This is a genomic window from Rossellomorea sp. GQ25 (assembly GCF_059758515.1).
In genome coordinates this window covers 172142-402827 of record NZ_JCAXEQ010000002.1, presented here as the reverse complement: position 1 = coordinate 402827, position 230686 = coordinate 172142, and the positions used below count along the sequence as shown (strand labels likewise).

Genomic DNA, 230686 nt, shown 5'->3' with positions numbered 1-230686 from the left:
GATTAACATTGAATGTAAGAAAGGGTCCTGGAAGTGATACATTTTGAAACTAATGAAATAAATAAATGAACTTCGAGTATAAATGATTGATTAAATGAAAAATAAGTTTGCTTCTCTTTGATCCATCGCCATATACATCAAATCATCGATAATCACAAGATCGGCATTTCTTATCCGTTTGAGCGAGACTTTAGATTTATTCAGATATTCTTCTGTCTTTAAAAGCTGCACAAGCTCACCTATTGTAGCGAAGTAAACATTAAATCCTCTGTAAACTGCTTCGAGTCCCAGCCCTATTGCGATAAAGGTTTTCCCAATGCCAGGGGGGACCTAGGAGAATTAAATTATACTGTTGCTCTAACCAGCTTAATTCTCTAAGTTGAGAATCCTGCTTGATTAACAGCCGAGTAGTATTTAGCTTCTTAGATTCTTAATACTCAGATTGTATATCAACGTAATTAATAATGCTTTTATTTTTAGACATCTGAGTATAGGAAGAATTTGAATTCATAATTTCTAATTCAATCTGCCTGATTATCCTTACCTCAAATAAAGGTCCTGATGAATGGGGTAATTTAATTGGAGATCAAGGCATTACGACAGCTATTTTAGACCGTTTACTTCATCGTGTGGAAGTCATACATGGTGGCGAGGATGAGGAAAGTCATCGGATGAAAAACCGAAAGAGCATTTTTTCAGCAGGAGTGTAAAAAGGAAACGAGCAAAAAGTGTAAAATTCAACTTGAAGTATACATGATTTTGCATGAATCATAACCTCCCTGTAGAGTTAATTTTATCAAAAAGTATTAATGTTAATTTGTTTTTGGTAATATTTTTGATAACGAGTTTTCCTAGTTTTTCATCTTACTTGTGATTTTTACCGATAAATTGCACACTTAAAAGGAGCTTGAGTTAATTCTCAAGCTCCTTTTTATGCGATAAACAGTTTGCCTTGTAATAGCAAATTCTTTTGCAATTGCTGTAATCGAAGTCCCGGATTTTAGTTTTTCATCGACTTGCTTACCTATGTTTGTGGAGGTCACTCACTTTATTTACTGGGTTTTGTCCCAGCCTCTTTTCGTTTCTGATAATTTTACTCTTTAATAAAATAATGTATACCCGACACCAATATTATTATGTCCAGAATTTACTTTGAAATAGCCTACACTATGTTTAGCTTTAATATACATATCAAGATTGGTTGAAATAAAACCAAGGGATCCAGACGAATTAAGCCTCCATTGATATCCACCAAAACCATACCCACCAGATACATATCGATTTGTATAACCTACGTCTGTAGTCCAAACACCCGGGTTATAGTTATAATAATCTTTCTCTATATCATAAACTTGTAATGCACTAGAACCATTAGTTTGTAATACCATTTTCAACTTAAACTGAGAAGTTTTAATACCAAATATATATAGTGAATAATTAGCCCAAGGTGTTGTAACTCGGTATGTAGTCGACAGTGTTGAGACTAAACCTGGTTGTTGAGTAAATGAAGCATCTACTTGCTCACTATTATTTGCTCTAAGCTCTGCTGAGACTGTACCTTTATCAAGTTTAACTTCAATTTTGTTGTTAGCATTTGCTTGTGACTTTTTAACAATCCCCAAATAATTTTTAGGTTGTAGCGCTTCTATGAAAAGTTCTTTTTTCTCATCACTTAAAGTTAAAAATTCATCTAGTACTCTCTGAGCCTCAGGGTCTTCACTTGAAAGACCCTCCAAATATTTTATGTAATTGCCCACAGAAGCTATATCCTTAATTTCTCCATTATTTTCCTGAGCTGATACTGAAGGTAACCCAATGCCTACTAACATAACTAAACTTAAAAATAAGACTACTAACTTTCTCAAAAATATTCCTCCCTTTTAATAAAATTGTAATATGGTAATTCATACCACTATTATATTAACATAAATATAGTAATTTTGTTAAAAAATAGAAAAGTATTTTTCTATTTTAAAAATTTGTTATTTTATTAAAGGGAGGTGTTTATTTTGAAAAAAATCACTATTCTAATTACCATAATATTATTTATCTTAATTTTATTGTATCTTTTTCAGACTGGTTAATATAATTAATAAAAAAACTTCAACACACCTAGCCAGCTAGGTGTGTTGGAGTTTTTTCCAAGAGGTAACTCACTTTATAATAATTGAATTTTCACCACGACATTAAAAAAACTTGTAGAATAACACTAGGTTTCTCTACAAGCTGAAACGTTTTGAAAGAGCGTTTTTTGTTTTTAAGTTAGAATTAGAAAGGGTTTTCTCCTTTTAAGAAAGGTCCAAACACAATTAAATTCGAGCCAATGAATAATAACCAAAAAATAGTTGAGTTCAAACGTCGTTTAACTGAGTCATTCTGTTTTTTTATAATCCTCAGAATTATTGTATATATAACGAATAAGATATATGAAACTCCAAACCAATTAACCCAAACATTACCCGAAAAGGCTATTCCATAGTATTCGTAGCTTCTTCTTAGAATGTTTTCAGTAAATAATAGCCCAATAGTTAAAAAAATAATTAATTCAAGTGATCTGAATGTGTACAACTTAAATTCTTGCATTTTCTCTCTCCTTCCAAATTACGAATTTTTCTCATTCATTACATATTTTCACAACTGAAATTTTAACATAAAAATCCAATATGATTATATTCTAATTAAAAATGAATAAAATTACTTACAAAAAATCAAACGGTGTTCTAAAAAAAGTATGTAGGGATGCTGGATTTATGATTATTCTAAAGGATCCACAGAATACAAATTGAACCAATAGAGATATTGGATTACTATAAATTCCGACCAGGTGAACTACTACAATGTATATGGCATTAACCTATGTATGTTTTGGCAGTATGTTTATTAATAAGGTAGTATGAATACACAAGCCATTAGATGAATGAATAGTTATTTTTATTCAAACTGCTATATTCCGTTATAGGGCCATTATATTGAATAATGGTTATCAAGCTTATGTATTGTAGAACAATGCATATTTCATTCTTTAGAATGAAAAAAGTTACAGCGTTTGCCCGAAGTAACAAGTACATTAAATTAATAAACTGAGGATATCAAATTAATAAATTGAGACTTTTTAAAAACAATTTAATTCAAGGAGGTTATTTAAATGAAATCTAATAATTCAATAGTGTGGATTAATGTATTTACTGCGAAACCAGGCAAACTAGATGAATTGGTCAATATCCAAGCTGAAGAATTACTTAACTTTAAGGATAATGGTGTTCCTGGTTGGATTAGTAGTCGTTGGCATCGTTCTGTAGATAGTAACAAAGCAATTATGATAACTACCTTTGAGAGTATTGAATTTCATAAAAGTTGGTTAGAAAAAACTGACTTCTCGGAACACCTAAACAAAATTAAACATCTAATTGAAGGAGCAGAAGGTGGGCACTACACGTTGGTGGCAAGCATTGACAACTTGTAAATCGCTAACTTCTAAACATATAAAGAGATCCTCTTCCGCCCCTCAAACTAAGTGTAGGAGATAGTTATTTGAGTACTTTGAAATAAATAATTCCTTTACCGAATTTAATTAGAGTAATTTAGTAAAAAAACAGTATAAAAGGATCCTCGACTGGAAGATTCTTTTAATACTGCCGATAAATAGTTTATGGTAGATTGATTAAACTTTTTTATAAAAACGAAACTTAAATCTGTTAGAAAATAATCCATTTTGATCAATCTTTTTTTCAAAATGGATTATTCTTATTTACTGTAAAATACGGGTTTGTGAGATTTTTTTGATTAAACTTTATTCAAAGCTACATATATTGACTAAAAAAATAAAAATTTACGAAAACCTACAAATGAGCTGCCTCGTCTAATGTTTGGGAGGGGAAAAAGTGGAAGAGTTAATTGAAGAGGTGATCGATATTGAAGATAAAGAATTATTAATAGATCAGATTATGAGAAGGTATGGTCAAGAAGTCCTTCAATTGGTGTACTCCTACGTAAAAAATGGAGCGATTGCAGAGGATTTGACTCAGGAAATATTTATAAAATGTTATCAACACCTTCATACATATACCGGGCAATCAAAGTTAAAGACATGGTTATGGAGGATCGCAATTAATCACAGTAAGGATTATCTCAAGAGCTGGTACAAACAAAAAGTAATTGTTTCTGAAACAGAGTTAACTCAAACAGAATCAAATTATAGAAGTATTGAGGACTCGGTTATTCAGCATGAGGAAGACGGAGAATTAGTTTCGGCGGTTATGAATTTGCCTGTAAAGTATAGAGAAGTAATCTATCTCTTTTATTTTGAAGAAATGGCGATTAGAGAGATTAGCAGAGTAACCGATCAAAAAGGAAATACGGTAAAAACAAGGTTGAAACGGGCCAAGGAGTTATTGAAAGAACAATTAGGAGGGATGAACTGATGGAAGAACGTCTTAAAAATATGAAAAGGTCAATGAAAAGTACAACCTTTGGTCAGTTGAAATTCACCGAGATCACCATAAATGAAGTTCACAAGAAGATAAGGCAACAAGAGATAAGAGAAGAAGATATTATACTTGCCGTTATGCAATTGCTCGTTTACGAGAAAACAGGTTATGAATTGACGAAGAAATTGCGAGGAAGAGGTATCCGCAAGTTTGAAGATAATGAAGGTTTTCTGTATACAGTTCTACATGAGTTAGAACACAAAGGATATTTAACTTCCAACTGGGATGGTAAGAATGAAAAACTATATATATTAACCAATAAGGGGAAAAAAATACTGAAGAAGGAAGAAAAGCGATGTACAAGTCGAGCTGTCAGTGACACTCTGACAGAGGTGAGACAATCATGAGCAACATTAAGAAAGATTTTCTAAGTCAGGTGAATGACCAAATCAGGGCTTCTGAAGTGAAAGAAAAGATTTCACGAGAGCTCAATTATCATCTAGAAAGTGAAAAGCAAAGGCTTGTTCATATGGGAATGAATGCAGTAGAGGCTGAAGAAAGAGCAATCAAGCAAATGGGCAGTCCAGTTCAACTGGGTCAACATTTTAATAAGATTCATAGACCGAAATTAGATTGGTGGCTTATCGACTTATTACTCATTACCTTCGGCTTCAGTTTTCTGCCTCTGTTGTTTTGGAATATAGATTCTGAACACTTTCCAAAAATGAAAATTATTTATACCCTTATTTGTTTTGGAATTATTATTGGACTGATGCTATTTGACTATAGGAAGCTATTAAGATGGAAATGGTTGTTTTATGGGACCGGATTATGTGTATTGTTGCTGCCTTTGTCGGTTCCATCAGCTTATGTTAATGGAGTTCCAGTACTTATGTTGGGTCCAATTGACATTGAAAGTATGAAGGCATTGCCATTTTTGTATTTGGGGTTTTCTGCATTTTTAATTAGTAAAAAGGCGCGTATTTGGAAGATTGGTTTGCTATTAGTCTTTCCGCTTTTCCTTTTGATGATTACACCTGATTTCACTTCAATATTTATCCTCAGTTTAATGGTGTTTGTAATGCTTTGGTATAGCACTCTGGATAAGAAGAAACTACTTAAGCTTTCTATTGGTGGAATGGGAGTCTTTTTAACTGGAGGGTTTCTTATCTGGAATAAAATTGATGTTTATCAAAAGGAGAGAATCTCCGGCTTCTTGAATCCCCAAAAATTTCAAAAAACAAGTGGTTACATGTACTTACGGGTCAGAGAGTTCTTAAGTGAAGCCGGTTGGTTTGGGCAAGCTGGTAAGAAAGATTTCATACCGTCAGGTCATACAGACTTTGTCTTTGTAAGTTTAACTTATAATTTCGGCTGGATATTAGCAATCTTGCTAGTTGTTGTGCTGTTTTTACTAATGACCAGAATGATTTTAGTCAGTATGAAAGTAAAGGATGAATTCGGCAAAATGCTGATAGTCGGAGGTGTTGCCTTATTCTCTATTCAATTCCTTTACAACATCGGCATGACTTTAGGTATACTACCATTTATCGGAATTTCCTTGCCGTTTATAAGTTACGGTTTAACTCCTACTCTGATAAATTCAATTGGCGTGGGTATTGTGCTAAGTGTATATAGGCGAAAGGACTTAGTTATTACATCAGAGTCGTATAGCTGACTAGTGAAAGAGAGAATTTGATATCAATAAAAAATGTGTTACAGGATATATAAATAAGCTAAAGTTGGAAGAGAAGTTATCCTTTCAGACAGATTGAAGTTATTCAAGTAAAGGGCGCAAGAGTTGAAGAAAGGGGGTTGCTGCGGCAATCCCTTATTTCTTATTCAACGATAGGGGGCGTTAGTTGGGAGCAGGGGAAAAGCCGGAGATAACTTCAAACGCTTACCTATTGCTAACGCTAATGTAAGACAGATTGGCAATTATCCAAAAGGAGTTAGAATAAATTGACACAAATTTTTAATAGCTTCGTATAAATCTCTTCTGTAAGGGCATACTAGAACCAAAGTTTAATTGGTTGGCAACCTTATAGGAGATGATGGGTTGATGAGACTGTCCGATGCTTGGAAAAAGTACCAGCTTGACAAAAAGATCGAAGGGTATTCTCCACTGACTTTGAAGGCATATTGTTTTCAATACAGCCTTTTGTTAAGACACTTTGGTGATATCAGTATAAAAGATATTACAACCGACGATTTGAAGAGTTACCTGATCAATACAGGTGACCATTTAAAACCGGCAAGCATGGGGCATCGGGTCCGATGCATCAGATCTCTTTTTAAGTGGATACATGATGAGGGTCATCTTCCGTACAATCCAGCTGCTAAGTTAAAGGAACCGAAGATAGGAAAAAGAATCCCTAAGTTCCTTACGGATCTTGAAATCGAACATTTAAGAGAAGCTTGCGAGAGCTCCTTGGAAAATGCCTTGTTTGAATTTTTTTATTCAACAGGTTGCCGGATAGGGGAAATTGTAAAGCTTAATCGGGAAGATATAAACTTATCAGCGAACTCTGTTATTGTTCACGGGAAAGGTGACAAAGAGAGGGAAGTGTATTTTAATACTCGCTGCTCCCTTTGGTTGAAACGGTATTTAGATGAACGGGACGATCAAGAGGATTGCCTATTCATAACAGAGCGAAAACCCAAACATCGGATGAGTATTGATATGATTCGGTACATTATAAAACGGGTTTCTAAACGAGCAGGTATAAAGAAGAGCATCCATCCTCATCAATTAAGACATAGCTATGCTACTCATTTAATTAATAACGGTGCACCACTAGAAGTGATCCAAAGTCTTTTGGGACATGAGAAAAGTGAGACAACAAAGATATATGCACAACTTAGTGGAAAGCTGCGCCAGGACTTCTATTGCAAATATTTTTAACATTTTTGAGCTTCGACCCTTAGTGGGTGTGAGGCTCTTTCTTCTTGTATCGGGCCATTTTATGGAATAAGGTATTGTTTAATTATGGTCGATTTGAAATAATTGGTATTAGTGAATAAAATACATAATCAATAGAGGTGTACGATGTTAAAAGTAATATATTTCGATGAATCATCTGCTTTAGATAGCTTAGATCAAGCAAATAAGGGAAGGATTCAGGAAATCACAAAGGATATGGTTGATAAAGCCAATGAATTATCAGGAGAAGCTGAGTTTGAAGCAAGAGCTAAAACTAGTCTGTTTACCTTCTTTAAATTAGGAGGCGGTATTGACACTAAAGGACAATTTTCAAGAAAAGGTACCAATATTTTGACCACTACACTAACAAACACTATTTTAACTAGCTTTATAGAGCTATTGGAAACGGATTTTGTTGATAGTGAAAGTTTTGAAACTCTTAAGGAATATAAACTAAAAATAGTACCTGACTCTTTTACCTTCTTAAAGACTATAACTCCTTTCATAAAAGTATACAGCAATCAAGCAGATGTAGTAGTAGTACAATCAGGTAATGAAAATGCAAATGACCCTCAAAACTTTGATTTTTCTTTATTTGATGATGTTTTAGAGAATGCAAAAGGATATTATGAACTGCTTGCCGTAAGAGGAGATGACCGAAAAATAGTTAGATTTAACTTAGATGGTCTTAGAAATAACTATAGATTAACTGACCTTCAAAAAATGGATTTAACAATCCATGGAATTAAGGTAGGGACATGCACAGAGAAGGAATTACATTTTATGAAGGAAATTGGTGAAAGTAATACTGAAGAAACAAGCAGTGGATTTGATGCATTTGAACAAGAAAAAAAAGATAACTTTAAGAATGGTGAAGTTGAATTAGACATTATTGATGTTATTTTAGCGGGAATTAATTAGATGAATATTGTTGAATTATATTCAGGGCCAACTAAAGAATTTGAAAAAATTATAGAACCTTGTGACCAAGTTTTATCACTTCATACTTTGATAACAACAATTGACAAAGAGAACTTTAATGACTGGATAAACGACAATTCAGGTAGAAATTATACACTCGTTTGTTATTCAGAGGATCTTTCATCAGTGAAAGAACATTTTTTGGGTATGCTTCCAAACTTAATTAGACTATTGGTGGAAAAAGAATGCATTATTGAATGTTATATTCATAATCCGCCTTTGTTATTAAAAGAGGGAATAATACGATTATTTGAGAATGATGAGTATATTTTAGTAAAGGAAAACACCTTCGAATTTAATAAAATAACAACACAAGATATTACTAATTTATATGACGAATTAAACAAAGAAATAATAGGCCAAGAACAACCAATCTTAGAATTAGTATCAACGATTTATCCTTTAACAGCAAAGTATAGTAACCCTGTTGTCTTATTGTTTTATGGACCAGCTGGCGTAGGGAAAACTGAGACCGCTAAATTATTGAGTAAAGTTTTGTACAATGGAAAGTTATTAAGGGAACAAATTTCAATGTATCAAACTGAGGCTTTTGCATCCTATTTATTTGGAGGTAGTATTAATGAAAATTCATTTGCTAAGGGATTAATTGGGCGTGAAACCAATGTAATACTTTTAGATGAATTCGATAAATGTCCTCCGGGTTTTTTTAGTGCTTTTTATCAATTTTTTGATGAAGGGTTATTTGTGGATAGAAACTATAAGGTCAATTTAAAGAATTCTATCATTATCTGCACCACAAACTACGGTTCACTCGAAGAGATTAAAAAGCAATTAGGCAGTCCTATCTTTTCAAGGTTTGATGGATTTATTTCTTTTGGAGATTTATCTCAAGAAGATAAATTAAAGTTAATAAGAATAAAGTATGAAAAAAATCTATCGTTATGGGATGAAGAACAGCAGGCTTTAATAAAAAAGAAAAACGCAATTGATTTTCTTACAGAACATGCAAATAAATTCATTAACGCTAGAAATATTGACAATGGAATTAGATCTTACATGTCTAAATTACTCATTCAAGATGTTTTAAATAGAAACACGTGAGTAGCAAAAGCGAACAAAATTGAGAAAAACCAACAAATACATTAGCTAAGACTCTATGACAGCCATTTTTTAGAGTTAGGATCCCAGCAAAAGTGTGCATTTGCTCCTTAATTCAAGTAAAGGGCAGGATTATGGAATATAGAATTGAAGGAGTGATTATATGGAAATCATTATCGGATATTTATTAGGTGCTTTTGTCTTAGTTTTATTCTTTATTTCATTGTTTAAAATGGTATCCAATCGAATGAAAAACTCCAATAATGAAACAAATGAAAGGATAAATTACATAGAAAAAAAACGTATAGAGGATATAGAAAAAAAGTAAATTATTCTTCAGCTGAACAAGCTGGAAAAGAGATAGTGAGTAATAACTAAAAATAAAAGAAAATACTTACTGTGAAAGCGATTGCTATTATGCAATTCGCTTTTTTTAATTGAATATAGAGTATTGGGGATAATATTGGATTGGATAAACATTTAAAGAGAAACGAGGTATTTTGATGAAAATTTTTTCAAGTTTATTGATAATTTTATATCTCATTACTGTTTCTTCCTCAATAGCCTTCGCTAAAGAAACTAAGTATAACCACAACAGCATCACAATAGCTGAAGTAAAGGAAGAGGTGAATTTTAAAGTGCTCGTCCCAAAGAAAGTTCCTGAAGAGTGGACTTTGGAAATAAAAACTCGGAATAACAAGGAGGGAAATTTAAGCAGCATTAGATTAAATTATATGGATGAAAATGATAAAAGTTTAATGCTAGGAATAGAAGAAAAAAAGGTCTCAAAAAAGGCAATCAGTCAATTGGAAGAAGAGTTTTCAGAGGGAGATAAAATTAAATTAAATGATGTTCCTGCTTATTATCAAGAATGGGCTAACAGTGGAAAAACGCTAAATGGAAAGAAAATAAGCGGTGGGCTTTTAACTTGGATACAAGATGAGACATATGTTCAAATGGACAGTTCTTCTTTATCGAAAGATGGAATGGTTGAGATTGCAAGAACTATCAGGTGAACTGAACCTACATCTTCCGCTTAAAAAGGTCTCAGAAAATAATGAGTGTTATATCTACAGACACTCCTTTTAAAAGATCTTGGTTACATACATGAAAATCAAGAAAAAGGGAAAAGTAACAAAGAAGATTTAGTATAGATATTATGAAGAAAAAATAAATATTGTCAGCTACACCCTCTCCTAAAATAAAGGGGGTGTGCGTGAAATACAAATTAACGCTTAATTAAAAACGGTTATAGAATGTCTAAACCCTTGGTATACATGGGTGTGGGCATTTTTTTAATTATACCATTATTTGCGTTAAGAAGGATTAACGCTTTTTTTGTTGAAGTTATTGGATTAACGGGCAGTTTAGTTTAATAAAAAAGCAATTCAAATGGAAATGTTGGAAGGAGAATATCTTTGAAACAATATAGCCATATGCCACCAGACTATGTTTGTCCTTTTTGTTTGGCTGTTAAAGGCGAAGAGGACAAAATGAATAGAAGAGTTCAAACTAAGCAGCAGGATATTATTTATGATGACGGTGACGTAACTGCTTTGATTGCAACATTATGGTGGCCAAATAATAAAGGCCACGTGATTATTATTCCGAATCAACACTATGAAAATATTTTTGATTTACCAATAGAGATAGCAACTAAAATACATAAATTGTCACAACAAGTCTCTCTTGCACTCAAGGAATGTTACGATTGTGATGGTATCTCCACAAGACAACATAATGAACCTGGTGGTAGTCAGGATGTATGGCATTATCACCTTCACGTTTATCCAAGGTATTTTAATGATAATCTTTATCTAACACATGGGAGTTTCAGCATCTCTTCTGAACGATTAGTGTATGCTGAAAAGCTTAGATCATGGTTTGAAAAAAATCTCCTGAATAAATGATGATATTTGTTAGAAAGGTTACTAATAGGATAGCACTCTTACCCAAGAAACAGAGACAATAACTGATGGTCCAGCCGATCATCTCAGAGTATCGCCTTCTTTAATTATTGGGGCAGGTTAATGCAAGAAAGATTGCGGAAACACATACCACAAACAGAAATAAAGTAACAAATTAAGTGAGGAGATCCCCGTATCTTTTTTCCTCCTAACTGTGTTTATAAAGTAGAAGCACCAACTTCTTATGCAAAATGGATCTACCCGATCGAATTAACGAACTTTGAAGGTCGTTCTGCAACTGGTGAAAGCAGCATCATTCAATCGTTTGGCAAAGGAATCAATATCCTTCCAGACCATTCTCAACTAGAAGGCGGTTTTTTACCGGATGGATATACCGATGGTTTATGGTTACGCCCTGACTTTGACATGTCTAAAGTGGGAGCGATGGTAAGCTTGACCGATCAATCGGGGAATATCCGGGAAGGAAGCATTAATCCAGAGGCCAAGTACACGTTTAAAGACCTTGCGATTTCAGATGAAGAGTATGATATTAAGATTACACTTCCAGGGCACTTTACGCGTCATGCAAACGTCAGCCACTTAGGGGACGAATTCAACGGGAGCCGACTGGAAGAATGACCTTTATTTTCTACGCACAAATGCAAGCAGGGGATATTAATCAAGATGATGTCATTGATGTTAAGGATGCAATCGAGGTCCAAAAGCACTTTGGAACGGACCACCGTGAAGCAGATATAAATTATGATGGAACAGTGGACAAAATGGACCTGCAATATATCATTGACAACTACTTGTTGCAGAAACCAGATGTTGCAAATCCTCCTGCAGCTAAGATGGAATATGGTAAAACATTAGATGATATTGTGGGAGAATTAAGCTGACATTTAACAGTAGAGACTAATTAACCCGCCCCTATCTCTTTAAAGGATCGAATAAAGGCTGTCGAGTAAGTATCGACAGCCTTTATTCATGTTGAAGCTTCTATTTGATAACGTTCATTCTTCCAATTGAAACAGGACTCCGGAGAGTCAATGACAGGAAGAGGTCTGTTGTCTGGGTTACTTAGACAGTAGGAAATTTGCTGCCTTATTTTACTGTATTTCATAGATAGATCTATTTGCTCTTTTTTAGGTGAAATTATGAATTATTAAATAGTTTATGCATAAATGGGTAGAATCTGAGCTGGGATAAGCTGTAATATACCGAATTATCAGAAAAAAACTTGGCATAGTTTTTGCATCATGTAGGGGTAAGAGGATCCAAGATTTCTAGGGATCCAAAAAACTTACAGGGAGAGGGATTTATTTTGAATAGTAAATTTGTAAAGAAGGCGGTAAAAACACCCAGAAAACCATCGTTGAAAGTGGCGATGATTCCGATTGTATTTATGATTGTGGGATTGTATGTTGGTATTGCTAGATTTGAATTAGATGCCCATGTACCATTGCTCTTGAGTGGTATCGTTGCAACTTTAGTGGCTATGTGGCTTGGCCATTCATGGAAGGACATTGAGACGTCATTTTTGAATACGATTCGTTTATCCCTACAAGCAGTCATTATCTTGATGATAATAGGAGCAATTATAGGGACGTGGATTGCCTCTGGTATTGTACCGACCATGATTTACTATGGCATGGAATTACTTGAGCCTGGTTATTTTCTTGTTTCGGCATGTGCGATTTCCTGTGTGGTAGCAATGGCTTCAGGAAATGCATGGACGGCTGCTGGTACGATTGGGATTGCGATCATGGGGATCGGTCAGGGACTTGGCATCGATCTCGCAATGGTAGCAGGTGCTGTCATTTCAGGCGTTTACTTTGGTGATAAAGTTTCTCCTCTTTCTGAGACGACAAACATGGCACCAGGCATCACAGGGGCAGAGTTATTCGAACATATCAAGCATATGATGTATACAACTATTCCTGCTTTACTTATTTCATTAGTGTTATATACCATTATTGGACTGAAATTCTCTGAAGATCAGTCGACTATAGCGGAAGTATCGATGCTCCAAGGACAGCTGAGTGATTTATTCATGATTTCCCCTTGGTTATTGATTGGACCAGCGCTCGTTATCTTGATGATGGTCCGTAAGATGCCAGCGATCCCTGCCCTTACCCTCGGTTCGTTGATCGGTGTAGGCTTTGCCGTTGGATTTCAGGGAATGCCTGTCGGTGATGCCCTTAGTGTTATGTACTATGGTTTTTCTCAGGAAGTCGGCATTGAAGTGGTAGATAACTTGTTGAATAATGGTGGAATGGAGAGCATGATGTATACGGTTGCCCTGATCATGATTGCCATGTCCCTAGGGGGGATCTTGGAAAAGGCAGGGGTCCTGGAAGCAATGGTCGTTGCTTTGTTATCCTTTGCGAAGAACACAGGAAGTTTGATAGCCACTACAGTAGCTACGTGTATTGCAGCAAATATCATTGCATGTGATCAATACTTGTCTATCATCCTTCCAGGACGTATGTATTCCAAAGCCTATAAAGACCGGAATCTCCATCCTAAAAACCTTTCCAGGACGATCGAAGATGCAGGGACTATGACATCTCCACTCGTACCTTGGAATACGTGCGGTGCTTTTATGTATACAACGCTTGGTGTCGCTACATTCAGTTATGCTCCTTATGCCTTTTTGTGTATCCTGAGTCCAATCATCGCTGTGATTTACGGATATTTTAATATCAAAATAGAGTATCTTCCAAAAGAAAAAACAGATAATGTAAACTTTCAATCGATTGACAAAAATCAGGCGCAAGCTTAATTATAAAAATAAAGGAGGCATCGAAACCTTATGAATGATTATGATTGGATCCTCAGTCCATGCCAGGGAGTGGTAGAGGAAATTTTAATCTCAGAGAGGTGTCGCATCCATGAACAGGATACTCTATTCAAAATACGGACAAACCAAGAAGAAATTAAAATCGTATCGACGGCGATTCGTGGGGAAGTTCAATCTCTCGAGGTGAGTAAAGGTGAAAAGGTCTATACCGGAATGGTCTTAGCTTTTATAGAGGAAGATTTGGTCTCAGAAAGAATTGGGACTTAATTCTTCATTTGGGGAAGTGAAGTGATAACACTTCCTTTTTTTTTGCGAAACAGTAAAAATGTTTTTGTGTAATTTTCCGAAAAATCAATTACTTTGGTATAATGTTTACTGACAAGCGTTCCAGATAGGGGGAATCACAGACATGAATAGCACACTAAGAGAGAAATGGTACCCGCTTACCTGCCTATCGGTCCAGTCTCCTGAAAAGGGTTGGGAAGAAAGGGTATATGGAGCTGAGGAACCGTTCTTATTCTTGACAAAGAACGATGAAATATATGCTTATGTCTATTTGGAGGATATAGAAAGCGATGAGGGACTGACCATAGAGATTCTGAAATCCTATGCGGCTCCTATTTCTAATGTGGGGGAATGGACCATTGGCGACGCCATTTCCTTTCCAATGATTTTCAAAATACTTGGAGAACATATTACTCTGATCAAGGATGATAGTGATGATTGGATTGGATACATACGCCGGGAAGATGCAATCGTAGAACTATTACGAAAGGATAATACTAACCTGAACCTTTTAAAAGTGATGTTATCTTCTATACCTATGGGTGTTTTTGTTATTGATAGGGATAAGCGAATCGTCAACTGTAACGATTCAGGGTTACGAATGATCAAATCTTCTTATAACGCCATGATGAATAGTCCCGCAGAAGATACGTTTAATAAAGGACATATTCAAAAGGTATTTACAACTGGTGAAACGATGCTGAATCAAATTCATGTCACGGATGAAATGGGTGTCCTGGTGGACTATAGCCCAATCTTGAACGATGAGAAAAAGGTAGACGGGATGATAATCATCGTACAGGACCTTCCAATGGTAGAAGAGATGGCAATGGAAATCGAGTCTGTCAAAAACCTAAACACAGACCTGAATGCTATATTGGCCACTATGTATGATGAGATTCTCGTTGTCAGCCGTGAAGGGGAACTTCTGAGGCACAGTGAGAACTTCATCCAGGATTTTTGGGGAGTCGATGAATTGAGTGATCTCGTTGGAAAGAACATCTTGGATTTTGAGAAAAAGGGGACGTTCAGCCCCTCTGTCGCAAGGTTGGTCCTAGAAAAGAAAAAAAAAGTTTCTGTCGTCCAGCAGACGAAAAAAGGGAAAAGCGTACTCGCTGTTGGGAATCCAGTCCTTGATGAAGAAGGAGAGGTGCATCGCGTCATCATTGCATCGAGGGATATTACGGAAACGAAGAAATTAAAGTCTGAGCTAAGAGAAACGAAACGAATCTCTAAAAATTATAAAGAAGAGTTAGAGAAGTTGAAAAACAAGGAGGAACCTTCTAGGAAAATCATCTATTGTAGTTCAAAAATGGAACAGGTGATGAATAGGACCCGGAAGCTCGCAGAATTTAATTCTACTGTATTGATTCTTGGAGAATCTGGTGTAGGGAAAGAACTGATTGCGAATACGATTCACAGAGAAGGAAAACGTTCCGATAAGCCGTATCTGGCCATTAATTGTGGAGCCATTTCAGAAGATCTTCTGGAAAGCGAACTGTTCGGTTATACAAAAGGAGCATTTACTGGGGCGGATTCAAGAGGGAAAACGGGCTACTTTGAAAAGGCGAATAAGGGAGTGCTCTTCCTAGACGAAATCAGTGAAATGCCATCTCGCCTTCAAGTGAAACTATTAAGGGTGCTCCAAGAAAAAGAAGTGACACCGGTAGGGAGTACTCAATCTATTCCAGTTGATGTGCAGATCATCGCAGCGACGAATCGAAACCTAGAAAAAATGGTTGCTGACGGAACATTCCGAGAGGACTTGTTTTACCGGATCAATGTGATTCCAATCAATATACCGCCACTTAGGGAACGCCCTGAAGATGTGCCATTATTAGCTTTTCATTTTATTCAGCAATTGAACGAACAGTACAACAAAAAATATCACCTTTCACCTGGTGCATTGAATATGCTTGAGGTTTATGATTGGCCAGGTAACGTCCGTGAGTTGCAAAATCTTGTTGAACGTCTTGTCGTCACGACGGATGATGATGTCATTTCCGCTGAATTCGTCAGTCAATCCTTGAAATTCGCTGATTCCGTGCAGACAAAGCCGGTGATAACGGGAATTTTACCATTAAATGAAGCTCGAGAGTATTTGGAAGAACAGTTAGTCATGTTGGCGATGAGGAAATATAAGACGACAACGAGAGCAGCTAAAGCGCTTCAAATCAGTCAGTCAGCTGTCAGTAGGAAGTACCAGAAAATCGTAGAAAAGCAGGGCCAAGTAAATATATAATCAGATGAAAGCGTTGGGCAATGAGGCCTGGCGCTTTTTTTATGCACGAGAAGATAGGGTATGCATGGTTGCATAAATTCAGAAAATTCAAAGTGATCAAATGTGTAACCATGCACCATTCCGAAGTTGGCATGGAACTTGCAATACCTATAAGTGAAACCTATAAATCTTTTAATTGGGAGGAAGCCACATGACAGATCAAACTACTGTAAGACCAAAGAAGTTAGATAGACTAAAGGAACTTGATAGAAAGCACTATTTACACCCGACTACTAATCCTAAGGTTCATGCTGAACAAGGACCAAAATTAACTTTTTCAGAAGGCAACGGAATATATGTGAAGGACACAAAGGGTGAAGAATACATCGATGGTCTGTCCATGTTATGGAATGTGAACGTTGGACATGGTAATAAGGAATTGGCAGAAACAGCATTTGAACAAATGTCTAAAATGGCATTCAGTTCCTCGTTTGCCGGATTTTCTAATGAACCTGCAGTATTATTGGCGGGAAAACTGGCTTCCCTGGCACCGGGAGAATTGAATAGCGTGTTCTATACATCTGGGGGATCAGAATCCAACGATACAGCTATTAAACTGTCACGTTTTTATTGGAGTTTACAAGGGCAGCCAACCAAGAGAAAAGTAATCAGTTTGAAGCAAGGTTACCACGGTGTAACGGTCGCTGCACAATCAGCAACAGCGATTCCGGCTTTTCATCATTTTTCTAATTCAGCGTTGCCAGAGATGCTTCATGCGGAACCTTTTCTGACAGACTGCGAACTTGGATATAAAGATGATCCAAGTTATGAGGGAAGCATCCGCAGTATTTTAGAGAAAGAAGGTGCTGAAACAGTAGCAGCTGTGATTGTTGAACCGGTACAAGGGTCTGGAGGTGTACATGTGCCTCCAGAGGGTTACTTGGCTGCGGTACGGAAACTTTGTGATGAATTCGGTGTCTTATTTATTGCTGATGAAGTCATTTGCGGTTTCGGCCGAACTGGAAAAATGTTTGGGGTCGAACATTGGGGAGTGGTACCAGATTTGATGTGTGTGGCGAAAGGAATCTCCAGCGGCTACTCGCAACTCGGAGCAGTCTTATTGAAAGACAACATACGTGACACTCTTTCACAATACGATGATATACTTGCTCACGGCTTTACTTACAGTGGTCACCCTACCGCTTGCGCCGTTGCACTGAAAAATATCGAAATTATGGAACGGGATCGTATTGTAGGGAATGCCAAAGCCATGCAGCACGAATTGCAAGCAGGCTTTGAGTTTTTGAAAGAGAAACATCCTAGTGTAACCAAGACGAGGGCATTAGGCTTATTGGCTGGATTTGAGTTATATAAAGATCGGGAACATGAAGTCCCTTTTGATTCCTCGATCCTCCCATCTACTGAAGTTGTTGATGAATGTTTCCGACGTAAATTGATATTACGCCCGCTTGCTTCTAAGGTTGGGAGAAATATAGTGGCGATTGCCCCACCTTTAATCATAAACAGACAACAAGTGCAAGATATGATTCACATCATTGATCAATCGATTACTGTGTTTGAAAAGAAATATCTCTAAGTAAAAAATATAAGAAGAATTTAGGAAGGAGAAAGAGAATGATCAAGCGTCTTGAACTCCAAGGTTCACCAAGAGAAATAGGGAGGAAACATGGGCAAGAGGGAAAAACAGAAGTCCTGAGAAGTCTGGATACCTATGAAAAACTATTCTATGGATATAAGAGAATCAACTGGGAGGAAGCGAAGGGTATAGCTATTCAACACTTGGCTGCGATTGAACAGTATGACTTAGATCTAATAGAAGAGATGCAAGGAATAGCAGAAGGGGCTGGAGTTACCTTTGAGGATATTCTTACGTTAAATGCACGTAGCGAAATAGCACTGGCCAATTATAAAGGGGCCGTCTTTTCAGATGGATGTACAGCAATTGCTGTCGCCCCCCCTTTAACAGAAGATATCATCATCGGGCAGAATTGGGACTGGAAAGGATCTCAAAAGGAAAGTTTACTCCTTCTTGATATGAAACAACAACACAAACCGGATATCACGATGGTCACAGAAGGGGGGATGATTGGAAAAATCGGGTTTAATTCAGCAGGTCTGGGACTTTGTTTCAATGCGCTCCTCACGGATAAAAAATCTAATGAAATTCCAATTCACCTTGGGTTAAGAAGTGTACTGAACTCAAGTTCTCTTCCCGAAGCAATCTCTAAGATAAAGGGAGGGAAAATGGCTTCATCAGCAAGCTTTCTAATCGGGATGGATGAGGGTGGCGGTATCGGGACGGCTGTGAATATCGAGGTTTCCCCATTCGGAATTGATATGGTAGGCGGAAATACGGGAAAGCTCGTCCATTCCAATCATCTACTCTCTGAACAGATCAAAAAAAATGTCAAAGATATGAATGAGTTTATTTATGATGATTCCTTGCTACGTAAAAATCGAGCTGAACAACTGATCGACACAGCCATCGCAAAGGGCGAGACCATTGATGAATCGTCTTTCAGGATCTGGTTTTCCGACACTTTCAATTCGCCAAACTCCATCAATCATTATGAGAACCTTAGAGCACCTGAACACCGTAGGATGGAGACTGTTTTTTCGATCATAATGAATCTATCAAAGCGTAAAGTACTCCTTCATGTCGGTCACCCGACAGAAGGAAAATATGAAGAAATTTAAGGAGGGTGAACAATGCTATATATTAATGGGGAATGGAAACAAGCTAAATCAGGGGCCACACTGGAAGTACACAATCCAGCTACTGGAGAGCTGATCGATCGAGTGGCTTCTGGAGGGAAGGAAGAAACCCAGAAAGCGATTCAGGCAGCGAAGCAGGCGTTTAAAACATGGAAGAAAGTGACGGGGCAGGAAAGAGGTAGCTACTTGGCAAGTGTTGCTTCTATTATGAAGGAAAAAAAGAGTGAAATAGCCAAAACGATCACGCTGGAAATGGGAAAGCCGCTAGTGCATGCGGAAAGGGAAGTCGTTGGTGCCATAAACTATGTTGAATGGTATGCAGAGGAAGCAAAGAGGATATACGGAGAAACGATTCCGGCTTCTCATCCCAATAAGCACCTTATGCTGCTAAGGGAACCGGTTGGGGTTACTGCTGCCATTACCCCATGGAATTTTCCGGCATCCATGATCACACGGAAAATTGCCCCTGCAATAGCTGCTGGCTGCACCGTGGTTTTAAAACCAGCACCAGCAACACCACTATCAGCCATCAAAGTATTTGAATGCTTTCATGAAGCGGGTCTTCCAGCTGGTGTAGCGAATCTTGTCATAGGCCCAGCGGAGGAAATTGGCCAAGAATTGACGAAGAGCCCTGATGTCCGAAAGCTGACCTTTACAGGTTCCACTCCTGTAGGGAAAATGCTTCTAAGAGAATCTGCTGGAACAGTCAAAAAAGTATCCATGGAGCTTGGAGGGCATGCTCCTTTCATTATTTTTGAAGATGCTGATATCGAGGCTGCGATTCAAGGTGTGCTTGGAACGAAATTCGTTAACTCCGGTCAGACGTGTATCAGCACAAACCGAGTATATGTAGCGGAGAGTATCGCTGAAGAATTCGGGGAAAAGCTTGCCGAAAAAGCGGTACAGTTAAAAGTAGGAAATGGAATGGATGAAGGAGTCGATGTCGGTCCTCTTATCAATGAACAAGCATTGGAAAAAGTGGAAAGTCATGTCGCTGATGCGATTAATCATAATGGCAAAATCTTGTGTGGAGGAAACCGCTATGCAAGTCCAGAAGGAAAAGGGAATTTTTTCGAGCCGACTGTTATCAATTACGCTCAAGATAACATGAAGATTTCAACGGAAGAAACATTTGGTCCAGTAGCTCCCATCTTTACATTCAAAGACGAAGAAGAGGTTATTGAACGTGCTAACCATGATAGTTATGGCCTGGCTGCTTACTGCTTCACTAACGACATGCGGCGAGGGTATCGGATGATGGCTGAATTGGAGTATGGGATTGTGGGTATCAATGATTCAGCGCCAATCGTAGCCCAGGCTCCATTCGGCGGAATAAAAGAGAGCGGAATGGGGAAAGAAGGCGGGAAATCAGGTATTTTGGAATATCTTGAAGAAAAATTCGTATCCGTGCACACAGGATAGGGACATTCTGAAAGGAGAGATTGCCTTATGGCTAAAATAGAATCACCTTACTTAGAGAAAGAGCTTGTAATCCGGAACATCACTCAAGACGATGTAGAAGAAGTTGCTGCTCTGTCTATCAACAGCTTTGGTCCAGACATATCCTTTAAAAAGAATCACTTTGCCAGTCAGGCAGACATTTTTCCAGAAGGACAAATCCTCATCGAGTACAAAGGGAAAATCGTAGGGTCATGCTCCAGTTTGATTCTGAACTATGAAGAATATGAAAAGAATCATACCTATTCTGTCATTTGTGATAACGGATTTATTCGTAATCATAATCCAGAAGGGGAAAATTTATATGGTGTCGAGGTCAGTGTTCATTCAGACTTCAGAAAGTTAAAAATTGGCCGTCGATTGTACGATGCGAGAAAACAGCTATGCAGAGACTTGAATCTAAAAAGTATCGTTATCGGTGGGCGCATTCCTTTTTATCATAAGTATGCCAATCACATGTCAGCAGAAACATATACGGAGAAAGTGGTGAATGGAGAAATATATGATCCAGTGCTTACCTTCCAATTAAACAACGGATTCCACTTAAAAGAAGTCATTCCAAACTACCTTCCAGATGATGAGGAGTCTATGTCGTATGCAACATCTATGGAATGGTACAACGAACAATACAGCTCAAAAAAATAATTCAAAATAAAGGATTGGAGGAGTGGTTACGTGCGAATCGGTGTGCCTAAAGAAATAAAAAACAATGAAAATCGAGTGGCTTTAGCTCCGTCAGGGGTGTTGTTTCTCGTGTCTGCCGGTCACGATGTGTTTGTGGAGAGTGGAGCAGGACTTGGGTCTGGTTTTCCTGATGCAGTTTACCAAGAGGCAGGTGCGAGGATTGTTCTGACTCCACAAGAAGCATGGAGTATGGACATCGTCATGAAGGTAAAGGAACCCCAACGGGAGGAATATTCATACTTTCGGGAAGGGTTGATCCTGTTCACGTACTTGCATTTGGCAGCGGAGCCGGAGCTAACCAGGGAATTACTTGAACACAAAGTAATCAGCATCGCATATGAAACGATACAGAAACAGGATGGTACCCTTCCATTGTTGACACCTATGAGTGAAGTGGCAGGAAGGATGGCTGCCCAAGTCGGTGCTCAGTTTCTAGAAAGGACAAAAGGCGGTATGGGCGTACTGCTTAGCGGTATCCCAGGTGTGAAACGCAGCAAGGTAGCGATTATTGGCGGAGGTGTCGTTGGGACGAATGTAGCGAAGATAGCGATCGGTCTTGGAGCGAACGTGTCGATCCTCGACCTCAGCCCTAACAGACTGAGAGAATTGGACGACCTTTTTGGAACCAATGTAAATACATTGATGTCCAATCCAATGAATATTGCAAACGCCGTTGCTGAAGCCGACCTTATTGTTGGTGCTGTCCTTATCCCTGGGGCCAAAGCTCCTAAACTAGTAACCGAAGATATGGTCAAAACGATGAAAGAAGGGTCTGTTATTGTCGATGTAGCTGTGGATCAAGGGGGGATCTTTGAGACAGTCGACCATATCACTACCCACGATGATCCCATCTATATTAAACACGGAGTTGTCCATTATGCTGTAGCGAATATGCCCGGCGCAGTTCCGAAGACCTCAACCATTGGTCTGACCAACGTTACTGTACCATATGCCCTGGAAATTGCTGAAAAAGGATATGCGAGAGCCAGCTTGGAAAATAAAGAAATAGAAAAAGGTATAAACACGCTTGGTGGTGCGGTAACTTACCAGGCGGTTGCAGAAGCACATGGACTTGAATACCTGTCCGTTGAAAAACATCTGAAAGAGCGTAATGCCGTTCTTATAAAGTAGTTGGAGAATAATAGGAGGGAATCAAGAGATGACTGTGAAGACTAAGCACATCCATTTAAAAACACCAATACCAGGGCCGAAATCATTAGAATTGATGAAACGAAGAGAACAACATGTCCCCCGAGGTCCTTTTAATACATCTCCCGCTTTCATCGAACAGGGGGAAGGGGCCCTGATTAGAGATGTAGATGGAAACACATTAATTGATCTGGTGGGTGCCATCGGTTCCTTGAACGTAGGGCACTGTCCGCCGAAAGTGGTAGAAGCCATTCAGCGTCAGGCAGAAAGATACATTCATCCGTGTTTTCATGTGGCTATGTATCAACCCTATATTGATCTTGCGGAAAAATTGAATGAGATTACACCCGGAGATTTTCACAAGAAGACCTTTTTCCTGAATTCAGGTGCGGAAGCAGTAGAGAACGCTGTAAAAATCGCACGGAAATATACGGGGAGACGAGGGATTGTTTCATTTGAACGCGGGTATCACGGCCGAACCATGATGACCATGTCTCTGACTAGTAAAGTGAAACCATATAAGAATGGCTTTGGTCCTTTTGCCACAGACACTTATAAAATTAAACATCCATACTATTACAGAAAACCCCTGGGTATGACAGATGACCAATTGGACGATTACCTTCTTCAACAGTTGAACGATTTCTTCTTAGGGGATGTTTCTCCTGAAGATATCGCCGCTTTTATCATGGAGCCCATTCAGGGTGAGGGAGGTTTCATTGTCCCATCCAACCGTTTCGTACAGGAAGTACAGAAGATTTGCAGGAAACATGACATCTTATTCATTTCAGATGAAGTACAGACAGGATTTGGTCGGACTGGGAAAATGTTTGCATCCGATCATTTCGGACTTGAACCAGATCTCATTACGATGTCAAAGTCCATCGCTGCGGGTGTGCCCATCAGTGCAGTCACAGGAAGAGCAGAAATAATGGAAGCCCCGAATCCGGGAGAAATCGGCGGTACCTATGGAGGGAGTCCCCTTGGCTGTGTCGCTGCTTTGGAAGTTATCAATATGTTAGAAGAAGAGAACCTGATTCAAAGAGCGGATGAAATCGGCAAAATCGTGAGAACGCGCTTTGATAAAATCCGTGAACGTACGACTATCGTCGGGGATGTTCGTGGACTAGGCGCAATGATGGCAATGGAAATCGTGAAAAACCAAGACTCCAAAGAGCCTGATAAGGAACTCACAGGTCGAATCATAGCGGAATGCAATCGGAGAGGAGTCATCGTCCTGGGGGCAGGATTATATGGAAATGTCATTCGTATCCTATGTCCATTAGTTATTACAGATGAACAGCTGAATGAGTCACTGGATGTCATTGAACAAGTCATTTATGACCAGATAGAGAGAGACTAGGGAGGGGCACAAATGGAGAAAACCGTTGTGAGAAAAAAACTATTTATTAATGGCAATTGGGTGGAGCCAAAGTCTTATTCTGCTTTATACTCTCCTTACAATAAAGAGCTTATCGCAGAAGTAGCAGAAGGAACGGTTGAAGATGTGGATCAAGCGATTGAAGCTGCTGAGGGTGCGTATCTTACCTTCAAGAAACTACCTGCCCACAAGCGAGCGGAAATACTTGAAAACATTGCACGAATCCTGGATGAAAGAGCAGAAGAAGCGGCAAGGATCATCTCACTCGAAGCATCCAAACCAATTACTACTGCTAGGGGAGAAGTGGCAAGAACCGTTCAAACATATAAATTCGCAGCGGAAGAAGCTAAAAGGATTGGAGGGGAAACGATTCCCCTCGATGCAGCCCCAGGGGGAGAAAAGCGTCTCGGATATACTGTACGTGAACCTATCGGTGTCATTGCGGCGATTACTCCTTTCAACTTTCCTATGAATCTCGTAGCTCACAAGGTGGGACCTGCGATAGCGAGTGGTAACACAGTGGTTCTAAAACCGGCTAAACAAACGCCACTTTCTGCTTTCTTATTGGCGGAAATAGCGTGCGCTGCGGGCCTGCCTCAGGGAGCACTGAACGTGGTCACTGGGAAAGGTAGTATAGTCGGTGATTCGCTTGTCACTGATGAAAGAATCAAAGCTGTGACATTCACGGGAAGTCCGGAAGTCGGTATAGGGATCCGAAACAAAGCGGGATTGAAAAAAGTGACATTAGAGCTGGGGTCCAACTCTGGGGTTGTGGTTGATGAAGGAGTAGATTTAGAAAAAATCATCCCTAGGGCCGTACAGGGGGCATTTGCTTTCCAAGGGCAGGTATGCATCTCACTCCAACGCATTTATGTCCATGAAAATATATATGATGAATATGTAGAAAAGTTCGTTGCTGAAACGAAGAAGTTAGTGGTTGGAGATCCGCTTGAGGATACGACGGATGTAGCCGCAATGATTTCTGAAGGAGAGGTAAAGCGCGCCCTAGAGTGGATACGTGAATCAGTAAAAGAAGGAGCCGAAGTTGCCTGTGGTGGAGTCTCCAGTGGGAATATTTTGTATCCAACCGTCCTATTAAATGCACATGAGAGCTCAAGAGTAACCTGCCAGGAAGCGTTCGCCCCGATTGTCATCATCCAGAAAGTATCCGAGCTGGATGAGGCGATAGATTATATGAACCATTCACGCTATGGATTGCAGGCAGGAATTTACACAAATGACATTCATAGAGCTCTCGATGCCGTTGATGAGTTGGAAGTAGGTAGTGTATTAATCAATGATATTCCTACATTCCGTGTCGATCATATGCCATATGGAGGAGTAAAAGATAGTGGTACTGGCAGAGAAGGTCTTAAATACGCCATTGAAGAAATGACAGAGATGAAGTTGGTCATTGTCAATAGAAATTAAGGATGATAACGATTCAAGAGCCAGCCAAACTCGCAAGGGCCGGCTCTTTGAATGAGGGATTCCTTATAAAGGGCAGAACAAGGAGGGATGAAACATGTATGACTTTGCAATTGTTGGGGGAGGAATTGTAGGGTTATCAACAGGTATGGCCATTTTTCAGCGCTTTCCTAATGCAAAGGTAGCAATGATTGAGAAAGAGGCCTCTATTGCTGTTCATCAAACAGGACGTAATAGTGGGGTTATCCATTCTGGCATTTACTACAAACCAGGGAGTTATAAAGCCCGTTTTGCCCGAAAAGGAAACAAATCAATGATAGATTTCTGTCTTGAATACGACATTGAACATGACGTTTGTGGGAAAGTGATCGTAGCTACAAAGGAGGAGGAGTTGCCTCTTCTAGATAATTTGTTTAGACGTGGGCTAGAGAACGATCTCATGATTCAAAAAATAAGTAGGGCTGAATTAAAGGAAATCGAGCCACATGTTAACGGTTTAGGGGCAATTAGGGTCCCTCAGGCGGGTATTGTAAATTATAGGCAAGTAAGCGAAAGGTTCGCTGAACTAATACAGAAGAATGGTGGGGATCTTCATTTAAGTACCAGGGTTGAGAATATCCATGAAGAATCAGATCAAGTTGTGATCGAGACCAATCAAGGGACAGTCAGAGCTCGTATCATGATCAATTGTGCAGGACTACACAGTGATCGGATAGCTGCATCAGCAGGGTATAAAACGGATGTCAAGATTTTTCCATTCAGGGGGGAGTATTATAAATTAGTCCCTGAAAAACGTTATCTTGTTAAACACTTAATTTATCCGGTCCCCAATCCGAAATTTCCATTTCTAGGCGTGCATTTTACCAGAATGATTAGTGGGGAAGTCGATGCAGGGCCCAATGCTGTGCTTAGCTTTAAACGTGAAGGGTATAAAAAGACAGATTTTAATGCAATAGACTTAATGGAATCACTAACGTTCCCTGGTTTATGGAAAATGGCTCGTAAATTTGCGAAAGAAGGTCTTGATGAATATGTTCGCTCATTTAGCAAGAAACAATTTACCAAAAGCTTACAGGAATTGATTCCTGAAATCCAAGAAGATGATTTACTACCAGCACCGGCCGGGGTTCGTGCGCAAGCATTAAGAAGAGATGGAAATATGGTAGATGATTTCCATATTATTAAGGGAAAACAAATGATTCATGTATGTAATGCACCATCTCCAGCTGCAACATCCTCGATTGAAATTGGTAAAGCAGTGGTTAACAAAATACCAGAACAGCTTCACTTAAAAGAAGCAAAGCTCGTTTACTAAATTTTTTTTGCGGGAGGTAGATTCTTATGTTTATCGGAAAAACCATTTTTATAGCTGGTCACGCCCGTCTACCGCAAGGAATGGCAGCAAAAAATGTTTATGAAACATTAACGATTACAGCTGAAGTTGATGTAAAGTATGGTGTAGTACTAAAGGCATCTTGTACGTTGGCAACAGAACATGGCCGCGAATTTATTGGACGTATCTTAAGGGGAACGAGTTTAAATGATGGTGTAGCAGACGCATTAAATGAAATTCAGACCCATTACCGAGGAAAGGCAACCAATGCTCTTATTGCGGCATTAAAAGATCTTGACCTCCATTATCATCAGCTCATGAGCGAAGAAAAACTAAAGATATAATTCATCCACTAAAGTCATTTGACAGGGAGGCGAATAAGTAGTATATTTAAATTACTGAATATTTATAATATTTCCACCATTTAAACTTTTCGTTTATTTAATCGTGGATCGTTATTAAATAAGCAGAAACAGGAACATTAATTTAACTGCGAATTTACTGTGACTCTATTACCTAGAGCAGTAATGTGAATTTTAGCCAGTTGTACATGTAATCCCTTAGGTATGGGGGATCTTGTGCAGCTGGCTATTTGAATTTCTGTTTTCCTGATTCTTTCATATCAAACACCGAATGGGAGGAATTTGTTAATGTCTATCAGCGTTAAGAAAACAAGAGGGAAGTTTGAAACAATAACAGAAATGTACAGCATCAAGATGCACCCACAATCAAACCGTTTGTATCACATTACACTTTCTCAAGATGTTATTCAAGGGTTTTTAAATGCACTTAAACAAGATAATCAGACGGTTCTGCATTTAGAATATACGCCATACGCCCGTTTTATTGTTGCTTCTTTACTAGTAGATCAAGTGGGTGAAGAATTTGGAGTATTAGTGCGAAGCATCGTTCATGATCGTAATTCGGGAGGGTTCACGATTGGCTTAGAAGGGATTAGTCAAGATACAAATGAGTATGTTATGTTCTCAACAGCTATTTCTTATCTGCTAGGTACATCAAACTTTGATTCAATGTCAGGTAAATACTATGCACGATTTACTGTCAACCATACAGATCATAGCGACTCCTATCTTCGTCAAGCGTATCGGTCATTTACACTTCATACGGATGGTACATTTGTTGATGAACCGACTGATTGGCTGTTAATGATGAAAATGGTAGAACAAAATGCGTATGGTGGCGAATCGCGGTTATTACATCTTGATGATTGGAAAGAGCTTGATAAATTTGCTAATCACCCATTAGCAAATCATAATTTTACTTATAAAGCACCTTCAAGTAAGAATGTTAGTAAAGAGGTCCAACGCTCTACCTTCTTCAATCACAACAATAAGCCAGGTATATGTTTCATCGACCAATTTGCTTATCCTGAAACAATCGAGGAAGCAACATATTTACGCGACCTTTCTTATTCATTGGAAGAGGATGAAAGGGTTATAGAACTTGAACTTCCTGAAGGAGACCTAGTAGTTGTTAACAATATCTTCTGGCTCCATGGAAGGGCTGCTTTTGAGGTGAATCCCAACTTGAATCGAGAATTACTTCGTCAACGTGGAAGGTTTAACAAATAACGTACTGAATATGTTAAAATTGAATGTTTGGATGGTAGGCAAATTCATTTTCCGGACCTAGGTTAAGAAAATGAATTTGTTTTTTTATTATAGGCTCTTTTTGTAAAGTTTGTTGCTATTGTAGAGGAGAAAGTAATAGTTGATTTCCGCTACAGGATGCTCGCTTTCCGCGGGGCGTGAGTTGAGCCCCCTCGGACTTTGCCCTGTGGGGTCTCAACTTTCCCGCTTTTCCCGAGGGAGTCGAGCACCTTCCGCTCCAATCAACTTTCTATGCCTATATCCTTAATGGAAATCAATAAAAACAGAATTTTAGCAAACAACCTTATTTAAGGTGAGAAAAGATTGATTTCCCTTTTATAAGAAAAATTATTTTTCTAGTTACATTGTTTTCTTGCACATCTTTAAGCTCTGTCATAAAAATTCCGTTAAAGATGGTGAGTGGAACTGCGCAGACTTCTGTGGAAGTACGTGCGTGCGGAGACCCCGTTCGGCTAAGCTGAGGAGGCTTGGCTCAACGCTAGCTGCAAGCGGAGAAGTTCCGCTCACCATCCTGGTTGACAGAGCACTGGCAGATTCTATGCTGGAAAACAACAATCTTTGCGAAAAGAGCCTTATTATAAGAAATATAAGATTTTTCAGATGAAAAGAGTCAACCGTAGGTAAAAGTTTATGATTAAATATTGTAACTGCAGGAATCAATCAAGCGACAAATCTGTTATATCAGTGTGTAAAAAAGGATGTCTACTATTTTCCCTTAGTCATTATCAGTAGAATTCTGAAACTAGATATTATATACTATTAGGAAAAATTTATGAACAAGAGGTATCGTATGATTGATGGAAATATTATTAAATTTCACAGGGGAAAATTAGGGTTAACCCAGATTCAATTGGCAGAAGGTATTTGTTCACCGACCCACCTTAGTAAAATTGAAAGAGAGTTCACAGAGTATTCCGGTGAGTTAATCGATATATTCGCAAGCAAACTGGGTATTTCAATGGATACGGAGCGTGCAAATTACAGGAAAATGAAAGAGAAGTTAACTGAATGGGATAACGCCATCATCAAGGTTCAAACAAAATAAATACATAGGCTTAAAGAGGAAATACAAAAGGACATGTTAACACATTCATACGATCTCACTATTCAGTACAAATTGGTATTGTCTAGATATTATTTATTTATCAATGATCGAGTTAAATCAGAAGAAACCATTAAGTGGTTAAAACGTCGAATCGACCAAATGACTTCTTATCAAAAAACTTTCTTCTTCATGTAGAAGGGATCTATTTTTATTTTACAGGACAATTTGATTCCAGTATAAAGGTGTTAAAGCAAATTAGGGGTGATTATCCCAATTTAGAGTGTAATTACCACCTTGCTATAGCCTACCAGTTTATTCATTCGACTGCTTTGTCTTATCACTATGGCAAACTGGTATTACAATATTTCGAGAAAACCTTAAATATATTAAGAATGATCGATACAGAAGTGCTTAAGAAAAATGGTGAAGATGGTGGGTGGTCATGCAAAGGGTCACCTGGAACAGATGGAGGAAACAAGAACCATCCATCGAGTTTAAGAAAGGGATTATTTTTCTAAGGTAATTTAGCTATCCATAAGGTGCCGAGTGACCTCTCAATTGTCAATGAAGTGTTAATTGAATAAGCAGATTGCAATTATTTTAGGGGTATCTGTACTGTTGATTTCGACATTGTATTTTATTGGCCCATCTGATCAATCCTTCATTATACAAATGATATTTTTATTCTCCACTACTGTCATGTCTTATTCTTCATACAAAAACGGATCTACCATGCCTTTTTTACCGTTTTGACCATTTGTCCCCTGGTTACTCTCAGCTCGATATTGTTGAAGTTACTGCGGTCTTGAATTGTCTTTGATCGAACAAGTAACCTGCCCCACGAAGTTGAAAGGTTAGTAGAACGTAAAGAGGAGTTGTACATATGTCCAAGAGCTCTAATGAGAAATTGTTAACGGGTGGTAATGTCTCCGACGTTTATCAATCTGGTAATACTGTCAGAAGGGAACTTAAACCTGATAGCAAAAGAATTCACGCACTGTTAAAGCATCTTGAACACAAGGGGTTCGATTATGCTCCTGCATTCCTTGGCATTGATGAAAAAGGAAGAGAGATTCTATCCTTTATTAATGGCGAAGCTGGTCATTATCCGTTAAAACCTTATATGTGGTCTGATGGTGTATTGCAGGAAATAGCCAAAATTCTCCGTCAATATCATGATTGTGTAAGTGACTTTCCTATTGATGACAGTTGGGATTCCTTGGACAATACCCCGCCAGACCGGGAAGTGATCTGCCATAACGATTTTGCCATCTACAATATTATATTTAATCATGAAAAACCAGTAGGCATTATCGATTTTGATGTAGCTGCGCCTGGCCCGCGAATTTGGGACATCGCCTATACGCTCTATACATGTGTACCGTTAAGTAGATTCTTTGTGACTGAAACGGGTGAAAAAGTATATTATGAATCCATTCAGAATGCCGACCGTATTAAGCGCAGAATTCAGCTGTTCATTGAAGCTTACGGTGAAAGGTTTGAACAAGATTATATAGAAACGGTATTACAGCGAATAGAAGGATTATGTAAAACTATCACACGAAAAGCAAATGAAGGGGACCCTGCTTTTCGAAAGATGATCGCAGAAGGGCATCTTGTACATTATCAAAAGGATATAGCATTCATTAAGGAGTATAGAAATGAGTGGGGTTGAGTGCGAAAACATGAAACCCATTCAAAGAAACCCACCTCTAAACACAGAGGTGGGTTTCTTATTAATACTTGAGGTCAATTTCAAGATGGTTTATATAGTATCACAGACAACCCTTTAACACAAAGGATAAAAAGTACAGTAGAGAGAACCTTTGCCTAATGATGGATTTGTGATTGTTAAAACGTGAATGACTTGAAATAATTGGAACATAAACATTACTCGTATCCACAAGGAATTGAAGTAACGATCGTGACGTTTTTCAGTTATTAAATAATGAATCCAGGAGGCGTCAACAGTGGGACGAATTTATGCAAATAAAGATAAAACATGAGTTTTTTATAATGAAAGGATGAAATAGACTTGAAAATTATAACTGGTAATAAAAGCTTTTATCTGGATGAATTTCTAAAAAAACCTCTATTTGCACACCTTTCTACATTATCCAAGGAAGGGCCGCGAGAGTCACCTGTTTGGTTTTACTGGGAAAATGAACATATCTATATCATTGGAATCCCGTCTTCAGACAGTTTCCCTGGGAGAATCGAAGAAAACCCGGAATGTGCCATTGGTATCGTAGATCTCGATCATACAACAGGAAAAGTATTACATGCAGGGTTCAGAGGTAAAGCCACGGTGGAGCATTTTGATAAAAGAATCGCAACTCGGTTACTTGAGCGTTATCTTGGGCCAGAAGAAGAGAAGTGGGATCCGAGATTTCAGGGGTTAGGCGATAGCAATATTTTAATAAAATTTGTGCCTGAAACAGTGGTTGTAAGGGACCAATCTTTTATACCTAGCATTTAGGTTTTATATATTTGCGTTTTGAAGATCGTCAGGCAAGGATGGTGTACGATGATAGATTTATTCGAAAGTATGAAAATGGGGACGGAAAAGCAACAAGGCGCATATACAGCCATCATGGAACTGGATATCTTGAATAAGTTGAGTTCCTACAATCCTGTTCTATGTGGAACTCTGCCCATTGGTATAGACATTTGGGGTTCAGACCTGGACATTATTATGGAAGTACAGGAATTAGAGTCATTTGAAGAATTGCTTCAAACGTTGTACAACAAAAAAGATGGCTTTATAATCAAAAGGAAAACGATTAATGGAAGAGAAGTGGTGAAGGCGAATTTTACCTTTAGTGGTTTTGAGTTTGAGCTGTTTGGCCAAGCACAACCGGTACATAAGCAACATGCTTATCTCCATATGATGATTGAACATGAACTGTTGCAAAGATATCCTACTCTTAAACAGAAAGTGATCCATCTCAAAAAACAAGGATACAAGACAGAGCCGGCGTTTTGTAAGCTTTTTGACATTACGGGAGATCCTTATGAAGGTCTCATCCGGTTTGGTGTTGAAAAAGGAATGATCACAGAGTAGATTTGTTGAGGAATTTATCACGAATAATAAAGGCTACAGTAAAATATCTATATACAAAGACTCATGGTACAAGTTCAGTTGTAGTACTTGGATGACTATTTAAGCTCTAGATTGGGGCTGATTCTTTGTATAGGGATAAGTTTGTGAGTGCAGTCATTTTATTGCTTTTTTTCTTCCTGGTCATTCATATTGTACGCATCATTCTTCACGTTAAAATAGACGTAGTATACAGTATGGGGATCGGTCCTGTTTTCTTAATAGGACTCATTATTTTTCTTATTGTTTTTCTGTATTTAAAAGGTGAATTTGGCGCTTCTCTGGCAGCTCTCAAAACATGGAGTGATGACTGGTTGTTCTAGGGTAATGCAGGCATATTCATTAACACCCCAGGTTTCATGTAATGGAATAGGAAGTCTATCATCGTGGTCAAATCAGGACACTCAAGCACAGGTTACTTGAAAAGGGGGAGATTAAATGAAGACAAACCTATTAAACATACTGGAACTCATCAAACTGGGAGAGAAGCTAAAATCTGAAATGAGGCACAGCTGGCTTTCCAATGGCAGGCAAGAAAGCGTCGCGGAACATACATGGAGGGTTTCCTTTATGGCGATGTTGATAGAACCGTACTTAACACAGGAGGTAGATTCTTCTAAATTATTAAAAATGATCATCATCCATGATCTGGTTGAGGCGGAAGCAGGGGATGTCCCGGCATTCGATACCATGAATGACCAAGCAGCAAGGGAACAAAAGACTCTCAATGAGGGAAAATCCATCGAGAAAATAAGGGATACGTTAGGGAACGCATTAGGAAACGAACTATACACCCTGTGGTTCGAGTTTGAAGAGAAAGCGACATACGAAGCCAAAGTCGCCAATGCATTGGACAAAATAGAAGCACAGATTCAGCACAACGAAGCAGACCTCTCCACATGGCTCGATATCGAGCACAAGATGAGCTTTATGATGGACAAGCATGTCGGATTCGACCCAACCATGCAGCTCTTCAAGGACATTATTGAAGAGGAGGCGGAAGTGAAGATGAAAGAGGCTGGGATTGATACGGAGAAGATGAAAGATCCTTCATCAACCCTTTTTACATAGAAAATACCGATGTTCGGCTTGATTTTGATCGAAATCGTATGAAAATGCGCCATTTTTAGCATAGAAATTAAACTATACGGACTTTTTGAGGTCATTTGAAGGTCCCAACCTTCATTTATCTTTCTCCAACTGATTTTTTGATCCGTTTTACACTCTTTATGATCCGTTTTTTAGATAAATGAACCGATTTAAGTAACTTATGATCCGGAATTCTGATATATGATCCGTTTGTCAAAAAATCTTCAGCTGACGACAGAGTCTTGTGACCTGACACTCCACAGAAGCGTCAAGTTACTTGAATACGTAAATTCAGTCAAGAAATTTAGGGGGGGATGAAATGCAGATCCGTTCAGTGACAGGTTCAGACTACTATACGATGGTCACCGCTGATCAATGAGTGGTGGGGTGGTAGGAGTATGTCTGATAGGTTACCTAAATTGTTTTTCGATCATTTTACCGATACAAGCTTTATTGCCGAGAAGGATGGGGAAGTGTTAGGCTTCTTAATTGGATTTCTATCCCAGTCGCGACTGGAAGAGTCCTATATCCACTTTGTTGGCGTGCATCCCGAATATAGAAAACATCATATTGGAAAAGAACTGTACAACCACTTTTTCAATGTGGTCCGACAAAAAGGGAGCTATATTGTCCGCTGCGTCACGTCACCTGTTAACAAAGTGTCGATTTCCTATCACACCAAGATGGGATTTGAGATGGAAGAAGGAGATAGAGACATAGAGGGTGTCCCAATCCATACGGATTATGATGGTCCTAATCAGGACAGAATGCTGTTTGTGAAGAGGTTGGATTGATTCTTTTATTCATCACCTGAATAGATAGGGTGATAAACTGTTATGATTTAAGCAAAGTCTGATTGAATTAGTAGCAGGGAACTTCTTGTCCGAAGAAGTTCCTTTTTTATGTAAAAAATTAATCATGTCATTTGTATAATAAAGGTGGAAAAAGTTGTAACCTTTTAGGTGGTTCATTCGATTAATATATGAATGCAGAAAAAGGGGGGGAGAAACTTGGTTGATTCAGATGATCTTGAGGTCACCATTTCCAAACTGTATCAGGCGTATTATTTAGACGTATACAAATTTCTGATCTGTTTCTCAGGCAACCGAAACGATGCTGAGGATTTAACACAGGAAGTATTTATCCGCGTACTCAATCATTTATCCCATTATAATCAGCAATCATCCATTAAAACGTGGATTCTATCCATCGCCAAACATGTTGCCATTGACCATCATCGAAAAAAGAAATTTGTTACCATCTTTAAAGAAGGCTTCTTCAAAAAAATGGTTTCTACTCATAAACAACCAATCGAACAGATGGAGGAAAAAGAACTAAAGAAAACGGTGCATAATGCCATTTCCAGCTTAAAGCCCGATTACAGATCCATCGTTATCCTCAGGGGGATCAATGAATTCTCAGTAAAAGAAACCTCTGAAATTCTTCAGTGCAGTCAATCCAAAGTAAAGGTAAGCTATCACAGGGCTTTAAAAGAGCTGAAAAAGAAGATAAACGTAGATGCAGAGGAGGTATTAAGACATGCAAGGTGAAAAGGAAATCATCCAACTAATAAAAGAGACGTATCCTTTAGCACCCAGGAAGGATTTTGTTTCCAGCACTCAGCATGTATTAGAGAAGGCTGCAAGACGAAAAAGCAAAAGCCGGCGGTATAAAAACAGAACCCTCACGTCAATCGGATTTACACTTTGTGTCATAGTCGCTTCATGGCTTTTGTTTTTCGACGGAACCACCACCATCAATCGGAACTTGGCATTATTTGTAAACGATGACTCCTTTCTTTTTGGAGAGGAGGAACAACCTGCTATTTACGTATATCACTCCCATAACAAGGAGTCATTTATCCCCGAGATATCCACAAATCAACCATCTGAAGCGTTTCATGATTCGACGAATATTACATTAGTTGGAGAACGACTCCAACAATTATTAAACGAAAAAGGCATACGCGTCATTCATGAACAAAAGGATGTCAGTGATGTATTAGACAAACGCAATTGGTCTTTTGAGGATTCTTATAAAGTGTCGAGAGAACAATTCAAAGAGGTACTAAAAGATCATAAGAATATAGAGATGGCATTGGACATCCATCGGGATTCAAGGAAAAAGCCTGAAACGACCCTTAAAGTAGGTAACAAAGAGTATGCAAGGATGATGTTCATTGTATCAAAATCCAGTAGTAATTTTGAAGAAAATCTAACATTCGCTAAGCGCATGAGTGAAAAAATGGAAGGCAAAGTCCCTGGTCTATCCCAAGGAGTCCTGGTGAAATCGAAGGGAAATTCTGAAGAACAGAACACTTACAACCAAGATTTACTGGATCATTCAGTATGGTTGAATATAGGTGGAGTGGAAAATACTTTGGAAGAAGAATATCGGACCATGGAGGTTCTTGCAGAGGTGATAGAAGAAATAATGGAAGAATGAACAAAAAACATAAACAGCCACCCGCTTCCAAAATGAAGGGGGTGGCTGAATTCGTCTATGCAGCTTCTGTTTCCTTTTTCTGCTCATTTGCTTTTGATTTGAAGCTGATGAAAAACAAGATGGCCAGGATGAGAATGATAGATGCGAAAACGGTCATATTGGATTCGATCATGCTGACGAGGTTCCCAAGCACGATGCCGACCAACCCGAAATCTGCATCTCCAAACGTCGTTCCCTGGAACCCTAATGAGCCTAAGACCGGTAACAAGAGGGCTGGCAGGAAGCTGATCATCACACCGTTCGCCATCGAGCCGATGATTGCTCCTCTTCGACCGCCGGTTGCATTGCCGAAGACCCCGGCAGCTGCACCTGTGAAGAAGTGAGGGACGAGTCCCGGAACGATTACTTTTAATCCTAATAAAGGTAAAAAGAGCATGCTGACGAGTCCAGCAATGAAGCTGAATAAGAAACCGATGATGACGGCGTTTCCTGCGAAAGGGAAGATAGCCGGGCAATCAAGTGCCGGTTTAGCATGAGGGACGATTTTGTCCGCAATCCCTTTGAATGCCGGAACGATCTCACCAAGGAGCATGCGCACCCCGGCTAGAATAATATAAACACCGGCTGCAAATGTGATCCCCTGCATAAAGGCAAAGACCAGGAAGTTCTGTCCGCCGCTTAATTCTCCTTCAACGAAGGCAGGACCTGCTGCGCCTGCGACGATAAAGAAGAGGATGACCATTGTTAACGATACGGAGACGGATGTGTCTCTTAGGAAGCCTAGTGATTTTGGAACTTTGATTTCCTCTGTCGATTTTGACCCTTTACCGACCGCTTTACCGACAAGAGCAGAAGCCAAATAACCAATCGATCCGAAGTGGCCGACGGCAAAGTCGTCCGAACCGGTGACTTTGCGGGTGAAAGGCTGTAGCATCGCAGGCGATAGGACCATAAGTGCCCCGAGGATAATCGAACCTAGAATGATCAATGGTATTCCGGTAAATCCTCCAGTGGTTAAGATGACAGCGATTAAACAAGCCATGAACATAGTATGATGTCCGGTCAAAAAGATATATTTAAAAGGACTGAATCGTGCAATGAGAATGTTGACAATCATACCGAACAGCATGATCATCGCTGTCTCTGTACCAAAGCTTTCCTGTGCAAGGGCTACGATCGCTTCATTGTTCGGGATCACTCCGTCGACTTCGAAGGCTTTATTGAACATGCTGCTGAATTGCCCCAGGGACTGGACGAGTACATTCGCACCCGCCCCAAGGATGACGAAGCCCATGACCGTTTTAAGGGTTCCGGCCACGACATCTCCTGAATTCTTGCGCTGTACAAGGAGCCCGATTAAGGCGAATAGACCGACAAGGATCGCAGGTGTACCTAGTATATCCTTCATTATGATATCAACCATTTGTATCGCTCCTTCGTTTTATAGTGGACTACATATTTTGTTCCAGTGCTTCACGGAGTTCTTTCTTATCCATCAGGTTCTTCAATTTCACGACATGTTTACGGCCATCTTCCAGACTTTCTACAATATCCTCTGAACCGATGAAGAGATCCGCTTGCTCCGTTTTGGCTGTTGTCAGGTCCGTGTGGGACACTTCCGCTTCTTTTCCCATTTCCTTAAGTGCGGCTTTCACATTCATTTCTACAATCATGCTGCTGCCTAATCCATTTCCACATACGACTAATACTTTTTTCATCATTCGTTCCTCCTCTAATTTATACTTCAACTGTTTGGTTGATTAATTCAATCACGGTTTGACGATCACTTGCTGAGATTAACTGCTCCACATTGCCTTCATTGGATAACAGTTCTGTAAGCTGTGCCAATGCTTTTAAGTGGGTTTGATTATCGATCGCCGCCAGCACGATGACCAGCTGAGCGCGATGTTTTTCCTTTTCTGAGAAAAAGACGGGTTCTTTGAGTCGCAAGAAACTCATCCCCAGCTGTTCGACTCCAGTCTCCGGACGTGCATGAGGGATGGCGATATTTGGTGCGATGACAATGTAAGGACCCAATTCCTTCACGTTGGTAATCATGGCCTCTACATAATCCGGGCGAATCGATTGCTGGTCGATCAGTGGTTGACTAGCCACCTTGATGGCTTCCTCCCAACTGCTTACACGGTCTTTGAGCTGTATCGTTTGTTCTGTCAATAATTCATTGAGCATAGGCTTTCTGAGCTCCTTTATTCGGGGAGTATTTTGTTCTAAAAGGTGGACCAATTCTTTCTTCAGATCGTCTTCTTGATGGATTGTCGCATGGCGCTTGATGACATCCATCAGGTGATCGGTCACATTCTGTTCCTGTGGCTTCGAATCGAAAATCTCATTCATCCGTTGCATGACCCGTTCCTTTTCGAGATTGGTCAAGATGGCTGGAACATGGACAACGGGAATGTCCTTCTCCTTGATATAATTGGTGGAAAAGATGACGTCTGCCTTGTAATTTTTCGTTCGATATTCCCTCATCGAGATCGTACTGATGACATTCAGCCCGGCAATCAAGTTTTCTAATTGGGTGCGGAGCATATTGGAGGTCCCGATCCCATTCTCACAAACAATGAGGGCTTTGAACTTCGTCTCAACCTTCTTTTTCTCTTTCGTTAACCAGCCTCCGAAGTGCAGAGTAATGTAGGCCACTTCCGCGTCCTGCACGGTCTTCCCGACATACAGTTCCAAATGCCTCATCACCCGTTTGGTCAAATGAAAGATGTCCGGGTAGGTCTTTTGAATGCTCTCAGCCAGATCATTCGCGATAGAGAGCCCGTACTTCAGACGATAATACGTCGGTTTAATGTGGGAAATCAGGTTTTCTTCCAGTCCATTTTGATCGTCGAACACCACACAGGAGTAAAGTTGAAAATCATCGATCATCTGTTGAACGACTTCCTTCAGGCCTGATAATTCCCGTTCCGTATAACGTTTAAAGTTATCATGCTGGACTTTTGAACCCAACAGATTCATGGTAATGAAGCAAACCTCGTCATCAGTGAAAGAGACTTCCTTTACGTTTGCAAGTTTATTTGTAATATGCAAGGCTGCCTTGTATGCTTCTGTTTGGTGAAGGACCTGCTTTTCTGCTTGTGGAACAAGAATATACTCCTTTAGCTCTATACGCTTCAAGATCATCAAGATCTGCAGGGACAGGATCTCCACCATTTCATCTGTCAGCGTCAATCCCAATTCTTTTTCAGCTTCATAAAGAATCTCTCTTACCAAACGTCTTTGATCCGTTTCATGAGACCACGTGGCAGCTTCTGGCTGGATCATCTTATGAACCTCATTCCGGACGTTCTGCCAATCCGGGTGCGAAAAGATGGTTGCCAGTATATTGGAAAGCATCGTTCTTTTTGCATCCTCAGGACCACTCAATCGGTATCCTGATCCTTTCTTGTAATACAACTGCAAGCCCGCTTCGCTGAACTCTTGCTTGATCACTTTAATCACCTTGGCGATCGTCCCCCGACTCATGCTTGTCAGATCCATAAACCTTAGCATCGATGCATCTTGTTCTTCCAATAATATTTTGGCTTTAATCAAGACTTCCCGTTCTTGTTTTGATAATTGATACTGCCAATCTTCGAAACTTTGATCCTTAGAGATCATCAACTTAGATTTCGATGCAGGTGGCAAAAACAATCCTTCGCCATGCTTACTTTCAATGGGTTCTAATCCTTTAGTCCTTAACCAACTATTAATCTGATCGAGGTCATAATAAATGGTCCGTTGAGACAAATTCGTCCTGGTCACCAGATCTTTCGTTGGGATCGGATGAGTCGAATGTTGAATGATGGATAATAAGTGTGCACGCCTTTTATCCAGTACCATGAGGATCCCCCTCTGTTATCATTTTTGCATAATTATATTGTTAGTTAATTAGATGATCATCTTATGAGTCTAGTATAGGGGCTATTTACAAGTTGTGAAAGGGGTTTCAGTGTGCAGAGTTTGTATGGAGTAATTTTGCAAATTTGAACAGATGGGTGGAGCGGGGATTAGAGTGGCAAGTTAGGTTTGTCAAACGGGTTGTCGTTTGAAATAATTGGAAGTATGACGTTATAACTAGGAGGTAATCAAATGACGAATGATTTTTATTGCGATGAAGTTTTAAGTGGAAAACGGAAGTGAAAAAGGTGTTGGAGACAGAAAATGTCCTAGCCTATCATCATACCCGGCCGTTTTATCCTGTCCATATCGAGGCCAGTCCAAAGAGACATATTTCCTCACTCATTACCCTTGAAGAAAGGGATAACGAGTTATTACTTGAACTATTTGGGTTCATAAAAAAGGTAGCGTGTTTGGTCACAGAAGAGCATGGGGCTTGTAAAGTGATTACGAATGTGGGGAACTATCAAGACTCGAAACATCTGCATTGGCATGTTGTCTCTGGGAAGGCATTGGGGTAAAGGTAAAAAAACGAAGAACCGGCCCGACGCTTTCAACATCAGAATAGTTTATAACAAAGGAGAAATCACATGGCATATGAAAAAACCTGACCATTGGAGGTTAAGCTAAGTCGGTGTCCTTCATGACTCTTCATGCGTTAAGAGTCAGGATAGAGTAGAGGGGGACAGGTCCCAGTTTTCCGGGTTCATTCGCTTAATTTTGTACATTTCGACTTGATTTTGATCGAAATCGTATGAAAATGCTCCATTTTTAGCACAGAAATTAAAAATTACGGACTTTTTGAAGTCATTTGAAGGTCCCAACCTCCATCCAACTTTCTCTAGCTGATTTTATGCTCCGTTTTACCCTCTTTATGATCCGTTTTTTAGATAAATGATCCGATTTAAGTAACTTATGATCCGGAATTCTGATATATGATCCGGAATTCCGTTTTATGTTCCGTTTGTCGAAAAATCTTCAACTGACGACTTGAGCCTTTACTTCAAGGAAGCGTCGTGAAGGTACTGCTGCTTCGGAAATTTCTTGTTTTACTTAATAAAAAGGACGCTCCTTCTGCTTTTTCCTAGTAAGCAGGAGAATCGTCCTCTCATGATTTATGGGCGGTAAAGCTTAACCCACCGGGGGGCAGCCATCTGATTGCAGTTACCATCTTTTTTGAATAGAATCCTTCACATCGCCAACCTTTTCTTGAACCTTCCCTTTATCCTTGTCGCGTTCGCCTTCCGCTATTTTATCATTGTCGTTTGTAAGTTTGCCCCAAGCTTTCTTCAACTCTCCCTCGGTTTGCTTTCGCTTCCCTTTTACTTGATCATGATTTTCTCGCATCTTCACTACCTCATTTCTATAATATGATGTCTTAGTATTCATTATCCAAATGGGATTAAGAATAAACTAAAAGGTAATCGAAGCGAGATAGCAATTTATGTTAATTTAGTAACAAGGAAGAATACCAGCCTGACCTTTAATACGAAGGTTACTTATCTACAGGATTTTGCAAAATTAATTGAGTGAGTGCTTCTGTAGACAAAATGATTGGGCTTATCCAAAACGGATAAGCTTCTTTTTTATGAAATCAATGATTGAGATATCTGTATTAATTTGTAATAATTGGAATTACGATACAGTTGAACGGTGGAGGAGTGTTTATCTGGTGGGAGTATTATGGGTTTGAAACCATAAGTGTGGCCTCATTGACTGCCATTTTGATGGTGATCTTCCTTCATTTTATGAGAACTAAAAGAAAAAGGAAATTATCTATTTCCTTGTCCATATGCATACTGGGGAATAGTTCCTTTCTTATGGGGATTATATTGATCAGAGGTTGGAATGGGATGGATCGTCTATGGCGTAATGATCATGGTGATCGGTCTTCTTTGGTACATTGGAGTAGGAGTGTATAAAAGATTGGCTACAAGCAAATAACGTATCGAGCAATGGTTGAAAAGGATGAAGCGCCGGTCTCGAGCCTTCCCGGCGCATTCATGAAACATTATAGTGATGTGAGCTTTACGATTTGATTTTTAATTATGAAAAGAGGGAAGAGGATGAATCTATTCACACCAGTAATCTTAACAGCTGCTGTTTTAGCATTGGCTTGGATCGTAGGAAATAATGACAAGGTGAAGAAACAAAGTAAGTGAGGGATTGAGCGGAAGATCCAATCAAGTGCAGCACACCTGCAAGGGGGACTACAAGATGAAGGATGAACAAGCCCAAAAATAGATCCACCTAGTATTGGGGTATACAGGCCCCTGCTCATAGGGATAGCCATATTAAGAAATTTGTCTGTCATCCAGGATACGGTTGGTTACGCTTTGACGATGTTCGGGTACTTTTTTCTCGTGACTTACTTTAAATATGCTGATCATAAAATGGGTGCAACTAAGAAGGAAAAGGCGTTTTTTAGAATAGGGTTTTTAGTTGTTTTAGGAATTTTTGCTTTGATTTTGAATTAGACGAGGTTTTTCTATTTCCAATTAGTCAGTGAGTCTGTAGTGAATCGCCGGGACGGTACTTAACACACACGAGAAATTTACTTTTGGGGGAGTGCTATGAATACATTTATATATATGGTGAGACACGGAGATTCGCCTAAGGAAGGCAATGAAAGAACAAGAGGATTAACTGAAAAAGGTCTTTTAGATGCTCAATGAGTAACGGCCATATTGAAAGATGAAGAAATTGATGCTGTTATATCAAGTCCCTACCTGCGTTCCATTTTAACTGTTGAAAAGGCAGGTCAACAAATAGGACAGGAAGTGTCAGTGGTTGAAGACTTAAAAGAGAGGATCTTTTCATCTAAAGGAACGCGAGTATCTGAGGAGGAATTAGGTCCACTATTAGAGAAGTCCTTTTTAGAACCGAACTTCGCTTTAAAGGGTGGAGAATCAAATGTTGAGTGTCAAGAAAGAGCAATAAACGTATTAAAAGAACTATTAAATACTTATAGAGGAAAGAAAGTGGTGGTAGGTACCCACGGAGCTATTATGACGTTGATGATGGAATACTACGATAGCCAATTTGATTTGAAATTCTTACATAGCACATCTAAACCGGATATTTATAGAATGGAATTCAATGGTCAGGAATTAGTAAATGTTCAAAGATTATGGGAGGGATCTGCCAGAGGCATTTCTTAATAAGTGAAGAGATGCTTTCTTTAAACACGAATCCTATTTCACCGAATCACTTCTTTTCCGTAGAGCCAAAGAGCAGGTTTACTGATAAAAAAATAGAAATGAACGACCAAGGGGGACAATCATCATGTTAAAAGTAAGACCGCTAGAAGATAGAGATTATGAATTGATCAGGGAAGCAGAAAAAATCATCGAAAAGAATTATCGATATGGACGACATCACATTGGTTCGGCAGTCAGGTCGGCCGCCGGACATGTTTATTCAGCAGTACACGTAGAAGCAAACGTTGGAAGAATCACGGTATGTGGCGAAGCGATGGCTATCGGGAAGTCTATTTCTGAAGGCGATCACGAATTTGAAACGATTGTAGCTGTGGCTCATCCTCACCCACACGAAGATATAGAGAAATGTTGGGTCGTTGCCCCCTGTGGAATGTGCCGGGAGTTGATAAGTGATTATGGAAAAAATACCGATGTCATCATTTCTTACAACGGAGAACTGGTAAAGTGTAATGTATTGGAGCTGTTGCCGGAAAAATATACCAGTGATATTGAAGAAAATGAGAAATGACGAGGGAAAGTAAGATGTCCATCGTTGAAACCTTGTTATCCCGATATCAAAAAGAGTTTTCGGAAAATCGTCGCTTCATTGTGGGTATCGATGGGTTAGGAGGAGCAGGTAAGACCACGATTGCAAAAGAACTTCGCCATGCATTAGAGCTGGCAAATTGTGAAGCTTTCACCTTTCATCTTGATGACTACATTGTTGAAAAACATAAACGATATGGGACCGGGAATGAAGAATGGTTTGAATATTATTTTCTCCAATGGGATATTGGATTAATCGAAACAGAACTGTTCAGAAAGCTGCATACTAACAGTGGCTCTATGACTCTGCCTTTCTATCATCCTCCAACGGATATAATCATAACTAAACCAATCCATCTGCCCCCTTTTGCCATCATTCTTATTGAGGGTGTCTTCTTACAAAGGAAAGAATGGCGACGTTATGTTGATTTTATGATCTATATTGATTGTTCACATAAATTAAGAGCTGAAAGAGTATTGGACCGTGACCTATATCTCGGTGACGATCAAGCAAGGCTTGATAAGTATAAAAGAAGATACTGGTTAGCGGAAGATTACTACGTCGATCATGTAAATCCGATTGGGAGTGCGGATTATATATACAGGTAAATAATCGTCTTGGTAATGGTGAGTAAGTGCTGGTATTGGATTCAGATTATAGGTTTGGCTATTTATCATCCGATGAAGTTGCTATTACTCACTATAGAGGGCGCGGGAATTTCCTACTACGATGAGTATCAAGGCAAGAAAATAGTAACACAGTCAATCATTGGCTCATCTATATAAAAGGGGGACCATCGTGGTCTATAGAAGAAAGTTCTATCTTGTCAAAAAAGAGTTCGTCGAAACGTTCAATGATCACTTCAATCACACCATTTTGCCGAACCAACTTAAACACGGCTCGCGACTGATTGGGCGCTGGATGAAAGATATGGAGGAGAAACCGTTGAGATTTTTGCCATTTGGGAATACGACAGTCACGACGATTATGTGAAGATTGAAACCAGCATCAGGAATGATGAAGCGCATCTGAAACGTATCCGGGATTGGTACGAAGAGCATGGCAGGAGGGAATATGTGGCTAAGGAATATATCATAGAAATAAGAAATGAGGAGTTGGAGTCGACGGTCCGATGAATGGATTCACTTTTTTTGAACGCCAAAGATCGAAACAACCCCATTAATATAGAGGAAGATGGAATTGACAGGGTTAAAGGGGTCTGACCCTCAAGATGTTGATGGATCAAAAGACTGTTTTGGAGAATGAAACTTGAATGAGAGGGCTGACACTCATCAGGGGAAAGCTTCAGCAATTGCTATATTATTTCATGTTATTTTTTTTCTGAACAAAGGGAACGGACCTACATATTAAGGAAATGAAGAACGATATCAATCATAAGGGACACCTTGAGTCAGCTTTTTATTTGCATGTTAATGAATCGTTAAACCTATACTATCTGTTGAGGTGAAAAATATGTATAAACTGTTGTCTCATAATGATCTCGATGGAGTCGGCTGCGGTATTTTAGCCAAACTTTCTTTTGGCGAGCAGGTTAAAGTACGCTACAATTCAATTTCAGGTCTTAATCGTGAAGTGGAATGGTTTTTAGAAAATGAGGGGAAAGATACTTCTTTATTGATTACAGATTTGTCTGTCAGTGAAGAAAATGAAAAAAGGCTGGAAGAATTCTTTCGTGCAGGTGGAAAGGTAAAGTTGATTGATCACCATAAAACGGCTCTCCGGTATAATGATTATAAGTGGGGCCACGTTGTGGTGGAGGACGAGGAAGGGAAGTTAACTTCAGCTACTTCTTTATTATATGAATACCTCATTTCTCATCAATTAATGGAACCGACAGATGCAATAGCGGAATTTGTTGAACTCGTAAGGCAATACGATACGTGGGAATGGGAGAAAAATGAAAACTACCATGCACAGCGACTGAATGCATTATTTTTTCTTATTTCAATAGATGAATTTGAAGAAAAAATGATTTCTCGGCTGCAAACGAGTGACCATTTCCACTTTGATGAATTTGAAACAAAAATTCTTGATATGGAAGAAAAGAAAATTGACAGATACATTCGCAGGAAAAGAAGGGAGCTCGTTCAAACAGAGACAGGGGGATTGTTTGCGGGTGTGGTTTATGCGGAATCGTATCACTCCGAACTCGGGAATGAACTTGGTAAAGAAAATCCGCATCTGGATTATATAGCAATCCTAAATATTGGCGGCAAACGAATGGGTTTTCGAACTATCCACGATCATATTGATGTATCTGAAGTTGCTGCACAATTCGGTGGCGGCGGACATGCAAAAGCAGCCGGGTGCACTTTAACGGAAGATGCCTACAGGCAATTTGTAACCGATACCTATCATCTTCAATCGATACCAGAGGATGCGAAAAGAAATCGATATAATGTAAAAGAATCCACTTTTGGTACTATGTATAGAAACAGAAGGGATGAGATCTACTTTATACATCCTTTGGAAAACGGGGCATGGGTGATTGAAAAAAATAAAACAATAATCGAACAGACCCACCCAAGTTTTGAAGAAGCGGAAAAGCTCTTAAAAAGAAAATATTCAGCATGGCTTATAAAAGATGATGATTTCGTCAGAAACTTAATAGAAGAGGTAAAAAAAGCTAGATAGTTTCAAAAAAGCGAACAGTCGCCAGCGTTCGCTTCTTTGAGGCTTTCATCATTTTAATACTTTGTTAAATGATTTCAGTGGTACCATTTTGTGAGAGAAATAAGACAAAACAGATCAAGTGGGAAAAGGTAAAGGAACTTTCTCACATACCTATTATTAGCCTGTTTTGTGAAGAGGATTTGATCCCGTATAATGAGAAGAATAACTATAGGTGCAGTAAATCTCCATTCGTCATGCATAGACAACATTCCTCGAAAGGGAGCGATGGCTGAACATCACAACCGTCCATATGCTTCTTATATCATTCATTGTAAATGATCGCTTTTTGGGATCTGCCCCTGCACGTTACAGTATCAGCGCGTAGGGGGTAGATCCCGTTTTGTTGATCAAATTTTGGGTTCCAAAATAATGAAAATTCGACATGAATGCTCAATTATTTAATATCCAGCTCAATTAATCTGAAACCTGCTCAATTATTCCAAATCCTGCTTGAAAGTGGTTCAAACCGGCACGATTATGGGCCAGAGGTGATGTTCTAAGCGTTCAACTGTCAATTTTTTGCAAAAACCTACGGTGATCAGGTCCCCCCTTTCTTACTTATGAAGGAAAGGAAACCCCCATAGAACGCAGAGCTTCTTTTGCTTGAAGTAAATAGGCCTCTGCTTGATCTTGCCATTGAATAATGATTTGAATGACTGGTTTAAATTCAGGGCTTGCGTTTTCTTCCATCACCGTTAACCCCTCACGTACCTGTTTATCTTGATTTTCAGCATTGATGATACAGGTAACAAGTGTTGTGATGATCGTTTGTTGTTGCTCGCCATTGAATAGTCTCATAGCAGATCCTACGGAGGTTACACGATGGTAAGAAGCAGGGACTAAATGACTGTGCATTTCATTATTACCCTCTAAGTTCTTTGTTTGTGGTATATGGAATAGCTCGCTGCTTATGGCACATACCATCTCTTCTGCATTCAAGCTTTCCTGCAAGACGGTCACGATCGGTTCCCAGCCGTTCACTCTAAAGTAGTGTGGATACATACAATCATCTCCTATGTCTGATAAATGTCATGCTTCTTCTATAGATATGACGCCGTAAATCCATTCATGTAAAAGGATTATGTTCTATTGGTTCGAAATCGTGTTCAAGGTTTTCACTAGGACAAACGACCAAAATACAATTTCATCATAAGATAGAAAGCGAGCATGATGTATTTATCTGAAGGAAGGATGAGGAAGATTCATGTATTATGGTCACCCCTTTCATACAAGGGTTTATAATCCTCATATGAACCTGAAATATGAGACGTTGAATGCCGTCAAACCGTTTGTTGATTATGGACTACATGAAGCAAGTTATACAACGTATTCTCATGCCCTCACCGAAGTAGCCGCCATCGCCTATTTGCTTGGAAAAGGATATGACCCCCATACGGCCTATCATACGGTTGAATCATGGGAAAAGAATGAAAAGTTTTATTAGAGGAACAGAGGTCTGATTCCCAACACGTGAAATCGTTATCGTCGGGATGTCAGACCCCTTTTTGTAAGTAAAATGAATCACTAGCTTTTTTTCCGTAGGATAGATTTGTAAAGAAACGTAAGAAAAAAGGTCGAATTTTGTTAACATAATCTATATTAAGATGTATTGCTATCTACATACTTCTTCAACATCCCTTTTCTAAAATACAGTGGAATACATATTTTAGATGGGAGATGAAGAAGATGAGCAAAAAATTATTAATCGGTACAGGGGTTGCATTTTCATTGTTATTCAGCCCGTTCAGTCAAGTGTTTGCAGAAGAACCAACGGAAGGGGAAAGAAAGCAGGTGGATAATGTAGCTCACCGGGGGGCAGCAGGTTATGCACCTGAAAACACGATAGCTGGTTTTGATCTAGCGGTTGATATGAAGGCAGATTACATTGAGATCGATGTTCAACGAAGTAAAGATGGTGAATTGGTCGTCATCCATGATACAACTGTGGATCGTACTACAGATGGAACGGGAAAAATAGGGGATTTAACCCTTGAACAGCTTCGAAGTCTTGATGCAGGCAGTTGGAAGGGAGAGGTCTTTGCAGGAGAACCGATTCCGACTTTTGAAGAGATTCTGGATCGTTATCATGGAAAAGTGGGGATTTTAATAGAATTAAAGGCTCCAGAGCTTTACCCTGGCATTGAAGAACAAGTGGCTGAAGCATTAAAAGAACGGAATCTCGACAAACCCCAAAATGAAAAAATCATTCTTCAATCGTTTAACTTTGAATCGATGAAAGAAATAGACCAGCTGCTTCCTCACGTTCCAGTCGGTGTGTTAACTTCTAACCGGGCGTTTACCACAAAGGAAGCTTTGCAAGAAATCTCAACCTATGCGGAGTGGTTTAACCCAAGCTATGGAATCGTGACCGAAGAAGTAGTGAATGAAGTCCACGCCCAAGGGATGCAGATTGGATCATGGACGGTGCGCAGTCAAGAAGCAGCAGACTTTCTATTCGACATGAAGGTTGACGCGATCATTACGGATTATCCGGATTATGTAGATCCTAGAAACTAATATTCTTGTAAAAAGGGAGTAGCTTCTGCTGCTCCTTTTTTATATGTTTGCCGGGATCAGACTCCACTCTTTATGGTATGATTATCTCAAAAAAGAAGGTGTTATCGTTATGCATCTTGGAGACTTACTCTATCAGTTTGTCATCTTTTCATTACTGCTTTTGGGAGCCGTATCATTCACCCTGTTCATTAGAAGGCTCCTCATCAATAGTAAGAAAGAGGTTCATGCTTCAGATGATATCCATAAAAAACTAGATAGAATCATTGAATTGCTGGAAAAGCAAAATCATCGCTGAAGATCTATGAGTGGATTTTCAGCTTTTTTTGACTCACAGGACATCATTACCCGTGGCTTTTCCTTCTTTGATTGTTGATGAGAGAGCGTCCATCATATAGGCGGGCTTCATAACGATCTTTTAAAGTGGATGGATGGCCAGGGGTATAAAAGGAAAACGGGGTCTTATATTGTAGAGACCTATCATCCATTGGAAAATGGTGAGGAAGAAGTAGCGATATACTTACCTATTCAAATGTAGGATTCTCCTCATGTTACATATTTAGACAAACGGATCATAAAATGAAAAAGTAGATCATATATCAAAATTCCGGGTCATAAATGACTGAAACTGGTTCATAAATGGCTAAAACCGGTTCATAAATGGCTAAAACCGGTTCATAAATCTGAAAAGTGGATCATAAGTCGTGGAAACCGGCTTATATATTGGATGAGAGGATGCTCATGATCTCAAAAAAGCCCATTGATGATCATAAAACGTAATATTTTCATAGATTTAGATTAAAAACAAGCCAAAATACCCTAAACCGCGGACAGAATCTATTTTTGAAAAAGAGATAGGAAGGATGTTCAGGGTGATAGGTGGAGTAGTGTGACGATCAATCATTATTTGATTATACACAATTTCGGTTAGCTTGGTATTGGGGGCTGTCTTGAATGAGGAATTCGCTACTCTCAATCGCGCCTCATGGATTTAACCAGGTTAAGCAGGTAGTAATGAAAATGAAAGAGGGGTGTTCAACATGAAGTTTCTCTGGGGGGTGCAAACATCCTGATGCCAGTTCTGGTATTATTTTTAATTTTTGCTACCTGGATCGGATCCATTGCTGAAGATATTCGGGAGCATTATCACTTTAAATGGGCAGCCCTTCTTCTTATCTTAGTGGGGTACGTATTGTGTACAGTTTTATAAAAAAACAATCGGTCTGATCATCGTATCTTTAAGCCTTGTTATTTGGTTTTTACTATAGTTGGATCGCCCTCCTTGAAAAGGAAGGTTAGTAGAATAATAGACTTGTGAAGGAATTAAAAAATTTGAAGAGGTGTTAAGTTGAAAGATTTTAAGATTAGTTCAGAGACTGAAAGATTAATCATTCGACCATTGAAGGTTGCTGATTATCCTAACTGGCTTAAGGAATTCGAAAGCAGGTCTGCTTCCTCCAGCAGGCATGATTTGGGAAAAATAGATATGAGTGAATGCACGGAAGAATGGTTCGATCAGTTGGTGACGAAGCATCAAGAACTGGCTAGTAATGATGTAGCCCACGTATTTGGTGTGTTTAGAAAAGCGGATCATAAGCACGTGGGAATGGTGGACTTCTCTACGTTATCAAGGAATGATTTTCAATGGGGAAGGATCGGTTACACCATACATAACCAGCATTGGAAGAACGGGTACGGTAAAGAGGCAGTGAAAGCAGCATTACATATGGCTTTTCATGAATTGAATTTCCACCGGATCGAAGCTCATATCAACCTCGATAATACTTCCTCCATAAAGCTTGCTGAAAGCGTCGGGATGGAATTTGAATGCATCAGGAAAGGATTTATCTATGAGTTCGGTGAATGGACGGATAATATGATTTATTATTTGAATGCAGAGTAAGGAAACGGTTCGATAGAGAACATGCCGACTTATCACTGAAGTAGTGTCTGAAGAAAAACACCCATCTATACAAGCGTTGGAGATTCACATGCCCTTTCGTGGAGACTCTGCCTTAGTAAGCAGCCTTTTAGACTTTGAACTGACCGAACAAACTAGTGGGAAAGTGACAATAGGGAACGATCAGTGTACCCTTATTTTTTGCAGCAGTGAGGAAAAGGAGGCGAGTCTGCATTCCGTTGTGTACCTTGCCGATCATGATTTCAGCAACGTCGACCCTGTTCATACGAAGTGAATAATCAGAAGGTGAAAGAGGGAGTGGGAATCAGTGAAGCAGAACCTTTTCAATATGGGGATTTTAATGGTGCTCCTTGCAGCTTGCAGCAATCAAGAAGAAGTAACCGACCCTCACTTTATGTGGAGCGGTAACAAGTATATCACTACCTATGAATCAGTAGAGGAAGAGCAATTAGCAGAACGGATAGGTGTGATAAAAACTGAGGTGAAAGCCCCAGTCGATGAGAATGGGGAAGCCAAAGGTCTTCCGGAAGGCACGAAACTTTACAAAATAGTCGATCAAAACGAAAGTTCCGCAGACATGGTGGCTTATCAAATCGGGAATCGTTTCTATATAGCCAGGAAACTGTTCGTCCATCATTAAGTAGTATGCTTGGCAGGGAGCCACGGGGACAGGCACCGTGGCTCTTTTTGAAAGGAGGAAACAAAAGGGATTGCCTCTGTGGTCTTTTTTAGAATAACCTAAATATAAATGACCTATCTAATCGTTTGAACATAAAGGGGGAATTTGATGTTTTTATTTATCGCATTGGCGCTGCTCTCTCTAAATGTGGCCTTTCTTATATTAAAGCTTGTGGCTCCTTACTCTGAAATGATGAACTCTTTTAAAACAGTGAATGGATTTTGGAAAGCTCAAGTGGCTTGTTTGGCTTGTGTCTTGCTCTTTGTATTTCTGCATTTTTCAGGGGAAGAGAGGGCCAAATGGCATACTAGCCCTGACTATGTTTCAGATGGTAATTTGTATTTGGGTGATGCGAAGGGGAGCATCGAATACAATTCATTTGTGGTGGAGGAAGAAAACTTTGAAACAAATCTGATACTTCCTGAGAAAGCCATAGGTGCAGATAAAGTGCGCCTTCTATTCACTCACGATGGACACGGAAAAAAAGAACCGATAGCGTTACCCCATTCCCGGGATAAGGAACAACCAGTGACGCTGTGGTTTCCTGACAGTGGGAAATGGAGAATGGATATTGAAATAAATGGTTCCGTATATTCTTCAGTTGTTTTGCCTGTCAAAGAGAAATAACCGAATCACGAAATTACACTAAAATTGAGGTGAAGAAAATGATTTTTGTATTTGATTTGGATGGAACGATTTGTTTTAAGGGAGAACCATTGAGTGATGAAATTTGTGAAGCATTAGATGTCTGCAGGGAGCTAGGACACGAAATTATTTTTGCTTCTGCCCGTCCTATTCGTGATTTATTACCTGTTCTGCCTAAACGATACAGACATTTCCGGATGGTTGGAGGAAATGGTGCCTTTACGTACGAAAACGAGAATATGAGCGTACATTCTTTCACACCTGAAGTGACAGATTCTATAAAAAAGATAATCGAAGAAAACCAGCTCACGTATTTGATTGACAGTGACTGGGATTACAGCTATACGGGAGATGCCCATCATCCGATATTTCGTAATCTTGACCCCGAAAAACGCGCTGTAAATAAGCAATTGGCTCACCTGACGAAGATAACGAAAATCGTATTATTTACAACAGACCAAGCCATCACACAGAAGCTGGACCATCTTCCTGTACAAATATATGAGCACGGCAATGAAGCATTGATCGATATTAGTCCTTCGGGAATACATAAGCTGGAGGGGCTGAGACGTTTAGGTGTCCTTCCAGGCGAGTTTATTGCATTTGGAAATGATCATAACGATGGAGAATTATTTAAAAACGCAAAATTTAGTGTTTGTGTAGGACAACACCCGATAAGCGCGAACGCAACTACTGTCATAGATATTAAGGATGTTCCTTCTGCCATTAAAGAAGTCAGTGAACACTACGTTAAAAGAGTAATCAATTCTTAAAAGGAATCTTATTTCATATAAGGGGGTTTATCTGTAATATGGTAAGCTTCTTTTTTTATAAAAGGTCATTGAGTTAGTTGAAGGGTTTTGAAATAATTGGTAGATAGTTGGTTAAAGGAAGAGTAATAAGGAGGAAACGATGAGTAGAGATAAAGATCGATATTTTTTGGAGTTTGCTCTAAAAGAAGCAGAAGAATGATACTGATGCTTCCAATGAGTTTCCCAGAGAGTTTCTTAGAGCATACCTTTTTTGACCTATTAGTAGATGGAGAAGAGGATTACGATTGCCGGAACGAAGGAGGAGGCTCCAGGGGGCATACATCCTATACATACATTGTATCGTAGGTTTACCCGACGATTTTTCAAACATTAATTTCGTTTTTAGAGAATGTAAAATGCCATTTCATAAGCCAACGGGTTTCGAATTTATTACTTAAATGGGGAATTGGGGTCCGGTCTCCACACGTTAAAGTGTCAGCGTGCCGGGGGGCAGACTCCAGTTTTTTTGTTCGAAATGAATATTTGTTTAACGATAACCATAAAAATATTATTAATTATAAATAAATATTTATTGATAAACAATAAATAAAGTGGTAGAGTAAAATCAATAATCAATAAGCGAGGTGCTTTTTATGAAAAGGGAAACACTCTTTTTAAAGATTGCTGTTTTTCTTATCGGGACTCCAATTGTTGCTTTATGCGTCTTGGGGTTACCTTGGTTAGCTATGGATGTAGCAGAAAGTGATTCGAAGCTTGCATATGTGGTGTATGGCATTCTAATCATTATGTATGTATCCGCTATACCGTTTTTCATCGCATTGTTTCAAGCCTTTAAACTATTAAGCTTTATCGATAAGAACAATGCATTCTCTGAATTATCCGTAAAAGCTTTAAAGACTATAAAAAAATGTGCCATTGCCATCAGTCTCATATATGTGGCAGCGATGCCGCTCTTTTACATTCTGGCGGAGGTTGATGACGCCCCTGGTATCATATTGATCGGAATGATCTTTATTTTCGGTGCAGCGGTGATTGCCGTCTTTGCGGCTGTTCTTCAGAAGCTACTGAAAAATGCCATCGATATCAAATCTGAAAATGATTTAACGGTCTGAGGTGAAAACAATGACGATTATAATCAATATTGATGTGATGCTGGCTAAAAGGAAAATGAGCGTAACAGAGCTTTCCGAGAGGGTTGGAATCACGATGGCAAACCTTTCGATCTTAAAAAATGGAAAAGCAAAGGCCGTTCGATTCTCAACGTTAGAGGCAATTTGTAAGGCTTTAGAATGTCAGCCGGGAGATATTTTGGAATACCGAAGTGATGAAGATAATCAAGAGGAACACGATGGGGGAAAGCTTGATGCTTCCGGAGAGATACGAGGCTCACCGGGAGCAGATTGAACGGACTTTGATTCCGATTGAGGTCCGGGAGCTGGATTGATTTGAAAGAGAGGGACGGTTCGCTTGCTGATGAGGCAAGTAAACCGTCCTTTTGGTTCTTTGTATAAAGAAAAATCAACAACTTGTCATGATTACGGAGGGAAATAGGTCATTAGGGTACGTTAAAGCGTCAGGGTGCCGGGGGTCAGAGCGCAGTGTTCAGTCAAAAGAAAAAACAATGCCCCTGCCATAATCAGCAAGAGCATTGTCCTCCTTATCAATAGAAACCAATCGGCTTATTTATATCCAATAAATCTTTTATACCGTTACATCCTTTTCCTCGTGATCTTTACGGATCTGATTTAACTCCTCCGTCAACCGCAGGAATTCTTCTTTGTTTCGATCACGTAAAGATTGGTCGATTTTCTGCTCGAGTTGCTCTTTCCGGAATGTTAGCAGGGCCTTGTCCAAAATCATTTCTGCAAAAAGAGAGTCTATGCCGGGTACCTCGGACTGTGGTGAATTTAGCAAATACTTCTTCATGAAAAATCAACTCCTTGACCTTTTTTCTATTATACTAACCATTATCTCAATATTCAAACATTTTAAACGAAAAATTTAAATTATTTGAAGGGAAGGAAGTTGGAAACCAGTTTCATTTAAGGTTTTGTTAAGTTTGCTATATGGGAAGTAATGTATGCTGAATAAGGATTAGTTGGGTAGTTTTTCCCATACAAAAAAACTCCAGGTTTAGAAAGGAAAATATGTCAAAAAATAAAATTGTTTGTAATTTTTAGAAATATTTGATATGTTTGATTGGAAAACTGAATACGTGTAGAAGCAGGTGTAGAGGGATATGACGATCCTCTACTTAATAGGGAAGTTCGGTTAGAGCCCGACGCTGTCCCGCAACTGTATTTGGGAGCGATTCGAAAAGCCACTGTCTTTAGAAACTTGAAGATGGGAAGGTTCGGAGAGTGATGATCATAAGTCAGGAGACCTGCCTGTTTCAGCACACATCAATACCTACGAGGATAGGGGGTGTTAAGTGCGAACGAGTGATCAACATTTTTTGTTTTGGCTTTTTGGGGGAGCAGAAAATGTTTATTTAAGCATCAGTTCGATCTTAACAACTTCTTTTTAGAAGTTGTTTTTTTATTGTCCATTTTTAAACAAGACGGATTCGAGGTGAACTTCTTTGTTTGGAACAGTTGAGTATTTTACCGATTACTTCAAAACGTGCATTATGAACAACTTCAGTGGAGAAAAGACACTTATGCTTTCTTCCAATTATCAGCGTTTGACAAAAGAAATCATGATGCGGATAGAAAAAAGAGAAGAAAAAGAAGTTTGTCTGAGCAATCTTGAAAGGGCTTACAACAAAATGAGTGAAGAGTTATTTGGAGATAGGAGGAAGAGATAATTGGAAGCTAAACAAAAATTTTTCCCCGGACTTGATGGTGTTGTTGCAGCAGAAACCAAGATCTCGTTTTTAGATACGGTACAAAGTGAGATTGTCATCCAGGGTTATGACCTTATTAAACTATCACAATCTAAAGAGTACATGGATATTGTCCATCTACTGCTGGAAGAGAGTTTGCCGGATACTGCAGAGAAAGAAGCGATGGAAAAGATGTTGAAGGGTGAGTATGAAATACCTGGGGAACTGCTTGAAATATTCAAACAGCTTCCGGGAAATACGCATCCCATGGATGGGCTTAGAACGGGAATATCAGCACTTGCTGGATATGACAACAAACTCGATGATCGTTCATTACCCGTGAATAAAGAGCGAGCTTATCAACTTCTTGGAATGGTGCCCAACGTTGTAGCGAATAGCTACCGGATCATTCACCAATTGGAGCCGGTCCGTCCAAACGAAAACCTTTCATATAGTGCAAATTTCTTTTATATGATCACTGGGCGAGTCCCCTCTCTACTGGAAGAAAGGATATTTGACCGTTCTTTAGTTCTTTATAGTGAGCATGAGATGCCGAATTCCACCTTCACGGCGAGGGTGATTGCGTCTACTCATTCTGATTTATACGGTGCCTTAACCGGTGCTGTCGCTTCCTTAAAAGGGAACCTGCACGGAGGGGCGAATGAAGCGGTTATGTACATGCTTAATGAAGCAGGCAGTGTGGCAACATTTGAAGAGCTGCTCGAAATGAAAATGATGAAAAAAGAAAAGATCATGGGATTTGGGCATCGTGTGTATATGAAGAAGATGGATCCAAGAGCATTCATGATGAAGGAAGCGTTAAAAGAACTATGTGATGTAAAAGGCGACCACCTTTTATATGAGATGTGTGAAGCTGGAGAGAGAGTAATGGAGAGAGAGAAAGGGATCTATCCGAATCTTGATTATTATGCAGCTCCGGTCTATTGGATGTTGGGGATACCGATTCCACTATATACTCCCATTTTCTTTAGTGCCAGAACAGTCGGACTTTGTGCGCATGTGATAGAGCAGCACACCAATAATCGACTCTTCCGTCCGCGAGTACATTATACAGGCGAGCGACGTGTATTTAATTAAACAACTGGGGAGTTGTAACGTCGCCCGCCTGATGCAAATGGATATTTTGGCGAATACCCATTTATATCATAAATAACTTCTAACAGAAAAGGAAGGTATCTCATGCTAAAAACGAGCGAAACGACGAAAACCGATGTGTTATTGGAAGAAATAGCCGATTACGTATTAGATAGAGACATCACAAGTACGGAAGCATATGAAACGGCACGCTATGTATTGTTTGATACGCTTGGATGCGGAATTCTCGCTTTGAAATACCCGGAATGCACGAAGCTTCTGGGCCCTGTCGTACCTGGGACAATTGTACCTAATGGGACTCGTGTGCCCGGTACGTCCTTCGTCCTTGATCCTGTGAAAGGGGCATTCAACATAGGGTGCATGATCCGCTGGCTGGATTACAATGATACGTGGCTCGCTGCGGAATGGGGACATCCATCTGACAACCTTGGAGGCATTCTTGCTGTAGCGGATTATGTAAGCAGAGTACGGATTTCGGATGGGAAAGAACCTTTACAAGTTCGGGATGTGCTCGAAATGATGATCAAGGCCCATGAGATTCAGGGAGTACTGGCGTTGGAAAATAGCTTGAATCGTGTAGGGCTCGATCATGTTCTGTTTGTGAAAATCGCAACGACAGCTGTTGTCACGAAGATGTTGGGTGGATCTCGTCAGGAAATCATAAATGCGTTATCGAATGCATGGATTGACAATTCAAGCTTGCGAACATATCGACATGCACCGAATACAGGCTCGCGAAAATCCTGGGCAGCAGGAGACGCAACAAGTAGGGGCGTTCACTTGGCAATGATGGCTGTAAAAGGCGAAATGGGCTATCCAACCGGGCTTTCAGCGCCTGGATGGGGATTCCAGGATATACTCTTCAATAAAAAAGAATTGGTGCTGGGACGTCCACTTGAATCCTATGTAATGGAAAATATACTGTTCAAAGTATCTTATCCGGCAGAATTCCATGCCCAGACAGCAGCTGAGTGTGCGGTCAAGCTCCACCCATCAGTGATTAACCGACTTGACGAAATCGATGAAATTAAGATCATGACACATGAATCAGCTATACGCATCATTGATAAAACAGGTCCTCTTCATAATCCTGCGGATCGCGATCATTGTTTGCAGTACATCACAGCCATCGGATTGCTCAAAGGCGATATCAAAGCAGAAGATTATGAAAATGAAACAGCCCTGGATCCAAGAATCGATGCCTTGCGGGAAAGGATGACAGTGGTAGAAAACAAACAATACAGTGAAGATTACCTTGATCCGAGCAAGCGCTCAATCGCAAACAGTGTACAAATTCGTTTCACAGATGGATCCGTTACCGAAAACGTAGAATTAGAGTTTCCATTAGGACACCGCTTCAGAAGAGACGAAGCGATTCCAAAGATTAAGGAAAAATTCATGAACAATATCAAGACCCACTATTCAAGTAAACAACAAAGATTGATAGAAGAAGCCTGCTATGACAGGGACAAATTAGAAAGCATGAAAGTGAATGAATTTGTAGATTTGTTCATCTAGAAAAGGAGGATGGCCAAGATGGCATGGATTGTAGACCAACCGTTAGCACAAACAGAGCTTGCCGACCAATTTCAAAAATGTATCTCCAGTGAATCGATTTTGCAAATACCTGGCGCGCATGATGCGATGGCTGCCCTCATGGCAAAGGAGGCTGGTTTCTCAGCACTTTATTTATCGGGAGCCGCTTACACAGCAAGCAGGGGACTTCCGGATCTCGGGATGATGACGTCAACTGAAGTCGCAGAACGCGCCAAAGACCTTGTTCGTGCTACTAATTTACCGGTATTAGTCGATATAGATACGGGTTTCGGGGGATATCTGAACGTCGCCCGTACGGCTAGAGAAATGGTGGAGGCTCATGTAGCTGCCGTTCAATTGGAAGATCAGCAATTGCCTAAAAAGTGCGGACATCTAAATGGGAAACAACTCGTATCCCCGGAAGAGATGGTTCAGAAGATCAGGGTGATCAAAGAGGTGGCTCCTTCATTGATTGTCGTAGCCCGTACGGATGCCCGCAGCAGCGAAGGACTGGAAGGTGCGATAGAAAGAGCGGCGATGTATGTTGAAGCAGGTGCCGACGCGCTCTTCCCGGAAGCCCTTGAATCTGAAGAAGAGTTTCGACTGTTCCGGAACCGAATCCAAGTTCCACTTCTTGCTAACATGACCGAGTTCGGGAAGACCCCTTACTATACTGCTGAAGAATTTCAGGACATGGGCTTTCAGATGGTCATTTATCCTGTGACTTCATTGCGAGTGGCGGCAAAGGCTTATGAACGGATGTTCCAGCTGATCAAAAAGGAAGGCACTCAAAAGGAAGGAATCCAGAACATGCAGACAAGAAGCGAGTTGTATGACACCATTTCCTATTATGACTTTGAAAATCTGGATGAAGAAATCGCAAAGACACTCCTAACCGATGAACATAAATCGTAAAGCACAAATGGTAAAAGAAGATCGTGATACGAATCAATTTTAGCATGTAATCGATTCAACGCTTTTGGTTGATAAGCATAACAAGTCGGAAGCGAGGAGGAAAGGGATGGGCGAAGCAGAACTTCAAGCTAGTGAATGTTTATTTACTCATCATGGAGAGGACATTGAAGTATTTACTCCGGAAGATTTTAATGAGGAAGGTCATCTCATATCGAAAACAACAGAACGATTCGTCAAAAACGATGTAATTCCCCTGCTTGATTCGATTGATCAGCATGATTACGCCACCGTTAAAAAATTGTTCAAAGGAGCAGGGGAACTCGGTTTGCTCAGTATTGAGGTTCCAGAATCTTATGGTGGTCTGTCACTGAACAAAAAACTTTCAGGGCTTGTAGCAGAGAAGATGGGATTTGGCGGTTCGTTCAGCGTATCCTTTAATATTCATGCAGGCGTAGGTACACTTCCGTACGTATATTATGGAACAGAGAAGCAAAAACATAAGTACCTGCCAAGGCTCATATCTGGAGAATGGATTGGAGCCTATGCCTTAACGGAACCTGACGCAGGGTCGGATGCACTAAATGCTAAAACGACTGCAGTGTTGAACGAGGAAGGGACAGCCTGGCTCTTAAATGGTGAAAAACAGTGGATTACGAACGCCCAAGTGGCGGATGTCTATGTCGTCTTTGCCAATACCGGTGATGGCATGACCGCCTTCATTGTAGAGAGGTCGTTCAATGGGGTTTCAGTTGGTCCCGAAGAGAAGAAGATGGGGATAAAAGGATCTTCGACCGCCACTTTAATCTTAGAAGATGTCCACGTGCCGTCACAGAATGTCCTGGGAAAAGTCGGGCAGGGACATCATGTAGCATTAAACATTTTAAACATGGCGCGGTTGAAGCTCGCCTTTTCGAACATCGGTACATCGAAGCAGGCACTGAAGCTAGCAGTGGGCTACGCGAAACAGCGTAAGCAATTTGATAGACCAATCATTCGTTTTTCCATGATACAAGAAAAGATTGCGGATATGGCGATTTCGATTTTTGGGGCGGAGAGCGCCGCATACAGGACGGCTGACAGCTTAGACCAAGTGATGGACTCCGCTGCCCCTTTAGATGATCGATTGAGAGAACTGGCACACTACGCAGCCGAATGTGCAATCAATAAAGTCAACTGCTCCGAAGTCCTAGATGGGATTGTAGATGAGGCGGTACAGATTCATGGTGGGTATGGATACATGCAGGAATACGAAGTGGAAAGACTTTACCGGGATGCACGAATAAGCCGGATTTTCGAAGGAACCAATGAAATAAACCGTCTGACGATTGCTAAGCTTTTGATCAAAAAAGCTTACCGATATGCCGACTCAAGGAAGGAACACCTGATCCATAAGCAGAGAAACCGAAATCAGGAATACATCCAGTTGTCTAAAATGCTTCTCGACAAATCTTTGAGAGCATTGACACATTTCAACATTAACATTCAGCAGGAACAAGAATATTCCCGCTTACTCGCTAACATGATGAAAGAAATTTATGTGATGGAATCTGCGTTCATTCGTACCGAAAAAACCTTACAAAAGAACGCGATAGAAAAAGAGCTATTGAAAACGAACATGACGAACATCATCTGTGAAGAAGGTTATCGAAGAATGGAAGAGATGGCAATCTTGATCTTATCGGGAACAGAAGTAGATGAAGCCAGGAGAAAAGGGGCATTGGATGAAATCCGCAGCCTTCCTGTCCCTCTCTTCAGAAATCTATTTATTCAAAAGCGGGAAATCGCAGAACGCCTGTCTGAACATGAAAAATATATCGTGTGAACGGAGTGAAGTCTTGTGAAAAAGATCGGATTTATCGGTTTGGGCAACATGGGTCTACCTATGTCGCAAAATTTGCTTTTGTCAAACTTTACAGTGTATGGAATGGATCTGAATAAAGAAGCTGAGTTGTCCTTTCTTAAATCGGGAGGAACGGTCGGCGTATCGCTTGATGAGATGGTTGAACGATGTGATGTAATCCTGACAAGCCTTCCATCCACTAACGCGGTAGAGGAGGTTTTCCTGGGGGAAAAAGGACTTGTTAACATCTCGGGTCCAAGTGTTATGCTCGTCGATACGAGTACGGTAGCTCCAGAACTGAATAGCAGGATAGAAGAAGCGGCTAAGAAAAAGGGTGTGGAATTTCTGGCGGCACCAGTCAGCGGGGGTGTAGTAGGGGCAGTAAATCGAACACTCACTTTCATGGTCGGCGGTGTAAGGTCTGCCTTCGATAAGGCACTGCCTGTATTTAACGCGATGGGTGAGAATATATTTCATGTGAATGAAAAGATCGACAGCGGTACAAATACGAAGCTCATCAATAATCTTCTGATCGGATTTTATACAGCAGGTGTAAGTGAAGCTCTTCATCTTGCTAAGAATAGTGATCTTGATCTTGAAAAATTGTTTGAGATGCTGAACGTCAGTTATGGACAGAGCAGAATCTACGAGCGCAATTATAAAAGTTTCATAGCTGATGATACGTATGAACCCGGTTTTTCTTTAAAGCTGCTGAGGAAGGATCTCGGATTTGCTCTTGGGCTTGCCGAAAAAAACAACGTGGAACTGCCGGTCAGCAAAATCCTCTTAGACCTATATGAAGAAGCTGAAAAGAACGGTTACGGGGAAAAAGACATGTCCATCCTATACAAAAAAATTAGTGAAAAGACGACAACCATTTTATAAGAAGGGGTGAGAGAATAGATGATTACAACGAATATTAAAAAGATGCAGAACAATATCAACGGAGAATGGGTAGATTCTACTGGAACGGATGTGGAAGAAGTAATCAATCCTGCGAATGGAGAAATCATTGCCTATGTACCTCTATCGACGAGAACGGATGTCGATCACGCCGTACAGGCCGCTCAAAATACGTATGAGACTTGGTCATTAGTCCCTGTGCCCAACCGGACAAGACTATTATACAATTACTTAAGGCTTCTTCAAGAACAGAAAGAACAATTGGCTGAAATCATCACGATGGAAAACGGGAAAACGTTAAAAGACGCTCGTGGAGAGGTTCAGCGAGGGATAGAAGTGGTTGAGCTTGCGACTGCGACACCTACTCTAATGATGGGAGAATCACTCCCTGGTATTGCGGACGGAATTGATGGTTCGATTTGGCGTTATCCATTAGGAGTCGTTGCAGGAATTACACCCTTTAACTTTCCGATGATGGTTCCACTTTGGATGTTCCCACTTGCGATTTCATGTGGAAATACGTTTGTTCTGAAGGCATCAGAAAAAACCCCGATCCTTGCCGGTAAGCTTGTGGAGCTGTTCTATGAATCAGGTTTCCCTAAAGGGGTCCTTAACCTCGTCCATGGAGCAAAAGACGTGGTAAACGGTTTACTGGAGAACGAAGATATCAAAGCCATTTCTTTCGTTGGTTCCGAGCCTGTGGCAAAGCATGTTTACCAAACGGGTACAGCTAACGGAAAGCGTGTCCAGGCACTTGCCGGCGCAAAAAACCATGCTGTAGTCCTATCGGATTGCCATCTTGAGAAATCGGTTCAAGGCATTATCGGTGCGGCGTTCGGCAGCAGTGGAGAACGCTGTATGGCGTGCTCAGTCGTTGCAGTCGTAGATGAGATCGCTGATGAGTTTATGGAAATGCTCGTTTCTGAAACACGCAAGCTGAAAACAGGAGACGGCAGGTCAGAAGATCACTTTGTAGGTCCCTTGATTCGGGAAGTCCACAAAAACCGTGTACTCCATTATATTGACACCGGGATAAGAGAAGGGGCTTCATTACGAGTGGACGGAAGGAATCCTGAAGTAGAGGAAGGATACTATGTCGGGGCGACCATTTTCGACCATGTGAAACCGGATATGAAAATATGGCAGGATGAACTCTTCGCGCCAGTATTGAGTGTCGTACGAGTAAAAGACCTTGATGAAGGAATCAAACTCACCAATCAATCCCATTTTGCCAATGGGGCCGTTATCTATACGTCGAGCGGCAAAAGTGTCCAGAAGTTTCGCGATAAAATTGATGCCGGCATGATCGGCGTGAATGTCAATGTGCCAGCTCCGATGGCGTTCTTCTCATTCGCCGGAAACAAAGCATCATTTTATGGCGACCTTGGAACAAACGGAAAAGACGGGGTCCAATTTTACACACGCAAGAAAGTAGTCACAGAACGCTGGTTCTAAATCTGACCGTAAGATCCCTCTATTTGTAAGATATAGGCATTTAGAGGGATCTACTTTATCTGTAACCATTTTCAAGGGGAGGTATAAATCTTGAGCTACACTTACGCAACAATTAAAAAAGAAAATGATATCACAATGGTCACATTGAACAATCCTCCGGCGAATACATTATCTTCTTCCTGCATCACCGAATTACGTTCCCTTTTTCAGGAACTGGTCAGGGATGATGAAACAAAAGCCATCATCCTCACGGGGGCGGGGCGTTTCTTCGTGGCGGGAGCAGACATAAAAGAATTCGTATCTAAATTAGGAAATCAGGAACAAGGGCTGGAACTGGCGGAAAATGGTCAGGCTCTTTGCAATGAAATCGAAGCTCTGAAGAAACCTGTCATTGCCGCGATAAATGGACCATCTCTCGGGGGAGGTCTGGAGTTGGCGATGAGCTGTCATTTCAGAATTATGTCAGATCATGCAACGGTTGGTCTTCCTGAATTAAATCTTGGGCTGATTCCGACTTTCGGCGGCACACAACGGCTTCGCAAGATAACAGATACAGCAACCGCACTGGATATCATCCTTACAGGGAGGACCCTTTCTGCAAGAGAAGCTGTAGACCTTGGGATCGCTCAGTTAGCTGTAAAAGAAAGTGAATTGTTACAGACCGCAAGAGCAATTGCAACATCGTTTGTGGAAGGGAAAAGCATGACCAGTGTGATGCGGGCAGTGGAGTGCATAATACAGGGCAGTAACGAAAGTATGGAACAAGGATTGGAAAAGGAACGTAGAAGATTTGCTGAGTTGTTCCTGACAAAGGATGCGAAAGAAGGGATTCACGCATTCGTCGAAAAACGCAAACCAGACTTCACACATTCATAAAAGGGAGGAGATAGAATGTCCGAAGAAGTAATGTTTTCCGTTAACCCAAATGGTATTGCTACGATTTTACTTAATCGCCCGAAAGCACTTAATTCTCTATCTTATGAGATGGTCATCGCTATAGGTGAAAAATTAAAAGAGTGGAAGACAGACCATAATGTATCAATCGTCATCATGAAGGGTGCGGGTTCAAAAGCGCTATGTGCAGGCGGTGATATTAAATCACTCTATGAAGCGCGTTTGTCTGAATCGGCGCGACGAAAAGCGGAGAATTTTTTTAGTGAAGAATATGAGGTCGATATGGCTGTCCATCAATTTCGGAAGCCGATCATTGCCTGTTTAGACGGAATCGTTATGGGTGGGGGTGTTGGTCTAACATATGGGGCTAGTCATCGCATCGTAACGGAGCGGACAAAATGGTCGATGCCCGAGATGAATATCGGATTCTTTCCGGATGTTGGAGCAGCTTACTTCTTAAATAAAGCTCCCGGGTACGCAGGTCGTTATCTCGCTTTAACAGCCTCGGTCATACAGGCTCAGGATGTGCTGTATGTAAACGGTGCAGACATCTATATGGAAAGCGACGCATTAGAACGTTTTATTGAAAAAGTAGAAAATACGGATTGGCGTCATGTGAAAATGGAGGAAATTCTTGATCAACTGATTGATGAATACCAAACACATTCTACTAATGAAAGCAAGGTTGCCCTTATTCAAAATGAAATCGATCGGCATTTTGCGTTTGAGACGGTTGAAGAAATCCTTCAATCCCTCGGCAGTCAGACAAGTGATTTTAACTTGAATGTAAAGGAATTGCTCCTTTCAAAGTCTCCTTTTTCATTGAAAATCACGTTAAAACAAATGATTGACGGCAAACAAAAGACAATGAAAGAATGCTTCGCAACCGATCTTCTTCTAGCCAAGAACTTCTTAAAGCACGGAGATTTTTATGAAGGCGTTCGGTCTGTCCTCATCGATCGGGACCAATCACCGAACTATGAGTACAAACATGTTTCAGACGTTACGAATGATGTGGTAAATCAATTTTTTAAACTGAATTCTCCAGTTTCATAAATGGATCATTTATTTAATTCTAGTCATTGGGTTGCTAAAAGGGATGCTGCATTTACTGAGGAGCCACCCATTTAGAATTGAAAACGACAAAGCCCGTCAGAGAGGGTTCTGTCTGGCTTCATTATAAAGTGAAAATGTAGATGGAATCTGCCTTCCCCTCATTGTATAGAGGGGAAGGTTTCTTTTTGATGCTGACCAGAAGCACCCCTGATAGAAAACAAGATACTGGATCCTGAAGGAGTAGCCCCTTTTTCCTAATTATGCTTATTGGAAAAAATCCAATTGACAGAAGCTGAAAAAAGTCATAGCATATAAAGGTAAATCGTAACCGTTACGTTTTAATCGTCATTTCGCATGTTTTTTTACATAATAAATCGTAATGATTACGAATTAATTCAATGGAGGAGCCTTAATAGAGTTTATCCTTTTAATATCTCACTAACAAAAGAATCAGAGGGATCAAAATGATGCAGGAGATCGAGTTTATCAAATTCAACCCGACGGAGAATATGACGGTACTTGTAAAGACCAAACACCTGATGGAAGAATATCACCAGATTGCGTCAAGGCTTATGGCATATGACAGTCTTTATGCTGAGCAGGTGGGCTTCATTGAAGAGTCAAAGAATGCGGGTGCAGATTCCAGCCTGCAGATGGCCGGGGGTGAATTCTGCGGGAATGCCTGTATGTCGTTGGCCGCCTTCATTGCTTCGGGAAGGGCGCTGCCCCACGGTTGTTCGACAACCATTCTGTTGGAAGTCTCGGGCTCCGACGAGTTGGTCCGGTGTGATGTGAAGAATGAGATGTGCTTGTACCGTTGCAGGATGACAATGCCTATTCCCGCAAGGATCAAGAAGCAAATGTGGGTGGTGGATGGAGAAGAACTTCCCGTCACCATGATCCATTATCAGGAGGCTGTTCACGCTGTATTGGAAGCGGGACAGTTAGCCCCTTCATTGCGCCGGTCGGCAGAAACTCTGGCACGAATGATCAACTCGTCCTATAAGGGGAATCTGGTCGGTGTTTTGCTCTATGATTCTGTAACCGGGAAACTTGCCCCTCTCATCCATGTACCGGACGTGAATAGCATGATGTGGGAACGGGGATGCGGGTCGGGGACCGGATCATTGGGTGCTTATCTTGCATGGAAGCAAAAGCGCTGCATCTCTCTACAGGTCAAACAGCCTGGAGGGGAAATGCATGTAACCGCAGATTGGAATGATGGGTCCATCACCGCGATCCGGATCGAAGGCACTGTCGGGATTGTGGCAGAAGGGAAAGCATTTATACACATGGTAGAGGAGGAGGTCAGATGATGAAGGCGAGCAAGACCTTTGAAGAGGATCTGCGCAACTATTTGGAACGATTTGATGAAGCCATTCAGGGAGATAGCCACTTGGAAGAGGATGCTGTGGCGTTAGAGAGATTAATTAATGAGTATTCTGGATTCATACTTAATGAAGAGTACATAAAGAGGTGGGAGCAGATAGTCGATCCTACACAAGGAGAGGTTCCACACCTGATGGATCAGTTAAGAAATCTATCTGCCCTTTCCGTGGCCAAGATGGAGAAGCACCGGGCCCGGAAGCTATTGAGGGGAGAAGAAGGGATAGCAGACTACTTTCAGAACATTGAGTCCTGCATTGAAGAGGAGTTCGGGCATTTTCAGGTGACACGGGAATCGACTGTACTCCTTGTTGGCTCTGGTTCTTTTCCGATGACACCGCTCCTTATTGCCAAGCGCACAGGCGCAAAGGTCATCGGGATCGACATTGATGAAGAAGCGGTCACCCTGGGACGGCAAGTGGTGGATCGGTTAGGTAAGGATTTGAATATCGAACTGAAACTTTCGTTAGTGGAACAGCTCACAGATCTCAAGGAGGTGACCCATATCATCTTCAGTTCGACGGTTGAAGCGAAATATGACATCTTGGACCAGTTGTATGAGCTGGCCAATGAAGAGGTCGTTGTGTCGATGAGGTACGGAGATGGACTGAAATCCCTCTTCAATTTCCCTTCCCGGGAAGTAGATAAGGAAAAGTGGAGAATAGCAGAAAACAGTCTGCGTCCCTATCAAATATTTGATATCGTACTCTATGAAAAAATTCGTCCGGCTCCGAGTAAGGAGGGGAATCGATGAAAAAGGGTAAACGGGTGCTGGTTATAGGCACAGGACCCGCTTCGGTGCAACTTTGTATGATCGTAAAGAACCACCTGGGCTGCGAGGTGGGACTCGCAGGGAGGAATTCCGTCCGGTCGGAATCATTTTTTCAATCGTTAGAGATGAAAGGAAATCACATTCGGGTGTCCGTTCAAAATCAGCAGAATGAGAGAATACAAGGTGAAAGCCTGATCGATCATGTGTACCGCGGTCTTGACACAATAAGGGGAGAGTGGGATGTCGTCGTATTGGCTGTCACCACTGACGCGTATCTGGACGTGCTCCACACCATTCCCAGGGATGTATTCAAAGGCGTACGGTCGATCGTATTGGTTTCACCGACTCTCGGATCCAATAGTCTCGTGAAGCATGATCTGTCGGACGTTCAACCCGAAGCGGAAATCATTAGCTTCTCTACTTATTTAGGAGATACGAGATGGATGGAGCGGGATCCTTCTCACCATGTCATCACGACGGCCGTAAAGAAGAAGCTCTATATCGGTTCGACCCATGGCCATTCGAAGACGGTTCAAAGATTGGTTAGGTTAGGGAAAGAGCTTGGTATGGCGCTAGTTTCGACTGAATCGCCATTGGAAGCAGAGACCCGCAATATTTCCCTCTACGTCCATCCCCCGCTCTTTATGAATGATGTGACACTGCAGGAGATATTCGATGAGGAACCTTCCATGAAATATGTGTATAAGCTGTATCCCGAGGGACCGATCACCCAGCAACTGATCCGGGATATGCGCGCCCAGTGGCAGGAAATGATGGAAATCCTGGAAAGAGTGAAGATCAAGCCGCTCAATCTCCTTCGATTCATGACAGACGATAACTATCCCGTAAGATTGGAAAGCTTATCAAGGAGTGACATCGAAGATTTTGAAAAGCTGGATAGAATCCACCAGGAGTATTTACTTTACATACGCTATACCTCACTGTTGATCGATCCCTATTCCACGCCTGACGAGGTAGGGAGATATTTCGACTTCTCGGCCGTTCCGATCAGGAAAATGTATAGGAACTTAGAGGGCGAGCTGGATATCCCGAGAATGCCTAAGGAGGACTATTATCGAATCAAGATCATCCAGGGGATTGCACGATTCCTTGAAGTGCCGAGCCCTACCATTGACAAGCTGATCAGGACCTATGAGGAAAAGCTGACAGAAGTTACGGAAGTCCATCAAGGTCAAAAGCTTTCCGACGCCTTCTCAATTCGAAGCTTCGAAGAGGACCTAACGAGGATTACTGGAGTGATAGGAAAAGAGATGGTTACAAGGTTTAAATCGTAATGATTTTGTTTTATAAAGAGATTACAAAAGGAGAGAAGAATGGGATGAATAAGAGATGGACATTAAGCGTATTGGTTCTTTTGATGATGATCCTTGCTGCCTGCGGAGCGAAAACAGAAGGTGAACAGGAAGCAGATAAGGATGAACTGGTTTATGCGACAGCGAAGGATATCAATGATATGAACCCTCATTTATACACGGGATCCATGGCGGCCCAGGGGAAGGTGTATGAATCTTTGGTTGAAAATACAGAGGATGGCATCAAGCCGCTACTTGCTGAGTCCTGGGAGATTTCAGATGACGGCAAGGTGTATACATTCCATCTTAGGCAAGGTGTCACTTTCCATGATGGGGAGCTGTTCAATGCCGATGCCGTGAAGAAGAACATTGAAGCGGTACAGCGAAATGCGGAGAAGCATGCGTGGATCAAGCTTTCCACTAAAATCGAGGAGGTTCGGGTCATTGACGAGCATACGGTGGAACTGGCTCTGTCTGAGCCCTATTATCCTGCCTTGGCAGAGCTTTCGATGACGAGGCCTTATGTGTTCCTGTCACCCAATGACTTCAAGAATGGCGATACGAAGGATGGAGTGAGTGGTTATCACGGAACCGGACCCTATATCCTCAAGGAACATAAGGTAGACGAGTTCGCCCGGTTCGAAGCAAACGAAGACTATTGGGGAGGGGCGCCTTCTATCAAAGAGATTACGGCGAAAGTGCTTCCTGCGGGGGAGACGACATTCCTGGCTTTACAAAAAGGGGAGATCAACTTTGCCTTCACAGATGATCGTGGTGCAGACAGCCTGAATGTGGAAGCGATGAACCAGCTGGTCGATACAGGGGATCACCAGGTGGAAAGAAGTGAGGCGATGAATACGAAGATGATCGTCGCCAATAGTAGCAAAACGGATAGTCCCGTAAAGGAGACGGCGGTGCGCGAAGCGATTTGGTACGCCATTGACCGGGAGACGATTGCCAAAGATATTTTGGACGGGACCGAAACAGAAGCCCATACCTTATTTTCATCCAATGTTCTTTATGCAGATATTGATCTGCAGAAGAGGGACTTCGATGTCAATAAAGCTAAAAAGTTGTTAGAAGAAAATGGTTGGAAGTCCGGTGATGATGGGGTCCGTGAAAAGGAGGGGCGTCCTTTGGCCATGAAGCTATTTTATGACGTCAATTCACCTTCTCAAAAAACAGAGGCTGAGTTCATCCAAAGCTCATTGAAAAAAATCGGTGCGAGTCTTGAAATCGTCGGTGAGGAATCCACATCCATCGCCAATAGACGATCAACAGGTGACTATGAATTATTATTTAATCAAACATGGGGGCTCGCGTATGATCCGGTCAGTACGATCGCAGCGTTCACTTCTGATGCTTCTTACCTTCATACAACCAAAGGCATCAGGCAAGCGGATGAACTCTATAGAAAAATCGAAGAAGTAATGGTGACGACGGAAGAATGGAAGAGGAAATCCCTCTATAAGGATATTTTAACGATCGTTCATGATGAAGCCGTATTTATTCCGATATCGAATGGCCGGATGACAGTTGTGGGGCCTAAAGGATTAAAGGGGCTAACATTCAAACAAACACAGTTTGAGCTGCCATTCGAACAGATGAGACTCCAATAATGAAAAGGGGAGTCGTTCACCCGGGATTCCCGAGAGGAGGATTGTCTTGATACGATACATCATTAGAAGACTGTTGGTGTCGATTCCGGTCCTAATGATTATTTCCTTTATAACGTTCGTGTTGATGAGCCTGTCCCCGATGGATCCGGCTGAGGTCGTCCTCAAGTCCCAGGGGGTACCGGTCATTACGAATGAACTGATGGAAGAGACGAGGGAGGAGCTCGGGTTCAACCGGCCCTTTCTCCTTCAGTACGGGGATTGGTTGATGGAATGCCTCCGATTGGACTTTGGAACGTCCTTTGTGACAGGGCAGCCGGTATGGTCGCTCCTTGGACCCGCTTTGATCAACACAGTGAAGTTGACGCTCATTTCCTCCGTTGCGGTCATGATCCTGTCGGTTCTCCTTGGAGTGATCTGTGCATTGCAACGGGACAAAGCGGTGGATCAGTTTGTCAGGGGCACCTCGTTCTTCTTGACGGCCATGCCTTCCTACTTACTGGCATCTATATTGATCTGGTATTTTTCCGTGAAGCTCGATTTATTTCCGACGAATGGCATGGACTCCTATACAAGTTACATCCTCCCCGTCCTGGTCATTACCATCAGTTATGCGGGGATTTACTTCCGGGTCGTCCGAAGCTCGATGCTTCGTCAATTGTGTGAAGATTATGTGCTTTATGCCAGGGCATGCGGCTTGAAGGAATGGCGCGTCACCGTCCTTATCATACGCAACTCCCTGCAGGTCGCCGTGTCGGTCTTTTGTATGGCGATACCGATTATATTAGGGAGTACGGTCGTCGTGGAAAGTGTGTTTGCCTGGCCGGGTGTAGGAAGTTTGAGTATCAGATCCATTGTCAGCAGGGACTTTCCAGTCGTTCAGGCGTATGTACTGATTGTGGCGGTGGCATTCGTGATGTTCAATGCCATTTCTGACATCTTGAATGCCGCTGTGAATCCTAAAGTAAGGAATGATCATTAAATGAGACAATTAACGAATTTACGTCATGATAAGCTGGCGATGGTATCGTTGATCGTCATTCTTTTGACCCTCTTGAGTGGTCTCTTTGCGCCGTTTATCGCCCCACACGATCCGGCGGAAGTCGATATGGGCTTACGTTATGCAACCCCTTCATGGGCTTATCTGTTAGGGAATGATCATTTGGGGCGCTGCATCTTATCGAGGATCCTTTATGGCATCCGGCCGAGTGTCTTGTGGGTCTTGCTGGCACTGGCCATTTCCGTGGTGATCGGGACTATCGTCGGTTTCCTGTCGGGATATTTCCAAGGAAGAGTGGATGCGGTTCTGATGAGAGTCTGTGATATCATGCTGTCGTTTCCCGGATATGTCATGGCCCTTGCCATTATTGGTGTATTCGGGGTGGGGCTTGAAAATATACTGATTGCTTTTATTGTCACTAAGTGGGCTTGGTTTGCCCGGGTCATCCGGACTTCGGTCAGACAATTTGCCGAATCTGATTATGTGAGGTATGCAAGGGCCATCGGGGTGGGGCACGGCAGGATCTTGATCAAGCATATCGTACCCGTGACGTTTGCCGATATTGCGGTTATTTCCAGCAGTTCGATTTCCTCGATGATTCTGCAGATTTCAGGTTTCTCCTTTCTCGGATTGGGGGTCCAGGCCCCAACGGCGGAGTGGGGGATGATGCTGAACGAAGCCCGATCCGTGATGTTTACCCGGCCGGAGCTATTACTGGCACCCGGTTTAGCCATCATCATCATTGTAATGGCCTTCAATTTCCTTTCGGATTCCCTGCAGATTGCATTGGATCCAAGGAGTCGGCGCACAAGGGTTCACAGGAGGAACAGCCTGTCATTTATCAACCCGGGATCAAGAAAAGAGGTGGCTGAAACAAAATGAATATACTCGAGGTAAACGGCCTGTCCATCGTCGATGAAAAAACGGACCAATGGCTTGTGAAGGATAGTTCCTTCCACGTGAAGAAGGGGAGGACACTCGCCATCGTCGGGGAAAGCGGAAGTGGTAAATCGCTGACATGCCGGTCGCTGATGAGGTTGAACCAACCATGGCTGAAAGAAACCGGGACCGTCCTTTTTAAAGAGGAAAATCTCCTTACCCTTTCGAAAAAAGCGATGAGGAAGAAACGGGGCAAACAGATGTACATGATCATGCAGAATGGGATGACCGCATTTGATCCATCACGTGTCATAGGCGTTCATTTACGTCAGGTGACAGCGGAACATTTCAACTGGTCTAAAAGGGAGACGGAACGAAAGCTGAAACTCGCCATTGAAAGTGTCATGATCACAAATCCTGCCGAAGTGCTGAACAAATATCCTCATCAATTATCGGGAGGGATGCTCCAGAGGATTATGATTGCCCTGGCCCTTATTCTGGAACCTGATCTCATCATCGCCGATGAGCCGACGACAGCCCTTGATACCATCACTCAGTATGAAGTGGTGAATCAGCTGATCGGGTTACGGGAAAGGATTGGGTGCTCCATGATCTTCGTCTCCCATGATTTGGGGGTGGTCCGTCACATAGCCGATGATCTATTGGTGATGAAGGACGGCAGGATCATTGAACGGGGGAATGCTCAATTGGTGTTCGCCGAGCCGGCAAAGGAATATACCAAGTACCTGGTATCCACCCGGCAATCGTTGAGCCACCATTTTAACAGACTGATGGGGAGTCATTAATATGCTGAACGCTAATTATGTAGACAAATCATATCAACGTGGAGGCCTCTTTTCGAAAGAGAGGAAGCAAGTGCTGACCGATGTCAGCTTTGAAGTCATGCGAGGGGAATGCCTGGGCATCATCGGGGAAAGCGGCAGCGGCAAATCGACACTGGGGCGGCTGCTGATCGGGATTGAGAAGCCGGACCGGGGAACTGTTACCCTTGATGGGGTCGATGTAGCGGAGAGGAAGCGACGAATCGGGAAGATCAGCGCGGTGTTCCAGGATTACAAATCTTCCATCAATCCATTTTTCACAGTGGAGCAGGCCATCCTTGAGCCTCTTGAACTGCAGAAGATATCAGCGGATCAGAAGACCAAAAAGGTCGACGGACTGTTGAATGAAGTAGGATTGCCTCATACATACAAGCATAAATATCCCCATGAATTGTCCGGTGGAGAGATCCAAAGGGTGTGCATCGCAAGGGCGATCTCCACGGAGCCAGCCTGCATCCTCTTTGATGAAGCCATCAGTTCCCTTGATGTGTCGGTTCAATTACAGGTATTGAATCTCTTACGGGAACTGAAAGAAACACACAGCATGACCTATGTGTTCATTACCCATGATATTCAGGCAGCCGCCTATATCTGCGACCGCATCCTCATCTTTCGCCACGGACAGGTGGATGAGATGGTGGAAACGGAACGCTTAAAAGCCGTGCAATCCGATTATGCGAACCAGCTGTTACGGGCACTAGTCACGTTTTAATCTCTTTAAATCATCAAGATGTTAGGAGGCGATATACAGTGTATGGAGCATTATCGTGGTCATTTTTACGTTTATATCTGGTAGTCCTTTGTTATTTCAGCGCCAACGCCATTTTGAATGTGCTCATCCCCCTTCAAGGAAAGGAGTGGGGAGCGAGCAACACGACGATCGGCCTGGTGATGGGGGCTTATCTATTTACGACGATGTTCTTCCGGCCCTGGGCTGGCCAGATCATTCAAAAGCACGGACCTACCCGGATCCTTCGCATCATCCTGATCCTGAACGGGCTTGCACTCGCCCTGTATACCATTTCAGGACTCGGAAGCTATCTTGTGGCCCGGATGCTGCAGGGGGTGGCGACGGCCTTCTTTTCCATGGCCATTCAGATCGGGATCATTGATGCACTGCCTGAAAAAGGCCGGTCGCAAGGCATCTCGCTTTATTCTTTATTTTCTTATATTCCAGGCATACTTGGCCCCTTATTGGCCATCGGAATCTGGCAGGAAGGAATGGATTCATTCGGTTACGTCATGATTGGGCTTGCCGTTGTGACGGGCTTATTTGGGTACACAGCCAAGTTGGAAACAAAGGAGGGTGAAGCGGTACCGGAAAAGGATGGGAAAGGCGGGAAGATGCTTGCCTCCTTCACCCAATTGGTGGAAAATCCTTTCTTATTCAAATGCAGCGTACTCATGCTTGGTTCTTCCATCATATTCGGGGCCATCACCACCTTCATCCCTCTATACGCATTACAGATGGAGAGTGGAAGTGCCGGTGTCTTTCTCATGTTGCAGGCAGCAACCGTAGTGTTTGCCCGTTTCACCTTGAGAAAACATATCCCTTCTGACGGCAAGTGGCACGCCTCCTTTGTCATGGGGACCATGCTTCTTCTCGCACTGGCAGCCCTATGCATCAGCTTCTCCCAGACGCTTGGCGGTATCCTATTCTATGGGGGAGCTGTCGGGATAGGATTGGCCCAGGCCCTGATTTATCCAACGCTCACCACGTATCTATCCTTTGTCCTACCGAAAATGGAACGGAATGTCCTTCTGGGACTTTTCATTGCCACGGCCGACTTAGGAGTTTCCCTTGGTGGAGTGGTGATGGGCCCACTCGCCGACCTCTCGTCCTACTCTTTTATGTACGGGATGTGTGCGATCCTAGGAGGGTTGATGATCCTCTTTTCTTTCAAAAGGACAATGGAGCCTAATCTGGCCAGTGAGAGAGAATCTTGTTAATCATCACCTGTATACGTATGTGTAGGGGGAACGTCTATTTACTTCATAGGAATTTTACGAAAAAACGATCAGGGGAGCAATACCTCTGATCGTTTGGTGGTATGATCTTATTCACCCCATTCATGATTCATAGAACCTCATCAATAATCTCTTCAAACGTATCACTCACACGACTTCTCTTAAGCAGGATTTCCTGATTGTCGAGGGTCACGCTTCCTCTGTGTTCATCCAGGTTGAATTTTTCTATTAAGACCGCCATCGATCCTTTGCTGCGTTTGTCGATTTCGAAATAGATGGTGGTTTCATGGTCGCCCTGCAGGATATAGACTTCGAGTTCGTCGAGCTTCCGGCTATATTTACCGAAGGATGGAGTGAATTCATATTGCTGTACGAAAGGACGGTTCGTTTTCACCCATACCGGGGTGTTCTGACTCTCCATCTGCTTGAATTTAAACCCGATGACCTTGATGGCATCCATAATATTTTCATGAACGGTTGTCGGGTCAACGGATATATAATCCCTGTCCTTTGGGTCAATAGCATTCTTGATATCGATGCCCGTATCGATCCAGACTGGTGGAACATTCTTCTGCGTTTCAGGGTGTATCATCGTGATCGGCGTATCCAGGGGAACCTTGAATGAGAACGGGATGTGCTTTTTTTCTCCCATAGAAATGGTAAAGGGCTCATTGAGCTGTTGGACTTCCACGACGGCAGGTGACAGTCGATCTCCGCCTTCATGGCCGTACATCGTCATCAGCTTCAGATCGATTGACTCGATTCGCTGATCCGTATTCCCACCTTTTATCTCTACGACTCCCTCGAGCATCTCACCCTGCCGAATATAGGCCCGCTTCACCTTCGTATCAACGGTCGCGGAACCAATCCCGATACTCGCAATCACTTTATTGAACATGGACATGTGCATTCAACCCCCTTCTTATTATCCTATCGTAGCATAGATTGTCAGTTTGAGAGGAAGGGGAAGTGTTCAAGATGTATGAACACTTCGGACAAGCATCTATGATTGTCACGCCGCCGGGATGGCGTTACGCCAATCATATTCTTCTTTCAGCCTAATGTATGAAACGCGTTTCATAGCAAGGGGAAAATGAAAATAATGAGTCATGCAGTTGGGCCAGTCATGTAAACACCTATCCTTTCATATTCATAAGAAAGACAACATAAGGAGGTGTGTCCATTTTGAATAACATGATGATACCGGCATTCATCGTGCTTCTAATCCTTATCTTTATCGTCTGTTTCTACTTTATGACAAGATACAAGCAACAGGCTGTTCAAGTCTTTACATTAGAGAGTTTCCTTCATTCGTCTAAACTGGGTGAAGACGAGGGGGGAAATAATAGCTTAATAGAAAAGGTGAATGACTTTTTTGATGGTGGGGATAGCGATGGCGATGGTGGGGATGACGGGGAGTGAAAATCCCGGTCTGTTCCTGATTCACGGTAATAGATGACAGGCACCGAATTTGCATGGATCCCTGGATAGGGCTACGTGTACATATCTAAAGAAAATTCACACAGATGCATGCTCAAAACTATATAAAATATCGAAATTTGAATACGTTCTTCTTTTCTTCGCTCTAACTAGCCAGGCTCATTATCTGCATCTTCTATTGTATTCTCTCCACCATCTTTAACAACCTGTCCAAATTGGTTGGCATTTTGACCACCTTTATCCGCGATCTGTCCGCCTTGGCTTGCATTCTCTCCATCTTTTCCAGTCAGGTTCTGAGACCCTTCCGATGCGGTTTGTTCAACACCGGCATTGCAAATATTCAATACATTCGTGAGTGATTGTGAGCTTGTCCTATTATTTATTGTTTTCACTCTCTCAAAAGAACCTCAGAGGTTTTTATATCGCAAAAAAAGAAGGAACTCTTCTTCTAGTTAATAGAGCGCATTGGAGAGTGAATAGAGCCAACCGCGCTTTACCGATTCATTCATGAGTTTACCCATCAACCATCTGTGATTGCTCGGTATGTTTATAACGTTATTCCTTCGTTCTACTTTAACGACTTGGGGGTCTTCGCAAAGACGGAAACCCTCCTCTCCACATCTTTCTGCCTTTTTACCCCCCTCATTCTATGGTAAATTTAAAAGAATAGTAGTTTCACTTTTTCGAATAATAAAATACTATTTTGCAGCAACCATGGAGGCGCTATGTTTTTCTCACTTCGCAACCGATTATTTATGATTTTCACCTTGCTACTGACCTTTCCTTTTCTAGTTCTGTCGATCCTGATTCCCAACTGGTTTACGTCCATCATGGAAGAACGTACGACGAGTTCGACGATTGAAATGATGGAGCAATATTCGTTGTATATAGATTCGATTACGTCACAGGCAGAGGATTTAGGAAAGCAGGTACTGGTGAACCCTACGACTCAGGAATGGATCAAGTCCGAAGAGAATGACAGGGAGGCAACGGGTGCCGAACGTCTTCTGATGAAGAACCAGTTGAAGGCGGAGTTATCCTCGATGATGATCAACAATTCCAAGTCGATGTCCGTATCGGTTTACCTCAACGATGGGACTGGGACTGCCGGGAATCTTCCTCCTCTAGAGAAAACGATTTGGTTCAATGATTTCTATAAAGACGATCAGCGTTGGCTTCGGTCTCATAATGATCTGATAGCGGATCAGGTGAATAGTTACCTTCTTCCACTCTTTGATATCAATACGCTTGATTTATCCGGGGTGATCAAGGTGAACTTCCCATCGTCCCTCCTAGAGAAAGCATTAAGCAAGATCAAGCTGGGGGAGAACGGGAGAGTCTATCTCCTGGACAGCCACGGCAGAAATGTGTTGACCGGAAGCATCGATACACCAGAGAATGTGGTAAAAGAAAGCTTAAAGACCATAAAGACGGAGCCAAAAAGCTCAGGATTAATAGAGGTCCCTTTCGAGAAGGAAGAGTATATGCTCTTCTATCAGAAGGCAAGGGTGGGGGAATGGGTGCTTGTCAGTGAAATTACCAAGTCCGAATTGTTCTCTCAGATTAATGAGCTTCAGAGGAACCTCCTTTTGACGAGTGGATGGATCTTCTTATTGACGATCATGGCGTCTTACCTCCTTTCTTCTACCATCGTAAAGCCTTTAGGGAAATTGACCGGTGCCATGAAGCTGGTGGAAAAGGGAGATTTTAAGAAAGCCAAGCAATTGATCCCTTCCATTAAGACAGCAAATGATGAGATTGGCTATGTGGTGGATGTGTTCGGCCAGACGACCAACCGCCTGGACACTCTGATTGAAACGGAATATGAAGCCAATATACGCAGGCGGGATGCGGAATACAAAGCGCTACTCCTGCAAATCAATCCCCATTTCCTCAATAATACCCTAGAGACCATCGGTGGACTCGCAGCTCAAGGGAAGAACAAAGAGGTGATTGATGTCACGATCCATTTAGGGAGGATCATGAGATATTCCCTCAATACGGAATCGAACATGGTGACCCTCGGGGAAGAAATGACCTATATACGGAGATTTATGGAAATTTTGAAGCTGCGCTATGAAGAGGCTCTCTCCGTTTCCATTGAGGAAGATCCTAAAGCCTCTACGCTCCCGATCATTAAGTTTGTCATCCAGCCACTCGTAGAGAATTCTGTGAAATATAGCTTCATAAAGAAGACGGAGGCTGTTCTTCGCATTTCGACGAAGAAAATGGATGACTGGGTGGAGATTGTGATTGAGGACAATGGAATCGGGATCCCTGAGTCCATCGTGGAAGAGTTGAAGTTTGACCTGGGCCGTCACGAATCGCGGCATGTGTTGGAAAGCAAAGGACGCAGCATCGGGCTTAAAAATGTCCTAGGGCGTTTGAAGCTGTATTACGGAGAGAATTTTACCTATCACATTACATCAGAAGAGAATCAAGGCACAACCATTGTCTTATGCATAAAAAGTGGAGAGGGGGATCTTCATGCTGAAGGTGATTCTGGTCGATGATGAAATTCAAATTCGTAAAGGGTTGAAGTGGAAAGTGGACTGGGAAGAAGAAGGCTTTGTTATTGCCGGTGAAGCCTCGAATGGCAAGGAAGCGTTACAGGTTATAGAAGAGGTGATGCCTGATCTTGTCCTAACCGATGTCAGGATGCCAGTCTTAGATGGGATGCAGCTTGTGAAAGTGCTATCGGGTAAGGATCCAGATATCAAGGTGATCGTCCTGTCGGGATACGCGGATTTCGAGTATGTACGTTCCTCTTTGGTCGAAGGAGTGAAGGATTATCTGCTTAAGCCCGTCGATCCCGAGGAATTGACGGCTGCCCTCAGGAAAAGCAAGGGCGAGATTGAAGCGGAGAAGCAGAGAAGGATGGAAACGGACAGAATGAACCAATTCCATGCCGAGGAAATGAGGGAGCAGTACCTGCTTCATTTAGTGAAGGATGAATGGGCGGGGATGAATATTGCCGGCGAGAGACTCAGTCAGCTGAAGCTCGATGTGCTAGTAGGTGAGGACGCTGTCGTACAGTTCATCACCGTAGAGATACGAAGCAGGGAACGCGAGCAGGTAAGGGAGTTGTTTCTTCCATTCAAGATGCTTTGCAGGGAATTATCCTATGAGCATGAAGGAATCATGTCCTTCTACGACACGAGCTACCCGAATATGCTTCATTTCCTATGTCATCATTACTCAGGGGAAAATCAAGTCCCTATCTTTGTTCAGAAGCTGCAAAAGAGTGTCAGCACCTATCTGCATCTTGAAACGGTCATCGGACTGGGGAAAGTGGTCAGGGGTTTATCACAATTAAAGAACGGGTATATTTCGGCCCTTCTCTCCTGGAGCCAAAGCTCAGCTGAGGCCACGTCCCAGCTCATCGACGGGACAACGAGTAAACAGACCATCGAGTTCACTGAGGATGCTGAATGGAAGCTGTCAAACAGTATGGAGCAGGGGGAATTCGAGACCTTCAAAAAACATCTTCTGACTACTCTTGCTGAATGCGACCGGCAATCGGTGATGTCGTATTCCTTTGCAGCGAGCCGGGTGCTCTTCATGCTGGGATCCATGGCAAGAAAATATGATCTGTACACTGATGACATGAAGAAGAATCTGTGGAATTGTCAACTGGGTATATGGGAACTGACGTCCCGGGAGCGGGTCAAAGGCGAACTGCTAGAGCTAGCAAGAATGATTGCGGAAAAGGTGAGTGAAACCCGTCATTCCTCTAATGGAACGGCCATCGTGGAAAATGTAAGGCAGTACATGGACAGGCATTACGCCAATGAAATTTCACTCACCTCCCTTGCCGATCAATTCCATATCAACTCGGCCTATTTATCGGAGATGTTCAAAGAACTGGTAGGGCAGAATTTCAGTGATTATCTCGTGAACCTTCGAATGGACAAAGCCCGTTCCCTGTTGATGGATGAACAGTTAAAGATCATCGAGATTGCCCATCTTGTCGGCTATTCCAATTCAGGCTATTTCAGCACTGTGTTCAAGAAGCGTTTTGGACAAAAGCCACTTGATTACCGGAAATCCATGACAGTGGATAAGGGGGAGGCACGATGAAGGATAAATTAACCGTCATCTATGTACTGGCGGCGATACTCATGGTGACAGCCGGGATCTACAGCATCTTCTATTTCACCTCCTTCCAGGAAACGAGCAGGGAGAAGGCTGGTGGAAAACTGGATGAACAAGCCGAGATCCACCTGACATTCTGGAGAAACAGAGGGACAGAACTTGAAAATCAAGCGTATGAAGAGCTGGTGGCTGACTTCAATAAAGAGCATCCCACGATCGAAGTGGAGATGGTCCCTGTCCCATATGGGGATTATGAGTTGAAGCTTAGAACCGAGATGGCTGCGGGTGATCCTCCTGATATTTTGACGATCGATACGCCGACCCTCGCCCTTTATGCCAGTGCGGGTGGTCTGATGTCCCTCGACGATTATATGAGACAAGAAGGCCATATTGAGGATCTCGCATCCCCTACGTTGAAGGGGATCACATATGAGGATGAAATCTACTTATCACCGATTGCAGAATCGAGTGTCGCCCTTTTTTATAATATTCATTTGTTCCAAAAAGCAGGGGTGCCCCTCCCTTCCAAAAATCCACATGATCCGATGACATGGGATGAGGTCCTCGAGGCAGCTAAGAAAATTTCTGCTTTATCACCTGACATCACGGGGATCGACCCAGCTCAGGGATTCCCGGATGGGGAGTCGCCTTCCTACTTCAAGATGCCTATTCTTTGGCAATTTGGAGGAGATGTATTGGATCCGGGAAATCAGACAGCCAGTGGATATTTGAACTCCCCGGCTTCACTGAAAGCCCTCCAGTTTTATCAGAATCTATATCAGAAACACCGGGTGGCCAAGGTCGAACTCCCCCAGGAAGCATTGGAGACCGATAAGCTTGGCATGACGGTCCTCGGTTCCTGGATGGTGGAGAGTCTCAGTATGATGAATCCTGATTTCCGGCTGGGTGAGGATTTCGGGATTACCGCCCTGCCGAAAGGGAGCGAGCAGGCGGTTCCAAACGGTGGGTGGTCCCTCGGTATTTCGTCTGAAACCGACTATCCCGATGAAGCATGGGAGTTTATCCGTTATGTCACCAGCTTTGAAGGTGCAAAGAAGTATGTGGATATCACCGGGGATGTTCCGGCGCGTTATTCCGTTGCAGAAGCCTTTCCTGAGTTCAATGAGTACCCGAAGAATATTTTCGTGGAACAGGCACAAAAGTACTCCAGGAATAGACCGATTACTCCAGCCTATCCTGTCGTGAGTGATGCGGTCAAAACTCTATTTGAAGACGTGGGAATCGGAGGGAAGGATGTCAAAACTTCGGCAGAAGAGGCGGTAAAAAAGATTAATGAAGAACTGAATGATTTGGAATAGAAACCTTTGGCAGCTGCCAGAGGTTTTTTTGTGCAGTAAACTTCCAAAATATTTAAACTGTTTTATCCGAAAATAGTAAACGTTTTCATTCTTGGAATCTAGTAAAGTGAACTCAACAGACATCCTCACCGAAATGGGCGGGTCATTGTTTCTAAACAACTTGATTTTTATAAAGGGGGTCAAAAGATTGCAAGAACTTGCCAAGGCAGATACACCCGTTATATCGGAAACAAAGAAAAATACGAAACTCAAAACCAAGCTCCATTATATGAAGAAAAACTATATTCTCTATTTGTTTCTTGCACCGGCCATCATTCTTACGATCATTTTCAAGTATGTTCCCATGTATGGGGCATCCATCGCATTTAAGGATTTCAGTCCCATCAGGGGGATCAATGGCAGTGAATGGGTGGGATTCAAGCACTTTACGGACTTTTTATCGTCTCCGAATTTCATGGATATCCTGGTCAATACTCTGAAATTAAGTTCCTTTGAGCTTCTGATTGGGTTTCCGATCCCGATCATACTTGCACTCATGCTGAATCAGCTCCGAAAAGCAGGCGTAAAGAAGAATTTTCAACTCATCCTTTATGCACCACATTTTATCTCGGTCGTTGTCATCTCGGGGATGGTCTTTCTCTTCCTATCACCTACGGGACCCATTAATGCGATGTTGTCGGTATTTACGGATAAGCCGATTTCGTTCATGTCTGATCCCGATGCCTTCAGAAGCATCTATATCTGGTCAGGGGTTTGGCAGGGCGCAGGGTGGGCATCGATCATCTATGTGGCGGCACTCGCCAATGTGGATCCCCAGCTTCACGATGCAGCAACCGTAGATGGGGCGTCCCTGCTGCAACGCATCTGGCACATCGATCTTCCGACGCTGAAGCCTGTGATGGCGGTCCTGTTCATCCTGGCAGCAGGAGGCATCATGGCCATCGGATTTGAGAAAGCCTATCTGTTACAGACGTCTATGAACCTGCCAACCTCGGAAATCATTTCGACCTATGTATATAAGCGTGGGCTACAGGCCGGTGACTATTCATTCGCCACGGCAGTGGGATTGTTCAATGCCGTCATCAATGTCATCTTGTTGGTATTCGTCAACCGGGTGGTCAAGAAATTAAACGAAGGCGAAGGTCTTTTATAGAAAGGGGGAAACGAGGTGTACCAATACACCAGGTCAGATAAATTCATTCTTTTCATCAACAAAATCCTGCTTGGGGGAATCGTGATCATCGTTCTGTTCCCGTTGATATACGTTCTACTATCATCGGTTCTTGAGCCGAATGTTCTGGTCAAAAAGGGATTATTCATCAGCGGGTCGGATTGGACGCTCGAAGGATATAAACGGATCTTCGAGGACGGGACCATCGTCAAAGGATTCATCAACTCGATTCTCTATTCTGCCGGGTTCACCCTCATCACCGTGTGTGTATGCATCTTTGCCGGGTATTCCCTCTCGGCTGAAGGGCTTGTCGGACGAAAGTTCATTATGGTGTTCTTTCTCATCACCATGTTCTTCAACGGAGGATTAATCCCGACGTATATGGTTGTGAAGGACTTAGGGATGCTGAACACGATTTGGGCGATCATCCTTCCCAATGCCATCAACGTCTGGTTCATCATCCTGGCGAGAACGTATTTCAAATCGATTCCGAATGAGTTGAAGGAAGCAGCACGAATCGACGGTGCATCGGAGTTCAAGATTTTCTTGAACATCGTGTTTCCGTTGTCAAAGCCGATTATCTTTGTCATCGCGCTCTATGCGTTCATCGCGCAATGGAATTCGTATTTCGATGCGATGATCTATCTTGAGGACCGGGATTTGTACCCGTTACAGCTCGTCCTGCGCTCGATCCTTATCCAGAATGAGGTGCAACCGGGAATGATCGCTGATCAGCAGGCTGCCGCAGAACTGCAAAGAATTTCAGAGATGATCAAGTATTCATCCATCGTATTAGCAAGCTTACCGCTGATCATTATGTATCCATTCTTCCAGAAATACTTTGAAAAAGGTGTTATGGTGGGATCTTTAAAATAATCAACTTATTAACAATGGGGGTTTAAAAATGGGTAAAAAGGTGAACACAATGTCGGCGCTTCTGATATCAGGTATGCTGCTTGCAGCCGGGTGCAGCAACAACAGTGAAAGTGCTTCTTCTGAGAATTATGAACTGGAAAATGTGAAGTTTCCTTTAGAGGAACAGGTGACGCTTAAGATGATGACATCCAGCTCACCACTTGCTCCGGATGATCCAAATGAAAAGCTGATCTTCAAAAGGCTCCAGGAAGAAACAGGAGTGAAGATCGACTGGACCAATTATACAGCGGGGGAAACCTTCAATGAAAAACGGAATCTCGCTGTCGCTAGTGGGGAGCTTCCAGACGCGATTATGAATGCAGGATACAGTGACTATGAGCTGTTAAAGCTTGCGAAGGATGGAGCGGTCGTTCCTGTTGAGGATTTGATTGATAAGCATATGCCCAACCTGAAAAAGGTCTTGGAAGATGCCCCTGAATATCGATCGATGATGACGGCACCGGATGGACACATCTATTCCTTCCCTTGGATTGAAGAGCTTGGTTCAGGGAAAGAAAGTATCCACTCCGTCGATGACTTCCCTTGGATCAATGTCGAATGGCTGAATAAACTGGGGCTTGAGATGCCGAAAACAACCGATGAACTAAAAGAAGTCCTGAAAGCATTCAAGACGCAGGATCCAAACGGAAATGGTGAGGCCGATGAGATTCCGATGTCCTTCATCATCAATCATGGTGGTGAAGATGTGTCCTTCTTATTTGGCTCGTTTGGATTAGGGGAAAACTGGGATCACACCGTCGTCACGAATGATGGAGAAGTAAAGCTGACGGCAGCCGATGAAGGGTATAAGGATGCCATCAATTATTTGAATGAGTTATATAAAGAAGACTTGATCGACGTAGAAGCTTTTGAACAGGATTGGAACACCTACCTGTCGAAAGGAAAAGAAGGTCGCTACGGAATGTACTTCACATGGGATAAAGCCAACATCACGGGTATGAACGATCAATACGACCTCATGCCTGCCCTTGAAGGACCGGATGGAACGAAGAATGTGACAAGAACGAACGGCATGGGATTTGACCGGAACCGAATGGTCATCACGAGTGCTAACGAGAACCTTGAATTGACGGCGAAATGGATTGATCAGTTCTATAACCCCCTCCAATCGGTTCAAAATAACTGGGGAACCTACGGGGATGACAAACAGCAAAACATCTTCGAAATGGATAGTGCAAGCCATTCATTAAAGCATCTTCCATTAGAGGGAACGGCTCCTGTAGAGCTCAGGGAAAAAACATCCGTCGGCGGTCCACTGGCAATCTTGGACGAATACTATGGAACCGTGACGACGAAACCGGATGATGCTGCCTGGAGACTGGGGCTCATGAAGGATGTCATGGTACCGGATATGAAGGCGGAAAACATCTATCCAAAAGTATTCTTCTCCCTTGAGGAATTAGATAAGCTTTCGAAAATCGAGACCGATTTGCTTGCTTATGTGAAGCGTAAAAAGGCGGAATGGATCACCAACGGGAAAGCCGATGAAGAATGGGCGGATTACTTGAAAGAACTCGATCGCCTCGGATTACAGGAATGGCTGAAAATCAAGCAGGATGGATATGACCGAAACCAATCATAATCAAATTCCGGCTGTACCTTGCTCAGGCAATCGTGCAGCCTTTTGAAAGCAAAGGAGGATCCTTATGACGAACAATTATCAAGAAAAAACAACCTTATATTCAGAAACCTATCGTCCGCAATTTCATTTTTCCCCGAAGGAAAAGTGGCTGAATGATCCGAATGGGATGGTCTACTTCGAAGGGGAATATCATCTCTTCTTTCAATATCATCCACATGGAACCACGTGGGGACCAATGCACTGGGGGCATGCGGTGAGTCGTGATTTAATTCATTGGGAGGAGCTGTCGATCGCACTTTATCCTGACGAGCATGGTGCTATTTTCTCTGGAAGTGCCGTGGTGGATTGGAAGAATACATCAGGTTTCTTTAAAGGGGAGAAAGGCGGGCTGGTCGCCATTTATACAAATGCGGACACATATCCGGATTCCAATCGTCCAAGGCAGAGACAAAGCCTTGCCTATAGCCATGATCATGGCAGGACGTGGGAGACATACGAGGGAAATCCTGTCCTATCAGATGAAGACATTACCGATTACCGGGATCCCAAAGTATTTTGGCATGAGGAATCTAAACGTTGGGTAATGGTGCTGGCGACGGGTCAAACGATTACCATTTATACGTCCCCTAACTTGATTGACTGGGAGTTTGCCAGTGAATTTGGTCAGGACGAAGGGGCCGATTCCGGAGTATGGGAATGCCCGGATCTGTTTCCACTCATGGTCGACGGGACTCCCGATCATGTGAAATGGGTGATGCTGGTGAGCATCGGTGACAACCCCGATCTCAAGGAAGGTTCAAGGACCCAGTACTTTGTTGGGGAATTTGACGGCAAGACGTTTATCAACCATCATGATGGGGACACCATCCTCTGGCTTGATCACGGAAGGGACAATTATGCCGGAGTGAGCTGGTCCGACATCTCTGAAAAGGACGGAAGACGGATCTATCTTGGATGGATGAACAACTGGAGATATGCAAACCAGGTTCCGACTGAAACGTGGAGAGGAGCCATGACCTTGCCTAGAGAAATGACCTTGATTTCTACGGAAGATGGGTTTCAACTTATACAAAAACCTGTATCCGAAATGAATAGAATCAGAAAAGAACCAAAGGTCAACAAGGCAATAGTGCTAACAGAAGAAGCATACTCAATTGATATAAATCATGAATTAATGGAAGTAAATCTGGTTGTAACGTTGGAAGAGGCAAAGGAGTTCAGGCTGGCTATCCACCATTCATCAGATGAGAAAACCAGTATTCGGTACGATCGAATCACCCACATGTTATCGGTCGATCGGACTCAGTCAGGAGAAAACGGGTTTTCGGATTCGTTTCCCGGAATATCCGAGTGCTCTGTGGAATTAATGGACGATAAGCTCATCCTTCAGCTATTCCTGGACGCTTCTTCCTTGGAGTTATTCGCACAGGGAGGCAGGAGAGCATTAACCAATCTGATCTTCCCACGAGGAACGAATCACACCCTTTCCCTCACTGCCCTTGGAGGGGGTGCCCAGGTTGAAGAGCTTTCGGTTACGGAGCTTTCATCTATCTGGGGCAAGGGAGTTTGAGAACATGAATGAACCTTCAATCCTGTGCATCGGTGAACTGCTCATCGATTTCTTTTGTACAGATATCGATACCGACTTGGTTCAGGGACAACACTTTTCAAAGGAAGCAGGAGGGGCTCCCGCCAATGTGTGCGCGATCATCACCATACTTGGGGGACGCGCCAGATTCCTGAGCAAGGTTGGAAATGATCCGTTCGGCCTTTTCTTGAGACAGACCATGATGGATCTTACCATTGATGATTCTTCCATTCTTCTTGATGAGCATCATCCTACGACTCTAGCGTTTGTGTCATTGAAAGAAGATGGGGAAAGAGATTTCGTGTTTAATCGAGGGGCAGATGCCTATCTGAACAGGGAAGAACTTCATGAAAGCAATTGGAGAGAATCTTCAATCATTCACTTCGGATCCGCCACTGCCTTACTGGATGATCCCTTCAAGTCGGCATACGTATCCTTCATCCAAACCGTCAAAGAAGCAGGGAAATTCATCTCCTTTGACCCGAACTTTCGAAGAGATTTATGGAAAGGGAGAGAGCGGGACTTTATTGGGTTGGCAGAGCATTGCATCAGTCAAGCTAACTTCGTCAAGGTAAGCGAAGAGGAATGTAAGATCATTTCGGGATTCTCCCAACTATCAGATGGAATCGAATATTTTCATAGAATGGGAGCCCATACCGTAGCCGTCACCCTGGGGAGGGATGGAACAATGGTTTCAAACGGAAAAGAATCATGTATCGTCCCAAGCATCCCCGTTCATTCCGTCGATTCAACAGGGGCAGGCGATGCATTTGTTGGGGCGACCCTGCATCAATTCAGTCACTATCAGGATCCGAAAGCCCTCCTGGAGGATTTCGAAGAATTAAAGAACGTCATTTCAACCAGCAATCGCGTGGGGGCAACTGTTTGTACAAAAATGGGGGCGATCAGCGCGATTAGGGAAATAAAGGGATGGACTTTTCATTCTAGTTAAACAGATATATACAAGCGCATTGGAGAGTATTTTCACTTTCCAATGCGCTTGTTTTGTTAGGGTGAGAATTAATCCAGGCAGTGCTTGACTTATGTAAGATGACAGAGATTCTAAGGTGATAACCATTAAATACTTCGAGGAAGCTACATATATAAAGAAAATTCGACACAAATGATCAATTGTTCAAAAAGTGGCACCATTAATTCAATTCCGGCTTAATGAATCTGGAACCGGCTCAATTATCCGGAATCCGGCTTAAAAGTTATCCAAACCGGATCGATTCTTGAGTGAAGCCTATTTTCATTGAGGAATCCATCCAAAAATACTTCCTGAAGCTCCGCGAAACATCCCATTCCCAGCCAAAACAGACAATCTAAAGGCTGATTTATCCTAAAACACTTGAATTTCATCAAAAAATTCCCGATTTCAAGGAGGCAAAATGCTGTACATCCAAGAAAAAAAGCAAGATGTATCACAAAAATATAGAAGCCTATTTCAAGGAGGAGATCACGTTGAAACGACTCGACCTTCTCTTGAGTCTCCTGTATACACCATTTAATTTCCTTTCGGTAAAAATCATTCAGTAACGACGATGTTTGATGCCGGTGGTGATATCGTTCAATGGTATATCGATATTTGCCTTTGCAATGGAATAGAAAATGGTATTCCTTGGATGGACGATTTATTCTTAGATATTGTCCTATTACCAACGGGAGAGATTATTGAAAAGGATGCGGATGAGCTTGAAGATGCTTTATCTAAGGGAATCATTAAGAAGCCTCTTTACGAGTTGGCGTTGAATGAAGTAAACACCCTTAAAGGATTCATAAGTAAGGGCAGCTTTGACTTGATAAAATGGTCACACAGCCATAAGGAAATCTTATCTAACCGTTTGAAATAGCTGTATTAAAGCATTTCTTTCTCATAAGGAATGCTTTTTATCTTGGTCTAATACAATAACAATATAATTAAATTCAATAAGTTTTTATTGTAAAACGATAAATTATAGATTAAAATGAAATTGAATTTAAATAAGCGAGGTGCTTTTGATGAAACGAGAAACACTCTTTTTAAAAATAGCTGTATTTCTTATAGGAACACCGGTTCTTGCTTTGTGTGTATTCGGGTTGCCTTGGTTAGCGAAGGATGCAGCAAAAAGTGGTTCAGAGCTTGAATATTTGCTATATGGTATCTTGATCGTGATGTACGTATCGGCGATCCCGTTTTTCGTTGCCTTGTATCAGGCGATTAGACTATTAAGCTATATTGACAAGAACAACGCGTTCTCGGAATTATCGGTCAAGGCTTTAAAGAATATAAAATATTGTGCAACCACCATCACGGTCTTGTATGTGGCCGGGATGCCGCTCTTCTTTCTCATGGGAGAGATAGACGACGCCCCAGGGGTCGTAGTGATCGGAATGATGTTTATTTTCGCTCCACTTGTGATTGCGGTATTTGCGGCAGTTCTGCAAAAGCTATTAAAAAATGCCATCGATATAAAATCAGAAAATGACTTAACGGTCTGAGGTGAAAATATGGCGATTATAATCAATATTGATGTGATGCTGGCGAAAAGGAAAATGAGCGTGACAGAGCTATCGGAGAGGGTTGGAATCACGATGGCTAACCTTTCTATATTGAAAAATGGAAAGGCAAAGGCGGTTCGATTATCCACTTTAGAGGCGATCTGTAAGGCATTGGAGTGTCAGCCTGGAGATCTTTTAGAATACCAAAGTGAGGTAGACATTCAATAATCAGGGTTTGGAGGCAAAATCATGAGAGCAATAAAACAACTCGTTCGTTTTGGTTGGGAGCAGGCCCTGTCCTGTTTGTTCCCTGTCGTCATTTTTGCCTCTTTGGCTTTGACACAAATCATCCCGCTTCCCTTCCTGCCACGTTATGACTGGCTGCTCATCGTCTGCCTCCTGATGCAGTGGGGAATGCTGCGTTCCGGGCTTGAAACACGGGATGAACTCAAGGTGATCACCTTGTTTCACCTGATTGGACTTGCCCTTGAACTTTTCAAGGTCCATATGGGCTCGTGGTCTTATCCCGGGGAAGGGTATTCCAAAGTGTTCGGGGTGCCTTTGTACAGCGGATTCATGTACGCAAGTGTAGCGAGTTATCTTTGTCAGGCATGGAGGAGGCTTAGGGTGGAACTGGTGAAGTGGCCACCGTTTTTGGTCGTTATCCCTCTTGCTGCTGCAATTTATTTGAATTTTTTCACCCACCATTACTGGATCGACGTTCGCTGGTGGTTATCGGGACTCGTTCTAATCGTCTTTTGGCAGACATGGGTCCTGTACGAGGTGGGCGGAATCCGTTACCACATGCCACTTGCCCTCTCATTTGTACTCATCGGATTTTTTATATGGATAGCTGAAAATATTGCCACGTTCTTTGGTGCCTGGGAATATCCCAACCAGACCGATGCCTGGAGTCTTGTTCATCTGGGAAAGGTGAGTTCATGGCTTTTGTTGGTGATTGTCAGCTTTCTGATTGTGGCGATGTTGAAGCAGGTGAAGGGGAAGGGTTCGGTTGGGATTGAATCGGGTCAACTTACAACCGGACGCAACCAATGAAGGTAGGAAAGATAGTTTTGAAAAAAATGGCATTTGTTATAATCCTGATACATACCATTATCTTTATCCTGTGGATCATGAACTCAGAGTACTTGTTTTCAACGGTCGGAATTATAAATTGGATTGCGTCACTAGCTATAGGGTTTCTCATTCAAAAACAGCTGGATGAAGTCATGATGATAAGAAAGATGTTGGTTATATCAAATTGTTGGATAGTGTTTTTGATTGTCATAACCGTGGGAATTTATTTCGCTGTTAGTTCAATGCCTTAACATTAAGGGATGTTTAACCGTAGATAGATTTAGGATAAATGATCTGAAGGGAGAGAGCGTGGTTACAGTCAAAGGGGAAAAAATCACTCCTTACTTGAAGAGATGATGGCATTTGTTTGGGTAAATGGAGGTAGAATCCTTCCTGGAGTGGGGAAGGGTTCTTTGTTTTGTTAAAAATGACAGTTGACAAATTCAACTGTAAATATTATTATTACAGTGTATCCAGAAATAACGAATCTACTTTTTGTGAAAACTGTTACTTTTTTTATTACAATTAAGAAGGAGTGAGTAAATATATGGTCAATCTATACCTAACACCAAGCTGCGCATCCTGCCGTAAAGCAAGAGCCTGGCTTGATGAACATTCAATCGAATATGTGGAACGTAATATGCTAACAGAACCGTTGACACCTGACGAGATCAAATCGATTCTTCGCCTGACGGAAAATGGAACAGAAGATATTATTTCCACTCAATCAAAGGCTTTCCAGGAATCAAACGTAGACATTGATTCGTTGCCACTTCAGGATTTATATACATTAATCAGAGAGAACCCGCAAATGCTGAAGCGACCCATCATCATGGATGAAAAAAGATTGCAGGTTGGTTATAACGACGAAGAAATCCGCAGCTTCCTTCCGAGAAAGGTTCGGACTTTTTCATACAAAGAATTGCAAAAAATGGCCAACTAGAAGGACGTATCCTAGCTGTGTTCTTGACTAATTAAACTGTAATATGTAAAATTACAGTGAAAGTCACAACGCAGCTTTTGATTTAGGAGGCAAGCCATGAATAGCGACTTTACTTTAGCCATTCACAGTTTAACGTACCTGGCACTGAAATCAGATCGCATGTCGACAAGCGATGCCATTTCAGAAAGTGCCGGGGTCCATCCAGTCCGCATTCGTAAAGTCCTGAGTTTGTTAAAAAAACAAGGATTTATTAGATCAAAAGAAGGAACGGGCGGAGGATTTATTTTTGTCCGGGAGTTAAGCGAGATCAATCTTTGGGATATCTATAAAATCACCTCTGAAGGCTCACTGCAGCCCAAATGCCCTGACTCTAACGAAGAGTGTGTAGTAGGAGCGAATATGAAGAGTGTTCTCTTTCACATTTTCTTAGGTGCGGAAGAACAACTGGGGGACTATTTAAAGCAATACACCATCAAAGATATTGTCGATCTGATCAATAAAGAAAAATAGTGGAAGGCTGGATGACAGCTTTCTTTTGATTTAAATGTAATAAATAACATTACAGTTAAGTCGGAATTTTTTATAAGAAGGTGAATAAGCATGATGTCAAACAATCAATCGATCTTAAAAACGGGAGACTGGATCAAGGGTGAATCACACTCAGGTGAATTAATCATCGGTTACATCGAGAACCTTGATATCCAAGGGGAAACCGTAAAAGCCAAAGTCGTTACCAGTGATAACAAAACCATTGAAGGCAAGAGCATACCCCTATTGAGCAAACGGGTGAAAAAAATCCCTGCAGCGAATGTGAAAAACAAGGGACAAATCCATTACCTGATTGATCTGGCGCTCTCAACGGGTGATAAAGAGTGGTTTTTGGAACTGACTTCCAAGTTGAATTCGATGAGGGAGCTTGCACAGGGGGCTAAGTGAATATATTGAAATGATTATGTAAGCTGAAGAGCGGAATTCTTCAGCTTTTTTTCTTGTTCATTTAGTACTCAAATGAAAACATGTTGAATTAAAAGGGAGAACGGACGTTGATTGAGGTGAGGGAGTTGGATTGATTTGAATCAATTCAAAGCTTCGTTTTTTCGACAAAAGGATCATAAAATGGAAAAGTGGTTCATAAATCAGGATTCCGGTTCATTAAGTGCTGAACACGGTTCATAAATCAGAATTCGGGTTCATAAAGTGTGAAAACCGGGTCATAAATAAGGAAAACCCGGTCATAAATAAGGAAAACCCACTCATAAAGTGAGGATGGTGATGATTATTAGGGCTTAGCTTCTTAACTCTTACAACGAATCAACCCTTTTTCACTTCAATGGTGGTCCGTCCCTCATTTTCCTTCCTTCAAATCCTCCTCATTTCTCCAGTCCGTTACGATCATATGACCAGGGGCATGGGTTATCATGTAGGGGATCTTTGTTTGATTAATACTGGCAATTCGCCGATTAAGCTTTATTCGATTTATGTTCCACCTCAGCATCCTCGGGGGACGGTTCATGTGACGAAGGCAGATGCGGAGGCTGCGGAGGCAGGTCGCGGGTATTATTTACCGGAATAGGTATTCATGTGAAAGCGAGTGTAGACCGGGAAGGTCGTTTTACGTGTGTAGATAAAATGGTCGCGTTCCTGTTTCCTCGACCTTACAGGTTACAATCAACAGATTGAAGACGGGACTTTTTCGGGTGTAAGGTCGTTGAGAGAACAAACAAACGCATTGAACTCAAGTTGAGTTCAATGCGTTTGTTATTTGGCTAGATATTTTCCCCATCAGGATAATCACAATACTCAATGATCGTGCCTTCCGTATCAGCGGGATTCAAATAAATTAATCTTCTCCCATGCTTGTTGATACGGAGACTGTCCTCCAATGTGCGGATCCCCTTTTGCTTCAGTTCCTTGAGAGCGGCATCGAGGTCATCCACACGATAGGCGATGTGATGGACGCCCTTGCCTTTTTGCTTGATGAACCGTGCGATCGGCGACGTATCATTATTCGTTGGCGCAAGTAATTCCGTTCTGGCGCCGTCCACCTCCATGATCGCAATTTCGCTTTCGACACCCTTGGCATCACTTCTGTAGCGGTCGATCAGCTTCGCCCCGAGGACATTCTCGTAGAAGCTGATGGTATCATCTATGTTTCTGACAGCCACTCCGATATGGTCGATCGTCTTTTTCATCATCATTCTCCTAAAGTCTCATCAGTGTAGGTGCTATCTTACCATATCTTTCTGATGACGTGAAAGAATCGGTTCGTTCCTGTGCTTTCTATCTATTCGTATTTTCGATTTGTAGTCAACTGAGATTTTTCGACAAAAGGATCATAAAATTGGAAAAGTGGTTCATAAATTGAAATTCCGGGTCATAAATCACAGTTCCGGTTCATAAATTCGAAATTTGGTTCATAAATCACGAAAACCGGTTCATAAAGTCGGAGAGAGTAGAATTTATTAAAGGGTAGACCTTGAAATCACCCCTATAAGCCCGTCATTCGTACCAGCTAATCTGAAAATGATACAAATGGATCCGGTTCCACGCCAAAAACAAAGAGGAATCCTTAAAATCAGCTCCAATTTGCGGCATCAGCTATACAAAATCAAACGGAAAAAGGTCCGGAAGTGGGGAACTGACATCAAAAGAAGCTAACAACCTATACTATGGGTCGTTAGCTTCTTTTATAAAAAATTTCAGCGTCCACCACTGTCCCTCTGCTCGCTTCTTCGCTTCACCAAATAGTAAGACGTGATCCAGGAAGTTACCGGTATGGCGAGGGCGACACCGATTCCCGCTGAACCTATGAAGATCATTTCGGAACTGAATACTTTGGAATTCACGATTTCCCCGATCGAGTAGGATAGGTCCTTGAACCAGATCAGCAGTCCCATATAGCCTCCGAAGAAAGCAAAGAACAGCGTATTTGTGCTGGTTCCGAGGATATCTCTTCCAATGCTCAGCCCAGAGGAAAATAAATCCTTTCGGCTGATGCCGGGATTGTGATAAGCGATTTCGCGCATGGGCGAGGAAATCGAGATGGATAAATCAATGATGGCGCCGATGGTACTCATGATGATCATGGAAGCACCGATTTTTACAAAATCCACTCCGACAAAAAGGGATAACGCCCCGATTTCCTCGGTTTCCTCTTCACTGAATCCCTGGATCATCGCCTTATCGGTCAACATCAGAATGAAGAAGAGCAATAAGCCGGTTGTGATGATTGTCGAAAGAAAAGCTGTCACCGTCTTGATGTTGATTTCACTGATAAAAAACAGGGAAATACAGCTGATCAGAGTACAGGCAATCAGTGTCAGGATAATTGGATTAAGATTCGGATCGTTCATCAAAATGATGGTAAAAAGAAGCACGCCGAAGTTCAGGAATAAGGCCACAAAGGACCGGGCACCTTTTTTTCCACCAATCGTGATCATTAAGATAAAAAGGATGGCTGCGAGATACAGTTGTACAGTCATCATCTAGCCTTCTTTCGGTTGACAAAAAAGATGGATGTATAGATGGCGATCGGGATCGCCAGTACAATGCCAATTCCCCCGGTCAGTGCCCTCGCCATTTCCAGTGAGAGATTCATGGAAAGGGTGAATCCCAGTGGGGAAGCATTTTTGAAAAACAGAATGAGCATGGGAATAGCCCCGCTGATATAGACGAAGAACAAAATATTCGTCATCGTTCCCATGATGTCCTTGCCGATATCAAAACCCGACTTCCTTAGCGCTTTGATGGGGATGTCGGGATTCTTCTCGTACAGTCCGAAGATGGACGACGATAAAGTGATGGCGACATCCATCACCGCTCCCAAGCACCCTACCAATATCCCTGCCATGAACACCATTTCATATGGACGGGTCAAAAATTGCATCTCCTCGTAACGGAGGCCGTTTCCAGCGGTGAATCCTACCACAACATAAGCAATCAAGAGCGTCATGAACGTACCGATCAAGGTCGCGACAACCGCTGCGTATGTTTTTTCATTAAAGCCATTGACCAGTAACAACGATATTCCCGTAAATAAAATCACACCGATGCTGCATACCACCAACAGGCTTATATCAGCTGAGTTCAGGTAAATGTCCAGTGCATAGGAAAGGATGACAGCATTGACTCCGAGAGTGATCAAGGAGAATAGCCCCTGCTTCTTCCCCACCACCAATAAGAGCAGGATAAATACCCAGCCGATGATCATCATGTATGTATCCCGTTTGACGTCTTCTATGTTTCCGGTCAACTCCGTCGTTCCTGATGACGAAGAATCGATGCTTACGAATAATTCATTCCCAGGGTGATATTCCTGATCTGTGGCCCCGGAGGATGAATACTCATTGGTTAAATGAATCGTCTCTCCCTTGTGGGCCCCGTTCTTCAGCTTAGCTACGATCTGTTGGGAGTATAGCCGATCCTTATTCCCGTTCATATCCTCCATCTCCGTCGTTTCCACCATTTTCGTACTGATTACTTCGGCAATCGGTCGATCATACCATCCATGATTGTGATAGACGAAATAGAGGGAAGTGGCAACACATAGTGCGAGGATGATGTATATAAAAAGATGTTTGGAACTCATGTTCTTGCGTTCAGTGATTTGTGCAAACAACAATTCATACCTCCATGATTTGAATTAAAACTAGTTATGTATGGGATGAACTAAAAAAGGCTCATCCATCCGGTCTCCCATTGGTTATCTGCACTAATGGAACGAGCATTTATTCATTATTCCATAAAAAGGGCGGTTAATCAAAAGAAGGGACGGACCTTGTACTTTCATAAGAAAAGCATGAGGTCCGTCCCTTTAGCCTGGAATAGCAGAGGTGCTCCCTGCCTTATTTCTCTTCCTCGAGGTCGTCGATCAATTTCTTCATTTCTGCTATTTCCTTCTTTTGCGCCTTGATGATGCCATCGGCCAGATCGCGTACACGGGGATCCGTTATTTTGGCACGTTCGCTCGTTAAGATGGCAATGGAATGATGGGGGATCATCGCTTCCATATAATCCACATCATCCACCAGGGTCTGACTGCGTAACAGGAAAAGGGATAAGAGAAAGATCCCTATACTACCTACCATGATTCCGATATTCATTTTCCGATTTGTTAGCATGTGTCTCATGAAAAGTAACATAATGATGGCCATAGCGGCACCCATCAACACGGCCATATACGCTCTCGTTTCGCTGAAGAATAGATGATCGGTCTGATAGGTACTCCAGTATTTGAACAGGAACATGACAATGGTTGATGTCACGACCATGCCGGCAAATTTAAGATATGCCTTCATAAACTGACACTCCTTTATATATATTGTCTTATCTTTGTACCCTCTATTTTTGCAGAAGATATGCAAAAAAAAATAAACCTCTTTCTTTATAAAAAAATGTACCTTATCCGTTTATCAGAAAATGAACGGGATATAGTAAACGTGTAGGGAATACTCAATCTTAAAGGAGGAATTCAACTTGTCACACGAAAAATATCAATCGGCCATTAACGCCTTACATGAATGTATGGTGGCTTGTAATCATTGTTACGATTCTTGTCTAAAGGAAGAAGACCTCAACATGATGAAAGAATGCATCCGGTACGATCGGGAATGTGCAGATATGTGTGCATACTTAGAACAATCCTTAGTAAGAGGGACACCATTTGCATCTGAACTCGCTGGAGTTTGTGCTGCGATTTGTGAAGCATGTGGAGAAGAATGCAAGAAGCATGATCATGATCATTGTCAGGCGTGTGCCGATGCTTGCTTCAAATGTGCAGAAGAATGTAAGAAAATCTCCTAAAGGAATGAACATAAGAAAAGATCAAAGGACTGGGAGCCTTTGATCTTTTTTTATATTTTCCACTGGTAGCCGATGCCCCATATTGTTTTCAAATGATGTTCAATGGGGAAACCTGCTTTCTTCAGCTTTTCCCTTAAATTCCTGATATGGGAATCTACCGTTCGGATATCGGTCGTGGAATGGATATCCCATACCATGAGAAGGAGCTGTTCCCGGGTGTATACCCGTTCTGTGTTCTTCATCAGGGATTGCAGGATTTTATATTCTTTTAACGTCAGAGGGCTGATTTCATTCTCATATTTTAACGTGTAGGAGTCTCCATCCAACGTAAAAGACCCTCTGGTCAAGTGATGAGCATCTACTTGGTCAACCTGGTTGATCCTTCTGAATTGTGCATTCACACGTGCGACAAGTTCCCCTTCGTCAAAAGGTTTCGTGATATAGTCATCAGCCCCGGCGTTTAAGCCTTTAATGACGTCATCCTTATCACCCCTGGCTGTTAACATGATGATGGGGACGTTTGAAAACTCCCTGATTTTTTCACAGGTCTGAAAACCACTAAGCTCAGGCATCATGATATCTAATATGACCAGGTCTACGGAATGTTTTTTAACAGCCTGAATCGCGTCATAGCCATTGTTTTTCTGTTTGCATACATACCCGTGAGGCTTCAGATAAAGCTCCAGCAGGTTCAGCATCCTTTTTTCATCATCGATTAATAAAATGGTATTCATCAGACTGACCTCCAAGCATCACAGAATAATGTTGATCGATGTTCCTTTCTTTCGTTCACTTTGTATTGAAATTTGACCGCCATGTGCTTCCACCAGTTCTTTCACAATGGATAGCCCGAGACCGGATCCACCAAATTCCCTGGAACGTGATTTCTCCACCCGGTACATCCTGTTGAACACCTGTGGAAGTTCATCCGGTGGGATGCCCATTCCCTGGTCGTTAATCGAGAGGCTCAAATTTCCTGATTCGCCCTGATTAACGATCACTTCTGTCGTTGAGTGAGGGGGCGAATGTTTTAGGGCGTTATCCAATAGGTTCATAACGATTTGTTCAAGACGTATGGGATCGGCATGGAACGGGAAATCCTCCTTTACAGTCAAAATGAGATCGATTCCCTTTCTTTTAAAAACAGGAGCTACCTTGTTGATGACTTTTTGAAAAAAAGAGCCCGAATTGACGGTTTCAGTTTGAATGGAGAAATTGTTTTCATCAATCTTTGCCAGCTCAAATAAATTTTCGATCAACGTCAGGATGGTTTTGGATTCTTCTTGAATAATGTTCAGATATTCTTTTCGTTCAGATTCCGGAATGTCCTCTCGAAGAGCCACATTGGCATATCCTTGAACATAGGTCAGCGGGGTCCTGAGCTCATGAGAAATATTCGCTAAGAATTCAGTGCGCTCCTGTTGAATGGTTTCTAAATCTGTCGCCAGCCTCTGAATGGAATCCGATAGATCCCCAAGTTCATCCTGACCCAGCTCGGGGAGTTTCACCTCAAAATTCCCTTTGCTCAATTTTTCCGTCGCCTGCTTCATTTTTAACAGGGGACGTGTTAGGAGTTTCGATAGGAGAAAATGGATACCCGTTAAGATGATGAGACTCAGTATTCCTGCGAGAAGGAAATGGAAGTTCAATTGGCTGATCAGGTTCCGTAACGGTGCGGCACTCTTGAACATATAGACATATCCTTCGTTCCGTTCACTTTTGAAGGATGTGACGGTAGCTAAATAATTCATATCTTTCCAATTTGATTCGATGACCCTTCCTTCACGGGACAAAGACTGCGGGGTGACTTGGATTAGTTTACTCATTCCATCCGTTAATTCCCTTGAACCTATGATGACGTTATGGTTCTTATCCGTGATCACGACTTCCGTTTCCGTTTTGGTTTCCATGAGGGCAATGTGATGGAGCGTCGTTTCCGAATAACGGTCCTCTAACACATCACGATGACTGTTCCCTCGGGATAGAATCGATTGAAACTCCTCCTCGATCCGGGAATCAATGATATTGTCATGTAGATAGAGCATCAATAACCCTTCCATCACGAGAACCGCGATCGTAAAGTAGAAAGCTAACTTGGTTGAAATTTTATTCATGGTAAAACCTCATTTTGTCATTTCCTTTATTTTACCGAAAAAATATGAAAAAACTATGCACAATGCCTGAAAGCCGGAGGGCATTTGTCATAAATTCTTCATGATTCTCTTCCCCTTCTCCATATAAATTGCAATTTTACGGGGTAAACTTTAAGTCATAAAAGAAAAGGAGGACTACCATGACTCAAAAAAAACAGATCCTATTACTCGTTACCGCACTGTTACTCCTATTGGGAGCCTGCTCCAATAATGAAGGGGGTACAGGAAACCATGAAGGTGGAAATGATCAAGAGATGAAAGTAGACATGGACGGAATGGACCATGGTGACATGAATCACTCCAGTTCAGGAGAAATACCGGAAGGCTTGAAAGAAGCAGCGAATCCGACATATTCAGTAGGAAGCAAAGCCACTCTTAAAGATGATCACATGGAAGGGATGAAGGGAGCAGAAGCCACGATCGCAGGTGCTTACGATACCTTCGTCTATACCGTTACCTATACACCGACCACCGGTGGAAAGAAAGTGGAAGACCATAAATGGGTCATCCATGAAGAGATTGAAGATCATGGAGAGGAACCCTATACATCGGGGGATGAGGTCGTCTTAAACGCCGATCACATGAAAGGGATGGAAGGCGCGACCGCGACAATTGATTCCGTTGAAGAGACGACGGTGTATATGGTGGATTTCACACCCGTGACAGGTGGAGAAGAAGTAAAGAATCATAAATGGGTGACGGAGAGCGAGTTGTCAACGGCTGAATAAAGGGGGTTAGTAAACCATTAAGCAAGAGCTTATTCTAAAAAAGGATAGGTTCTTTTTTTTAGGAAACAAAGAATTGAAGGAATCCTAATCATTGAAATAATTGGGAATGAAGGGGGGTATCCATGATCCGCACAAAACGGGCAGGAGTGGTTTCACCCGAATATCTTACCTGCATTAATGATTCCAAATAGAAGAAAGTAAATTAAAAATTATCTACTGCAGAAAGAGATACTTGTAAAAGATTCTATAACGGTTTCTCCTATTAAACTATTTTTTATATAAAGGTTTATTAAAAGTGGTAAGAAAGATGGGAATGTAACGCTAGAAAAACAGAATGTTGAGAAGGAGGAATACCTTGACTTGTTTAGAGGGGATTTGGAAAATGGCGTTCATATTTTAAGAGCTTCATTAATTCATTAAAGGGTGAGGTTCCATCGTTCTTCAATACTGGAAATCCAGACGATGGAACCCTAAGTTTAATGCACTCAGATCCCGAAATATCCCTCAATCGATTTCGTCACTTCAAACGGTCCCGATTCTCTATTGGATGGAATCGCAAGCTTCAAGTCAAGCTGAGGATAATAAGAGGCACGAAAACTGACTCCGGGATCATACCCCATCACATGAAACTTGTAGATTTCATCATTCCTTTGGTTCATCCAGATTCCATAACCGTAGTGCACCTCTCCATTCACATGGACATGAGGGGTCAGCAGCTTCCTGGTCGTTTCTTCATTTACTAGTTTATAAGAAAATAAAGCTTCCCAAAATTTCATCATATCCGAAACGGTGATAAAAGCCCCGCCGTCAGCCCCGCCTTTTACAGGGATGGAGTAGAGGTTGGTTCTCCACGAGTTCTCTTCCTCTATATACCCCACTGCCGTATTGGGAGGAAGGCAGTCTAATGAAAAATATCCTGAACTTCCCATACCTGCTTTCTGGAAGATCTCAGATTCAATGTAATCGGTAAAAGACTGCCGGGTTTTTTGTTCGATGATCAATCCCAATAGGATGAACCCCGCATTATTGTAATGAAATCGATCGCCGGGAGTAAATTTCATCTGACTGGATTGAAAGAATGGCAGAAAGTCCTCGAGGGATCTCATATGGTAAACCGGTCTTTCTTTCCACAGCTCTTCAAAATCAGACATCACGTCTTCATCGAAATAATCCGGGATTCCTGACGTATGCGTCAAAAGATGATGGATGGTCACACGTTCATCAAAATGAGGAAAGTCGATATCCAAACAATCCTTTAAACGGGTGTCAAAAGAGAGTACCCCTTTTTCAACTAATTGACCTATCCCTATGCTTGTAAATAACTTACTTCCAGAAGCAATCCCGAATCGTGTACCCGTGGAGTTCGGAAGGCGATCAGATCGATTCGCAAAGTCATGGGTGCTTTTTGATAATACTTCTGTCCCTTGTTTGACAAGGACGACACCAGAGAAGTCGAGTTCTTTGCAGCTTTCATTAATAAGATTATGCAGCTCAATATATTTGCTCATTGTATTTTCCTCCGTTATAGGTAATGACTCTACTAATCTTTTTATATTTTAACATAAATTTCCTGTTGTGTGGTCTATGGTGACTAAGTAAGATAGATCACTTAGGAAATAACCCTTCCACCTGAATTTTCTGCTATACTACATATAATTACATTTTTTCCCTGTCGAAAAAATTGGAGGAATCAATCATGGACAGCATCATCTTCGACCTGGACGGCACACTTTGGGATCCCATTGAATCCGTTCTGGAAGCATGGAACAACGTCATCAGCAATCATAACCAGTTAGAAGGAGGCATAACAAGGAAGCATCTTGAGGGAACCATGGGGCTTCAAATGAAAGAAATCGGGAAGAGATTGTTCCCTGAATTGAACGAAGAGGAGCGGGATCAGCTTCTGAAAAATCTTTCCCGCCATGAAATTCCGCACTTAAGTAAGCATGGAGGAAGTCTCTATAACCATGTGGAAGAGGTGCTTGTAGAGCTATCGAAGAAGTACAAGCTGTTTATCGTGAGCAACTGCCAGGACGGATACATCGAGGCATTTTATGACTATCACGGACTGGATAAGCATTTCATCGATTATGAAAACCCTGGCAGGACAGGACTTTCAAAAGGCGAAAATATTAAACTGATTATCGAGCGCAACCATTTAAATGACCCTGTATACGTTGGAGATACAGAAGGGGACCAAAAGGCGGCAAAGGAAGCAGGAATTCCATTTATCTATGCCCGCTATGGATTTGGGGAAGTGGAAGAATATACGAAAGCCATTGATTCATTTGATGAGTTGCTGAATATTTTCTAATCATGTTAAGGAGGGACGGACCTTGTGAAGGTCCGTCCCTCCAATTTTACTTTATATACATTATTGACTATTCCCGATTTTTGTAAGATAGTTACTATGTCCTGTCATAGAATGACAGAAATAGAGTTTTCTAGTGGGAGCATTTTTAATGAAGGAATTTCATGGTCGATTACATAAAAAACACTATTATATGATTGTTTCGTTCATTATCGTCTTGATGATGACGGGTTTGCTGGTGGATAATCCGGTGAATTCACGATTCGCGGTACACTGTGTGATGATCGTTATCGTTTCTATCTGTCTAATGGTTTATCCGTGGTATGAGAATGCGTGGGTGAGATATATCACGGTCATCTCGTCAACCGGTTATTTTTACATCTTGTTTTACTTGTATCCAGAAACGTGGTCGGAGTTTGTTTTGCTCTGTTTTATTCCTGCTTTATCCATTCTCTTTTTTGACAAGAGGCTTTTTTATTTTTCACTTGTGATCAATCTTGTTTTCATTGCGTTTACATTTGGTTATATCGGGTTCGTAGATAGGGGGCAAGACTACCCTTACATATACACAGATTTAGTAGGGAATGTGGTGAACTTCTTGGCCAGTCAGGTCCTACTGTATTTTATCTTTCATTTAACGAATCTACGTATTCAGAAGCAGCGGGTTTACTATGAACAGGTGCAGCAGGCGGAGCGGATGAGGACGACGGGGCAGTTGGCGGCGGCTGTCGCCCATGAAATCCGGAATCCCCTGACCGTCGTGAATGGATTTCTTCAGTTTTATGTGGAAGACGCGGCATTCAGCCAAAGCCAGAAGCAGAATTTTGCCCTGATGATGAATGAACTCGATACGGCGGAGCATGTCATTTCCCAATTCCTGTCCGTTTCAAAGCCGGACAATGTGGAGAAGGTGGACAATGTCGACATTGAGATGGTTCTCAAAGGTGTAACGGAACTCCTCAACATGTACGGTTTATTGAATGACAATGGTATTGATCTTTACGTGGAGAAGGACTGTCATGTGGCGGCCAATTCTATTGAATTAAAGCAACTTTTTATCAATCTAATCAAAAATGCCATCGAAGCCTCCGCACATAGCGGTTCCGTTGAGGTAAAGGCTGCCAAAGTAAAAGGCCATGTCTGCATACAGATTATAGACAACGGTCGTGGAATGAGTCAGGAGGAAGTGAAGAACCTCGGGACTCCTTTCTACTCCTTAAAAAGCAAAGGAACCGGCCTGGGTCTTATGATTTGCTTCAACATTGTTGAGAAATACAACGGGGGCATACAGTTTGACAGCGAGCCGGGAAAAGGTACGACGGTTACACTGCGGTTTCCGCTTATTGAGAATTGAGCTAAAATAATTATACGAGAAAACGTCCTGTTGCATTGGAGACAGGACGTTTTGCTATTTTATTGAAGCTTTACTAGCTGAATCCTACAGTATAAATTAATTTACAAAAATGTTAAAATCTCCAAAATCTGTTTAGAAAGATCCTTTCGAGGTAAATAACAAGTGTACAAACGTACACACCATTTTTACTAAACTTAAGGAGGATTTTAATTATGGCAAACAGTGACAACAACAATAACAGCAAAAACAGTAGTAACAACAATAACAACAACAAAATGAGTTACGAAGAAGCAGGCCGTAAAGGCGGGGAGAAAACAGCCAAAACCCATGATAAAGAATTCTATCAGGAGATTGGTGAAAAGGGTGGAGAAGCAACTTCAGAAAACCATGACAAAAAATTCTATCAGGAAATTGGAGCAAAAGGCGGAAGTAATTCCAGCAATTCCAATAATTCCAGTGGTTCTAGTAACTCAAGCAATTCCAGCAACAAGAATAACTAGATATTAATGAGGGTGAGGGATCTTTAGATAAATAGATCCCTCTTTTTAGGTTTTATCCCCAGTTTAGCTGAGTATTAGGGTAAAGGAAAAGACCTGTTACACGAACAGGTCTTTTAAAACTGAATTCAGATCATCAATCACAATGTTCTTGTTTGTTTTTATGAAGGGGCGGCGGGATTAACCAGCCTTTTTCTTTGTTTAATTTGAGCACTTTAGCCCCTAATAGAGCTTTTTGCATATGGAATTGTCCAAACATCATGGCCACATCTTCACGAATACTTTGACCGATGGCCGTACTGCAAGCAACTAATCCTGCAGCAATATTGGTTGTTAATGCTGCAGAAATAGCAGGGTCCGGCATGCGGGCCCCTGTTGGAATGTCATCGAGACATGCCTGTGGCGGTTCTGGAGGGGTAGGCGGTAAGCCTATTCCATTTTCTTTAAGCAGGGTTTCAATTTGTTTTGCCTCTTCCTGCCCGGCTTCGATGCTTTCTTTAAGTAACTTCTTAAGATCTTCATCCCCAGCGTGGTTCAGTTGAAGCTGATAGCCAGCAACTGCACTTTTAGCTGAGAATAAATAGTTCCATGTGCTGAATACTTCACCATAATGCATTGGTTCGTCTTTTGGATTTCCACTTAAAATTCCCATAAACATCCTCCTGATATCCATTTTTTGTGCCTCCTTCCTGCTTTGAATGCACAGGTTATATATTCTCCTAAAATGATAATTAAATTCATCTGAATCAGGTAAAATTAACAGTGTGAGTTTAAAAAGAATTGGATTCTCTAGAAAAATGTCGGAGAGAATGACACTTATGTTGACGGTTATTTATAAGGATCATTTCGCAAAGTGAGATCTGCCAGAAGCTCTGTCAACTAGTGATTGCTTAGTGGTGAGGAGAACCGCTAAGCTTTGCCGAACTGGGGCTCGGCATGACCGTACTACTTTGTTCTGGTAATACATACCTACTAAATTCGAACAAGAAAAAACAGCAAATAAAATTTGCTGTCGTGTATCAAAAATGGTTTTGAACTAACTTTTCGATAGCTGTTACCAATTCGTCTGTATCCCCTTGGAACATATGAAAATTAAGTGAGGATTGAAGTTTACTAATGTCATCCTTTAGATTGAATTCTGCAGACCAATGGATTGCAGGTATCGATACGATAAATTGTTTGTCGGGAGTTTTATGGAGATAAACTTCAGCCAGTTTGTTCCCGGACAGATTTATTTTCTCATATGAGGTTATCATTACATCACTCATTTCAGTTTTATATGCAGATAATGTAAGTATAACAGGATTAAACTTTGAAGGTGAAGTATTACATATTGGAGTACTAGTAAAAGAATATTTGAAGTTGAAATTGGCTTATAAAAAAAGAGTAGGAAAAATGGAGAAAAAGTAGGCTGGGTCATGGTGATAGGTGGAGAAGTGTATGCATGATTAATGTATTATTTCAATCATCATCATCATTTCCGTATCGTACGATGACGATTAACGTTCAACCCGATTTTCAAGATTGAACACCCGCTTATCGATTTCTGTTTGGTCCCTTTTAACAAAGCAATGATATCTTCTGTTTGTGATGCTTCCATTCTATTTACAGTTTCTTTGATGTCTCTGACGTCGGATTGAGTCTCTTTTAAATCGGTACTGATGTTTTTGACATCCAGTATAGTCTCTTTTAGCTCACTTCGAAACTCTTTAAAATCTTTTTGTAGATCTAATAAAATTTCCACCATTTGCTTTTCCATTGTTATCACCTCCCAGGTTCCATTATAAAGTGAAAAATTATTCTCTCCCTATGTTATCAATTGTTCACAGAATGTTCACTTATGCAGCTTATCCCTCAATCGCTATTATGACTAGGTGTTCAAAAGAAGGGATGATGGAAAATGCCAACAACGAAGAAGGAAAATCTTTATTTTGGAATGATGATGTGTGTAGGGATGGTGGTGGTCATGACCTTTTATAATTTAGTGATCAATGACTTACTGGGCACCATTCCATTGACAGGAGTCCTGGTTCAACTGATCCTGGGCTTTATAGTAGCTTTACTATTGGAATTATTTATAGTAGGACCGATGGCACATAAGGTGGTGTTCTCTTTGCCATTCGACAAATCCAGGAGTTTGTATGTCATTCTGTTCACTTCCCTTTTTATGGTGGTGGGGATGGTTTGCTTGATGTCGCTATTTGGATTGGGAATGACGTATTTCTTTGCTAGCCCGGGAGAGGGAACATTAGTTGAAAACTACTTTTCGATTGCTTCAAAAAATTTCATCTTTGCTCTTCCTCTTCAGCTTGTCATCATGGGGCCGTTCATTCGGTTTGTCTTTGCTAAACTTCTTAAGGGGCAGAGGATGGCTGAATCGGTTCATTAATCCGGGTGTAGAATAAGCAAATGTCGAAGAAGCTTGTCTGTCATCAGGTAAGCTTCTTTTTCATCGAGGTCATACTATAAAACAGATCTTTATAGTGGTAAGCTAATGTCTAGTGATTAGAAAATCTCAGGAGGTCGGCACATGAACCTAAATAATAACGATATATTAATTCGATTACGATACGCATTGGATCTTAAAAATACAGAAATGGTTGAGATCTTCAAGCTTGGTGGCATTGACCTGTCAAAGGAAGAAGTGCTGAAGGTTCTCACAAAAACACAGTACAGTGATGATTTCGAGGACGAGCCCCTTGAGGATGAAGACCATATCCCATGTGATGATGAGATGTTCGAGTCCTTTTTAAACGGCTTCATTACGTTTAAAAGAGGACCAAAACCGGGACAGCCGGAACGACCGGAATTAACGTATGAACATGTCAATAATCTTCTTTTAAAGAAGGTAAAGATCGCACTCTCTTTAACAAGTGAAGATATGATCGAGATATTGGATCTGGCTGGAGTGGTGATCACAAAAGGCGAATTAGGAGCGATTCTCCGAAGAGAAGGCCACAACAATTACAGAGTGTGCGGTGACCGGTATGCGCGGAATTTCTTAAAAGGTCTAGCCATCCAATTCAGAGGATAAAAGATGAACCATACTTATTCTGGTGTGACCATACAGTTTGAGATTAAATATAAGAACCGGACATCCATCGGCATTTACTTGGACAGCTTCGGAAACATTGAAGTCCACGCACCTAAAGGGACCCCGGATGAATCGGTGTTCCGCCTGCTGGAGGATAAGTGGGATGTGATCCTGGAGAAATCGAAGGAGATGAAAGATCGTCTGAATGGACCGCAGGAGAAGACCTATGATCATGGGGAACCTTTCTTGTATTTAGGGAACTCTTTCCCCATACAGGTTTTTCAAAATCAGGAGATCACACAGGAACATGTCACATTTGACGGAAAGACGTTGCATATCAAAGTAAAAGAGCTTGAGAGTGAACGCATCCAACAGGCTTTAAAACGTTTTTACTACAAGCAGTGTAAAGCATTGGTAGAGAAAAGCATTGCGACCCATCAACGTCACTTTAAAACCAAGCCCCGTTCCATCCGCATCTCCGACAGTCAAACGACCTGGGGTACCTGTGATGGGAGAAGGCAGCTGACCTTCAACTGGAAGCTTGCCATGGCCCCACAGGACGTCATCGACTACGTCGTCGTCCATGAAATGTGCCACATGGTCCACCTCAATCACGACCGGTCCTTCTGGCGGCTTGTCGGGAAAATCGTGCCGGATTATAAGAAGAAAGAACAGTGGCTGGCCTTGTCCAGTTGGAAGATGACGGTGTAAGTTGCAATCCATGAAAATAAAAGGCTCTTTTCGCAAAGTTTGTGGCTATCTTAGAGAAGAAAGTAGTAGTTGATTTCCGCTACAGGATGCTCGCTTTCCGCGGGGCTGGCGGTGAGCCTCCTCGGCACGCCTCCGGGGTCTCACCTGTCCAGCTACGGGGCTTAGGGGCTCGAGGTCATAAGCCAAGTCTGCCAAAAAGGCAAAAAGCGCCTTTTCAGCAGACTCGACTTATGCTTGTCGCCCCTGTGCAAAGCCCCTCCGCTTTTCGTACTGTCCAGCTAGTCCCGCAGGAGTCGAGCACCTGCAGTGAGAATCAACTTTCTCAGCATAAGTTTCTAAAAAATCTTAATATAAACAACAAACTTTTAAAAAAACAACCTCTTTTATAGAAAAAAGAAAGCAGTGGTTGATTTACTCTAGAAATTCTGTTTTCTTTAGATTTTTTTGTCACTATTAAGCTCTGTCACGAAATTTTCTTATAGATGGTGAGGGGAACTGCGTAGACTCCTGCGGAAGAACGGGCGTGTCGAGACCCCGGAAGCGAAGCTGAGGAGGCTCGGCCGAACGTCCGCGGAAAGCGGAGCGGTTCCCCTCACCATCCAGCACATGCTTGTTGACAGAGCTCCATGCAGATCCTATGGTACAAAACAACAATCTTTACGAAAAGAGCCAAATAAAAAGAAAGAAGTGAGGATTTTGATTAAATATACGTGTCTCCATCACGTAAGTCTTACGGTGACAAATTTGGAAAAAGCGAAAGATTTCTATGGGAAAACATTATGTTTGAACGAGATCACGCGTCCTGACTTTGATTTTCCAGGTGCCTGGTATGAAATAGAGGGGCAGCAGCTCCACTTGATCGTCGACCCCTCGTCGCAGACCATCCGTCAGGACAAACGCCTATCCAGCAGGGAAGGTCATTTTGCCCTTCGAGTAGAGAACTACTATGATACTCTCCAATGGTTAAAAGAAAATGAAGTGGAAATCCTCGAAAAACCCCAATCAAAAAGTGGATTCGCACAAATATTCTGCGTTGATCCAGATGGTAATTTGATTGAACTCAATATTGAACAAAAAGATCTATAAAACCAACAGGGAGCAATGAACTCAAGGATAGAGTTTGCTCCTGTTGGTTTTATTTTTAAAGAAAAACGTATTTTATCAAAATCAGTGGAAAAAATAAGGAATGTAATCCATTTTCGATAATACTTATTAATTGATAATTATTATAAATAAGGATATAATACATCTATCACCATACAAAAGGAGAGAACATACATGAATCAACAATTAGTCGCAGCACTCAACAAACAACTTGCAAACTGGAACGTCCTTTATACAAAACTACACAATTATCATTGGTATGTAACGGGTCCGGAATTCTTCACATTACATGAGAAATTTGAAGAGTACTACAACGAAGCAGGAAATTACATTGATGAAGTGGCAGAAAGAATTCTGACCATTAAAGGGAAGCCAATCGCTACATTAAAAGAGTACCTTGAAACGGCTACCATTGAAGAATCCAATGGAAAAGAATCGTCCACTGAAATGGTGGACTCCTTAGTGAACGATTTTGAACAAATCGTAAAGGATTCCAAGAAAATCATTGAAGCAGCAGAAGATTCTCAGGATCAACCTACAGCTGATTTATTTATCGGAATTAAAACATCCCTGGAACAGCACATTTGGATGTTGAATGCATTTAATAAGCGATAATCCAAAAAAGCATTGACCTGCATGGTCCAATGCTTTTTTACAAAGGACATTCATTCGCCAATTCCATCCTTTTCCTTTAAAATGAAATGTATCACGGTTGAAATGAAAGGATGATTGAAATGAATGGTTCACTCACCATTAAAGAAAGAGCAGTCTCATTTCTGGAACTTGTCGCATCAGGGAACGTCCGCGAAGCATACGAGAGTCATGTAGGTCCTGACTTTCGCCACCACAATCCGTATTTTCCCGGGGATGCAGATTCGCTTATGTCTGCCATGGAGGAGAATGCAGCCGGGAACCCGGACAAGATACTCGAAGTTAAACGAGCCATCCAGGAAGGTGACACGGTTGCGGTCCACTCACATGTGAGACAGAATCCAGCTGACCTTGGAGGGGCTGTCGTCCATATCTTCCGTTTCCAGGATGACCGGATTGTTGAATTGTGGGATGTTGGGCAAGCCATTCCAGAGGATTCACCTAATGAGAATGGGGTTTTTTAATTTTTTTCGTCGATTCCGATTGGAGTCGGCTTATTTTTTTAGTAGTGGGTTATCAACCAGCATATAAAACACAAAGCAGGTGGAAGTCGGGGACGAAAAAATACGAGAGTTTTCATATTTGTCGGCATCCATGTGCACTATATAAACAAAACGTACAGGGTGGTGAAAGAATGTCTAAGCAGAAGAATAAGGACCTTAAGAATAATAAAGCGATGCCGAAGTCAGATGTTGAATTTGCACAAAATGGACTCGAAAAGGTGGCCATTAAAGCGCAGGAAAGAAAGAATAAGTAGAGTAGAAATTGATTTATTGCTAAATAAGATTGAAAGGGAGCTGTTTCCCTTTCAATCAAACCGTGATTTAGTCTATGCTGATATCATTGATTTCCAAATAACCGGCAGGACTGATAGAAAAATCTTTTACGTTGTTTCGAATCGCCGCCATGTTTTCAATCACCCGGACCGGAATATAGACCGCGTCTTCCATTTCCAGCTCCTGAGATTTCGCATAGAGCTCCAATCTTTTCTCTTGGTCTTTTTCAGAACGGGCCTGTTCGATCAATTGATCTACCTCATCATTACTATAGAAAAATGTATTTCCGGCAGGTCCATGGGAATTGGTGTGGAAGAGATTGTATTGATTATAATCCGCATCTCCTGTAGCATTTCTCCAACTGATGATGAACATTTCTGAATTTCCACTTGTGGCTTGCTCTACAAAGGTTCCATACTCCTGGATCTGTATTTCTAAGTCGATTCCAATTCCTTTGAGTTGGGATTGCATGACTTCAGCCAGACTGATTCTTTCTTTACTGTCCATTGTAAGCAATGTGGTTTTGAATCCATCAGGGTAGCCTGCTTCCGCTAGTAACCGCTTGGCTTCGTTTACATTATACTCATATGCCTTCATATCCGGATGATAGCCAAACACTTTAGATCCTAATAAGGAGTTGGCTTTTTTTCCTATATTATTAAATACACCTTTCATGATGGAATCCATTTCAACCGCATGGGAAATGGCTTTCCGGACACGTACATCATTGAAAGGTTCCTTTTGTACATTGAACCCTACATACTCGGTACCAAAGCCTTCACTTCGGTATACTTCAACATTATTGGAGGACTTCACCGAATCCATCATCGTGACAGAAAGAGGTTCTGCAATATGGGCTTCACCTGTTTCAAGCATGGAAATTCTCGTTGTCTCTTCTGGTACGACTTTGAAAACGACTTCGCTTATAGTTGGTTGATCTCCCCAATACTCGTCGTTTCTATGAAACACGATCTCTTTTCCTGTTTCCCATGACTTGAACACAAATGGACCTGTGCCGACCGGCTCTTGGATAATGTCTTTTCCATATTTATCGATGGTCTTCGGACTGATGATTCCGCCTTCATGACTCGCAAGGATGGATAATAAGGGGGAAAAGGGCTCAGATAAAAGAAATTGAACGGTATGATCATCGACTACTTTTACTTCCTTGACCATTTTGAATACAACCGCTCGAGGAGAAGCCACCTTTGGGTCTGTTAAACGATCAAACGTTTTCTTCACAGCCTCGGCATTAAATGGTGACCCATCATGAAACGAGACATCATCTCTTAGTTTGAACTCCCACGTTGTATCATCCAACTGCTCCCATTCCTTAGCAAGTAACGGCTTGATTTTGGCATTTTTATCTCTGCCGACAAGCCCCTCATAAATTTTACCGTGCGTGACACTTGCCGCATTGATGGTGGACATAAAATGGTGATCGAGATTCTCCACATCGGATAGACGGGCAATAACCAGGCTATTTTCTTTCTTGGAAGCCTGTCCATCAGCCTGGTCACCTGAAGTTGCCCCCATATTGGTGGAGCAACCGCTAATCGCTAACATCAGTATCATTATTGCAATCATGAAAATCCTACTCCTGAAGCTGTTTACCTTCTTCTTCATCTATTCATCCTCCCTTCCGTATTTATTTAATTATAAGAATTTTCAGACTTATAAAATTAAGATATCTTTACTGTTTTTTTTGTTTTGTTGACCTTTTTGTATTGGGAGGATGTTTTAATATGGGCGGATGAGTTTATTCTGAGGTTCATCATGGCAAATCGAATGTAGTCCCAAGCATCCGGCGCCACTTTACTTACAGGTGACGCCTTACGAGGATAGGGTCCGATTAATAAGTTTGGACAAAAAATCCGTCATCTTCTAGCCATTCGGCTACAAATATATCTTTATAATCAGAAATACCTTGTGACTTGAGGTGTTTTTTTAACCAAGACTCATTAAAGCCTAAATCAATTAGTTCATCCCATAAAACTTCCCCATCGCGAATTAAGGTAACCGGAACATAAACAGATTTTATAGGCATATTGAAATCTTCTTGAGTAGTTTTTTGATACTTTGTCTTTTTTAATATGCTAATGGAGCCGTTCGATTCTAAATAACAAAAAGCAACCTCTCGGATAGAAAAGGTTTCGCTTTGCCGAAGTAGGCTTTGCAACTGATTGATATTCATTCGGTTTTTTTTCAATTCTTCTCGATCAACTATTCCATTTTTAATAAGAGCAGACGGTTTTCCTTCAAAAATGCCACGAAACGCTAGATACTTTTGTCCAAGATATTCGACCAAGAAAAGTAAACCGCCCCATAATGCCATTGAGTATATAATATATAAAACACCGATTTCATGGTCGTATAATGCGTTACCAAGTAATTCTCCCAATACAATAGCGGCAATAAAAGTGAAGGGGGAAATTTGATTAATGATTTTCTTCCCAACAAGCTTAACGATTATAAAAAGAAGGAAAAATCCAATGATAAGTTCAGTGGTAAGATATATGACTTTCATAATATAAAAAACTCCATTCAAGCAAACACCATGATCGTGTTATATTTCTAATCTTTTTATGTTTGACCATACAAGCTAAAAAGATTCTTGTTTAATTCAGGAAAGGGTGCTCTTAAATAATATAGGTATAAAATGTTCCATTTTTATTTAAAACCTTTGTTTTTGAAGGATTTTCATTAATAGACACGAATAATGAATATATCCGGAATAAAAAAAGGAGCGTGTTATTATGAGTGGCGGATTCCAAAATAAGGAAAAAGTAGCGGATTTTCTTACGGCTAACAGAGAGGAATTTAAGCAAATACTCTTATCTGAAGCTGTAAATGTTGGGAGCAAAATCAATGATATTCTAGAAAAAGGAAACATCGATCTATTAAAGAATGCAGAAATTTTAGCTCACTATATCGTTAAAAACAAAGAAGAAGAGCTGATTGAATTTGCAAAAGTAGAGGGTATTGCATGGGCGCAACATTCTCTCACACTTTCATTCAAACTGGAATGGGTACATGCAATTAGAAGAACTTTATGGTATTTCCTTTATCAATATGATGATCAGAATGAGGATAATGAATCTCCAAGAAAGAAATTCTTTGATTTGGAAAAAAGAACTAATGACAGCGTTGATCAGTTCCTGAATAATTTCTTTATCAGTTATTCTGATTACAAAGATGGACTGCTATTGTCTCAGAAAAAGCTGGTGGAAAATCTATCGGTACCTATCATCCCGATCAATAGCTCGATTGCGGTATTGCCTTTAATTGGAATGATAGATACCAATCGTGTCCATACACTGGAAGAAAAAGTATTGATGGGAATCAGTTCTATGAAAATTCAAACCCTTATTATAGATTTATCAGGTATTGCGGAAATGGAATTGGATGTCATTTTTCAATTTGAGAAGATCTTAAACGGAATTAATATGATGGGATGCAAAGCAATCCTTACAGGGCTTCGGGTAGAGCTAGTCAGAAAAATAATTGATACAGGAGTGGCATTTTACAGCCAAGTAGAGACAAAGGGTACATTACAGCAAACACTCAAAGAACACCTGGTGTTGGAATCAGGAGTGCAATTTTAATTTAATAATTTTATTTATAGGCTTGGTCAGTTTTATACCCAATCTGTAAAGAAAAGTTACAAATAGATGGTTTCCGGGTAACCGGGTTTTGGTGGTTATAGAAAAATAAAAGAACCATATGCATTTTTTAAAAGGCTCTTTTTCGTAAACTTTGTTGCTACTTTAACATAAGAAAGCAGGAGTTGAATTCCGCTATACAGAATGCTCGGCCGAACGCTTGCTGTAAGCGGAGCGTTTCCCTCCCATCTATAGCACACTGGTTGACAGACCCCTGATAGACTTATGTTAAAAAACAACACTCTTTACGAAAAGAGCCCTTGAATAGAAACAATAGAATGAATGATTAAATGGTCAACTAATCTTAATGATATAAATTAACAAAAGACTGTTATTCCAGAAAAGGGGCAATAAGCGGAAGAACAATCATCTGATCCCCAGCTTTTTCTTTATTCAATGTTCATTGAGGTTACTTTCTAACGCGACTATCCGACATTTGATCCAGCTCCAACGGCAAAAAAGCATAATCTCCGTCTTTCATGATCTCACGTTTTAAAACGGGAATAGGATGTTTGAAAATCGGTCCATCTACTACTGTGGTATGGAACTCTCCACCTTCACCGCAGGGATCAATCCCTCGGGCTTCAAGTTCCTTTATGTATTCATGGGTTAACGTGCGCCCTAAATCGTCTCGGCGCATGCCAAGGGATAAATTAACCGTTACAAGGATGGATACAAATCCTAAATTGATAAACTCTTCGACAGCTTCACGATGATTCATTCCCCATAAAGGCATCCCAAGCTTCATGCCTGCGTTTTTCGCCACTTTTTCATGCCAGCAGCCGTGTTCAGGCATATCCAGGTCTCCCGTTACTAACACTTCTGCCCCTTGTTTCTTTGCTTTTTCTAAAAGGGTCATGAAGACTTTTTCATAATCTGTCCAACTGGCAGCTGCTGTGAATAAGGGCAAACCGATCGATTCCGCTTGTGCACGGATAAGCTCCGGAGGCATCCCGTGTGATCTGGAACGCTTTCCTTCTTCCTCCAGCATCACAATCAGGCCGATAGCGTCTCCATCCTTCGATGCTTTGTATAGAGCTAAAACACTATCTTTTCCTCCGCTAAACGAAGTGATGAATGAATGCCCGTGAGCACCATGTTTCCATTCCTTAGATTCTGTCATTCTTATAATTTCCTCCTTAATGGTTTTTAATATTTTTCTAACTGGTTTCATCGTTTCTTTCATTCTATCACGATGGGGCTTTATAGATAACATTATACCAGCCTGCGATAAGTAAATGCCTTAGTCCATAAGGACAAAAGAGTCGCCTATTTGACGCCTCTTTTACTGGGACCATTACTAATGTGGTTTCATTTTCTATGAATCCGAATCTCATTAACCACCAGCGATATCACTATTAACCCACTCGACACGAAAAAGCTGATCCAGGTCGATTGAATTGAATTATAGCTTAAAAGAGACAGCAACCCGGTCCCTAAACCTATCAACGAACAATAAGGGACGAGCACCGGGATCGTTCTTTTATAAAAGATGACCGCCAGCATGGTCGGGATTATGGCAGCATACACCTGGGCAAAAAAGAAGATGAGCTCCATCAGATTCGGTGACAAGATCGAGCTGATGAGAAAGAGTGATAGGGAAAGCACACCGGAGACCAAATAGGTCTTTTTCAATTGCTGGTCTTCACTCCAATCGAACGTATGGTTCAACATATTACGGATGACCATGATCGAGGTGGCATGGAGCTCTGCCCCCACGGTTGATGCAATGGCACTGAAACAGCAGCCGATAAATAATAGAAGCAGGAACAATGAGTCGATTTTCTCCACCAGTTGACTCAATATGGAATAAATGTTTTCAAAGCCCTGCCCATAAACCGCAATCAGTACAATTGCAGTGAAGGCAAGGGGAATGGTCGCCCATATGATTCCGGCCATCATAAAGGATGTTCGCACCTTGGATTTTTCAATGATATAGATTCGCTGCCAGCTCGCCCGGTCGATCAATACTTGTCCGAATCCAATCAGAAATGCGGTAAGAATGAACAAGGTGATTTCATTATGTTTCAGAAATAATAAATAGGGATGGTACAGGAGCAATCCATCGTAAACGGGAAAAATACCTTTTTGGATAAAAAAATAAACGGGAATCAGGATGATGGCTGCGAAAATAAACGAGATATGAATCCCTTCAAAGCGATGGATTTGCTTCATGCCTCCTATGGACAACAGGAAGCAGTATAGAAAAAATACGAGTAACCCTACATAAATCGGTGTTTTTAATAGAAAGTGGAATAACACACCTGCCCCAAGTGCTTGTATGAGCAGGGAGTCAAGGCTTGTCAGGAGCAATACCCACATGACGAACCAGTATGACCGGCCCCGGAGCCTTTCTTTCAATACATCCCCAAGAGTCATGGAGTTTGGAAATCGTTCCCTGATATAGGGGGTGATGCACCCGAATAGAAAGAGAGCGATGGCTCCCATCATGGCATAGCCAATTCCGCCAAGCAGTCCATATTTAACAAGTGTTTCAGGAGAAGACAAAATCGTATTGCCAGTCACCCATCTCGCCAGGAGCGAAACGACTCCATACGCCACTCCAAACGTGATGGTTCCTTGTATATACTCACGATACGTTCGTGGCTTCATTCATTTATACCTTCTCTCTTATCCGGTATTCCCTTGGAGTGTATCCCGTTTGCTTCTTAAATAATGAGCTGAAATAGTGCTGGCTGCTGAATCCACACGCTTCAGATATAGAAGAAATGGACTTTTCGGTGTCCTGCCGAAGTAATCGCTGTGCGGCCTGGACTCTGAAATCATTTAGGTATTCAGAGAAGCTGATCCCCATTTCTTCATGAAACTTCCTGCTCAGGTACGTACCATTGATATGGATCTGGCTCGCCAATGATGAAAGGGAGAGCTTATCGCTGTATTGTTCATGGATGATCGTTAACGCTTCCTGCACGATATGGGATTGGATGGATGCGTATTTATATTGGTCGAGAACTTGAAATAATTCTTCTTCAATAATCGGTTTTGTTAAATAATCCTTTGCCCCGAGTCGCAGGGAGGCCTGGGCATAATCGAATGATTGGTAGGCCGTGACCATAATGATGTCGATATGTTCATATTTCTTCATTTCAATCCCGAGTTCGATCCCTGATTTACCAGGCAGTTGAATGTCGAGAAGCGTAAGGCGAATCGGATGTTCCGTCAGGATCTTTAACGCCTGTGACGCATCCGCGGCTGTATGAATCGTCCAATAAGGATATTTTTCGTGAATCATATAGTTGAGCTGCTCCAGTTCAAGGGGCTCATCGTCAACGAGCAAAATATGCATTACGCTTCCTCCTTCATCAAGTAATGGTGTCTTCTTTGGTCATATGAGGCCAGAAGATCTGGACGCTCGTTCCTTTGGCTTCTTCATTCAGCTGAATGAGGATTTCTTCCTTCGGGAAGAGCATCTGCAATCGCTTCTGGATATTGTGTAATCCAATTCCCCGATCATCCTTTCGAGTGTCAAGCGCGTCCAAAGCAGTGGATGAGCTGTTCCATACTTCTAAGTACACTTTGTTCCTCTGCTCATTCAGGATGATGATCAGCTTACCTTGTCCGGGATGCTTTTCAAGGCCATGCTTAAAGGCGTTTTCTACAAGGGTCTGCAGGAGGTAAGGGGGAACCAGGGAAGCATTGCAGCTCTCTTCCACGCTCCACACTACATCGAGCCTTTCTCTGAATCTCAGCCTTTGAATGTCGAGATAGTATTGGGTGTATTGGATCTCCTCTTCCATGGTGATCAACGGGTCAGTCTGTTTGTATTTGAACTTAAAGTATTTGGAAAGGACCTCGATGGCAGAAATCAGTTCTCCCTTGCGATTCAGACGTGCCAGGCTCAAAATAACATTAAGTGTATTGAAAAAAAAGTGGGGCTGGATCTGTTGGTTCAGTTGGTTGTATTTAGCTTCCTGCAGTTCCTGTTCCAGAAGAAGTTCGTTCTTTTCTTTCTCCAGTTGGTCCAATCGTTTTTCAAATAGAAAGAGAAATAATAAGCTAAAAGCCCCAATGATTGGGGCTAATACGGACAGCATGATATAAAATGAAAAGGATTCTTGTGTAATCATGTGAAGAACTCCTAAAGGGATGAGTCATACTTTCTATTTTATAAGAAAACTAAGATTCTGAAAATATCTTTAGACATAATGACACCTTGTAAAATGTTCCTCATGACCGGTCATTGGAGGCAGTTCTGCTATACACAAATCCGTTGCCAGAGGGCAGCGGGTGTGAAACTTACAACCGGATGGCGGATTTAATGGGGAAGGGACATCCCCTTTTAAAAGGATTCTTTCTCTTTTCTTAGAAAAATCAGGTACTGGTATGGCCGAAAGCAAGGCTTTGGTATACGGATGGGTAGGGTTGTCGAACAGCTCATGCTTTGTACCGATTTCGACAACCTTCCCCAGATACATCACGATTACCCGATCTGATATATGACGTACAACACTTAAATCATGGGAAATGAAGAGGTACGTCAATTTCAATTCCTTCTGAAGTTTCTTTAACAGGTTCAAGATTTGTGCCTGAATGGATACATCCAGTGCCGATACGGCTTCATCACAAATGATCACTTTCGGATTGACCGCCAATGCCCGTGCGATTCCGATCCTCTGTCGCTGACCACCGCTGAATTCGTGGGGAAGACGGTCCAGTGATGTAATCGGAAGGCCCACATAGTCCAATAATTCCTTCATACGATCTTCGTGTTTGGAAGGGGGCAGTACTTTTTGTATGGTCATGGCTTCTTTCAGGATCTTTCTGACGGTTTGTCTCGGATTCAAGGAGGCAAACGGATCCTGGAAAATGACCTGGATATCTCCCCTCATATTTCTTAATTCCTTTTTGGATAGCCTGTTCAATTCCAATCCCTTGTATTGAATGCTGCCTTCCGTCGGCTTATCCAGCTGTAGGATGGCACGGCCGGTTGTCGATTTGCCGCAGCCGGACTCACCTACGATACTGAGGGTTTCCCCTTCATACAGCGTGAAGGTGATATCATCCACGGCTTTCACCACTTGTTTCGGCTGGAACAATGACTCCCTTTTGATAGGGAAGTACTGCTTCAGGCCCTTCACTTCTAAAATAGGTTTTTTTTCGGTCATCACAGCGGTCATGTCATCTGCACCTCTTTCTCGGCGTTATATAAAAAACATCTGATTTGACTGTCATCCTTTAAGGAATTGAGCTGTGGCTCTTCCTCATGACATCGTGCAGTCGCCAATGCACAGCGAGGAGAAAACCGGCATCCTTTTGGCATGTTATAGGGGGAAGGGACACTGCCCGGCATCGTTTCCAGCTCTACTTGGTCTTCATGCAATTTCGGTAATGAAGACAGCAGCCCATTTGTGTATGGATGCTTCGGATTTGAGAATAATTGTTCCGTCGAACTATATTCCACCACTTGTCCCGCATACATGACCGCCACCTTGTCACATAGCTCAGCTACCACTCCTAAATCATGGGTGATGAAGATGATGCCCATATTCAACTTTTTCTGAAGATCCTTCATCAGCTCAAGGATTTGCGCCTGGATCGTCACATCCAATGCAGTGGTCGGTTCATCCGCAATAAGGACCTCCGGGTTGCAGGCAAGGGCCATGGCGATCATGACACGTTGCCTCATTCCGCCGCTCAGCTGGAAAGGCTCTTGTTTCGCTCTTTGTTCAGGCGAAGGGATGCCTACTAATTCGAGCATTTCGACCGCTTTCTTCCATGCTTCTTTTTTTCCGAGCTTTTGATGAATGCGAACAGCTTCTGCAATTTGCTCCCCAACCGGTATGACAGGGTTCAATGACGTCATAGGCTCTTGGAATATCATGGAAATCAGGTTCCCTCGCACTTTTCTAAGCTCGGACTCTGACATTTTAAGGATGTCCTTTCCTTTCAATTCAATGGTCCCGTCCACTATCTTTCCGGGAGGGGAGGGGACAAGACGAAGAATCGAAAGGGAGGTCATGCTTTTTCCACAGCCCGATTCTCCTACGATCCCAAGCGTCTCTCCTTCGTGAAGGACAAAATCGATTCCATCAACGGCTTTCGTCACTCCTTTTTTCGAAGTGAAATGGGTTTTTAAGTTCTTTACTTCCAAGACTACATTACTCATAACAACCACTCCTAGTTAAGTTCAATTCGTTTGTTAAAGAATCGGTATAAAACGTCTACGAATAGATTGACGATCACAAAGACCAGGGATGCGACCAGTACCCCGCCCTGAACCATCGGGAGGTCTCGGGTACGGATCGAGTCAACGATCATACGGCCAAGTCCATTGATGGCAAAGACGGATTCGATTAATACCGTCCCTCCGAGCAATGCCCCAAACTGAAGGCCGACCACTGTGATGACGGGAATCAATGCGTTACGAAGTGCATGCTTATAAATAATGGCAAAGCTTTTCAAACCCTTTGCCTGAGCAGTCCGGATATAATCCTGCCTCACGACCTCAAGCATGCTGGAACGGGTCATTCTGGCTACGATGGCGGCTCCTCCGACCCCGAGCGTAAAGGCCGGTAAAATGATGTGCAGCATGCTGTCCCATCCTGCTACAGGTAAAAGCTGAAGTTTTACAGAGAATAAATAGATGGATAGCAGGCCAAGAAAGAAGCTTGGCAGGGAAATCCCTAATAAAGCGACAATCATCACTGAAATATCTGTAGGTGAGTACGGTCGGACTGCCGAAATGATCCCTGCTGTCATTCCAAGGACAATCGTAATGAGAATACTGTAAAAGGCAAGTTCAATCGTGATCGGTAAGCGGGTCATGATTTCCTGGATAACAGGCTGCTGACTCTTCAGAGATTGTCCAAGGTCACCTTGGAAGACATTCATGATGTATTCTCCATATTGGACATACAGGGGCCTGTTCAAGCCGAGCTCTGTCCGTAGTTGGTTGATCGCTTCTTTCGAGGCCCCTTCCCCTGCAAGTATGATAGCCGGGTCTCCAGGAACCATCTGCATGATGAGAAAGACAACCAGGGTCACACCGAATATGACGGGGATGATTTCTATTAATCTTCTGAAAATGTACAATATCATTTCATATTCCTCCTTATTATGATTTCAGTCTCGGATCGAGTGCGTCCCGAAGGCCGTCCCCGAACAGGTTAAAGCCGAGTACGAGAATGGAAATGGCCATCCCTGGGAAGAGGGCAATGTAGGGAGCGGTGAATAAAAAGTCCCTTCCGCTGGACAACATCGTACCCCATTCAGGTGAAGGAGGCTGTGCCCCTAATCCAAGGAAGGATAATCCCGCTGCTGAAAGGATAGCGGTGGCGAGTCGCAAGGATCCTTGAATGATGATGGGAGATAAAATGTTCGGCAGGATGTGCCTGAAGATGATGATGAAATCATTAGCTCCAAGCGACCGAATGGCATCAATATATTCAAGCTTCTTCGTTTCCAGCGTGGATCCCCGGACAACCCTTGCAAATAAAGGAATGGAGAACACCCCGACGGCAATCATGACATTCACAAGGCTTGGTCCCAGGGCAGAGATGATGGCAAGAGCCAATAGGATCCCGGGGAAAGCAAGCATGACATCCAGGATTCTGCTAATGAAGGTATCGACCCATCCTCCGTAAAACCCTGAAATCAACCCCATGATGATACCAAAGAAAGCACCGAAGCCGACTGCGGCAAAGCCGACCCCCATTGATAGACGGGAGCCGTAAAGAATCCTTGCAAGGATATCCCGTCCTTTATCATCCGTCCCCATCCAATGCTCTGTGCTTGGGGGCTGCAGTTTATTGTCCAGTTGGATTTCATAAGGATCATATACAGCCAGTAAAGGAGCAAACAGGGCAATGAGTATATAGAAGAGAATGATCCCTCCACCGACTACTGCTGCCTTGTTCCTTGAAAAGGTTTCCCAAAATGGTTTGATTCTTGTTTCAAACAGGCTGGGCTTTGACTCAAGTATGGGTGATTGAATTTCTTGAACTTTAAGTTCTGTCGACATGACGTTTCCTCCTCATTGAAATGGTTTGTGTAATTCAAAGATAGAGGAAGAGGGGTGGAAAGAAAAGATGATAAGTTTGAATTGTCAAAATAATTAAAAAGTTGGTAAAGATATTGAAAATCATTTGTTGATTTCTTTTTTATAATGCAGATAGGCAATAACAATACGGAAAAGGAGAGTGGATGAATTGAAAGAAAAGAAGCTGTTCAAGGGTTTCGCAGGGCTGCTGATCGTGATGGTCATGCTCATTACCCAGGCGTGTTCAACAAGTAATGTAGAAAGTGAAACGGCAAGCAAACAAGGTGGTGAATCAGAAGGCGGTGTACTGAAGGTCGTCCGATTATCCGATGCAACCAATTTGGATCCTCACTTCATCACAGATATTCCGTCCGCCAATGTACTTTACCAAAAGGTGTACGAGAGCCTTGTGACGTTTGATAAAGAAATGAACATTGTTCCGTCACTGGCGAAGAGCTGGGAGCAGCCGGACGATACGACGTGGGAATTCACATTAAATGAGGGAATCATGTTCCATGACGGATCTGAATTTAACGCAGAGGCTGTCAAAGTAACGTTCGACCGCTTACTGGATCCAAACACAGGGTCTCCTCAAAAGGATAAGCTCGGGATGATCAAAGAAATTAACGTACTGGATGAATATAAAGTGCAGTTCAAGCTGGATGCTCCTTATGCACCTCTATTATCGATCCTTGCAAGTAACGAAGGAAGCATCATGAGCCCGAAAGCGGTGAAAGAAAATCCTGATAGTCTTGCTAAGCACCCGATCGGAACCGGGCCGTTTGCCTTCGAATCCTGGAAGTCAGGTCAGTCCATCACGCTTGAAAAAAATGAAGAGTATTGGGGAGAACAGCCGAATATTGATGGAATCGAGTTTCAGGTTGTACCAGAGGACGCGACACGATTAGCGATGATTGAAACGGGTGAAGCTCATATCAGTGATCAAGTGCCTGTGACTGAAATCGAACGCATCGAAAGCTCTGACACATTGAATCTGTATCGAACAGAAGGGTTAGCCGTCGAATATGTCGGATTCAATACACAAAAAGAGCCCTTCGATAATGTAAAGGTAAGACAAGCCATTTCCATGGCCATTGAAAGAGAAGCGATCATAAAAGGTGTCTATAACGGTGTGGGAACATTGGCAAATGCCGCGATGAGTCCAAAAGTATTCGGTCATAGTGAAAAAGTGAAACCGTATGAGTATGACCCGAATTCTGCCAAGGAGCTTTTGAAAGAAGCAGGATTTGAAAAAGGTTTGGAGCTGACACTGATTACAAGTGACCGTAAAGAACGGATCAATATGGCGGAAGTCATTCAGTCCCAGCTGAAGGGAATCGGCATCAAAGTCAGTATTCAGGTCCTGGAATATGGTGCGTATATTGAAGCCGTAGACACAGGAGAACAAGATATGTTCATCGGTGGATGGGGAAATGCAACCGGTGACGGAGACTACAACCAATACAACTTGTTCCACTCTGCTTCCCACGGTTCACCAGGAAATCATTTCTATTACACCAATGAAAAAGTTGATGAACTCATCGTGCAGGCAAGAAAAGAAGTGGACCCGGATGTAAGAAAGAAATTATATGAAGAAGCCATGACTATTGAAATGGAAGAAGCGGTATATATTCCTATTCGAAATTACGAGCATTTAGCAGTATACAACAATGAAGTGAAGGATTTCTGGTTGAGTGCTGCCAACTACTTAATGGTGAATGGTGCAACGATCGAATAAGGGGATGATTCGGGTGGTGAAAGAGCACCATCCGAAATACCTGTAAATAAAAATGGGAGGTTGATTATGATGAAAACAATATGGATGAAAAATGTGAGAATGGAAACGGGATTTGAGAAAGAGAATCAAGTCGTGACAGGAACCCTTACCGAATGTGCCCATGTCAAAATAGAAGATGGAAAGATTACGGCCATCACAAATGACGAGTCAGAGATTGAAGCTGGAACAGCCGTGATAGATGCAAAAGGGAATCTGATGCTGCCTTCTTTTCGTGAAATGCATATCCATATAGACAAGACCTACTACAGCGGCCCATGGAAAGCCTGCCGTCCAATCACAAAAGGAATTTTTACAAGAATAGAAGAAGAACAGGAGTTGCTGCCAAAGCAATTGCCATATGCCCAGGAGAGGGCGGAAAAGATGATCGAGCTGCTGCTTCAAAATGGCCACACTCATATCCGTACTCACTGCAATATCGAACCGACTTCAGGATTAAAGCACCTTGAAGTCACCGTGAAGGCATTGGAGAAATACAAGAATCATTTAACCTATGACATAGTGGCGTTTCCTCAGCATGGGCTTCTGCGCAGCAACTCTGTGGAACTGATGCGGGAAGCCATGAAAAATGGTGCCACCCTTGTCGGCGGAGTCGATCCGGCGACAGTGGACCGCCATATCGATCACTCACTCTATACGACGTTTGACATTGCCACTGAGCATAATGCCGGTGTCGACATACACCTTCATGACCCGGACACACTTGGCGCTTTCACCTTTGAACGACTTGCTGATTTTACAAAGGAGGCGAACTTGAAGGGGCGTGTCACGATCAGTCATGCCATTGCACTTGGAGACCTTGAGGGGCAATCTCTTACAGATATGATGGCCATCCTGAAAGATCAAGAGATTGATATTACCACGACCATTCCGATTAACCGTCCAACCATCCCGGTTCCAACTCTGGATCAGTATGGTTTACAGGTATCCGTCGGTCATGACAGCTTAACCGATCACTGGTCCCCTTTTGGAACCGGGGATACGATCGAGAAGCTGAATATCCTTGCTGAACGATTCCGACTGATCGATGAGTACTCTATCAACCGTACATGGAAATATGCATCCGGCGGGATCACGCCGTTGGATGAAGCAGGAAAACAGGTGTGGCCTCAAGTCGGGGACGCAGCAGACTTTGTCCTGGTGGAAGCAAGCTGTTCAGCGGAAGCAGTGGCAAGAAGAGCAAAAATTGATTCTGTTTATAAGAACGGGGAAAAAGTGGCGCTGCCTCAATCTGAATCTGTACTGATCAATAAATAATAGAAGGGAGAGGTTTCGATGATTTGGCTGAAAAATGTGAAGCTTGAAGTAGGAAACTTTGAAAATGAAGGAATGACGGAAACGAAAACAGAGCTATTTCATCTCGGGGTCAAGGAAGGGAAAATTGTCCAACAGCTGCCTCATACACAATCCATACCCGAGACGGCTGATGTGGTCTATGATGTGAAGGGTCACTTAGCCATTCCGACCTTTAAAGAAATGCATAACCATTTGGACAAAACATATCTAACGCTTGGGTGGAAAGCGACGAAGCCCGTTAAAAATCTGAAAGAAAGACTGCAATTTGAGGCAGATGAGCTGACAGAACTCGCACCCACGACCAAACAAAGAGCGAAACGGATGATCGACGAAATCCTTTCACACGGTTCAACGCATATTCGCACTCACGTAAACATTGATCCATACATTGGATTGAAGAACCTGGAGGGTGTCATTGAGGCATTGGACGATTATAAACATGCGGTCACCGCAGATATCATTGCCTTCCCGCAGCATGGATTATTAAGAGATTCCGTGCCGACATTGATGAGAGAAGCGATGCGAAATGGAGCCACCATGGTAGGAGGCCTCGACCCTGCAGGAATCGATCGCTCTATTGAAAAATCACTCTATGAAACGATGAATATCGCAACGGAGTTTAAAGCAGATGTAGACATCCATCTACACGATAGCGGGCATGTGGGAACCTACACGATCGATAAGTGGATCGATATGGTGGAAGAGTCCAACTGGCAGAACCGGACAGCCATCAGTCATGCCTTCTGTATCGGGGAGGTACCGGAAGTTAAACAAATTGAATTGGCAGAGCGTTTGAGAAAAAATGGCGTTTCGATTATGTCGACCATTCCTTTGACAAAGTCCCTTCCGCCAATCCAGCTCCTGGATGATCATGGTGTGAAGGTCCATCTTGGGTGTGATGGATTCTATGACTCCTGGAGTCCACTGGGTCACGGGGATGTGTTAGAGAAAGTGTATAAATACGGCCAGCTGACAAGAAGAAGCGATGAAGTATCCTTACGGGACAGTCTGAAGTGGATTACGGGAGGAACAACAGCATTGACGAAAACCGGTGAATACAAGTGGCCGAAGGTGGAAGATGATGCAAGCTTTGTTTTCGTGGACGCCGCTTCATCAGCGGAGGTCGTTGCGAGAAGACCGAAACGACTGGCCGTGATGAACAAAGGGAAAGTGGTATATGGGTCTCTCTGGAGTACCCATGAGTTGGTGAAATGAAAGAAAAGATAAATGGAAAGCCCGTGTATCTCTACATGGGCCTCCTTTTTTGTGTGATTTGCTGGGGAAGCAATTTTATTTTTGGAGCCATCTTAGTACAATATTTCAAGCCGATGGAAATCGCTTTTTTAAGGCTAATTTTTATTACCTTGTTTCTTCTGATTTTGTTTTATAAACCGATTAAACAAGCTCCCTCGTTGAAATCAATGATCGTCCCACTGATCTTCATCGGCTTCATTGGCGTGACCTTGAATCATTGGAGCTTTTATGCCAGCTTGACTAAAGCATCACCAGTAACGGCTGCCTTGATCCTGGCTACAGCTCCCATTTGTACATCCCTTATCAATACGGTTGTATTTAAGGAACGTAAAAGCCCTTTTTTCTGGATGTGGAGCCTGCTCAGCTTCTTCGGCGTGCTCCTAGTCATCATGAAGAAAGGTTCCATCGTGATCGGTATGGGAGAAGGATATATCTTTCTCACGATGCTCACATTTTCCGTCTTCATGGTTCTTGTGGAACGATATGCAAGGCATCTTTCTTCAATTCTATTGACCTTTTATTCGACCATGGTGGGGTTGTTCTTGATGACCGTGTTTTTGCCATTCTCTGAAATCTCCATTTTGAAGGCTGTCCCTGTCCCTTTCAGCATTTGGTTGCTGCTTTTTTTTACAGCGATCATCATGCATGGGATATGCCCGCTTATCTGGAATCATTGTATATCAAGGGTCGGATCGACCAATACGTCACTCCTATTGAACGTTGAACCATTTGTAGCAATGGTGGTCGGATACATTGTGTTGAAGGAATCGGTAAGCGGGATGCAAATGATCGGTGCGATGATTATCTTATTGAGCGTCACAATGGCTTTCCATTCCAATCGAAGAACGCAATTGGGACAGGGGGACAGGCACCTTGTCCCGACAAACTCAAATACACTATGATGATTCTTATTGGACGAGGGGGGAGTTGCCTCGTCCTCCAAATTTCTACAACTATTTCCCCGGAAATTGCTAAAAAATCATAGAATTCTACAAAGAGTGTCAAGCTAACCACCCATTTCTTTACCTTCAAGAAATAGTTAACATTCAACTTCTAAAGGCACTAAAACTTCTGTAGAATGATACGTAAATTGAGGGGGGAAATGAAAGATGAAACATACATACGGCTTGAAACCTGCATTACTTTCCGATCTAAAAGCAATGAAAGAGACCTTTTGGTCAAACTCATCACTAAAATCCTGCGTCCATTCTAATATAAACCATGACGGAACCGATATCTATGAAGCTGAAAGAAGGCTTACCCGTTTTGCTCCATACCTAAAACAAGCTTTTCCCGAAACAGAAGGGAAGAATGGAATCATTGAGTCACCTATCCAAGGGCTCCCGGATATGCAGCAAGAACTGGAAAAGTATTATCAAACCACTATATCGGGAAAGTTACTGTTGAAATGTGACAATGAGCTGCCTATTGCCGGTTCCATTAAAGCAAGAGGAGGCATCTACGAGGTACTAAAGCTTGCGGAAACACTCCTGCTTAAGCACGATATGATTCAACTGACGGATGACTATTCCGTGTTAGCCGATCGCTCGTTTAAGGAGTTCTTTTCACAGTACTCCATTGCGGTAGGCTCGACAGGAAACTTAGCCTTAAGTATTGGAACCATTGGTGCAGCTCTTGGTTTCAATGTAACGGTTCATATGTCACGTGAAGCGAAAGAATGGAAAAAGGCTCTCCTCAGAGAAAAAGGAGTTACGGTGATCGAGCATCAGAACGATTTCTCCTATGCAGTTGAAGAGGGGCGAAAGCAATGCATGAAGGACACGACTTGTTTTTTCATAGATGATGAAAATTCAAAGGATCTTTTCATGGGCTATGCAGTAGCTGCACTTCGGTTGAGGAAACAGTTTGAAGAAGAGGGGATAAAGGTTGACCGTGGTCATCCATTGATCGTGTATTTGCCATGCGGTGTTGGGGGTGGTCCTGGAGGGGTGACGTACGGGCTGAAGCATGTATTTGGCGATCATGTTCATTGTTACTTTGCCGAACCAACCAATTCTCCATGTATGCTTCTTGGGCTTTCAACCGGAAAACACGAAAATATTTCTGTCCAGGATATAGGATTAAGCAATCGGACAGAAGCCGATGGACTGGCGGTCGGGCGTCCTTCAGCATTAGCAGGAAGGATGGTGCAGGAACTGGTGAACGGTGTGTATACAGTCAATGACGAGAACTTATTTAAAATGCTGGCTCTTTTGCATAAATCAGAGTCCATTTCTTTAGAACCTTCCGCACTTGCGGGTATGTTGGGCTCAACCTTACCGCAAATACGTAAGCAGCTTGAGACCCTTTCGTTAACTAGTACTCAATTAAATCAAGCGACTCATCTAGTGTGGGCGACAGGTGGGAACTTAGTGCCTGCATCAATTATGGAAAGTTATGTTGCTAAGGGGAATGGTTTCCTATAATGCATAGGGACGGACCTTGTGATTAAATGAAATCATAAGGTCCGTCCCTCTATTTTCCCACAGAAAAAACTGCCAAACGATCATCAATCGTTTGGCAGTCTTCATATTTATATTGATTAGAATCGATATTTGTGATAAATTAGAACAGAAACGCATAAATTGAGTGAATTAAAACATATTACCTCAATAATAATTATATAACATAATTTACTCTTTCGTCAACCCTCAATTTTTTTATAAAAAGGAGTGCTTGGATGAATCTTGAAATTCGGCAGGAGCAGAAACGTGTGGACCGTGTCATTGAGACAATTGTGGAGCAAATCGGACGTCTGGAGGATGAAACCGGACGGCGCCAAGAGGAAGTGGTGGAGATTCGCAAACACTTCTGGGATGAGGTCAAGGTGAATACGGATACGTTCGATGATTTTTTGGAAACCGTCCTCAGTTTAAGGCAGCAGGCACAAGTGTTGACCGTTAGTCAAAGTACTCACAGACAGGCAGTAAAAAAGTTATCCGCTCTACAACGCATGAAGGGCAAGCCTTATTTCGGGCGCATTGATTTTACCGAAGAAGGAGAATCGGCGCCGGATAAGGTCTATATCGGCATTGCCACCCTCACGGATCAAAGTGGGGAGGATTTCCTGATCTATGATTGGCGCGCTCCGATTTCGAGTGTTTACTATGATTATCCGCCAGGTCCCGCAGAATACACCACACCCGGTGGCATAATTGGAGGGACGCTGGAGAAAAAATGGCAGTATCTCATCCGGGACGGCGTCATCGACTCCATGTTCGATACCAGCCTGACGATTGGGGATGAAATTTTGCAGGAGGTGCTGGGGAAGCGGACCGATACCCATATGCACAGCATCGTGGCTACGATTCAGCAGAAGCAGAATCAGATCATCAGGCACGATCACGGCCGGCTGCTCATCGTTCAAGGTGCAGCGGGCAGTGGGAAAACATCGGCCGCCCTTCAGCGGATTGCGTATTTACTTTATAAATATCGAGGCAGTCTCAAGGCGGATCAAATCATTCTGTTCTCCCCGAACGCCATGTTCAACAGTTACGTATCGAACGTATTGCCTGAGCTTGGTGAAGAGAATATGGAGCAGGTGACCTTTCAGGAATATTTGGACCATCGTTTGAGTGAGGAGTTCGAATTGGAAGGGCCATACAGTCAATTGGAATACGTCCTGACTGAAACGGATGCACCATCGTACCGGACCAGGACGGCAAGTATTTCCTTCAAGGCATCGACGGATTTCTTTGACATCATTAAATTATACAGAACGTCACTGGAGGAATCTGGGATGCGATTCAAGGGAATTAAGTTTAGGGGAAAGCCGATCGTCACTGCAAGACAAATCATGGAACGATTTTATACCAGTGATACGTCACTGCGTTTTCATAACAGGCTGGAGAAATTGACCGAGTGGATCAATAAACAGATTGATGAAGCAGAGAAGATTGAACGGAGCAAGCCTTGGGTCGAAGAAGAAATCGAACTGATGAGCAATGAGGACTATCACAAAGCGCATCAACAACTGCATAAGAAAAATCCTTCGAATGATTATGAGATCGAGTATGAAGCGCTGGCCAGATTGACCGTTCGCAGGAGATTCAAGGGACTGCGCAAAGCGATCGAGAGATTTCAATATGTGGACGTGAAGGGAATTTATTATCAGCTTTTTGCTGATCCGGCGAACATCTCCACATTATGGAGTGGGGAGATCCCTGAAGAGTGGGAGGATATTTGCCGTTCGACAGTGAACATGCTCGAGGAAGGGGAACTGTCCTACGAGGATGCGACTCCTTTCTTGTTGTTAAAAGAGCTGATTCTCGGCTTTCAGACCAATACGTCGATTAAGCATGTGCTCATCGACGAAGCTCAGGATTACTCACCTTTTCAATTCGAATTCATCAAACGTCTGTTTCCTTCAGCAAAAATGACCGTGCTCGGCGACTTTAATCAGGCCATCTTTGCACATGCACGTGAGCACGTGGATTTCAGCACACTGACTGGACTCTACGGACAAGATGAAACCAACGTGATCAACCTGAATCAGAGCTACCGGTCGACCAAGCCGATCATCGAGTTCACACGCCGGCTTGTGCCTGGCAGCGACCAGATATCCCCATTTGACCGGGGCGGGGAAAAACCGGTGCTCACTCAGGTCGCTGATTACGATGAACTTTACGGGCGAATTGCAGCGAAAATAGAAGAATGGCAGGACCGGGACTATCATTCCGTAGCCGTCATATGTAAATCTGCGAGAGAAAGTGAAGCCGCATACGCCTCCTTAAGCGGTGTGGAAGGAATCAAGCTCATGAAAAGCGCATCCCTTGAATACGAACAGGGCGTGGTCGTCATCCCGGCCTATTTAGCAAAAGGAATCGAATTTGACGCCGTCATCCTTTATGACGCATCTGCCCAATCATATGGTGACGAAAGCCTCAGCCGCTTATTCTACACAGCCTGCACAAGAGCCATGCATGAGCTGCAGCTATTCAGCGTAGGCGAACCAAGTCCATTAGTTGAACATATAGAAGCGGACCTCTATAGTAGCGAACCGTCTTAAATTGTTAACACAAAGTTGAAAAGTATAAAGGAACGTTATCTGTTAAAGAGGACACGCCATTAATGTTCAAAGGGATGTACAGAAAGATTGTGGTCAAAAACATGATCCAGGAATGATGCTTTATGATAGGGGTATTTACTTAAACTTTTTATCTCGTATCATTCACGTTATCGATGTACTTCCAGAGTATATTCTGTCTAAAAAGGGGCTGGCCAGAAAGTCGCATTTATGACTTTTCGGCCAACCCTTTATTTATAAATTCCCAATGACCCCATCCTGACCACACAAATTTTAAAAATTCTTATCCTTCTCTGATTTTCTTTTGAAGAAGAGGATCGTAGCTACAATAAGGACCAAGATAATGGCCATCGGTAGGATGACAAATAACGCAACTCCAGAAACTCCAAAGATGGGAATTCCTCCTCTCAGGTGATTGATCATAACTTCTCTTTTCCCTTTTATTATTTCGATAAAACTTTATGGAACACACTGAAATACACCAAGGGACGGGCCTTATCTAACATAAAGAATACTAGACAAGATGCTCAATAATTAAAAATTCATGTTCCCATCAGGTTCATGCTTTTTTGATGAAAGAATGAAACTTTTTTCGGAAATATACGTATAGGAATAAAATGGAATTTTATTCCTTCATAGTAAGGTTGCATATTTTAATTTGAAGGGAGCGAGAAGATTGAAACTATTAGGAAAGACACTACTCATACCATTGATATCTTTGTTATTAATAAGCTATTCAAATGATCAACCTGTGCATCAGAAGGAACAGGAAGCTACGATTACATTCACACAAAATGAACAGGAGTTCGAGATTATTTACATGTATGATGAAATGAAGAAATACATTAGCAACGTACGTGAGAAATCAGGAAGCAGCAATGAGACAGTGTACATCGACCAGGTTTTTGAACTATTCAAAGAGCTGTCCGGTATGGAAGGCTTCAGCTTAGCTTATCCTTTTGAGCCCACGTATGAATTGGACAAGTTAGAGGAATCGATCGCTGACTTGATTCGGGATAAAGATTCCACTGATCAGATCATCAAGGAAGCCTTACTCAAATCGGCAAAGCAGCTTCCGGGAGACAATAAGAAAATTTTTGTCTTACCGGCAAATCCTGAAGATACGCTCGCTGTGGAAGAAATGGGTGGTGTCGAAGGAATCGTCCTGGCGGAGGATGTGATTGTGTTGAAACTTTCGCCATCATTCGATAAAGATATTTTTAAGTATTCGGTTGCCCACGAATATAACCATGCATTGAGGGAGAAAGCAATGAAGGCATGATGCACACTATATTGAGTGCCGTGGTGATGGAAGGGAAAGCAGATACGTTCGCGAATATACCGACAAAAGAAACCGTTTAGATGAAGCTCCTTTTCAGTATCGGGTCAACAAAGATCAATCCGTTTTTATCGAATATGAAAGGAAACGGGTGAAAATCTTAAAAGGGAAGGAAGCCGAAAAGTTTATTAGGAATGTGAACTCGGCTGAAACTGACAAAGCCGTCCAACTTATCATGGCGAAGATAACAGGTAATTTCAAAAGGGGAAATGAAAGGAAGAAGAGGTGAGTGGCAAGCGCTCATTCAACAAAGGCGGAGGTGGCATCAGCATCCATCTTGAACAGTATCCACTTTACAATTGCAAATACAAACTTATGTAGGAGGTTATGATGAATCCCTATTGTAAAACAGCATTACATCAAATTCAGATTTGTATCGAAACCCTGGTGAAAATGATCAACCAATTGGAAGAGAAAGACCTACATGAAAGACCTGCTCCAGACAAGCTTTCCGTCGGAGAACTTTTAGAGCATATTGCACTAATTTGTGAGGCGGATTGGCGCATATCCAATGAAGCTTCTCAAGACGATATGGAAGCTTTTTATTCCTCATTTTCATATAAAGATTTACAATCGATAAGCGAAGGCTTGCTGGAACATTTCGAATCACTTTGTTCTAACTATAAGAACTTATCAGAAAAAGCTCTTCTTGCGGAAACGACCTCCCATTGGGGAGTGACGTACACAAGATATGAATGGCTTTTAGAAATAGTCGCACATATTTATCATCATAGGGGACAACTACATTCTATGCTGGTGCATGGTGGCAAGGACCCAGAGCTTTTAATGTTTGAATAGTGACTCCATAGAAGGCAATCAAGTCGAATGTGTCAACGTTTTTATCTTACTTAAAAAAACTAAGCACTCCTAATTTATAAATAATGACATCAATGTGGGCTTTTTTCATAAAATATTTCTGAGGTGAAAAAAATGCCAAGAGTCAAATACACAGATGCAGACGTTGCCTTAATGGCGAGGATGATGCGAGCGGAAGCCGAGGGTGAAGGGAAACAAGGGATGTTGTATGTCGGAAACGTCATCGTGAATCGTGCGAAAGCGGATTGTTTAGACTTTAAAAAGGTGAGAAGTATCCGACAAGCCATATTTCAGGTGCAGGGAGGAAATTATTCCTTTGAAGCCGTTCAAAAAGGGAATCTCTTTTATAACAGAGCGAGATCAATTGAAAAAAGATTAGCCAAAAAGAATTTGGATTATTGGGCCCAGCATCCGGCGAAATATGCTCTTTGGTATTTCAACCCCTATGCCCCATGTCCTCCAACATGGTACAATCAACCTTTTTCCGGTCAATTTAAAAATCATTGTTATTATGAGCCGGCAGCTGGATCATGTGAAAGTGTTTATATCGGTGGTTAATATTGCTTTTTTCCATTTGGTGAATGTAAAAGGGAGCCTCCTGGTTAGCGGGTGTTCCCCTTTTTTAATGGAGATATTATGGTAAAATCAGGTTGTGATTTCAATAAGAAAGGAGCATTACATGTACTTTTATGTTGCATCAAGCTTTCAGAACATTAAGCAAGTACGTGACGTCAGTGAACGTTTGAGAAGAAAAGGGTATATCCATACATATGACTGGACTCAGAATAGCAGGGCTTCGACCGTTGAGGAGCTGAAAAAGATTGGTGAAAAGGAAAAACAGGCCATCATTGAATCCGATGTGATCCTCGTATTATTGCCGGGGGGAAAAGGAAGTCATGTTGAACTAGGGATAGCTCTTGGCCTCAAAAAGCGAGTCATCTTATTTTCCCCTCATAACGAAGTAAATGACTTTGCTCAGACAACGACATTCTATCATTTGCCAGAGGTTGAAGTATGTACCGGAACCGTTCAGGAATTAGTAGACTATGTGACTGCAGAAAATGTTCTATGAAAAGAGTACTCATAGCATTTTTACTAGTGGCTTATCCCGTCATCGGGTGTTCTAATCAAGAAGCACACACTAACTATACTTCTCCTTGATGGTACAACGGTCATTCAACCATTAGAAGGTAAACGTGGATTGATCTTATTTTATGATAAAAGTAAAAGAAATCTCACCATCCACAACGAGCTTCACCTATCGATCTACAATCAAGATCGTACAGTGATATATGAAGACAGCTTTTACTAATAGAGGGACGGACCTTGATCCCAAATAAAGAATATTCGACAAGATGTTCACATACTAAAAAAGTGGCCCATAAACATTGAAAACCGGTTCATAAATCCTGATTCCGGTTCATAAATCTCGAATCCGGATCAAATGTTGCTCAAGCCGGATCATAACTGTACTCAAATGACCTCCAGACTTCTTTCAATACATGTATTTATCCCTCTAAGCCCTCTTTTTTTGTTAAAGGAAATCATTTCATGCATAAAACTTGGGATTTTTATGAGAGAACGAAGAAATTTCGCTGTAATTATTGCGATATTCCGTAACGAACATCCTATAAAAACCAGCATTTAAAAGGGAGAACATAATGCAAATCCAATTTGATGTAAAGGAACTCCTGGCTACCATTCATCATTCTAATGACAGATACATCTTAGGAATAGACGGCCTAAGCCGTTCCGGAAAAACCACGTTCGTGGAACACCTGAGGGAAAGCCTGAAAAAAGAAAAGATCAATCACCATATCTTTCATATCGATGACCACATCGTTGAACGCAACCAACGGTATCATACTGGATTTGAAGAGTGGTATGAATATTTTCACCTGCAATGGGACGTACGTTGGTTAAGAGAAAACTTTTTTAGAAAACTGAAGCAGGACAAGCAAATCACCCTTCCGTTTTATGATTCACATACGGATACCCACGACTGTAGAACGATTACGCTTCCTGAGTCCGGTCTCATCATCGTGGAAGGTGTTTTCCTCCAAAGGAAGGAATGGGCAGACTTCTATCACCACCTCATCTTTTTGGATTGTCCCCGGGAAAAGAGGTTTATGCGGGAAGCAGAGACTGCTAAACAGAAACGGGACAAGTTTGAAACGAGATATTGGAAGGCGGAAGATTATTATATGAATACCTTTCATCCATGTGAAAGTGCTGATATTGTTTTGAAGACTTGAAGATTAGTCTATTACTTATGTGTTTTACACGAATAGAGTTGTTATTCATCTCCTAACTTCCCGGGAAGTCGGGACCTATAATGTGAAACAGTAAGAAAATGTAGTCTTAGAAAAAACGAGTTTAATGGAATAATATGCTAAAATGAAATTATGAAAAATCAAGGGGGAATTATCATAGACAAAATCTATATGCTACACGGCTTTATGGGGACAGCACAAACCCATTTTTTAAACGAATTGATTCTATTGGATTTACCCGGACACGGAAACTCATCATTGGAAGCGTCGGATCACTATTTCGAACATACTCTCGACTACCTAACCACGCAGCTAAGGGAAAAGGGTATATAATCGGTTTATCGTTGGGAGCAGCATTGGCCATGCATATTGCCTGAAGAGAGCCGGAATTAGTAAATGGAATTGTCCTAACCGGTTATTCACCCTTTATTCCGGCTGAACTGACAGAAGTTATGAATAAACAAAATGAGTATTTTCTGAATATTGAAGAAAATGATCGAGAGATTGCTCAACATTTTAACAACCTTCACGGTGAAAAGTGGAAACGTACGATCAAAAAAGTACTTCATACCATGACGTTTCATTATCCGGCAGTCACCAGGGAGGGATTCCAGAATATTACAGTGCTGGTGCTGATGCTCAATGGCAGCCATGATGTGCACGAAGTAGAAGCCATTACTTATGTCAAAAAATCAAATCCTGACATTGAAGTTGGACTGATTCCAAATGCAGGTCATACGGCAAATATCGATCAGCCGGGCATCTATCATCATTTGGTAGATGGCTTTCTAGACAGATTGAAGTAGCGATTGTATGAACCAATGTCAACGTAGTATGAAGTGAATCACCTTGTACTACCTATACATATAGCTACACTAATCATTGGAATGGGGGAAATTCTCTTGGATTCAATAAATCAACGTACACAAACTATTTATTCACCACCCAAACACATCATCTCAGCAGCAACCATCGTACAGAATGAAAAAGGAGAAATCCTGTTAATCAAAGGTCCCCGAAGAGGTTGGGAAATGCCGGGGGGACAAGTGGAAGAAGGCGAGTCACTGAAGGAAGCGGCTATCCGGGAAACGAAGGAAGAAAGTGGGATCGATATTGAAATAGTCAAATTTTGTGGAGTGTTTCAGAATGTAAGCCGTTCGATCTGTAACACACTGTTTTTAGCCAGGCCGGTCGGAGGGAAACCGACAACTTCCTCGGAAAGTCTCGAAGTCGCGTTCTTTCCGGTTGAGGAAGCCTTGGATATGGTCAATTGGAAGAACTTCAGGGAGAGAATCGAATACTGTTTGGATGAAACGAAACACCCATTTTATATCGATTTTTGATTCGGGGAAGTACCATCAATTTGATATCGAAATTAGGGATAACTTCAATGTCCCTTCATACTCTGTATAAGGGGTGATGAATGATGTGGTGGTTTGTAATCTTGATTACAGGTACTTTATTATTCGCGTTACTCATCGATATCAGGCGGAAGAAGAGAGGGAACGATCGGCATGTACAGGGAATCCATTCTGCTACTAAACCGGGGGAAGATCGGAATTACACGATGGGAGGCGGTCGGGACTCGGGAAGTGGAACGGGACAGTGATATGAAACAAAGGAAGCTTTATCGAAAACCATAGATTGCCTATTGGGAAAAATCCCATTATACTTCTAAGTGAGAGATGTAGACGAAAGGGGACTTCAACCAGACATGTGGACAATCTTGTAATGATGAACGAGATAAATAGACAATGATCCTATCATTTTGACGGGAGAAGTGTATCTGTTTGACCATCATTTACAAGGAGCACCTGGTGTGACTGAATACCCAACACCTTGAGTGGATACCTTTGTATCTGCTTTTTTTGTGCCGGGATATATACATCTCTTAGGACACCTTTTAGCTTCCTGTAAAAATAGGAGGAATATGAAATGACTAATCTAAAAGGAAAAGTGGCGATCGTGACAGGGGCAAGTCGCTCAAAAGGAATAGGGGCAGCGATTTGCCGTTCGCTTGCTGGTGACGGGGCTGATATCTTTTTTACTCATTGGACCGCGTTTGATGAGATGAATGGAAATGGAGTAGAGAATGAGTTTCCGGAAACCTTATGTGAAGAATTAAAACAAATGGGCGTACGTGCCTTTCATATGGAGGTTGACCTGAGCGAAGACGGATCGCCGCGTCGAATAATGGATCGGGTGGAAGAAACGCTGGGAACACCAAGCATACTAGTAAACAATGCCACATTCGAATCACCGGCCAATTTTCGAACGTTGACTGAAGACATTATGGATAAACATTATCAAGTGAACAACAGCGGGACCCTCATGCTGACGATGGAGTTTGCGAAGAGATATGAAAAAGCCTTTCCTGAAAGAAAAGACGGACGGATCATCAACATGGTGTCAAAGGGTCCGGATCCAAATAATCTGGCCTACATTGCATCAAAAGGTATGTTGATTGCCATCACTGAGCCATTATCCGTTGGCCTAGCGCCAATTGGCATCACCGTTAATTCGATGGATCCCGGTCCGACCGATTCCGGGTGGATCAGTGAAGAGTTAAGGGAACACTTACTTCCGATGTTTCCAATGGGACGTTTAGGTGAACCCGAGGATGCAGCGAAGTTGATACGATTTTTAGCCAGTGATGATTCCGGATGGATTACCGGGCAGCTGATAAAATCAGAGGGTGGTTTTTTGGGTAAGTAAATAAGAGGGACGGACCTCCAGTTTAGCGGAGGTCCGTCCCTCTTATTGGTAAAAAACCCCTTGACATACACATCATAAGCGAAGTACAATTTAATTAAACACTGGTCAATAAAAAGGATGAGAACTAGTATGTCACCGAGAAAAGCAGTAGCACAGGAGCTAACGAAAGAAATGGTGATGGCAGCAGCACGCGAGCTTTTTCGGAAGAAGGGCTACCAGCAGGTGTCCATGAGGCAGATTGCGTCTGAGCTTGGGTATAGTCACGGCTCCCTCTACTACCATTTCAAAAATAAAGCAGAATTGTTCTATGCCATGATCGAAACCGATTTTAAGCTATTGGATCAATGGCTGGATGATGTAATGGAGCAGGACATGGATAACAAGGGGAAATTGAGAGGCATTCTCCTCGCATTCATTCGATTTGGACTGAGTCATAAAAGCCAGTATGAAATGATGTTTCTGCTCGCTGATGAGGAAGTCAAAAGCTACGTGAACAAAGGACCGAACGAATCCTATGAAAAATTTGCGCAAGCCCTTATCCAGCTAAGCGACCAAGAAATCACCATCCAGCAGACGTGGTCGATATTCCTGGCACTACACGGGTTTGTCAGTCATTACTGCCGTTGTGATGAAACCTATGAAGAAGTGGAGAATCTTGCACAATTGCACGTGAATTTTATCCTGAAATCAATAGGATAAAATTTTTTAGATGTATTTGACCAGTGGTTAATTAAAAGGGGGACTTTTTTATGAAAAAGGCAATGGTTGTAGGTGCTTCTGGAGGAATGGGGTATGCCCTTGTAATGGAATTGGTCAGCAAGGGCGTCGAGGTCGTTGCATTTGCAAGAGGAAAAGAGAAGTTGACCAGATTATTCGGAAGTATAGAGCGTGTCACCATCGAGACTGGGGACGCAGAAAATAAAGACCAGCTTATTCATGCTGCGAAGGGCAGTGACATCATCTTTCATGCCATGAATCTTCCTTATGAAGAGTGGAAGGATAAATTAAGGATCATAACAGGGAACATCATCCTGACAGCGGAACGCCACAGTGCCAGGTTGGCGGTGGTAGACAATATCTATGCCTACGGACGAAGTGGGGGTGAAAAGCTGACAGAAGATCAAGAAAAACATCCCCATACGCGTAAAGGAAAACTGCGCTTAGAAATGATTCAGATGATCAAGCAATCTTCAGTTCCAGCACTTATCTGCCATTTCCCCGACTTCTATGGACCGAACGCGACCAACACATATATTCACTTTACACTAGAGCAATTGCTGAAAAAGAAGAAAGCAGGGTTCGTAGGTCCCCGGAATGTTGCCCGGGAATTCATTTATACCAAGGATGGGGCAAAAGCGTTGGTGGAGCTGGCGTACCATGAGGAAGCATTCGGGCATAAATGGAATATACCTGGTGTAGCCCCGATAACAGGAAACGAGGTAGAGCAGATCCTAAAAAGCCAGCTCGGGGAAGAAAAGGAGCTTTATTATATCTCAAAATCGATGTTTGCTGTGTACGCTCTATTCGCGGGTAAGGGAATGCGTGAGGCGTTGGAGATGCAGTATATTAACTCGGAACCTACTATTCTATCGGGTGAAAAGATTGATGGATTTATGGGCAAGCGGCAGCACACATCATATGAACAGGGGATAGCAGAAACAATAGCATTTATGAGAAGGTAATGGGACACTGGACCTGTTCCTCCGTCCCGCCTATTTACAAATTTACCAAAAAGTTCCATAATTAAGAAAATGTCGGGGGAGGGAAAGTAAGTTTATGGAACGAACTAATTGCTGATTAATTTATTTATTAAATTAATATGGATTTTTGTATTGAGTGTGAACAGACCTCTGGAAGATAGGTTTATTTGTTATGCTCTTTATGGAATCAGGGCAATTAGAAGGAAACTTACTTTACTGATATCAGGATGATCATGTTTTGTGAAGCATTCAGCTTCGGCTTGCTGTGTCATGCCTTATTTGGCATATGCTTGCTGATTGGGCAGCTTTATGAACATGATGGATACATGGATTCTACAGGACTGTAAGAAGAAACCACTTCTTACGGTCTTTTTTTATTTTACAAATGAATAGAAGTGAAGGTCTTTCTTAACGCCATCCATAAAAGTGTAACGTCAAATATGGATGAAAGAAGGAACGCGTATGTTGGAACTTAAATTAAATGGGATAAAAAAATATATGGAAGCGACGCTGGTCGTGGAGGATGTATCGTTAGAAGTGTATGAAGGGGATAAGGTTGGAATCGTTGGGGCAAATGCACAGTCTTGAAGCTAATTGCAGGAATCGAGCCAATGAATTACTATCCTGGTTACCCCCAGACATCGAGTCATGGATATGACGAAGGCCTCATTCATATGTCAAGGGGAGCGACCACTGCCTATCTTGAACAATCGAAATATGAGGCTTGATGTGGGAGCTGCAGAGAGATCTGGAAATGAAACCATCAAGGCGGTGGGGCTTTCTAAATGCTATGGGGATAAAATGATTTTTGACAACACAGGTGTCATGATTCATTTTGGTGAAAGAGTAGGCATGCTGGGTCCAAATGGAAGCGGGAAAACCACTTTCTTAAAAATGATTGTAAGGGAAGAGCAGCCGGATGAAGGTGTGTTAGAGTTTGGTGCAAATGTAAAGGCGGCCTATTTACCACAAAACATGACTTTTAATAGTGAGGAAATCACCGTGCTGGACTGCTTCAGGGAGGATATCTCCATACTTGAAGGAAAAGCTCGGGAATACCTGGCGAAATTTATGTTTTACAAAGGTAGTGTCTTTCAAGAAAGTAAAGCATCTCTCAGGTGGGGAAAGAATCAGGTTAAAGCTTGCCATGCTGTTATTTCCGGATATCAATTTACTGATACTCGATGAGCCGACGAATCATCTCGATATTGATTCAATCGAAACCCTAGAGGAAGCCCTCGAAGACTTCGTTGGTACGATTTTCTTCATTTCCCACGATCGGTATTTTATCAACCGGATGGCGGAGAGAATCATTGCTGTAGAGGATTATTCCCTGAGGAGCTATCATGGGAATTACGATGAGTATAAACGTGAAATAGAGTGGAAGCAGAGCCTGACGGAGAGGAAAGGGTCTGTTGATGAAAAGATCAAGAAACCATTCCAAAAATCTGAAGGTAGCAATGAGGAAATGATACAGGCCAAAATCTTGAAGAAAATTGAGAGTCTAGAAAACGAGATAAGAGAAATTGATCTAGCCATGGAGACGGGTCATATTAAAGAACTGGATGCTGAGATGGAACTGTGGCTTCGTTATAATGAGTGATATTTTAGAGGGACGGACCTTTGCTTCGTGTAGAAGCTGAGGTCCGTCCCTATGTTAAGAGGGACTCTCAATCAACCCCACTAACTCTCTTACGATTGATCCGGATTTTGCATTTTCGGGATATACGGCATAAAATGGCCGGTAAATCACATAAGGATCAATCGGGACAAGCTTTCCTTGAAACACTTCATCTTTGACCATTGAGGTTGATAGAAATGCGATCCCGAGCCCCCTTATTGCGAGTTGCTTGATTAAATAATGACTGCTTGCTTCAAGGATTTCTGTGGGCACGATTCGTTCGGCTCTTAGAAAGTCGTCGGCATATTCCCTGGTCCCTGATCCGATTTCACGGAGGATAAGTGGGGAGGAAAGCAGATTCATTCGGCTGCTTGCGAAGAAACGTAGTTCGTCCCGGCTGATTACTTCCAAATGAAAGGGCTCGAGTCCCCGTGTTCCCTCCACAAGGGCGAGATCAAGATCATGGTGATTCAGTGCCTCCACAATGGTTTCATGATTGTGGATCATCAGCTGAAGGCGGACGTGTGGATAGAGGATCTTGATTTTTTTGACAAAGTCGGGAAGAAGTCCGTCACTGACGGTGTGAGTGGCCCCGATCCTTAATAGGATTTCCTCAGTCTTTTGTGTGACCTGTTCCATCGTTCTCCACACCTCCAACATTTTCTTTCCTTGTTCAAACACTTGAATCCCTGCAGGTGTTAATTGAAAAGCCTGATTGATAGAGGAACGGTGGATGAGTTCGACTTCCAAGTCTTGTTCCAATTTCTTGATGTGGACACTGACGGTCGGTTGAGAAAGGTTCAGGAATTCACTTGTTTTCGTAAAATGCTGAAGCTGGGCGAGAGTGACAAAAGTTCGAATCCAGTCCAGTTGCATAAGGTCCCTCCATTACAAAACGTAATTGTCTACATTATTATTATTCATTTCTATTATAGCTTAAGGAAAGGTATAATGTTAGACGAAGGAAGTGACCAACAAAATGGAATGGTTTTTATTTATTATAGGTGGTGCAGTCATCGGTATCATTTCCGGTTTCTTTGGAATTGGAGGCGGGATTGTTCTGACGCCAACCTTACTTGTACTTGGCTATGAACCGAGCCAGGCGATCATTCTTTCCTTGATGCTGACATTGGGATCGACTGTGACAGGGACCATGTCACACATTCGGTTAAAAAATGTAAATGGGAAATTAGCGGTTCTCCTCGGGGTGTTCGGACTGATCGGGTCCGTCATCACCGTGCCATTCGTAAAATGGCTCGATTCAATCAATGGAGCTTCTACGGTTATCTCCATTGTTTATATTGGAATATTAAGCTGGTTTTCTTATCAGTTTTTAAGCAAACGACAAAAGGAAGCGAAAGCAAAAGGAGTTTCTGCGGCTCCCTTGATCGGTATGTTCACTGGTGTTATCTCGTCTCTTATGGGAGTCAGCGGTGGATTTGTTATGACCCCGCTCCTCTCGAAATGGCTGAAGCTTGATCTCACCAAAGCGATCGGAACCAGCATATCGGCAGCCTCCATCATCGTGTTATCGGGAATCGGCTCGTACCTGTATGCGGGGGAAGCACTCGATTATCGACATGGAATCATGCTGATCATCGGTGCCTTGATCGGAACCCCGATAGGCTCCATCCAGCTGAAACGATTTTCAGGTGTTTCTGTCAAGAAGATGCTGGCTGTTTTGTACATGGTGGTCGCAGTCAGCGTCATTTTCAAGATGTTATCGATTTCCTCTGTTTCACTCGGACTGATCTTGGTATCCGTGCTCGTATTCTTTGGAATGCTGATTTATTCGCAGCAGCGATCAAAGAGAGTAGAGAATTATTGATTTGGCTGAAAGCTGAAAGTCGGTCGAGCAAGCGGTTAAGCACGTTTGTAGGTCTGAAGAAGAGATGCATAACGAAATAGAGAGGACATTCGCATAGCGAGTGGCCGCTCTATTTTTTTGCAGCGTTTAATGGTAAATTTGCAATTTGTGTAAATCGCTTCATTTTCAAAAGTCTGGCAGGATTAAGTGAAAATGTTCTAGAAACTAGTCTATATAGGGGAGTGGATGTCGAAAGGGGGAGAGTGTCCGGTATTCAGTGAATAGAGGTCTCTGTTTATTTTTCTGAAATTTCTTTCTTTTAGTCATTCTGTACGGATTATAAGATCTTTTGTAGACAAAGTGTCTAATGATAAACATGCTTTTTCAAAATAAACTTAGTATAAGTCAATAAAATATGTAAGCAAAGGATGATTCTATGTCAATCAATCGAGAAAGATTAAAGCGTCATCTAGAGGAGTTAGCAGAAATCGGAAAGATCGGGGAGACAGGCGTTTGCCGCCTGGCCCATTCCAAGGAGGATCGCCAGGCGGTGGAAGTGGTGAGAGGCTGGATGGAAGAGGCGGGTTTGAAGGCAAAGATTGACGGCTTCGGAAACTTGATTGGAAGGATTGAAGGAGACGACAAAGACAAACCGATTCTGATGCTCGGCTCACACATTGACTCTCAGCCATATGGAGGGAGATTTGACGGGACAGCCGGGGCATTGGGAGCAATCGAAGTCATTCACAGTATGAAGGACAATGGAATCGTCCCGGACCGGACCATTGAAGTGATTTGTTTTTCCGATGAAGAGGGCTGCCGGTTTAACAAAGGAGTATTTGGAGTCCGGGCTATAGCCGGGATGCTGGAAGAAGGCGAACTGGATCGTAAAGACAAGATGGGTGTGACGAGAAGGGAGGCGTTGAAGGAATTCGGGGTCGAGCCGGATGTAACCGCAAGTCCTGTATACCAAAAAGGTGAGATCGCAGCGTTTCTGGAGTTACATATTGAACAGGGGCCGGTCCTTGAGGAGAAGGAAAAACCAGTCGGAATTGTATCAGGCATCTCTGGTCCGATCTGGCTGACCGTTACACTCGAAGGATTCGCTGGTCATGCGGGATCGGTACCGATGCCGATGAGGCAGGATGCACTTGTCGGGGCTTCGGAGATCATCCGGAAATTCGATGATCTGGTTAAAAGAGAAGGAACCGAAACAACTGTAGGAACGGTAGGTAGTATGCAGGTGTTCCCGAACTCAAGAAACATCATTGCCGAAAAGGTGGAGTTCACCGTAGACCTTCGTGATATCGACGTTGAATCACGCACGAAACTTGAGGGAAAACTCTATCAAATCATCGAAGAGACTGCTTCCGGTTACAACCTTAAATACGAGATCAAAGAAGATACCCGAAGCGAGCCGAGATATTGTGCAGACTGGATCAAGGACATTATGAGAGAGGAAGATGAAAAGCTTGGACTAGATTCACCGACCTTAATGAGCGGCCCTTTCCATGATGCCTTATTCATGTCCTATATCAGCGATTACGGGATGATCTTCGTCCGCTGCGAAAAAGGCATCAGCCACAATCCACTGGAGTTTGCGGAGATGGATGATATTGAAAAAGGGGTAGAGCTCCTTTATGCGACGGCATTGAGGATTTGTCAGGGACATGGGGACAGGAGCCTTGTCCCAAAAGACGGCTCAGCTGCTGTTCATGAAAAGTAAGAGAAGACTGGGACGAGGGACCTGTCCCTCTGTCCCAGTTGGGAGGTGATCGTTTGAGAGCGACAATGCTCTTCATAAACGGAGAAGTGGTTACTGTGAATTCTGAATTTTCAGTGAAAGAAGCGGTTGCCATTCAGGATAATAAAATACTCGCAGTTGGCACGAATGAAGAAATTTTACCATATGCAGGTGCAGAAACGAAGATTGTGAATTTGGAGGGAAGAAGTCTCCTGCCCGGCTTTATTGACGCCCATGCCCATCTCGAACTTTATGGAACCAATAAGCTCGGGGTGAACGGCAAGGAGGCAGGGAGTATAAAAGAACTCCTCGGGAAGTTGAAGGAGAAAGCACGATTGACTCCAAAGGGAGAATGGATACGGGGCTGGGGTTATAACCAAAACACCCTTAAAGAGGGAAGGCATGTAACACGGTGGGACCTTGATCAGGTTTCCACCGAACACCCGATTATTGTGGTTCGGACATGTGGGCACATATCGTGCGTGAATACGAAAGCGCTGGAGCTTGCGGGTGTTCAACCTGAGACACAAGACCCGAATGGAGGGAAATACGGCCGGGAAAATGGCGAATTAACCGGGCTGCTGTTAGAAGCCGCACATATGAACATGTTTCTTTTAGCCAATTATTCTGAGGAGGAAGTGGAGCAGGGATTGGCCCTCGCTTCCCAGGATTATTTGGAAAAAGGAATAACGAGTGTCCATGATGCCGGGGGATATGGACCTGAACATATTCGATTCCTTCAAAAAGCAGTAGGAGCAAAGAGAGTAAAGCAGAGGGTCTACGCACTTTACGGTTCGCTGCATGATTCTGTAGAAATGGTGGAGAAAGGCCTGGAAAGTGGAATCGGGTCGGGCCTTGGGGATGAGTGGATGAAAATCGGGCCAGCCAAAGTGTTTATCGATGGAAGCAGCAGTGGTCCTACTGCTAAGACAAGGGAGCCATACTCGAGCAATCCGAATGACTCAGGCATTTTATATTTGAACCAGGAAGAAATAAATGAGTGCCTCGGAAAAGCGCATGAATCGGGGTGGCAAATCACCGCACATGCCATCGGGGACAAAGCGGTTGAAATGATGATTGGAGCCATTCGCCATGCTCTTGAACGACACCCCCGTGAAAATCATCGTCACCGTATTGAACATTCCGGCATGACACCATCGGACCTCATTCACCAGATAAAAGAGTTGGAGATTGTTCCGATACCAAATCCAGCCTTCATTTATGAATTCGGCGACGGCTACGTGAAAGATTATGGTGAACGGGTCGATGTTATGTTCCCCTTAAAGAGTTTTTCAGAAGCACAGATTCCTTTTGCCATCGGATCGGACAGTCCAATCACCATCGTGGATCCGCTCCACGGGATTTACTCAGCAGTCACTCGCATGAGTAAATCCGGTGAAGTGATAGGGGCCAGACAACGAATCACCATAGAGGAAGCGATTAAGGCCTATACATGGAACGGTGCATATGCCAGCTCTGAAGAAACCATAAAAGGCAGCATTGAAGCCGGGAAGCTTGCCGATCTGGTTGTGTTGAATGAGTCAATTTTACACTGTGAAGCTGAAAGATTACGAGAGTTAAAAGTAGAGTTAACGATCCTTGATGGGAAAGTGGAATATGCAGCAAAAAAGGAGGGTGTCTTATGAGTAAAAGCGCATTTACGAAAATCTATTGCTTGTCTCTGATTTTCCCGTTTCTTCTTTTGATTTTCCCCTTGTTTTCAATCGGAAACAGGGCAACTCCAATCATCATGGGGATGCCGTTTTCGGTATTCTGGGTGATTTTATGGATTATCATTACCTTTTTAATCGTTCTTGTACTCTATCGAATCGATCCTGACAAAGATGAAGAGGAGGTCAATTAATGGCAGATTGGCAGATTGCAATGATCATGATGATCGGCTACCTTGTGATTGCACTAGTAGTTGGTGTGATGGCAGGAAGAGGTCATGATAAAAATTCTTTGGATGAGTTTACCGTAGCAGGCGGAGGCCTCGGCTTGGTTGTGATGTGGTTCCTGATGGGAGGCGCTGTGTTTAGTGCCTTTTCATTTCTTGGCGCACCCGGGTGGGCATATTCCAAAGGAGCACCTGCACTTTATATATTAACTTATACCGCTTTTGCGATTCTCCCATGGTACATCATTGGTCCGAAAATCGGAAAAATCGGCCGTAAATTCAATATTTACACGGTTTCCGGCTTTATGAAAAAACGTTACGGAGGTAAGACGCTGCCGATCTTAATCGGAATCATTGCGTTACTCGCTTCCATTCAATACCTTGCCACGCAGATGAAAGGGATGGCCTACATTTTCAATATCATGACAGAAGGGCGAATTCCTCTTTGGCTTGGAGCCCTGCTTGCGTATGGAATCGTAGTCGTCTATGTTGCAACAGGTGGATTGCGGGCAGCGGCATGGTCTGACGTGTTCCAGGGGATCTTAATGATTGTCATCTCGTGGGTAGTCGGCCTTGCGATTGTGAATAAGCTTCATGACAGCGTGGGTGGGATGTTTACAAACCTCGTTCAGGACAACCCTGCCTTTTTTGAAATCGGAAATAAAGGGTCTACCATGTCAGGGACAGCTTATACGACCACGATTCTCGTATCTCTCATAGGGTTCTTAATGTGGCCCCACCTATTTTCAAAATCATATGCATCCAATGCACGAACGATTAAGAAAACCGTATTGGTGTATCCGATCTTTGCCCTGTTCCTTATCCCCCTATTATTTGTTGGCTTTTCAGCAGTGAATGTAGTCAATCCAGCTGACATTGGAGCACCGGATGAAATTCTTCCTTACCTGATCACCACTGTCCTTAGCCTTCCCGGTTGGGTTTACGGGCTTGTAGGTGCAGGAGCGTTAGCGGCAGCCATGTCTACGGCAGATGCCATCACCCACAGTGCCTCACTGGAATTTACGGACGGGGTCATTAAGAATGTAAAACCGGACCTTTCAGATAAAACCACATTGCTTCTGATGAGAATCGGTGTGTTTGTTGTCGGAGGACTTGCTTACTTTATCACCGTATTCGGGGGTCAGGGGCTCATCGCCCTATTGCTCGGAGCTTATGGTTCCATCGTTCAATTCGCACCCGGCGTATACGGAGCCCTCTATTCGAAAAGAGTGACTGGACCGGCGGTTATCACAGGACTCATCGTCGGTACATTTGTAAACTATTATTATCAGTTAGTCGTAGAAACCACGCTATTCGAAATCCATGCTGGTATTCTTGGATTGATCTGCAACATCATCATAGTCATCGTTATCAGTGCTTTCACCCAGCAAAAGAGTATCAGGATTGCTGAGGAGTATCGCAATATCGGATCATAATGGGTCATGGGGACAGGCACCTTGTTCTCCGACGTGGCTGTCCTAAGTGGGCTCCAGGACAAAAACTTGAAAAAGAAAAAACCAAGAATGCTGTTAGATCAACATTCTTGGTTTTTTGATTTTGATCGTTTTTCTAACTATGACTTTTTAGACAACCTTTTTGTTTATTGCTCGATCTTCTTTTTAATGGACTCAATCGATTGGTTAAGCTTCAATAAGTCAACCTCTCCTGTTTGGATATCTTCCAGTTTGTATGCTTGTTTCAATTCAATGATCCGGTTAACACTGGCATCAATTCGACCTTCGGATATTTCCCCGTTTTGGACGGCCTTTTTAAGTGCGTCCATTGCCGCGAGGGCTTTATTATAATCATGTGCGATTAGGATCAGGTCGCTGCCCGCTTTTACGGCTTGAACGGTCGCTTGGCCCATTCCGTAGTTGTTCGTAATGGCTTTCATGGTCATATCGTCAGTGATCACTGCACCGTTGTAGTTCATCTTCTTGCGTAAGAGGTCCGTGATGACGTTCTTGGATAATGACGATGGATAGGTGTCATCGATCTTGGGAAGCAGGATATGAGCAACCATGACGAGATCAGCTCCATTGTTGATGGCCTCCTTGAATGGAATCAGCTCCAGGGATTCGAGTTCTTGAATGCTTTTGTTGACAACCGGAAGCTCCAAGTGTGAATCAACGGAGGTATCCCCGTGACCTGGGAAGTGCTTGATGGTTGAAAGGATCCCCTCGGACTGGATCCCTCTCATTGTTTGGATCCCTAATTCACTGACGATATCAGGGTGATCGCTAAAGGATCGATCGCCGATCACCGGGTTATTTGGGTTACTGTTCACGTCGAGTACGGGAGCGAAATCCAGATTGAACCCATACTCTTTTAATTCCATTCCGAGAATCGTTCCCACTTCAAAGGAAATATCCGGATCGTTTAAGGCTCCTATCTTTTTGTTTGTAGGAAAGTTCACAAGTCCTCCAGGTAATCTTGTGACGTTACCGCCTTCCTGGTCGACACTTAATAGAAGTGGTAACGGATTATTGACGTTGTCTTCTTTCATTTTATTAAGGAATTGGACCGTTTGATGGGGTCCTGACAAATTATCGGAGAAGAAGATAAATCCCCCTACTTTGTACTGCTGGATTAGGGTTTTCGTATTTTCACCATCCTGAGTTCCATTCACACCGGCTATGATCATTTGGCCGATCTTTTCATCCAGGCTCATAGTAGAAAGGATATCTGAATCTCCCGTGTCCTCTTTCATTTGGGAGATAACCGAAATGTGATCTACTTTGGGATTCTTATTTTCAGTTGATGGTTTCGGCAATATCCATTTTAATTGGTAAAGGGAGTTCACATCATAGATGAAAATGACCTGGTCATGTGAAGCATCCTGGTAATGTTTCGTCGCATCGGGATTGCCACTGACTTCTTTAATGTCATTGAGTCGAATCTGCTGCAGGGCAGGGTCAAAAGAGCGTACATCAAAAATGACGTTATCTTTGAAGCCGACTGTCGTAGAATGCTTGGAGAAATCTTCGTAAATTCCGGCTTCTGCTTGAACGGAATTGTCTGGTTTTCCCCATTTATCTGTTATGTCATCCATCTGTGTCAACCCTGCTGTGATGGGGATATTCGGCACTTTTCCCTCTTTAGCCGCGGATACAACTTCTTTGATTGAAGCCGCGGATGAAGACTCATTTTCTTCGGATGAATGTTCGGCCGGTTGATTCTGATCCCTATTTTTTTCGATAAAAAAATAGTTTAGAGTAATCAAAATAAAAGTAAGAGATAAAAGGAGATAAATTATTTTTTTATAGGACATAAGATTCTTCCTTTCTTTAATGGAGAATCCGCTTATAAAGGCAACTTTACAGTACCATCCCTATCGATAGAATGACATTTTTCGAGAGTAGAGTCATGTTTTCTTTTTAGCTTCTTCTCCATTATGTATCTTGTTCTATTTCTTTTAATCATAAACGTATATAAACAGCGTCAATTAATCGGTTGTAATGCCATTCCTTATATCATACTAACCTCCATATACATATTCCCCTTTGGTTTGGGATCAGTATTCAAGAGATATGTATAGAAGGAGCCTATTATAATGGAGGGGATCCTACACCGAAAATGATTGAAAAGGGATTGGAAAAGCTTCTTACAGGACGATTGAATAAGGTGTTCTCAAAGCTTCAGGTTAGCGAGGCGGATATTTTAAGACTGGGCCAATTTTTCAGAAAAGAAATACCGAGGATGGACTTAAAGGAATGGAGATCGAAGTATTATCAAAACTTGTCCACAGACTTTTTAGTTGATGGCGATATTCGAAATTCTGGGAATTTAAAGAACCCCGACTAAGCACATAATTTTCTTGTGTTTTAACAAAATAAGGAGACGTATTCTTTTTAACCGATAAGGGGTTGGTTTAGCTTGATGTTAGTATGGGGACTCATTCTCTTTTTAGTAGTTGCTCTGATGATTATGCCAAAGAGGTTAACCGTTAGGGAAAATTTCATCATGTTTCCGTTGGTGGGATATTTTGCTGCGGGGGCACATATTCTGGTAGGCATCATGTTGGATTTTGTGGATGTTGGACCAACCAAAAGTGTTGAATTTTCCGATTTTGTACTGGTGGCCTTTGCTCCCTCGTTCATTGCACTTTTATTCTTGAATTTTATGAAACCGGAAAAACCTGTGTTTTATGTACTCGTTTGGACAATTTTCTCATTCTTTTTAGAAATATTACTTAGTTTTAACGATTATATGAAGTATTTTGAGTGGAAAATCTGGTATTCCATTCCTGTTTATGTTGTGGCATTCTTTTTGCTGCATTGGTTTTTTCAACATGTAGTCCGAAATGGATCTCAGGGTTCATAGGTTAGCGGTGTATTGACATCAAACTAAAAGATAGGGAGGTTCTGCTGATACGAGAACCATCCCTATCTTTTTTCTCTCTTTTTTGTGAAATACAGAAAGATGAATAACTTTTGTACACCATTTGTTCAATATTTTCTTTCCATTTATGCATTGACATAGTACATTATTTTTATAAGCATATGAATAAGTTATTTCGGGTATAGACCAATGAAATAGCAGTGGCAGAGTTTCTGTCCTCTTGCCAGTCAGGATCTTGGTTATGGACTGATCACATTATCTTGTCTTATAGAAAGAAGGTCGAATATGGTGCAGGTATCAAAAAAGTTTTATGAATTTATGAGCGAACGTACATGGCAGTTGATGGAGGATTGGTATGAGTCGCTGGATAAAAGTGATCCGGCGGGCGTGTATTCTTCAACGGATCCTAAGGTGATTCAAACGTTGAAGCGTCAAAATCACGAATTTCACGAACGCTTTTGTGTCCTTTTTAAGGATATAGGACAGGATGCACTATGTCATTTCGCCCAGTGGATCGAGAAAATTGCAAAGGATGAAGAACACTTACAAACCCCTACTCACTATATACTGAGGGAGTTCTTCAGAACTCAGGATCAGTACCTGGAGATTTTGCAGGAATTTAACCGCCAGCATGGCAGTGAGTTTCCACCGGAGAGTATCGAGTCATTCAGAGAATTGATTATCAAAACCTTTAGTCTTGTCATTTCCAAGTTTACCGAAGAAAATTACGAATATTCCCAAAGACGCCTGAAGGCACAGCAGGAAATGATCAGGGAGTTGAGCTCGCCGGTCATTTTAATTGATAAGAAGACAGGGGTGCTTCCTCTTGTCGGGGATATCGATACAGGAAGGGCGAGATATATCCTCGAGAATACTCTGGCCGAATGCGTCGATAAAAATGTTGAGCACTTATTCATTGACTTATCCGGTGTCATCATGGTGGATACCATGGTCGCCCATCAATTATTCCAGATCATCGAAAGCCTGAACTTGATTGGTGTGAAGAGCACGATTTCCGGCATTCGCCCGGAAATTGCCCAAACAGCGGTTCAGCTGGGTATCTCATTCCAGAATATTTCTGTCACTTCGACTCTTGAACGTGCCTTGAACGAACGTCAGTAGAGTGAAGTCCATTCAACGGGCGATTACGTGTAATCGCTCGTTTTTTGGTCTTAAAAAGTTATTTGTTTAAGACCAACCTATATAGGGAATTACCCCCATTATAGAGTGAATTTGGTATGATATGCCCTTGGGAAATTCACGATAGAAGGAGGGGCAACATGCAATTCGTCAAAATGATCCGATTCGACCAAAATGGATTTACCTGTGGTCCACCTCAGTCCGACTCTATCTATAAAGAGAGAGAGCAGATTTTTATTAATCGGGAGATCGATAATCTTTTTCATACAGGTCAATCGATTTACACCTCCGAAATGATCATGCCGCGAAACACTGATCGGCATTGGTCCGGTTGTTATTGTTATTTAGAGGAGTTCACACAGGTGGTTTCTGAAAATCGTCATATAGGCTTCCTTCCCAGGGAAAGCGTGATATGGGTGAGAAATAAGAGCCATCTCGGTGGCGGGCTTCCCTACTTTAATCGCTTTGTTCATCCATTGGAGGAAGAAGGAACAGATGATGACGATAATATGATCATTGATACATGGGTGAAAATGAGCGTAGAGGATGCATTGGAACGAACGCGTCTTTGGAAAAAAGAGCATGGTTCGCTCCCTGGGTGGATCACGGAATGCTACCTGATGGAGAGACAAGTGAAACTTCTAGTCTTTCCTTCTACTAATGAAAAGATCATGGAATTTTGGTTAAGTAAAAATTAACATACTGAGAGTCATGAATGCCCCGTCTTTTTGTTATAATACATAGTAGTTTATCTTACAATCTAATGTAGGTTGAATTGTAACGTTTTTCGTTCACTTTCTATGTAAAAGGGGAATTCACTTGAAATTTGAAGAGATTAATCAAGAACTAGTGACATTATGCCGGACGTCAGATCCATTTCATATGGCAGAAACGGTGATCGGAGACCAATTAAGAGGTTTGGATATCCTGTCGTTAAAGGGGATCGAGCGTAAAAAGGCCCTTCCGGGAGACGTGGTCAACCTGTTGATCATCTATTTCTTCACAGAGGTCAAAGGTACGGTATACCACAGGAACGCACTTTCTAAGTTATATAATCATTGGGTCTCTAATGAAGTGTTTACCTTTTCTAAGGCAAAAAAGATGATCGAGCTGGACATGCATGAGCAGCTAGGTGAAATCGACCGTTTATAGATATGCGAAAGGTCTGGATCCATTGGGATTCAGACCTTTTTTCGATGTTTAATATCTGGATGATGGGCGAGCTCAAACCTTATCTCTGCTTGTCCCGTCATTTGAGACTTTTAGTAACAAATTATTTTGCCCCAAATACATACCCTTAATATGGTAAAATGGAATTACATGTTTTATTTTTGGAATATTTCGTTTTCAGAGGAGGGGAATACATATATGGTCACACCACAAACAGCTCCCTTTTTGATCAACAGGATGAGGGAAAAGGACATGGATTCGGTCATGGATTGGTTTGTGCAGCGTAAACAATCATTCTATGCCTTGGGACGGATTTATGTTAGTAAGAAAGAGGAACTGGAAGAGATATTTTATCGTTCGATCATCATGGTACATAATGAATTAAACCGTTTGAAAAAAGATTCTTCATTTGACTCGTGGGCCATTTCTCATTTTTTACATATTGGTCGGGAGCTGTCTAAAGATAAAAGTTTCCGCGTTTCAGAAGGTCAGAATCCCGATCAAACCCTTTTTCACGCCTTACATAATTTGAAAAAACATGAAAAAGAAGCAATTGCTTTGACATATTTCATAGAATGTTCTCTTGAGGAAGTTGGACGTATTCTTGAGATATCAGTTGAGAAGGTTAAATCCTGTGTATTTTCAGGTGTAAGAAAGCTTAGGGAAGAGTTGGGTCACGGTTCTTTCGAAGGTTGCTGGAAATTTCATGAGCATTATCTTGATTATTTAGGAAGGACGATGGATCGGCCTGAAAAGGTAGAGTTTGAGATGCATATTTACCATTGTAAGGACTGTCAGGAGGATTTGGCCACTTTTCAGGAAGTGATGCTGACTCTGACAGGAATGACAGAAGCCGTGGAGATCCCTGCCGGATTCATGGAGAGGGTCAAGAGTAAGGTGGAGGAAAGAGAAACGCGCAGGCAGAGGAAGAAAAAGAAACGGAAATCGATATGGCTTTCCTTCGCAGGTGTTTTCGCGATGATCATATCGATCGGATTCGTGACAGGTGGATTCTCCAGTCTCTACTATGCATGGACGGAAGAGGATGAACAATTGCGTGCCATCCTCCAGCATGACCTGGGGGAACGGTTGAATCTCGAATCGGAAAGCAATGGGGTGAAGATCACCATTAAGAGTGTTGTCGCCGATGATGTACAGACTCTTGTCTTTTATGAAATAGAGGATACCGAGAAAGACAATCGTTATATGATGAATGCTCATGAAGGCGTCCATATCGAGAATGAATATGACGTTATGAGGCGTGATCAGCAACACATGTACTATTCTCCTCCTGTCGATCAAGACGAAATTCAAAATGAAGATAAAAATGTGTATAAAGGCACCATGAGTCTCTTGCCGGTTTCGGTGGATAGCGGGTCCATTAAACTGAATGTGGCAAGGCTCATGCAACTAGCTCAGGACCCCCAAAAGGACGAGGCTTTCAGTAGGGGAATGACATTTGCCGAAGGGGATTGGAGCTTTGACATTCCGTTTACAAAGCAGTCATCCCGGGTCCATAAACTGGATAAGGAAATCGACATTGACGGGATTCCGCTCCGCCTGGATAAGCTGACGATTGCGCCGACCACGACACTCCTGCAGTACAGCTTTCAGAATCAGGGTGGTGATAAACGGATTGACGTCATTACTTTTGGTTCCCTTGAAACGGATAAGAAGAAGGTGGAAGCAGACCTTTTTGGAGGCAATATGTATGTGGAATCCTTCGACCAGGAAGGCTGGAGTTCGTTTACATCCAACTTTGACCCCTTGTATTTTGAAAATCCCAAAGAGGTGAACATACAATTTGATTCCATCCATCTTTCCGTAGACGACCGGAAAACGATCGAACTTGATGCCGCTAGGGATATGCCCCAGACCTTTGAGTATCTCGGAAACACGATTTCAATTGATGAAATCAAAGTCGGAAACCCGGCGAAGGTGATCCTGACGCATGATGTATCGAAGGATCGTGCATATGAAAGAGTGATTTATGGGTTCTCTAGCGACCATTTGATGAATGAAAATATCTCGATGGGAATAAGTGATACTGATGGCGTATTGATGGACAAAACCGGCAAGACACATAAAACTGATGTATATGAGTATGATCAAATAGATCAGCCCCGCTACTTTGAAAAGGTCCAAACGATCGAATTTTATAACGACTCTTCGGGGGAAGATGTAACTCCAACGAAGCTTGAAATCGAGGGCTACAGCACAACGAAATATGTGGATGATCGGGTGAAGGTGAAGTTAGATTAGGAAGATAAGATAAAAAGAGGGACGGACCTCCTGCTGGTTTTTAGCGCAGGAGGTCCGTCCCTCTTAAGTGAGAATAACTTCCCCCAACAGAGAAACAATAGGTTTGTCGTGACAAGGGTGACAAAGTTAGTTTTCATCGTTGTTGAAACCGTCACCACCGGAAGCCTATGATGAGATTGAGAGAAATGATTCATTATTATATACATGAAAGGATGAGTGAAGTGGCTCAATCAAATATGAAAGTCGCGGTACAAAAGTTTGGTAACTTCCTCAGTTCAATGGTTCTGCCGAATATTGGCGCATTTATCGCTTGGGGTTTAATTACAGCGTTGTTCATACCAACTGGGTTCTTTCCAAATGAAAGCCTTGCCAAACTGGTAGGTCCGATGGTTACGTACCTGTTGCCGCTCTTAATCGGATATACAGGAGGTAAGCTCGTACACGACCAGCGCGGTGGGGTCGTGGGTGCAATCGCGACAATGGGTGTCATTGTCGGTGCACCGGATACACCGATGTTCCTGGGGGCCATGGTCATGGGACCTCTAGGAGCTTACGTTATCAAGAAATTCGACGGAATGATTGAAGGGAAAATCAGAGCAGGATTTGAAATGCTCGTCAATAACTTCTCGGCCGGTATCCTAGGAGGAATCCTTGCGATCCTTGCATTCCTTGGCGTAGGACCTGCCGTGGATGCCTTCACGAATCTACTGGTTGCAGGTGTCGACTGGCTTGTTGCAGCAGGATTACTGCCACTGACAAGTATCCTGATCGAACCTGCAAAAATTTTATTTTTAAATAATGCCATCAACCACGGTGTATTGTCACCGATTGGACTGGAACAGGTTCAGCAGGGTGGAAAATCGATTCTTTTCCTTTTAGAAGCAAACCCGGGACCGGGTCTTGGTATTCTGCTGGCGTTCATGTTCTTTGGAAAAGGAACAGCGAAACAATCGGCTTCAGGAGCAGGAATCATTCACTTTTTCGGTGGGATTCATGAGATTTATTTCCCGTACGTATTAATGAAACCGATGCTATTCGTTTCTGTCATCCTTGGTGGAATGAGCGGTGTGTTCACCCTTGTTTTATTAGGAGGAGGATTGGTATCACCGGCATCACCTGGTAGTATCCTTGCGATCACGGCCGTTACACCTCCTGAAGGAATGGCGTATCTGGCGAACTTTGCAGCCGTCCTTGTGGCAGCAGCCGTATCTTTCATCGTGTCTGCCATAGTGTTGAAATCAAGCAAAACAAGTGATGAAGACATTGAAGGCGCAACGAAGAAAATGCAAGAAATGAAAGGCAAGAAAAGTTCCGTTGCCGGTCATGTAAGCGGGCAGGGAACAATGCCTGAAGAAGTAAACAAAATCGTCTTTGCCTGTGATGCAGGCATGGGCTCAAGTGCCATGGGGGCTTCACTCCTCCGTAAGAAAGTGAAGGCGGCAAGTCTCGATGTCAGCATAACGAATACATCCATCAGTAACCTTCCATCGGACGCTCAAGTGGTCATCACACAGGAAGAGTTGACGCCGCGTGCGAAAAATAAGCTTCCGAATGCGTATCACATTTCTGTGGATAATTTCTTATCGAGTTCGGAATATGATAAGCTGATCGCAAGTCTTCAAGATGGGATCACAGATGAACAGGCAGAGGTAGTCGAAGAAGCAGAGGAAGAAGCGGTGGACGCTGAACCGAATGCAGATCACGATGATGATCTTCTGCTTGAAGAGAACATCTTTATGAACCAGGAATTTGCCACAAAAGAAGAGGCGATCCGATTCGCAGGAGAAGCCCTCGTCAAAGCAGGATACGTGGAAGAAAGCTATGTAGATGCTATGATTGACAGAGAAGGAATTACTTCTACCTATATGGGTAATAATGTAGCCATTCCACACGGTACGGAAGATGCGAAGAAAGCCGTTATCAAATCCGGCTTCACGGTCGTTCAAGTTCCGAACGGCGTGGACTTCAACGGTGAGAAGGCGAAGATGATCTTCGGTATCGCCGGCAAGGACGGCACACATCTGGAAATCCTATCAGGGATCGCCGTTGTCTGCTCCGAGCAGGAAAACGTCGACCAGATGGTTCTGGCCAAGTCAGCCAAAGAACTGAAAGACATCATTAACAGCAACTAGAACAATCATTCAGAAAGGCGGGATCCCTGCCTTTCTGTTCTCATTTGTATCGATAAAAGCTAATTCAGGGAAAAGAGTGGAAAGAATGTTTATTACATCAAGGGAAAAATCCATCATCGAATTGATTGTAAAAACATCGGGGAAACATACCGTGTACTCTCTTTCTGCGTTCTTGAATGTGAGTGGCAGGACCATTCAGCGAAACCTGAAATCGATTGAAAGCATTTTAAAACAGTATCATTTGGAACTGAAACGGACGGCCAATGAAGGCTTGTTCATCGACGGGAAGAATGAACACATCTATCGCCTGATTCAGAATCTGGCTGATGTTAATCCAACAGACGAAACCCCTGAGGAACGAAAGCTGAATCTGCTGATCATCCTTCTCCATGAAGGACCTTCCTTTAAAAAACAGGTACTTGCACAGCAGTTGGGGATCAGCGTCACGACCCTCACTTCGTATCTCGATGAGCTCGCCGATTGGCTGCAAAAATACGGCATCACCCTGACAAGGAAACGAGGGGTGGGGGTTGAGCTGGTAGCGGAAGAAGCAGACAAGCGTCATGCCCTGGCAAGCTTCTTCCTCGTCTATTTTTATGAAGAAATCATCGAGACCCTGTACGGAATGCAAAAGGGAAATCACCTCGATGAGCCGGTGCTGGGGTATTTCAAGCCGGACTATTTACTCGTTGTCGACCAAGTAGTGAATCATCACTTGGCAGAGGAGCAAATCACCTTGACAGACAGTGATTATATTGGCCTTGTTGTGTATACTTGCCTGACGATACAGAGAACCGAAAAAGGCTTCGAATTACAGAAATATGAGCCAGCTGAGGATCATGATTCCACTGAATATCAGCTGATGGACACGATATGCAGGGAACTAAAAGATAAACTTTCAATTCCGATGACTAACCGGGACGTCCAATTTTTGAAGGTCATTTTAAAAGGGTCCAAAGTTCAGGATCCCGACGTCGTTTACTATGACAGCATCCTCCTTGGTCATCTCATCAAAAATGTCATCAAGGATGTATCGGCGGATCTCCATGTGGATCTGTCCGATGACTTTTCCCTGTTCCAGGGTCTACTTGCCCACATGGGACCGTCCATCTTCCGCCTGCAGCAGGAGCTGGATCTTTTCAATCCATTGACGGATGAAATCAAGAAGAAGTATCCCGTTTTATTTCTAGCGGTAAAAAAGAGCCTTGAAACGGAATTTAAAGATATTTCTTTTCCTGATGATGAGGTGGCGTTCATCGTCCTTCATTTCGGATCGGCCATGCTGATGAATGAAGAGAAGGTGAACATCCAAGCCGTGGTCGTCTGTCCGACGGGAATCGGTACGTCCAAGATGCTCGCCAGCCGCATCCAGAGGGAACTGACCATGATCAACAAGGTGGAGATCCTGTCGATCAAGGATTTTCAGACGGCGAATCTCGAGGACTACGACATCGTCATTTCCACCGTCAGACTCCCCTTTACGGAAGTGGAGTATATCCTGGTGAGTCCACTATTGAGCGAAAAGGACATCGGATTCATCCAAAGCTATCTGCAGAATAATGTAGAAAAGCTGACGAGAAAGAAATACTTGAAGCCCTCGCAACGATCGGTTGAGAAAACCGAAGTCAGGATGCTCCTCAAGGAAATCAAGGATGTACACTCCAGCATGGAAGCTATCCTCACGAATTTCCGGGTGTACCGGAAGCAGTCGGGCGGAAGTCATCTCAGGATCCTGAATGAAATGGTGGAACAAGCGGAACGTGATGAACTTCTTCGACAGCCACATGTGGTCATGCATCAGCTGAGGGAAAGGGAGAAAAAGGGCGGACTCGGGATTCCGAAAACGAATATGGGTCTCTTCCATTGCCGGGACCATAACGTGAAGAAGCTGATCTTCCAGGTGGCCCATCTGGATAAACCGTGTAAGATCAAGGGAATGGACGGCGTGGAAATGGAGATGGAAAGTCTCCTCCTCATGCTTGCCCCTGAAGAGTTGAGCAGGAGGGAACAGGAAATCCTCAGCCTGATCAGTACAAGCTTAATCGAAGATCATATAAGCATGATGATTTATTCGTCCACGAACGAAGCGATCATCCTAAAGAAATTAGAAGATCTCTTTCTGGACTACTTACAAACTAATTTGATAAAGGAATGATGATGTTGAAACAAACCGTACATTTTGGAGCAGGAAACATAGGCAGAGGGTTTATCGGAGCTTTGTTTTCCCAATCTGGTTACCACGTGACCTTTGTGGACATCGCCGAGCAGGTGATCAACAAGCTGAATGAAGAAGGACGCTACCAGGTGAAGCTTGCAACGGAAACGAAGGAAACGGAAACGATCGAGAATGTTTCCGGTCTGAACAACCTTCATCAAGAAGGGGAAGTCGTCGATACGATCGGAGGTTCCACGTACCTGACGACGGCGATAGGACCGAACATTCTTCCAAGAATCGCTCCCCTGATTGCAAAAGGGATTGCGAAGTGTGTAGCGTTTTCAGATGAGCCGTTATATGTGATCGCGTGTGAAAATCAGATCGGTGCCACCGATATTTTAAAGAAACATATTTTAGAAAATCTTGATGAAGAAACGGTAAGTAAGCTTGAAGGCAAAGTTTTCTTCTTCAATTCAGCTGTGGACCGCATTGTACCGATGCAGGATCAGGGTTCATTGGATGTCCTTGTTGAACCATACTATGAGTGGGTGGTGGAAACGAAGGAAGCGATCCCTCCTGTTGAAGGGATGACGATTGTAGACGACCTTGCGCCATTCATCGAGCGTAAGCTGTTCACGGTTAATACAGGGCATGCGGTCATTGCTTACCTTGGTTACCTGCAAGGAAAATCAACGATCGATCAAACTTTGGCGGATGATGCCATCGCTGAGCAGGTCAAGGAGACATTGAAAGAAACCGGTGCTTACCTTGTGAAGCAATATGGGCTTGATGAAAACGAGCATCTTGCTTACATCGACAAGAACATCGAACGCTTCAAAAATGCCTACCTGAATGATGATGTGACCCGTGTGGGTCGCGCACCGATCCGCAAGCTTGGTCCCGATGACCGTTTGATCCGTCCAACAACTGAGGCTCAAAAAGCGGGGCTCTCTTATTCTTATCTTGCCAAGGCGATTGCCGCAGCGCTATTGTTTGACAATCCTGAGGATGAACAAGCCATGGAAATTCAAGGTATGATCAAGGAGCACGGTGCGGCCCATGTGTTGAAAGAAGTGAGCGGACTGAATGGGGATAGTGAGATTACGAAGGAAGTTTTAGTGCAGTATGAAGGGTTGAAGAAATAAATTTGAGGGGCTGTCGAATTCGATTCGGCAGTCTTTTTTTATGAGTTTGACACATAAATGGGGAGAATCGACGCAAAAAATTTTAAAACGACGCATAAACCCGGAATTCGACGGATAAATCTCAAAAACTACGCATAAAACCCATCCGTGTCTTTTCTGTGACGCCCCCGCACCCACGCCAATTCTACCATCACCCTCAATCCCATCAGATCCCTTATTTTTCATCAAAAAAAAGATAGATTTCCCCTCATCCCGGGTGTAAAATATATAAAAATACACACGCAGGAGGAAACAGCCGAATATAATCTACAGTTATGCCTATTGTTGCGATCGTTTTTCCAGATTGGAAGAATACAAGAATGCTTCCGCTAACATAAAAATTCAGAATCTTAAAAATACGATAAGAGGTTGATTAAAGTTGACAATGGATACTACTGAAATAGCTGTAAAGGAACAAACGATTTTTCACCATACAGGAAATAAGATCAAGACGGAAGACCGGGATATTCAGATCATCGCGAAAATGGAGGAGCCGCTGATCGTCGTTCTTGGCAATGTGTTGAGCCATGAAGAATGTGATGAACTTATCCAGCTTTCAAAGGATCGGGTGCAGCGTTCGAAGATAGGGAATACCCGTACCGTCGATGAACTCAGAACGAGCAGCAGCGTTTTCCTTCAAGAAGGCGAACATGACGTTGTGACAAGAGTGGAAAAGAGAATCTCTCAAATTATGAATATACCCGTCGAGCACGGCGAAGGTCTTCAAATCCTTAACTATAAACCGGGTCAGGAATACAAGGCCCATTTCGATTTCTTCTCGGCATCATCGCGGCCGGTGACGAATCCGAGAATCAGCACCCTTGTCATGTACTTGAATGACGTTGAGGAAGGCGGGGAAACGTACTTCCCGAAATTGAATTTCTCTGTCTCTCCGCAAAAGGGGATGGCCGTCTACTTCGAATATTTCTATGATAACCAGGAGCTGAACGACTTGACGTTGCATGGTGGGGCACCGGTTGTCATCGGAGATAAATGGGCTGCGACCCAGTGGATGAGAAGAAAGGTCTTTAAATAAAACTCAAGGAGGGGCATCCAGGATGCCCCTCCTTTTTTTTAGCTGACCGATTTAACGGGTTTGACCATTCCGGCATTCATTCGTTTCACGTTCATGGTGTGGATGATCATTCCTGCGATGATCAGGAGGATGCCGATAAGGGCGAATCCTGATGGGAATGGAACGGACAGGATGGCCGCTTCTCCCATGATGACGAACAGAATCTGAGTCGATTGGGTCGCTTCCACTGCGGCAAGCTTCCCGGGATTGTGCCTCGCCTGATTCGTCGCGATGAAGAACAGGGACGTCGCAATCACACCTGAACATATGGCGACGATAAAGGATTGCGTCACTTGCGGCGTGCTAGGTGCCCCTACCTTGAAAAACGCATAGCACCCCAGGATCAACCAGAAGGGAGTGCTTGCAATCGTCATCCCGAGCACACGTTGGAAGGTATCAAGCTTTCCGCCGCACACCTCCATCATCTTACGGTTTCCAAGTGGATAAGCAAAGGCTGCGATGATCACAGGTAAGACACCTATGACCATTTCTGAAGGTGACAATCCACTGGCATTTTCTTGCTGGATGAAAAGGACTCCCACTAAAATGATCGAAGAGATGGAGAGGGCCCTTTTTTGAATGGAGTGCCTGCGCTTGACCGGTCCCGAAGTATAAAACAAGGGAGCGAGTAAGATGCCTGCGACGATGGTAAACTGCCACGTGCCCGCTACAAGCCAGCCCGGTCCATACGCTGCCGCATAGGTAATAGGACCATAAAAGAGGACAAATCCGACAAAGCTCCACGTCAGCCATTCGAATGGTTTCTTCTTCATTTCAATCCAGACTTGATTTATATTCTTCCTTAAACCTACAATAAGGAAAAGGAAGGGGAGCATGAACAAAAAGCGCAAGGATGAACTCCACATCCAGCTTCCACCAGCGAGCTCCATGGACCGGTTCAGAATAAAGGTGACGGCAAAGAACATAGATGCAATGACACCGAGAGCCAGTTCTTTCATGATGAGTACTCCCTTCTTAATATATAATATAATTTATTTTATATATATTATAATATACTTCAAACGTTGTCTATAGAAAGAGGTAGAAATATGAACAATGACGGTTTAACGTGGCAGGATCCGGAAAAATTGGCCCGGCACGTCGGGATGACACTGAGACATATACGACATGAGCGCGGGCTCAATCTGCAGGAGCTCGCGGCCATGACCGATGTCAGTACATTGACTTTGGGCAAGATCGAAAGGGGAGAGGCGAATCCATCTTTGACGATCATCTGGAAAATCGCGAACGGGCTCGCGATCCCCATCTCGGCCCTTCTCGTGGAAAAACAAGAAGTCCAGATCTCCCGGAAAAATGAAGGGAGCAAAGTGATCAGTGCCAATGAATCCTTGACCTTGGAACCGATGTTTACTTCCTCAGGCTATAGCTCATTGGAAACCCACAGGGCCTTCCTGAAACCGGACAGTGAGTACCGTGCCGACGCCCACCAGCCCGGGGTGATTGAATTTGTCACCGTCATGGAAGGGAGAGTACGTGTGAAGGTGCAGGATGACGTATTCGAGCTCGGTCAGTATGACTCGATCAAATTCCATGCAGATAAAGGCCATAGCTATATCAATATGGAATCAACAGAAGCGGTCCTCCACTTTGTGATGATTTATACAGGACGGGCAGATTGAAGCTTATCGCTGGGGATAAGCTTCTTTTTTAAGCGAAAAGCCTTACGATGGAGGTTAAAAAAGGTTATTTCAATCTTTCTTTGGCTTTTGGACCATTTTCATTCATACTTCGTGCCTGCTGACCCCATCCGATCTACTTAATTGCGTCGAAATCGTCCATGATTGCGTCATTTTCGAGGTGAATTGCGTCATTATCAAAAATAATTGCTTCGATTTTAAACTTAATGCGTCTCTTTTCATCATTTATGCGTCTTTTTGAAAAAAATGGTAGTCGCTCCCCTTGCCCACCCCATAAAAAAATTCCTTGAAACTTTTCCCACCCCACCCGACTCTAATAAATGACAGGAGGTTAATCAATGGATGTAAAACTCGTAAAAAAAGCAATCAAAGGGAATGAACAGGCATTTGAAAAGTTAATCCACTCAGAAAGCGAGAAGCTGTACCGGACGGCATTCCTGTATGTGAGAAATAAAGAAGATGCCCTGGACGTTGTGCAGGAGACGGTTTTTAAGGCATTTACGTCGATATCCCGGTTGAAGAATCCGGAGTATTTCAGTACCTGGCTGATCAAGATCCTGATACATACGGCATACAGCTATCTAAAAAAGCAAAGCAGACTTGTCCTGACGGGGGATGATTTTCTCGACAATGCCCTCATTACAGAAGAAACGGATGTAGAGGGGCGGATTGACTTGATCACGGCCATGGCATCCTTGAATCAGCACTATCAAACAGTCATTATCTTATTTTACTTCCAGGGTCAGTCGATCAAAATGATTTCCGAAACAATGGATACGCCTGAAGGGACGGTTAAGACGTATCTTCACCGTGCAAAAATGGACTTGAGAAAGCTGTTGGAAGGAGTGAATCAGTATGGACAGAAAATGGTTTGAGGGAGAAATGGATCACATCGAAGTACCGAAAGATGAGGTTTTTCAGGCGATTTCAACTGGAATCGAAAAGGGAAGAAAGCAAAAGGTCCGAAAAAAAACGGTTAAGGTAAGTGCAGCTTTCACTACGGCAGCAGCCTCCATGGTTCTCATATCAGGCTTCCTATTCGCGCCTGTGAACAATGCACTGGCTAAACTACCCGTACTTGGTGGGATTTATGAAAAAGTCGGGTCTGAGGTCGGAAAAGAACTCTATTCAAGCGATAAAGTCACCGAAGTCAATCAGGCTGCCACTTCCAACGATGTGGATGTGACGATTACAAGTACGTATTATGACGGAAACATCATCGGGGTCACCTTTAAAGCGAAAGGTGATAATTTATCCATTGAACATATGGATGAAGGAAACCGTCCGGTGAGCGGCTATAGCTATCACCTCTTCGACGGGAAGGATCAGAATCAATGGGGATCAGGAAGCTCAGGTCTAAAAAAAGATGGAGATGAATTCGTAGGTTCGATCGAGTTCTACCGGGATGGAAAGGAACCGCTGGAGGACTTCACACTTCCATTAACGTTCACCCATATGGCTGATGTAAATGGCACCTGGTCTTTTGACGTACCGGTGAAGCGGATTCCGTCTGAAACCATCGAAACAACCGCTAGGACAGAATCACCGGACGGGAAGTTCGAGCTGCAGATGACATCGGTGAAGAAGGGGAAAGCCACGACCACCCTGGAGTATACCTATACAGTAGAATCGGAGAAGGATTCATTAAATCTTATCGTGTTCGATGACCTGGGGAACCGGCTATCGAAGTCCGGTGCTGACATAATTGAAACAAAGAAAATAGATGGGAAGGTTCAAAAGACGGTCCGGGAGCTATTTAGGAGTAAACTCAGTGACAAGGCACGTTCGTTGAATGTCCAGGCAGATATGGAGCGTGCGGATGAAGATGCCATCAACTCATTAAAGGCTTCCCCTCCATTCCAGGTGAAGAGCCCTCGTTTCGGTTATCAGATCAGGGTTGAAGATATCCAAAACGCAAAAGGGAAGGTGACAGTTGATTTCACCATCGATCATATCAAAGAAAAACAATTTCGATATGACATTTTAGAGAACTTTGCTCAATTTGTTAAGTTGATCCCATCAAAAGATATTAAAAGAAATGTCAAGGATGAACTGGATTATAATGAGATGTTGAATCATATGCTCAGAAGTGCTAAAACGAAAACAGTGGATAAGGATACCCTCCGTTTTCAATCCACTTTTGCATTACCACAGGATGCCAACCTTGAGGACTACTCACTAATCGTCCCATTTGAGACATTAAGCATGAATGATAAGCCAGTCAACTTGAAACCTTTCGAAATAAAACTGGATTAAGAAAAATCCCCGGAATTTGAATTCCGGGGATTTTTTATGAATAGGGTTCAGGAACTAAAGCCGAGGCTTTGTAGGATCACAGTCAGGATCTTGCTGGCTGGTTGCTTCTGCGAGTTTCGTTAAGTAATAGCATTCTTCCCTCAGCATATGATCGGCCATTAAAGCGGCGAAGGTACCGAGTGCGGCCTTGCTTAATTCCAATTCTTCAATTTCATCCAAGAATCCCATAAACAGCTTCATCTCAAGTTTTACATCGTCATTGAACCGTTCGAGGGCAGGGAAGTGGCTCACTTCTGTCCGCAGGAATCCTGCCATTTCAACGGCCTTTAAGTAAAAGGCTTCAAAATCCGTTGTGAATTCATCACTTTGCTTCTTGATTTTTTTTTCAACTCGGTCCATATTGTCGGAGATGGCTCCAGCATGCCCCGCCGCATCTAACAGCCAGAGGAGGTGGTGGTGGAGCTCGTGGAAAATGGGCGGTTTTTCACCTTTGGTTAAGTACTTCAAAACGCGGAGGTATTCTTCGAGCTCATTCACCATATGATTTAGGAATGTGGGGCCAAGACCCATGCTGATATCCCCTGTTAAATGACGTGCAATCAGTTCAAGTTTGAATTTCCTGAAGCGGCGACTAACCTCTTCTGCCTGCCTGCTTAAAGAAATATCGGGATTTTTTTTCGAGCGTACCAGCAGTTGATCCCACTCCTCTTTAAACGTATTGGCGGCAGTGATGGATTCTTTTTCTTTTGGAGCCAGGGAGTCATGGATAAACCGGGCATGATCTCCAAGCACCTGCAGCCAAAAACCATGTTCAAATCGAGCGGCTTCTTGATAATTTGACATCTATTATCCTCCTAAAATAGTTTCCTTGTATATGTATTAAAAGAATGGTGAAAAAATGTCCTCCTGGTCGTCCATCGTAGGGAGACGAAAAAACATTGACAACCATTTCAAGAGGATGATATAGTAATTCCAATAAAATAATAGATCACTCTCTGATAATAGAGGCGCGAGTATGATGAGTACCTTCTTTGAGAATAATGGATTCTGAGATAAGAAGAGAAAGGCAGATCGCCGAAGCAGAAAATAGCCAATTCTATTTTTTGTTGGGCCAGCATTGAAGAAATGTTGGACTGTCACAATGAAAAAGTTGTGGAGAACTATTGAAGAGATGTTAATACATAATCTTCATCATGTCTCCGAATACTGATGATAAACCGTATGAGCATCGCTTCATACGGTTTTTTTGTGTTTTTTTAGAGAGAGTCAAAAGGAGTTTAGGATATGAGTACAGTTGATATGAATGTTCGTGGAGATCTTGAAATAGGGGGAATGAGCACGGGTGATCTGGTGGAAACCTATGGGACGCCATTAATGGTCTACGATGAAGGAATGATCCGTGAGAATGCCCGACTGTTCCGGAATGCATTCAAGGAAAGTGGTTTGCAGTACCAGGTCGCCTATGCGAGTAAAGCGTTTCTATGTAAAGAGATGGTACGACTTGCGGAACAAGAACATCTCTCCCTGGATGTCGTGTCCGGTGGGGAATTGTATACGGCACTGGAGGCGGGATTTCCCACTGAGCGCATTCATTTCCACGGGAACAACAAGTCGGAAGAGGAGCTCATCATGGCTCTTGAAGCTGAGATCGGCTGCTTTGTCGTCGATAGTTTCCTCGAGCTTGAGCTGCTTCATGACCTGGCCAAGGAACGCGAACAGCAGGTTCAAATCCTGATCAGGGTCACGCCTGGCGTGGAAGCCCATACCCATGAGTACATTACGACGGGACAGGAGGATTCGAAATTCGGATTCAGCATTTCCAATGGACAGGCGAATACAGCGATTCAACTTGCTATCCGCAAGCCGTACTTCTTATTACTCGGGTTGCATTCCCATATTGGTTCTCAGATTTTTGAACGGGAAGGGTTTGATCAGGCCATTCAAGTACTGGCTGATTTCCTTCAGCGAATCCGCATCGAGTATGATGTGACGATGCCGGTGCTGAATATAGGCGGAGGATTTGGTGTCCGGTACACGGAAGAAGACCAGCCCCTGCCGATTCCAATGTATGTGAAATCGATTACCGATAGTGTGAAGACCTATTTTGCAAAGAATGAATATCTGCTACCCGAAGTATGGGTAGAGCCGGGCCGAAGTATGGTGGCAGAAGCGGGAACCACCTTGTATAAAGTTGGTTCAAAGAAAATCATCCCTGATGTTCGCACATATGTAGCTATTGACGGGGGAATGACGGATAATATCCGTCCCGCCCTCTATCAGGCGAAATACCATGCGGTCCTGGCAAACCGACCACAAGAGGAATGCACGGAGCTTGTGAGTATCGCAGGAAAATGCTGCGAATCCGGTGACATGCTGATTTGGGATCTGATGCTTCCGCCGACGAATTATGGTGATATACTGGCGGTGTTCAGTACAGGAGCCTACGGGTATTCAATGGCGAGCAATTATAACCGTATTCCCCGTCCGGCGGTTGTGTTTGTAAAGGATGGGGAATCACGGATCGTAATTGAACGTGAATCGTATGCAGATTTAGTTCGGAATGACCGGTAAATAGGGAGGTCTTTCCTTTCAAATTGAAATTTAACTATCTGAATGACCATTATTCAGTATGGCATTTGGAGTGTGAAATTATCATCTTTACCCGATTTTCCAAAAGGTTTAAAGCTATTTTTGCTGAAGAAATGAACAAGCAAGCTCTTCTGTAGCATAAACTGCTCAAACAATCCCGCACAGGGGAAAGAGGGTTTCAGTCGATAAGTAAAGGGTTCGTATATTGGAATGGGTACTAATTCCCACCCTGAAAGTCCATACCCCAAACAACATCTGTATAAAAAGAATTCAAAGAAGGCTGCGTCTAATGAGATGCTGCCTTCTTCTTTTTTGTCTATTCTTAAACCCTCTTCCTAACGTTTTACAAGTAATGGATGAACCCAACTTTCAAAATGGTCTCCCCACTATTATTCTGTCTTCAAATAGGGAACAGGAATACGACTTTTTTAATATAATTTCATGGGACTTTAGGCAGGTTTAGATATGCTGGTTTGGATTGTATTCATCGCTCACCAAATAGTGATCTGAAACTTATCCAGACAGACTTTATACAACGGAATTATGTCCTTCAATTGCTCCCTTAAGTTGTTACAGAGTCAGAATGGCTCAACCCCTTCTTATATCTTTTTTCATAAATAAGTTGAATGGAATCCAATGGTCACTTTAAGACTAGTTCTTTACTCCTGAAAAATAACCCCAATTGAGAAATGGCTGTGCTGAGACTTACAATTTAATTAACCCCAGACCTACAAAACTACTCCTAGAGAAACAAGTTTGCATCCAGAGATAGGCAAACGACAATATAATTTGGGAGGTGACCTTTGACAGAATCTGAACCAAGTAGTCTATTTCTATATCTTAATTTTATAGGACTACATACCTTCTTTATTTTATCCTCAGCAAGAATCTACTCATATATGAATCAATTAACAAATGACTTTAACAGAATAGGAGAATGTTCATGAAAAAGCTTAACGTGAAACCACTTCTCGTTGGTTCGATTGCTGCGACGATGATTTCAGGTTCGATGTTCCAGGTAGATGCACTTGGTATCTCTTCCAACGGGAAGGAACTCGAGGAGTCTAAGGTTGATAAGAATGAAGCAATCAAAGGGGAACATACCATCACTCTCATCACTGGTGATGTGGTAAAGGTGTCGACCCTCCAAAATGGCAAACAAATGATCAATGTAGAGCCTGCTGAAAAGAATGGTGAAGGTGTCAGGGTCATGACCATCAAAGATGACACATTCGTATTCCCGAACTCTGCCATGCCTTATATGGCCGCAGGAAAAATGGATGAAGATTTATTTAATATTACGAAATTGATTGAGTACGGGTATGATGATAAGAATCAAGCGTCTGTACCTGTCATCGTAGAATACAAAGAAACAAAGGCTAAGGCTTTCTCAGCAACTCCGGCCCCAAAAGGATCCAAGAAAGTAAGAGACTTGGAAAGCATTAATGGAGCGGCCCTTTCTGCACAGAAAAAGCAGGCAGAAACATTCTGGAAAGATGTCACCGTTCAAAGTGAAAAGAAAGAAACGGAGAAAGCACCCCTATTTGAATACGGGGTCGATAAAATCTGGCTGGATGGCCGTGTAGAAGCAGCCCTTGATCAAAGTGTGCCGCAAATTGAAGCGGATGCCGCTTGGGAACAAGGCTATACAGGAGAAGGAGTCAAGGTGGCGGTTCTTGATACTGGAATCGACTCTGAGCACCCGGATATAACGGGTCAAATTGATGAAGCCGTAAGTTTTGTGCCTGATGAAGAAGTAAAGGATGTCAATGGTCACGGGACCCATGTTGCCTCCACCGTGCTTGGGACAGGTGCAGGTGATGGTAAACATAAAGGTGTCGCACCTGATGCCCGTTTATTGGTAGGGAAAGTTTTAAGTGACCAAGGATATGGGCAGGATTCCTGGATCATTGATGGAATGGAATGGGCTTCTGAGAATGCTAAAATTGTCAACATGAGTCTTGGAAGCGATATGCCGAGTGATGGAACAGATCCAATGGCAGAAGCGGTGAATAGATTGACAGATGAGAATGGAACCTTATTCGTCATTGCTGCCGGTAACAGAGGAGGGGAAGGTACGATTGGTTCCCCAGGAGCAGCAGATTCAGCATTGACAGTTGGGGCAGTGGATAAAGCGGATGAACTGGCGTATTTCTCATCAAAAGGTCCACGCTATGGAGATATGGGGCTAAAACCTGATTTATCTGCTCCTGGTGTAGGGATTGTAGCAGCTCGTTCTCAATATTCCGATGGAACCGGAGATTACAAAAGTTTAAATGGTACATCAATGGCGACTCCTCATGTTGCGGGTGCAGCTGCCATTTTAGCCGAAAAGCATCCTGATTGGGACGGCACTACATTAAAACAAGCTCTAATGAATACGACAAAGAAGCTAGATGGTTACCAACCTTATCATGTCGGTACAGGCAGGGTGGACATAGCAGCTGCCCTGGATTCACAAGTTAGAGCAACAGGATCGGTCTCATTCGGATTCTTTAAATGGCCTCATGATCAAGCATCTGCAGTAGAAAAGGTAGTGACCTATACAAATGATAGTGAGGAAGAAATCACTCTTGAACTGGAATCAACCTTTACAAATGCGGAGGGAGAAAAGGCGCCAAACGGTATGCTGACAGTCTCTGATCAAACCGTTACGGTTCCGGCAGGCGGAACGGTGGACGTGAATGTAACACTCGATTCCACACTTGGCGAAACAGGGTCCCGCTACCAAGGATTCCTGACAGCTAAAAAGGACGGAACAGAACTTGTACGCACGACGATGGCGATGGTCAAAGAAGAGGAAAGATATCCTCTTACATTGAATGCAACCGATCGTGACGGATCGAAAGGACAGGCTTATGTCGTACTGTTCAGTGAAAAAATGGAGCCAGAAGTAGTGGGCGTCGATGGAACACTCGAGCTTCGACTGCCGCCAGGCACTTATTCCGCTATGTCACTCATGGATGTCGATGTGGATACGGATCACGCCGGAGTAGCCCTTGTTGGAAATCCGGAAGTAAAGCTGAACGGTCCTAAAACTGTCGAGCTTGATGCACGAAAAGCGAAGGAAATCAAAGTAGAGGTACCGAAGAAAGCAGAAGCGAATTATCGACGTATGGAGTACCATCAAACCATCGGTGACATGCCAATGACGAGTTTATATTTAATGCCAGTGTGGATTGATAAACTATATGCCGTTCCGACCAAGGAAGTGAAAAGTGGATACTTCGAGCAGCTGACACGCTGGCGCCTGACCAAGCCACTATTGACGATCAATTTTAAAGGAAAAGAATTGGATGACATCCCGTTAGCAGGAAGCACCTTATTGGATGGAAAGTATAATCTGTCCACCGTGTATGCCGGAAATGGAAGCACTGCAGACTTTAATCGATTGAAGGCAAAAGGAAAGGCTGTCGTAGTGGATCGAAATGCAGAAGTGAGCGTTTCACAACAAGCTACAAATGCCGCAGTTGCAGGAGCAAAGCTTGTCATCATTGTGAACAATGAAGATAAAGAATTCAGCCAATACGCTGGTACTCCGGAGTATACGGACAATCCACTTACCGTTGCTTCTATCAGTAAAAAAGAAGGAGAGAAGCTCGTAAAATCAGTCCGTTCAGGGAATGTAAGGCTGCAGGTGGAAGGATCCGTTGATTCTCCATATGTGTATGACCTAATGGATGTCCATAAAGGATCCATTCCGAAAGACTTGACCTATGCACCAAAGGGCAAGGACTTAGCGAAAATCGACACCCGCTACAATTCACCAGTTGAAACTGATGGAGGAGAATTCCGTTATGACCTTCGTCCACATACAAGAGGAGCGGTAGGTTTCCTTCAAAAGGTTTCACTTCCAAGCGCCCGTACTGAATATGTATCGGCAACAGAAGACACAGGCTGGTACCATCAGGCCAATGTACTCGATGAGGGATGGCAGGTCCGTCAACCTCTGATGACGTATACAAAAGGACAAAAAATCACAGAGAACTGGTTCTCACCGGTCGTCCGACCAAGTCTTGGAGACGGATACTGGGCACCTAGAAGACAAGGGGATTCTCTTCAAATCAATGTCCCTGCATGGGCTGACGGAGGAAAAGGAAACACCGGGGGTACGGAATACAATGTATCTGTCCAAAACCAAACCTCTCAATTATACAAAGGGGACACGCTACTGAAAGAAAGCAAAGGGCAGGCATTGAATGCATTCGATATCTTACCGAAAGAACGTACCCAATTCCGATTCGTCACAGATGCCATACGGGATGAAAACCGCTGGAACACATCCACCCGCACCCATTCGGAATGGACCTTCTGGACGGAAGAAACAGAGAATTGGATGGAAGACCTCCCATTCCTGATCCTTGATTACAAGGTGGATACTGATGTCAACGGGGATGCCCTGGCGAACCGCCCGACAACTCTTGAGCTATCCGTCGGCAAGGTGAAAGACGCGATCGGCTATGGAAATGTAGAAGGCGCTACCTTAGAAGTGTCCTTCAACGAAGGCAAGTCATGGAAGAAAGTGAAGCTGAACCGTGACGGAGACATATTCAACGCAACAATCAAGAATCCTAAGAACGCAACAAATGTTTCATTGAAGGCAAGTGCTTGGGATGATGAAGGAAATAAGATCACGCAAGAAATTATTAAGGCTTATGGATTGAGATAATATTATAGGAAGAAGATGCCTCATTCATTTTAAGGCATCTTCTTCTATTCATATAAGTTTTAAGGTAGGGTTGATCTATGCCTCCAAAAAAATTTCCTCTAACGAAGGTTCTTCTACTTCAACCCGCAATACGTCCACTTTCATTTGATTAAGGGCACGGATAATCTCAGCGATCTTATTTTCGGAATTTATATTCAGGACGAAGTGAGTTTCCGTTGCTTCCAAATCAGTGCCGTTTGACCCCAGCCAATGATACAGGTTCACTTTTTCTTTTATCGGTATGGAGGAGTGTTTCACTTTTAACGTAATAGTAGATCGGTAGAACGACCTTAGTTCATCGATGGTGCCGATTTTGACAATCTGCCCGTCCTTCATGATGGCCATTCTTGTGCAAATCTTCTCTACCTCATCTAAATTGTGAGACGTCATAAAAACGGTTTTTCCATCTGATTGCAATTGTTGTATCAACTTCTGGATTATAATCACCGATTCTGCATCTAATCCTGAAGTAGGCTCATCGAGGAAGATGAGTTCAGGATCATGAATGATAGCCAGGGCGATACCAAGTTTCTTTTTCATTCCAAATGAAAATTTGGATGTTTTTTTATGGGCATGTTTTTCAAGACCGACCTTCTTCAAGACGTCTATACACTGTGACTTCGATACTGGCCTTCCTGATAAAGCGGACAGCATCCGTAGATGTTTGACAGGAGTCCGGGAGGAGTAAAATGTTACATAATCAGGCATTACGCCGATTTTCTTCTTTACTCTGTCATTAGGTCCTTTCTTTCCAAGGAGGAAGTACGACCCTGATGTAGGATGAATAATCCCAGTCAGTGTGTTTATGAAGGTGGATTTTCCTGCACCGTTCTTTCCTAAAAATCCAAATATCTCTCCTTTCTTCACAGTGACTGTGATTCCTTTGACAACGGGAGATGATCCATAGGACTTTGTTAATTGCTGAGTTTCAATGACGTTCATTTAACATTCCTTCCTTCTGAACAATAAGTGTGTCAATCCAATCATCAATCCGGCCAGCAGCAGGATCACCAAAAAGGTAAAGTCCTCCCGGTTTAAATAATAATAAGGGTTCAAATACTTCATCCAGCTGAACCAGGGGTTGGAGGTGAAGACCAACCAAAACGATAACGCAGGAAACATCAATCCGAGGATAACACCAAGAAACATCGTAAATGCAGGTTTCGGTATTAGTGTGGATACTAAAAGAGTGAAAGCAATTTGATAAGTTAGCAAACTCATTAACTGTGAAAATATAAATAGATCAAAGCGATGAGAAAAAATCACAATCAGCACGTGGGATACCACTATACATGCAAACCAAAAGGTCCAGATCCCTAGAAACTTCCCGAAAACAATCGAGGCTCGGGATGTTCTTGAAACGAGAAATCTCATCGTTCTTTCATGTGTCTCTCTGTTTATCGTATCGTGGGAGAGTCCCATGATGAATAGTTGGCCAAAAAATACGACCAATACTAACAATCCAAATACATGAATGTTTTCGGCTTCTTTGGGTGAAAGTTCTATATCGCTCACAAGAAGGGTGGAAAACTTCGCTGAATAATAGGAGGTGACCAATAGGATACCGATTATAATCAGTGATTTAACCCCTGTAAATAATTGAAGAAATTCTTTCCTTGCTATAACGTACACTCGCTTCCCCATCCTTTTCATTTGAAATAGTGTGTCTTTTATCTGTCTAACGTCATTATAACGTTCAACTCTTAATCTCTACGAAAATCCTCCTTAATTTTTCCTTAATTATTAAATATTGAGAATTGAGGTGTTATGATATGGGATAGATCAGAGTGAATAGGAGAATGACCATGAAAGAAGCCCGACTATTAATTGTTGATGATGAATCAGCTCTTATACATATGCTTGAAACCATTCTGAAAAAAGAGAACTTCCCTACCATCGATACAGCATCAGTGGCGGAGGATGCATTGAGTTTGTGCAAGAAAAATAGATACGATTTAATTCTATTAGATGTAATGCTGCCGAATCGGAGTGGCTTTGACATTTGTCCATTTATCCGCGAGCACACGGATGCCGCCATCATCTTTCTTACTGCGAGATCATCGGACTTGGACAAGTTATCAGGTTTCGCCCTTGGAGCGGATGATTATATCACAAAACCTTTTAACCCCCTGGAAGTGGTTGCTAGAGTAAAAGTCCATTTGCGACGGCAAATTTGCACGCCAACTGTTTCAGATCACCTAATCTATCGATGTGGACCGATTGTCATCAATACAAGTTCAGCAGAAGTAACGGTTGAAGGAAAGAAAGTTGATTTACCTGCCCAAGTGTATCAGCTGCTATTATTCTTTTGTAAACATCCGAATCAATTATTCAGTAAAGGACAACTCTATGAAAACGTATGGGGAAATGACTATTTAGGAGAAGAGAACACAGTGATGGTACATATTCGAAAGCTTCGCGAAAAAATTGAAACCAATCCCAGTAAGCCGGAACACCTCGTTACCGTAAGAGGACTTGGGTATAAGCTGGTACCTAACGGATTTAATCATGAACATTCATAAACGATTCATGTTTCATTTTTTCGGACAATTGATTCTAACAGTTCTCTTTTTAGGTGCACTTGTTTTGACCTTATTTGCGACCATTGGTTTTGGGGTCATGGAAGAAGAAGTGAGGGATGATTTATCTGAAGCCGGCAGCCTCTTTTTTTCCAATAATGTAGAGGTAGATGGAGGGAATGTTCATTTTAAAGAAGAGCTAAAGACACTGGTGCGTGAGCAAAATGGCTGGCTGATTGTCTATACAGCTGATGGTGTTCCAATAGGATCCTATTTAACTCCAAAACGTACGGAGGAAGAACTCTTAGAGGAGGGACCTGGCACAGACTATCACTATTGGAGTCTTGATCAACCGGACTCTCGATCCTATGTCCTCATATACGGTAAGAAACACCCAAATCGAAATCTGATTCAATACGTGAAAGAAGATGTCAAATGGAGTCAGGGGAGGCTTTCACTCTCAGAGGGTACCATTCAAAGAATGAAAAAAGAAATCGCATGGGTACAGCTTCTTGATTCCAATGGAAAAGTAATCGATGAATATGGTACGGAAAACGAACCTGACTCTTATTCATTCAGGAACCTTCTCAATTTGAAGGGTAAGGAAAATGTCTCTACCTTCATCGATGAAAAGTCAAAGCAAAAAATCCTTGTCGGTATTCGTTCGTACCAAACCTCTCCTTCACCGGAACGAAATATTTTCAGAGCCTTCACCAGTGGTGGATTCGTCCTATTGTTGATTCTTTTTACGCTTCTGATATTAGCCACATTATGGCATGCGAGAAAGTTTGGACTGCCTTTGCTTACAATGATGAAATGGATCAAGAATTTGAGTGATGGCGTTTATGAGGAGCCACTTGATGATCAGGAACATCCGATTATGTTGAAGAAAAATGGTAGGCTTAAGCGAAAGTATCGACTTTATAAAGACCTCATCACCAATCTGTCTCAGTTGACCGAGACACTTCATCATAATAAGCGTCATGAGAAACAAATGATTACCACCCGTGAAGAATGGATCAGCGGGCTTTCCCATGATTTAAAAACGCCACTCTCATCGATTTCGGGATATGCCCATATGCTTGAATCGGCTACTTACACGTGGTCAAAAGAAGAGACAATGGAGTTTGCAGGTATAATCAATGAAAAATCCGAATTTATGAGGGAACTACTAGATGATTTAACACTAACATATCGGCTTAAAAATCAAGCCCTACCAATTTCGAAGGAAAGAACCGAAATGAATGAGATTGTACGTCGAACGGTTATACAATACATCAATGATCAGGCAAACAGCGATAAGGAACTTTTGTTTGAACCATATGATGGATCCTTATATGCTGAAGTCGATCCAAAATGGTTTCAGCGCATTCTGGATAATGTTTTAGCCAACGCCACCCACTATAATCCATCAGGAACGAAGATCAGTGTGTCCCTTCAGTCCATTGAACATCACCTGATCGTGATTACCATCCTGGATAATGGTAAAGGTATGAATACAGAAACACTTGATAAACTTTTCCAACGCTACTACAGGGGAACAAGCACAACCAAAACGACTAGCGGATCAGGGCTGGGTATGGCCATTACCAAGCAACTTATTGAATTGCATGCGGGTTCCATCAACGTAACTAGTGCTCCTGGGAAAGGAACCAAGGTGAGGATTATCGTTCCTGTATAAACTCGTAAAAAAAGAGGGTGTGGACCGAGGATCCTTCAAAAATATTCTTGAAACCATTTAAGCATCAGTACGTATATAATAATGGCTAAATTTGTAAATATTCACGTATGGAGAGGCGGTGTTCATTTGAAAATAAGTACCTATAGAAGCATGACAAAATCAGGTTTGAATAAAAAAGTGAATGACTTCTTGGAAGATCAGACCATTGAAGTAATAGATATCAAGTTTTCAATGACTATATTTGACTACGGGGTCATGATTTTGTACAAAAAGAAGAGCACATGAGCTGAAACGTCATAGTGACATCGACTGGAAATAGGTTAGTAGTATAATTCAGAAGAAGAGGGATCGATGAATGAACAATCAATTAGAGAGCATTTTCTTCCTACCCATCTGGATTGGAACATGGATTGATAAAAGGATTGGCCAAGGAAAAAAAGGGGTATTCAGTTACGTGGTTATCTACTTTATTGTCACCACATTCCTATTCATCATCACGAATGGGATAAAAGGCTGGTTCATTAATCAAATGTTTTCCTTTTTCAATACATACTTCCTGTTAGGGATGCTGTATGTGTTCTTTATTTACTGGAAGAAATCAGAGCAGAATCTTAACTGAAGAGTGACCTCTCTTTATCTCAATCAAGAGAGGGACGGACCTAACATTTTGATAAAAAAATCAAGAGGGACGGGCCTTTATTTGCAAAAATGAAGGTCCGTCCTTCTATAACGTTAAGATAAAGCATCCGTCACATATTTCTTCGTAGCAGCCTGATAAAACCCTGCCTGAACCGTCAGCACCGATACGATCAGGACATTCAGTACAATGCTGAGATTTTTTCCGTTGATTCCGTTAAAGGAGGATAGCGTGGCCATGCATTCTTGATGAATGAATTGATCGATTAATTCATTGACAGAGCCTGCAGCGGAAGCCTTCATCGTCGGGAGTGATTGATGGTGGATCTGGTCAAAGACCGACGCATAGGCAAGGTAAAGATCTGTGGGATTGACGATGTCATCCGTACGGTCTTCTATGTTGTTGAACACCAGGGTCAAGATCTTCCGGATGGATTCGAAATCCAAGGTAGCTTTGAGGTCTTCGACGATGAACAGCATGGCGGCTTGTTCGATGGTGTATTTTTTTCCTAGCTGCGGGGAACCGATCAACCCTTTCACATCCCGTTTCACCCAGTTCTGGACAGTACTTTGGGGGAAGTTGGTGAATTCGATCAGATTTCCCAGGGAGACGATCTCATTGAGGGAAAAACCGGTTTCTCCTTTTGCTGATTTGAGGATTTTTTGAATGATGGGAGGGAGATCGTTTTTTTTATGTAGATCCATCCACGCATCCTGAAGCACCTTGACCGGGGACATGCTGTTTATGCCGTTCAGTGATAGCAGCAGGTCGGCCATATTTTTACGTGTCAGTATAAACGTTTTCATCATGATTCCCCCGTCTCTTTTACAAATATCTTCTTCTATACTACTGGTTCGCTGGGGTCTCGTCAATTTCACCTTTTACTTGTATTTTCCCTAAAAAGGACGTATAATAAACTCAGATACAGGTTCATATGAACTTGAAATGAGAGTGAGGAGACAAGATGGGGAAACGTATATTTTATTTCCTTTTAACGAACGTTTTAGTATTATTGACGATTAGTATCATTTTTTCCGTTACGGGAGCAGGGAACTACATCACTGCCTCAGGCGGAATTGATTTCGGCGCATTATTAGTATTCAGTGCGATCATCGGTTTTTCCGGATCATTCATTTCATTGGCCATGTCACGTTGGATGGCGAAGAGAATGATGGGTGTACAAGTATTGGATCCGAATGGAGCCTTGTCTTCTGAGGAACGGGCAGTTGTAGAGAAAGTCCATCGTTTATCAAGAACGGCTGGTTTAGTGCACATGCCTGAGGTGGGAATCTACCATTCTCCTGAAGTGAATGCTTTTGCAACGGGTCCTTCTAAGAAACGCTCATTGGTTGCCGTTTCGACTGGATTACTCCGTGAAATGGATGATGACGCGGTTGAAGGTGTCATTGCCCATGAGGTGGCCCACGTTGCGAATGGGGATATGGTGACGATGACCTTGCTGCAAGGTGTGGTCAACACCTTTGTAGTCTTCCTGGCACGAATCGCCGCATGGATTGCGTCCCGATTTGCAAGGGAAGAAATGGCACCAATCGTGCATTTCATTGCCGTGATTATATTCCAGATCGTTTTCTCAATCTTGGGAAGTTTAGTCGTCTTTGCTTATTCCCGTCACCGTGAGTACCACGCTGACCGTGGTGGAGCAGACCTTGCCGGTAAGGATAAAATGGTCCATGCCCTGCAAATGTTAAAAGCATACTCTAGTCGTATGAAGGGTGAAGATGACACAGCCATCTCCACGTTAAAAATCAATGGAAGACGAAAATCAGCAATCTTCTCGACTCACCCTGATCTGGATGATCGGATCAGTCGATTGGAAGCGAAGTAAATGGGACGGGGACAATTTAGATGTCCCGTTACGTTGTAAATGAACAAAGGTGCCTGATTCCATCATTGGAGTCAGCGCACCTTTTTTGTTGTATACGGAATGAGGGACTATGAGGGAAAACCAGGATTATAGCATAAACAGCTATGGGTTGGCTAAAAACATCTCCCTTTCGATCATGTGAATATCCACAAGTTGCCTTCTCCGGGTAGGGATTGGTGCTATTTTATCCAGCGAGTGACCATTTGTACAAGCTGTGAATATTTTACTAGTAGAAGGGGTGATAGATTACATGGTAAAAGCTAGTGATTATTTGATAGCTCTAGATGATGGTCATGGGATCGGAACAGCCGGGAAACGTACGCCTTATATCCAGTCGCTTGGCAGACAGATCCGTGAAAATGAGTTTAATGAGAAAGTGACTTTCTTTTTGAAAGTTGAATTAGAGAGATGTGGATTCAGGACCATACTGACCGCTCCGACTGATGAGGATACACCATCAAAGACACGTACGGGCTTAGCCAATTCTATGAGAGCCAATGCCTTGGTTTCCAACCACTTTAATGCCTTTGATGGAAAGTTCGATGGTCCCGAAAAAGATGCTGAAGGGCATTCCCTTCATATATATTTCAATGATGTACAGGACCTGAGGCTAGCTGAAAGCATTGCGAAGTACTTGAAACAGGGTACCAATCAGGTATATCGCGGGATCACTGAGCAGAATCTTCATATGACAAGGGAGTTCAGTGGGCCTGCGGTGCTTGTGGAGAATGGATTTATGGATAATGAGAGAGAAGCCTTACTCATGATCAATGAGGAATTTCAAAGGGAATCGGCAAGGGAGCAGGCTCGTGGGGTATGTGATTTTTTCGGTGTTTCATACGTGGATGCAGGAAACGTTGTGGTACCTCCTGAAACGGATGTCAAAGGTGTGTGGATAAGCAAGGATGTTACTGGGAAACGGGTGGAGAGCATATATAGAGGTGCTGAAGGACTGGACTTTTACAGTAAGCCGACCTTTCGAGATACCTACTGTGCAGGCACTTTGAAGTACGGATATGGGTTTCCAACGATTGTACAGAAGCTCGAGGTAGAAGGTGCTTATATGTATGAGGTCAAGAACTCCAGGGGATACGTGTATTATGTAACAACAGCCCCGAAATTTGTGAAGGTGGAAGGAAACGGTCAATCTTCCGTGGGATCATCACCACCGCCGCCTTCATCGGGACCGGTCGCCATCGGGGAAATCAGAATCGTGGGGGTGGCGAATGCCGCCATCATACAGGATCGCCCTGATCGGTTGACATCAAAGGACTTGGGTACCATCGCAAAGGGCAGGACGATCCCCGTCACAGGATCCCTTAATGGAAAAAATAGCGGCTCCGGCTACTGGGAAGTCATCTACAATGGTAGAAGAGCTTATATAACCGGAGAATTCGGACGTTACAAAGCCTATTAACATGGATCTCCGCAATAATGAGGTCCGTCCTTTAGAGCGTTAACGCGTTCGGGGACGGACCTCCATTTGTCAAAGGTATGCAGGGAGGTGAGGAGCCCATATCCCTGTTGCATTCCTCCACTTTTTTTAATAAAGTATAAAGTTAGACAGAAGTTTTCAAGGAGGACCAGATATTGACGAATATCAAACCAGAAACAATGGTTGTTACGATAGAAGATTTGGATCAAAAAGGTTCAGGGCAGTCTGTGGTCTGGCGGGAGAATGAGCTTGGGAATCCGAAGAAGCTGAGACTCACGATCCCTCAGACCCTGCTGGGGGAAAAGGTGGAAGTGACGGTGGATCAGCCTGATCGCCGTAGACGAAAGGCTATGCCGGATGAAATCCTCGAAGCCCACTCTGAGAGAATCCCTGCACCTTGTCCGCACTTTGAACGCTGCGGCGGATGTGTGTGGCAGCATTGGGATTATGACGGTCAGTTAAAGGAGAAGACGGATCATGTGAAGCATGCGTTGGAAGAGCAAGGCTTTAATCCTGACCTGGTACGGGACACGATGGGGATGGAAAATCCGTGGCGTTACCGCAACAAGATGGAATTTACGTTTTCTCCTGAAGGTGCCCTTGGACTGCATGAGCAAGGGAATTTCCGTAAGGTCATTTCTCTTGAAACCTGCTTGATCGCAAGTAGAGAAATGGTGGAAGCAACTATGGAAGTCGCCGATTGGGTGAAGAATCATGGATTAAAAGGGTATAACAAGGACGAGCACGAAGGGTTACTTCGTCATTTAATGGTCCGTCAATCGTTTGTAACGGGTGAACTGATGCTTGGGCTGTTTGCAACTGAGGCTCCTGAAAATCATCAGGAGGCAGTGGACGACTTAGTTGCCCGCGTAGGTGAAAAATTTCCCCAAGTCAAAAGCTTATTATGGCTTGAAAATACGGCATGGGCGGATCGGACGCAAGCAGAAGAGATTCATCTTTTAGCTGGTCGTGACTTTATTTATGATGAAATGGATGGATACCGTTTCCGTCTTTGGTTTGATACGTTCTTCCAGACGAATCCGACACAAGCCCAAAAGCTCGTAGACCTGGCCATTGAAATGGGACAACCGAAGAAAACTGAAAAGATGATCGATCTCTTCTGTGGAGTAGGGACATTTTCTCTTCCATTTGCAAGCAGAGTCGGAGAACTTGCCGGCATTGAAATTGTCGAAAGTTCGATCGAGTCAGCGAAACGTAATGCTGAAGATAATGGCATCTCTAACACGACATTCCTCGCTAAGGATGCTCGAAAAGGAATTGACCAAATGCTGGAGAGCTTTGGCCATCCACAACTATTAATGCTGGATCCGCCTCGATCAGGTGCAGGCGGAAAAGTCATGAGACGAATCGGACGTGCCAAACCGGAACGCATCGTGTATGTATCCTGTAACCCCGATACATTCGCGACAGATATCAAGGAGTTGGAACCATTTGGCTACACCCTTGATGGTGTTCAACCTGTTGACCTATTCCCCCAAACGGTGCATGTAGAGTGCGTAGCGACCTTGACGCTAAATAAATAGAATGGGACGGAGGGACAGGTTCGTTGTCCCCTTCTAATGGTGTCTGACCCTCACAAGGGCAGGCACCTTTTGTTTTATTGGAGTACAATCCACTTCATGTGTAAACTATAGTAGAGAGAATGTGACAACGAAGAAAATCATTGAACATCTATGATGAAAATATGCCAAAACCAAAAGAAGGAGATACCATGACAAAGGGAAACGAAACAGGATGGAACATAGAAAATAGTTATGCACGCCTGCCCGACTCATTTTTCACGAAGCAAGATCCGACTCCGGTTAACAAACCCGCATTAATCATCCTGAATGATTCTGTAGCAGAATCACTGGGGCTCAACCGGAAAGAACTGCATAGTGAAGAGGGAACAGAGGTGTTTGCAGGCAATCACCTACCCGAAGGTGCTGAGCCGCTTGCCCAAGCGTATGCTGGACATCAGTTTGGATATTTTAATATGCTTGGAGACGGTCGTGCTGTCCTGATCGGCGAACAGATCACCCCATCAGGTGAGCGTTTTGATATCCACCTCAAAGGTGGAGGGAGAACCCCTTATTCCCGGGGTGGGGACGGGCGAGCGGGACTTGGTCCGATGCTCAGGGAGCACATCATCAGTGAAGCAATGCACGGACTTGGGATTCCGACTACCCGAAGCTTGGCGGTGGTGACAACGGGTGAGCCGATTTACCGGGAAACGGAACAGCAAGGTGCGATCCTGACCCGCGTAGCTGCAAGTCATCTTCGCGTTGGTACTTTTCAGTTTGCTTCCAAATTTGGAACGGTAGAAGATCTCCGCGCACTGGCTGATTATACAGTGGAGCGTCACTACCCGGAAGGTTTGAATACACCGAACCGTTATCTTTACCTGCTAGAAGAAGTCATCAAGCGCCAGGCTGCTCTCATTGCCAAGTGGCAAATGGTTGGATTTATTCATGGGGTGATGAACACCGACAATATGACGATCAGTGGAGAAACCATTGATTATGGACCATGTGCTTTTATGGATACGTATGACCCGGCAACGGTATTCAGCTCCATTGATACCGGAGGACGTTATGCCTACGGAAATCAGCCTCAAATTGCCGGTTGGAACCTTGCCCGATTTGCCGAAAGTCTGTTGCCGATTCTTCATGATGAACAAGAAAAATCACTGAAACTTGCCCAGGATGCTGTGCTGGAATTTCCTAAACTGTATGAAACTCACTGGCTCGACGGAATGAGAGGGAAACTCGGTATTTTCAACGAAGAAGAAGGGGACGAATCCCTTGCCCAGGACCTGCTCGGTTTAATGAAAGATAGACGTGCTGACTTTACGAATACGTTCCGGGTATTAACCAATGGGGAAGAAATCGACCTGTTTAAAACGGTGGATTTTGCTCAATGGAAAAAACGCTGGGAGGAAAGATTATGCAGGCAAGAAGAATCGAAAGAAGCTTCCTATGAGTTAATGCGAAAACGAAATCCTGCGGTCATCCCCCGGAATCACCGTGTGGAGGAAGCATTGGAGGCCGCAGTGGAGAATGATGACTACAGCGTAATGGAACGGTTGCTTGGCGTTCTTAAAAATCCTTACCAGTACACGACTGAACAGTGCGAGTACACGACACTCCCAGAACCATCCAGTCTTCCTTACCAAACATATTGCGGTACATGAATCATGACACGTAGCAGGAATCCCACAGGATTTCCTGCTTTTTTACTGAGAACAGAGGATTTTCTCAATGATGAGTCGAAACTATTCAAGGATAGATGAGAAAGGGGGCGGTTTGAATGGAAAGGAATCCAAATAAAATTCAACCATATAGCATGAGGGAAAAAATGAGGTAAAGGGGTTTTTCTATTGAATCAAGCATTGCTCGTGATCGATGCCCAGCAGGAATTGATCGAAGGGAATGGAAAGGTACAAGCCGTATATCAAAAGGAAAAGCTGGTTGAAACCATCAATCGGGTCATCCAAAAGGCCACTGATACGGGAGTCCACATCGTTTTCATAAGAGATAAGGATGTCGCTGGAGGAAAAGGCGAGGGATTTCTCGTTCACCGGGATATTCTTGTTCCAGACGATGCTGTTGTGTTTGATAAATTAGCCACAAATTCATTTTATGGTACGCCACTACTCAGCTTTTTAACAGATCAAAAGGTTAAGCATGTTGTAGTGATGGGGTGTCAAACGGAATATTGTATCGACACCGCTGTTCGATATGCAACCGTTAATGGATTGGATGTAACACTGGTAGCGGATGGTCATTCGACGACGGACTCATCTGTATTAAAGGCGGAGCAGATCATCCAGCATCATAACCGTGCGTTGAATGGCCATTATAATGTCGAGCATTTCTCAGATGTCAGGAACTCTGATGAAGAGTTGTTTCACCCGAAACATGATTTTTATCGAAAAAAATACGGGATGTAGAATAAGCGAAAAGCTCATTTTGTCAGGTAGGAGGAAGCTGATGAAATGGGTTTTTTTTATAAGGTATCGTAACCAAAAGGGTATCTTAAGATCCTTTGGGCTACGTATAGGGAAAGGTTTTTAGGAGAAATTATACACAACTTTGGTTTCCGAGGGGTAGTACATGAGTATCTTAAAAAAATATAAGAAAAATAAAAGAAAAGACAGTGAGCTGAATTCCTCATCTGATTTCTTATGTGAAGGGGGAATCAGTACTCACATAGCTCAAAACAAAGATTACATAAAAAACATCTTTTCCCTGATACCCAGCTTCATGATATGTAATGACAACCTGGTCAATGGTCAAATGACGCTCCTATCGATACGGGAGCGCTTCACTCCTTCTGCCTTCAATTTCTGTGCAAGGTCGAGATCATTCGTATTTCCAACAGTTTCGTACGATTGCTTCACTAAATCCATGATGGCATGAGCTGCTTTCTTCATTTGATTCTCCGTACAGTCGACCGGACGAAGGGAAAGGTGTAAGCCAGAAACAAACATGATTTCGGATCGTAAATAATTTCTGATTCCTGCTACGAAACCTTGGTCCAATATTATAATCGACATTTGCGGTTTCGGAATCTTTTGTCCTTCATCCGTTGCATCAGCTCATCGACTGTTACAACTTCACTTAAAAGATCTGGCTCCACCTTTGAAACGAATGGATGCTCTGATAACTCTTCGTCACGAAGAACCTCGATATCAGATGCACTATAGGCTGGGCTACTAATCTATTTCATGGTCTTGACATTATTCCGATATATTGATAAAGTTTTAAAAAATCAAAATATTTTCTTATCCAGAGAGGTGGAGGGACTGGCCCTTTGAAGCCGCAGCAACAGGTCTGTGAAGATACTGTGCTAATTCCAGCGGGTGATTCAAACCCTGATAGATAGGAGCAATCTTTTATTTGTCGGTGACGCACTCGTTTAGGGTGCGTTTTTTGTTTGTTCACCCATTCCGCAATAAATATAGAAGGAAGGGTGTTTTGTATGGAAAACGCAGGACAGAGTTTTAAAAGAAAGATGAAGACGCGTCATTTGGTGATGCTGTCTCTTGGAGGGGTGATCGGAACCGGGCTTTTCTTGAGTTCGGGGTATACGATTCATCAGGCTGGACCGTTTGGGACGATCCTTGCTTATTTGATTGGGGCACTGGTGGTGTATCTTGTGATGCTTTGTTTAGGCGAGCTTTCTGTCCATATGCCGGAGACAGGATCCTTTCATAGTTATGCTACAAAGTTCATTGGTCCAGGGACCGGTTACACCGTGGGCTGGTTATATTGGCTGACATGGACAGTGGCATTGGGGTCGGAGTTTACGGCGGCTGGCTTGATGATGCAGCGTTGGTTTCCTTCGATTAGTGTATGGATTTGGAGCGCGGTCTTTGCTGCGTTGATTTTTGTACTTAATGCGTTGTCAGTGCGTTTTTTTGCTGAATCTGAATTTTGGTTTTCTTTAGTAAAAGTGATTGCGATTGTTGCGTTTATTGTGATTGGGGCAGGGGCGATCGTCGGGTTCATCCCTCTCAGTCATTCAGAGCCGGCTCCGTTTATTTCGAATATCACAAGTTCAGGGTTGTTTCCGAATGGGGCATTTGCCATCTTGATGACCATGCTTGCCGTGAATTTTGCCTTTTCAGGAACAGAATTGATCGGGGTTGCGGCGGGAGAAACAGAGAATCCATCAAAATCGATTCCTAAAGCTATCCGCACCACTCTTGTGAGATTGATCATCTTTTATGTAGGGACGATTGTAGTATTATCTGCTTTATTACCGAGCCAGTCAGCCGGTGTATTGGAAAGTCCTTTCGTAGCGGTGCTTGGACGGATTGGAATCCCTTACGCAGCCGATATCATGAATTTTGTGATCATAACGGCCATTTTATCAGCGGCAAACTCTGGTCTATATGCTTCTTCCAGAATGCTATGGTCACTGGCTGATAAGCAAACGATCTCACCGATTTTTGCCAAATTGACTGATAGGGGAGTCCCTCTCAATGCGATTGTTTTCAGCATGCTTGGAGGAGGTCTGGCCTTGCTTTCAAGCATCATTGCCCCGGGGACGGTCTACATCGTATTGGTTTCGGTCTCAGGTCTTGCGGTGGTGATCGTGTGGATGAGCATTAGTGCTGCCCAATTTCTATTTCGAAGACAGTACATAAGGGAAGGAAACGATGTGAAAGACCTGGCTTATCGGACGCCGCTCTATCCACTCGTTCCCATTGCGTCATTTCTGCTTTGTCTCGCTTCCTGTATCGGCATTGCCTTTGATCCCACTCAGAGGATAGCCCTTTATTGCGGAATCCCGTTTATCGCCCTTTGCTATGGAAGCTATTATCTAACACAATACGTTAAGAAAAGAGGAACAGGTTATGTCGAATCAACTGAAGCTAAATCCCATTGAGGCTATTTTACAAAAACATTCCCCACTTATTTTAGATGGAGCATTAGCCACAGAGCTAGAATCCCATGGCTGCGATTTAAACGATCCCCTTTGGTCTGCCCGTGTACTCCTTGAAAAGCCGGAAGCGATTGAGAAGGTTCATGCTGATTATTTCCGTGCAGGAGCCGATTGTGCGATTACAGCCAGCTACCAGGCAACGGTGAATGGTTTTCGAAAGAGCGGAATAGAGAAACCTGAAGCGCTGGAATTAATCAAGAAAACGGTTTATCTTGCCAAACAGGCTCGGGATGACTTTTGGAAGGAAGAGGTGGGAAATTCGAATCGGCCGAAACCAATCGTTGCAGGTTCTGTAGGACCTTACGGGGCATACCTTGCTGACGGCTCTGAATACGTTGGAAACTATGGAGTAAGTGATCAACATTTAGCAGATTTCCATTTTCCCAGAATCGAGGCATTAGTGGAGGCGGGTGCTGATTTGTTGGCATTCGAAACCATCCCGTCCTTGCAGGAAGCAAAGGTGCTCGCTTCTCTTTTGAAAGAATTTCCAGATACCTGTGCCTGGCTGTCTTTTTCATTAAAGGATGGAGAGACGATAAGTGATGGAACGGGAATTGAAGAGTGCGCGCGCGTGTTCAATGATGATGAACAAATCGCTGCGGTTGGTGTGAATTGTGCACCGATTCCTGCGGCGAATAAAGCGATAAGCGTACTAAGCAGAAACACTGACAAACCAATCATCCTGTACCCGAATTCTGGTGAGGCTTACAATGCTGAGACTAAAACGTGGCATGGGGGGGAAGCGTGTTGCGTGTTTGATGAGCAATCAGAAATTTGGTACGAGGCAGGTGCTCGTATCATTGGTGGTTGCTGCCGAACGGATCCGGGTCATATTGAGGCGTTGGCGAAGAGGTGGAGATAGACAATAACACTTACATGCAAAAGCCTAAGTGATACAACCACTTGGGCTTTTACATTATTATCGCTACTATTATTTAATAGAAAACGTCTCTTTTATCAGCAAGTCCTCAGGAGATTTCCCTATTTGATCTTGATGGAAGTAATCTCTGATGACTCCATCCTTTAAATAGTTGACGATTGAGACCATTGTCATACCTTGATCTAAAGCGAGGTAGGCTTGTGTCACTTCTCCTATCTCTACATTGACTGAATCAAGGAAACCGTATTTCTCGTACATATCGAAACGTTTCAACACCTGGATGTTTTTGAACGCTTCCATTGGTGCTTATTCAAGTGCAAGGAAAGTGGCATGTGGAGTCACAGTACCATCTGACTTATAACCGTCCATACCTAATGTGGGTATATTACCTCTTTTTTTGAGTCTTTTATACAGTATCCATCGGCAAGTAAACTCTAGATACAGACACTGCCCTCAATCATAGGTGCTACTATATTGGGGGACTACCATCTTATTTAGGCTACAGTATTATTGATTTCTATTAAAAAAAGGATATTCTCCCATTATGTAGAAATTCATAGATACATAGTCAATAGGGGTGAGCAGGATGCAGGGTTTTCATTATAAAAACTACGACGGTTTAGGGCTCGCAGAATTAGTGAAGAAAAAAGAAGTTCATCCTAAAGAATTGGTTGAAGAGGCAATTAAAATAACCGAAACCCACAACCCGAAGTTGAACGCAGTGATTCATAAAATGTACGAACAGGCTAGGGAGATTGCAGACAAAAAGCTTACTGGAGCATTTGCCGGTGTACCCATCCTATTGAAAAATATTACTCAAGAAATGGAAGGGGAGCCTATAACAGCAGGTTCAAGATCTCTTAGAACCTACCGAGCGAAGACAGATTCAGAGTACACCAGGAGATTGCGGGAAGCTGGCGTGGTTATTCTGGGGCAAACGAATGTGCCTGAATTTGCTTTAGTGGCTGTTACGGAGCCTTCACATTACGGTGCGACAAGAAATCCGTGGAACATGGATTATACACCCGGGGGTTCAAGTGGCGGTTCAGCTGCTGCGGTAGCATCGGGCATTGTTCCGATCGCGGGTGCCAACGATGGTGGGGGATCTATCAGAATACCGGCTGCTTATTGCGGGTTATTTGGTTTGAAACCAACCAGGGGAAGAACACCTGTTGGTCCTAACTACGGTAGAACATGGCAAGGTGCCTCTGTTGAGCATGTTTTAACCCGATCAGTCAGAGATAGTGCTGCCATGCTGGATGAATTAAGAACGTATGAAAAGTCTGCTGCTTTTTTTGCTCCACCATTTGAAGGGAGCTACTTGGAATCATCACAAACTCCAATAGGCAAAAAATTAAAGATTGCCTATTCCACAGCTTCTCCCATAGGTACTAAAGTTCACCCCGAATGCGAAAAGGCTGTTGTGAAAGCTGCTAACTTACTAGAATCCATGGGCCATTATGTGGAAGAAAAAGAGGTGCCAGTGGATGGACATAAGATTGCGAGAAGTTTCTTAACAATGTATTTTGGTGAAACCGCTGCATTGTTAACTTCGTTAGAAGAAGTGCTGGGACGAAAAGCTACCTACGCTGATGTGGAACCCTCCACCTGGCTCCTGGGGTTGATTGGAAAGGCTACTCCTGCAGAAGAATTTATCCTGAGTATTAGGGAATGGGACAAAGCAGCTTATCAAATGGAAACATTTCATGAAACGTATGATTTCTACCTTACTCCTACAACAGCTTTTCCTCCAGCCAAGATAGGAGAACTGGAGCCGACCCACTCAGAGAAATTCTTGATCAGTTCAATAGGGAAATTGGGACTCAGGAGACTATTGAAAAAGATTGGGATCGTTGATCAGATAGCAGAGAAGAATCTGATGCGTACCCCTTTTACGCAGTTGGCCAATTTAACAGGACAGCCGGCCATGTCACTTCCGATACATCAAACTTCTGAAGGGCTGCCGGTGGGAGTTCAGGTGATGGTAGCCAAAGGTAGAGAGGATTTGCTGTTGCAATTGGCTGGAGAGATTGAGAAGTCTGAGCATTGGTTGCAAATAGAGAAGAACCCTTTGTTTTAAAAAGGGGGAGGGGGACAGTATCATTTCTTGTCCCAACTTCCCCTTTTCCCAACTGGGACCTTTCCTTCTGTCCTACTATTCAATCATCCCAACTATCCTCTCACAAATCTCATGGGTAATCAGTGAATCCTCAATCGATGGGTCAGGCGTTGTACCTTTTTCCACACAATCTATGAAATGATCCACTAAATCATAAAACCCTCGCTTATACAAAGTAGGCTCCCAATCTCCAAATGAAGAAAGGCTGACTTCTTTATTATGATAATGAGTCGTTTCAACGAGACTGTTGACGACATATTTATGATTTTCTGCCGAGTACTCGATGATTTCTTCAGTCACACCACCGTCCCGATTCATAATCCCGACTGCGGTGCATTCCTTACCAATGAGTTGGACGACTAAGTGGTGGAGCATGTCACCTTTTTTTAGATACTGAACCTTTACATCCTGGACCTCTGTAGCCATTAAGAAGCGCAGAGTATCGACGACATGGATGAAATCTTCTACTACGAACCTTCTGGTGTAATCAGGTAAAGCGTATCTGTTTTTTTGCATGAGAAGGAAGTTCGGCTTGCCATGCTCTCTTAGCTCTCTCACTTTTGGAATGAATCTTCTGTTGAAGCCGACCATGGCGATTTTGCCACTTTCTTTTGCGAGCTGAACGATTCTTTCGCTTTCGTGATAGTTCAAGGAAATCGGCTTGTCTATGTAAACGTTGATACCATTCTCGAGTAGTTTTTCGGTTATTTCAAAGTGGGCTTCGGTAGCCGTACTCACTAATGCCGCGTCAATATTGGCAGCAATCAGTTCTTCAACCGTCTGAACCTTTTCCTGGATGCGATATTTACTTGCCAGAACATTTAGAGTTTCTGCATTTCTTGTAAAAAGCACCAGCTCGATGCCTTCTTTTTCAGAGAGAACAGGTAAATAGGCTTTCTTGGCGATGTCTCCCAGTCCAATAAGTCCGATTTTCAAGTTTTTCACCCCATTGTTTTTTTGTAATGTTCTTTCATTATATTATTCTCTATTTATATATCAAATCTAATACTGATCGAGGTTGGATTCCGTTGAAACACGAACGTTATAATATAAATCATGAATAAAATTCGTATTTAGGTTGATTGTCGAAGGGGAGTTTGTTATATTAGCAATGTACTAATTACATATCGTTACTCGTATATCCTCGGTAATATGGTCTGAGTGTTTCTACCTGGTTCCCATTAAAAGAACTAGACTACGAGTTGAAGTATTCGGTTTTTCGGTTTTTTTGCCGTTGCCATTTTGTGATGGGTATTCCTGTTATATCACTTATACTTTAACTTCGAAGGTCTGGAAAGTAGAAACCACTCTACATGTTTTAGATCTTTTTCTTTTGGGCAAAACAGCGAGATATCACCATCTAGAACTAATGAAAAAGGAGAGATTTTGATGAAAAAGAAACTGGCTTTATTTGTAACATTATCCGTACTAGCATTATCCTTGTTTACTGGATGCAGTTCCACTTCACAGACTGCAGCTAAGAAAGAAGAGGCTCAGAGACCCATTATGATTCAAGGTCCAATGCCGATTGAAGCTGAAAAGTTTGCAGGGAAATTAGAAAATGTAAAAGAAGAAAAATCGGGATCATTTGTTTTTTACATAGGAACGCTTGATGATTATCCTGTCATCGTTGCCAAAACCGGTAAAGGTATGGAAAACACGGCAGCGGCTACAGCGGTAGCCATTGAGAAATACGATCCAATCGCCATCATCAATCAAGGAACATCAGGTGGACATGACCCTGAATTACATGTATTTGATATCGTGTTAGGAGAAAGAACCGTAAACCTGGGTTCATTAAAAACAGCGGACAAAGCTGATAGCGAAGGAATTGATCCAACCGTCTGGAAGCCGATGGACTTAATGGCTTCTGAAGGCAGTGCAGGTGAAGATCCAAATGCTGAGAAAATCCGATACTACGATGGAGACGAGGACTTACTTGAAGCTGCCAAAGCAGTGAAGGATACATACACCGATGGAAAGATCGTGGAAGGTACCATCGGTTCTGCTGACGTGTGGAATAATGAAGTGGACCGCATCCAATGGTTCCATGAGAAATACGGTACTTCTGTAGAGGAAATGGAAGGGGCTGCAGCAGCACAGATTGCTGGTGCTTATGATGTAGCGTTCCTGGGAATCCGTGTACTGTCCAATAACAAGACAAATGGTGGAGCATACAACCCGGAAACCGCATCAGCGAATCAGGAGTATGTCTATGAAGTGGTGAAAAAATATATTTCCATGATGGAAAATAAATAATGTTGCGGGACCTGACCCCCGGTGTATGAATGCGTTAGCATGCCGGGGGTCAGGGCTTTTTTATGTTACAATGGTCTAATGCAACACAACATTTTTATCATCACACGGAGTTGATCATAATAGAAAAGAAAAAATATATCTATCATTATTCATGGGAACCGAACGAGGAATCCCTATGTGCCTTGGAAAGAAGAGTGTTATTTGGAGAGAGCTCTGAATCTAGCATTCTGGAAAGTTCAGTGAAAATAGATCCCAGTAGAAGTCCTTTTATTCGGGAGAGACTCGAAATTATCTGCGAGGGTAATAAGTTTGAAGAACTACTTGAAAAAATTGAAGAATTAGAAGCACTTGATGGGTTCAAAGTTGTTTTTGTTCAAAATCTAGATGCGGATAGAGTAGGCTTCAAAAAGCTTCGCAAGATCGAAAAAGAAGTAGGATTGCATCTAAAGGGCGAAGCGGAGTTAGTCGATCCAGACATTTGGTTCGGGGTGATGAAGACTAATGAGCGCTGGGTGTTTGGCAAGTATGTGAGAAACGAAGCGGTTTGGCTGCACCATGTGAAAAAGCCGCACAGCTATTCGACTGCACTTAGCACTCGTGTGGCAAGAGCCGTCGTGAATATCGCAGCACCGAATCCCGAAGGAATCAAAATGATCGACCCGTGCTGCGGGATAGGGACGGTCCTTGTCGAGGCACTATCCATGGGAATCGATATCGTCGGGAGTGACCGCAATCCTTTAATCCTCGATGGAGTGAAAGAGAATATCGCTCATTTTGGATACAAAGGGGATGTCACTTTAAAGGATATTAATGACGTAACAGACAACTATGATGTAGCTGTGATCGATCTACCCTACAATCTTTGTTCAGTGATTACAGATGAAGAGCAGCTTGACATGCTCCGCAGTGCGAGACGATTTGCAGCGAAGGTCGTGATTGTTACCTTGGAAGATGTGGACACGAATATTGAAAAAGCGGGCTTCGAGATTGTGGATCGTTGTGAAGTGAGTAAAGGGAGATTTGTCAGGCAGGTGCTGGTTTGCGAATGATTAGGATAGAGAGTGTGGAGGATATTGTTTCCATGCTCTTTTTTTATGGGCTGTACAATCCGATCTAGACCCTAATCAGGTACTTTGAAGTGCCTATCCCACAAAAAAGTACCTACTTTTCAAGTTTTCTTCCATCGTGCATACTATATCCATGTTCTCTTCATGGGGACAAGTTATTTTTATGAAAAAGGAGAGTGTAGGTATGAACGTCAAATCTATCACTTTAAATAACAATATAAAAATGCCGGAACTGGGATATGGGGTTTTCCGTGTGGATGATGGCCCAGAATTAGAACGTGCTGTGCAAACAGCCATCAAAATGGGGTATCGAAGTATCGATACAGCCAGCATCTATGGAAATGAAGAGAGTGTCGGGAAGGGCATCAATCAAGCGATCGAAGCTGGACTTGTAACCCGTGAAGAATTATTTGTTACTTCGAAAGTTTGGAATAATGGTCTTTCATTCGATGAAACCATTGCGGCTTACGAAGAAAGCTTAGAGAAAATGGGGCTTGAATATCTCGACCTTTATTTGATTCACTGGCCTGGAAAAGAGAAGTACATGGAGTCTTGGAAAGCTCTTGAATCCCTTTATAAAGCTGGACGGATCAAAGCTATCGGGGTTAGTAACTTCCAGGTTCATCATTTAGAACATTTACTCGAGGGTGCTGAAATCACTCCGGTTGTTAACCAGATTGAATTCCATCCCAAGCTGATTCAAACAGAAGTGAGAGATTTTTGTCGTAAGCACAACATTCAAGTTGAAGCCTGGTCTCCACTAATGAATGCAGAGCTTCTAAACAATGAAAACATTAAAGGGATTGCTCAGTCCCACGGTAAATCAACCGCCCAGGTGATTTTGCGCTGGGATCTCCAACACGGAATCATCACAATTCCTAAGTCTATGACGGAGTCCAGAATTCAAGAGAACATTTCTATATATGATTTTGAATTAACGTCTGAACAAATGGATCAATTAGATGCATTAAATGAAAATTTCCGCAGCGGTCCAGACCCGGATGCGTTTGATTTTTAATGAATGAATAGTACAAAAGAGGATGACCTAAAGAAATCTTTGGGCCATCCTCTTTATTTTATCTGCAAGATATAATAAGTGACGAGAAATCCAGGCTCTTTTTGTAAAATTTTTATAAACCTCTCTAAAAAATCACCCAAACAAGAATATTTTTATAATCAAAAAAAATAATATAACCAATTGGAAGCGTCATGCTATCGTTGGGAATCCAGCAATATCAAGGGAAAGAGCATTCGTGGGCTCATGACAAATTCTCCCTTATGACATTTGTCATACCCAGCATATGACACCTACTACTAACACGATGATATCGCTTATCCTATAATGAATCCAACACCTTAAATGAAGGGGATTATGACATGACAAATATAAAAACGTTGAAAAAAGAAGTTGCTCCTTATGAAAAATCAACAACAAAGGAAAGTGTATGGCAGATCATCAACACGCTGGGGCCATTCTTTCTATTATGGTTTCTTGCGTATCAAAGCCTTTCGATATCGTACTGGCTGGCACTTGTTCCAATCGTGATCGCTGCAGGGTTCCTTACACGAATCTTCATCATCTTTCATGATTGTACCCATTTCTCTTTCTTTAAAAGCCGTCGCGTAAACCGAATCGTCGGAACAGCTATGGGTGTGTTAACGCTATTCCCGTTCGATCAGTGGGGACATGATCATGCCGTCCATCACGCGACAAGCGGGAATCTGGATAAGCGTGGAACAGGTGACATCTGGACGCTGACGATTGATGAATATTTAGCAGCACCTCTTAAGATTCGTTTAGCGTATCGCTTTTACCGCAATCCGTTCGTTATGTTTGTAGTAGGACCGATTTATGTATTCCTTCTGAAAAATAGATTTAACCGTAAAAATGCACGTAAGAAAGAACGTAACAACACGTATTTAGTGAACGTGATCATCGTGACCCTTATCGCACTTCTATGTGTGACACTGGGCTGGCAGGAATTCCTTCTTGTACAAGGATCTATCTTTATGGTTTCAGGATCGATCGGTATTTGGTTGTTCTATGTACAGCATACGTTTGAAGACTCATATTTCGAAGAAGACAAAGAGTGGCAATATGTATTGGCTGCTGTTGAAGGAAGCTCCTTCTATAAGCTTCCAAAAATTATGCAGTTCCTGACAGGTAACATCGGCTATCACCATATTCACCATCTAAGTCCGAGAGTACCGAACTACAAACTAGAAGAAGCACATAAAAACTCAGAGCCATTACAAAAAGTACCAACCATCTCACTTCTAACAAGCTTAAAATCACTGCGTTTCAAGCTTTGGGATGAAGAGAACAAAACGTTTGTAAGCTTTAGAGGTATGAAGTCTCTGGATAAGTCAAAATCAAGAATTTCAACTGAAGCCAAACCTGAATTATAATCCTGACCGACTCTCCTTATGAACGTTTCATATAAGGGGAGTCTTTACTTGATAAGGCCTTTAAAAGGAGTGAACCTACATGATTCGAATCGTCATTGCAGAGGATCAGGAATTATTACGAGGAACCATGACCTCCATACTCAACCTGGAAGACGACATGGAAGTAGTCGGCCAGGTAAAGGATGGGCAAGAAGCACTCACCCTTGTCCACCAATTGAAACCAGACCTCTTTATCATGGATATTGACATGCTGGAGAGGGACGGACCTCTGGAAGCCGTGAAGACAGTCGGATGTTATTTGCTTGTATTGACGACATTTCCGAAAAAGGGTTATTTAGAGCGGGCTCAACAATTCGATGCAGGTGGGTACTTACTGAAGGACAGTCCAAGTGAAGAGCTGACTTCCTCGATTCGCAGCATAGTGGAAGGAAAGCGGGTTTATTCTCCGAAGTTAATCGAAGTGGATGAGGAGTCTCAGGAGTCTGGTTCATACCACATTCCCCACCCACCAGGCCCGGTGAAGAACTATTTTACATTGATCATGGATAAGATGAAGTCACCAACAGGGTGAGTTTGAGGGGTCTGTCCCCCATGCGGTTAACGCAGTGGGGGGCAGACCCCTTTTTCAATATACATGCTTGAGTTAAATCACAGTTTTTGAAATAATTGGTTGTGAGCAATATTTCGATTGTATTAGTGCTGTTTTTAGGTCCTGACAGAAATGGGAAGATCGATGCTTCTGCAGGGTTCACGGCAGGGCTTTTCTGGGTGGCGACCTTGATGGGAATCACCTATTTATTTGAAAGAAAATCAATGAAACTTTTCTTCATAAATGCCGGGTATCATGTTGTGACCTTTACGTTGATGGGTTTCATTTTAGGGCATGGAGATAGGCGTGGGGCCAGATCCCATTCCGATGATACACAAAGTTCAAATGGAAGCCTGACCCTCCTATCAAAGAGGGTCAGGCTATTTTCTGTGTACGAAAATCTACGAATAGGAAGAAGATTGAAGAACATATATAAGAAAGTAGAGGTTTAAATAGAGAAAAAAATCCAAAAGGAGGGATTTGAATGTCTCCGGGACGATATGATGTTTCAAATTGTCCCTGTTTTTATAGGGGTCATTTTTGTCATCGTGATTTCGTTCATTCTGTTCTCCATCATTAAAGGAGTGGGGGAATGGAGTAAGAATAAACAGTCACCCACTTTAAAAGTCCGAGCAAAAGTCCTTGCCAAAAGGACGGTTGTAAGAGGTGGGGGTGAATCCAGGGCCTATAGCCAATACTTTGTCACCTTCGAAGTGGAAAGTGGGGACAGGATGGAGTTAAAGGTCAAAGATACTGAGTTTGGAATGCTTGTGGAAGGAGATCAGGGGGAATTGACCTTCCAAGGCTCCCGTTATCTTGGATTCGTCCGTCACTCTCAGGAAGTTCATATGTGAAAAACGGACCCACCATACGCAACGTATGGTAGGTCCGGCTGAAGGATTACCATTCCTTCGGTTCATAATCCAAATCCTGAAACAATCGCGTCTTCTCTTTCTTAGAAAGGTCGCGCCATTGTCCTACAGGCAGATTCCCCAGTTGAATATTCATGATGCGCGTGCGCTGAAGTCGGTAGACCTCATATCCAAGAGCCTCACACATGCGGCGGATCTGTCGGTTCAATCCTTGAGTCAACGTGATTTGGAACACGTATTTTGACACCTGCTCCACTTTACAAGGCAGGGTTTTCGTTCCAAGAATCTTAACGCCCTCTGACATCTGCTTTAAGAAATCCTCTGAAATCGGGCGGTCAACAGTGACGATATATTCTTTCTCATGCTGATTTTCCGCACGGAGAATTTCGTTGACGATATCTCCATCGTTCGTCAGAAGAATCAGGCCATCTGAATCTTTATCCAGTCGTCCAATATTGAAAATTCGTAGCGGATGATTGACGAGATCCACAATATTCCCCTTGACGCCTTTTTCTGTCGTACTCGTAATTCCGACAGGCTTATTTAGAGCGATGTACACATTATTCCGGGCGACACGGACAGGGGCCCCGCTAACCTTCACATCATCCCCGGGATTCACTTGATCGCCAATCTTCGCGATCTTTCCATTAATGGTCACTCTTCCTTCTGTAATCAATTTATCTGCACCGCGTCTGGATGCTTTTCCAGCTTCGCTAATATATTTATTAATACGCATATTCAACACAACCTTAAACTGATAATTAATAATCTAAGAATATCGGAGTGGCCTTTTATTTTCAAGGGATTATCCATCGTTGATAAAAATAGAACCTCTCCCAATGGGCCATCCTACTAAATAAAAAAACAAAAAACTATTTTCAAAAAACCCCTTTACATTCACGCAACGTCAACCTGTAAAGTAAGAATTGTCAGGAGGTGAAATCATGGAATATACCGTCAAGAAACTGGGAGAGATCGCAGGAGTGAGCACGAGGACCCTTCGATATTATGATGAAATTGAGATTCTCAAGCCTGCCAGGACCAATTCGTCAGGATATCGGATATACGGGCAGAGGGAAGTCGATCGACTGCAGCAGATACTCTTCTATAAAGAATTAGGTGTAGGACTGGACGAGATCAAGGATATTCTGGATGATCCTGCCTTTGACGCAACAAATGCTTTGATGGAACACCGCGGAAAACTATTGGCTAGACGAGAGCAGCTTGATCAATTGATTGCGAATGTAGATAAAACAATAAATGTTATGGAAGGGAGAATGACCATGTCAGATAAAGAAAAGTTTGAAGGATTCAAACAAAAGATGGTCGAGGATAACGAGAAAAGGTATGGAAAAGAAGTACGTGAGAAATACGGTGACAAGGCAGTGGATGAATCCAATGCCAGAGTCATGAACATGTCACCGGAAGACCATGAAAAGGTCACGAAACTGGAACAGGAAATTAAACAAACCTTAGGGGAAGCAATTCAAACCGGTGATCCCGCAAGCGATTCTGCCCAGAAAGCGGCTGACCTCCATAAGCAATGGATCTCGTTCTACTGGGGGCATTACAGCAAGGAAGCACATGCCGGACTTGCTCAAATGTATGTGGACGATGAACGGTTCAAGGCTTATTATGATGCGGAGCAGGAAGGAGTCGCGGAGTTTTTGAGGGACGCGATTCACATTTATACTGGTCAGAAAAGCTAAGTGGAATAAACAAGAAGTACTCTCCTTCACCGATTAATGTTATGATATGAGGACGAACTAGAAAGAACGTACCCTATCATAACGGAGTGAAAAAATGAGTAAACCAAAGAAAAAGAGCGGAACGGGCCAAGGAACAGGAAAGAAAGGCTGGAATCGTTGGCAGGCTGGAGCGAATAAGAAGAAGAGTAATAAGCCGTATACGAGTAAAGGCGTAAAGCACGGTAACAAACAGGAAGATTAGAAGTAGTATGCAAGTCCATTTCCTTAGGGGGAATGGACTTTTTTCATATAGGTAGATTGAGGATTTAATCAGTGTAACTTAAACAAATATAAAAAGTATTTGCTTTTTTTACGATTTCCTGTTATTCTAAGAAAGAATTATTTTTGTTCGGTCTGTAAGGAATGAAAGTATTTAAACTTTTCGCCTTTGATATCTAATTGAGCAATAATAGTAATAAATCGTGGATTCGAGTCCACACAGGAGGAAACACACATGCAAGAAGGTACAGTAAAATGGTTTAACGCAGAAAAAGGTTTCGGTTTCATCGAAATCGAAGGTGGAGAAGATGTATTCGTACATTTCTCAGCTATCCAAGGCGAAGGATTTAAATCTTTAGACGAAGGTCAAAAAGTTACATTTGACACTGAGCAAGGTCAACGTGGACTTCAAGCGACTAACGTAAACAAAGCGTAATAGCTTTATGATGAAGGACTCTCTCGTAGAGTCCTTTTTTATTTGTCAAAAAAAAGAGTTGCCTGTCGTACAAGTAGATGGCAACTCTTCACAATTACGTTAACGCATACTTGATGATTCCCTGAATGTAAACGGAGGATTCATTCTGATTACATTCCCTGATTTTGATTTTTCCTTCTTTTTCTAACTCGGTTGCCAGATTTTCGATTGTTTGTGCTTCTTCTTTTGAAGTCATAGGAATTTCAATTGAAAAGAAGTTTCCGCGACTGGCTTGATTTAAACTTTTTAATAATCCAATTTTATTCATTGGGTCAGCCCCTTTATCTTTTACTTTCGACACAAGGATGGGTTTCTCCTTTACTGATGGAGAGTTTAAAGGTAAATTTTCAAAGGTTTTTTTAGAATGAGCCGTTGAGTTAAAAGATGAAAGAAGGGGGAAGATCATTGGTTTGTGAAGAATATAGGAAAAGATTTGCTTTTTCTCAGAATATCTGTTATTCTAAGTAAGAATTATTTTTGTTCGGTCTGTAAGGAAAGAAAGTATTTAAACTTTTCGCCTTTGATATCTAATTGAGCAACGATAGTAATAAATCGTGGATTCAAGTCCACACAGGAGGAAACAATTATGCAACAAGGTACAGTAAAATGGTTTAACGCAGAAAAAGGTTTCGGTTTCATCGAAATTGAAGGTGGAGAAGATGTATTCGTACATTTCTCAGCTATCCAAGGCGAAGGATTTAAATCTTTAGACGAAGGTCAAAAAGTTACATTTGACACTGAGCAAGGTCAACGTGGACTTCAAGCGACTAACGTAAACAAAGCGTAATAGCTTTTGATGAAGGGACTCTCTCGGAGGGTCCTTTTTTTATTGTGGGGAATAGATGAAAGTGTGAATTATTTAGGATGGTGCTGAGCAAGCCGCCTCCGCTTTTGGTGTCGTCCAGCTCCGGCGGCTAGAGGCTCGAGGTCATAAGTCAAACAGGCCAAAAAGGCAAAGAGCGCCTTTCCGGCCAATTCATCTTATGCTTGTCGGGGCTGTGCAAGCCGCCTCCGCTTTTGGATATAAAAAGGGACCGACAGCGTTCGTCGGTCCCGGAGACAACATGTTACAAGTTAAAAATGGTTAGGTAAAGCATAACACACTATTGGTAGAATACCTAAAGATATTTGAAAAGAATTTGCAGTGGGTATTTTTCCATAGAATAGAATCGACACTTTCCTATGAGAATAAGACTAATAGAAGAAGTAAATGAGGTATTAAAATGAGTATAAAACAATTTAGGGAATATAAGCTTAGTGATGATATTGTAAGGGCTCTATCTGGTTTAGGGTATCAAGCTCCAACCGAGGTTCAGTCCAAGGTGCTTCCATTGGCCCTTGAGAAGAAGGATCTTGTTGTGCGTTCTCAAACAGGAAGCGGTAAGACAGCCTCTTTCGGGATTCCGATTTGTGAGATGGTGGCGTGGGAAGAGAATAAGCCTCAAGCCCTTGTCCTAACGCCAACCCGTGAACTCGCGGTTCAAGTAAAAGAAGATATCACGAACATCGGACGTTATAAGCGAATCAAAGCGGCTGCAGTGTACGGAAAATCTCCTTTTCATCGACAAAAGCTTGAACTTAAGCAGAAAAATCATGTCGTAGTCGGTACCCCCGGTCGTGTCCTCGATCATATTGAAAAAGGAACATTTCCACTGGATAAGTTAGAGTACCTTGTGATCGACGAAGCTGATGAGATGCTGAACATGGGGTTTATCGAACAGGTGGAAGCGATTATTCAGGAGTTGCCAACAGACCGGGTAACGTTGACATTCTCTGCTACATTACCGGAGGATGTTGAAGCACTCTGCCATAAATATATGAAGAAACCTGTTCATATTGAAATCAAGGCAACAGGTATTACAACAGATAAGATTGATCATTCCGTGATTGAAGTGAAAGAGGATGACAAGCTGACTCTTTTGAAAAACGTGACAACCGTTGAGAATCCCGATAGCTGCATTATTTTTTGCCGAACAAAAGAAAACGTGGATACATTATGTGATGAGTTGGATCAGTCAGGGTATCCTGTGGATAAAATTCATGGCGGTATGATTCAGGAAGCGCGCTTTGAAGTGATGGATGAGTTTAAAAGAGGGGAATTCAGGTATCTCATCGCAACCGATGTGGCGGCGCGTGGAATTGATATCGAAAATATTACCCACGTCATCAATTATGATATCCCCATGGAGAAAGAAAGTTATGTTCACCGGACAGGAAGAACGGGCCGCGCAGGTTCTGCAGGAAAGGCGATCACCTTCTGCACACCGTATGAAGATAAATTCCTTGCCGAGATTGAAGACTATATCGGATTTACGATTCCAAAGCTGCAGCCGCCGTCACAGGACACAGTGGTAAAAGCAAAGGCGGATTTTGAACGAAAATTAGACACGGAACCTGATTTTAAATCAGACAAGTCTGAGCAGTTGAACAGAGACATCATGAAGCTCTACTTCAATGGCGGAAAGAAAAAGAAAATCAGGGCGGTCGATTTCGTCGGAACAATAGCGAAAATCGAAGGAGTGAGCGCTGACGATATCGGGATCATCACCATTCAGGAGAACCTTTCCTATGTGGAGGTTTTGAATGGTAAAGGGCCACTGGTATTGCATGCGATGAAGAAAACCACGGTAAAAGGAAAAATGCTCAAGGTACATGAAGCGAGAAAATAATGTTGCAATGCCTTCTCATAAGAGGAGGTTCTTTTTTACATCCTGCAGATTGGAGCACGATAAGTCGGGTTGCGCTCTTTCATTCTTGCTATTCTATTGAGGAAGGAGGTAGTCGAAATGGATTCATTGAAGAAAATGAATAACGCTTTACGGTACATCGAAGAGAACTTAACTGATGAAATCAATTTTGAAAAAGTGGCCCAGCGTGCGTATTGCTCGGAGTATCACTTTAAACGGATGTTTTCGTTCCTTGCAGGGATTCCCTTATCAGAATACATCAGGCGCCGCCGTTTGACCCTGGCAGCCCTTGAACTGCAAAACAGCGACGTAAAGGTAATCGATATTGCCATGAAATATGGCTATTCTTCACCCGATTCCTTTACGAGAGTGTTCCAAAAAATCCATGGAATCACTCCGTCACAAGCGAGGGGCCATTCACTCAAAGCATTTCCACCTATGACCTTCCAGTTATCCATCAGAGGAGGCAATGAAATGAATTATCGAATCGTAGAGAAAGAACCGTTTTCCATTGTAGGTATCATGAAACGGGTGCCAATCATCTTTAATGGGGTGAATCCTGAAATTGCAGCCATGTGGCAGAGCTTGGACGAGGAAATGATCAAGAGATTTAAGAGCATGTCAAATGTAGAACCACAAGGATTGGTTAGTGCATCCGTCAATTTTTCCGAAGGCAGAATGGAGGAAAAAGGGGAGCTCGATCATTATATAGGGGCTACAACAACAGAGGAATGTCCTGATGGCTTATCGAAACTTGATGTTCCCGATCTGACATGGGCTGTATTCGAAGCGGTCGGACCATTTCCAGACACTTTGCAACATGTGTGGGGGCGGATTTATGCTGAATGGTTCCCGTCTTCAAGCTATGAACAAGCAGAGGGACCAGAGATGTTGTGGAATGAGAGTAAGGATGTTGGGTCGGATGCGTTTAGAAGTGAGATATGGATACCGGTCAGGAAAAAGTAAGGAATAAGCAGCGAATTCATTCGAATTCGCTGCTTTTTTAGGATGTAGGATTCATATAGGGGGAAATCTGAGAAAAAGGTGGAGGGAATGGTTGAAGGTAAGGCTTCTTAAAGGAATGAGTGATTTATCAGCGAAATATTGATTTTATCAGCTAAATCTCAAATTTACCACCGAACTCAGACATTCAAAGATAGGCCCAACCAGCGTCTTGTTGGATGTCGCCACGTCTCGATTTGATCTGTGGTCCATTTACGAAAGATGGATTTATGGATTTGGAGTGGCTCCGGAACTCGCTCGTTTTTACCATATTGCTCAGGCAACAGGTGGGGAAGTCGTGAAAGACGATCAGCGAACTTTGCTTCAGATAAAGTGATCAATGTCCTTCAGCCAATCACCGACCAGCATAACGAAGACAAAACTTCTGCACAGACTTCAGAAGTGGGAGCGAACTGAGGAGGAAAAATGTTCAGTCAAGGAAAAGCTGCCATGGTCATCGAAGGAAACTGGGCGATTCCATTTTTAGCGGATACGTTCCTGATGTAGAATACGGAACGGCTGAATTACCGACCATCAATGGAGAAAAAGGGACAATGGCCAACACGGTTGGTTACGTGATGAATGCGGCATCAGAAAAGAAGGAAGCTTCATGGGAGCTGATCTCGTATCTGACTGGTAAAGCTTCTCTTTTAGGGGGCTCTCTTTTTTTGAATTAAAGGAGTGAAGGATATGAAAAAAATAGAGGGAAAAGGAGGAATCTTTATGGGTTTGCTGCTTTTTTTGCTGATTTGGTTGTTGCTTATGGTGTTAGGAGTCATATTGGTGGGGTGGGGGGGGTTCATTTTGTCACCAGAGATGGATTTATCAGCGAATGATGGCAGTCAAGAGTAGACTCTACCTTATGTGGGACACGGTGCCTGTTCCCTCGTCCCAGAGTTGTAAAGGTGTGAAATTGTGTAGTTTGGGTATTGTGAGAGGAAGGAGTATGTTCACGATTCTTAATTGTCTAGTTTTTATAAAAAAATTGTTATTTTATTGAATTTTGCAGTTGGTTTAGATATAGTGGGATAGATTGAAATTTTTGGGGGGAAATACAATGAAATCCATAAATGATATTGCCATCATCATTCCTGCCTATAACCCAGATGAAAAATTGACTATTTTAGTAAATGAAATTATTTCAGCTCAATTTTCACGAGTTATTATTGTAAATGATGGAAGTAAAAAAGAGTGTTCCGGTATTTTTAAAGAGTTAGAAAGAAAGAATGGATGTGTGGTGCTCCACCATAGTTTGAACCAAGGAAAAGGTCGGGCACTAAAAACGGCTTTTACATATTTTAATGAGAATTATAACGATTCTGTAGGTCTCATTACGATTGATTCGGATGGTCAACATACATTGGAGGATATGAAAAAAGTAGCAGCTAAATTAATGGAAAGTCCGACTAGTTTAGTATTAGGGTCAAGGAATTTTTCAGAAGAAAATATTCCGTTTAGAAGCAGATTCGGGAATAACCTCACAAAGGTAGTTGTGAAATTTGCCAGCGGTATCAACGTATCGGATACACAAACTGGATTGAGAGGAATTCCTGCATTATTTGTAGATGATCTGCTCGAGGTGAAGGGGGATCGTTATGAATACGAAATGAACATGTTGCTGGAATGCAAGAAAAAGAATATAAAGATAGAAGAAGTAAAGATTAAAACGATTTATATAGAAGAAAATAAATCATCCCACTTCAATCCCATTAAAGATTCTATCAAAATCTATTCGGTGTTCCTCAAGTTCATTGCATCCTCTTTTGCTTCATTTGGGATAGATATCGTTTTATTCATGATTTTCTCATTGATGTTAAAAGAGGTGTTACCCGATTCATTTATCATTGTCTCAACTGTGTTGGCAAGGATATTATCTTCGTTCATTAATTTTATGATTAATAGAAACGTAGTATTTAAATCCAGTTCATCGAATACGATGGTAAAATATTATGCCCTGAGTATCGTGCAGATGGGGATTTCAGCGCTGGGGGTACATTATATTTATTCGGCTGTAAGTTCTGGAGAGGTAGTCATTAAGGTAATCGTGGATTCTTTGTTGTTCCTGGTAAGTTTTGTGATTCAAAGGGAATGGGTTTTTAAAAATGAAGTTGGTCGTCGTGAGCTGTTGAATAATGAGTAACAGCATTGTTTCATTTTTATTATTATTCGCCTCCTTAAGCGGATGGGGACTTCTCTCTTTTAATAGAATAAAAGTGCATATCGCTTTTATTCCTATCTTTATCTTTTCATCTATAACTACAGTTGTGTTTTGTGCAGGTTTAATTAATATTATGCCTCTAGCAGTAAATCTCATTTACTACTCGGGGCTTATTCTTTTTGTTATTTACTTTTTTCTATTTTTTAGAAGAAAACAACCATTAATGCCGATGCTTCATCCAAGTATCATTGTATTTGCCCTTTCGTTACTTGCTATGATGATTTATTTGAAGGGGTTGATTTTAACCCACTATGATAATTTCAGCCACTGGGGATTAATTGTGAGGGAAATGTCTCTGATCAATGGCTTACCTGACAGTTCGACGATTGTGACGTTTCAAAACTATCCTCCTGGCAGTGCAGTGTTTATTTATTTTGTATTGGAAATATTAGGGGAACATGAAAGTTATACATTAATGGCACAGGCATTTTTAGCTATCTCTTGTGTCGTGACAATGTACTTTTTTAGTAAATGGAAGAGACCTGAAGTAATTCTTTTAACGATGGCTGCAGGTATATCTCTATTGCTTGTCAATTGGGGGAGTTTCTATAACCTTTTAGTGGATATCGTATTAGGACTGGTTGCTTTCGCCTCGGTTATTGTAGCGTATTATTATAGAGATGATTGGAAAAGGCAGCTGATTGTGAATACACCCATATTGATCCTTCTTATGCTTCTTAAAGATAGCGGGAAAATCTTTCTGGTATTCAATGTGATTCTTATTCTAGGCTTTATCTATTACTATACCTTACATAAGAAACGACTTACGAAAGATGTAAGAAAGATTGTGTATAATGCTTTATTGTGGTTGATTGGGATTCCAATATTCCTGAATTATTTATGGTTGAAATACACCATTAAAGCTTACCAAACGGGTTACGGTGCAAACAAGTTTGCGGTAACACCGAGTAAGGTCGCGAATAATGAAAAGTCCTCAGAGTTTATGGATCATATTGGCCCACAGTTATGGAAGGCATCTACAAATTTAGAATCGAATAACTTTAAAGCTGTCGTTATTGTAAATTTAATTGCCTTCATCCTATTGGTATTGATGTATGTAGTTAAAAGAAAAATATCCAAGCTGTTGGTTTTCTCCATTTTAATTTCAAATGGCTTTTACGTTCTGTACATGTTCTCTCTCTATTTCATGTATGTGTATTTAATGCCGGAATTTGAGGCAGCAAGAATTGCCGGTTTCGGCAGGTATCAATCAACGATTATTATCTATATCCTGGGTATATTAATGACAGCTGTCATCCATGAGTGGGCCCATTATTTAAACAAGAGGCCAATCTCTAAATTGATTACCCTGTTTCTTCTGGGGGGGCTATTCATATATCCGTTTAGTGGAAATGTTAAAGTGATTGCTGAAAAGCCGGAAACGTTTTCCACAATCAGATGGGAAGTAAAAAACAAATTTAGCAAGATCGCCTCAACGGGAGTCATTGATCCAGAGGTGACTTACTATAGCCCGGAGAGTAAAGATGATAGAGGTTATTTGAAATATATCGTTTCATATGAGCAGCTATCTATGAACTATTCGATCACGAACGGGTTAAGTTCTGAGGAAGAAAAAGAAAAGTTCTTTACAAGCCTCAAGAAATCAGACTTCTTAGTCGTATTGGACTCTGATAAAGAGATAAATGAATGGTTATTAAACTATATAGACATGGATAATCCTGAAGGAGTTTATAAAGTTCTGTTCGAAGATGATGAGTGGACACTTACTCCTATTTGATAAAGAAGACTATGATCCTTTTATAGGTTCATAGTCTTCTTTTTTTTATAAAATTTATTAAATATTGTAAAAAAATAATAGTAAATGACATTTTTCGAAGTATAATTGTCTTAGATAATTCAGATTAGAATAATAAATGAGTCTATTTGGCTGATTAATAGATCTGGGTTGTTCCTTACATATTAATTTTGAGAGGGTTGAATAGTTTGAACAGTGGAGTGAAAAAGAAGTTAAGTAGTATTGCTCTGTCAACTTTAGCTTTAGGTATGATTGCTTCTCCGGTAGGGGGGACCGTTTCGGCAGAAAAAGCGCCAACAAATGTGTTATCGAATGATGCTTATGTAAAATTAAAAATAATGGAAACAACCGATGTGCATGGAAGTTTAATGGATCATGACTATTATTCTGATAAACCAGTTGAAAACGGACTTGTTCGCCTTTCAACTCTGATCAAAAAAGAACGGGAAGAAAACCCGAATAATTTACTGCTGGATAATGGTGACCTGCTTCAAGGGAATCCATTTACTGATTTTATAGCTAAGGTTGATCCCTTAACATTTGTGAATCGTTTATCAGGTGATGATCGATATGAAACGGCAGTAGAGGTATCGAAAAAAGGCTGGGCGAAGTCTGATACAGTAGTCATCGCACGTTCTGATAATTTTGCCGATGCTTTAACGGGAGCGCCATTGGCTTATCACTTGGATGCTCCGATTCTATTGACGGGTACGAAGAGCTTAAATGCTAAGACAAAGGAAGAAATCAAACGTCTTGGTGCGAAAAAAGTGATTATTTTAGGTGGGAAAAATGCCGTTTCCGCTGATGTACAAAGTGATTTAAGCAAGATGAAATTATATATTAAGAGAATCCAAGGTTCTGATCGCTATGAGACAGCCTCTATGATTGCAGAGGAAGTTGGCGGAAACACGGATACCGCCATCCTTGCAGATGGATCCAACTACCCAGATGCCATTGCCATAGCACCATATGCTGCAAAGAATGGGTATCCGATTCTTTTAACAAAAAAGGATAGTGTACCAGGTACGACAACTGAATCTCTTAAAGGGAAAGATAAGACCATCATTGTAGGTGGACCTGGAGTTATTAGTGAAAAAGTTGAAAAACAACTGAAAAACCCATTGCGGATTTTCGGTCAAAATCGATTTGAAACGTCACTCAAAATTGCTACTGAGTTAGATACAGTAACCGATAAAGTGTTTGTCACAACAGGAAGAAACTTCGTGGATGGATTAACGGGATCAGTTCTCGCAGCCAAGCACGATGCTCCTGTCCTTTTAGTTGAGAAAAATGCCATGACTGATGCTGCGAAGCAATTGGTTGATAGCAGGTACGTATCCATTCTAGGTGGAGAAAATGCCGTAACTGAAGGATTAATCGAAAACGAAACGCATCCGATCTATGAAGCGATGAATTTATTAGATTATGACGCTGCAACTCTAGGAAACCATGAATTCAACTATGGGTTAGAATTCTTGGAAAATAGTATTAAAGGCGCTAACTTCCCATATGTGTCAGGGAACGTGTATAAAGATGATCATGATCAGGACCCGTCAAATGATGAAAACCTTGTAAAACCATATAAAATCGTGGACAAAGAAGTCATCGACGAAAAAGGGAACAAGCAAACGGTCAAGGTCGGTGTCATTGGCTTCGTAGCTCCTCAAATCATGCAATGGGATAAAGCGAATCTAGAAGGTAAAGTTGTGACGGAGGACGTAGTTGCGTCAGCTGAAAAATGGGTTCCGAAAATGAAGAAGGATGGAGCAGAAGTGGTTGTTGTTCTCTCTCATTCAGGCTTTGACAAAGATAAGTCCAATAAAGAAAATACCGTGTATCCACTAAGTGAAGTAGACGGAATCGATGCGATATTATTTGGGCACACTCACCTGTCCTTCCCGGGAGATGCTTCTTACAACTCACTTGAAGGCGTGGATAATAAAAAAGGAACAATCAATGGTGTGGCTGCAGTTCAAGCGAATGTTGATGGAAAAACACTTGGTGTCATTGACTTAACTCTGGAACAGATTAATGGTAAATGGAAAGTGAAAGATTCTCAATCGGAAGTTATTTCTTCAACAGGAGCAGCAGCGGATAAAGAAATGGTTGATGTCTTAAAAGATTCCCATGACAGCACCATTCAATATATAAATGGTGAAGTAGGTCAAACGGAAGCACCTATTCACAGCTTCTTTGCCCGGGTACAAGATGATCCATCCGTACAAATTGTCAGCAACGCTCAAAAAGAGTATGTAGAGCATGCCCTAAAAGGAACTGAATACGAAGACCTTCCTGTCCTTTCTTCTGCAGCCCCTTTTAAAGCTGGAAGAAATGGTGCCGGTGAGTACACAAACATTCCTAAAGGAACAGTGACGATTAAAAACGTATCTGACCTTTACAAGTATCCAAATACGGTTCAAGCGTTACTCTTAACGGGTGCGCAAGTAAAAGAATATATCGAATGGACAACAGGAAACTTTAATCAAATCGATCCGACGAAAACAGAGGAACAAACTTTGATCAATAAGGACTTCCAAGCTTACAACTTTGATACGATCGATGGCGTGACTTATGAAGTGGATGTAACGAAGCCTGCTAAATATGATCAGTCCGGGAACGTCATTAATGCAGGAGCAAGTCGTGTGAAAAACCTAATGTTTAATGGTAAGCCGGTAGAAGAAGATCAGAAGTTTGTCGTGGCAACGAATAACTATCGTGCTTCATTTACTAAGCTTGCAAATCCTGATGGGAAACGAGTAATCTATGTTTCACCAGACGAGAATCGTCAAGTAGTCATGAACTACATTATTAAAAACAAAACGATTAACCCAACTGCCGATAAGAACTGGACGTTTGCACCGATCTCTGGAAATGTTGATGTCACATTTGAGTCTTCTCCAGAAGCAAAAACGTTTGCTCAGCAAACATCGAATATTCATCATGTCGGAGAAGGTACAAATGGATTCCATAAATACAAGATTGATTTTCCTGCAGAAGAACCATTTGAAGTTCAATTATTAGGCATCAATGATCTTCACGGTCAGTTGGACACGTATAACAAGGGTTTGAATGCTGGTGGAATTGAATATTTGGCAGCCCATTTAAAAGAACGTGAAGCAACGAATCCTAACACACTAATAGTGCATGCAGGAGATGTCGCTGGGGCAAGTTCTCCAGTATCTGCGTTATTACAGGATGAACCAACCATCAAAATGCTAAATGAAATTGGTTTTGATGTAGGAACTGTAGGAAACCATGAGTTTGACGAAGGTGTAGATGAAATGATGCGCCTGATCGACGGCGGAAGACATTCCAAAACCTACTCTAAATATGGGGTATTTGAAGGGGCGAGTTTCCCTTATGTAGCGGCAAACGTATTGGATAGCAAAACGAAAGAACCGATTCTTTCTCCATATGTGGTAAAAGAGGTTAACGGAGTTCCAGTTGGATTTATCGGAATTGCTTTCTCTGATACACCTGGAATTGTCACACCGAGCGGAACAGCGGGAGTAACATTTACAGATGAAGTCGAAGCGATTAACCAATATACAGCAGAACTAAAAGAAAAGGGTGTAGAGGCGATTGTCGTCCTTTCCCATAACCCGGTGAAATCAAACACTGATGGATCCAACCCTACAGAAGAACTGGCTGATATCGCAGCAAAGGTAGACGATGAAGTGGATATTATGTTTGGTGGACACAATCATCAGTATGCAAATACGATTGTGGATGGAAAGCTTCTTGTTCAATCGTATTCTTATGGTACAGCGTTTTCGGATGTGGATTTCGTGATTGACCCGGCTTCCAAGGATATCACATCGAAAAAAGCGGAAATCGTATCTGCCGTCAGAACCATCACGCCAGATGCCGGGATTAAAGAAATGCTGGATGAATATCTTGCAGATGTTGCACCTATCCTGAATGTGAAAATTGGGAATACAACAAAAGGAATCAGCAGGGATCAAAATCCTGATGGCGAGTCTGCTATGGGAAATCTGATCGCAGATGCTATGAGAAGTCATACAGGAACAGACTTTGCCTTTATGAATCCAGGCGGTATCCGTGCAGAAATTGATGCAGGTGAAATCACATGGAAAGAAGCTTTCACTGTTCAGCCATTCGGTAATGATCTTGTAACGATGGATCTGACTGGACAGCAGGTCTATGAACTATTCGAGTCTCAATGGGCGAAAGATCCTAATGCACCAAGAATCTTACAGATTTCTGGATTGAAGGTCTCATATGATAGCAGTAAACCTGAAGGAAGCAGAATCCAATCTGTTACCACTGGAGAAGATCAACCACTTGACCTGGCCAAAACATACTCAATTACGGTGAACAACTTTATGGCAGGTGGTGGTGACGGATACACGGTTCTATTAGAGGGTAAGAATCAAGTCATTGATATCGTAGATTTAGAAGCTTTCGTTTCATACATTAAAGCACAAGGGACAGTAGATCCTGTTGAAGAAGGGCGTATTACGAAGGTTAATAAGTAAAAGTTTGTTGGAAAGCACCGGAATAATGCGGTGCTTTTTTTGGTGTGTTGTTTTGTAGTGGGGCATTTAAGGGTTTTGGAGATAAGTAGCGTGAATGTTTGATAGGGATGGGGGAAGTGCCAGGCACTTAAGGAATCAATAGCACCTCTAAATGATCCGGGGATTTCCTGCAGCCTCACAAAAAAGCAGCAAACCAAACAAAGGTCCGCTGCTCTCCTTTTCATTACGCTCCTGCCCAAACATCCTTGGCATATCGACCATCTTCTTCAAGTGATCCCAGCCATGCGGTAGCTTCTTCTCTCGTTGTTTGATAGAAATGCATATAGCTTTCTACTAAGGTGTGCTCCACTTCGGGTGCCATTTTACCACCGTCTCCACAGATGTATAAGCGGCCGCCATCTTTCAGCAAAGGAAGAATAACTTCAGCGTTTTCCGCCAATCGGTGCTGGACATATGTCTTTTCTTTACCAGGGCATCTTGAGAAAGCCGTGTGAAGAGTTACGATTCCCTCTTGTTCGGCCTTCTCCAATTCCTCTTGATATAAGAAATCATGTTGTGGATTGCGACAGCCGAAGTAAAGATGGGCTACACCCAGTGTTTCTCCTTTTTCTTTAAGAATGCGGCGAGCCTGAATAAATCCTCTAAATGGTGCAATTCCTGTTCCAGGTCCGATCATGACGATTGGTGTTTCGACTTGCTCCGGAAGCTGGAAGTTCGATTGAGGTGTAGAGATAAAGCACGCTATCTTATCGCCTTCGGAACGTTCTGCCAGATAGTTTGATGCAATTCCTTTGTATTCTCCATTTCCACTCCATGCTTCTCCTCGAACGACGCTGACCGTGATGCTCGCTTTTCCTTCTTTGTAGAGGGGAGAGCTTGAAATCGAGTAGTATCTTGCTTTTAGTGCTGGGAGTAAAAGCAGGAACCCTTCAAACGGAATTTCACATGCAAGGTACTTTTCCACCAGGTCCAGCATTGTGATTCGTTTACCGAGAATTTCTCTTTTATATGTTTCATCCTCCAATAGCTCTTCAAGCTCCATTACATGGGGAGGACATACCGTGTGAGCAGCAAGTGCCCGGATTTGCGAACGGGAAGCGGGTTCTTGGAATTCCACATAATTAGAGAGTAATTCCTTAAGATTCACTGACTTCTCTGTTGGAAGGTGGACTGCTTTTCCTGGATCTCCAGTGAGTTGGACATAGTCTTCGCCGTTCAGGTTGAATCGACTGAGCACTCGCTCAACAAGAGCGCTTGGATTGCGGGGAAGCACCCCAAGATGGTCTCCTTCCTGATAATCTACACCCTCTGGAAGAGTCAACTCAATATGTCTTGTATTCCTTCTGCTTCCCACATGCTGCAATTCAATATTTCTACTTACCACCGATGTAAAAGCATGATGAGTGCGAGCAAGTGGTGTGTCACTAACATCACTGACAAAATTCATCGTGATCGAGCTGCTTTCTTGACCGTTTTGATGAAGTTCAATATTCAATTCTTTTGCTAGATTTGGCCAAAGAGCATCCGACCATTTCTCGTAATCTCCTTCAAAATCGTCGCTTGCATCACCATGACCGGTTTTTGACAGGCGATGAGCCCCTTTTTGTTCCATCTGCTCATCAATGAAGGTAGGGATGCGTTGGTACGTAGTCGCCCAGTTGTGATCGCCACATCCGAATACCGCATAGCGAACATCGTTCAGTGTTCCTTCCGCCGTTTCTTTTAGCCAAGAAACGAATGCGTCCGCATTGTCCGGCGGATTTCCGTTATAGGAAGCAGAGACAATGAGAACCGCTCCTTCTGTCGGAAGCCCACCCGTATAATCATTTAAAGGAGCAACCTCGGTTATAAAGCCTTGTTGACGACCTGTTTCAGCAAGATCACGGGCGATTCCTTCAGCTGTTCCCATGTTTGATCCATACAGAATAAGCAATGGTGTACCATGAGACGACTTGACAGAAGCTTGTGTTTCTATTTTTTTAGATTTCACTTCTTCCGAAGGTGCAGCGGTAAAGGATATGACCGGTTTCCTGGGTGAAACGCGCATCGTTAAACCATTTGGCTTGAGGGTCAAGGTTTCTTTTACATCCAATTGATATTCTTTATGATCAATCAGGTCAAAGTGTTGCAAAACCATTCCGAGAACAAGGGTCGCTTCGTGAAGAGCAAACTGCTGTCCGATGCAGGCGCGCTGCCCGTTTCCGAAAGGTTTGTAAGCATGATATGGAATCGAAGACGGGTCCTCAAAACGCTCTGGTATAAACGATTCCACGTCATTTCCCCAAACAGATGGATCACGGTGAAGCTCTGGAATAATAAGGGTGAAAACATCATCTTTATTAACATTGTATTGCCCGTTTAGCGTCGTGTCTTCTTTCGCATAAACAGAAAATGCCGGTGCGGTGGGCCATAGACGAAGAGCTTCATTAAGCACCATGCGGATATATTTCAATTTCTTCACTTGTTTATAGTCTGGAACGTCGTCACCCAGCACTTCATCCACTTCTTGCTGCGCTTTCTTCAATTTTTCCGGATTATTCATGAGAAAGTAAATGGCAAACGATAGAAGTCCACTCGTTGTTTCGTGTCCTGCAATTAAAAACGTGATGATTTGATAACGGATGTTTTCATCATCCAGCACTTCACCCGTTTCCGGATCGGTCCCTTTTAACATATGAGAGAGTAGATCATCCTCACCCTGATCACCATTTTGTTTCCGTTCCGTAATCAATTCATCAACCAGAGTGAACATGTATTGAATGTCTTCCTTGAATTGTTTTTTAGATTTAACCATCAATTTATCTTGAACACCAAGCCGCTGCGTTTGACTCATGGCTTCGTCCATTGCCCGAACCATACTGTCGACAAATGGGTGGCCGTTTTCCCGGTAAAAGCTGTTAAAGCGGTAATTAAACCCGCAGAGACCGATCGTATCCAAGGTTAAGCGAGTCATATCTTCAGGAACATCGATTTCATCAGCCGGATTTAAGCGAGCCCACTTCTGAATAAGTTGGGTGGCGAGATCGACCATTTTAGCATGATAGCCTTTCATTGCCTGCTGGCTGAAGCTTGTAAGCAGGATATTATGCGCCTTTTTCCAATTACTTTCCGTCGTTTCACTTGTGAAAAGGCCGTCGCCGCCAAATGCTCTTACTTTTTGCAGGGCGGGGCCGACTTTCTTATCAAATCGTGTTTCGTCGCAAATTTCTTCAGCAAGGGAGGCACTCGATACAAACGTACTGATACGTCCTGGAAATTGAAACTGAAAGATTGGGCCGAGCTCCCTTGCAAGCTTCATATAGGATTGAAGAGGTTTGTCTTTATCGATGACCGGCAAACTGCCGAGGGGCCCATACGTCTTTGGCTGCGGAAGTTGGTTTGAATTTGTCATTAAATAGCACCTCTTTTAAAAGATTTATAACGGAATGAACGTTCATTCCGTTTGGTGTATGAGAAACAATTCATTTCTCATACATGTAACCGTACAGCGTCCCACATACTTTCTTCTACATGTTCTAATAGTTTTGCTTCCGGTTCTAGCTCCCCAATACGTACCAATCGTTGAAGCTCAAGAAACGCTCCGTAAACGATTGCAATCAAAGCGGAGGAAGGAAGCTCCTTAATTTCTTTTTTCTCTTTTCCTGAATCAAAGAAATTCTTTAGGATATCCAGGAGTCCTTGAAAGCTATCATGACTTGCGTTGTCTAAAAAATGGGCACTGCTATGTGTTTTAATAAAATAAAGTGCATGGCTTTGCTTTGTTGTAAATAGAATCATGGCTTGAAATATATGACGAAATTGATCGCGAATGGTTTCATCATAAGGGAATTCATTTTCAAGAGTTTCTGTAAATATCCTTACATACTCTTGAAAAAGCTTGTTGCCAAGCACTTCTTTATTTTCAAAGTAACGATAGATGGTACCAGCTCCAACTCCTGCCGATGTCGCAATCATTGGAATCGTAGTCGCGTCATATCCACGCTCAGCAAAAAGAACCAAAGCGCTTGATATAATGCTGTCTCGTTTATTTACTGCAGTTGCCATAAGGATTCAGCCTTTCATGGGTTAATACGGAATGAATATTCATTCCTACTCATTGTATACCCAGTAAAATGCCATCTCAATCACACAATGTACCCAATATTTGTGAAGGTTTTGTTAACGGATGTGGAGAAGGTTTTAGTAAGTGTCACTTTAGGATAGGAGTTGGATAGGTGTCATGAGAAGTGTTATTTGCAATATGAAGGGTGTTACACGACGAAAAAAAGCAAACCCATCTTAACGGGTTTGCTTTACATTCTAACGATTCTCCTTCACTGAGCGCCTCACTATTAATTCAGTCGTCAACTTATAATAAGGATCGACTTCCTCTTTAGCCAGCTTCTGAAAAATTAGATGAACAGCGAGTGCGCCGGCTTCGTATTTCGGCTGTCTCATTGTTGTCAAAGGGGGGATACGTACTCTGCCAGTTGGATATCATCGAATCCGATAATCGAAATATCTTCTGGAACGCTGATTTTCTTTTCAGATAGAGCTTGTAATCCTCCAATGGCCATTTCATTATTGGCGTAAAAGATCGCTTGAGGAATATCTTGTTGGGCAATGAGCATTTTAGTTGCTTTATATCCGCCTTCACGTGTAAATCCACCTGATGTCTTCCATTTAGAACGATAGTTGATGCCGTGTTTTTCAAGGGCATGCTTAAATCCTTGGAAACGAAGTTCATTATCGTGGGAGTTATATGGACCGCTGATATAAGCAATATCACGGTGACCATTCTCTATCAGATGTTCCGTTGCTTGAAAAGCACCCTCGACATTGTCGACTTCCACCTGGAGAACATAGTCATGTTTAATATCTCGGTCTAACACGACGATAGGGAATCCTTCTCGAGTGGATTCCAATATCGTTTCATCTGTGATGTTATGGGCTAAGATAATCACACCGTCGACTCGCTTTTCTCTCAAAAATTTAATAGCTGTGGACTGGGCACCGCCAATTGAGCGGCAGGCTATGAGATCATACCCATTAGTAGACGTCACATCCTGGACACCTTTAATTAATCAGAATAATAAGAGCCTGATAAATCACTCAGGATCAAGGCGATGGTATTCGTGTTTGTTCGTTTTAAATCGGATGCGAGTCCGTTCTTTTGATAGTTCAATTGCTTTGCTGCATCCAATACTTTCTTTCTTGTTTCCTTTAAAATAAAATTTTGCAAATCCATAGCCAGCCATGGCATTAAAGAATAATCCTAAAAAAGAAAATAAGACGATCACAAGGGTATTTCTCAAATATACACCCAAGTTCATGCTTTCAAACAGGTTAAGATAGTTTTCCAATGTAGGATTCTCTGGGAACAAGGTAGGTGGAATTTGCAAAACTTCACTTTCAGGTTTAAATGGCTTGAAATCATCCAAATGAGAATTAAAGTATTTATGTAAGATGAAATAGTAGAGGAGCAAGCGCATATGGCGTTTGCTCCTTTTTTAATAGGAAAAAAAGTGAATTTAGGATCTTTCGGTTTCTTTTTTATGATAAATCAGCCGAGCAATTTGAATTACTTCGGGGAAAGCCCCTAATCCCTTTCCAAGGTCTTTTCTTTGTTCCGGGAAAGCTTTCGATAGAAAAACTTAATCAGTAGAGTAATGGCTGCGAATCCAATGTAAATGAGGAAAAAAACAATGTATCCCCACAAACCAACGATGGCATCAATGAACTCCATTTGCCCCCGGTTTGTGATCGCCTGCTGGATTTCAATCGCAAAGACCAACACAAACATGAAGGTCAAGGTATAGAAGAAAGCCAGTGCGGTGATTCCGAACTTAAGCTTCGATAGAATCTTAGACGCAATATATACAAAAAAGAACACGGAGATTCCGATGATGCCCATAATCCAAAAATGCAGATCTTTATCCGTAAGGGTGAAACCGAGATCACTCGCCAACACAATAAACATGTCGTGGAGGTTATTGATGATCTCCACTATTGAGGTAATGCCTTCTTTCATTATATCCACTCACTTTTTTATGAAGATAAGTACTTTAAGAGTATATCAGGAATGTAGATTTTGTGTTAAGTGGTAAATAAGCGAAATTCTGGACCTTGTCATTATATCAGCGAAATCAACTGGTTTATCAGCCGACTTCAATATATCAGCGAAATCCGAATTTTATCAGCGGAATTTCAAATATTTCAGCGAACGATGGCATTCAGGGGTAATATCGAACCAGCACTTTGTGGCTTGTCATCTCCTGTTGAGTTGAGGAGAAATCCATTTAACGGCGAAATCTCAAACCGTGAAGTTATGTGCCGTAATCAGCTACGAATTCAATCAAATGTACCAGACACCACCAACTAAAAAATATTTTTTAAAAAACTGTAGGGATTCATCATTTTCTTTCGTCTATTAATATGAGACCACAAGAAAGGGGGAGAGAGGTTGGTGGATCCGCTAATTGAAAAGGCGAAGAATGGCAGTGAGCATGCGTTTCGGATGTTGATCGAAATGCATAAACAGTATGTTTTTAAATGCATTTACGGTGTTCTGAGAAACCGGAAAGATGCTGAAGATGCATCACAGGAAGTGTGGATGAAGATTTATACCTCTCTCCCTCAGTACGAGCATCAAGGGTTCAGGACATGGATGACGAGAATTGCGGTAAACCATGCCATTGATTGTAAACGAAGGCAGGCAAGACAGAAGGAAGAGCTGGTCGACGAGCTCCCTGTGAAAGAGTCACAGGATGCTGTAGAAAGACGATTACTAAGAAAAGAACAAAAGCAGCTCGTGTTGAGTCATTTAGAAGATATTCCCGAAACGTACAGAGAAGTGATTGAAGGATTCTACATAAAAGAAAAGTCCTATCAGGAGCTTGCAAATGAACAGCATGTGCAGGTGAAAACGATTGAAACAAAGCTGTACCGGGCAAGGCTTTGGATGCGGAAGCATTGGAAGGAGGAAGATTTCATATGAGTCATATTGCGTTGGAAGAATGGAAGAATTACGTCAGAGATGAAATGGATGATAATAAGCGAACCGAGTACGAGGAGCATCTATACTGTTGTGATCAATGCATGAGTCTTTATATGGAAGCAATCGAGACGGTTCAAGATGAGCTTCCTTCCATTGAAGGTCCGTCCCTCTTTACAGATGAGGTGATGGAGCGAATTCCGGTTGAAAGGAATCCCGTGATGAAGCCAGTCAAGAAACAGTGGTATGAGGGAAAGGTGTTTCATTATGTGCTGGCTACGGCGATGACCCTGATTTTGATGGCATCTGGTATTTTTGGTGAACTATCGAAGATCACGACTGAATTTGAAAGAAATCAGCAACCTTCCTTTACAAAAAATATTTTAAATAAAACAACGGCTTTACTGGATAGTGTTGAAAAAATAGAAGAACAGGAGGCAGAGTAAGATGGATAAAAAGAAGAATCCAATCATAGCGTTTTTGTTGGCTTTTATACCCGGTGTGGGATTGATGTATTTAGGGAAGGTTTTTAGAGGGGTTTTGTTTTTACTGGTATTGCTTGCGTCATTTCCCGTTGCATTCGTGGGAGCGGAAGTGTTGAACTGGGATGGTTTTGCTTTTATCACCATTGGGTTTGCGTTCCTATTATATCTCATCAGTATCGTTAATACGGCACTTGTAGCATCAAGAATGTTGAAAGCGAATGAAGCATCACGAGAACCGGTGGTAGAAAGTGATTCAGGGCAGCTGAGCACCGAACGCTTCTATACCATCATCCTATCCATGGTACCAGGGCTCGGTCATTTCCAATTGGGACTGATGAACCGTGGTGTCACATTTCTGGCAACGTTCCTCGGAGTAGCTGCGATGATTCTGTTTGTAACAGCGATGACGGGTAGAGGGGAGTTTATGGTATTCTTGATCGTTCTCCCGGTGGTTTGGGTATACAACTTCTTCGACACCATGCAATTATTGAATAAAAAGCAGGCAGGTGAAGTGCTGACGGATCGGTCTGTATTGGAAGACTTGGAAGCCCAGCATGAAGGTGGGAGAAAGAGTAAGGCATTCGCCACATTTTTATCGATGTTTCCTGGAGCGGGACATCTGTACCTTGGTTATCAGCGACGGGGAATTCAGCTTATGGCAGTGTTCTTGTTCTCCATATATATATTAGACGTACTTCGGTTAGGGATTTTTCTATTCTTAATTCCGATCATCTGGTTCTACAGCTTTTTTGATGGATTGCAACGGGCATCTAAGCACGGAAAGGAACCTTTAGAAGATACGCCGATCGTGTCTTACTTAATCAATCAGCAGAAGTGGGTGGGAATCGGATTGATGCTGCTTGGTGTGTATTACTTGGCTACGAACATCCTTATGCCCCTATCATTACCGTTTTTAGAGACTTATGGAATTGATCTTTATCATGTGATGTATAGCTATATCCAGCCGGGAATGGTTTGCCTTCTTCTTATAGGGGGAGGAATCAAATTGGTGGCCGGAAGTAAAAAAGCCCATTCAAAAGAGGAGGTATCAGAATGAGAACTTGGAGAGTCGGATCCATTTCAATGGGGGCATCCCTGCTGTTCCTGGGAATTTTCCTACTGTTTTCACAGCTGTTAAAATGGAATTCAGCCTATGTGCTGGCAGGTTGGTGGCCAGTGCTGTTGATCGTATTGGGTTCAGAAATCTTAGTATACTTGTATCTATCCAAGCAGGAAAAACCGGTACTGAAATATGATTTTTTAAGTATTATATTTGTGGCTGTCATTGGGACGATGGGAATCGGATTTACCGTTCTGCATGCAACGGGATTGATCGGACAAATGCAAATGTTTTTTGATTCTGAAGTGAAGACAGCGGACCTTCCTGCTTATAGCCATCAGGTTGGTGATGAAGTGAAGCGGATCGTCGTTGATTCCAGTCATTATCCAATAACAGTTGAAACTGTTAAGGATAAAGAAGTAAGTGTGTTTGGTACGTATCGTTCTTCCTTTACAAAAGGGAAATCATCACTTTCAAATCCAGGAGATTATCTGATGACAGCACAAAAAGGAGACACACTGTATATCACATTGAAAAGGCTTCCCGACTCCAATGGCTGGATGCAATCAGGGAGAGAGTTGGATGCTACACTCGTCATCCCGGGAACCAAGTCCCTTGAAATCTCGAGTGACTACAATGAAGTTACATTAAAGCCGAGAACCATTTCAAGCTCATGGGAAGTATCAAGCTCAGCGGGGGTTAATCTGGTTCTCGCTTCATCGGAGGACCTGACCATCAATGCCGAAAACGTAGGGGACATTCAAGGGGAGTACGTTAAATGGCAATATACAGAACAAACCGCTGTATCCAACACTGACGTAAATAACGAAGGAATCCCAAACAAATCCGCCACCCTCAAACTAGGAAGCGGACAACACACCATCACCATCTCCCATTCCGATCAAGTAAATGTATCTATCAAGAACTGAGGGACGGACCTCCAAATCTTCCATCATTCCGCTTGTAAATCAATTGGAATAAAGCTAATTTGGAGGTTTTTTCTTTAGTTGGCTAACGTGATGAGGGACGGACCTCATCACTTATCTTCCGCCAATTTCTTTCGATCGGCAGACTGTGGTGGCTCTTCCAGCCAACCGTTATCGATCAGAATGTCCGCACCACTTTTGCCTAATTCCGCCACCTCGAGTATAAGTCTAAAATAATTCGTTACCAGGTCAGCTCTCATACTTGCCGCAGCAGCAGTACCATAGTTCCCCATCCCGGCGTTGCTTATCAGGGTGATATGGAACATCATCAGTTTATCTGAGAAAGCAGGGCTAGTTGAAGCTTTAACATTGGTATCCCAAGACATGGGAGCCTGCATATCGTTATTGAGGAGAGCATCACTGAAGATATTGAGGTGCTTTTGAGCAATTTCCTGTGTCCTGGTCATGAATTTTCTTACTTCTTTTGATTGAGCCATTTGAGCGAAACTTGTGGCAACCATGCTCCCGAGCAAAGTGGTTTCCGTGTTAAGGAATAGATGTGATATTTCAACGGCATTCAGTGGCCGTCTATTGACAAATGGATTCAGGCTGGAACTCATATAAGATTTTTCCTTAATAAACTCAACTTTTTCAGGATAGTCAATATATGGAGGCCTGACTAAAATGCCTTTTTCTTTTCCAGTCTCCGTTGTTTTTTTGTAGAGGTCACTAGAAAATTGAAGGGCTTGTTGGAAGAACTCAAGAATGTCTTCTCGCACCGTCAGGGAAACGGCTCCGCTATAGGTGATCATCCCAACCTTCGCCATTTGCCGGAGATACATTAAGAAAAAGGTATCTCCATAAATGGCCGGGGCATCCGGGAACACGTCCTTTTCCTTTGAAAATCCAACAGGGATAGGGATTTGTTCCTCTATGAAAATGGATGAAATGAAGTCAATATGCGCTCAGATTTTTCTTGAGCTAAACGAAGAATGGATGCCGTATCGGGGTCCTGATTTTTTGCAAGGAAATATTCAAATACACACAGAGCCAAAGTGTCACTTTGATATGTGGCCCAAAGAGTGGCCATTTCGGCTGAGGTTAAATCTGTTTTCGGATGATGTGACATGGGAACGCCTCCTACTGTTCAGTGAATGTATTCATTAGTATGGATTTGTCTTAAAATAATTATTTATGGTAGGTGTATTAGTGGTTTTTAGAAGAACACTTCCATGATTTAAGTGAAAGAATTTGATCATCAAGGGGATGTATATACTGGGCTGGACACTATTTGCATTAAGTTATGTGTTTGTGGCAGCCCGCTATTCTACCTTTTTTCAATACATTGGCTGGAGATTGATATACTCCGTTCCGATTTATCCTATGTTGTATATGATCTTGTTATATAATTTTCGATTCGTTAATGGTAAATTGCTTGGTGTAAAGAAGAGGTTCCTTCATTTGACGCCTCTGGAATGGTATGGAAGCCTATTCTTTATCTTTTATATGAATTTGTTTATGGATGCCGTATTGAAGGGAAGACTTGAGCTATATTATTATGTTGTAAACGATGTACATCCGGTTGATTTCTTTTATCGGTGGATATTATTGTGTGTTCCACTTTTGCTTTTTCTGAGCAGGCAATCGAATTATCCCACTCTATGGAGATACCTTGTTTGGATAGCAGTCCTGAGCTTGATTCAACAATGCGCAGCAGCACTCAACCTCTTTCACATCAACAACTGGAACTTCTTTCTCTCCATTGCCCAATTTGCGACGATCCTTCTCCTATCTTGGTTGATCCTGCGTATCCGCCGGTATATGAAGCGAGGGACGGACCTCTAAACTAGTTTTAAGTTCGGATTATACTTGTTGAAGGTCCGTCCCTCCATTATGTTTACTATTTCACATAAGGGGAAAAGCTCTCTATGAGAGATTTTAAGGAGGTTTTACCCTATGGGAAGACTGGAAGAGAAGATAGCCGTTATTACAGGTGCAGCAACAGGTATCGGAGCAGCGACTGCCAAGGTTTTTGCCTATGAAGGTGCGACGGTGATTTGTGGAGATGTGAACATAGAGGAAATGAAAAAGACCGTGAAGGATATCAAAAGTGACGGCGGCAAGGCTGAATCTTTTCATCTGGATGTTTCGAGTGAGGAAAGTGTCACGGCATTTTCCCATGAAGTGAAGGAGAAGTTTGGTACGATTGATGTACTCTTTAACAATGCGGGAGTAGATGAACAGGGTGGAAAGGTACATGAATATCCTGTTGAACTGTTTGATCGAATCATTGAAGTAGATCTTAGAGGTACTTTTTTATGTAGTAAGTATTTAATTCCACTGATGCTTGATAAAGGTGGATCTATTATCAATAACGCTTCTATGTCTGGACAAGCAGCAGATCATGACCGTTCAGGTTATAATGCAGCTAAAGGCGGCATTATTAATTTCACAAAAGGAATGGCGATTGATTATGCCAGGCACGGAATTCGTGTTAATTCTCTTTCACCTGGAACAATCGAAACACCACTTATCGATGAGCTTGTTGGAAGTAAACAGGATGAGATAGGAGAAAAATTCAGAGAAGCTAACAAGTGGATTACTCCACTCGGACGACTTGGAAGACCGAAAGAAATGGCAACTGTAGCTCTATTCCTGGCATCGGACGACAGCTCCTATGTGACAGGGGAAGATATTACAGCAGACGGAGGCATCATGGCTTACACATGGCCAGGGAAAATGCTCGTTGAGGAAGAAAAGTGGAAAAAAGGAACGGAATAAAGTGTGAGGGGGGACGGACCTCCAGATATGCCCTTATAGTGGAACAGACATATGGGAGGTCCGTCCCTCAAACCATTTCTTCCCATTCACCTTATGTTGTGATAGAATGGTTATAATTTATGAGAAATGGAGGTTTTCCCTTTGATTTTAATCAGACTACGCATCCGCAATTTGAACGCATAATTGAATATGTTCAAAGGCTCTGCCTGTGTGCAGGGTAAATGGGATCGGTCTGACTATTTTTAAAGGAATTCTTCATTTGACGATGAATGAAGAAAGAGGAGACGGAAATGGCTCCTCTTTCTTCTTTTTAAAAATAGAATTGAATACTTGCCGAGTGTTGCTATAAGGGGTTTTGTAAGAAAAGCCTTGAAGAAAATGCGGTCTTCTTCACCCGTCACCGGTTTATTCAAATCCATTTACAAAAACACAGGCAGAGGCCTGTGTTTTTTTTCTGTACACACTAAAAGATAGGAAGTGACGAAGTAATGGAAGAACGTTTAAAAGCAATCGCCATAGGCGTTAATACAAAGGATAAGAATAATGACTTCGAATATTCGATGCTTGAGTTAAATGGATTGGCAGAAGCGAGGCATATTGATGTTGTCGGTGAACTGACACAAAACCTGCCCCGGCCGAATCATGTTCACTATATTGGTAAGGGGAAGATTGAAGAGCTACTGCCACTTATTGAAGAGTGGGATGCGGAGGTACTCATTTCCAATGATGAGCTGTCTCCTTCGCAAATTCGTGTACTTGAGGAGAAACTTGATATTCGTGTCATGGACCGGACGATGTTGATTCTCGATATCTTCGCAGAACGTGCGAAAACCCGGGAAGCACAACTTCAAGTAGAGGTAGCTCAGCTGCAATATATGCTCCCGCGTTTGATTGGACGCCGTGAGTCATTAGGGCGTCAAGGGGGAGGATCTGGACTTGCGAACCGTGGTGCGGGTGAAACGAAACTTGAGCTTGATCGGCGCCGAATTGAAGAGAAAATCACAGCATTGAATAAAGAGCTTGATTCGCTTGTTGACCTGCGAACTACACAACGTAAGCAGCGTCGAAAGAGTGAAATCCCAGTCGTATCCCTCGTCGGATACACAAATGCAGGGAAGTCCACGACTATGAACGCTTTCGTAGAAAAATTCCATCCAAACGAAAACAAGCAAGTGTTTGAAAAGGATATGCTGTTCGCGACTCTTGAAACATCGGTGAGGAATATCACCTTACCGGACAAAAAGGCATTTCTCCTGACAGATACGGTTGGATTCGTTAACAAACTGCCCCATCAGCTGGTCAAGGCGTTCCGTTCTACTCTTGAAGAAGTGGTCGAAGCAGATCTCATCGTTCATGTGGTGGACTATTCGGATCCCCATTATGAGAAATTGATGAAGGTGACTGACAAAACGCTCGAAGACATTGGAGTAGGCGACATTCCAGTCATCTATGCCTTTAATAAAGCAGAGTTAGTAGAAGGAGAGGTTCCTAGAATCGAAAAGGATCGAATTTATTTATCGGCTAAAAAGAGAATCGGGATGGACGAATTACTGGATGTAGTGAAGAGCTATATTTTTAAAGACTACAAAAAGTGTCAGATGCTTATTCCATACGATAAAGGCCATTTGATTTCTTATTTCAATGAACAAGCGAATGTAGTGGGAACAGAATATGAAGAATCCGGGACGAAAATGATCCTTGAGTGTAAGCTAAGTGACTTTGAAAAATATCAACAGTATGTCATCCATGAATAACTAGGAAAAACAGGACCTTTTCTAATTAAGAGGTCCTGTTTTTATTTTTAAATACTATAGTAAGTAGTTTCCGATAAATCTTTCGGAATTAGGGGAAGACCGATATTTCGATGCATCTCCTGAACCTTTTAGACCTACTTAAGAAAAGTTTATCCCCATACAGGAAAGGGTAGAATGGCTAATAATTTACAAAGGAGGGTCCTGTAACCATGATAGCCAGCTATACAAAGACGTCTTCAACCCGGAATCTATGGTCCGGTATCTTATTTGGGATGGGAATCGTGGCATTTATTGATGAGACAGTATTCCATCAGTTGCTTCATTGGCATCATTTTTATGACAAGTCCACCACAGCGATGGGGCTCGTATCTGATGGTTTTTTTCATGCGTTTAGCTGGTTTGCAACAATCGGCGGGTTATTTATGTTTGCCGATTTACGCCGAAAAAAAGGGTTATGGGTGAAGAGATGGTGGGGAGGCATTTTGCTTGGTGCAGGAGGCTTTCAATTGTATGACGGGACAGTTCAGCATAAGCTGATGGGTATTCATCAGATACGCTATGTAGAGAATGTCCTCGTGTATGATATTGTCTGGAATGTGATTGCGGCTGCTATGATTCTTGCAGGATTCGTAATGATTGTAAATACTAGATATAAAAGGAATGAGACTGTTGTCAATGCACGCTGATCATTCTATCTCACAAGTATCTCAAGGCTTCGGATTGGTTTCTCAGATTCTTCTAGCCATTCCTTATACAGTGGCACTGGTACTGTATCTACTTGCTGTGGTCGTTTCCAATCGTAAACATAAACAATGGCCAATTTCCCGTACAATCTTATGGATCATCGGTGTCTGCTGTGCCTTAGGTGCAGTATCAGGACCATTGGCTCAGCGGGCACATATGGAGTTTACTTCCCATATGCTTGGTCATTTGCTTATTGGAATGTTGGCCCCTCTCCTCATGGTACTCGCTGCACCGGTAACACTTTTACTACGGACCCTGCCTGTCACTCAGGCCAGGAGGCTTTCACGAATACTGAAAAGCCGTATTATAGGGATGATCAGTGACCCCATTGTCGCTGTCATCCTCAATGTTGGAGGTCTTTGGGTTCTTTACACAACCAGTTTGTACGAAGCGATGCATCAATACATTCTCCTTTATTTATTCATACATATCCATGTTTTTCTGGCTGGATATCTATTCACAATTTCCATGATATATATTGATCCTGCTCCACATAGAACCGGCTTTATCTACAGAGGGACTGTATTGATCCTTGCCTTGACCGGTCATGGCATTTTGTCGAAATACATATATGCCTACCCTCCTGCTGATATACCCCGTGATCAGGCACAGAGTGGAGGTATGCTTATGTACTATGGCGGGGATATGATTGATCTGATCCTGATAATTATCTTTTGTTATCAGTGGTATAGGGCTGCCCGGCCGAAAGCCAATACAAGTAAGAATAAGGGCAGTAATAATTTTGTGGGGACGATGGACTTCGAGAAACATAGAGGTTCAAGTACGTTTCGATAAAACTCTACATGTTTATCTGCTTCTGGAGGAGGTAAATGTATAGAATAAGTAGAGAAAGGAGCATGCAGATGCCAACATTAACGGTAGGATTTCAAACCATGCCAAACGGAAAAGACGTGGATACACATGGAGTTATCCCCAAAATGATCGAAGTGGTAAAAGAATCAGGCTTAACATACGAAGTGGGGCCAATGGAAACGGTGGTCGAAGGTGACTATGATAAAATTATGAGCGTCATTAAAGAGACCCAGGAAGTAGGGATACAACACGGAGCAACCGAGGTTTTCACAAATATCAAAGTGCATTATAAATCGGACGGAGTATCTATCGCAGACAAAAAGAAGGATGTTTGAAAACCACTTCCAATTATAAAGAGTATGATCATAAGCACCTATGTTTTAGGTGCTTATTTTTTTATAGTAAAGAATGGATTCTTCTTTCATTAGCTTTGCTTCCAGCAAGCAAGTTTTAAAGGCTATATTTTTCTCTGAAAAGTATAAGAAGAGGTTATTCATTGACAATAATTGTACTTGCTCCTCCACCTGGGCTCCTGCATAAAGTAAATGCAGAGGAGGGATGCAGTATGTTTTTTCCACGACGATACCCTGTGGTACCGTGTGAAATTCAACAAGAATGCTATCCATATTGGCCAGAAGTAAGAAACGATTATGAAGATGGTCTTTTACCACATACTTATCAACAGTTTTATCCAGACTACGAACAACAACGTGAGTTCACGTATTATCCACAACAGCTGAACTACTATGTTCCTTATCAAGAATTCTATGACCAACTTGTCTATGAAAATCCATTTGATTGGCGGGCAAGCTGGAGGGAATGGGAGGATCTTGGTGCACCGCCACGGGGGATGAAGGGTTCACCGGCCGTTGCTTCCTGGCAGGCGAACCGGCTGGATACGTTTGTTCGAAGTGAGAACGATCGAATGTATCACAAATGGTGGAACGGTTCCCGCTGGAGTAATTGGGAGGACCTTGGAGCTCCACGCAGAGGTTTAAGAAGTTCTCCGGCAGCCGTGTCCTGGGGACCTAACCGCATTGATACGTTTGTGAGAGGGAATCGGGATACTCTATGGCATAAGTGGTGGGATGG

General features: G+C 42.4%; 221 protein-coding genes, 13 pseudogenes and 4 riboswitches (1 of these 238 only partly in view). Of the genes and pseudogenes, 183 read left to right on the top strand and 51 right to left on the bottom strand.

Features of this window, described 5'->3' with window-relative positions; genetic code table 11:
- Nucleotides 1–70 precede the first annotated feature (70 nt).
- Nucleotides 71–403 (bottom strand): annotated as a pseudogene (locus AC6CIB_RS07805) (ATP-binding protein); the annotation flags it as partial.
- Nucleotides 404–533: 130 nt separating this feature from the next.
- On the opposite strand from AC6CIB_RS07805, the pseudogene AC6CIB_RS07800 reads away from it, so the two are divergent.
- Nucleotides 534–710: pseudogene (locus tag AC6CIB_RS07800) on the top strand (ATP-binding protein); the annotation flags it as partial.
- Between the two features lie 186 nt (nt 711–896).
- On the opposite strand, the pseudogene AC6CIB_RS07795 reads toward AC6CIB_RS07800, so the two are convergent.
- Both AC6CIB_RS07795 and AC6CIB_RS07790 read right to left on the bottom strand, forming a co-directional pair.
- Nucleotides 897–1019: pseudogene (locus tag AC6CIB_RS07795) on the bottom strand (helix-turn-helix domain-containing protein); the annotation flags it as partial.
- Between the two features lie 81 nt (nt 1020–1100).
- Nucleotides 1101–1865, bottom strand: a complete 765-nt coding sequence (locus AC6CIB_RS07790; protein ID WP_498279377.1) for a hypothetical protein — start codon at nt 1863–1865, stop codon at nt 1101–1103.
- 1280 nt (nt 1866–3145) lie between these two features.
- Between AC6CIB_RS07790 and AC6CIB_RS07785 the strand changes: the two genes are divergently transcribed.
- The 35 genes and pseudogenes from AC6CIB_RS07785 to spoIIP all read left to right on the top strand — a co-directional run bounded on the left by AC6CIB_RS07785 (nt 3146) and on the right by spoIIP (nt 36088).
- Entirely contained in the window at nt 3146–3463 is a 318-nt protein-coding gene (locus AC6CIB_RS07785; RefSeq protein ID WP_498279375.1) for an antibiotic biosynthesis monooxygenase family protein, read from the top strand.
- Between the two features lie 418 nt (nt 3464–3881).
- Nucleotides 3882–4421: a sigma-70 family RNA polymerase sigma factor gene (locus AC6CIB_RS07780; protein ID WP_498279373.1), complete on the top strand. Its 540-nt coding sequence runs from the start codon at nt 3882–3884 to the stop codon at nt 4419–4421.
- Nucleotides 4421–4834, top strand: a complete 414-nt coding sequence (locus tag AC6CIB_RS07775; protein ID WP_498279371.1) for a PadR family transcriptional regulator — start codon at nt 4421–4423, stop codon at nt 4832–4834. Before AC6CIB_RS07780 ends, AC6CIB_RS07775 begins: the two co-directional genes overlap by 1 nt.
- Nucleotides 4831–6105, top strand: a complete 1275-nt coding sequence (locus AC6CIB_RS07770) for an FtsW/RodA/SpoVE family cell cycle protein (RefSeq protein WP_498279369.1) — start codon at nt 4831–4833, stop codon at nt 6103–6105. Before AC6CIB_RS07775 ends, AC6CIB_RS07770 begins: the two co-directional genes overlap by 4 nt.
- 384 nt (nt 6106–6489) lie before the next feature.
- Nucleotides 6490–7332, top strand: a complete 843-nt coding sequence (xerA, locus tag AC6CIB_RS07765; RefSeq protein ID WP_498280515.1) for a site-specific tyrosine recombinase/integron integrase — start codon at nt 6490–6492, stop codon at nt 7330–7332.
- A 144-nt stretch (nt 7333–7476) separates the two neighbouring features.
- The gene (locus tag AC6CIB_RS07760; RefSeq protein ID WP_498279367.1) at nt 7477–8271 is read left to right on the top strand and encodes a DUF6414 family protein; all 795 of its coding nucleotides are present in this window, start codon (nt 7477–7479) and stop codon (nt 8269–8271) included.
- On the top strand, nt 8272–9393 hold the full coding sequence (locus AC6CIB_RS07755; RefSeq protein WP_498279365.1) for an AAA family ATPase: 1122 nt from the start codon (nt 8272–8274) through the stop codon (nt 9391–9393).
- Nucleotides 9394–9553: 160 nt separating this feature from the next.
- On the top strand, nt 9554–9718 hold the full coding sequence (locus AC6CIB_RS07750; RefSeq protein ID WP_341356740.1) for a hypothetical protein: 165 nt from the start codon (nt 9554–9556) through the stop codon (nt 9716–9718).
- 175 nt (nt 9719–9893) lie between these two features.
- On the top strand, nt 9894–10406 hold the full coding sequence (locus AC6CIB_RS07745; protein WP_341356739.1) for a DUF4367 domain-containing protein: 513 nt from the start codon (nt 9894–9896) through the stop codon (nt 10404–10406).
- Between the two features lie 402 nt (nt 10407–10808).
- A complete protein-coding gene (locus tag AC6CIB_RS07740; protein WP_498279363.1) occupies nt 10809–11300 on the top strand; it encodes an HIT family protein in 492 nt (163 codons plus the stop codon).
- Nucleotides 11301–11750: 450 nt separating this feature from the next.
- On the top strand, nt 11751–11936 hold the full coding sequence (locus tag AC6CIB_RS07735; RefSeq protein ID WP_498279361.1) for a hypothetical protein: 186 nt from the start codon (nt 11751–11753) through the stop codon (nt 11934–11936).
- On the top strand, nt 11933–12199 hold the full coding sequence (locus AC6CIB_RS07730) for a dockerin type I domain-containing protein (protein WP_498279359.1): 267 nt from the start codon (nt 11933–11935) through the stop codon (nt 12197–12199). Before AC6CIB_RS07735 ends, AC6CIB_RS07730 begins: the two co-directional genes overlap by 4 nt.
- 425 nt (nt 12200–12624) lie before the next feature.
- Nucleotides 12625–14085 (top strand): Na+/H+ antiporter NhaC, encoded by a 1461-nt coding sequence (nhaC, locus tag AC6CIB_RS07725; RefSeq protein ID WP_498279357.1) that lies wholly within the window; start codon nt 12625–12627, stop codon nt 14083–14085.
- Nucleotides 14086–14115: 30 nt separating this feature from the next.
- Nucleotides 14116–14370, top strand: coding sequence for a biotin/lipoyl attachment domain-containing protein (locus AC6CIB_RS07720; RefSeq protein ID WP_498279355.1), 255 nt, complete (start codon nt 14116–14118; stop codon nt 14368–14370).
- Between the two features lie 142 nt (nt 14371–14512).
- A complete protein-coding gene (locus AC6CIB_RS07715; RefSeq protein WP_498279353.1) occupies nt 14513–16630 on the top strand; it encodes a sigma 54-interacting transcriptional regulator in 2118 nt (705 codons plus the stop codon).
- Between the two features lie 190 nt (nt 16631–16820).
- Nucleotides 16821–18206 (top strand): aminotransferase family protein, encoded by a 1386-nt coding sequence (locus AC6CIB_RS07710; protein WP_498279351.1) that lies wholly within the window; start codon nt 16821–16823, stop codon nt 18204–18206.
- A 38-nt stretch (nt 18207–18244) separates the two neighbouring features.
- A complete protein-coding gene (locus AC6CIB_RS07705; protein ID WP_498279349.1) occupies nt 18245–19327 on the top strand; it encodes a C45 family autoproteolytic acyltransferase/hydrolase in 1083 nt (360 codons plus the stop codon).
- A 12-nt stretch (nt 19328–19339) separates the two neighbouring features.
- On the top strand, nt 19340–20767 hold the full coding sequence (locus AC6CIB_RS07700; protein WP_498279347.1) for an NAD-dependent succinate-semialdehyde dehydrogenase: 1428 nt from the start codon (nt 19340–19342) through the stop codon (nt 20765–20767).
- Nucleotides 20768–20794: 27 nt separating this feature from the next.
- Nucleotides 20795–21433, top strand: a pseudogene (locus AC6CIB_RS07695) (GNAT family N-acetyltransferase); the annotation flags it as partial.
- A gap of 45 nt (nt 21434–21478) precedes the next feature.
- Nucleotides 21479–22618: an alanine dehydrogenase gene (gene ald, locus AC6CIB_RS07690; protein ID WP_498279345.1), complete on the top strand. Its 1140-nt coding sequence runs from the start codon at nt 21479–21481 to the stop codon at nt 22616–22618.
- 28 nt (nt 22619–22646) lie between these two features.
- Nucleotides 22647–23999 carry a 4-aminobutyrate--2-oxoglutarate transaminase gene (gene gabT / locus AC6CIB_RS07685; protein WP_498279343.1) on the top strand — a complete coding sequence of 451 codons (1353 nt, stop codon included), beginning with the start codon at nt 22647–22649 and terminating at the stop codon, nt 23997–23999.
- A gap of 12 nt (nt 24000–24011) precedes the next feature.
- Nucleotides 24012–25448: an aldehyde dehydrogenase family protein gene (locus AC6CIB_RS07680; RefSeq protein WP_498279341.1), complete on the top strand. Its 1437-nt coding sequence runs from the start codon at nt 24012–24014 to the stop codon at nt 25446–25448.
- A 94-nt stretch (nt 25449–25542) separates the two neighbouring features.
- Entirely contained in the window at nt 25543–26760 is a 1218-nt protein-coding gene (gene lhgD / locus AC6CIB_RS07675) for an L-2-hydroxyglutarate dehydrogenase (protein ID WP_498279339.1), read from the top strand.
- A gap of 26 nt (nt 26761–26786) precedes the next feature.
- On the top strand, nt 26787–27122 hold the full coding sequence (locus tag AC6CIB_RS07670; protein WP_498279337.1) for a DUF3870 domain-containing protein: 336 nt from the start codon (nt 26787–26789) through the stop codon (nt 27120–27122).
- Nucleotides 27123–27428: 306 nt separating this feature from the next.
- Nucleotides 27429–28370, top strand: coding sequence for a glutarate dioxygenase GlaH (gene glaH / locus AC6CIB_RS07665; protein WP_498279335.1), 942 nt, complete (start codon nt 27429–27431; stop codon nt 28368–28370).
- Nucleotides 28371–29199: 829 nt separating this feature from the next.
- A complete protein-coding gene (locus tag AC6CIB_RS07660; protein WP_498279333.1) occupies nt 29200–29454 on the top strand; it encodes a helix-turn-helix domain-containing protein in 255 nt (84 codons plus the stop codon).
- Nucleotides 29455–29588: 134 nt separating this feature from the next.
- Nucleotides 29589–29972, top strand: a complete 384-nt coding sequence (locus AC6CIB_RS07655) for a hypothetical protein (protein WP_498279331.1) — start codon at nt 29589–29591, stop codon at nt 29970–29972.
- A gap of 365 nt (nt 29973–30337) precedes the next feature.
- Nucleotides 30338–31129: a phosphotransferase enzyme family protein gene (locus AC6CIB_RS07650; RefSeq protein ID WP_498279329.1), complete on the top strand. Its 792-nt coding sequence runs from the start codon at nt 30338–30340 to the stop codon at nt 31127–31129.
- Between the two features lie 360 nt (nt 31130–31489).
- Nucleotides 31490–31933: a pyridoxamine 5'-phosphate oxidase family protein gene (locus tag AC6CIB_RS07645; protein WP_498279327.1), complete on the top strand. Its 444-nt coding sequence runs from the start codon at nt 31490–31492 to the stop codon at nt 31931–31933.
- Between the two features lie 48 nt (nt 31934–31981).
- On the top strand, nt 31982–32518 hold the full coding sequence (locus tag AC6CIB_RS07640) for a DUF4269 domain-containing protein (RefSeq protein ID WP_498279325.1): 537 nt from the start codon (nt 31982–31984) through the stop codon (nt 32516–32518).
- A gap of 143 nt (nt 32519–32661) precedes the next feature.
- On the top strand, nt 32662–32877 hold the full coding sequence (locus AC6CIB_RS07635; protein WP_498279323.1) for a hypothetical protein: 216 nt from the start codon (nt 32662–32664) through the stop codon (nt 32875–32877).
- Nucleotides 32878–32992: 115 nt separating this feature from the next.
- On the top strand, nt 32993–33625 hold the full coding sequence (locus tag AC6CIB_RS07630) for an HD domain-containing protein (protein ID WP_498279321.1): 633 nt from the start codon (nt 32993–32995) through the stop codon (nt 33623–33625).
- A gap of 337 nt (nt 33626–33962) precedes the next feature.
- Nucleotides 33963–34437: pseudogene (locus AC6CIB_RS07625) on the top strand (GNAT family N-acetyltransferase).
- A 216-nt stretch (nt 34438–34653) separates the two neighbouring features.
- The gene (locus tag AC6CIB_RS07620; RefSeq protein WP_498279319.1) at nt 34654–35193 is read left to right on the top strand and encodes an RNA polymerase sigma factor; all 540 of its coding nucleotides are present in this window, start codon (nt 34654–34656) and stop codon (nt 35191–35193) included.
- On the top strand, nt 35183–36088 hold the full coding sequence (spoIIP, locus tag AC6CIB_RS07615; RefSeq protein ID WP_498279317.1) for a stage II sporulation protein P: 906 nt from the start codon (nt 35183–35185) through the stop codon (nt 36086–36088). The genes AC6CIB_RS07620 and spoIIP overlap by 11 nt, the downstream gene beginning before the upstream one ends.
- Before the next feature lie 55 nt (nt 36089–36143).
- Here the strand turns inward: spoIIP and ulaA are convergent, their stop codons facing one another.
- From ulaA to AC6CIB_RS07600, 3 genes are read right to left on the bottom strand one after another with little or no spacing between them, the layout of a single operon-like run.
- Nucleotides 36144–37511, bottom strand: a complete 1368-nt coding sequence (ulaA, locus tag AC6CIB_RS07610; protein WP_498279315.1) for a PTS ascorbate transporter subunit IIC — start codon at nt 37509–37511, stop codon at nt 36144–36146.
- Between the two features lie 28 nt (nt 37512–37539).
- On the bottom strand, nt 37540–37806 hold the full coding sequence (locus tag AC6CIB_RS07605) for a PTS sugar transporter subunit IIB (RefSeq protein WP_498279313.1): 267 nt from the start codon (nt 37804–37806) through the stop codon (nt 37540–37542).
- 19 nt (nt 37807–37825) lie between these two features.
- On the bottom strand, nt 37826–39937 hold the full coding sequence (locus tag AC6CIB_RS07600) for a BglG family transcription antiterminator (RefSeq protein WP_498279311.1): 2112 nt from the start codon (nt 39935–39937) through the stop codon (nt 37826–37828).
- A gap of 249 nt (nt 39938–40186) precedes the next feature.
- On the opposite strand from AC6CIB_RS07600, the pseudogene AC6CIB_RS07595 reads away from it, so the two are divergent.
- A pseudogene (locus AC6CIB_RS07595) lies at nt 40187–40515 on the top strand (HIT domain-containing protein).
- Nucleotides 40516–41158: 643 nt separating this feature from the next.
- Here the strand turns inward: AC6CIB_RS07595 and AC6CIB_RS07590 are convergent.
- On the bottom strand, nt 41159–41341 hold the full coding sequence (locus AC6CIB_RS07590) for a CsbD family protein (protein ID WP_498279309.1): 183 nt from the start codon (nt 41339–41341) through the stop codon (nt 41159–41161).
- 314 nt (nt 41342–41655) lie between these two features.
- Here AC6CIB_RS07590 and AC6CIB_RS07585 point away from each other — a divergent pair, with 314 nt between their 5' ends.
- From AC6CIB_RS07585 to AC6CIB_RS07560, 6 genes and pseudogenes are all read left to right on the top strand, one after another.
- Complete coding sequence (locus AC6CIB_RS07585) at nt 41656–41916, top strand: YesK family protein (protein ID WP_498279307.1); 261 nt, start codon at nt 41656–41658, stop codon at nt 41914–41916.
- A gap of 651 nt (nt 41917–42567) precedes the next feature.
- Nucleotides 42568–43155: pseudogene (locus AC6CIB_RS07580) on the top strand (histidine phosphatase family protein).
- Between the two features lie 124 nt (nt 43156–43279).
- Nucleotides 43280–43723, top strand: a complete 444-nt coding sequence (locus AC6CIB_RS07575) for a cytidine deaminase (RefSeq protein WP_498279305.1) — start codon at nt 43280–43282, stop codon at nt 43721–43723.
- Between the two features lie 14 nt (nt 43724–43737).
- Complete coding sequence (locus AC6CIB_RS07570; protein WP_498279303.1) at nt 43738–44349, top strand: kinase; 612 nt, start codon at nt 43738–43740, stop codon at nt 44347–44349.
- A gap of 190 nt (nt 44350–44539) precedes the next feature.
- Nucleotides 44540–44877, top strand: a pseudogene (locus AC6CIB_RS07565) (NIPSNAP family protein).
- A gap of 337 nt (nt 44878–45214) precedes the next feature.
- Complete coding sequence (locus AC6CIB_RS07560; protein ID WP_498279301.1) at nt 45215–46396, top strand: DHH family phosphoesterase; 1182 nt, start codon at nt 45215–45217, stop codon at nt 46394–46396.
- Nucleotides 46397–46993: 597 nt separating this feature from the next.
- On the opposite strand, the gene AC6CIB_RS07555 is transcribed toward AC6CIB_RS07560, so the two are convergent.
- A complete protein-coding gene (locus tag AC6CIB_RS07555) occupies nt 46994–47437 on the bottom strand; it encodes a hypothetical protein (protein ID WP_498279299.1) in 444 nt (147 codons plus the stop codon).
- Between the two features lie 202 nt (nt 47438–47639).
- On the opposite strand from AC6CIB_RS07555, the gene AC6CIB_RS07550 reads away from it, so the two are divergent.
- The 11 genes from AC6CIB_RS07550 to AC6CIB_RS07500 all read left to right on the top strand — a co-directional run bounded on the left by AC6CIB_RS07550 (nt 47640) and on the right by AC6CIB_RS07500 (nt 54371).
- Nucleotides 47640–47879, top strand: coding sequence for a hypothetical protein (locus AC6CIB_RS07550; RefSeq protein ID WP_498279297.1), 240 nt, complete (start codon nt 47640–47642; stop codon nt 47877–47879).
- Between the two features lie 242 nt (nt 47880–48121).
- The gene (locus tag AC6CIB_RS07545; protein WP_498279295.1) at nt 48122–48952 is read left to right on the top strand and encodes a glycerophosphodiester phosphodiesterase; all 831 of its coding nucleotides are present in this window, start codon (nt 48122–48124) and stop codon (nt 48950–48952) included.
- A gap of 109 nt (nt 48953–49061) precedes the next feature.
- On the top strand, nt 49062–49247 hold the full coding sequence (locus tag AC6CIB_RS07540) for a DUF4083 domain-containing protein (RefSeq protein WP_498279293.1): 186 nt from the start codon (nt 49062–49064) through the stop codon (nt 49245–49247).
- A 774-nt stretch (nt 49248–50021) separates the two neighbouring features.
- Nucleotides 50022–50159 carry a hypothetical protein gene (locus AC6CIB_RS07535; RefSeq protein ID WP_498279291.1) on the top strand — a complete coding sequence of 46 codons (138 nt, stop codon included), beginning with the start codon at nt 50022–50024 and terminating at the stop codon, nt 50157–50159.
- A gap of 138 nt (nt 50160–50297) precedes the next feature.
- The gene (locus tag AC6CIB_RS07530) at nt 50298–50852 is read left to right on the top strand and encodes a GNAT family N-acetyltransferase (RefSeq protein ID WP_498279289.1); all 555 of its coding nucleotides are present in this window, start codon (nt 50298–50300) and stop codon (nt 50850–50852) included.
- A gap of 88 nt (nt 50853–50940) precedes the next feature.
- Entirely contained in the window at nt 50941–51144 is a 204-nt protein-coding gene (locus AC6CIB_RS07525) for a hypothetical protein (RefSeq protein WP_498279287.1), read from the top strand.
- Between the two features lie 33 nt (nt 51145–51177).
- The gene (locus tag AC6CIB_RS07520; protein WP_498279285.1) at nt 51178–51510 is read left to right on the top strand and encodes a hypothetical protein; all 333 of its coding nucleotides are present in this window, start codon (nt 51178–51180) and stop codon (nt 51508–51510) included.
- A gap of 147 nt (nt 51511–51657) precedes the next feature.
- Nucleotides 51658–52176 carry a hypothetical protein gene (locus AC6CIB_RS07515; RefSeq protein WP_498279283.1) on the top strand — a complete coding sequence of 173 codons (519 nt, stop codon included), beginning with the start codon at nt 51658–51660 and terminating at the stop codon, nt 52174–52176.
- 38 nt (nt 52177–52214) lie between these two features.
- Nucleotides 52215–52967 carry an HAD-IIB family hydrolase gene (locus AC6CIB_RS07510; RefSeq protein WP_498279281.1) on the top strand — a complete coding sequence of 251 codons (753 nt, stop codon included), beginning with the start codon at nt 52215–52217 and terminating at the stop codon, nt 52965–52967.
- Nucleotides 52968–53599: 632 nt separating this feature from the next.
- Entirely contained in the window at nt 53600–54079 is a 480-nt protein-coding gene (locus AC6CIB_RS07505; protein ID WP_498279279.1) for a DUF2975 domain-containing protein, read from the top strand.
- Between the two features lie 10 nt (nt 54080–54089).
- A complete protein-coding gene (locus AC6CIB_RS07500) occupies nt 54090–54371 on the top strand; it encodes a helix-turn-helix domain-containing protein (protein ID WP_498279277.1) in 282 nt (93 codons plus the stop codon).
- A gap of 297 nt (nt 54372–54668) precedes the next feature.
- Here the strand turns inward: AC6CIB_RS07500 and AC6CIB_RS07495 are convergent, their stop codons facing one another.
- Complete coding sequence (locus tag AC6CIB_RS07495; protein WP_282137216.1) at nt 54669–54893, bottom strand: IDEAL domain-containing protein; 225 nt, start codon at nt 54891–54893, stop codon at nt 54669–54671.
- Nucleotides 54894–55175: 282 nt separating this feature from the next.
- Nucleotides 55176–55372: riboswitch (cobalamin riboswitch) on the top strand.
- Nucleotides 55373–55548: 176 nt separating this feature from the next.
- Between AC6CIB_RS07495 and AC6CIB_RS07490 the strand changes: the two genes are divergently transcribed.
- The 18 genes from AC6CIB_RS07490 to cntE all read left to right on the top strand — a co-directional run bounded on the left by AC6CIB_RS07490 (nt 55549) and on the right by cntE (nt 75264).
- Complete coding sequence (locus tag AC6CIB_RS07490; RefSeq protein ID WP_498279275.1) at nt 55549–55773, top strand: hypothetical protein; 225 nt, start codon at nt 55549–55551, stop codon at nt 55771–55773.
- Complete coding sequence (mmgD, locus tag AC6CIB_RS07485) at nt 55774–56889, top strand: citrate synthase (protein WP_498279273.1); 1116 nt, start codon at nt 55774–55776, stop codon at nt 56887–56889.
- A gap of 102 nt (nt 56890–56991) precedes the next feature.
- Nucleotides 56992–58425, top strand: coding sequence for a 2-methylcitrate dehydratase (gene prpD, locus AC6CIB_RS07480; RefSeq protein ID WP_498279271.1), 1434 nt, complete (start codon nt 56992–56994; stop codon nt 58423–58425).
- 18 nt (nt 58426–58443) lie between these two features.
- Nucleotides 58444–59358 (top strand): methylisocitrate lyase, encoded by a 915-nt coding sequence (gene prpB, locus AC6CIB_RS07475; protein WP_498279269.1) that lies wholly within the window; start codon nt 58444–58446, stop codon nt 59356–59358.
- Between the two features lie 106 nt (nt 59359–59464).
- Nucleotides 59465–61180 (top strand): acyl-CoA dehydrogenase FadE, encoded by a 1716-nt coding sequence (locus tag AC6CIB_RS07470; RefSeq protein ID WP_498279267.1) that lies wholly within the window; start codon nt 59465–59467, stop codon nt 61178–61180.
- Between the two features lie 15 nt (nt 61181–61195).
- Nucleotides 61196–62083: an NAD(P)-dependent oxidoreductase gene (locus AC6CIB_RS07465; protein WP_498279265.1), complete on the top strand. Its 888-nt coding sequence runs from the start codon at nt 61196–61198 to the stop codon at nt 62081–62083.
- Between the two features lie 18 nt (nt 62084–62101).
- Nucleotides 62102–63556 (top strand): CoA-acylating methylmalonate-semialdehyde dehydrogenase, encoded by a 1455-nt coding sequence (locus AC6CIB_RS07460; protein ID WP_498279263.1) that lies wholly within the window; start codon nt 62102–62104, stop codon nt 63554–63556.
- A gap of 90 nt (nt 63557–63646) precedes the next feature.
- Nucleotides 63647–64432, top strand: coding sequence for an enoyl-CoA hydratase-related protein (locus AC6CIB_RS07455; protein ID WP_498279261.1), 786 nt, complete (start codon nt 63647–63649; stop codon nt 64430–64432).
- Nucleotides 64433–64447: 15 nt separating this feature from the next.
- Nucleotides 64448–65506: an enoyl-CoA hydratase/isomerase family protein gene (locus AC6CIB_RS07450; protein ID WP_498279259.1), complete on the top strand. Its 1059-nt coding sequence runs from the start codon at nt 64448–64450 to the stop codon at nt 65504–65506.
- A gap of 464 nt (nt 65507–65970) precedes the next feature.
- Nucleotides 65971–66822, top strand: coding sequence for a histidine racemase CntK family protein (locus AC6CIB_RS07445; RefSeq protein WP_498279257.1), 852 nt, complete (start codon nt 65971–65973; stop codon nt 66820–66822).
- Nucleotides 66822–67646, top strand: coding sequence for a class I SAM-dependent methyltransferase (locus AC6CIB_RS07440; RefSeq protein WP_498280513.1), 825 nt, complete (start codon nt 66822–66824; stop codon nt 67644–67646). The genes AC6CIB_RS07445 and AC6CIB_RS07440 overlap by 1 nt, the downstream gene beginning before the upstream one ends.
- Complete coding sequence (locus AC6CIB_RS07435) at nt 67643–68959, top strand: opine metallophore biosynthesis dehydrogenase (RefSeq protein ID WP_498279255.1); 1317 nt, start codon at nt 67643–67645, stop codon at nt 68957–68959. The genes AC6CIB_RS07440 and AC6CIB_RS07435 overlap by 4 nt, the downstream gene beginning before the upstream one ends.
- 44 nt (nt 68960–69003) lie before the next feature.
- Nucleotides 69004–70596, top strand: coding sequence for a staphylopine-dependent metal ABC transporter substrate-binding lipoprotein (gene cntA, locus AC6CIB_RS07430; RefSeq protein ID WP_498279253.1), 1593 nt, complete (start codon nt 69004–69006; stop codon nt 70594–70596).
- 46 nt (nt 70597–70642) lie between these two features.
- Entirely contained in the window at nt 70643–71575 is a 933-nt protein-coding gene (gene opp1B, locus AC6CIB_RS07425; RefSeq protein WP_498279251.1) for a nickel/cobalt ABC transporter permease, read from the top strand.
- Nucleotides 71576–72475: a staphylopine uptake ABC transporter permease subunit CntC gene (cntC, locus tag AC6CIB_RS07420; protein ID WP_498279249.1), complete on the top strand. Its 900-nt coding sequence runs from the start codon at nt 71576–71578 to the stop codon at nt 72473–72475. It begins immediately after the preceding gene.
- Nucleotides 72472–73278, top strand: coding sequence for a staphylopine uptake ABC transporter ATP-binding protein CntD (gene cntD, locus AC6CIB_RS07415; RefSeq protein ID WP_498279247.1), 807 nt, complete (start codon nt 72472–72474; stop codon nt 73276–73278). Before cntC ends, cntD begins: the two co-directional genes overlap by 4 nt.
- A gap of 1 nt (nt 73279) precedes the next feature.
- The gene (locus AC6CIB_RS07410) at nt 73280–74026 is read left to right on the top strand and encodes an ABC transporter ATP-binding protein (protein WP_498279245.1); all 747 of its coding nucleotides are present in this window, start codon (nt 73280–73282) and stop codon (nt 74024–74026) included.
- Nucleotides 74027–74064: 38 nt separating this feature from the next.
- The gene (gene cntE / locus AC6CIB_RS07405) at nt 74065–75264 is read left to right on the top strand and encodes a staphylopine family metallophore export MFS transporter CntE (RefSeq protein ID WP_498279243.1); all 1200 of its coding nucleotides are present in this window, start codon (nt 74065–74067) and stop codon (nt 75262–75264) included.
- A 127-nt stretch (nt 75265–75391) separates the two neighbouring features.
- Here cntE and AC6CIB_RS07400 read toward each other — a convergent pair whose 3' ends face one another.
- The gene (locus tag AC6CIB_RS07400; RefSeq protein ID WP_498279241.1) at nt 75392–76186 is read right to left on the bottom strand and encodes a sporulation protein; all 795 of its coding nucleotides are present in this window, start codon (nt 76184–76186) and stop codon (nt 75392–75394) included.
- A gap of 290 nt (nt 76187–76476) precedes the next feature.
- Here AC6CIB_RS07400 and AC6CIB_RS07395 point away from each other — a divergent pair, with 290 nt between their 5' ends.
- Nucleotides 76477–76704: a hypothetical protein gene (locus tag AC6CIB_RS07395; RefSeq protein WP_498280511.1), complete on the top strand. Its 228-nt coding sequence runs from the start codon at nt 76477–76479 to the stop codon at nt 76702–76704.
- A gap of 167 nt (nt 76705–76871) precedes the next feature.
- On the opposite strand, the gene AC6CIB_RS07390 is transcribed toward AC6CIB_RS07395, so the two are convergent.
- Nucleotides 76872–77114, bottom strand: a complete 243-nt coding sequence (locus AC6CIB_RS07390; protein WP_498279239.1) for a hypothetical protein — start codon at nt 77112–77114, stop codon at nt 76872–76874.
- A 333-nt stretch (nt 77115–77447) separates the two neighbouring features.
- Here AC6CIB_RS07390 and AC6CIB_RS07385 point away from each other — a divergent pair, with 333 nt between their 5' ends.
- From AC6CIB_RS07385 to AC6CIB_RS07310, 16 genes and pseudogenes are all read left to right on the top strand, one after another.
- Nucleotides 77448–79235: a sensor histidine kinase gene (locus AC6CIB_RS07385; protein WP_498279237.1), complete on the top strand. Its 1788-nt coding sequence runs from the start codon at nt 77448–77450 to the stop codon at nt 79233–79235.
- Nucleotides 79210–80802: a response regulator transcription factor gene (locus AC6CIB_RS07380; RefSeq protein WP_498279235.1), complete on the top strand. Its 1593-nt coding sequence runs from the start codon at nt 79210–79212 to the stop codon at nt 80800–80802. The genes AC6CIB_RS07385 and AC6CIB_RS07380 overlap by 26 nt, the downstream gene beginning before the upstream one ends.
- Entirely contained in the window at nt 80799–82136 is a 1338-nt protein-coding gene (locus tag AC6CIB_RS07375; protein ID WP_498279233.1) for an ABC transporter substrate-binding protein, read from the top strand. Before AC6CIB_RS07380 ends, AC6CIB_RS07375 begins: the two co-directional genes overlap by 4 nt.
- Before the next feature lie 268 nt (nt 82137–82404).
- Complete coding sequence (locus AC6CIB_RS07370; RefSeq protein WP_498280509.1) at nt 82405–83289, top strand: ABC transporter permease; 885 nt, start codon at nt 82405–82407, stop codon at nt 83287–83289.
- Nucleotides 83290–83304: 15 nt separating this feature from the next.
- Complete coding sequence (locus AC6CIB_RS07365; protein WP_498279231.1) at nt 83305–84183, top strand: carbohydrate ABC transporter permease; 879 nt, start codon at nt 83305–83307, stop codon at nt 84181–84183.
- A 28-nt stretch (nt 84184–84211) separates the two neighbouring features.
- Entirely contained in the window at nt 84212–85825 is a 1614-nt protein-coding gene (locus tag AC6CIB_RS07360) for an ABC transporter substrate-binding protein (protein WP_498279229.1), read from the top strand.
- A 64-nt stretch (nt 85826–85889) separates the two neighbouring features.
- Entirely contained in the window at nt 85890–87395 is a 1506-nt protein-coding gene (locus tag AC6CIB_RS07355; RefSeq protein WP_498279227.1) for a glycoside hydrolase family 32 protein, read from the top strand.
- A gap of 4 nt (nt 87396–87399) precedes the next feature.
- On the top strand, nt 87400–88365 hold the full coding sequence (locus AC6CIB_RS07350) for a carbohydrate kinase family protein (protein WP_498279225.1): 966 nt from the start codon (nt 87400–87402) through the stop codon (nt 88363–88365).
- A 592-nt stretch (nt 88366–88957) separates the two neighbouring features.
- On the top strand, nt 88958–89266 hold the full coding sequence (locus tag AC6CIB_RS07345) for a DUF402 domain-containing protein (RefSeq protein WP_498279223.1): 309 nt from the start codon (nt 88958–88960) through the stop codon (nt 89264–89266).
- Between the two features lie 148 nt (nt 89267–89414).
- Complete coding sequence (locus tag AC6CIB_RS07340; RefSeq protein WP_498279221.1) at nt 89415–89894, top strand: DUF2975 domain-containing protein; 480 nt, start codon at nt 89415–89417, stop codon at nt 89892–89894.
- A gap of 9 nt (nt 89895–89903) precedes the next feature.
- Nucleotides 89904–90122: a helix-turn-helix domain-containing protein gene (locus tag AC6CIB_RS07335; protein WP_498279219.1), complete on the top strand. Its 219-nt coding sequence runs from the start codon at nt 89904–89906 to the stop codon at nt 90120–90122.
- Nucleotides 90123–90143: 21 nt separating this feature from the next.
- Nucleotides 90144–90950 carry a DUF817 domain-containing protein gene (locus AC6CIB_RS07330; RefSeq protein ID WP_498279217.1) on the top strand — a complete coding sequence of 269 codons (807 nt, stop codon included), beginning with the start codon at nt 90144–90146 and terminating at the stop codon, nt 90948–90950.
- Between the two features lie 568 nt (nt 90951–91518).
- Nucleotides 91519–91914 carry a transcriptional regulator SpxA gene (spxA, locus tag AC6CIB_RS07325; RefSeq protein ID WP_498279215.1) on the top strand — a complete coding sequence of 132 codons (396 nt, stop codon included), beginning with the start codon at nt 91519–91521 and terminating at the stop codon, nt 91912–91914.
- A 96-nt stretch (nt 91915–92010) separates the two neighbouring features.
- The gene (locus tag AC6CIB_RS07320; RefSeq protein ID WP_498279213.1) at nt 92011–92424 is read left to right on the top strand and encodes an Rrf2 family transcriptional regulator; all 414 of its coding nucleotides are present in this window, start codon (nt 92011–92013) and stop codon (nt 92422–92424) included.
- 93 nt (nt 92425–92517) lie between these two features.
- Nucleotides 92518–92850 (top strand): IDEAL domain-containing protein, encoded by a 333-nt coding sequence (locus AC6CIB_RS07315; RefSeq protein ID WP_498279211.1) that lies wholly within the window; start codon nt 92518–92520, stop codon nt 92848–92850.
- Between the two features lie 499 nt (nt 92851–93349).
- Nucleotides 93350–93487: pseudogene (locus AC6CIB_RS07310) on the top strand (cupin domain-containing protein); the annotation flags it as partial.
- Nucleotides 93488–93680: 193 nt separating this feature from the next.
- On the opposite strand, the gene mce reads toward AC6CIB_RS07310, so the two are convergent.
- From mce to AC6CIB_RS07290, 4 genes are all read right to left on the bottom strand, one after another.
- Entirely contained in the window at nt 93681–94106 is a 426-nt protein-coding gene (gene mce / locus AC6CIB_RS07305) for a methylmalonyl-CoA epimerase (protein ID WP_498279209.1), read from the bottom strand.
- A gap of 507 nt (nt 94107–94613) precedes the next feature.
- Entirely contained in the window at nt 94614–95396 is a 783-nt protein-coding gene (locus AC6CIB_RS07300; RefSeq protein ID WP_498279207.1) for a YibE/F family protein, read from the bottom strand.
- On the bottom strand, nt 95396–96502 hold the full coding sequence (locus tag AC6CIB_RS07295) for a YibE/F family protein (RefSeq protein ID WP_498280507.1): 1107 nt from the start codon (nt 96500–96502) through the stop codon (nt 95396–95398). The genes AC6CIB_RS07300 and AC6CIB_RS07295 overlap by 1 nt, the downstream gene beginning before the upstream one ends.
- A gap of 256 nt (nt 96503–96758) precedes the next feature.
- Nucleotides 96759–97211 (bottom strand): DUF305 domain-containing protein, encoded by a 453-nt coding sequence (locus tag AC6CIB_RS07290; RefSeq protein ID WP_498279205.1) that lies wholly within the window; start codon nt 97209–97211, stop codon nt 96759–96761.
- A gap of 178 nt (nt 97212–97389) precedes the next feature.
- On the opposite strand from AC6CIB_RS07290, the gene AC6CIB_RS07285 reads away from it, so the two are divergent.
- Nucleotides 97390–97716 carry a four-helix bundle copper-binding protein gene (locus tag AC6CIB_RS07285; RefSeq protein WP_498279203.1) on the top strand — a complete coding sequence of 109 codons (327 nt, stop codon included), beginning with the start codon at nt 97390–97392 and terminating at the stop codon, nt 97714–97716.
- A gap of 50 nt (nt 97717–97766) precedes the next feature.
- On the opposite strand, the gene AC6CIB_RS07280 is transcribed toward AC6CIB_RS07285, so the two are convergent.
- Entirely contained in the window at nt 97767–98450 is a 684-nt protein-coding gene (locus AC6CIB_RS07280; protein ID WP_498279201.1) for a response regulator transcription factor, read from the bottom strand.
- 18 nt (nt 98451–98468) lie between these two features.
- Nucleotides 98469–99830 (bottom strand): sensor histidine kinase, encoded by a 1362-nt coding sequence (locus AC6CIB_RS07275; protein WP_498279199.1) that lies wholly within the window; start codon nt 99828–99830, stop codon nt 98469–98471.
- 179 nt (nt 99831–100009) lie between these two features.
- Between AC6CIB_RS07275 and AC6CIB_RS07270 the strand changes: the two genes are divergently transcribed.
- Complete coding sequence (locus tag AC6CIB_RS07270) at nt 100010–100597, top strand: YdhK family protein (protein ID WP_498279197.1); 588 nt, start codon at nt 100010–100012, stop codon at nt 100595–100597.
- Between the two features lie 485 nt (nt 100598–101082).
- Here AC6CIB_RS07270 and AC6CIB_RS07265 read toward each other — a convergent pair whose 3' ends face one another.
- Nucleotides 101083–102105, bottom strand: coding sequence for a serine hydrolase domain-containing protein (locus tag AC6CIB_RS07265; RefSeq protein ID WP_498279195.1), 1023 nt, complete (start codon nt 102103–102105; stop codon nt 101083–101085).
- Between the two features lie 188 nt (nt 102106–102293).
- Between AC6CIB_RS07265 and AC6CIB_RS07260 the strand changes: the two genes are divergently transcribed.
- From AC6CIB_RS07260 to AC6CIB_RS07250, 3 genes and pseudogenes are all read left to right on the top strand, one after another.
- Entirely contained in the window at nt 102294–102911 is a 618-nt protein-coding gene (locus tag AC6CIB_RS07260; RefSeq protein WP_498279193.1) for an HAD family hydrolase, read from the top strand.
- Nucleotides 102912–103059: 148 nt separating this feature from the next.
- Nucleotides 103060–104262 (top strand): ATP-binding protein, encoded by a 1203-nt coding sequence (locus AC6CIB_RS07255; protein ID WP_498279191.1) that lies wholly within the window; start codon nt 103060–103062, stop codon nt 104260–104262.
- A gap of 212 nt (nt 104263–104474) precedes the next feature.
- A pseudogene (locus AC6CIB_RS07250) lies at nt 104475–104714 on the top strand (KGG domain-containing protein); the annotation flags it as partial.
- A 181-nt stretch (nt 104715–104895) separates the two neighbouring features.
- Here the strand turns inward: AC6CIB_RS07250 and AC6CIB_RS07245 are convergent.
- From AC6CIB_RS07245 to AC6CIB_RS07235, 3 genes are all read right to left on the bottom strand, one after another.
- Nucleotides 104896–105411 carry a DUF3231 family protein gene (locus tag AC6CIB_RS07245; RefSeq protein ID WP_498279189.1) on the bottom strand — a complete coding sequence of 172 codons (516 nt, stop codon included), beginning with the start codon at nt 105409–105411 and terminating at the stop codon, nt 104896–104898.
- Nucleotides 105412–105778: 367 nt separating this feature from the next.
- Nucleotides 105779–106015 (bottom strand): YueH family protein, encoded by a 237-nt coding sequence (locus AC6CIB_RS07240; RefSeq protein ID WP_498279187.1) that lies wholly within the window; start codon nt 106013–106015, stop codon nt 105779–105781.
- Between the two features lie 218 nt (nt 106016–106233).
- Nucleotides 106234–106518: a hypothetical protein gene (locus AC6CIB_RS07235; protein ID WP_498279185.1), complete on the bottom strand. Its 285-nt coding sequence runs from the start codon at nt 106516–106518 to the stop codon at nt 106234–106236.
- 141 nt (nt 106519–106659) lie between these two features.
- Here AC6CIB_RS07235 and AC6CIB_RS07230 point away from each other — a divergent pair, with 141 nt between their 5' ends.
- The 7 genes from AC6CIB_RS07230 (at nt 106660) to AC6CIB_RS07200 (ending at nt 111016) form a co-directional block, all read left to right on the top strand.
- The gene (locus AC6CIB_RS07230; protein ID WP_498279183.1) at nt 106660–107148 is read left to right on the top strand and encodes a DUF2798 domain-containing protein; all 489 of its coding nucleotides are present in this window, start codon (nt 106660–106662) and stop codon (nt 107146–107148) included.
- A gap of 141 nt (nt 107149–107289) precedes the next feature.
- Entirely contained in the window at nt 107290–107793 is a 504-nt protein-coding gene (locus AC6CIB_RS07225; RefSeq protein WP_498279181.1) for a YehS family protein, read from the top strand.
- A gap of 3 nt (nt 107794–107796) precedes the next feature.
- Nucleotides 107797–108504 (top strand): M48 family metallopeptidase, encoded by a 708-nt coding sequence (locus AC6CIB_RS07220; protein ID WP_498279179.1) that lies wholly within the window; start codon nt 107797–107799, stop codon nt 108502–108504.
- A 696-nt stretch (nt 108505–109200) separates the two neighbouring features.
- Nucleotides 109201–109590 (top strand): VOC family protein, encoded by a 390-nt coding sequence (locus AC6CIB_RS07215; protein WP_498279177.1) that lies wholly within the window; start codon nt 109201–109203, stop codon nt 109588–109590.
- Between the two features lie 192 nt (nt 109591–109782).
- Nucleotides 109783–110223, top strand: a complete 441-nt coding sequence (locus AC6CIB_RS07210; protein WP_498279175.1) for a Dps family protein — start codon at nt 109783–109785, stop codon at nt 110221–110223.
- A gap of 119 nt (nt 110224–110342) precedes the next feature.
- Nucleotides 110343–110723, top strand: coding sequence for a nuclear transport factor 2 family protein (locus AC6CIB_RS07205; RefSeq protein WP_498279173.1), 381 nt, complete (start codon nt 110343–110345; stop codon nt 110721–110723).
- 170 nt (nt 110724–110893) lie between these two features.
- Nucleotides 110894–111016 (top strand): hypothetical protein, encoded by a 123-nt coding sequence (locus tag AC6CIB_RS07200; protein ID WP_262371810.1) that lies wholly within the window; start codon nt 110894–110896, stop codon nt 111014–111016.
- Nucleotides 111017–111083: 67 nt separating this feature from the next.
- Here AC6CIB_RS07200 and AC6CIB_RS07195 read toward each other — a convergent pair whose 3' ends face one another.
- Both AC6CIB_RS07195 and AC6CIB_RS07190 read right to left on the bottom strand, forming a co-directional pair.
- Nucleotides 111084–112661 carry a glutathione ABC transporter substrate-binding protein gene (locus AC6CIB_RS07195; protein ID WP_498279171.1) on the bottom strand — a complete coding sequence of 526 codons (1578 nt, stop codon included), beginning with the start codon at nt 112659–112661 and terminating at the stop codon, nt 111084–111086.
- A 226-nt stretch (nt 112662–112887) separates the two neighbouring features.
- Nucleotides 112888–113562: a DUF421 domain-containing protein gene (locus tag AC6CIB_RS07190; RefSeq protein ID WP_498279169.1), complete on the bottom strand. Its 675-nt coding sequence runs from the start codon at nt 113560–113562 to the stop codon at nt 112888–112890.
- 229 nt (nt 113563–113791) lie between these two features.
- Between AC6CIB_RS07190 and AC6CIB_RS07185 the strand changes: the two genes are divergently transcribed.
- The gene (locus AC6CIB_RS07185; protein WP_498279167.1) at nt 113792–114640 is read left to right on the top strand and encodes an STAS domain-containing protein; all 849 of its coding nucleotides are present in this window, start codon (nt 113792–113794) and stop codon (nt 114638–114640) included.
- Between the two features lie 466 nt (nt 114641–115106).
- Here the strand turns inward: AC6CIB_RS07185 and AC6CIB_RS07180 are convergent, their stop codons facing one another.
- From AC6CIB_RS07180 to AC6CIB_RS07145, 8 genes are all read right to left on the bottom strand, one after another.
- Nucleotides 115107–115820, bottom strand: a complete 714-nt coding sequence (locus tag AC6CIB_RS07180; protein ID WP_498279165.1) for a Dph6-related ATP pyrophosphatase — start codon at nt 115818–115820, stop codon at nt 115107–115109.
- A gap of 188 nt (nt 115821–116008) precedes the next feature.
- Nucleotides 116009–117310 (bottom strand): hypothetical protein, encoded by a 1302-nt coding sequence (locus AC6CIB_RS07175; RefSeq protein ID WP_498279163.1) that lies wholly within the window; start codon nt 117308–117310, stop codon nt 116009–116011.
- A gap of 4 nt (nt 117311–117314) precedes the next feature.
- Complete coding sequence (locus AC6CIB_RS07170) at nt 117315–118004, bottom strand: response regulator transcription factor (RefSeq protein ID WP_498279161.1); 690 nt, start codon at nt 118002–118004, stop codon at nt 117315–117317.
- A 16-nt stretch (nt 118005–118020) separates the two neighbouring features.
- Nucleotides 118021–118785, bottom strand: coding sequence for a sensor histidine kinase (locus AC6CIB_RS07165; protein ID WP_498279159.1), 765 nt, complete (start codon nt 118783–118785; stop codon nt 118021–118023).
- Nucleotides 118786–118854: 69 nt separating this feature from the next.
- On the bottom strand, nt 118855–119835 hold the full coding sequence (locus AC6CIB_RS07160; RefSeq protein WP_498279157.1) for an ABC transporter ATP-binding protein: 981 nt from the start codon (nt 119833–119835) through the stop codon (nt 118855–118857).
- Entirely contained in the window at nt 119832–120824 is a 993-nt protein-coding gene (locus AC6CIB_RS07155; RefSeq protein WP_498279155.1) for an ABC transporter ATP-binding protein, read from the bottom strand. Before AC6CIB_RS07155 ends, AC6CIB_RS07160 begins: the two co-directional genes overlap by 4 nt.
- Before the next feature lie 11 nt (nt 120825–120835).
- On the bottom strand, nt 120836–121756 hold the full coding sequence (locus AC6CIB_RS07150) for an ABC transporter permease (protein WP_498279153.1): 921 nt from the start codon (nt 121754–121756) through the stop codon (nt 120836–120838).
- A 16-nt stretch (nt 121757–121772) separates the two neighbouring features.
- Nucleotides 121773–122678 carry an ABC transporter permease gene (locus AC6CIB_RS07145; RefSeq protein ID WP_498279151.1) on the bottom strand — a complete coding sequence of 302 codons (906 nt, stop codon included), beginning with the start codon at nt 122676–122678 and terminating at the stop codon, nt 121773–121775.
- Nucleotides 122679–122913: 235 nt separating this feature from the next.
- Between AC6CIB_RS07145 and AC6CIB_RS07140 the strand changes: the two genes are divergently transcribed.
- The 21 genes from AC6CIB_RS07140 to AC6CIB_RS07040 all read left to right on the top strand — a co-directional run bounded on the left by AC6CIB_RS07140 (nt 122914) and on the right by AC6CIB_RS07040 (nt 142513).
- Nucleotides 122914–124434 carry a glutathione ABC transporter substrate-binding protein gene (locus tag AC6CIB_RS07140; protein WP_498280505.1) on the top strand — a complete coding sequence of 507 codons (1521 nt, stop codon included), beginning with the start codon at nt 122914–122916 and terminating at the stop codon, nt 124432–124434.
- A 69-nt stretch (nt 124435–124503) separates the two neighbouring features.
- Entirely contained in the window at nt 124504–125748 is a 1245-nt protein-coding gene (locus AC6CIB_RS07135) for an amidohydrolase family protein (RefSeq protein ID WP_498280503.1), read from the top strand.
- Nucleotides 125749–125766: 18 nt separating this feature from the next.
- Nucleotides 125767–127002, top strand: a complete 1236-nt coding sequence (locus AC6CIB_RS07130) for an amidohydrolase (RefSeq protein WP_498279149.1) — start codon at nt 125767–125769, stop codon at nt 127000–127002.
- Nucleotides 126999–127943 (top strand): DMT family transporter, encoded by a 945-nt coding sequence (locus AC6CIB_RS07125; protein WP_498279147.1) that lies wholly within the window; start codon nt 126999–127001, stop codon nt 127941–127943. The genes AC6CIB_RS07130 and AC6CIB_RS07125 overlap by 4 nt, the downstream gene beginning before the upstream one ends.
- A gap of 207 nt (nt 127944–128150) precedes the next feature.
- Nucleotides 128151–129467 (top strand): D-serine ammonia-lyase, encoded by a 1317-nt coding sequence (dsdA, locus tag AC6CIB_RS07120; protein WP_498279145.1) that lies wholly within the window; start codon nt 128151–128153, stop codon nt 129465–129467.
- A 254-nt stretch (nt 129468–129721) separates the two neighbouring features.
- Nucleotides 129722–132049: an RNA polymerase recycling motor HelD gene (gene helD, locus AC6CIB_RS07115; protein WP_498279143.1), complete on the top strand. Its 2328-nt coding sequence runs from the start codon at nt 129722–129724 to the stop codon at nt 132047–132049.
- A 694-nt stretch (nt 132050–132743) separates the two neighbouring features.
- Entirely contained in the window at nt 132744–133349 is a 606-nt protein-coding gene (locus AC6CIB_RS07110) for a DUF2268 domain-containing putative Zn-dependent protease (protein WP_498279141.1), read from the top strand.
- Nucleotides 133350–133359: 10 nt separating this feature from the next.
- Nucleotides 133360–133635 carry a hypothetical protein gene (locus tag AC6CIB_RS07105; RefSeq protein ID WP_498280501.1) on the top strand — a complete coding sequence of 92 codons (276 nt, stop codon included), beginning with the start codon at nt 133360–133362 and terminating at the stop codon, nt 133633–133635.
- Nucleotides 133636–133736: 101 nt separating this feature from the next.
- Nucleotides 133737–134204, top strand: coding sequence for a DinB family protein (locus AC6CIB_RS07100; RefSeq protein ID WP_498279139.1), 468 nt, complete (start codon nt 133737–133739; stop codon nt 134202–134204).
- Between the two features lie 132 nt (nt 134205–134336).
- Complete coding sequence (locus AC6CIB_RS07095) at nt 134337–134780, top strand: cell wall hydrolase (RefSeq protein WP_498279137.1); 444 nt, start codon at nt 134337–134339, stop codon at nt 134778–134780.
- A 121-nt stretch (nt 134781–134901) separates the two neighbouring features.
- Nucleotides 134902–135294: a nucleoside 2-deoxyribosyltransferase gene (locus AC6CIB_RS07090; RefSeq protein ID WP_498279135.1), complete on the top strand. Its 393-nt coding sequence runs from the start codon at nt 134902–134904 to the stop codon at nt 135292–135294.
- Nucleotides 135295–135883: 589 nt separating this feature from the next.
- Nucleotides 135884–136477, top strand: a complete 594-nt coding sequence (locus AC6CIB_RS07085) for a kinase (protein WP_498279133.1) — start codon at nt 135884–135886, stop codon at nt 136475–136477.
- A 470-nt stretch (nt 136478–136947) separates the two neighbouring features.
- Complete coding sequence (locus tag AC6CIB_RS07080; RefSeq protein WP_498279131.1) at nt 136948–137301, top strand: alpha/beta fold hydrolase; 354 nt, start codon at nt 136948–136950, stop codon at nt 137299–137301.
- Between the two features lie 105 nt (nt 137302–137406).
- Entirely contained in the window at nt 137407–137838 is a 432-nt protein-coding gene (locus AC6CIB_RS07075; RefSeq protein ID WP_498280499.1) for an NUDIX hydrolase, read from the top strand.
- Nucleotides 137839–137918: 80 nt separating this feature from the next.
- On the top strand, nt 137919–138104 hold the full coding sequence (locus tag AC6CIB_RS07070; RefSeq protein ID WP_498279129.1) for a hypothetical protein: 186 nt from the start codon (nt 137919–137921) through the stop codon (nt 138102–138104).
- 326 nt (nt 138105–138430) lie between these two features.
- Entirely contained in the window at nt 138431–139210 is a 780-nt protein-coding gene (locus AC6CIB_RS07065) for an SDR family oxidoreductase (RefSeq protein ID WP_498279127.1), read from the top strand.
- Nucleotides 139211–139339: 129 nt separating this feature from the next.
- On the top strand, nt 139340–139909 hold the full coding sequence (locus tag AC6CIB_RS07060; RefSeq protein ID WP_498279125.1) for a TetR/AcrR family transcriptional regulator: 570 nt from the start codon (nt 139340–139342) through the stop codon (nt 139907–139909).
- A 50-nt stretch (nt 139910–139959) separates the two neighbouring features.
- On the top strand, nt 139960–140892 hold the full coding sequence (locus AC6CIB_RS07055; protein ID WP_498279123.1) for an SDR family NAD(P)-dependent oxidoreductase: 933 nt from the start codon (nt 139960–139962) through the stop codon (nt 140890–140892).
- Nucleotides 140893–141372: 480 nt separating this feature from the next.
- Nucleotides 141373–141498: a hypothetical protein gene (locus AC6CIB_RS07050; protein WP_498279121.1), complete on the top strand. Its 126-nt coding sequence runs from the start codon at nt 141373–141375 to the stop codon at nt 141496–141498.
- Between the two features lie 114 nt (nt 141499–141612).
- The gene (locus tag AC6CIB_RS07045; protein WP_498279119.1) at nt 141613–142098 is read left to right on the top strand and encodes an ATP-binding cassette domain-containing protein; all 486 of its coding nucleotides are present in this window, start codon (nt 141613–141615) and stop codon (nt 142096–142098) included.
- A complete protein-coding gene (locus tag AC6CIB_RS07040) occupies nt 141998–142513 on the top strand; it encodes an ATP-binding cassette domain-containing protein (RefSeq protein WP_498280497.1) in 516 nt (171 codons plus the stop codon). Before AC6CIB_RS07045 ends, AC6CIB_RS07040 begins: the two co-directional genes overlap by 101 nt.
- Nucleotides 142514–142567: 54 nt before the next feature.
- On the opposite strand, the gene AC6CIB_RS07035 is transcribed toward AC6CIB_RS07040, so the two are convergent.
- Nucleotides 142568–143407, bottom strand: a complete 840-nt coding sequence (locus tag AC6CIB_RS07035) for a LysR family transcriptional regulator (RefSeq protein ID WP_498279117.1) — start codon at nt 143405–143407, stop codon at nt 142568–142570.
- A gap of 103 nt (nt 143408–143510) precedes the next feature.
- On the opposite strand from AC6CIB_RS07035, the gene AC6CIB_RS07030 reads away from it, so the two are divergent.
- The 5 genes from AC6CIB_RS07030 (at nt 143511) to AC6CIB_RS07010 (ending at nt 149415) form a co-directional block, all read left to right on the top strand.
- Entirely contained in the window at nt 143511–144359 is an 849-nt protein-coding gene (locus tag AC6CIB_RS07030; protein ID WP_498279115.1) for a sulfite exporter TauE/SafE family protein, read from the top strand.
- Nucleotides 144360–144774: 415 nt separating this feature from the next.
- Nucleotides 144775–146064, top strand: a complete 1290-nt coding sequence (locus AC6CIB_RS07025; protein WP_498279114.1) for a M20 family metallo-hydrolase — start codon at nt 144775–144777, stop codon at nt 146062–146064.
- Between the two features lie 53 nt (nt 146065–146117).
- Entirely contained in the window at nt 146118–147728 is a 1611-nt protein-coding gene (locus AC6CIB_RS07020) for an amidohydrolase (protein ID WP_498279112.1), read from the top strand.
- A complete protein-coding gene (locus tag AC6CIB_RS07015; RefSeq protein ID WP_498279110.1) occupies nt 147725–147946 on the top strand; it encodes a DUF3311 domain-containing protein in 222 nt (73 codons plus the stop codon). The genes AC6CIB_RS07020 and AC6CIB_RS07015 overlap by 4 nt, the downstream gene beginning before the upstream one ends.
- Entirely contained in the window at nt 147946–149415 is a 1470-nt protein-coding gene (locus AC6CIB_RS07010; RefSeq protein WP_498279108.1) for a sodium:solute symporter family protein, read from the top strand. The genes AC6CIB_RS07015 and AC6CIB_RS07010 overlap by 1 nt, the downstream gene beginning before the upstream one ends.
- Nucleotides 149416–149579: 164 nt before the next feature.
- On the opposite strand, the gene nagZ is transcribed toward AC6CIB_RS07010, so the two are convergent.
- Entirely contained in the window at nt 149580–151250 is a 1671-nt protein-coding gene (gene nagZ, locus AC6CIB_RS07005; protein WP_498279106.1) for a beta-N-acetylhexosaminidase, read from the bottom strand.
- Between the two features lie 218 nt (nt 151251–151468).
- Here nagZ and AC6CIB_RS07000 point away from each other — a divergent pair, with 218 nt between their 5' ends.
- The 10 genes from AC6CIB_RS07000 (at nt 151469) to AC6CIB_RS06955 (ending at nt 163399) form a co-directional block, all read left to right on the top strand.
- On the top strand, nt 151469–151783 hold the full coding sequence (locus tag AC6CIB_RS07000; RefSeq protein WP_498280495.1) for a Ger(x)C family spore germination C-terminal domain-containing protein: 315 nt from the start codon (nt 151469–151471) through the stop codon (nt 151781–151783).
- Nucleotides 151784–151855: 72 nt separating this feature from the next.
- The gene (locus AC6CIB_RS06995; RefSeq protein ID WP_498279104.1) at nt 151856–152302 is read left to right on the top strand and encodes a hypothetical protein; all 447 of its coding nucleotides are present in this window, start codon (nt 151856–151858) and stop codon (nt 152300–152302) included.
- Between the two features lie 303 nt (nt 152303–152605).
- Nucleotides 152606–153442: an STAS domain-containing protein gene (locus tag AC6CIB_RS06990; RefSeq protein WP_498279102.1), complete on the top strand. Its 837-nt coding sequence runs from the start codon at nt 152606–152608 to the stop codon at nt 153440–153442.
- A gap of 158 nt (nt 153443–153600) precedes the next feature.
- The gene (locus AC6CIB_RS06985; RefSeq protein ID WP_498279100.1) at nt 153601–154158 is read left to right on the top strand and encodes a hypothetical protein; all 558 of its coding nucleotides are present in this window, start codon (nt 153601–153603) and stop codon (nt 154156–154158) included.
- A 121-nt stretch (nt 154159–154279) separates the two neighbouring features.
- Nucleotides 154280–154612: a hypothetical protein gene (locus AC6CIB_RS06980; RefSeq protein WP_498279098.1), complete on the top strand. Its 333-nt coding sequence runs from the start codon at nt 154280–154282 to the stop codon at nt 154610–154612.
- A gap of 216 nt (nt 154613–154828) precedes the next feature.
- Complete coding sequence (locus tag AC6CIB_RS06975; RefSeq protein ID WP_498279096.1) at nt 154829–156892, top strand: DUF4179 domain-containing protein; 2064 nt, start codon at nt 154829–154831, stop codon at nt 156890–156892.
- Between the two features lie 221 nt (nt 156893–157113).
- The gene (locus tag AC6CIB_RS06970) at nt 157114–159024 is read left to right on the top strand and encodes a PTS mannitol transporter subunit IICBA (RefSeq protein WP_498279094.1); all 1911 of its coding nucleotides are present in this window, start codon (nt 157114–157116) and stop codon (nt 159022–159024) included.
- Nucleotides 159025–159109: 85 nt separating this feature from the next.
- Nucleotides 159110–161179, top strand: coding sequence for a BglG family transcription antiterminator (locus AC6CIB_RS06965; RefSeq protein WP_498279092.1), 2070 nt, complete (start codon nt 159110–159112; stop codon nt 161177–161179).
- 5 nt (nt 161180–161184) lie between these two features.
- Nucleotides 161185–162324: a mannitol-1-phosphate 5-dehydrogenase gene (locus AC6CIB_RS06960; protein WP_498279090.1), complete on the top strand. Its 1140-nt coding sequence runs from the start codon at nt 161185–161187 to the stop codon at nt 162322–162324.
- A gap of 424 nt (nt 162325–162748) precedes the next feature.
- The gene (locus tag AC6CIB_RS06955) at nt 162749–163399 is read left to right on the top strand and encodes a 2OG-Fe(II) oxygenase (protein ID WP_498280493.1); all 651 of its coding nucleotides are present in this window, start codon (nt 162749–162751) and stop codon (nt 163397–163399) included.
- A gap of 38 nt (nt 163400–163437) precedes the next feature.
- Here AC6CIB_RS06955 and AC6CIB_RS06950 read toward each other — a convergent pair whose 3' ends face one another.
- A complete protein-coding gene (locus AC6CIB_RS06950) occupies nt 163438–164397 on the bottom strand; it encodes a DMT family transporter (RefSeq protein ID WP_498279088.1) in 960 nt (319 codons plus the stop codon).
- A gap of 90 nt (nt 164398–164487) precedes the next feature.
- Between AC6CIB_RS06950 and AC6CIB_RS06945 the strand changes: the two genes are divergently transcribed.
- From AC6CIB_RS06945 to AC6CIB_RS06935, 3 genes are all read left to right on the top strand, one after another.
- The gene (locus AC6CIB_RS06945) at nt 164488–165078 is read left to right on the top strand and encodes a helix-turn-helix domain-containing protein (protein WP_498280491.1); all 591 of its coding nucleotides are present in this window, start codon (nt 164488–164490) and stop codon (nt 165076–165078) included.
- A 356-nt stretch (nt 165079–165434) separates the two neighbouring features.
- Nucleotides 165435–165971, top strand: coding sequence for a sigma-70 family RNA polymerase sigma factor (locus tag AC6CIB_RS06940; RefSeq protein ID WP_498279086.1), 537 nt, complete (start codon nt 165435–165437; stop codon nt 165969–165971).
- Nucleotides 165952–167352 (top strand): DUF4179 domain-containing protein, encoded by a 1401-nt coding sequence (locus AC6CIB_RS06935; protein WP_498279084.1) that lies wholly within the window; start codon nt 165952–165954, stop codon nt 167350–167352. Before AC6CIB_RS06940 ends, AC6CIB_RS06935 begins: the two co-directional genes overlap by 20 nt.
- A gap of 54 nt (nt 167353–167406) precedes the next feature.
- Here the strand turns inward: AC6CIB_RS06935 and AC6CIB_RS06930 are convergent, their stop codons facing one another.
- A complete protein-coding gene (locus AC6CIB_RS06930; protein ID WP_498279082.1) occupies nt 167407–168195 on the bottom strand; it encodes a DUF2935 domain-containing protein in 789 nt (262 codons plus the stop codon).
- Between the two features lie 151 nt (nt 168196–168346).
- A riboswitch (Lysine riboswitch) is annotated at nt 168347–168523 on the top strand.
- 113 nt (nt 168524–168636) lie between these two features.
- On the opposite strand from AC6CIB_RS06930, the gene lysA reads away from it, so the two are divergent.
- Nucleotides 168637–169923 carry a diaminopimelate decarboxylase gene (gene lysA / locus AC6CIB_RS06925; protein ID WP_498279080.1) on the top strand — a complete coding sequence of 429 codons (1287 nt, stop codon included), beginning with the start codon at nt 168637–168639 and terminating at the stop codon, nt 169921–169923.
- A 961-nt stretch (nt 169924–170884) separates the two neighbouring features.
- Nucleotides 170885–174610: a S8 family peptidase gene (locus AC6CIB_RS06920; RefSeq protein ID WP_498279078.1), complete on the top strand. Its 3726-nt coding sequence runs from the start codon at nt 170885–170887 to the stop codon at nt 174608–174610.
- 75 nt (nt 174611–174685) lie between these two features.
- On the opposite strand, the gene AC6CIB_RS06915 is transcribed toward AC6CIB_RS06920, so the two are convergent.
- Together AC6CIB_RS06915 and AC6CIB_RS06910 are read right to left on the bottom strand one after the other, a co-directional pair.
- A complete protein-coding gene (locus AC6CIB_RS06915; RefSeq protein ID WP_498279076.1) occupies nt 174686–175591 on the bottom strand; it encodes an ABC transporter ATP-binding protein in 906 nt (301 codons plus the stop codon).
- Nucleotides 175592–176281 carry an ABC transporter permease gene (locus AC6CIB_RS06910; RefSeq protein ID WP_498279074.1) on the bottom strand — a complete coding sequence of 230 codons (690 nt, stop codon included), beginning with the start codon at nt 176279–176281 and terminating at the stop codon, nt 175592–175594. It lies immediately after the preceding gene.
- Between the two features lie 173 nt (nt 176282–176454).
- Between AC6CIB_RS06910 and AC6CIB_RS06905 the strand changes: the two genes are divergently transcribed.
- From AC6CIB_RS06905 to AC6CIB_RS06895, 3 genes are all read left to right on the top strand, one after another.
- On the top strand, nt 176455–177171 hold the full coding sequence (locus AC6CIB_RS06905; RefSeq protein ID WP_498279072.1) for a response regulator transcription factor: 717 nt from the start codon (nt 176455–176457) through the stop codon (nt 177169–177171).
- The gene (locus AC6CIB_RS06900; RefSeq protein WP_498279070.1) at nt 177158–178849 is read left to right on the top strand and encodes a sensor histidine kinase; all 1692 of its coding nucleotides are present in this window, start codon (nt 177158–177160) and stop codon (nt 178847–178849) included. The genes AC6CIB_RS06905 and AC6CIB_RS06900 overlap by 14 nt, the downstream gene beginning before the upstream one ends.
- 355 nt (nt 178850–179204) lie before the next feature.
- On the top strand, nt 179205–179468 hold the full coding sequence (locus AC6CIB_RS06895) for a hypothetical protein (protein ID WP_498279068.1): 264 nt from the start codon (nt 179205–179207) through the stop codon (nt 179466–179468).
- A 113-nt stretch (nt 179469–179581) separates the two neighbouring features.
- Here AC6CIB_RS06895 and AC6CIB_RS06890 read toward each other — a convergent pair whose 3' ends face one another.
- Nucleotides 179582–180292, bottom strand: coding sequence for a DUF1836 domain-containing protein (locus AC6CIB_RS06890; protein WP_498279066.1), 711 nt, complete (start codon nt 180290–180292; stop codon nt 179582–179584).
- A gap of 158 nt (nt 180293–180450) precedes the next feature.
- Here AC6CIB_RS06890 and htpX point away from each other — a divergent pair, with 158 nt between their 5' ends.
- The 5 genes from htpX (at nt 180451) to AC6CIB_RS06865 (ending at nt 186758) form a co-directional block, all read left to right on the top strand.
- Nucleotides 180451–181332, top strand: a complete 882-nt coding sequence (gene htpX / locus AC6CIB_RS06885) for a protease HtpX (RefSeq protein WP_498279064.1) — start codon at nt 180451–180453, stop codon at nt 181330–181332.
- Between the two features lie 289 nt (nt 181333–181621).
- Nucleotides 181622–182788: an N-acetylmuramoyl-L-alanine amidase family protein gene (locus AC6CIB_RS06880; protein ID WP_498279062.1), complete on the top strand. Its 1167-nt coding sequence runs from the start codon at nt 181622–181624 to the stop codon at nt 182786–182788.
- A gap of 197 nt (nt 182789–182985) precedes the next feature.
- A complete protein-coding gene (gene rlmD / locus AC6CIB_RS06875; protein ID WP_498280489.1) occupies nt 182986–184350 on the top strand; it encodes a 23S rRNA (uracil(1939)-C(5))-methyltransferase RlmD in 1365 nt (454 codons plus the stop codon).
- A gap of 188 nt (nt 184351–184538) precedes the next feature.
- Nucleotides 184539–185999 carry a protein adenylyltransferase SelO gene (locus AC6CIB_RS06870; RefSeq protein ID WP_498279060.1) on the top strand — a complete coding sequence of 487 codons (1461 nt, stop codon included), beginning with the start codon at nt 184539–184541 and terminating at the stop codon, nt 185997–185999.
- 186 nt (nt 186000–186185) lie between these two features.
- On the top strand, nt 186186–186758 hold the full coding sequence (locus AC6CIB_RS06865; RefSeq protein ID WP_498279058.1) for a cysteine hydrolase family protein: 573 nt from the start codon (nt 186186–186188) through the stop codon (nt 186756–186758).
- Nucleotides 186759–187100: 342 nt separating this feature from the next.
- Here AC6CIB_RS06865 and AC6CIB_RS06860 read toward each other — a convergent pair whose 3' ends face one another.
- Nucleotides 187101–187241, bottom strand: a complete 141-nt coding sequence (locus tag AC6CIB_RS06860) for a hypothetical protein (protein ID WP_498279056.1) — start codon at nt 187239–187241, stop codon at nt 187101–187103.
- A 348-nt stretch (nt 187242–187589) separates the two neighbouring features.
- A riboswitch (SAM riboswitch) is annotated at nt 187590–187696 on the top strand.
- 93 nt (nt 187697–187789) lie between these two features.
- Here AC6CIB_RS06860 and mmuP point away from each other — a divergent pair.
- Both mmuP and mmuM read left to right on the top strand, forming a co-directional pair.
- Complete coding sequence (mmuP, locus tag AC6CIB_RS06855; protein WP_498279054.1) at nt 187790–189202, top strand: S-methylmethionine permease; 1413 nt, start codon at nt 187790–187792, stop codon at nt 189200–189202.
- On the top strand, nt 189171–190121 hold the full coding sequence (mmuM, locus tag AC6CIB_RS06850; RefSeq protein WP_498279052.1) for a homocysteine S-methyltransferase: 951 nt from the start codon (nt 189171–189173) through the stop codon (nt 190119–190121). Before mmuP ends, mmuM begins: the two co-directional genes overlap by 32 nt.
- Before the next feature lie 69 nt (nt 190122–190190).
- Here mmuM and AC6CIB_RS06845 read toward each other — a convergent pair whose 3' ends face one another.
- The gene (locus AC6CIB_RS06845) at nt 190191–190439 is read right to left on the bottom strand and encodes a glucoamylase family protein (RefSeq protein WP_498279050.1); all 249 of its coding nucleotides are present in this window, start codon (nt 190437–190439) and stop codon (nt 190191–190193) included.
- 286 nt (nt 190440–190725) lie between these two features.
- On the opposite strand from AC6CIB_RS06845, the gene AC6CIB_RS06840 reads away from it, so the two are divergent.
- Entirely contained in the window at nt 190726–192219 is a 1494-nt protein-coding gene (locus tag AC6CIB_RS06840) for an amidase family protein (protein ID WP_498279048.1), read from the top strand.
- Between the two features lie 75 nt (nt 192220–192294).
- On the opposite strand, the gene AC6CIB_RS06835 is transcribed toward AC6CIB_RS06840, so the two are convergent.
- Nucleotides 192295–193194: a Gfo/Idh/MocA family protein gene (locus AC6CIB_RS06835; protein ID WP_498279046.1), complete on the bottom strand. Its 900-nt coding sequence runs from the start codon at nt 193192–193194 to the stop codon at nt 192295–192297.
- Nucleotides 193195–193372: 178 nt separating this feature from the next.
- Nucleotides 193373–193476: riboswitch (purine riboswitch) on the top strand.
- A gap of 171 nt (nt 193477–193647) precedes the next feature.
- Between AC6CIB_RS06835 and AC6CIB_RS06830 the strand changes: the two genes are divergently transcribed.
- The 7 genes from AC6CIB_RS06830 to AC6CIB_RS06800 all read left to right on the top strand — a co-directional run bounded on the left by AC6CIB_RS06830 (nt 193648) and on the right by AC6CIB_RS06800 (nt 199436).
- Nucleotides 193648–194517, top strand: a complete 870-nt coding sequence (locus tag AC6CIB_RS06830) for a 5'-methylthioadenosine/S-adenosylhomocysteine nucleosidase (RefSeq protein WP_498279044.1) — start codon at nt 193648–193650, stop codon at nt 194515–194517.
- Nucleotides 194518–194579: 62 nt separating this feature from the next.
- Nucleotides 194580–195566, top strand: a complete 987-nt coding sequence (locus AC6CIB_RS06825) for a TRM11 family SAM-dependent methyltransferase (RefSeq protein WP_498279042.1) — start codon at nt 194580–194582, stop codon at nt 195564–195566.
- Between the two features lie 202 nt (nt 195567–195768).
- Complete coding sequence (locus tag AC6CIB_RS06820; RefSeq protein ID WP_498279040.1) at nt 195769–196602, top strand: aldo/keto reductase; 834 nt, start codon at nt 195769–195771, stop codon at nt 196600–196602.
- A gap of 359 nt (nt 196603–196961) precedes the next feature.
- A complete protein-coding gene (gene desA / locus AC6CIB_RS06815) occupies nt 196962–197993 on the top strand; it encodes a Delta(5) desaturase DesA (RefSeq protein WP_498279038.1) in 1032 nt (343 codons plus the stop codon).
- A 79-nt stretch (nt 197994–198072) separates the two neighbouring features.
- Complete coding sequence (locus AC6CIB_RS06810) at nt 198073–198564, top strand: response regulator (protein ID WP_498279036.1); 492 nt, start codon at nt 198073–198075, stop codon at nt 198562–198564.
- Between the two features lie 101 nt (nt 198565–198665).
- On the top strand, nt 198666–199034 hold the full coding sequence (locus AC6CIB_RS06805; protein ID WP_498279034.1) for a DUF1761 domain-containing protein: 369 nt from the start codon (nt 198666–198668) through the stop codon (nt 199032–199034).
- Nucleotides 199035–199085: 51 nt separating this feature from the next.
- Nucleotides 199086–199436: a DUF2500 domain-containing protein gene (locus tag AC6CIB_RS06800; RefSeq protein ID WP_498279032.1), complete on the top strand. Its 351-nt coding sequence runs from the start codon at nt 199086–199088 to the stop codon at nt 199434–199436.
- A gap of 46 nt (nt 199437–199482) precedes the next feature.
- Here AC6CIB_RS06800 and rluF read toward each other — a convergent pair whose 3' ends face one another.
- Nucleotides 199483–200190 (bottom strand): 23S rRNA pseudouridine(2604) synthase RluF, encoded by a 708-nt coding sequence (gene rluF, locus AC6CIB_RS06795; protein WP_148994458.1) that lies wholly within the window; start codon nt 200188–200190, stop codon nt 199483–199485.
- Nucleotides 200191–200398: 208 nt separating this feature from the next.
- Between rluF and AC6CIB_RS06790 the strand changes: the two genes are divergently transcribed.
- From AC6CIB_RS06790 to AC6CIB_RS06780, 3 genes are all read left to right on the top strand, one after another.
- Nucleotides 200399–201163: a MerR family transcriptional regulator gene (locus tag AC6CIB_RS06790; RefSeq protein WP_498279030.1), complete on the top strand. Its 765-nt coding sequence runs from the start codon at nt 200399–200401 to the stop codon at nt 201161–201163.
- Between the two features lie 94 nt (nt 201164–201257).
- Complete coding sequence (locus AC6CIB_RS06785) at nt 201258–201404, top strand: DUF3934 family protein (protein ID WP_082386265.1); 147 nt, start codon at nt 201258–201260, stop codon at nt 201402–201404.
- 252 nt (nt 201405–201656) lie between these two features.
- Nucleotides 201657–201857: a cold-shock protein gene (locus AC6CIB_RS06780; protein WP_060671790.1), complete on the top strand. Its 201-nt coding sequence runs from the start codon at nt 201657–201659 to the stop codon at nt 201855–201857.
- Between the two features lie 94 nt (nt 201858–201951).
- Here AC6CIB_RS06780 and AC6CIB_RS06775 read toward each other — a convergent pair whose 3' ends face one another.
- On the bottom strand, nt 201952–202197 hold the full coding sequence (locus tag AC6CIB_RS06775) for a hypothetical protein (protein WP_498279028.1): 246 nt from the start codon (nt 202195–202197) through the stop codon (nt 201952–201954).
- Nucleotides 202198–202482: 285 nt separating this feature from the next.
- Here AC6CIB_RS06775 and AC6CIB_RS06770 point away from each other — a divergent pair, with 285 nt between their 5' ends.
- From AC6CIB_RS06770 to AC6CIB_RS06735, 8 genes and pseudogenes are all read left to right on the top strand, one after another.
- Entirely contained in the window at nt 202483–202683 is a 201-nt protein-coding gene (locus AC6CIB_RS06770; RefSeq protein WP_064094055.1) for a cold-shock protein, read from the top strand.
- A 436-nt stretch (nt 202684–203119) separates the two neighbouring features.
- Nucleotides 203120–204565 (top strand): DEAD/DEAH box helicase, encoded by a 1446-nt coding sequence (locus AC6CIB_RS06765; protein WP_498279026.1) that lies wholly within the window; start codon nt 203120–203122, stop codon nt 204563–204565.
- Between the two features lie 117 nt (nt 204566–204682).
- A complete protein-coding gene (locus AC6CIB_RS06760) occupies nt 204683–205549 on the top strand; it encodes an AraC family transcriptional regulator (RefSeq protein ID WP_498279024.1) in 867 nt (288 codons plus the stop codon).
- Between the two features lie 262 nt (nt 205550–205811).
- Nucleotides 205812–206235 (top strand): annotated as a pseudogene (locus AC6CIB_RS06755) (extracellular solute-binding protein); the annotation flags it as partial.
- A gap of 40 nt (nt 206236–206275) precedes the next feature.
- Entirely contained in the window at nt 206276–206437 is a 162-nt protein-coding gene (locus AC6CIB_RS06750; RefSeq protein ID WP_498279022.1) for a hypothetical protein, read from the top strand.
- Between the two features lie 205 nt (nt 206438–206642).
- On the top strand, nt 206643–207725 hold the full coding sequence (locus tag AC6CIB_RS06745) for a glycosyltransferase (RefSeq protein WP_498279020.1): 1083 nt from the start codon (nt 206643–206645) through the stop codon (nt 207723–207725).
- Nucleotides 207718–209541 carry a hypothetical protein gene (locus AC6CIB_RS06740; RefSeq protein ID WP_498279018.1) on the top strand — a complete coding sequence of 608 codons (1824 nt, stop codon included), beginning with the start codon at nt 207718–207720 and terminating at the stop codon, nt 209539–209541. Before AC6CIB_RS06745 ends, AC6CIB_RS06740 begins: the two co-directional genes overlap by 8 nt.
- Before the next feature lie 206 nt (nt 209542–209747).
- Nucleotides 209748–214058, top strand: coding sequence for a bifunctional 2',3'-cyclic-nucleotide 2'-phosphodiesterase/3'-nucleotidase (locus tag AC6CIB_RS06735; protein WP_498279016.1), 4311 nt, complete (start codon nt 209748–209750; stop codon nt 214056–214058).
- A 223-nt stretch (nt 214059–214281) separates the two neighbouring features.
- Here the strand turns inward: AC6CIB_RS06735 and AC6CIB_RS06730 are convergent, their stop codons facing one another.
- The 6 genes and pseudogenes from AC6CIB_RS06730 to AC6CIB_RS06705 all read right to left on the bottom strand — a co-directional run bounded on the left by AC6CIB_RS06730 (nt 214282) and on the right by AC6CIB_RS06705 (nt 220068).
- A complete protein-coding gene (locus AC6CIB_RS06730; protein ID WP_498279014.1) occupies nt 214282–217449 on the bottom strand; it encodes a bifunctional cytochrome P450/NADPH--P450 reductase in 3168 nt (1055 codons plus the stop codon).
- A gap of 77 nt (nt 217450–217526) precedes the next feature.
- Nucleotides 217527–218102: a TetR/AcrR family transcriptional regulator gene (locus AC6CIB_RS06725; protein ID WP_498279012.1), complete on the bottom strand. Its 576-nt coding sequence runs from the start codon at nt 218100–218102 to the stop codon at nt 217527–217529.
- A gap of 398 nt (nt 218103–218500) precedes the next feature.
- Nucleotides 218501–219100: a substrate-binding domain-containing protein gene (locus tag AC6CIB_RS06720; RefSeq protein WP_498279010.1), complete on the bottom strand. Its 600-nt coding sequence runs from the start codon at nt 219098–219100 to the stop codon at nt 218501–218503.
- A gap of 17 nt (nt 219101–219117) precedes the next feature.
- On the bottom strand, nt 219118–219300 hold the full coding sequence (locus AC6CIB_RS06715) for a hypothetical protein (RefSeq protein ID WP_498279008.1): 183 nt from the start codon (nt 219298–219300) through the stop codon (nt 219118–219120).
- Nucleotides 219251–219510 (bottom strand): annotated as a pseudogene (locus AC6CIB_RS06710) (carbohydrate ABC transporter permease); the annotation flags it as partial. The gene AC6CIB_RS06715 and the pseudogene AC6CIB_RS06710, both read right to left, overlap by 50 nt.
- A 126-nt stretch (nt 219511–219636) precedes the next feature.
- Nucleotides 219637–220068, bottom strand: a complete 432-nt coding sequence (locus AC6CIB_RS06705; protein ID WP_498279006.1) for a hypothetical protein — start codon at nt 220066–220068, stop codon at nt 219637–219639.
- Nucleotides 220069–220500: 432 nt separating this feature from the next.
- On the opposite strand from AC6CIB_RS06705, the gene AC6CIB_RS06700 reads away from it, so the two are divergent.
- Genes AC6CIB_RS06700 through AC6CIB_RS06685 form a run of 4 tightly spaced genes read left to right on the top strand, consistent with a single transcriptional unit; the run spans nt 220501 to nt 223505 of the window.
- Entirely contained in the window at nt 220501–221034 is a 534-nt protein-coding gene (locus AC6CIB_RS06700) for a sigma-70 family RNA polymerase sigma factor (RefSeq protein WP_498279004.1), read from the top strand.
- On the top strand, nt 221031–221477 hold the full coding sequence (locus AC6CIB_RS06695) for an anti-sigma factor (RefSeq protein ID WP_498279002.1): 447 nt from the start codon (nt 221031–221033) through the stop codon (nt 221475–221477). Before AC6CIB_RS06700 ends, AC6CIB_RS06695 begins: the two co-directional genes overlap by 4 nt.
- 1 nt (nt 221478) lies before the next feature.
- Nucleotides 221479–222573 (top strand): hypothetical protein, encoded by a 1095-nt coding sequence (locus AC6CIB_RS06690; RefSeq protein ID WP_498279000.1) that lies wholly within the window; start codon nt 221479–221481, stop codon nt 222571–222573.
- Nucleotides 222570–223505, top strand: coding sequence for a hypothetical protein (locus AC6CIB_RS06685; RefSeq protein WP_498278998.1), 936 nt, complete (start codon nt 222570–222572; stop codon nt 223503–223505). The genes AC6CIB_RS06690 and AC6CIB_RS06685 overlap by 4 nt, the downstream gene beginning before the upstream one ends.
- A 107-nt stretch (nt 223506–223612) precedes the next feature.
- On the opposite strand, the gene AC6CIB_RS06680 is transcribed toward AC6CIB_RS06685, so the two are convergent.
- Both AC6CIB_RS06680 and AC6CIB_RS06675 read right to left on the bottom strand, forming a co-directional pair.
- Nucleotides 223613–224122 carry a DUF3231 family protein gene (locus AC6CIB_RS06680; RefSeq protein ID WP_498280487.1) on the bottom strand — a complete coding sequence of 170 codons (510 nt, stop codon included), beginning with the start codon at nt 224120–224122 and terminating at the stop codon, nt 223613–223615.
- 84 nt (nt 224123–224206) lie between these two features.
- Nucleotides 224207–224592, bottom strand: a pseudogene (locus AC6CIB_RS06675) (DUF3231 family protein); the annotation flags it as partial.
- Between the two features lie 161 nt (nt 224593–224753).
- Here AC6CIB_RS06675 and AC6CIB_RS06670 point away from each other — a divergent pair.
- From AC6CIB_RS06670 to AC6CIB_RS06640, 7 genes are all read left to right on the top strand, one after another.
- On the top strand, nt 224754–225347 hold the full coding sequence (locus AC6CIB_RS06670) for a hypothetical protein (protein ID WP_498278996.1): 594 nt from the start codon (nt 224754–224756) through the stop codon (nt 225345–225347).
- A gap of 111 nt (nt 225348–225458) precedes the next feature.
- Nucleotides 225459–226283 (top strand): SDR family oxidoreductase, encoded by an 825-nt coding sequence (locus AC6CIB_RS06665; RefSeq protein ID WP_498278994.1) that lies wholly within the window; start codon nt 225459–225461, stop codon nt 226281–226283.
- A gap of 488 nt (nt 226284–226771) precedes the next feature.
- Nucleotides 226772–228037 carry a GTPase HflX gene (hflX, locus tag AC6CIB_RS06660; RefSeq protein ID WP_498278992.1) on the top strand — a complete coding sequence of 422 codons (1266 nt, stop codon included), beginning with the start codon at nt 226772–226774 and terminating at the stop codon, nt 228035–228037.
- 209 nt (nt 228038–228246) lie between these two features.
- Nucleotides 228247–228723: a DUF2243 domain-containing protein gene (locus tag AC6CIB_RS06655; protein ID WP_498278990.1), complete on the top strand. Its 477-nt coding sequence runs from the start codon at nt 228247–228249 to the stop codon at nt 228721–228723.
- On the top strand, nt 228713–229576 hold the full coding sequence (locus AC6CIB_RS06650; protein WP_498278988.1) for a cytochrome c oxidase assembly protein: 864 nt from the start codon (nt 228713–228715) through the stop codon (nt 229574–229576). The genes AC6CIB_RS06655 and AC6CIB_RS06650 overlap by 11 nt, the downstream gene beginning before the upstream one ends.
- A 68-nt stretch (nt 229577–229644) precedes the next feature.
- Complete coding sequence (locus AC6CIB_RS06645; RefSeq protein WP_498278986.1) at nt 229645–229929, top strand: thiamine-binding protein; 285 nt, start codon at nt 229645–229647, stop codon at nt 229927–229929.
- Nucleotides 229930–230159: 230 nt separating this feature from the next.
- On the top strand, nt 230160–230686 hold the start of the coding sequence (locus tag AC6CIB_RS06640) for a PLL family lectin (protein WP_498278984.1). Its footprint extends 577 nt past the window's final position; 527 of the gene's 1104 nt are visible here — the first part of the coding sequence; the start codon lies at nt 230160–230162; its stop codon lies beyond the right edge, outside the window.

Excerpts from the sequence above, each read along its gene's own strand:
- AC6CIB_RS07785 (WP_498279375.1), top strand. The coding sequence starts at position 3,146 with ATGAAATCTAATAATTCAATAGTGTGGATTAATGTATTTACTGCGAAA.
- AC6CIB_RS07775 (WP_498279371.1), top strand. The coding sequence starts at position 4,421 with ATGGAAGAACGTCTTAAAAATATGAAAAGGTCAATGAAAAGTACAACC.
- AC6CIB_RS07770 (WP_498279369.1), top strand. The coding sequence starts at position 4,831 with ATGAGCAACATTAAGAAAGATTTTCTAAGTCAGGTGAATGACCAAATC.
- xerA (WP_498280515.1), top strand. The coding sequence starts at position 6,490 with ATGAGACTGTCCGATGCTTGGAAAAAGTACCAGCTTGACAAAAAGATC.
- AC6CIB_RS07760 (WP_498279367.1), top strand. The coding sequence starts at position 7,477 with ATGTTAAAAGTAATATATTTCGATGAATCATCTGCTTTAGATAGCTTA.
- AC6CIB_RS07755 (WP_498279365.1), top strand. The coding sequence starts at position 8,272 with ATGAATATTGTTGAATTATATTCAGGGCCAACTAAAGAATTTGAAAAA.
- AC6CIB_RS07750 (WP_341356740.1), top strand. The coding sequence starts at position 9,554 with ATGGAAATCATTATCGGATATTTATTAGGTGCTTTTGTCTTAGTTTTA.
- AC6CIB_RS07745 (WP_341356739.1), top strand. The coding sequence starts at position 9,894 with ATGAAAATTTTTTCAAGTTTATTGATAATTTTATATCTCATTACTGTT.
- AC6CIB_RS07730 (WP_498279359.1), top strand. The coding sequence starts at position 11,933 with ATGACCTTTATTTTCTACGCACAAATGCAAGCAGGGGATATTAATCAA.
- AC6CIB_RS07720 (WP_498279355.1), top strand. The coding sequence starts at position 14,116 with ATGAATGATTATGATTGGATCCTCAGTCCATGCCAGGGAGTGGTAGAG.
- AC6CIB_RS07715 (WP_498279353.1), top strand. The coding sequence starts at position 14,513 with ATGAATAGCACACTAAGAGAGAAATGGTACCCGCTTACCTGCCTATCG.
- AC6CIB_RS07710 (WP_498279351.1), top strand. The coding sequence starts at position 16,821 with ATGACAGATCAAACTACTGTAAGACCAAAGAAGTTAGATAGACTAAAG.
- AC6CIB_RS07705 (WP_498279349.1), top strand. The coding sequence starts at position 18,245 with ATGATCAAGCGTCTTGAACTCCAAGGTTCACCAAGAGAAATAGGGAGG.
- AC6CIB_RS07700 (WP_498279347.1), top strand. The coding sequence starts at position 19,340 with ATGCTATATATTAATGGGGAATGGAAACAAGCTAAATCAGGGGCCACA.
- gabT (WP_498279343.1), top strand. The coding sequence starts at position 22,647 with ATGACTGTGAAGACTAAGCACATCCATTTAAAAACACCAATACCAGGG.
- AC6CIB_RS07680 (WP_498279341.1), top strand. The coding sequence starts at position 24,012 with ATGGAGAAAACCGTTGTGAGAAAAAAACTATTTATTAATGGCAATTGG.
- lhgD (WP_498279339.1), top strand. The coding sequence starts at position 25,543 with ATGTATGACTTTGCAATTGTTGGGGGAGGAATTGTAGGGTTATCAACA.
- AC6CIB_RS07670 (WP_498279337.1), top strand. The coding sequence starts at position 26,787 with ATGTTTATCGGAAAAACCATTTTTATAGCTGGTCACGCCCGTCTACCG.
- glaH (WP_498279335.1), top strand. The coding sequence starts at position 27,429 with ATGTCTATCAGCGTTAAGAAAACAAGAGGGAAGTTTGAAACAATAACA.
- AC6CIB_RS07660 (WP_498279333.1), top strand. The coding sequence starts at position 29,200 with ATGATTGATGGAAATATTATTAAATTTCACAGGGGAAAATTAGGGTTA.
- AC6CIB_RS07650 (WP_498279329.1), top strand. The coding sequence starts at position 30,338 with ATGTCCAAGAGCTCTAATGAGAAATTGTTAACGGGTGGTAATGTCTCC.
- AC6CIB_RS07640 (WP_498279325.1), top strand. The coding sequence starts at position 31,982 with ATGATAGATTTATTCGAAAGTATGAAAATGGGGACGGAAAAGCAACAA.
- AC6CIB_RS07630 (WP_498279321.1), top strand. The coding sequence starts at position 32,993 with ATGAAGACAAACCTATTAAACATACTGGAACTCATCAAACTGGGAGAG.
- spoIIP (WP_498279317.1), top strand. The coding sequence starts at position 35,183 with ATGCAAGGTGAAAAGGAAATCATCCAACTAATAAAAGAGACGTATCCT.
- ulaA (WP_498279315.1), bottom strand. The coding sequence starts at position 37,511 with ATGGTTGATATCATAATGAAGGATATACTAGGTACACCTGCGATCCTT.
- AC6CIB_RS07605 (WP_498279313.1), bottom strand. The coding sequence starts at position 37,806 with ATGAAAAAAGTATTAGTCGTATGTGGAAATGGATTAGGCAGCAGCATG.
- AC6CIB_RS07600 (WP_498279311.1), bottom strand. The coding sequence starts at position 39,937 with ATGGTACTGGATAAAAGGCGTGCACACTTATTATCCATCATTCAACAT.
- AC6CIB_RS07590 (WP_498279309.1), bottom strand. The coding sequence starts at position 41,341 with ATGCGAGAAAATCATGATCAAGTAAAAGGGAAGCGAAAGCAAACCGAG.
- AC6CIB_RS07575 (WP_498279305.1), top strand. The coding sequence starts at position 43,280 with ATGTTAAAAGTAAGACCGCTAGAAGATAGAGATTATGAATTGATCAGG.
- AC6CIB_RS07570 (WP_498279303.1), top strand. The coding sequence starts at position 43,738 with ATGTCCATCGTTGAAACCTTGTTATCCCGATATCAAAAAGAGTTTTCG.
- AC6CIB_RS07560 (WP_498279301.1), top strand. The coding sequence starts at position 45,215 with ATGTATAAACTGTTGTCTCATAATGATCTCGATGGAGTCGGCTGCGGT.
- AC6CIB_RS07555 (WP_498279299.1), bottom strand. The coding sequence starts at position 47,437 with ATGTATCCACACTACTTTAGAGTGAACGGCTGGGAACCGATCGTGACC.
- AC6CIB_RS07550 (WP_498279297.1), top strand. The coding sequence starts at position 47,640 with ATGTATTATGGTCACCCCTTTCATACAAGGGTTTATAATCCTCATATG.
- AC6CIB_RS07545 (WP_498279295.1), top strand. The coding sequence starts at position 48,122 with ATGAGCAAAAAATTATTAATCGGTACAGGGGTTGCATTTTCATTGTTA.
- AC6CIB_RS07540 (WP_498279293.1), top strand. The coding sequence starts at position 49,062 with ATGCATCTTGGAGACTTACTCTATCAGTTTGTCATCTTTTCATTACTG.
- AC6CIB_RS07535 (WP_498279291.1), top strand. The coding sequence starts at position 50,022 with ATGCCAGTTCTGGTATTATTTTTAATTTTTGCTACCTGGATCGGATCC.
- AC6CIB_RS07525 (WP_498279287.1), top strand. The coding sequence starts at position 50,941 with ATGCCCTTTCGTGGAGACTCTGCCTTAGTAAGCAGCCTTTTAGACTTT.
- AC6CIB_RS07515 (WP_498279283.1), top strand. The coding sequence starts at position 51,658 with ATGTTTTTATTTATCGCATTGGCGCTGCTCTCTCTAAATGTGGCCTTT.
- AC6CIB_RS07510 (WP_498279281.1), top strand. The coding sequence starts at position 52,215 with ATGATTTTTGTATTTGATTTGGATGGAACGATTTGTTTTAAGGGAGAA.
- AC6CIB_RS07505 (WP_498279279.1), top strand. The coding sequence starts at position 53,600 with ATGAAAAGGGAAACACTCTTTTTAAAGATTGCTGTTTTTCTTATCGGG.
- AC6CIB_RS07500 (WP_498279277.1), top strand. The coding sequence starts at position 54,090 with ATGACGATTATAATCAATATTGATGTGATGCTGGCTAAAAGGAAAATG.
- AC6CIB_RS07495 (WP_282137216.1), bottom strand. The coding sequence starts at position 54,893 with ATGAAGAAGTATTTGCTAAATTCACCACAGTCCGAGGTACCCGGCATA.
- prpD (WP_498279271.1), top strand. The coding sequence starts at position 56,992 with ATGCTAAAAACGAGCGAAACGACGAAAACCGATGTGTTATTGGAAGAA.
- prpB (WP_498279269.1), top strand. The coding sequence starts at position 58,444 with ATGGCATGGATTGTAGACCAACCGTTAGCACAAACAGAGCTTGCCGAC.
- AC6CIB_RS07470 (WP_498279267.1), top strand. The coding sequence starts at position 59,465 with ATGGGCGAAGCAGAACTTCAAGCTAGTGAATGTTTATTTACTCATCAT.
- AC6CIB_RS07460 (WP_498279263.1), top strand. The coding sequence starts at position 62,102 with ATGATTACAACGAATATTAAAAAGATGCAGAACAATATCAACGGAGAA.
- AC6CIB_RS07450 (WP_498279259.1), top strand. The coding sequence starts at position 64,448 with ATGTCCGAAGAAGTAATGTTTTCCGTTAACCCAAATGGTATTGCTACG.
- AC6CIB_RS07445 (WP_498279257.1), top strand. The coding sequence starts at position 65,971 with ATGATGCAGGAGATCGAGTTTATCAAATTCAACCCGACGGAGAATATG.
- AC6CIB_RS07440 (WP_498280513.1), top strand. The coding sequence starts at position 66,822 with ATGAAGGCGAGCAAGACCTTTGAAGAGGATCTGCGCAACTATTTGGAA.
- AC6CIB_RS07435 (WP_498279255.1), top strand. The coding sequence starts at position 67,643 with ATGAAAAAGGGTAAACGGGTGCTGGTTATAGGCACAGGACCCGCTTCG.
- cntA (WP_498279253.1), top strand. The coding sequence starts at position 69,004 with ATGAATAAGAGATGGACATTAAGCGTATTGGTTCTTTTGATGATGATC.
- cntC (WP_498279249.1), top strand. The coding sequence starts at position 71,576 with ATGAGACAATTAACGAATTTACGTCATGATAAGCTGGCGATGGTATCG.
- cntD (WP_498279247.1), top strand. The coding sequence starts at position 72,472 with ATGAATATACTCGAGGTAAACGGCCTGTCCATCGTCGATGAAAAAACG.
- AC6CIB_RS07410 (WP_498279245.1), top strand. The coding sequence starts at position 73,280 with ATGCTGAACGCTAATTATGTAGACAAATCATATCAACGTGGAGGCCTC.
- AC6CIB_RS07400 (WP_498279241.1), bottom strand. The coding sequence starts at position 76,186 with ATGTCCATGTTCAATAAAGTGATTGCGAGTATCGGGATTGGTTCCGCG.
- AC6CIB_RS07395 (WP_498280511.1), top strand. The coding sequence starts at position 76,477 with ATGATGATACCGGCATTCATCGTGCTTCTAATCCTTATCTTTATCGTC.
- AC6CIB_RS07385 (WP_498279237.1), top strand. The coding sequence starts at position 77,448 with ATGTTTTTCTCACTTCGCAACCGATTATTTATGATTTTCACCTTGCTA.
- AC6CIB_RS07380 (WP_498279235.1), top strand. The coding sequence starts at position 79,210 with ATGCTGAAGGTGATTCTGGTCGATGATGAAATTCAAATTCGTAAAGGG.
- AC6CIB_RS07375 (WP_498279233.1), top strand. The coding sequence starts at position 80,799 with ATGAAGGATAAATTAACCGTCATCTATGTACTGGCGGCGATACTCATG.
- AC6CIB_RS07370 (WP_498280509.1), top strand. The coding sequence starts at position 82,405 with ATGAAGAAAAACTATATTCTCTATTTGTTTCTTGCACCGGCCATCATT.
- AC6CIB_RS07360 (WP_498279229.1), top strand. The coding sequence starts at position 84,212 with ATGGGTAAAAAGGTGAACACAATGTCGGCGCTTCTGATATCAGGTATG.
- AC6CIB_RS07355 (WP_498279227.1), top strand. The coding sequence starts at position 85,890 with ATGACGAACAATTATCAAGAAAAAACAACCTTATATTCAGAAACCTAT.
- AC6CIB_RS07350 (WP_498279225.1), top strand. The coding sequence starts at position 87,400 with ATGAATGAACCTTCAATCCTGTGCATCGGTGAACTGCTCATCGATTTC.
- AC6CIB_RS07345 (WP_498279223.1), top strand. The coding sequence starts at position 88,958 with ATGTTTGATGCCGGTGGTGATATCGTTCAATGGTATATCGATATTTGC.
- AC6CIB_RS07340 (WP_498279221.1), top strand. The coding sequence starts at position 89,415 with ATGAAACGAGAAACACTCTTTTTAAAAATAGCTGTATTTCTTATAGGA.
- AC6CIB_RS07335 (WP_498279219.1), top strand. The coding sequence starts at position 89,904 with ATGGCGATTATAATCAATATTGATGTGATGCTGGCGAAAAGGAAAATG.
- AC6CIB_RS07330 (WP_498279217.1), top strand. The coding sequence starts at position 90,144 with ATGAGAGCAATAAAACAACTCGTTCGTTTTGGTTGGGAGCAGGCCCTG.
- spxA (WP_498279215.1), top strand. The coding sequence starts at position 91,519 with ATGGTCAATCTATACCTAACACCAAGCTGCGCATCCTGCCGTAAAGCA.
- AC6CIB_RS07320 (WP_498279213.1), top strand. The coding sequence starts at position 92,011 with ATGAATAGCGACTTTACTTTAGCCATTCACAGTTTAACGTACCTGGCA.
- AC6CIB_RS07315 (WP_498279211.1), top strand. The coding sequence starts at position 92,518 with ATGTCAAACAATCAATCGATCTTAAAAACGGGAGACTGGATCAAGGGT.
- mce (WP_498279209.1), bottom strand. The coding sequence starts at position 94,106 with ATGAAAAAGACGATCGACCATATCGGAGTGGCTGTCAGAAACATAGAT.
- AC6CIB_RS07300 (WP_498279207.1), bottom strand. The coding sequence starts at position 95,396 with ATGACTGTACAACTGTATCTCGCAGCCATCCTTTTTATCTTAATGATC.
- AC6CIB_RS07295 (WP_498280507.1), bottom strand. The coding sequence starts at position 96,502 with ATGAGTTCCAAACATCTTTTTATATACATCATCCTCGCACTATGTGTT.
- AC6CIB_RS07290 (WP_498279205.1), bottom strand. The coding sequence starts at position 97,211 with ATGAAGGCATATCTTAAATTTGCCGGCATGGTCGTGACATCAACCATT.
- AC6CIB_RS07280 (WP_498279201.1), bottom strand. The coding sequence starts at position 98,450 with ATGAATACCATTTTATTAATCGATGATGAAAAAAGGATGCTGAACCTG.
- AC6CIB_RS07275 (WP_498279199.1), bottom strand. The coding sequence starts at position 99,830 with ATGAATAAAATTTCAACCAAGTTAGCTTTCTACTTTACGATCGCGGTT.
- AC6CIB_RS07270 (WP_498279197.1), top strand. The coding sequence starts at position 100,010 with ATGACTCAAAAAAAACAGATCCTATTACTCGTTACCGCACTGTTACTC.
- AC6CIB_RS07265 (WP_498279195.1), bottom strand. The coding sequence starts at position 102,105 with ATGAGCAAATATATTGAGCTGCATAATCTTATTAATGAAAGCTGCAAA.
- AC6CIB_RS07260 (WP_498279193.1), top strand. The coding sequence starts at position 102,294 with ATGGACAGCATCATCTTCGACCTGGACGGCACACTTTGGGATCCCATT.
- AC6CIB_RS07255 (WP_498279191.1), top strand. The coding sequence starts at position 103,060 with ATGAAGGAATTTCATGGTCGATTACATAAAAAACACTATTATATGATT.
- AC6CIB_RS07245 (WP_498279189.1), bottom strand. The coding sequence starts at position 105,411 with ATGGGAATTTTAAGTGGAAATCCAAAAGACGAACCAATGCATTATGGT.
- AC6CIB_RS07240 (WP_498279187.1), bottom strand. The coding sequence starts at position 106,015 with ATGATAACCTCATATGAGAAAATAAATCTGTCCGGGAACAAACTGGCT.
- AC6CIB_RS07235 (WP_498279185.1), bottom strand. The coding sequence starts at position 106,518 with ATGGAAAAGCAAATGGTGGAAATTTTATTAGATCTACAAAAAGATTTT.
- AC6CIB_RS07230 (WP_498279183.1), top strand. The coding sequence starts at position 106,660 with ATGCCAACAACGAAGAAGGAAAATCTTTATTTTGGAATGATGATGTGT.
- AC6CIB_RS07225 (WP_498279181.1), top strand. The coding sequence starts at position 107,290 with ATGAACCTAAATAATAACGATATATTAATTCGATTACGATACGCATTG.
- AC6CIB_RS07220 (WP_498279179.1), top strand. The coding sequence starts at position 107,797 with ATGAACCATACTTATTCTGGTGTGACCATACAGTTTGAGATTAAATAT.
- AC6CIB_RS07210 (WP_498279175.1), top strand. The coding sequence starts at position 109,783 with ATGAATCAACAATTAGTCGCAGCACTCAACAAACAACTTGCAAACTGG.
- AC6CIB_RS07205 (WP_498279173.1), top strand. The coding sequence starts at position 110,343 with ATGAATGGTTCACTCACCATTAAAGAAAGAGCAGTCTCATTTCTGGAA.
- AC6CIB_RS07200 (WP_262371810.1), top strand. The coding sequence starts at position 110,894 with ATGTCTAAGCAGAAGAATAAGGACCTTAAGAATAATAAAGCGATGCCG.
- AC6CIB_RS07195 (WP_498279171.1), bottom strand. The coding sequence starts at position 112,661 with ATGAAGAAGAAGGTAAACAGCTTCAGGAGTAGGATTTTCATGATTGCA.
- AC6CIB_RS07190 (WP_498279169.1), bottom strand. The coding sequence starts at position 113,562 with ATGAAAGTCATATATCTTACCACTGAACTTATCATTGGATTTTTCCTT.
- AC6CIB_RS07185 (WP_498279167.1), top strand. The coding sequence starts at position 113,792 with ATGAGTGGCGGATTCCAAAATAAGGAAAAAGTAGCGGATTTTCTTACG.
- AC6CIB_RS07180 (WP_498279165.1), bottom strand. The coding sequence starts at position 115,820 with ATGACAGAATCTAAGGAATGGAAACATGGTGCTCACGGGCATTCATTC.
- AC6CIB_RS07175 (WP_498279163.1), bottom strand. The coding sequence starts at position 117,310 with ATGAAGCCACGAACGTATCGTGAGTATATACAAGGAACCATCACGTTT.
- AC6CIB_RS07170 (WP_498279161.1), bottom strand. The coding sequence starts at position 118,004 with ATGCATATTTTGCTCGTTGACGATGAGCCCCTTGAACTGGAGCAGCTC.
- AC6CIB_RS07165 (WP_498279159.1), bottom strand. The coding sequence starts at position 118,785 with ATGATTACACAAGAATCCTTTTCATTTTATATCATGCTGTCCGTATTA.
- AC6CIB_RS07160 (WP_498279157.1), bottom strand. The coding sequence starts at position 119,835 with ATGACCGCTGTGATGACCGAAAAAAAACCTATTTTAGAAGTGAAGGGC.
- AC6CIB_RS07155 (WP_498279155.1), bottom strand. The coding sequence starts at position 120,824 with ATGAGTAATGTAGTCTTGGAAGTAAAGAACTTAAAAACCCATTTCACT.
- AC6CIB_RS07150 (WP_498279153.1), bottom strand. The coding sequence starts at position 121,756 with ATGATATTGTACATTTTCAGAAGATTAATAGAAATCATCCCCGTCATA.
- AC6CIB_RS07145 (WP_498279151.1), bottom strand. The coding sequence starts at position 122,678 with ATGTCGACAGAACTTAAAGTTCAAGAAATTCAATCACCCATACTTGAG.
- AC6CIB_RS07140 (WP_498280505.1), top strand. The coding sequence starts at position 122,914 with ATGGTCATGCTCATTACCCAGGCGTGTTCAACAAGTAATGTAGAAAGT.
- AC6CIB_RS07135 (WP_498280503.1), top strand. The coding sequence starts at position 124,504 with ATGAAAACAATATGGATGAAAAATGTGAGAATGGAAACGGGATTTGAG.
- AC6CIB_RS07130 (WP_498279149.1), top strand. The coding sequence starts at position 125,767 with ATGATTTGGCTGAAAAATGTGAAGCTTGAAGTAGGAAACTTTGAAAAT.
- AC6CIB_RS07125 (WP_498279147.1), top strand. The coding sequence starts at position 126,999 with ATGAAAGAAAAGATAAATGGAAAGCCCGTGTATCTCTACATGGGCCTC.
- dsdA (WP_498279145.1), top strand. The coding sequence starts at position 128,151 with ATGAAACATACATACGGCTTGAAACCTGCATTACTTTCCGATCTAAAA.
- helD (WP_498279143.1), top strand. The coding sequence starts at position 129,722 with ATGAATCTTGAAATTCGGCAGGAGCAGAAACGTGTGGACCGTGTCATT.
- AC6CIB_RS07100 (WP_498279139.1), top strand. The coding sequence starts at position 133,737 with ATGAATCCCTATTGTAAAACAGCATTACATCAAATTCAGATTTGTATC.
- AC6CIB_RS07095 (WP_498279137.1), top strand. The coding sequence starts at position 134,337 with ATGCCAAGAGTCAAATACACAGATGCAGACGTTGCCTTAATGGCGAGG.
- AC6CIB_RS07090 (WP_498279135.1), top strand. The coding sequence starts at position 134,902 with ATGTACTTTTATGTTGCATCAAGCTTTCAGAACATTAAGCAAGTACGT.
- AC6CIB_RS07085 (WP_498279133.1), top strand. The coding sequence starts at position 135,884 with ATGCAAATCCAATTTGATGTAAAGGAACTCCTGGCTACCATTCATCAT.
- AC6CIB_RS07080 (WP_498279131.1), top strand. The coding sequence starts at position 136,948 with ATGAATAAACAAAATGAGTATTTTCTGAATATTGAAGAAAATGATCGA.
- AC6CIB_RS07070 (WP_498279129.1), top strand. The coding sequence starts at position 137,919 with ATGATGTGGTGGTTTGTAATCTTGATTACAGGTACTTTATTATTCGCG.
- AC6CIB_RS07065 (WP_498279127.1), top strand. The coding sequence starts at position 138,431 with ATGACTAATCTAAAAGGAAAAGTGGCGATCGTGACAGGGGCAAGTCGC.
- AC6CIB_RS07060 (WP_498279125.1), top strand. The coding sequence starts at position 139,340 with ATGTCACCGAGAAAAGCAGTAGCACAGGAGCTAACGAAAGAAATGGTG.
- AC6CIB_RS07055 (WP_498279123.1), top strand. The coding sequence starts at position 139,960 with ATGAAAAAGGCAATGGTTGTAGGTGCTTCTGGAGGAATGGGGTATGCC.
- AC6CIB_RS07050 (WP_498279121.1), top strand. The coding sequence starts at position 141,373 with ATGTTGGAACTTAAATTAAATGGGATAAAAAAATATATGGAAGCGACG.
- AC6CIB_RS07035 (WP_498279117.1), bottom strand. The coding sequence starts at position 143,407 with ATGCAACTGGACTGGATTCGAACTTTTGTCACTCTCGCCCAGCTTCAG.
- AC6CIB_RS07030 (WP_498279115.1), top strand. The coding sequence starts at position 143,511 with ATGGAATGGTTTTTATTTATTATAGGTGGTGCAGTCATCGGTATCATT.
- AC6CIB_RS07025 (WP_498279114.1), top strand. The coding sequence starts at position 144,775 with ATGTCAATCAATCGAGAAAGATTAAAGCGTCATCTAGAGGAGTTAGCA.
- AC6CIB_RS07015 (WP_498279110.1), top strand. The coding sequence starts at position 147,725 with ATGAGTAAAAGCGCATTTACGAAAATCTATTGCTTGTCTCTGATTTTC.
- AC6CIB_RS07010 (WP_498279108.1), top strand. The coding sequence starts at position 147,946 with ATGGCAGATTGGCAGATTGCAATGATCATGATGATCGGCTACCTTGTG.
- nagZ (WP_498279106.1), bottom strand. The coding sequence starts at position 151,250 with ATGTCCTATAAAAAAATAATTTATCTCCTTTTATCTCTTACTTTTATT.
- AC6CIB_RS06990 (WP_498279102.1), top strand. The coding sequence starts at position 152,606 with ATGGTGCAGGTATCAAAAAAGTTTTATGAATTTATGAGCGAACGTACA.
- AC6CIB_RS06985 (WP_498279100.1), top strand. The coding sequence starts at position 153,601 with ATGCAATTCGTCAAAATGATCCGATTCGACCAAAATGGATTTACCTGT.
- AC6CIB_RS06975 (WP_498279096.1), top strand. The coding sequence starts at position 154,829 with ATGGTCACACCACAAACAGCTCCCTTTTTGATCAACAGGATGAGGGAA.
- AC6CIB_RS06965 (WP_498279092.1), top strand. The coding sequence starts at position 159,110 with ATGTTTATTACATCAAGGGAAAAATCCATCATCGAATTGATTGTAAAA.
- AC6CIB_RS06955 (WP_498280493.1), top strand. The coding sequence starts at position 162,749 with ATGGATACTACTGAAATAGCTGTAAAGGAACAAACGATTTTTCACCAT.
- AC6CIB_RS06950 (WP_498279088.1), bottom strand. The coding sequence starts at position 164,397 with ATGAAAGAACTGGCTCTCGGTGTCATTGCATCTATGTTCTTTGCCGTC.
- AC6CIB_RS06945 (WP_498280491.1), top strand. The coding sequence starts at position 164,488 with ATGAACAATGACGGTTTAACGTGGCAGGATCCGGAAAAATTGGCCCGG.
- AC6CIB_RS06940 (WP_498279086.1), top strand. The coding sequence starts at position 165,435 with ATGGATGTAAAACTCGTAAAAAAAGCAATCAAAGGGAATGAACAGGCA.
- AC6CIB_RS06935 (WP_498279084.1), top strand. The coding sequence starts at position 165,952 with ATGGACAGAAAATGGTTTGAGGGAGAAATGGATCACATCGAAGTACCG.
- AC6CIB_RS06930 (WP_498279082.1), bottom strand. The coding sequence starts at position 168,195 with ATGTCAAATTATCAAGAAGCCGCTCGATTTGAACATGGTTTTTGGCTG.
- lysA (WP_498279080.1), top strand. The coding sequence starts at position 168,637 with ATGAGTACAGTTGATATGAATGTTCGTGGAGATCTTGAAATAGGGGGA.
- AC6CIB_RS06920 (WP_498279078.1), top strand. The coding sequence starts at position 170,885 with ATGAAAAAGCTTAACGTGAAACCACTTCTCGTTGGTTCGATTGCTGCG.
- AC6CIB_RS06915 (WP_498279076.1), bottom strand. The coding sequence starts at position 175,591 with ATGAACGTCATTGAAACTCAGCAATTAACAAAGTCCTATGGATCATCT.
- AC6CIB_RS06905 (WP_498279072.1), top strand. The coding sequence starts at position 176,455 with ATGAAAGAAGCCCGACTATTAATTGTTGATGATGAATCAGCTCTTATA.
- AC6CIB_RS06900 (WP_498279070.1), top strand. The coding sequence starts at position 177,158 with ATGAACATTCATAAACGATTCATGTTTCATTTTTTCGGACAATTGATT.
- AC6CIB_RS06895 (WP_498279068.1), top strand. The coding sequence starts at position 179,205 with ATGAACAATCAATTAGAGAGCATTTTCTTCCTACCCATCTGGATTGGA.
- AC6CIB_RS06890 (WP_498279066.1), bottom strand. The coding sequence starts at position 180,292 with ATGAAAACGTTTATACTGACACGTAAAAATATGGCCGACCTGCTGCTA.
- htpX (WP_498279064.1), top strand. The coding sequence starts at position 180,451 with ATGGGGAAACGTATATTTTATTTCCTTTTAACGAACGTTTTAGTATTA.
- AC6CIB_RS06880 (WP_498279062.1), top strand. The coding sequence starts at position 181,622 with ATGGTAAAAGCTAGTGATTATTTGATAGCTCTAGATGATGGTCATGGG.
- rlmD (WP_498280489.1), top strand. The coding sequence starts at position 182,986 with ATGGTTGTTACGATAGAAGATTTGGATCAAAAAGGTTCAGGGCAGTCT.
- AC6CIB_RS06870 (WP_498279060.1), top strand. The coding sequence starts at position 184,539 with ATGACAAAGGGAAACGAAACAGGATGGAACATAGAAAATAGTTATGCA.
- AC6CIB_RS06860 (WP_498279056.1), bottom strand. The coding sequence starts at position 187,241 with ATGAAGAAAGCAGCTCATGCCATCATGGATTTAGTGAAGCAATCGTAC.
- mmuP (WP_498279054.1), top strand. The coding sequence starts at position 187,790 with ATGGAAAACGCAGGACAGAGTTTTAAAAGAAAGATGAAGACGCGTCAT.
- mmuM (WP_498279052.1), top strand. The coding sequence starts at position 189,171 with ATGTCGAATCAACTGAAGCTAAATCCCATTGAGGCTATTTTACAAAAA.
- AC6CIB_RS06845 (WP_498279050.1), bottom strand. The coding sequence starts at position 190,439 with ATGGAAGCGTTCAAAAACATCCAGGTGTTGAAACGTTTCGATATGTAC.
- AC6CIB_RS06840 (WP_498279048.1), top strand. The coding sequence starts at position 190,726 with ATGCAGGGTTTTCATTATAAAAACTACGACGGTTTAGGGCTCGCAGAA.
- AC6CIB_RS06830 (WP_498279044.1), top strand. The coding sequence starts at position 193,648 with ATGAAAAAGAAACTGGCTTTATTTGTAACATTATCCGTACTAGCATTA.
- AC6CIB_RS06825 (WP_498279042.1), top strand. The coding sequence starts at position 194,580 with ATGTTACAATGGTCTAATGCAACACAACATTTTTATCATCACACGGAG.
- AC6CIB_RS06820 (WP_498279040.1), top strand. The coding sequence starts at position 195,769 with ATGAACGTCAAATCTATCACTTTAAATAACAATATAAAAATGCCGGAA.
- desA (WP_498279038.1), top strand. The coding sequence starts at position 196,962 with ATGACAAATATAAAAACGTTGAAAAAAGAAGTTGCTCCTTATGAAAAA.
- AC6CIB_RS06810 (WP_498279036.1), top strand. The coding sequence starts at position 198,073 with ATGATTCGAATCGTCATTGCAGAGGATCAGGAATTATTACGAGGAACC.
- AC6CIB_RS06800 (WP_498279032.1), top strand. The coding sequence starts at position 199,086 with ATGTTTCAAATTGTCCCTGTTTTTATAGGGGTCATTTTTGTCATCGTG.
- rluF (WP_148994458.1), bottom strand. The coding sequence starts at position 200,190 with ATGCGTATTAATAAATATATTAGCGAAGCTGGAAAAGCATCCAGACGC.
- AC6CIB_RS06790 (WP_498279030.1), top strand. The coding sequence starts at position 200,399 with ATGGAATATACCGTCAAGAAACTGGGAGAGATCGCAGGAGTGAGCACG.
- AC6CIB_RS06785 (WP_082386265.1), top strand. The coding sequence starts at position 201,258 with ATGAGTAAACCAAAGAAAAAGAGCGGAACGGGCCAAGGAACAGGAAAG.
- AC6CIB_RS06780 (WP_060671790.1), top strand. The coding sequence starts at position 201,657 with ATGCAAGAAGGTACAGTAAAATGGTTTAACGCAGAAAAAGGTTTCGGT.
- AC6CIB_RS06770 (WP_064094055.1), top strand. The coding sequence starts at position 202,483 with ATGCAACAAGGTACAGTAAAATGGTTTAACGCAGAAAAAGGTTTCGGT.
- AC6CIB_RS06765 (WP_498279026.1), top strand. The coding sequence starts at position 203,120 with ATGAGTATAAAACAATTTAGGGAATATAAGCTTAGTGATGATATTGTA.
- AC6CIB_RS06760 (WP_498279024.1), top strand. The coding sequence starts at position 204,683 with ATGGATTCATTGAAGAAAATGAATAACGCTTTACGGTACATCGAAGAG.
- AC6CIB_RS06750 (WP_498279022.1), top strand. The coding sequence starts at position 206,276 with ATGAAAAAAATAGAGGGAAAAGGAGGAATCTTTATGGGTTTGCTGCTT.
- AC6CIB_RS06745 (WP_498279020.1), top strand. The coding sequence starts at position 206,643 with ATGAAATCCATAAATGATATTGCCATCATCATTCCTGCCTATAACCCA.
- AC6CIB_RS06740 (WP_498279018.1), top strand. The coding sequence starts at position 207,718 with ATGAGTAACAGCATTGTTTCATTTTTATTATTATTCGCCTCCTTAAGC.
- AC6CIB_RS06730 (WP_498279014.1), bottom strand. The coding sequence starts at position 217,449 with ATGACAAATTCAAACCAACTTCCGCAGCCAAAGACGTATGGGCCCCTC.
- AC6CIB_RS06725 (WP_498279012.1), bottom strand. The coding sequence starts at position 218,102 with ATGGCAACTGCAGTAAATAAACGAGACAGCATTATATCAAGCGCTTTG.
- AC6CIB_RS06715 (WP_498279008.1), bottom strand. The coding sequence starts at position 219,300 with ATGCCATGGCTGGCTATGGATTTGCAAAATTTTATTTTAAAGGAAACA.
- AC6CIB_RS06705 (WP_498279006.1), bottom strand. The coding sequence starts at position 220,068 with ATGAAAGAAGGCATTACCTCAATAGTGGAGATCATCAATAACCTCCAC.
- AC6CIB_RS06695 (WP_498279002.1), top strand. The coding sequence starts at position 221,031 with ATGAGTCATATTGCGTTGGAAGAATGGAAGAATTACGTCAGAGATGAA.
- AC6CIB_RS06690 (WP_498279000.1), top strand. The coding sequence starts at position 221,479 with ATGGATAAAAAGAAGAATCCAATCATAGCGTTTTTGTTGGCTTTTATA.
- AC6CIB_RS06685 (WP_498278998.1), top strand. The coding sequence starts at position 222,570 with ATGAGAACTTGGAGAGTCGGATCCATTTCAATGGGGGCATCCCTGCTG.
- AC6CIB_RS06680 (WP_498280487.1), bottom strand. The coding sequence starts at position 224,122 with ATGAGTTCCAGCCTGAATCCATTTGTCAATAGACGGCCACTGAATGCC.
- AC6CIB_RS06665 (WP_498278994.1), top strand. The coding sequence starts at position 225,459 with ATGGGAAGACTGGAAGAGAAGATAGCCGTTATTACAGGTGCAGCAACA.
- hflX (WP_498278992.1), top strand. The coding sequence starts at position 226,772 with ATGGAAGAACGTTTAAAAGCAATCGCCATAGGCGTTAATACAAAGGAT.
- AC6CIB_RS06655 (WP_498278990.1), top strand. The coding sequence starts at position 228,247 with ATGATAGCCAGCTATACAAAGACGTCTTCAACCCGGAATCTATGGTCC.
- AC6CIB_RS06650 (WP_498278988.1), top strand. The coding sequence starts at position 228,713 with ATGCACGCTGATCATTCTATCTCACAAGTATCTCAAGGCTTCGGATTG.
- AC6CIB_RS06645 (WP_498278986.1), top strand. The coding sequence starts at position 229,645 with ATGCCAACATTAACGGTAGGATTTCAAACCATGCCAAACGGAAAAGAC.